This is a genomic window from Allobosea sp. NPDC055594, assembly GCF_053618995.1.
Genome location: NZ_JBSHIO010000008.1, coordinates 1 through 219,253 on the forward strand (window position 1 = coordinate 1; position 219,253 = coordinate 219,253).

A 219,253-nucleotide genomic window follows, 5' to 3' on the forward strand; every position below is an offset into this window, starting at 1 on the left:
TGGATCGTGCCGCGTTTGACGCTGAGATCGACCCCATTGACTGCTGTGAAGCCGGCGAATTCTTTCGTAAGACCCGACGTCGAGAGAATAACATCATTATCCATTCAGATTCGTCTCTCTGTATGGCGCCGATGCTTACAACGCAATGCCGCGGGATCGCAGATCGTCGATCTCGTCGGCTGTGATGCCGGCTTCGGCCAGCAATGCGTCGGTATGGCGACCGAGTATCGGGGCGGCGCGTTGCGGCACCGCTTCTCCGGTCACGAATGGAGATCCGATGACCGAGAGACTAGCGCCATTTTCCGCCTCGAGCCGCATGATCATGCCTCGCTCGTTGGTGAAGTCGGAGGCCAAGGCGGCGGCCATATTTGCGACCGGAGCGGCTGGCACGGCCCCGGCCAGTCGCTCCAGCCATTGTGCCGTGCGACACTGCACAAAAATAGAATCCAAAATATCAGAGAGAACCTGCCTGTGGCTCTGGCGATCCGAAAACGTTTGAAAACGCGGATCGAGGACTAGATCAGGGCGCTCCAGGCGCTCGCATAGCCTCGGAAAAAACTTTTCCTTGTTTGCCATGATGTAGATCCAGCCATCGGCCGTCTTGAACAACTGGCACGGCCCGAGCGTCGGATGCGCGGAACGAGCGAGCCGTGACGGTACGAAATCGCGGTTCAATGCCCAGGCCGCCATGTAGTTCAGATTTGCGATCCCGACATCGTAGAGGAGGGTCGGCAGGCTGTGTGATCGCGGCGCGCCTGTCCGAGGCTGGAATGCGCGTGATCCTGTTAGAAGCGGGCGGCAGTGATCGCGATCCGATGATCCAGATCCCGGCCGGCGTCGGGCATCAACTCTATAATCCGAAGCATAACTGGATGTATGCCTCGGAGCCGGAACTGGGTACGTGCGAGCGGCGGATTCACACGCCGCGTGGCAAAGTGCTCGGCGGTAGCAGTTCGATCAACGGAATGCTGTATGTGCGCGGCAATCCGGCAGATTACGACGCTTGGGCGCAAGCGGGCTGCCGCGGCTGGAGCTATCAGGAGATATTGCCGCTCTTCAAGCGCTCCGAGACATATCGGGCCGGTGGCGCCCCAGCCTTTCGCGGCCAGGACGGGCCGATGCCGGTCGAGCCTTACCGAACCGTGTTGCCGCTGACCCATCGCTTTGTCGAAGCGGCGCAGGAGGCGGGCTTTCCCTTCAACGACGACGTCAACGGCGCCCGGCAGGACGGAGTGAGCCACGCTCAGATGTCACGTCGCGGGCGCCTGCGCGGCTCGACCTACCGGACCTTTCTTGGCCACCCCGGAGCTCGCAATGTCAGGATACTGACCGGGGCTGTCGTTGAAGGGTTGATCATCGAGAACGGCCGGTGCAGCGGGCTGCGCTTTCGCCGCCACGGCCGGCCGGGCACCGTGAATGCCCGCAATGAAGTCATCCTGTCCGCCGGAGCCATCGGCTCGCCGCAGATCTTGCAGCTCAGCGGCATCGGGCCGGCGGCACATCTGCGCTTGGTCGGCGTCGAGCCGATGCTCGACCTACCCGGCGTTGGAGCCAATCTCGCGGATCACTACGCGGTACGCATTGTCTGCCGGCTCAAAGACATGACTACCATCAACGAGCTTGCCCGCGGCTGGCGGCTGATGCGCGAGGCGGCGATCTTCGCTCTGGCCGGGCGGGGAGCCCTGACCTTCGGCGTGACCAGCGCGATGGTGTTCTGCCACAGTCGCGAGGGGCTGCAGAGCCCCGATATCCAGCTCTCCTTCACGCCCGCAAGCTACGCCTTTGGAAAGGCACTCATGCTGGAACGGGAGCCAGGGATGACCGTCGCAATCTGCGCCGCCCGCCCGGCGAGTCGCGGCTCGGTGATGATCGCATCGTCCGATGCCGGTACGGCGCCGAAGATCCGCTACGGCTACCTGTCCGACCCCGAGGATGTGAGGGTCACCTGCGCAGGCCTGCGTCATGCGCGCCGGATACTCTCTTCCCCTGCTCTCTCCTCTTGCTATGTCTCGGAGCTGAAGCCCGGTCGCGATATCGTAAGCGACGCGGATATCGAGAGCTTCGCTCGCCAAGAGGGCGCCTCGATCTATCACCCCGTCGGGACCTGCCGCATGGGCATCGATGCAATGGCAGTGGTCGACCCGCAGCTCAAATTGCGCGGCATTGCCGGCCTACGGGTCGCGGACGCATCGATCATGCCTAGCCTGACGACGGGCAACACGAACGCACCGACGATCATGATCGGCGAGAAGGCAGCGGATCTGATCCTGCAGAGCCGGCGCGCCGCCTAGGCGTTTAGGCGCGCTGACGGATGATGCTGTGCATCGAATAGCGGTCTGCCGGATAGAGATTGTGCGAGATCTCGAAGATCGTGTTGGGGTGGGCGACGTAATGGCGCTTCACCATCAGCGCGGCGCTGTGGGGCTGGGCGTTCAGGATGGCGGCAAGCTTGGGCGACAGCGTCGTCGCCGTAATCGACTGCTCGACATGGTCGAGCCGCAACCCGAACTGCTGCAGCACGATCTCGTAGACAGCCCTGTCGCCGCGATGGACGTCGTCGCGGTTCGGCGCGAAGCGCTCGGGAACGGCGACCTCGGACCAGCAGAGCGCGGTGCCGTCATGACGGGTCGAGCGCAGCCCGGCAACCCTGAACCAGCGCTTGTCGGGCAACTGTGCGAATTCCTCGACAGTCTGGCCCGAGACCGAGACGAAGCCCTCGTGCTGGATGTCGAGCGTCGTGTTCTGCGCGAAGTCGAACAGGCTGCGGATGTCGCGCATGCTGTGCACATAATGCGAGACCGGACGATGCGAGAGCACTACGGTCCCGGTTTTACGTCGCCGGCCGAGCAAGCCCTGCTCGGTCAATACCTTGAGCGCCTCGCGGATTGTGTGGCGCCCGACGCCGAAGCGCTCCTGCAACTCATGCTCGCTCGGAAAGCGGGAGCCGAGTGGATAATCCCCCCGGCCGATTTCCTCGGTCAACTCGGCGGCAAGCGCCGCGTGCCTTGCTCCTGAATGTTGCTGCTGATCCATATCGACGAATGATTTGCTGCCCCGCCAAGACTCTAGGCGGTCGGAGGCCGAAAGCAAGGCGTGACGCGCGAACATATTGCGTCATTGCGCCGAAAGCGTCGCATCGCAGCCAGCAGGGCGCGGCAGAGTCCACGACACAATCATTCGACAATTATCCTGCTTGCGCGATTGTTCGCTTGATCTCGGCGCTGTCCGATCTTATTCGTCGAATAAATAAGCGACGCCCCCCCAAGCCCGCGATGCGAAACAATCAGGATGAGCCATGATCGAGACCGTCTTGTCCGGATTGCGCGTGATCGACCTGACGCAGAACGTCGCCGGCCCGTTCTGCACGCAGGTGCTAGGCGATTTCGGCGCCGAGGTGATCAAGGTCGAGCGCCCGGGCCGTGGCGACGACACACGCGACTGGCGTCCTCCCGAAATCGCCGGGCAGTCCTCCACCTTCGTCGCGCTGAACCGCAACAAGCGCAGTGTCTGCATCGATCTCGACAAGCCGGAGGGCGTAGCCTTACTCAGGCAGCTGGCCGCAAGCGCAGACGTCTTCATCCATTCGATGAAACCGGGCAGCGCCGAGGCCCGGGGCTTCGGCGCCGACGATCTCAAGGCGGTCAACGCACGCCTGATCTACTGCGCGATCAGCGCTTTCGGGCAGACAGGGCCGCTGAAGAACCTGCCGGGGTACGATCCACTGATGCAGGCATTCGCCGGCGTGATGAGCGTCACCGGCAGCGAAGGTGACGATCCGGTGCGCGTCGGCGTCTCCCTGATCGACATCGGAACGGGGATGTGGGCGGCGCTCGGCATTTTCGCGGGCGTGGTCGAGCGGGCCCGTTCCGGGCGCGGCTCGGTCATCGAGGCGAGCCTGCTCGATACCGGCATCAACTGGATGACGGTCTTCGTCGCGAGCTATCTCGCGACCGGCAAGCTGCCGCGCAAGATGGGCTCGGCCATGGCGATGACCGCGCCCTACGAGCTCTTCCATGCGGCGGACGGGCAGGTCTTCATCGCGGCCGGCAATGACGGCCTCTTCCGCCGCATCTGCCAGGGCCTCGGCCAGCCCGGCCTGGCGGACGACCCGCGCTTCGCGACCAATCCGCAGCGCGTCGCCAATCGCGAGGTACTGCGCGCTGCGATCACTGCGCTGACCCAGGCACTGCCGACGGCCGAGATCATCGACCGGCTGCGACGGGCCGGCGCGCCCTGCAGCGAGATGCACGATGTCGCGCAGATGCTGAAGAATGATCAGGTCGAGGCTTCCGGCATGATCGCCGGCATGCCGATCGAGAACGCTCCAGATCACAAGGTGGTGGCCCTGCCGCTCAGGATCAATGGCCGCCGCGACCATGCGCTGAACCCGCCGCCCGGCCTCGGCGCGGATACGGCGCAGGTTCTGGCGGACGCCGGGCTCACTTCGGATCGGATCGCGGAATTGCGCGCGGGCGGGATCATCGGCTGAGCCGCGCTCTCAGGGACAGGAAGGATCAGGGACGATCATGGATTTCGAGTACACCGACACGCAGCAGGAGATCCGCGAGGCCGTCCGCAAGCTCTGCGAGGGGTTCGGCCCCGACTACTGGCTGCGCTGCGACGAAGCCGGCGCCTATCCCGAGGAATTCGTCCAGGCGATGACCGATGCCGGCTGGCTCTCGGCCCTGATTCCCGAGGAATTTGGCGGCTCCGGCCTCGGGGTGATGGAAGGCTGCATCATCCTCGAGGAGATCAACCGTTCCGGCGGCAACGGCGCCGCCTGCCACGCGCAGATGTACACGATGGGCTCGCTGCTGAACCATGGCAGCGAGGCGCAGAAACGCCGATATCTGCCGCGCATCGCCGATGGCAGCCTACGCCTGCAGGCCTTCGGCGTCACGGAGCCCGATGCCGGCTCCAACACACTGAAGATCAAGACCTTCGCCAGGAAGGTGCCGGGCGGCTACGTCATCAACGGCCAGAAGATCTGGACCTCGCGCTACTTCCAGTCGCACATGTACCTGTTGATCGCGCGCACCACGCCGCTCGAAGAGGTCAGGAAGAAGACCGAGGGCCTCAGCCTCTTCCTCGTCGACATCGCCAAGGCCGGGGCCTCGCTGAAGGGCCGGCCGATCCGCACGATGATGAACCACCACACCAACGAGGTCTTCATCGACAATCTCGAGGTCAGCGACGAGGACCGCATCGGCGAGGAAGGCAAGGGCTTCCACTACCTCGTGGATTCGCTGAACTCCGAGCGCCTGCTGGTCTGCAGCGAATCCCTCGGCGACGGCAAATGGTTCGTCGAGCAGGCCTCGCGCTATGCCAGCGAGCGCCAGGTCTTCGACCGGCCGATCGGCCAGAACCAGGGCATCCAGTTCCCGATCGCCAGGGCGCACATGAACGTGCAGGCCGCCGAGCTGATGCGCAACCGGGCGGCCGCGCTGTTCGACCAGGGCAAGCCCTGCGGCACCGAGACCAGCATGGCCAAGTACCTCGCGACCGAGGCGAGCTGGGAGGCGGCCGAGGCCTGCATGACCACCTTCGGCGGCTATGGTGTCGCCAGCGAGTACCATGTCGAGCGCAAATGGAAGGAGGCGCGCCTGTTCCGCACCGCGCCGATCTCCAACAACCTGATCTTGGCACAGGTCGCCCAGCACGCGCTGGGCATGCCCCGCTCCTACTGACCCCAGAAGCTCTCGGAGGACGCGATGTCGATACTAGCCAGCAGACAGGAAGCGACGCAGCCCCCCCGCAGCGCGGCACAGGATATCGCAGCCTTCGTGAGCACGGCGGCGATCGGCGAGCGCGAGCTCGCCGAAGCCAGCCGGATCATGCTCGACACGCTCGCGGTCACCATTGCCGGCGGGGCGGAACCCGGCGTGCGGGCGCTCGCCGGCTCGCTGGAGCCGGACGACAGGGCGAGCTCCATCCCTTCCTTCTGGGGCAATGCCGCCTATCGCAGCGACGATGCCGCCCTGCTTTTCGGCATGGCGAGCCATGTGCTCGACTATGACGATGTCAGCATGCTGACCGTCTGCCATCCGAGCGCGCCAGTGCTCTCGGCCCTCCTAGCCGCCTCGCCGCGCCAGGGCATTTCCGGCCGGGCCCTGCTCGAGGCCTTCATCGTCGGCACCGAGCTGCTGATCCGTCTCGGTCAGGCGATGGGCTTCCGTCATTATGCGCTCGGCTTCCATGCCACGGCGACGCTTGGTGCCGTCGGCGCGGCGGCGGCCTGCGCCCGGCTGATGCGTCTCGACGAAACGAGGACGCGACACGCGCTTGCCATAGCGGCCAGCCACTCCTCCGGCCTGCGCAAGAATTTCGGCTCGATGGTGAAGTCGCTGCATGTCGGCATCGCCGCCGGCAACGGTCTGCGCGCCGCCCGTCTTGCCGCGGCCGGCATTGAGGGTGCCGCCGAGCCCTTCGAGCAGGAGGGCTTCCTGCACGCCTTCTCCGGCGGCGAGACCGATCGCTGGCAGAAAGGCCTAGTGCTCGGCGCGCCCTTCGCGATCGTTGAGCCTGGTTTCGAGCAGAAGCGCTATCCCTGCTGCTATATGCTGCACAAGATGATCGAGGCGACGCTCGCCTTGCGCCAGGACAGCGGGCTGCCGCTTTCCGCGATCGCCAGCATGCGGGTCGACATGCCGGCTGGCGGCACCAAGCCGCTGATCCACCCCTTCCCGAAGAGCGGCCTCAACGCCCTGTTCAGCGCCCCCTATGCCGTGGTCGCGAGCCTGGCCGACGGGCGCATCGACCTGAAGAGCTTCACCGATGCGGCGGTCATGCGGCCGCAGATCCAGGAGCGGCTGCGCGATGTCGCCGTGATCGAGGCCGGCGGCGCCGCGCAGAAGGGCAGCGATCTCGGCAGCGCGCCGGTGACCGTGACCCTGACGCCGCATGAGGGCGCCAGCCTATCGCGGACGATCACCGCCTCGCCCGGCTCGCTGGAGGATCCGCTCACGCCCGCGCAATTGCTGGTGAAGTGGAAGGACTGCCTGCTGCGCACCTGCCCGCCGGCCGACGAACGCGAAGTCGCGGCACTGTTCGAAGAGGGATTGAAGCTCGCGAGTCATGCCGACATCGGGACCTGGTTCGCGCGGCTGCGCGCGAACATCGCCGCGAACTGAAACCATCCGCAGCCGCAACAGGAAGGCGCCGCCATGGATGCTCGGGACTTCGAAACACTGCGGCTGGCGAGGCCCTGCGAGCATGTGCTCGAGGTCACGCTGGCGCGCCCGGAGGCGATGAACGCGCTGAACACCCGAATGGGGCGCGATCTCGTGCGGCTCTTCGAGGATGTCGCGCTCGATCCTGGAGATCTGCGCTGCATCGTCCTGAGCGGCGAGGGCGAGCGGGCCTTCTGCGCCGGCGGCGACCTCAAGGAGCGTCGCGGCATGAGCGACGAGCAATGGCAGCGCCAGCATGTCGTGTTCGAGCGCATGGTCCGCGCCCTGCTCGACTGCCCCGTGCCCCTCATCGGCGCGGTCAACGGCGCGGCCTATGGCGGCGGCTGCGAGATCGCGGCGTGCTGCGACTTTCTCTACGCCGCCGAGGGCGCGCGGTTCGCGCAGTCGGAGGTGACGCTCGGCATCATGCCCGGCGGCGGCGGCACCCAGACGCTGCCGCGCGCACTGGGCGAGCGCCGGGCCAAGGAACTGATCCTGACCGGCCGCCCCTTCAGCGCTGCGCAGGCCGAGGCCTGGGGTTTCGTCAACGCCGTCTATCCGCTCGCCGACCTGCTCGCCGAGGCACGCGTGACGGCCGCCGCGATCGCCCGCAACGCCCCGATCGCCACGCGGCAGGCAAAGCTCTCCGTCCATCGCGGCCTGCAGATGTCACTGCGCGACGGGCTCGCGCTCGAGATCGAGGCCTATGCCCGCATGGTTCCTACCGAGGACCGGCACGAGGGCGTGCTCGCCTTCAACGAGAAGCGCCCGCCGCGCTTCCGGGGACGATGAGCGCCATGATCGAGACCGCCTACATTCGTGAAGTCGGCCTGCGCGACGGTCTGCAGATGGTGAAGACCATACTGCCGACCGCGCACAAGCTCGCCTTCGCCCGCGCCGCAGCCGAGGCCGGCATCCCCGAGATCGAGGCGACCTCCTTCGTCCCGCCGCACGTCATCCCGCAATTCGCCGATGCGGCCGAAGTCGCGGTAGGACTGGCCGATCTGCGCACCGCCGCGGTGTCGACCCTGGTCGTCAACCTAAAGGGTGCGGTCCGTGCCTTCGATGCCGGCCAGTCGAAGGTCAATTACGTCGTCTCGGCTAGTGAGACGCACAGCCTTTCCAATGCTCGCCGCAGCACCGATGCGGCCCTGGAAGAATTTCGCCTGATCGTGGCCGAGCGCCGCGCGCGCGGGCTCAAAGCCACCGTGTCGCTCTGCTGCGGCATTGCGACCGCCTTCGGCTGCACCCTTCAGGGCGAGGTGCCCGAGGACCGCGTCGTCGAGATCGCGGAGACGCTCGCCCGCGACGGCGCCGACGAGCTCATGGCCGCCGATACGGTCGGCTATGCCAATCCGCGGCAGGTCGGGCATCTGTTCGGCAGGATCGCCGCAGCGACCGGGGGTCTGCCGCTGGCAGCGCATTTCCACGATACGCGTGGCCTCGGCCTCGCCAATGTCGTGGCCGCGCTGGAAGCTGGCGTCCGGCGCTTCGACGCCTCGATCGGCGGCCTCGGCGGCTGCCCCTTTGCGCCCGGCGCGAGCGGCAACATCAACACCGAGGACTGCGCCCATCTGCTCGAGGCCCTAGGCTTCGACACGGGCATCGACATCGATGCGCTCATCGCGCTCCGCCGGAAGGTGGAAAGCTGGCTGCCGGGCGAACGCTTTTCGGGCGGCGTCAGCCGCGCCGGCCTGCCCAGGACTTTTCACAGGGCGGCCGCCCGGGCGGCTTGAGAAGCATGACAAAGCCAACCCGCGATGTTCCGAGACGGCGCAGGAGGAAACCGGGATGAACATGCACAGCAACTATATCGGCGGCGTCTGGACACCGGCGGAGCGCACGATCGACGTGTTCAGCCCCTCGGACGGCCGCAAGCTCGCCGAGATCCCGCGCTCGGGCGCCGCCGAAGTCGATGCGGCAGTGCATGCCGCGCAGGCAGCGCTGGACGGGGAGTGGGGCAAGCTGGCCGCGACCGCACGCGGGCGCCTGCTGCTCCGTCTCTCGCAGCTCATCAGCCGCGATGCCGAAGCGCTGGCGCGGCTGGAAAGCGACGATGTCGGCAAGCCGGTCAGCCAGACGCGTGCCGACGTCACGTCCTGCGCGCGCTATTTCGAATATTACGCCGGCGCGGCCGACAAGGTGCATGGCGAGACCATTCCCTCGCTCAATGACCATCTGGTCATGACCGTCTACGAGCCGCATGGCGTGACCGCGCATATCGTTCCGTGGAACTACCCGCTGCAGATGATGGGGCGCTCCGTCGCGCCGGCCTTGGCCATGGGCAATGCGATCGTCCTCAAGCCCGCCGAGGACACGCCGCTGACCGCGATCGCCTTGGCCAAGCTGGCGGAGGAAGCAGGTTTTCCGCAGGGCGCCTTCAACGTCGTCACCGGGCTCGGGGAAGAGGCGGGCGCGGCACTAGCCGCCCACCCCGGCATTTCGCATATCAGCTTCACCGGCTCGCGCGAGGTTGGTACCCTGGTTCAGGCCGCCGCGGCCAGGAACACGATTCCGGTCACACTGGAACTCGGAGGAAAATCACCGCAGATCGTCTTCGCCGATGCGCCCCTTGCCGAGGCGGCGGCGACCATCGTCAAGGCTATCACGCAAAATGCCGGGCAGACCTGCAGTGCTGGCTCGCGCGTTCTGATCGAGGACAGCATCTACGACAGCTTCACGGCCGACCTTGCGCGGCGCTTCCGTGAATTGCGCGTCGGTGCCGGAGCCGACGACCTCGATCTCGGTCCGCTCGTCAATGCCAAGCAGAAGGAGCGTGTCGAGGCGTTCATCGCGCTGGCGAGCAAGGATGGGCTCAGCATCCTGGCCGAGACGGAGATCGCCGCGCGGACGGATAATGGCGGCTTCTTCGTCCGGCCAACGCTAATCGGCGATGTGCCACCCGGACACCGCCTGGCGCAGGAGGAGATTTTCGGGCCAGTTCTCGTCGCCATCCGGATCAAGAACGAGGACGATGCCGTGGCCGTCGCCAATGGCACACCATACGGGCTAGCGGCTGGTGTCTGGACCTCCGATGTGGGGCGCGGCCTGCGCCTCGCGAAGCGGATCAGGTCGGGGCAGGTATTTGTCAACAATTATGGCGCCGGCGGCGGAGTCGAGACGCCCTTCGGCGGCGTGAAGGCATCGGGTCATGGTCGCGAGAAGGGGTTCGAGGCGCTCTACGGCTTCGCGTCGATGAAGATGATCGCGATCAAGCATGGCAGCTGAAATGGGAAGACCTACCCACGGGAAGCCCAGGTCTTCCTCTCGGCAGGGCAATTTGGTCGAGTCTCACTGTATCCGTCAAATTTATAAGATGAAGTTGACAAGCAGTCGATCCTTTTCCCCGGAAGAGGCACCATGAATCGCCGCGAATACGTACTCGGACTTGCCGCCGATGCGTTGTCGAGTCGGAGCGCCCATGCGCAGGGTTTCCCGACGCGCTCGCTGATCATGTCGAACGGCTATCCGCCGGGCGGCTCGACCGATGTCGCAGCCCGGCTGATGGTCGAAGGCACGGGGCCTGCCGCTTGAGCGCTTTCTCAAGGCGGGCGTGGAGCCCTGGGATGGGGTCAACACACCTGAAAGCACGCGGGAGATCGTCGTGACCTAGAATGCAAGGTTCCGCGAGCTTGCCAAGCGCACCGGCCTGAAGATCACCGGCTGAGCGGGATGATCCATCGATATCAAAGGGTGAACAACCATGGCTACAGCAATCGTGCTGCGCGAATTCGGTGGCCCTGAACAGCTGCAATGCGAGGAGATCACATTGCCGGCGCCGGGCCCCGGAGAGCTGCGCGTCCGCCACACAGCGGTCGGCGTCAATTTCCACGACATCTACGTCCGTTCCGGTCTTTACCGCACTCTGCCATTGCCCGGCATCCCAGGCATCGAGGCAAGCGGGGTGGTCGAGGCCGTCGGGCAGGGTGTCGCGGGCTTCGTCGAGGGCGACCGCATCTGCTATGTCACGGAGGCCTATGGCGCATATGCATCGGCTCGCAATCTGCAGGCCTCCCTGGCCCTCAAGTTGCCCTGCGGCATCACCGACGAGGTCGCCGCCGCAGCGATCCTGAAGGGCGTCACCGCCTGCATGCTGCTGCGCTACGAATATCCGGTGGCAGCCGGCGACACCGTGCTGATCCATGCCGCCGCTGGCGGCGTCGGCCAATTGCTCTGCCGCTGGGCAAATCATCTAGGCGCGACCGTCATCGCCACCGTCGGAGACGCCCGCAAGGAAGCGATCGCGCGGGCCTGTGGCGCCCATCATGTCCTGCTCAGCCGGGACAGCGATCTGGTAGCGCGGATCAACGAAATCACGGACGGACGCGGGGTCTCGGTGGCCTATGACTCTGTTGGCCGCGACAGTTTCCAAAGCTCACTGGCGGCTCTGGCCTATTTCGGAAAGATCGTGAATTTCGGCCAGTCTTCCGGATCGGTGCCGGCCTTCCAAGTCTCGCAGCTCGCGGCCCGGTCGAACGCGTTGTCGCGGCCGATCATTTTCCATTATCTGCGCGATGCCGCTATGCGGCAGAGGCTCGCCTGCGAGACCTTCGCGGCTCTCGCGGACGGTGTCCTGGCGGTTGAGATCGGTTTACGTCTGCCACTTCTGGAAGCCGCGGAGGCGCACAGAGCGCTGGAGGCAAGGGAGACGACCGGCTCTACGATCCTCATCTCCTGAGGAGGGCTATTCCTGAAATGATCTGCCTCGACGCCTCGTTTTTGCATGGGCGCGCGCACATGTCGGCTTAACCGCGGATCGCCCGTCTATATCCTTCGAACTTAATAGAGGAAACAGCTGCGGCGCGCTGGCGCTTGTCAGTGACGCTTGCCGACATTAACCACGCCGCCGGCGGAAGCCGGAAAGGAAAATTCTACATGACGGCGCCGCCATCGCGCCGCGCCGCGCTCTCCATCTTACCGGCATGTAGTCGCACAGGGGACTGATCCTACCGGCGTGGCCATCATCGGAAAGGCCTGAACCACAGCGGCGCCTGATCAGCCTCAGCTCCGCCGGACCTCCCCGCTTCAAACGTCAGTTGACCTGACAACGCCTAGCGCGGCGTCGGCCAGTGATCAGCGCGGCCGCAAACTCAGGGACTTGTGGGCCGCACGATGATCACCTTCGGCTCGGTGAACTGCTCGACCGCATAGCGAATGCCTTCACGGCCGAAGCCCGACGTACCCGTGCCGCCATAGGGCATATGGTCGACGCGCCAGGTGGCGGGTCCATTGATGATCACGCCGCCTGCCCGGATTCTGTCGGCCGCGTGGAAGGCGGCGTCGATGCTCGCGGTATAGATGCCATGATGGATCGAGCCGGAGACCGCGTTGATTTCGTCGATCGCGCTTTCCAGCGAGGCGACAGGCGAGACGGCGACGATCGGCCCGAACGCCTCCTTGCGCATCACCGTCATCTCCGCGGTCGCCCCCAGCAGGACGGTCGGCTCGAGCATGGCCTCGCTGCGTGTCCCGCCGCAGGCGAGTTTGGCGCCCTTCCCGACAGCGTCGTCGATCAGCAGTTTCACGCGCTGCGCCGAAGCGGCGTCGACCATCGGGCTGATCGCCGCCGGGCCGCCTATCTGCATCGGCGCGACCTGCATGACGAACTTCTCGACAAAGGCCTGATAGACCGGCTGCTCAACATAGATGCGCTGCACGGAGATGCAGGACTGGCCCGAGCGCACGAAGCCCGCCGCGGCGCATTCCCGTGCGGCCTGGTCGAGATTGGCATCCGCCGCGATGAGCACCGCGCCGATGCCCCCCAGTTCGAGATGGACATGCTTGCGCGGCACCATGTCCTTGATCGTCCAGCCGATCTCGCCGCCGGTGAAACTGACGATCGGCAGACGCTCGTCGCACACCAGCGCCATGGTCGCGTCGTTGTCGAGGTCGAGAACCGCGACCGCCTCGGCCGGCCAGCCGGCCGCGACGACCCGCTTTGCCAGTTCGATCGCCGCGCGGGGCACGCGCGGCGACGGCTTGAGCACGAGCGGTGCGCCGGCCGCCACCGCTGGCGCCAGCTTGTGTGCCGGGATCAGCAGCGGCCCGTTATAGGCGGTGATGCCGAGGATCGGCCCGATCGGCTCGCGCCTGATATAGCCGACGGCGCCACGTGCGCGTTCGACCGCGTCGACATTGAGCACTTCCGACATGCCGACGCGCGCATAGGCAGCAGCGAGCTGGAAGACCTCGACGGTGCGCTGGACCTCCAGCTTCATGTCGGAAAAGCTGAGATAGCCACTCTCCTCGGCCAGCGCCTGTGCGATGCTCTCGAGGTCACCGGCAAGCGACACCGCCATCTTGTCGAGGATGGCCGCCCTGTCATGGCTCGAGGTCGCCCGGATTTTCGCGGCGGCTGCAGCCAGCCGGGCAATGGCATCCTCGACGGCTTCTGCGGTCATCGCGCATTCGATGCCACCGACAAAGCCGATACGAGAAGAGCTGTTCATAGCTGGCATGGCTTCGATTTCCCGTTTAGCCGCGGTCCTGGCCGGCGGCGGCGGCGATGATCATGTCGGCGGCCTTTTCGGCGATCATCAGGGTCGCGGCGTTCGTGTTGGCCGACGGCATGGTCGGCATGACCGAAGCGTCGACGACGCGCAGGCCCTGCAGCCCGCGGACGCGCAATTGCGGATCAACGACGGCAAGCGGATCCGATGCAGGACCCATGCGGCAGCTGCCCATCAGATGGAAAACCGTCGATCCGCGCTGCCGAGCGAAGTCCAGGAGCTCATCGTCGCTGCGGGCCTGTGGGCCGGGCAGTTCCTCGCGGTCGAAATAGCGGCTCAGTGCGGCACTGCCGAGAAAATCGCGGGCGCGGCGGATGCCGGCGATCAGGACACGTCGGTCGTTCTCGCACTCGAGATAATTCGGCTGCACGATCGGAGCGTCATTGGGCACGGCCGAGCGCAGCCTGACATAGCCGCGGCTCTCCGGGCGCTGCTGCCAAGCGCCGCAGGTCATCCCGTCGAAATCGTCGAGCACGCCCACCGACCCCTCACGATAGCTCGCTGGCGTGAAGGTGAACTGCAGGTCGCTGTCCTCAAGTAGCGGGTCGGATTTGCCGAAGACATAAGCGAGCGAGGGGTTCAGGGCGAGCACGCTCGGCCGCCCGAGCAGCCACAGCGCCCCCTCGCGCAGCAGGCGCAGGCCGCGCACCTGGCTGTTGATCGTGCCGATATTGCGCACCCGCGCGACCATGCGAATGGCGAAATGGTCCTGCAGGTTCTCACCCACGCCGAGGAGGTCATGACGGACGGGAATTCCGAGCCCGGAAAGGAGTGCGCCCGGCCCAACACCCGACAATTGCAGCAGGCGTGGCGAGTTGATCGCGCCGCTGCTGAGCACGACCTCGCGCCGCGCACGAACTTGGCGAGGTGCCCCGCCCTGCCCGTAGACGATCCCGATAGCCCGCGTGCCTTCAAAGACGATCCTCAGGGCGCGGGCGTTTGTCCGCACGTTGAGATTGGGCCGCGACAGCGCCGGCTTCAGGAAGGCTCGGGCAGAACTCACCCGGCGCCCGCCCGCGATCAGGCGCTGATAGTAGCCGACGCCCGCCTGGCTGCCGCCATTGTAATCCGGATTGCGCGGAATGCCGAGGGCGGCCACGCCCTCGACAAAAGCCGCGCAGAGCGGGTGCTGCCAATCGATGTCGGTCACCGGCAGCGGGCCGGACCGGCCACGCGCCTCCTCCTCGCCGCTCCCGACCCGACGTTCGCTACGCTTGAAGAATGGCAGGACATCAGCATAGCTCCAGCCGGTATTGCCCTTCTGCGCCCAGCTGTCGAAATCCGCGCCCTGGCCGCGATTGTAGACATGGCCGTTGATCGAGCTTGAGCCGCCGAGTGTCTTGCCGGCCCTGATCGGAATGCTGCGCCCGCCGATCTGTCCGCCGGGCTCTGTCGGGAAGGCCCAGGTCAGGCGTGGATTGTTCAATGTCTTGATGAAGCCCGCCGGGATATGGATGTAGGGGTTGCGATCTGGCGGACCGGCCTCGAGCAGGCAGATGCTGTAGCGGCCGCCCTCGCTCAGCCGGCTCGCCAGGATGCAACCCGCCGACCCGGCCCCGACGATCACATAATCGAAGACATCCTCAGCGCCCTGCATGACTACGACCACGACGGTGCACTGATGGGCTGGTCGAACGGCATGCTGGCCTCGGCGAATTCTCTGCGGGAGCGACGACTGACATCCGCCCGCTCCAATCATTCGCATGAATAGAGAGGCGCCTGCAAGACAGATCAAGCGGTGGCCCTCGGAAATCCCGACGCGCCGCCGGATCCGAGGCTCGCGACAACCGCATCCGTGCAGTGTGCGCCTCCCCGGCAAGGGATTAACATCGAATATTATTGCGATGCCCTGCCGCAACTTGACGTCGGCTTACGTCGATGTCTATTCATACGAACAATAAGAAGATCGCTAGGACGGGGCAGCTTCTCGCATGCCCGCCTACCGGACAGGGCGGAACGAACGGGAGAACGGGCATGAACACCTATTTGATCGCAGCCGGCCTGGCGCTGCAGAGTTTGTGCGGCGTAGCGCAAGCAGCCGACGGCAAGGTCAAGATCGGCGTACTGTCCGATATGGGCGGCGTCTATGCCGACATCACAGGGCCCGGATCAGTCGCCGCCGCGCGTATGGCGATCGAGGATTTCGGTGGCAAGGCCCTGGGCCAACCGATCGAAATGGTCACCGCCGATCACCAGGCCAAGCCCGATGTCGGGCTCAGCATCGCCCGCGCCTGGCTGGACAAGGACGGCGTCGATGCGATCGTCGACGTGCCGGTCTCGTCCGTGGGGCTCGGTATTCAGGCTCTTACCCGCGAGAAGCAGAAGATCTTCCTGAACACCGCAGGCGCCTCCTCGGAGTTCACCGGCAAGTCCTGCTCGCCCTTCGCGACGCAATGGGCGATGGATACCTTCACCATGGCCTCAAGCGCCGGCCGCGCTTTGGTGAAGGCCGGCGGCAAGAAATGGTTCTTCGTGACGGCGGACTACGCTTTCGGCCATGCGCTGGAGCGGGACGCCTCGGCGGCCGTCAAGGCGGCGGGCGGATCGGTGCTCGGCGCTGTACGCCACCCGCTCAACAACCAGGATTTCGCCTCGCATCTGCTGCAGGCGCAGAGCGCCGGGGCCACCGTGGTCGGCCTCGCGAACGGCACTGGCGACACCGTTCGCTCGATCAACCAGGCTCGCGAGTTCGGGTTGAACGCGGCTGGTATCAAGGTCGCCGCGCTCGTCCTGTTCATCAGCGACGTCCACGCGCTCGGCCTGCCGGCGGCGCAGGGCACGGTCGTCACCGAGTCGTTCTATTGGGATCTCGACGAGCAGACCCGCACCTGGGCCGCGCGTTTCAAGGCGCGTAACAACGGCACGGCGCCGGGCATGTATCACGCCGGCCTCTACAGCGCCGTCACCCACTATCTCAAGGCGGTCGAAAAGGCCGGCAGCACCGATGCCGTCAAAGTCTCGACAGCAATGCGCGAAACGCCGATCAAGGACCCGCTAATCAAGGCCGGGCATATCCGCGCTGATGGCAAGGTCATCCGGGATTACTACCTGCTCGAGGTCAAGCAGCCTTCCGAGTCGAAGGCGCCTTGGGACTACTACAAGGTACTCGCGACGGTTCCCGGTGAGGACGTCACCAAGTCGGTCGCCGACGGCGAATGCGCCGAGGCCAAGAAGCAAGGCTAAGTTGGAACGGCCCGCAGGGCCTTCACGGAAGCCCGGGCTGGCGGCGTCGCCAGGCCCGGGTTTTATTTGAGCGCCGGGCGTAGTAGTTGCCGACCGGTGATAGAACAGCATGGAAAGGTACTCGTCAGCCGGCCGGACCGCCATGAATCCTTCAGTGGCGATCATGGTTTGACGCACATACAGCGCCTTGCCCTTCTGGTGCGGGATAGATTCCCTGTCCAGGTCGACCAACTGCACCATGGCATCGAGCAGATCCTCGGGAACGACCGGCGGCATGCGAACCGGTCTCTGACAGAGCACGTCCCCAATCCCCGGAAAGACGAAACCAGGGTCCAGAGACCGCCGGGTCAGAACAGGTCGAAACGACCCGATTCACGCCGCGGAGAGCAAACCCTTGCCAAAGCCCCCACGCAAGCCTCTGAACTCACGCGGGCTTTTGGAACGCCGGCAAAAATTCGAGTCCTACCTGGGTGGGTGGTGGGCCGGGCCGGACTCGAACCGGCACCGGCGCTGTTATGAGCAGCGAGCTCTAACCATTGAGCTACCGGCCCGCGGCAGGCCTAGCATCCGCCCCACCGCGGATGCAACGGGTTAGATCGCCGAGCGCCGTCGCCAGCACAGATCGGCGATCCGACACTTCGTCGAAACATCGGAACCGGCCTCAGGCTCCACCGATCAAGATGCCGGCGGCGAGCACCAATGCACCGCCGAGCACGACCTGGAAGGTGGCGCGGGCGAAAGGCGTCTCCATGTAACGGTTCTGGATCCAGACGATCGCCCAGAGCTCGATGAAGACCACGACGAGCGCGATCGCCGTCGCCGTCCAGAAGGACGGGATCAGATAGGGCAAGGCATGGCCGAGCCCGCCAAGCGTCGTCATCACCCCGGAGGCGAGGCCGCGCTTCCAGGGCGAGCCGCGCCCCGAAAGCTTGCCGTCGTCATGCGCTGCTTCGGTGAAGCCCATCGAGATGCCGGCACCGACCGAAGCCGAGAGCCCGACCAGGAAGGTCGTCCACGGATTTTGCGTCGCGAAGGCCGTCGCGAAAATCGGGGCGAGTGTCGAGACGGAACCGTCCATCAGCCCGGCGAGCCCGGGCTGCACCCAGGTCAGCACGAATTGACGGCGCGCCGCGGCATCCTCGTCCGCCTTAGGCCCCTCCGCCAGATGCTCGTCGACAAGCTCCCCTGCCCTCGCCTCATGACCGGCCTCGGCCGCGGCGAGATCGCCGAGCAACTGCCTGGTCTGGGCATCGCCGCTGCGGCCTGCGGCCGCGACATAGAAGTCGCGGGCCTGGCGCTCCATCGCCGCTGCTTCCTCCCGGATGCGCGCAAGCCCGAGATTTTCGACCAGCCAGACCGGTTTGCGGACATAGAAATCGGCGACATGCTCGCGCCGGATCGGCACCACCACCTCCCCGAAACGCCGTCGGTACTCGCCGATCAGCCGCTGCCGATGCCCATCCTCCTCGGCCGCCATCCCGTCGAAGACCGCAGCGGAAGCCGGATATTCCGCACGCAGCATCGCCGCATAGGTCGCGTAGATTCGCCCGTCCTCCTCCTCGGAGGAGATCGCCAAAGCGAGGATCTCGCGCTCGGACAGGCTGTCGAAACGGCGCCGGCCGCCAAGCCCGGCCGGAAGGAGCGAAGAAAGCATGGCGCGGTCCTTGTTTAGAATAATTCTAAATAACGCCAATCATCGCCAGCGGCAAGCCGACGCCGCAAAGCAGAACGGCCCCCGCCTGGGGCGGGGGCCGTCATCTCGGGCCTGGACGGCTCGGCGAGCGCTCAGGCGGCGCGCGCCTGCTCCTGTTCCGCCGCCTGCCCCTCGCGGAAGCTGAAGCGGGCGATATGCTCCTTCAGCGAGCGGGTCTGCTCGTCGGTCAGCGCCAGAGCCGCATTGGTCTGCTCGACCAGCGCCGCGTTCTGATGCGCCATGGTACCGATGCCGTCGATCTCCTTGTTGATCGTCGAGACATCCGTGGCCTGACCGCGCGCCGTCTGCGAGATACCGTCCATCAGCGCCGAGAGATCGTTGACCGAGGTCAGGATGCTGCCGAACACCTCGGAGCTCTGCTCGACCAGGCCGACGCCGACCTTGACGTCGCCATGGGCGGCTTCGACCAGCTTCTTGACGTCGTTGGAGGCGTCGGCCGAGCGCTTGGCAAGACTGCGCACCTCGGCGGCGACCACGGCGAAGCCCTTGCCGCTCTCGCCGGCCCGCGCTGCCTCCACCGCCGCGTTGAGCGCCAGCAGATTGGTCTGGAAGGCGATCTCGTCGATCATCGCGATGACCTCCGAGATCTTGCTCGACGAGGTGCGGATGCGCTGCATCGCTTCGAGCGCCGAAGCGACGACCTGCTCGCCCTGCTGGGCGCGCTCTTCGGCGCTGTGCGCCATTCCAACGGCCTCGGCCGCATCCCTCGCGGTCTTCTGGACATTTCCGGCGAAGGCACCGAGCTGGTTCGTGGCGACCGAGACCGCGTTGCTCTCCTCGCTGGTACGCTCGGCAAGGTCGGTGACGCCGTCGAGGATCTCGCTGGTGGCGCTGCGGACCGCGGTGACCGTCTCGGAAAGCCGCGCGAGCGTGCTCTCGAATTCGCCGGCGAGGCCGTTGGTGCCGTCCTTCAGCTCCTGGAAGGCGCCATGATAAAGGCCCTCGACGCGGGTGTGCAGGCGCCCGGCCGAGAGTTCGGCCAGAACCTCGCAGGTCTCGCTCAGACCGGTCTGGACGGTTGCGAGCAACTCGTTGACCGAGCCTGCGAGCGCATTCAGCTCGGCATCGGCGAAGTTCGCCGAAACCCGGCGGCTGAAATCGCCCTGCGCCGCCGCCTCGACGACCTCGCCGAAGGCCTGGCCGAGCTCGGCCATCATCGCCTGGCGCTGCTCCTGCGCCCGGGCCTCGTCCTCGACCTTGGCGAGCTCCGCGGCCCTGAGCGCGACAGCATTGTCACGGAACAGCAGCACGCTCTTCGAGATGTCCGAGATCTCGTCATTGCCGCGGATCTCGACCTTGGTCTCGAGCTGCCCGTCGGCGATCGCCCGGGTCGCGGCCCAGAGCCGGTTGAGGCGTCCGACGATCATCGGACGGACATAGAACACCGACAATGCGAGCGCGATCAGGAGCGAGCCGAGCCCGATCAGCCCGAGCCAGAGCTTGCTGGTCGCGATCGTCTCGATGGTCGATGCACTGGCTGCCTTCGCATCGCTGCGCGCGCCCTGGACCAGCACATCGACCTCGCGCCGCAACACTTCGGCGGCCTCGTCGACCTCCTTCAGACCGCGGGCGATCGCCTCGCGCGTGGTGAGATCACGGTTGCGGATGTCGATCAGCCCCTCGGTCCCTTCGCCGATCGCGATCAGATCCTGGACCGTGCGCGTGCGCGTCTGATTGATGCTGACCTTGTCGGCGTCCTGCAGGATCGTCCTGAGCTTGTAGGCGATGCCGTTGAAGCGCTCGCGCGCCGTGCCGAGCCGGGCCTTGTCGTTGATCTGCGCGATCTCGCGCAACAGGCCGACGAGCTCGTTGACGTCGGCCTGCAGGGTGCGGGCCAGCTCGAAGATCACGAAGTCGCGGTCGACCAGGGTCCGGACGGCGCCGGTCAGCGCCTCGCCGGTCAGCGAGCCGAGATCGTCGAAGCCGAAGGTCACCGCGAACTTGGCCTGCTCGGCCTCGCCGCTCGCCGCCTTGATGAAGTTCTCCTGCGCCTTGGACAGGTTGGCGAGAGCGGTCTCCGCTTCCGCGACATTGCGAAGGCGCTCGCCGGTCAGGTCGTTGATGTCGTTGATGTGGCGCGAGAGATTATCGAGCGCCGCCTGGGCCTTCTTGTTGTCGACATTGCCGAGCTGGCCGATCCGGCGCACCAGGTCGAACTGCCGCGCCTCGACCTTGTCGAACTCGCCGGTCAGCGCGGCGCGCTCGCGCACCGCCTGCACCTCCATGAAGCGCGACGCCAGTGCGGTCGAGGTCGTCGCAGCCTGCCAGAGTTCGAGCGACAGCTCGACCACCGGGATCTTGCGCTCGACCATGTCGTCGACCGTCGTCGAGACGCGCTCATAGGACAGCCAGGCAACTCCCGAAGCCACCATGGTCAATACGGTCAACACGCCGAGCGCGGCATAGATTCGCGCGGCGATGCCGACGCGCGATGCCGGCTTCGGCTGGCGCACCGGCTTCTTTGTCTTCGACATACCCGATACTCCCGAAGGCATGGCCGCGCGGTCGCGGCAGCAAGAAGATGCCCGCCGCTCCCCTCGAGCGGCTGGCCTTTACAGAACGATCAAATGGAAACTGGGCCGACAGTGCCGGCGGCCATCTCGGCCTTGGTCGGAGCGCCCAGGAAACGGTCGGGAGGAGCGGGCAGCTCCCCGACGCTGGCGGCAAATCCTATCAGGATGTCGCGGCGATCGACCATCTGGCTCCCCAGCATGCAGGTCAGGCTGACGCCTGTTGTCCGACAAGATCGGGGCGCTTCACTTAAAGAACGTTTAAGCGGCTGGAGTCTTCTGAATCAACGGCCACCGATGCCGATTTACTTTCGCTTAGGACTTGCCGGCCTCCCGGATCAGCCGGCGAGCACTGCGGCGGGGCGGCAACCTTCCCGAAAATAGGCCTCCCGCGACACGAGGACTGCGAGCGTCTGCCTTCAGTCCTCGCCGAGCGGCGGCACCGGCCGGGGCCTGCCCTCCTCATCGATCGCGACGAAGGTGAAGGTCGCATCGGTGACCTTCTCGTGGATCGTCGTCCGGAAGCGCTTGGCCCAGGCCTCGACATAGATCTTCATCGAGGTCCGGCCGACCGACTCCACCGTGGTGTAGACGCTGAGCACATCGCCGACCTTGACCGGTCGGAAGAAGGTCATCGCCTCGACCGCGATCGTCACCACGCGCCCCTGCGCCCGGTCGACCCCGGCAATGCCACCGGCCGAGTCCATGCGCGACATCACCCAGCCGCCGAAAATATCGCCATTGGCGTTGGTATCGGCCGGCATGGCGATGGTGCGCACCGTCAATGCCCCGCGCGGCTTCTCCTCGGGCTGCAGGCCAGGCTCAGTCATCGGCTTCCTTTCCTTCCTCGACATGGAAGGAATGGAGCACACGATGCAGCACGGGCGCCAGCACGAAGCCGGTGGCGATCACCACAAACAGGCCTGAGAAGATCGCATAGAACCCGGCGAAGAGCTTGCCCGAACTCGTCTTGAGTTCGCTGACCGGCCCCATACCGGAGAGGATCATCGCCGCGTTGACGAAGGCGTCGAGCGCGCTCATGCCTTCGCTCGCGGCATAGCCCGCCATGCCGATGCCGAGGCCGACCAGGGTCAGCGCCAGCCAGAGCAGCATCGCCCGCCCCATGCGCAGCGCAAAGCGCCGCATCGGGATCAGTTTCTGCCGCCGATGCTCGAAGCGTGTCAGGCGCACCATTGCGAGGTCCCGTTGAGGTTGAGCCGAGATTGCCGGGCGGGCAAGCTGCGTCAAGCGATGCCTTGCACAAGGAGACTGTCATGCCGCGGCCACCTGCCACGATCTCAATCTCGCTGCGCTATGCCGATGCCCCGAAAATCTATGATTGGCTGATCGACGCCTTCGGCTTCGAGAGGGTCGCAGCGCATTACTCGCAGGACGGCAGGACGCTGCTGCATGGCGAACTGCGCCTGGGCGACAGCTATGTCATGCTCGGCTCGGCCGAGGACAACGCCTTCGGCAAGCTCGTCTCGCGCCCGGCCGAACTCGGCGGCACAACGGCCTCGCCCTATATCGCCACTGACGACATCGACGCCCGCTGCGAGCGCGCGCGCAGGGCGGGCGCCGAGATCATCATGGAGCCGACCGACCAGCCCTATGGCAGCCGCGATTTCATCTGCCGGGATCCCGAAGGCCATGTCTGGTGCTTCGGAACCTATCGGCCAGGTGCCGAGCCTGCATGAACTCTCCCGTCATTGCGAGGCGCGTAGCGACGACGCCATCCAGGGGCGACGGCGTTCCATGTCGCCCCTGGATCGCCTTGCTGCGCCCGCAATGACGGAACGCATCACGCCGCCGCCAGCTTCGGTCGCGCCTTGAACATCAGCCAGCAGACGATCGAGAGGTTGATCAGGTTCCAGGCGAGGCCGTTGAGGAAGGCGAGGCGATATGAGGCCGTCGCGTCGAAGATCAGCCCCGAGACCCAGCCGCCGAAGGCCATGCCGAACACCGTCGCCGACATGACGACGCCGATGCGAACGCCCGCCTCGCGCGGCGGCATGTAATCGCGGATCACCACCGCATACATCGGCACGATTCCACCCTGGAACAGCCCGAAAATGCCGGTGACGATGAAGAGCGAGCTTAGCCCGTCGAACCAGAGATAGAGAAAGAGCGCCATGCCCTGCATCAGCGAGGACAGGGCCAGCGTCGCCGTGCCCCCGATCTTGTCGGCGATGAAGCCCGAGCTGATCCGGCTGACGATGCCGAGCGCCATCATCACCGTCAGCATCTCGGCGCCACGCGCCACGCCATAGCCGAGGTCGCTGCAATAGGCGACGATATGAACCTGCGGCATCGACATCGCGACGCAGCAGCAGAAGCCCGCCACGACCAGCAGCAACTGCAGCTGGTTCGGCGTCAGCCCGAGACTACCGCGCGCGCCGGCGCTGCTCAGCTCGGCCGCCGCGAAGGTCGCGGCGTTCGGCCGGCGCCGGAACAGCGGTGCCAGCGGCAGCATCACGACCAGCGAGGCGATGCCGAGCCACAGATGCGTCGTGCGCAGCCCATGCGTCTCGACGCCCCAGTTGATCAGCTGCGGCCAGAACACGCCGGCGAGGTAGCTGCCGGACGCGCCGAAGACGACGGCGAGGCCGCGATAGCGCCGGAACCAGTGCGAGAGATCGGCGATCAGCGGCGAGAATCCAGTCGCGGCGCCGAGCCCGATCAGGAAACCATGCGCCAGCGCGAACTGCCAGAGCGTGGCCGAGACCGAGGCGAGCGCATAGCCGGCGCCGAGCAGCAGCGCGCCGAGCACGATCGGCAGGGCGATGCCGAAACGGTCGACCAGGCGGCCCATGACGATGTTGCCGACGCCGAAGCCGATCATCGCGAAGGTATAGGGCAGCGAGGCATCGGCACGCAGGACGCCGAATTCCTGCTGCACCGCCGTCACTACCACGACCGCGGACCAGGAACCGACGCAGGCGATCATGCCGACCAGCAAGGCGAGCGCCAGCCTGAACCAAGCATAGGAGGAATCGGGCGCGTAGCGCGGATCTTCGATCGGCATGTTCCCTCCCCTGGCCGCAGCCGGAGAACGAGTTTCTCTTTGATCGAGCAATAGGCGGGCGCCAGAGGGCCAGCAAGCGCACCTGCCGCGGGGCCATGCGGCGCAGATGCAGGGCCACCGAGGTCCTCCTTTATCGCAGCTTTATCGGCGGCCGGTCTTGCTGCACCTTCTATCGGCGGAAGCGGGCAACGACATCATGGCCAGGATCTGCATCTACGGCGCCGGCGCGATCGGCTGCTATGTCGGCGGGCGCCTGCTGGCAGGTGGCGCCGACGTCGCCTTCATCGGCCGCAAGCCCGTCGGCGCGGAACTGCACCGCCATGGCCTCAGCCTCACGGATTATCGCGGCGGTCATTGGCGGCAGGGGCCGGCGGTCATCGCCTTCGCGACCGGGCCGGCGGCCGCAGCCACCGCCGAGCTCGTGCTCGTCACCGTGAAATCCGCCGGCACCGCGACCGCCGGCGCCGAGCTCGCTTCCGTTCTGCAGCCGGGCACGGTCGTGCTCAGCCTGCAGAACGGGATCGGCAATGCCGGACTGCTGCGGACGGCCCTGCCGCAGCAGAAAGTGCTCGCCGGCATGGTGGCGTTCAACGTCGTCCACCGCGGCCAAGGCGCCTTCCATCAAGGCTCGCAAGGGCATTTGCACGCGCAGGCCGCCCCGGCACTCACGCCCTTCCTCGCCAGCTTCACCGCAGCGCGCCTGCCGCTGGTCCGCCATGACGACATGGAGCCGGTGCTCTGGGCCAAGCTGCTGCTCAACCTCAACAATGCCATCAACGCGCTCTCCGGCCTGCCCCTGCGCGAGGAACTGGGCCAGCGCGCCTATCGGCGTTGCCTCGCCATCGCACAGGAGGAAGCGCTCGGGCTGCTGGCGCGCGCCGGCATCCGGCCGGCGCGGCTGACACCGCTCCCGGCACAGCTTCTGCCTGCCGCGCTCCGGCTTCCCGACGGAGTTTTCCAGCGGCTGGGCCGCCGCATGTTGGCGATCGACCCGCTGGCGCGCTCCTCGATGGCGGATGATCTCGTCGCCGGCCGCCCCACCGAAATCGACTGGCTGAATGGCGAGGTCGTCCGCCTGGCCGAGCGGCTCGGGCGGCGAGCCCCGGTGAATAACCGGCTGGCAGCGCTCGTGCGCGCGGCGGAACGGGATGCGAACCGACAATATTGGCCGGGCGAAACGCTGCTTGCCGAATTGCAGGGCGCCGCAGGCAATCCCGCCGATGCCACGGCTTAGGCGGGACCGGGAAACGGAAGCCGCGCTGCGGACGAAGCCGATGCTTTCATAAGCAGATCGGCCACCAATCCACCCCCGGCAGGAGCGCTCTAGGCTTTGCGCCCCATCTCGACGGCGTAGTCCTCTGCCGCCATCGGCCGGCCGAGCAGGAAGCCCTGCAGATAGTTGCAGCCCTCGTCGACCAGGAAATCGAACTGCTCGCGCGTCTCGACCCCTTCGGCCACCACCTCGATGCCGAGCGCGTGACCGAGCGAGATCACCGCCCGCGCGATCGCCGCCGCTTCGGAGGCCACGCCGAGATTGGCGACGAAGCTGCGGTCGATCTTCAGCGTCGTCAGCGGGAAGACATGGAGGTAGGAGAGCGACGAATAGCCGGTACCGAAATCATCGAGCGCAATCCTGACGCCGAGCGCCTTGATCCGATGCAGGACCAGCATGGTCCGGTCGAAATCGGTGATCATCACGCCTTCGGTGACCTCGAGCTCGAGCCGCTCCGGCTCCAGCCCGGTCTCGGCCAGCACGGTCTCGATCAGCCCCGGCAGATCGCCATGGCGGAACTGCAGCGGCGAGATGTTCACGGCGACCCGCAGCGGATTGGCCCACCCGGCCGCCTCGGCGCAGGCCCGCCGCAGCAACTGCTCGGAAAGCGGCAGAATCAGCCCGCATTCCTCGGCCGCAGGGATGAACTCGGAGGGCGAGATCTCGCCACGCTCCGGGTGGGTCCAGCGCGCCAATGCCTCGAATCCGACCAGCACTCCCGCCGCATCGAACAGCGGCTGGTAGTGCAGTCGCAGTTGGTCGCCGGCGATGGCGAGACGCAGATCGGCCTCGATCCCCTGAGCGGAATCGCAGGCCTCGCCGTCGATTTCCTCGCCTTCACGGAGCTCGAGCAGCAGGTTGACGGCGCCGACCATCTCGCCTTCGTCACCATAGAGCGGTGTCGGGAACGCCATGAAGGCGACACGACTGCCATCCGGGCGCTCCGCCAGGGCCGCGCCGCCGCGAACGGGACGCTTCTCGCGCAAGGCGATCGCCATCGAGCAGTCCTGATGCGGCAATGGGGCGCCATCCGGCAGGAACAGGCGCTCGGCGACGCACCACCGATCTTCGCCGATCTGCGGAACGCGCCCGGCAAGGCGCGCCGCCGCCTGGTTGAAATAGGTCAGGTGCCCGTCGGCATTGGTCGTATAGACGGCAGCAGGCAGGTTGGCGACGATGGCCTTGAACCAACGGTCTTCGAGAAGGCTGGACTCAACGCCCTGCTGGGAAAGCAAGGCGAGGGCCAAGTCGACCTCGCCGGTGTCAGATCCGGACTTGCTGGTCTGGCCCTCGGCCGGCGTCTCCGCGGCCACGGCACTACGAAACATGCGAAACCTGTCGTGATTGCGCCCCGAGCGATATCGGTTCATCAAGGAACTAAAAATGCCAACAAATCTTTAAATCGCGATGGTGGTGCGGCGATTTCGCTGATTGCGCCGGGCGTTCGGCGCGCAATTCCCGGCATTCAGTTAATCAGAAACATGCAATGAACCGACAATTTTCGCCGATATCCCTGCACTTGGCGCTGCACCCCGCATCGCGCGCTGGCGAATTCTATCACGCCCCCGAAGAGATGACGAAACGTAAGGCGCGTTGTGGCGTGAAGACTGTTCCTTTATGATCTGAATATCTTCTCTCCCTGCTCGTCGATCAACTGCCTCCCCTTGACCAGCGCGAAATCCGCCGCCTCCTGCGCACCCGGAAACCGGTCGGCACGAATGAAGCGATAGCTCTTCAATTCGCCGTCGATCTCCTTCTCGATCACCCCGCAGAGCTGATGCTGCCCGCCTTCCTGGAACGGCATGGCATGGATGGTGAACCCCTTGTGCTCCACCGTCTTGAGCGCGACCGGCTCTGCCGGCGTCGCCTCCTTGCGGCCGAACAGGGATTTGAGAAAGGACATGGCTGGCTCCATCTGTTTGGCTCTCTATAACGCAGATGCGCGCCGCGAGGCCAAGCATCTCGTGCAGGGACAGGCTAGCCGCGGCCGCGGGCCTCTGTTGTTTTGCGCGCGCCATCCCCGTCTCTTGCTCAGTCAGGGCGGGAACAGAAACCACGGACCAGCTTGACCCTCTCGACGGCCGCTCTGCCACCGGAACTGCCATGGCACGCGTCCTGAAAATGCTCCTGGCGGTCCTGGTATCCGGGGTCGTCATGCTCGCTTCCGCCGCCGGCCAGGCTCCGGCGGGGCTGGCCTGCGGCAAGTATGACGAAGTGGTCGCGCAGCTCGGCGAGCTCTTCGAGGAGCGCCTTCTCGGGCAGGGACTGGCCGATAGCGGCGTCCTGATCGAGATTTTCGTCAGTCCGCAAGGTTCCTTCACCGTCTTCGCGACGACGCCGCACGGCCAAAGCTGTCTGATCGCCTCGGGCGAGGCCTGGGAGCCTTCGCCGCAGGAGGAGAGCTTCGCGGCCCGTTGAAAGACCGCCGACGCGCACCGGCCTTTCCGCAGTCTCTACCCTTGCCACGCCGACGTGCAGTAGCGCGGCACTCCGATTCCTGGTCCGTTCCGCTGCTTTCGCCGCCCTTGCCGGTAGATGCGCTTGCGCCGGGATTAAATATCAATACCATACCGTATGGTACTAAAATTTGAGAGACCGCCATGAATCTCTGGCTGGCCGCCGCCGCCGTCATCGCCGCGCTGACGACCCTGATCCACGCCTGGCTCGGCGGTCGCGAGATCGCTGCTCCGCTGCTCGCCGCCGAACGGCTGCGCAATGTCCCGAAATACACGATGTATTACTGCTGGCATCTGGTGACGATCATCCTCGCCGGACAGGCTCTCGCCTTCGCGCTCGCCGCATCCGGCCATGCCAGCCGCGACCTCGCCATCTTCGCCACGGCCGGAGCCGGGCTCTTCGCGGCCTGGAGCCTCGGCATGATCGGCGGCTTCCGGCTTCGCCCCGCCCATTTCCCGCAATGGGCGCTGTTTACTCCGATGACCGCCTGCGGCGCGCTCGGGCTGTGGTGGTGAAGCCCCCTTCCCGCTTTAGCCGGACCGACTGGCTCGCGCTCGGCCTTGCCGCCCTCGCCGAGGGCGGGCCGCCTGGCCTGACCATCGAGGCCCTGTGCCGGCGTGCCGGCAAGACCAAGGGCTCGTTCTACGCGCATTTCCCGGCGCTCGGGGCGTTCCTTGCCGCCCTTGCCGAATATTGGCGCGAGAGCTTTACGCTGCGGCTGATGCAGGAAGCCGACGAGGGCGAGGCCGCGGGCGCAAGGCTGATCGCGCTCGACAAGATGGCGCTCAGCCTCGATTTTCGCATCGAGCAGGGCATGCGCCGCCTCGCGCAGCTCGATGCCGGCGTCGCCACGATCTGCACCGCTGTCGATCGCGAGCGCATCGCCTACCTCGCCGGGCTCCATGGCGAGGTAGGGCGCCGGGCCGAAGAGGCCCTGGCATTGGCCCGGATCGAATACGCCGCTTTCGTCGGCTTCCAGCAACTCGATCTCGGCCTGTCGCCGCAGGACCTGCACGATTGCTACCGTAGCTTCATGCGCCTCTTGCCGCGCCCGGCCGCGCCGTGACCGCTCACGCCAGATGCAGCACGACCTCGCGCCGGTGCGGACTGCTGCGATGCTCGAACAGATAGATGCCCTGCCAGGTGCCGAACGCAAGGCGCCCGTCGCTCACCGGGATCGCGAGCGAAACCGGCAGGACCGCGGCCTTGATATGGGCCGGCATGTCGTCCGGCCCCTCGGCGCGATGGGTGAGATAGGCCATGGCCGGGTCGTCGGCGGGCGGCACCAGCCTGGCGAAGAAGGCGAGAAGATCGCGCCTTACATCCGGATCGGCATTCTCCTGGATCAGCAGCGAGCGGGAGCTGTGCCGGACGAACACGGTGAGCAGCCCGGCATCGAGCGCAGCCTCGCGCACGAAGCGCGCGGCCGCCTGCGTAAACTCGTAGAGCCCGGCGCCGCGCGTCTCGATCGTCAATCGCGACTGCCGCGGCAGCGTTGCCACGCTCAGCGCTCGGTCAGTGCGAGCTTGGCACCGAGCGCGACGAAGGCCGCCGCGAAGCTGCGCCTGAGCCAAGCCATCACCGCAGGGCGCGTCACCACATGGTCGCGCATCGCCGCCGCGAACAGGCCGTAGAGCGCGAAGACGACGAAGGTCATCGCCATGAACACGCCGGAGAGCTCGAGCATGCGCGCCAGCGGGCTCACCTCGTCGGCTGCGATGAACTGCGGCAGGAAGGCGACGAAGAAGATCGAGAGCTTCGGGTTGAGCACGTTGATCGCGATGCCATCGACCATCACGCGCCAGAAGGAGCGCGGATCGGCCTTGGTCTCGACTTTGAGCGCGCCCTGCTCCTTCAGGGTCTGCCAGGCCATCCAGAGCAGATAGGCGACGCCGGCATATTTGACGATTTCATAGGCGACCGCGCTGGCGTGCAGCAGTGCCGCAAGCCCCATCATCGCGGCGATCAGATGCGGCACGATACCGAGCGTGCAGGCGAAAGCGGCCACGACGCTCGCCTTGCCGCCGCGCGCCAGCCCGGCCGCGATCGAATAGATCGCCCCCGTACCCGGCGAGGCGACGATGATCAGCGAAGTCAGCAGGAATTCGGGTGACATGGGAGGCTCCAACCGAGACGCCCGCATCAGACATGCCCGGCCGGTCACTGTCGAGCGTCCCATGCCGCTTCGTCAACAATGCGCTGCCGACCCCGGGATCGGCGACATCGCGCCGCTTGCGGCGCTCGCGATCAGAGCATTTTCGAGCGTTCCGGCCGCCGGTCGCGTGAAAAAATGCGACAAGACAAGGTTCTAGACGGCTCCGGCGCGCTGCGCCCGGTCGAAGGCGGAGCGAGCCGGCCGGGGCAGAAGCGCTGCCGGCTGCGACAGCCATTCGGGGATGCTCTGGACCTTCGCAGGCTCCGGCAGGCCGGCGCCGCGGGCGAAGGCCGAAACGGCGCCCGAATCTCGTGACAAGGCAGCAGCGATGCCGCCGGTGAAGAAACCGGCATCCTTCGCCCGAGGAAACCAGATGCTTCCATCCTTGGTTTCCGGCGCCGCCAGCACGGCCTTGTCGGCGACCAGCACCGCCCATTGCCGGCCGAGGCGCTGGGCCTGCCCCTGCTGCAGCATCGCCGCAGCATAGCGCTGTAGCGCTCCACGGCCTCCGACATCACCCTGCAGTCGGTTCACCACGCCCCGGGGATCGGCCTCCACCGCAAGGGCGAGGGCCGAGAGCTTCGCGGCATCGATCTGCGTCGCGGCGGCGATGAAGGTTTCGGGAGCAATCGGCGTTGCCAACGCCTGGAAACTCTGGAAGGCCATCGGCACCGCCAGGACGGCGGCGACTGCAAGACGAAGCAGGGCGGACAGATGCGCCTCCTTTTCAATGCAATAGGGCCGGATCATTCGGCCCGGACGAGCGAAGCCGCGTAGCTGGCCTCCTAACTGCCCAATCCCTCGAAAAGGCCGCCAACCACCGCGGCTGCGCCTTCGGCCGCGGCCCCAACGACGCTGCCGATCCCTTCGACGACGGCACCGACCGTGGCACACGCCACCTCTCCGACCCCTTCCATCATGACATTGCCGCCGATATCGGCGGCGCTGCCAGCCACATCGCCCGCCGAAGCGGCTGATTGCTTCTTCGCCTCGCTCTCCAGTTCAGCCTGCGCCGCAGCCCTGGCGACTTCGATCTGGGCAGAATCTGGAATGTCGGTCATGCGCGCTCGCCCGTGGATGCGGCATTCCTCTCGGCGATCTTAGCGAAAGAATGGCGGACGCAGCCGAATTCGCTTGGAAGGCCCTGCAGAGGGAGGGCGCCTATAAAGGGCTGCGAATGATATCGCCGCATATCCGGGCAACGAAACCGAGACAAGCGGCGCGCCGGCATCGCTGCCTCGCAAAATGAAACGGGGCGCCGAAGCGCCCCGTCCAAAACCGTCTCAGTTGTCGAGGAAGCTCCGGAGCTTCCGGCTGCGGCTCGGATGCTTGAGCTTGCGCAGCGCCTTCGCCTCGATCTGACGAATGCGCTCGCGGGTCACCGAGAACTGCTGGCCGACCTCTTCGAGGGTGTGGTCGGTGTTCATGCCGATGCCGAAGCGCATGCGCAGCACGCGCTCCTCGCGCGGGGTGAGCGAGGCGAGCACGCGCGTCGTCGTCTCGCGCAGATTGCTCTGGATCGCCGCGTCGATCGGCAGGATCGCGTTCTTGTCCTCGATGAAGTCGCCGAGATGCGAATCTTCCTCGTCGCCGATCGGCGTCTCCAGCGAGATCGGCTCCTTGGCGATCTTCAGGACCTTGCGCACCTTCTCCAGCGGCATGGCCAGCTTCTCGGCCAGCTCCTCCGGGGTCGGCTCGCGGCCGATCTCGTGCAGCATCTGGCGCGAGGTCCGGACGATCTTGTTGATCGTCTCGATCATGTGCACCGGGATGCGGATGGTGCGGGCCTGGTCGGCGATCGAGCGGGTGATCGCCTGCCGGATCCACCAGGTGGCATAGGTCGAGAACTTGTAGCCCCGGCGGTACTCGAACTTGTCGACCGCCTTCATCAGGCCGATATTGCCCTCCTGGATCAGGTCGAGGAACTGCAGGCCGCGGTTGGTGTACTTCTTGGCGATCGAGATCACGAGGCGAAGATTGGCCTCGATCATCTCCTTCTTCGCCTGCCTGGCCTCGCGCTCGCCCTTCTGGACCATCAGCACGATCTTGCGGAATTCCTGGATCTCCAGGCCGGTCTCGGAGGCCAGCGTGTGGATGTCCTCGCGCAGATCCTTGATCCGGTCCTTCTCGACCCCGACGAACTCCTTCCAGCCGCGCGAGCCGAGCTTGGAGACGCGCAGCACCCATTTCGGGTCGAGCTCGCCGCCGATATGCTGGCGCAGGAAGTCCTCGCGCGCGACGCCATAGCTCTCGGCCAGGCGCAGCAAGCGGGTCTCGTGCGAGATCAGGCGCTTATTGATGTCGTAGAGCTGCTCGACCAGCGCCTCAATGCGGTTGTTGTTGAGCGAGAGCGACTTCACCGCAGTGATGATGTCGTCCTTGAGCTTCTTGTATTTGCGGTCCTGCGACGGCGTGAGCTTGGCGTTCTCAAGCCGGTTGGCAATGTCCTGGTCCTGCAGGCGGCGCAGCTTGGTGTAGTTGCTGGCGATCGAGTCGAAGGTCTCGAGCACGCGCGGCTTAAGCTCGGCCTCCATGGCCGAGAGCGAGACATTGTTCTCGATGTCGTCGTCGTCGCTTTCCGGCGGCTGCTCGCCCTCGGCGCCGAAGGCAGGCGCCTCTTCGCCGCCCTCGCCCTCTTCGCCTTCGCCCGGAATCTGGGACGGATTCTTGCCGTCGGGGCCAGCATAGGTCGCTTCGAGATCGATGATGTCACGCAGGAGGACCTTGCCCTCCATCAGCTCGTCGCGCCAGATGATGATCGCCTGGAAGGTCAGCGGGCTCTCGCAAAGCCCCGCGATCATCGCCTCGCGGCCGGCCTCGATGCGCTTGGCGATGGCGATTTCGCCCTCGCGCGAGAGCAGCTCGACCGAGCCCATCTCGCGCAGATACATGCGGACGGGATCGTCGGTGCGCTCGGTCGGCTCGAGATTGCGCTTGACCTCGACAGGCAAAGCCGAGCGCGACGCGTCGACGAGATCGCCGCCCTCGCTTTCCTCGTCGTCGCCTTCCTTGCCGGCGCGCGCCGCGGCGCGCTCCTCGCCGGAAGCTTCCGGGTCCTCGTTGTCGACGACGTTGATGCCTTGCTCGCTGAGCTGGCCGAGCACGTCCTCGATCTGCTCGGAGGTGAACTCCTCCGAAGGCAGGACCTCGTTCAGCTCGTCATAAGTCACGTAACCACGCTTCTTGGCGAGCTTGATCATCCGCCTTACGGCCTGATCCGTAAGGTCGAGAAGGGGTCCGTCCGCGCTCGGAGGCGCTTCCGGCGACACCGGCTCGGACTTTTCCCGCTCGCTCGCTTTGGTGGCCATAAATCAGCGCTCCGCCTTCTGAAACGCCGCGACATCGCCTGAGCGATGCCTCGACGCGTGAAAGGGCGCCGCGGCCGAAGGAACGGCCGCGCACCCACCCAAATCATCCCTCACACAGATAGCGCCACTCATCGTTGATGAATCGTGCACCATCTGCCGCCATCACCGGATTTACCGACGAAATGCAACGCGCCGCGCCCGGTCAATCATCGGCGTTGGCCTGCGTGCCCTCGACATCGTCGAGCCGGGCCTTAACGTCCTTCATCCAGGCGAAATTGGCTTCTGTCGCTTCGTCAGCCAATGCGCGTTCGGCTGCCTTAAGCTCGCTATGTAGCGTGCGCGCCCGGCGATGCAAGACGAGAGCTTGATGAATCGAATCAAAAACCGATTCAGGATCAGCGGTTTGGAGAAGCTTCAACCGCTCAGCCGGGCCGGTGACGGCCAGGAGCGCGGCTTGCGCCTCGGCCACACGGGTCTGCTGGAGACGGCGCTGGAAGGCCTCGCGATCGAAATCGCCCTCGCCCGTCGCATCGAGCAGGGCCTGACGGAAGCGCTCCGCCGCCGGCCCTTCCAGGGCGAGCTCGGCAATGTCGTCGACACAGCGCAGAACGAGGTCGGGATGGCTCGCCAAAGCGAGCAGGACGAAGGCTTCACGCGGATTCTCGCGATGCGCCCGCTGCAGCAGGGCCGAACGGGCGAGCTGCGGGCTGGCCCGCAGCGGCAGGTTCAACCGTGCGGCGGCAGCCCCGAAGCCGCTGCGGCCAGCGCCTCTTCCGCCGCCTGAAAATCCGGGGCGCCGCTCATTGCGCGGCGCAGGAGCGGCGGCGGCGAAGAGCTGGCCGAGCCGCTCGTCGATTTCGAGCCGGTAATGGCGCCGCGTCGCCTCGTCGCGGATCTGGCCGAGCGGCTCCTTCAGCCGGCGCTCGAAGGCGGCACGGCGCTCGGGCGTGTCGAGCTGGCTCGCCTCAAACTCGCGGGCCCACAGCATGTCGACGAAGGGCTTGGCAGCGCCCAGCACCTCCGCGATCGCCTGCTTGCCGCCGGAGCGGGCGAGATCGTCGGGGTCCTGCCCTTCCGGCAGGAGGGCAAAGGCCAGCGACTTGCCCGGCTCCAGCATGGGCAGCGCGAGATCAATCGCCCGGCTCGCCGCCTTGCGCCCGGCCTTGTCGCCGTCGAGGCAGATCACCGGCTCGTCGGCCATGCGCCAGAGCAGTCCGAGCTGGTCCTCGGTCAGGGCCGTGCCGAGCGGCGCCACGACCTGCGGGAAGCCCGAAAGCGTCATGGCGATGACGTCGACATAGCCTTCGACGACGATGACCTGGCCGGTGTCGTGCGCGGCTTTCCGGGCATTGTGGTGGTTGAACAGCAGTGCGCCCTTGTGGAAGAGCGGCGTTTCCGGCGAATTCAGATACTTGGCCGAGACCTCGGCGCTCATCGCCCGGCCGCCGAAGGCGATGACCCGCCCGCGTGCATCATGGATCGGGAACATGATCCGGTCGCGGAAACGGTCATAGGGCACGGCGATCTCCTCGCCATGGACGAGCAGCCCGGCCTCGATCATCAGCTCGGCACCGACACCCTTGCCCGCGAGATGATCGCGCAGCGCGAAGCGGTCATGCGGGGCATAGCCGATACGGAAATGCTCGCGGGCCTTGCCCTCCAGCCCACGCCCGGCGAGATAGCGCCGCGCCAGACCGCCACGCTCGGTCTGCAATTCGGCCTCGAAGAACCGAGCCGCGAGCTCCACCACCTCATGCAGGCCCTTGCGGCGCTCCTCCTGCGCCTGCGATTCGAACGAGGCCTTTGGCAGCGCGACGCCGGCCTCTGAAGCGAGCTTCTCGACCGCCTCGGGGAAGGACAGGCCTTCCGTCTCCATCACGAATTTGAAGATGTCGCCGTTCTTGCCGGAGGAGAAATCGAAGAACGAGCCCTTCTGGTCGTTGACGAAGAAGGACGGCGTCTTCTCGGCATTGAAGGGCGAAAGCCCCTTCCATTCCCGCCCCGCCTTGGCAAGGCGCACGCGCTTGCCCACGACCGCCGAGACCGGCAGCCGCGCCTTGATCTCCTCAAGGACGGAGGGCGGGAACTTCATGGCTTCCTATGTGGCGATACGGACGATGAAAGCCAGCCCCGGAGCGAAACGCGAGGGGCTTATCGCCTATATCCACAGCCTCTGCCCGAAGAAGACAGCAGCTCCCCGGATAGGGAGCTACGCGATGGCCGGCACTGCCCCCTCCCCGCAGGCACAGAGCCTGCGCGTGCGGCTCAGCCGCCGAGCATGCCCTTCACCAGCGGCGAGACCTTGCCGAAATCCATCTGGCCGGCATAGGCGGCACGCAGCGCGCCGATCACCTTGCCCATGTCCTTGACACCGGCGGCGCCGGTCTCGGCGATCGCCTTCTCGATCGCCGCCTTGACCTCGGCCTCGCCCATCTGCTGCGGCAGATAGGCGCTGATCACCGCGACCTCGGCGCGCTCGCCATCGGCCAGCTCGGGGCGGCTATTGGCGTCGTAGATCGCGATCGATTCCTGGCGCTGCTTGATCATCTTCTGCAGCATGGCCAGGATCTCGTCCGGCGAGATCTCCCCCTTGCCGGCGCCGCGCGCCTCGATGTCCTTGTCCTTCAGCGCCGACTGGATCAGGCGGATCGCGGCGACCTTGCCCTTCTCGCCAGCCTTCATCGCGGTCTTCAGGTCGGCGGAGAATTGCTCGCGCAGGGTGGACATGACTCAGCTATCCTCGTCTTCGTTCATTGACGGGGCGCGAGCGTCTCTTTAAGGCTCACGCTCCAGACCGGCGGCACCAAACGGCGCCCTGCCTTCACGATGCCGCGCTTCCGAGCGGCCTGGACGAGACATAGACATGACCGTTGACGAAGGGAACCCCGCCGCGGCGGGCTGGAGCGAGCCGCGCGCGACTGCGGTTCTGGTACTGGCGGACGGGACCGTGCTCGAAGGCTTCGGCCTCGGCGCCATCGGCCGGGCGCCGGGCGAGGTCTGCTTCAACACCGCGATGACGGGCTATCAGGAAATCCTGACCGACCCGTCCTATGCCGGGCAGATCATCACCTTCACCTTCCCCCATATCGGCAATGTCGGCGTCAACGACGACGACACCGAGACGGTGAACGCCGCCTCCTCCTCGGGCGTGCGCGGCGTCGTCCTCCATGCTGCGATCACCGAGCCCTCGAACTGGCGGGCCGCCAAGCATCTCGACGCCTGGCTCAAGGCCCGCAACATCGTCGGCATCTGCGGCGTCGACACCCGCGCCTTGACCGCGCTGATCCGCGACAAGGGCATGCCCAATGCGATCATCGCTCATGACCCCAACGGCGCGTTCGATATCGACGCCCTGAAGCGCGAAGCCGCCGCCTTGCCCGACATGGCCGGTCTCGACCTCGTCCCGCTCGTCGCCGCGACCCAGCGCTATGACTGGGACGAGACGCCCTGGCAGTGGCCGCGCGGCTATGGCAAGCGCGAAAGCGCGGCTCATCGCGTCGTCGCCATCGACTACGGCATCAAGCGCAACATCCTGCGCCTGCTCGCCAAGGCCGGCTGCGAGGTCGAGGTCGTGCCCTCGACGGCGACAGCCCAGCAGATCCTCGATCTCGCCCCCGACGGCGTCTTCCTCTCGAACGGCCCGGGCGACCCGGCCGCGACCGGCGCATATGCTGCTCCGGTAATCCGCGACCTGCTGGAGCAGAAGATCCCGACCTTCGGCATCTGCCTCGGCCATCAGATGCTGGCGCTCGCCATCGGCGGCCAGACCCTGAAGATGAAGCAGGGCCATCACGGCGCCAACCATCCGGTGCAGGACAAGACCACCGGCAAGGTCGAGATCGTCTCGATGAATCATGGCTTCGCAGTCGATCCGGCCTCCCTCCCGGAGAACGCAACCGAAACCCATGTCTCGCTCTTCGACGGCTCCAATTGCGGCATCGCGCTGACCGACCGTCCGGCCTTCAGTGTCCAGTACCATCCGGAGGCTTCGTCCGGTCCCCAGGACAGTCACTACCTCTTCGCGCGTTTCGTCGACATGATGGCAACCGAGAAGGCGAAGAAGGCGATCTGAGGAGAGCGGCGGCCATGATCCACCAGCTGCGCATCTACGAGATCTTCGAGAGCAACAAGGCCGCTTTCCACGCCCGCTTTCGAGATCACGCGATGCGCATCATGGCCCGCCACGGCTTCCGCATCCTCTCGCTCTGGGAAACCAGGAGCGCGACCCGCACCGAGTTCGCCTATATTCTCGCTTGGCCCGATGCGCAGACCAAGGCGGAGCGCTGGGCCAGCTTCAAGGCCGATCCGGAATGGCTCGAGATCAAGCGCGTCAGCGCGATCGAGCATGGCGACCTCGTCGGTGCGATCGAAGACCGCATGCTGATGCCGACCGACTATTCGCCGCAGCTCTGAGTTGACAGGCCTGCGCCGGCGCGCTCTAAGCCCGCCATGGCCATCTCCTGCCTCCTCGCCCGGAACTATTACGCCCCGTCCTCATAAGGCGGTGGCATTCCCATGTCTCAACCGCCGCGCTGGCGGTTGAATTCAGGCAGTCACCCGGCATCGCGGCCTTCCCTCAGGAAAACGCGATGCATACCCCCCGCAAGACCGTCACCTCGATCGGCATCATCGGCTTCGGCGCCTTCGGCCGGCTGATGGCGCACCATCTCCAGCCGCATTTCCGGCTGCGCGTCCTCGATCCCGATCAGCCCGCCCAATTCGACGACTCGGGCAAGGGCCTGGCTCCGGGCGACATCGCCGAGATCGGCGCCTGCGACCTCGTCATCCTCGCCGTCCCGGTCGGCGCGGTTCCCTCGGCGCTGGCCGGGCTCGCGCCGCATTTGCGGGCCGGCGCGATCGTGCTCGATGTCGGCTCGGTCAAGATCGCTCCCGCCCTGGCGATGCAGGCCGGCCTGCCCGATCATGTCGAGATCGTCGGAACCCATCCCCTGTTCGGGCCGCAGAGCGCGCGCAAGGGCATCCGCGGCCTGAAGATCGCGATCTGCCCGATCCGCGGCCGCAGCGCCGGCCGGATCGCCGCCTTCTTGCACCGGGTGCTCGGCCTCGACGTCATCATGACCACGCCCGACGCCCATGATCGCGAGGTCGCGCTCGCCCAGGGACTGACGCATCTGATCGCCAAGATCCTGGTGCAGATGGAGCCCTTGCCGCGCCGGATGACGACGGCGAGCTTCGACCTGCTGATGCAGGCGACCGAGATGGTCCGCTACGATGCGCCGAACGTCTTCCTCGCGATCGAACGCGGCAACCCGCATGCGCGCGCCGTCCGCGACCGCTTCTTCGCGCTCGCCGAGGAGATGCGGCTGCACCTCGACGACGCCCCCCGGCAGGCGCTCGAGGTCGCGAAAGACGAAGCGATGCAGCCAGCCTAGGATCGCTGCACCGCTGGGACCGACAGGGACGGGCCGCCACCCATCGCCGGAGCGGCTGGAGGATCAGCCGCGCCGGGCCGCCTCGATCGCCGCGACGTCGATCTTGCGCATGCCCATCATCGCCTCGAAGGCGCGCCGCGCCTCCTCGCCGCCGGCCGCCATCGCTTCGGTCAGCACGCGCGGCGTGATCTGCCAGGAGACGCCCCATTTGTCCTTGCACCAGCCGCAGGCGCTCTCCTGGCCGCCATTGCCGACGATGGCGTTCCAGTAGCGGTCGGTTTCGGCCTGATCATCGGTGGCGATCTGGAACGAAAAGGCTTCGCTGTGCTTGAAGGCCGGGCCGCCATTGAGGCCGAGACAGGGAATGCCGGCGACGGTGAACGCGACGGTGAGAACGTCCCCCTTCTTGCCCGAGGGATAGTCGCTGGGCGCGCGGTGGACGGCAGAGACAGCGCTGTCGGGAAAGGTCTCGGCATAGAAGCGGGCAGCAGCCTCGGCGTCCTTGTCGTACCAGACGCAGATCGTGTTCTTCGCCATGGCGTGTCCTTTCGCTGTGGTGCCAAGCTCCACGCTTTTAGCCGCGCCCATTGTCGTCCGGTGTCAGCTGGATCGCCGCGCGTCCGCCTGGGCGTGACAACGGCGACCTATCTCATTGATATTACATCAAAATTATTCGGAAGATGCATTCCACTTTTCGGTCCGATGCTATCGACTCCGGCACGGCCTCCCTCGTCAGCTGGCGACTTGTTCGCCGTCGCGGAAAACGAGCAACCGACCTCCGAAGCGCCGGGACGCGACGGCAACGTCACGGGAGGGGCGCTATGCGACAGTCCTCGCTTCCGGCCTCAGGAAGGTCGCAAGACGAGCGGCCGGCAATCCCGCCTGCTCTGCGATGCGTGTAGCCAGCGCCATAGTCGCCGGCCGCGGCTGGCCGAGTGGGCGATCGAGCCAATAGGCAACCGGATTCAACGCGGTGCGCCGGTCGACGGCGACGATCCGGCCGGCATCGAGCTGCTCCTCGGCGAGCGGCGGGCGTGCCAGCGCAATGCCGAGGCCATGGGCAGCGGCATCGAGCACCAGGTTGTAGTCCTCGAAGCGGCGATCCTGTGGCCGAGGGCGATAATCGAGGCCCTGCGCGGCGAACCAGGCCTTCCAGCCGGCTGCATCCGAATCATGGATCAGCGGTTGCGCCAGCAGGCGCTCCGCTGGGCCCTCGCCAATCGCCGCGGCCAACGCCGGCGAGGCTATCGGAAAGCACCATTCCTCGAAAAGCTGAACCGAGACACGGCCCGGCGTCCCACCGCGCCCGCAGCGCACGCCGAGATCGATCCCCTCCTCCTCGAAATCGACCTTGCGGTGCTCGGCCTGCAGCACGATCCGAAGGGCGGGGTCGCCGGCCTCCAGCCCGCTCAGCCGCGGCATCAGCCAGAGCGCGCAGACCGAGGGCGGCGCGCTCAGCCTGACCACCGCCGCGCCGCGCTGCTCGGTCCAGCGGTCCGACGTGTCGGCGAACAGCGAAAACGCCTCCTGCGTCCGCTGCAACAACCTCTGCCCTTCAGGCGTCAGTACGACGCCGCGTGCCTGGCGCAGGAAGACGCGCAGGCCGAGCCAGTGCTCGAGCTTCGCCACCTGCCGGCTGACCGCTCCATGAGTCAGGTTCAGCGCCTCCGCCGCGCCGGAAAAGCTGCCGGAGCGCGCCGCCGCCTCGAAGGCGCGCAGCGTATCCAGCGGCGGCAGGTTCAAGCTGTGATCCATGTTCACAGCTCGTCATCGAATTACTCGTTTGTCAATCAGCTCGAGGAGGCGTCTATCGAGGCCGAAGCATCGGCGGTCTCGAAGGCGGTCGATGAGGGCGGAACCAGATCGCTTGGAGACCTCTCATGGCAGACGTCAGCTGCTCCACGCCCCCGGCCCGGCACGGCACGGCGATCGATCCCCTGCTGCTCTTCACGATCCCCTTCACCGTGGTCGCCTGGGCTTCCTCCTTCCCGGCGATCCGGGCGGGGCTTTCCGGCTTCGGCCCGCTCGAAATGGCGGCGCTGCGCTTTACCCTCGCCGGCGTGCCGGCCGCGCTCTTCCTGGTCCTGACCCGCGCCACCCTGCCCGCCGGCACGGACATCTGGCGCCTTCTCACCGGCGGCATCGTCTTCATCGCGCTCTATGCGATCCTGCTCAATCTCGGCCAGCGCGTCGTGCCGGCGGGCGCCGCGAGCTTCATCATCAACACCAACCCGATCATGACCGCCGCGCTCGCCATGTTGATCCTGAACGAGCGCTTCAGCCTCGTCGCCTGGCTCGGCACTGCCCTCTCCTTCACCGGCATCGGCGTGATCGCGCTCGGCAACGGGCTCGACCTGAACATCGGCGTCAGCGTCCTGCTGATCCTCGGCGCCGCCTTCTGCAATGCGATCTCGACCGTGGTGCAGAAGCCGCTCTTCGCCCGCCACAAGCCACTCTCGGTCGCCGCCTGGAACATGGCGATCGGCGGGCTGGCGCTCTCGCCCTTCCTGCCCGGCGCGCTGGAGCAGATCCCGGCTGCACCTGCCCAGGCGCTCTGGTCCGTGGTCTATCTCGCGGTCGTGCCGAGCCTCATCGCCTATGGCACCTGGGCGATCACACTCTCGCGCCTGCCCGCCGCCCGCGCCTCGAACTTCCAGTATGGCGTGCCGCCGACCGCGATGCTGATCAGCTTCCTCTGGCTCGGCGAGGTGCCGACCGCGCTTGGCATCCTCGGCGGGGCGATGGCGCTGGCCGGCGTGGTGATCGTCAACCTCAGGCGCTGAGGCCGAGGCAGAGCCCCCGGTCACTTGCCGCAGACGAATTGCCGGGCCTTGGCGAACCCCTCGATGGGAAAGCGCAGGCAGCGCGGGCCTGCCGCTTCGGCCGTCGGACAGAGATTGATCGTCGTGGCATTGCGAGGCGGCATCGGCAGCGCGACATACCAGGGCGCATAGCCATTGTCCGCGAAGGTCGATACGGCCGAGAGGCCGTCATAGGACACGAATATCTTCTTGGTGTCCGAACCGCCTGACAGCTTCTCGACATTGAGCGTCGGATCGTCGTCGAAACGTCCCTCGATCGCGTTCTTGTTGCATTTTGTCAGCACGAAACTGCTGTTCCGACCCGCCTTGGCGCGCACATGCGCAACCCTGGGAGGCTTCTTCAGGCCGAGCTCCTCCTGGGTGTCCTTGTCGACGCCGAGAACCCATTCGGCCGGTCTTTGCTGCGCGAAGCCGGTATCCGAAAGGAGCAGGATACTCGCGGCACCGAGCAGGCTTCCGGCGACCAGTCTCATCTTCATCACCGCACAGGATCTGTAAGCTGAAAGAGCGGCAGGCGTGGCCAGAATAGCCGGTTTTCACGACATTGATCAGGGACAGAGGCTGATATTCTGGCGTACCTCCGCGCTCGCCTCCCACCTGCGGCGAAAGATGCTGGAGGAAAGTTCGGCAGCTGCCTGCCGCAGGGCCGGAGGCAGGCCGAATTCGGGCCGGCGGCGATCGCGATACTCATGTGACGCAGGTTCATCTGCGCGGCAACTTGCGTCGGCAACGCACCCTGCACCGGGCACGGCCTCAGAAGCCGCGCCGCTCCAGTTCCTGCTCTGCCTCGGTGACGTAGTCGCGGATCACCGGGACGGCGCTCTTGTGCTGGCCGAGCAGGAGCTGGAAGACCATGTCGCCGCCGATATCGAAGGAGATCGAGCAGGCGGACAGGTAGAATTCCCACATCCGCGCGAAACGCTCGCCCAGCATCACGACGACCTCGTCGCGCTGCGCCATGAAGCGCTCGCGCCAGGCCTCCAGCGTCCAGTGGTAATGCCGGCGCCAGAACTCGCAGTCGGAATGCCACAAGCCCGTCTGCTCGACCGCGGCGAAGACCTCGGACAGCGCCGGAGCATAGCCGCCGGGGAAAATGTACTTGTCGAAGAACGGGCCGGTGAAGCCGGGCGGCCCGACCCGGCCGATGCAGTGGACGAGCGCGATCCCGTCCGGCGCCAGCAGATCACGGATCCTCTCGAAATATTCGAGATAATGCGCGACGCCGACATGCTCCATCATGCCGACCGAGACGATCCGGTCGAAACTGCCGGTGAGCTCGCGATAATCCTTGTTGATAAAGCTGACGGCATCGCCGACGCCGGCCGCTTCCGCCCGCTTCTGCGCCGCCGCCATCTGGTCCGGCGAGACGTTGAGGCCGGTGACCTGCGCCCCACAGGCCTTGGCGAGATAGATCGCCAGCTCGCCCCAGCCCGAGCCGATATCGAGCACCCGCATGCCCGGCTCGATCCGGAGCTTGGCCGCGAGATGGCGCAGCTTCGCCTTCTGCGCCGCCTCGAGCCCGACCTCGGGGCTGTGCCAGTAGGCACAGGAATAGGTCATCGTCTCGTCGAGCCAGAGCCGATAGAAATCGGTCGGGATGTCGTAGTGGTGCTTGACCTTCTTGCCGGCGATGCCGAGCGGATTGTGCATCCGGAAGCGCCGGATCTTGAAGCGGACCTTGCGGATCACCTGCTGCAGCGGGTGCTTGCGCAGTTCCTTGCGCTGCAGCCAGAACAGCGAAAGCAGGTCGTGGACCGAGGAGCCATCCTCGAAATTGACGCGCCCGTCCATATAGCCCTCGGCCAGCGCGAGCTCGGGATTGAGGAAGATCTCGCGCTCGATCTTGTCGTCCGAGAAACGCACGGTGACGTCGGGGGCGATCTTGTTCTGGCCGGCGAAGCTGATCGGCCCCGGTCCGGGACCGAAGACATGGCGCTTATTGTCGGGTGTGATGACGGTGAGGCGGCCCTGGCGGACGAAGCGCTTCAGAAGCTTAGGCAGCAGCAGCATGGTCCCCCCGGCGCATGAACGGCTCCGGAAAGGCTAGGGTCTCGCCGGCCGGAGCGCAAACCGTTTGGCCGTGCCTGCGGCCGTTTCGGTCGGGCGCATTACTTTTCCACGCCGGCGAAACCCAAATTGCCCCGGTTCCGCGCGCTTGCGAAACAGGTTAGGGCTAACCGGAAAGGCGCCTTTCCGCGCCGGTGCGAAACGGAAAAGGCCCGATGTCCTGGCGCGACTTCTGGAATGGCGAGCACGCGATCTACGTCTCGGAGCGCCACAAGGCCCTGCATTACCGGCGCATCGCTCAGGTCATCGCCGCCGCCGTGCCGGGGAAGGACGCTGCCGTGCTCGATGTCGGCTGCGGCGAAGCGCTCTCGGCCGATCTCGTCGCCGCCGCCTCAGGCAAGCTGATCCTGTGCGAGGCGGCGCCGACCGTCCGCGAGAAGCTGAAAGCCCGTTTCGGCACCCTCGCCAACCTCTCCGTCGTGTCGCCGGAAGAGGTCGAGGCGCTGCCGGACGGCTCGCTTGACCTCGTCGTCGCCAATTCGCTGATCCAGTATCTGAGCGATGTCGAGCTGAAGCGGGCGCTGGCCACCTGGCTCGCAAAGCTGAAGCCCGGCGGCGAGCTCATCCTCGCCGACGTCATCCCACCCGATCTTTCGCCTTTGACCGACGCGACCGAACTGCTCGGCTTCGCCTGGCGCGGCGGCTTCTTCGTCGCGGCCCTCGGCGGCCTCGTCCGCACGCTCTTCTCGGACTATCGCAAGCTGCGCGCCCAGTACGGCCTCTCGACCTACAGCGCCGTCGGCATCACCGCCTTGGTCAAAGCGGCCGGCTTCGAAGGCGTCACACGCCGCAGCAATTTCGGCCACAACCCGCACCGCATGGCCTTTTCCGCGCGCCGGCCGCTCTCGGTCCCGGACCTTGTCCTGGATGAAGGCGCCAATAGCTGATCACGCCCCTTCGCGATCGGCGAAGGAGAAGAATTTGTGCCCGGCGAAGGTGAAGATCATCACGATCAGCGTCGTCACCACCTGCATCGGCAGATAGGGCAGACCGGCGACCTTGACGAAGAGGTGCATCAGCACGCCGGTTAGCAGGAAGCCGCCAAAGGCGATCAGGCCGAAGCGCCAGCTCGCCTCGCCATGGGTCCGCGTCGCCTCGAAGGTCAGCCAGCGGTTCAGCGCGTAAGAGACGAAGCCACCGAGTACGAAACCGGCAAGCGACGCCAATACGGGATCGGCTCCGCCGAGCTCGACCAGACCGATCAGCGAGCCGTAATGCGCAACCGCCGCCATCACGCCCGAAAAGGCATAGGCGATGACCTGGCGCGTATGGCGAGGAAGACGGTTCAGCATCCGGGATGCCTATACCCCGGATGCTGAACGGAAGCCTACGGCCAATCACCCCGCATCGCTGCCGGCGAGATTGGCCGGCTTGCCCTCGACCGGCAGGTCGAGCCCCTGCTTCAGCGAATCCAGGCTGTATTCGCGGATGCGGCCGTTCAGGGGATCGCTGACGAAGGCATTGCCGCCGATCACCGCCAGCGACGGCGTCGGCGTCCGCGCGCCATATTGGCAGTCGAAGGCCGGCACCGCCTCGAAGCTGGCGAGTTCCTTCCAGGCGGGCGCGATCTCGTAGATGCGCAGCTTGCCGTCCGGCGTCAGATTGGCGAGGCGCTTGCCATTGCCGGAAAGCTCGAACTGGCAGGCCGGTTGACCGCCCGGCACCGGCAGGACATCGCTCGCCGACAGCGACTGCGCGGCAGGATCGACCCGCAGCAGCGCATCATAGGGCGCAGCCTTGCCGTAATTGGCGACCATGAACTTCGCGCCGGCCCGGGCCTTGATCGCGCTGATCCGGCGCTCGTCGGGATAGGCGAGCTTGCGCGCGCTGAAACGGCCCTTATCCCGCGACAGCACCAACATGCCGCCGCCCTCGCCCTCGGCACAGCCGAAGACATGGCGCCCGCCAGCTGCGGCATGGCCGTGATAGAGCTTGCAGGAGGCGTCGGCCTTCGCAGGATCGTTGAAGGAGGCGAGCCGGCGCCAGGCGCCCTTGTCCTGCTGCTGGATCTCGAAACCGTCCGGCCGCGACGACGCCTTGCGGTCGTCGCCCCTGACATAGGCAGGGTTGGGCACGGAGGTCAGCCAACGCCGCGCGCCGAGCGGAACGACGATGCCGTGCTGCGGCCCGGGACTCGGCCATTCCGTGATGGCGGGCCTGGCCTTGCCGAGATCGTCGATCGCGACCAGCAGAGCCTTGGCGCTGCTCTTGCCCTCCCAGGGGCGGATGCCGTCGAAGAAGACCGCGAGTTGGCCATGGCCGGAAATCACATGGGCAGGCCGCTCGCCTGTGAGCAGGAGATCGGTCAGCCGCACCGGCCCCTTCTCGACATCGACATGGTCGCCATGAGCCTCATAGCTCAGCCCGCTGTCGAGGATGCGGACCGTGCCGGCCTCGTCGCCAGTCTTGATCGCGACGAAGCGCCCACCTTCGATGCCGGCAAAGCCCGGATTGGCCTTCGGCACCGCGAAACTATGGGTGACCTCGCCGCTGTCGAGATCGAGCACGCGGACCACCGGCTTCTCATGGTCGGCGAAGAGCAGGCGGCCGCGCAGCACCGCATGGTCATGGGCGAGAATGGATTGGCTCGCGCAGGCGGCCGACAGAAGCAGGGCCGCTCTCAGGGCGGGTAGACGCATCGAAATCTCTCCAGGGGAAAGGGCCGCACGCCGCGGCCGGAAACGGGGAAGTCGGATCTCAGGCGGCTTCGGCCCGGCGCCAGGCCGGGAACGGGTCGGGCAAATCGCGATAGCGCTCGGGTTTGAAGGCGATGGTCGGCACCTCGCCGACGAGGCAGGCATCCAGCGCGGCGCGGATCGCCCGCTCGTCCAGCCCCGTGCCGATGAAGACCAGCTCCTGCCGCCGGTCGCCCCAGACCGAATGCCAGTGCCGGTTGAGGATCGCCTTCCATTCGGGGTGGTCAGGCCAACGCGAACGCGGAACCGCAGCCCACCAGAACCCCATCGCCTCGGTCCGGCAGACCGCGCCGGCGAGCGACATCTCGCCGACCCATTCGGGCCGCGTCGCCAACCAGAAATGGCCCTTGGCACGGATCAGCCCCGGCCAGCTCTGCGCCAGGAAGGTATTGAATTTTTCGGGGTGGAAGGGCCGGCGCGCCCGATAGACGAAGGAGGAAATGCCGTATTCCTCGGTCTCAGGCACATGGTCCTTGAAGCCGTAGAGCTCCTTGTGCCAGAGCGGGTGCTCCTGCGCCTTGTCGTGATCGAACAGCCCGGTGTCGAGGACAGCATCGAGCGGCACCCGGCCGAAATCGGCCTCGACCAGCCTTGCATCGGGATTAAGTGCCCGCACCACCAGCCTCGCCTGCGCGAGCAGCTCCGGCCCGGCATCGGCCGCCTTGTTGAGCACGACGACATCGGCGAACTCGATCTGCTCGACCAGGAGATCGACCAGAGTCCGCTCGTCGCCTTCCCCCGCCGTCTCGCCGCGCTCGCGCAGGAAATCGCGCGAGCCGTAGTCTTTCAGCAGGTTCACCGCGTCGACCACGGTCACCATCGTGTCGAGCCGGGCGAGATCGGAAAGCGAGAAGCCGTCCTCGTCGCGAAATTCGAAGGTCGCGGCGATCGGCAAGGGCTCGGCGATGCCGGTCCCCTCGATCAGGAGATAGTCGAAGCGCCCGTCGCGGGCGAGCCGGCCGACCTCGGCGAGGAGATCGTCGCGCAAGGTGCAGCAGATGCAGCCATTGCTCATCTCGACCAGCTTCTCGTCGGTGCGCGAGAGATCGCCGCCGCCAGCACGCACGAGGTCGGCGTCGATGTTCACCTCGCTCATGTCGTTGACGATGACTGCGACCCGGCGGCCCTCGCGGTTATTGAGGACGTGGTTGAGCAGCGTCGTCTTTCCGGCGCCGAGAAAGCCGGAGAGCACGGTGACCGGAAGGCGGGTATCCATCTCGGATCTCATATTTTGTTACGTTGTAACATTTCATATCGAGAGTGATCGGGAGACGCAAGGCGGTCTGCGACGGTCTCCAAACTCAGGCCTCATCCTGAGGAGCCGCGCAGCGGCGTCTCGAAGGATGCTCCTGCTATCGCCGGAGCCTCCTGAAACATCGTTCGAGACGCACTCCTGCGGAGCGCTCATCAGGATGGGGGCTTGGGAAATTATCTCGCCTCGCTAAGCTAACCTCTTCATGCCGATGAAGGAGCCAGCACCATGATCGAGATCGACCTCCTGGTGCGCGCCGAATTTCTCTACCCGGTCAGCCCCGGAATGCCGGTAATCCCGGATGGCGAGGTCGCGATCTCAGGCGGGCGCATCCTCCATGCCGGCCCGCGCCAGCCGGAGGGACATTGGGCACCGGCCCGCACGATCGACGGCACCGGACGCGCCGTGCTGCCCGGCTTCGTCAACTGCCATTCGCACGCCGCTTCGCTGGTCTTCCGCAGCCAGACCGACGACCACGCCGCCAAGGCGGCGCTGCTCGAAGTCGCGTTCCGGATGGAGAAGGACATTACGGATGACGAGTGGGCGTTGTTGGCGGAGGCCGGCTGCGCCGACATGCTCCAGTCCGGCATCACCACCATCAACGACATCTGGTACGCGCCGCACCGGCTCGCCGGGACGGTCGAGGCCTGCGGCCTGCGCGCCCAGATCGCCCACAAGGTCTTCGATGTCCGCCTGCACGAACTCTGGCGCGGCGACTACACGCATCATCCCGATATCGGCGAGGAGCGCCTGCGCGACGGGGTCGCCTTCGCCGAGCGCTGGCACGGCGTCGCCGACGGCCGCATCACCGCGCGCATCGGGACGCATGCCACCGACACCTGCTCGCCCGAACTGCTCAAGACGGCCCGCGCCGAGGCGAACCGGCTCGGCATCGGCATGCATATCCATGCCGCCCAGAGCGCCGGCGAGGCCGAGCAGATCAAGGCGAGCTATGGCTGCGGCCCCGTCGAATTCCTCAGGGATGTCGGCATGCTCGGCCCTGATGTCGTGCTGGCCCATCTCGTCTTCGCCGGGACGGGCGATCTCGACGCCGTCCAGGAGAGCGGCGCAGCCTATGCACATTGCCCGACGATCTATCCGCGCCGCGGCCGCTATCCGCCGCTGGAAGACATCATGGCGCGCGGCATCCCCACCGGCTTCGCCACGGACTGGATGCTGAACGACCCGTTCGAGGGCATGCGCAACGCCCTCAACGCCATGCGCCTGCGCCTCGGCAGCCCGACCGCCCTCACCTGCGCGCAGGCACTGGAGCTGCACACGATCGGCGCCGCCCGCGTCATGGGGCTGGCGGACGAGATCGGCTCGCTGGAAGCCGGCAAGAAGGCCGATCTGATCATGGTCGACATCGACCGCCCGCATCTCCAGCCCTATTACGGCGACTACGCCGCGCTGGTCTATTACGCGAGGGCGAACGACGTGGTGACCAGCATCGTCGACGGGGCGATCGTCGTGGAGGAAGGCCGTCCGACCCGCCTCGACCGCGAACGGACGATGGCGCGCATCAAGGAGAAGGTCCCGGGCTGGCGCGGCAGGCTCGCGGCGCTGGGCAGCCGGGCGGTGTTCGGTCCGGGCTGCCCCTGTTGCGCTTAGGCGAGCTGTCCTGCGCCCTATGCCCTGACCTCGAACACCATGTTGAACGGCGTCTCGGTGGCACGGCGGAAACGCGAGAAACCGGCATCGAGCGCGACCTTGCGCAAGCGCATCTCGCCGGCCTGGGCGCCGAGCCCGAGCCCGACCTCCTGCGACAGCGAAGCCGGGGTGCAGATCATCGTCGACGCCCCGTAGAAGATCCGGCCGACCGGGTTGAGATTGTCCTTGAGCTGATCATGGGCGAAAGGCTCGACGATCATCCAGGTCCCGTCATCGGCGAGCGTCTCCATGACATGGCGGCCGGCACCGACCGGGTCGCCCATGTCGTGCAGGCAGTCGAACATCGCGACGAGATCGTATTTCTTCGCCGGGAAATCCTTGGCCGAGGCCTGTTCGAAGACGATCCGGTCGCCGACGCCGGCCTTGTCGGCCGCCTCGCGCGCCTTCTCGATCGAAGGCCCGTGATAGTCGAAGGCGAAGAAGCGCGATTTCGGATAGGCCTGCGCCATCAGGATGGTCGAGGCGCCGTGGCCGCAGCCGACATCGGCGACGACCGCGCCCTTCTCCAGCTTCGCCTCGACACCGTCGAGCGCCGGGATCCAGCTCGTCTTCAGATTGGCGTTGTAGCCCGGCCGGAAGAAGCGCTCGGTGCCGCGGAACAGGCATTTGCTGTGCTCGTGCCAGCCCAGGCCCTGACCGGTCCGGAAGGCCTGCTCGACTTTCGGCTCGTCGACCCACATGGATTGAACGACCTCGAACGCCCCGGCGAAGAAGGCCGGGCTGCTCTCCTCGGCGAAGGCCATCGCCTGCTCGGGCGACAGGCTGAAGCGATCCGTCTTCTCGTCATACTGAACGTATTCCGCCGCCGCCTGCGCCGAGAGCCATTCACGGACATAGCGTTCCTTGACGCCGGTACGGCTGGCAAGGTCGGCAGCGGTGACCGGCTTGCCGTCGCCCATCGCCTTGTACAGGCCGAGCTGGTCTCCCAGCACGATCAGGGAGCCGGTGACGCAGGCGCCGACGTCCCCGACGAGGCGTCCCACCAGGGCATCGAGCTTTTGCGGATCTGGTTGACGCATGACCATGCTCCTCTGGTTGGGGCGTGGCCGGAACTCTCGCGAACCGGCTCGACGCCATCGCGGAAGCTGCGATGCTATACCCGTGCCTCCCACCCGGAAAGCGCCAAGACGGGCGATGGCGGCGCCGCTGGCCGACGCCGCATCATCAGGCGCGGCGCGGCGGCGGGTCGTCCCGCCGGACCACCCGCAGCACGAGATAGCCCGCCAGACCCGATAACAGCGAGCCAGCGAGGATGCCGTACTTCACCCGCGCCTGCATGGCGGGGTCCTCGAAGGCGAGCAGGCCGATGAACAGGCTCATGGTGAAGCCGATGCCGCAAAGCAGCGCGACGCCGAACATCTGGCCCCAGCTCGCATTGGCCGGCAGATCGGCCCAGCCCTTGCGCTCCATCAGCAAGACGGCGCCCATCACCCCGATCAGCTTGCCGAAGAACAGGCCGGCCGCGACGCCGACGGCCAGCATGTCGCCGAGCACGGCGGGCGAAAGCCCGGTGAACGAGACGCCGGCATTGGCGAAACCGAAGATCGGCACGATCAGGAAGGCGACCGGCAGGTGGAGATGGTGCTCCAGGCGGTGCAGCGGCGAATGCGCCGGATCAGATTCGGGCTTGGCGGGCGTCACCCGGATCGGAATGGTCAGCGCCAGCAGGACGCCGGCAACGGTCGCATGAACGCCCGAGATCAGGGTGAGCACCCATAGGGCGAGGCCGAGGGCGAGATAGGCCGGCAGCTTCCGGTGGCCGAGGCGGTTCAGCCCGCAGAGCGCGCCGAACACGGCGACGCCTCCGAGCAGCGCGTAGATATTGAGCTCCGCCGTATAGAACAGCGCGATGATCACGACCGCGCCGAGATCGTCGATGATCGCGAGCGCAGCGAGGAAGACCTTGAGCGAGCCCGGCACCCGGGAGCCGAGCAGCGAGAGCACGCCGAGCGCGAAGGCGATGTCGGTCGCCGCCGGAATCGCCCAGCCGCGCAGCGCAGCCGGATCCGCCCGGTTGAAGGCGATGAAGATCAGGCCGGGAACGATCATGCCGCCGAGCGCCGCCGCCCCGGGCAGGATTCTGCGGCTCCAGCTCGAAAGCTGCCCGTCGAGCATCTCGCGCTTGATCTCGAGCCCGACGAACAGGAAGAACAGCGCCATCAGCGCGTCGTTGATCCAGTGCAGCAGGCTGAGCGGTCCGACATAGACATTCAGCGCTGCGAAATAGGCCGGAGCCAGCGGCGAATTGGCGATGAGGATGGCCAGCAGCGCAGCCGCCATCAGGACGAGACCGCCGGCCGACTCGCTCTCGACGAATTTGCGCAGCGTGGTGACGGGCTTGCGCGCGTTGGGGGCGTGAAGCGAACCGCTCATCGGCGCAGCCCCTTCTGCGAGGCGATTGCGGAACAGCGGACAAAAGCGCGGCGCGCACGCTGGAGGCGCGCCCGGGTGGCCGGGATCATCGATGCAGGTCTCCTCGCACTGGCGGCCCGACCAGCGCAAAAAAACCTGCCCGCCGCACCAGCGCGGCGGAGCACCCGGGCCCTCTATCGCATCGATGGCGGGGAGCCGCAACCTGGGCACCGCCCCGGCACGCCTCGCCCCGGCCAGGCGCATTCCACCGGCCGGCGGAGGAAAGATCGCCGCGCGCGCATGCCACCTGCCCGCGCTTTCTGCTTCCCCCGGCCGCCGCTCCCGTCTATAGCGAGCGCCTAGCATTCATTCAGGCGCCTGCTGCCCCCCGTTCGCACGATCGGACGAGGGTCGCGCACGCCCGCAAGTACGGTCGAGACCCATGCCGAAGCGCACAGACATCAAGACGATCCTGATCATCGGCGCCGGCCCCATCATCATCGGCCAGGCCTGCGAATTCGACTATTCCGGCACCCAGGCCTGCAAGACGCTAAAGGCCGAGGGCTACCGCATCGTGCTGGTCAACTCGAACCCGGCGACGATCATGACCGATCCGGAGCTGGCCGATTCGACCTATGTCGAGCCGATCACGCCCGAGATCGTCGCCAAGATCATCGAAAAGGAACGCAACGTCCTGCCGGGCGGCTTCGCCCTGCTGCCGACCATGGGCGGCCAGACCGCGCTGAACTGCGCGCTCTCGCTCGAGAAGATGGGCGTGCTCGAGAAATTCGACGTCGAGATGATCGGCGCCACCGCCGATGCCATCGACAAGGCCGAGGATCGCGAGCGCTTCCGCGAGGCGATGACCAAGATCGGCCTCTCGACGCCGCGTTCGCACCACGTCAAATCGCTCGGCGCCGCCCTGGAGGCGCTGGAGGACATCGGCCTTCCCACCATCATCCGCCCCTCCTTCACCATGGGCGGCACCGGCGGCGGCATCGCCTACAACAAGAGCGAGTTCATCGACATCGTCGAGCGCGGCATGGACGCCTCGCCGACCAGCGAAGTGCTGATCGAGGAAAGCGTCCTCGGCTGGAAGGAATACGAGATGGAGGTCGTCCGCGATAAGGCGGACAATTGCATCATCGTCTGCTCGATCGAGAACTTCGACCCGATGGGCGTCCACACCGGCGATTCGATCACGGTCGCCCCGGCGCTGACGCTGACCGACAAGGAATACCAGATCATGCGCGACGCCTCGCTGGCGGTGCTGCGCGAGATCGGCGTCGAGACCGGCGGCTCGAACGTGCAATTCGCGGTCGATCCGGAGACCGGCCGGATGATCGTCATCGAGATGAATCCGCGCGTCTCGCGCTCGTCCGCCCTGGCGTCCAAGGCGACCGGCTTCCCGATCGCCAAAGTCGCGGCGCGCCTCGCCGTCGGCTACACGCTCGACGAGATCGAGAACGACATCACCGGCGGCGCGACGCCCGCCTCCTTCGAGCCGACGATCGACTATGTCGTCACCAAGATCCCGCGCTTCGCCTTCGAGAAGTTCCCGGGCTCCGAGCCGACCCTGACCACCGCGATGAAGTCGGTCGGCGAAGCCATGGCGATTGGCCGCACCTTCCAGGAATCGCTGCAGAAGGCGCTGCGCTCGCTCGAGACCGGCCTCGACGGGCTCGACGAGATCGAGGTCGAGGGCCTCGGCCAGGGCGACGACCGCAACGCCGTCAAGGCGGCACTCTCGACGCCGACGCCCGACCGCATCCTGCATGTCGCCCAGGCCATGCGCCTCGGCTTCACCGACGAGCAGATCCACGAGAGCTGCAAGATCGATCCCTGGTTCCTCGAGCAGATGCGCGGCATCGTCGACACCGAGGAGAAGATCCGCGCCCACGGCCTGCCGCAGACGCCGATCGCGTTGCGCCAAGTCAAGGCGATGGGCTTCTCCGACAAGCGCCTCGCCGCCGTCTCCGGCAAGACCGAGGCCGAGGTCAAGGCGCTGCGCCGCTCGCTCGACGTGCGCCCGGTGTTCAAGCGCATCGACACCTGCGCCGCCGAATTCGCCTCGCCGACCGCCTATATGTACTCGACCTATGCCATGCCCTTCGCCGGCGCCCCGGCCGACGAGGCACAGCCCTCCGACGCCAAGAAGGTCGTTATCCTCGGCGGCGGCCCCAACCGCATCGGCCAGGGCATCGAGTTCGACTATTGCTGCTGCCATGCCTGCTATGCGCTGCGCGACGCCGGCTACGAGACCATCATGGTCAACTGCAATCCCGAGACGGTCTCGACCGATTACGACACCTCGGACCGGCTCTATTTCGAGCCGCTGACCGCCGAGGACGTGCTCGAGATCCTCGAGACCGAGAAGCAGAAGGGCACGCTGCACGGCGTCATCGTCCAGTTCGGCGGCCAGACCCCGCTGAAGCTCGCCCATGCGCTCGAGCAGGCCGGCATCCCGATCCTCGGCACCACGCCGGACGCGATCGACCTCGCCGAGGACCGTGACCGCTTCAAGCGCCTGCTCGACAAGCTCCAGCTCAAGCAGCCGAAGAACGGCATCGCCTATTCGGTCGAGCAGGCCCGCCTGATCGCCGCCGAGCTCGGCCTGCCCTTCGTGGTCCGGCCCTCCTATGTGCTCGGCGGACGCGCCATGGAGATCATCCGCGACGAGACCCAGTTCGAGAACTACCTGCTCGGCACCCTGCCCTCGCTGATCCCCTCCGAGGTCAAGGCCAAGTACCCGAACGACAAGACCGGGCAGATCAACACCGTTCTCGGCAAGAACCCGCTGCTCTTCGACCGTTATCTCTCCGACGCCATCGAGGTCGACGTCGACTGCCTCTCGGACGGCAAGGACGCCTTCATCGCCGGAATCATGGAGCATATCGAGGAGGCCGGCATCCATTCCGGCGACTCCGCCTGCTCGCTGCCGCCGCGCTCGCTCAGCCCTGAGATGATCGCCGAGCTGGAGCGCCAGACCCGCGCCATGGCCCTGGCGCTCGATGTCGGCGGCCTGATGAACGTCCAGTACGCCATCCAGAACGACGTCATCTACGTGCTCGAGGTCAATCCGCGGGCCTCGCGCACCGTGCCCTTCGTCGCCAAGGTCATCGGCAAGCCGATCGCCAAGATCGCGGCGCGGCTGATGGCCGGCGAGAGCCTGACCAGCTTCGGCCTGAAGCAGGAGAAGCTCGGCCATGTCGGCGTGAAGGAAGCGGTCTTCCCCTTCGCCCGCTTCCCCGGCGTCGACGTCTTGCTCGGACCGGAGATGCGCTCGACCGGCGAGGTCATCGGCCTCGACCGCTCCTTCGACGTCGCCTTTGCCAAGAGCCAGCTCGGTGCCGGCTCGAAAGTCCCGGTCAAGGGCACCGTCTTCGTCTCGCTCCGCGACCAGGACAAGCTGCGGATCCTGCCTTCGATCCGGATGCTCGCCGATCTCGGCTTCCAGATCGTCGCGACCGGCGGCACCCAGCGCCTGCTCCAGGACAACGGCATCCGCGCCAGCAAGATCAACAAGGTGCTGGAAGGCCGCCCGCACATCGTCGACGCGATCAAGAACGGCGGTGTCCAGCTCGTCTTCAACACGACCGAGGGGCCGCAGGCCCTCGCGGATTCGCGCCCGCTGCGCCGCGCCGCCCTCTTGCACAAGGTGCCCTATTATACCACCTTGGCCGGAGCGATCGCTGCGGCGGAGGGCATCAAGGCCTATTGCAGCGGCGATCTCGAGGTGAGGTCGCTACAATCCTATTTCGACGGCGCCGCCTGATTCGGGACGGCGCACCGAGATAGTTTTTCTGACGATCGAAAGCGACGGCGTTGGCGCGGACTTGTCCGGCCGGCGCCGCATCGCGTTTCGGAACTGGGACGGGACGATGGACAAGGTTCCTATGACGGCGGGCGGCTTCGCCGCTCTCGAGGTCGAGCTGAAGCACAGGCAGCAGGTCGAGCGCCAACGGATCATCCAGGCGATCTCCGAGGCACGAGCCCTCGGCGATCTCTCGGAGAACGCCGAGTATCATGCCGCCAAGGAGGCCCAGTCGCTCAACGAAGGCCGCATCATGGAGCTGGAATCGCTGATCGGCCGCGCCGACATCATCGATATCTCGAAGCTCGGCGGCGACACGATCAAGTTCGGCGCGACCGTCAAGCTGATCGACGACGATACCGAGGAAGAGAAGCTCTACCAGATCGTCGGCGAGCCGGAATCCGACGTGAAGTCGGGCAAGGTCTCGATCGGCTCGCCGATCGCGCGCGCGCTCATCGGCAAGAAGGTCGGCGACTCCGTCCAGGTCAACACGCCCGGCGGCGGCAAGTCCTATGAGGTCGTCGACGTCGCCTTCCGCTGAAAGGCTCCTTGGCCCGCCCGGCGGCAGCTCCTAGATTGAGGAGGATGCCTGCTGCCGGAGAAGTCGCCATGACCAGCCGCCGCGCTTTTCTCACCGGGTCCGCCGCGCTTGCCGCAGGCGGGCTCGCTTCGTTTCAGGCCCTGGCTCAGGGCCTCCCGGTCGGTGCCATCCGCGTCGATGCAAGCCGCCTCGGCCCGCAGGGCTGGGGCGAGAATGCCGGCCGGATCGCGCTTGCCCTGGAGCGGGAACTGACCCGCCAACTCAGCGGTCAGCGCCAGCGCGGCGGCCCGACACTTTACGTCACCGTGCACGGAATCTGGCTCGCCAGCTTCGCCGGTGGCGGCAGCCCCGGCGATTCCGACAGCAACGACAACATGGACAGCTATATTGAGCTGATCGATCGCGGCCGCGTGCTCGCCAGCTATCCGATCCGCTCGACCCTGCTCTCCAGCTCCGGCGGTGCCTGGTACCGGCCCGATATCGACCAGCGGCGCGTCGCGGCCCTGCTCGAGAACAACGCGCTCTGGATCAGGCGCTATCTCGGTGGCTGAAACCGCGATGCCGACCCGCCGCCTGCTCGCCCTGGGCGCTGCCGCCGCCTTGCTGGCCGGCTGCCAGACCACGTCGCGGCACGGTCCGGGCATCGCGATCGGCGCGATTCGCGTCGACACTGGCCCGCTCGCAACCAAGGGCCAGAGCGCCACCGCCGCGATGATCAAGCCGATGCTGGAGCGCGAGCTCGCCGGCCTGCGAAGCGCCCATGGCGCGACCCTGCTGGTCACCGTCACCGGGCTCTACCTGACGAGCTATGCCGGCGGACAGGCCGTCACCCTCGGCAATGACAGCCTCGAAAGCGAAGCCCGGCTGATCGGAACCGACGGGCGCGAGCTCGCCCGCTACCCGGTCCTCGCCATCATGGCGCCGAGCTCCGGGGGCGCCTGGTACCGGCCGGACGCCGACCAGCGCCGGATCGCCGCCCTGGTCGCCAGCAACGCAGAATGGATCAGGCGCTACCTCGGTGGGTGAGACGATGCTGCCGACCCGCCGCCTGCTCGTCCTGGGCGCAGCCGCGGCCTTGCTGACCGGCTGCCAGACCACGCCGCCGCTCGACCCCGGCACCGCGATCGGCACCATTCACGTCGACGTCTCGCGCCTGGTCGAGCTCGGCGTCGGCCCGCGCGCCGAGGTTGTCAGGACCCGGCTCGAACAAGAGCTGGCACGCGCTTTCGCCGGGATGCGTCAGCCTGGCGGCGCGACGCTCACGGTCGCCGTGCGCGGATTGACCATGCCGACCTATGTCGGCGGCGACATCGATGACGGCGCGACCTCGGACTATCTGGAAAGTCTGGTCACGGTCACCGGCCGCAAAGGCGAGGTGCTGGCGACCTATCCGGTCCTGTCGATGAACGGGGCCGGCGATTCCGGTTTCTGGTTCTCACCCGGTATCGACGAGCGCCGCGTCGAGCGCCTCATCGTCAACCACGCCGCCTGGATCAGGAAGCTGACGCTCGGCTGAGACCTCAGTCCAGAGGCGCGATCGGCTCGTCCTTGACCCGGTCGAGCGCCAGCGCGGTGCGGACATTGCGGACATTGGGCAGCGCCGTCAGGTCGCTGACGAAGTCCTGGAAAGCTTTCAGGTCCGTCGCGACGCATTTCAGCACGAAATCAATGTCACCCGAGAGCGTCCAGCATTCGCGCACCGCCGGCCAGTCGCGGATCCGGCTCTGAAAGGCGGCGAGATCGGCCTCGGCCTGGCTGGCGAGGTGGACGAAGGCGAAGCAGACGACCTCGATGCCGAGTTTGCGCTCGTCGAGCTGCGCCCGATAGCCGGTGATCACCCCGGCCTCTTCCAGCGCCCTGACCCGCCTGAGGCAGGGCGGCGGCGAAATGCCGACGCGGCTGGCGAGTTCGACATTCGTCATCCGCCCATCACGCTGCAATTCGGCCAGGATGCGAAGATCGATCTCGTCGAGCTTGGAACGCACAGATCCTCCGGGGAAAAAGGTCGCGCTGGTGTAGACGCAGTGTCCACGCGATACAAGGCGATGGCCATCATCGGGATGGCCACATTCGAACCTCGTCCCGGGGAGCGGCCAGAAGCTGCCCGGGACAGCGGCGGGCGTCGGGGACATCATTCTTGGGCGAGTATCGGCCTTCCGAACCAAATCCCACTCTCTGGGTGCTCACCGACGGCAAGGCCGGCGACGAGGTCCAGTGTCTCGGCGTCGCCGAGCGCCTCGGCCTCGTCCCCGAAATCCGCCGCGTCCGCCCGGGCCGGCCCTGGGCCTGGCTGATGCCGCGCGGGCCGATCGATCCGCGGGAGGCGCCGGACCGGCCGGACAGCCCGCTGCGCCCACCGTTCCCCGATATCGCCATCGCCTCGGGCCGGCGCGCCGTCGCCTATCTGCGCGCGCTGAAGAAGGCCTCGAACGGGCGCAGCTTCACCGTCTTCCTCAAGGACCCCCGTACCGGCACCGGCGCCGCCGACCTGATCTGGGTGCCGCAGCACGATCGTCTGCGCGGGGACAATGTCCTGGTGACGATCACCTCGCCGCACCGCCTCGCCCCGGCCGCACTCGCCGCCGCCCGCGCAGCGCCGCCGCCGGCGCTCGCCGCCCTGCCCTCGCCGCGCGCCGCCGTCCTGGTCGGCGGCGACAGCCGCCATCACCGCTTCCGGCCGCAGGATGTCCAGGCCTTCGCCGCCCGGCTCGAGGCCCTCGCCGCCTCCGGCGTTGCCCTGATGGGTTCGCGCTCTCGCCGCACGCCGCCGGCGCTCGAGGCGGCGGTCGCTGCCGTGTTCAAACGCCATGGCGGCTGGTGGTGGGACGGCACGGGCGCCAACCCCTATGTCCCGCTGCTGGCGCTGGCGGATGCGATCGTCGTCACCGCCGACTCGACCAACATGATCGGCGAGGCCGCCGCCACCGGTGTCCCCATTCTGGTCTTCGAGCCGCATGGCGGCCATGCCCGGCTGGCGAAGTTCCTCGAGGCGCTGAAGGCCTATGGCGCTGTGCATCACTTCGAGGGCCGGCTTGAAGGCGGGCGCTACCAGCCGCTAGACTCGACGGAAGCGATCGCGCGGGCCGTCGACGAGGCCTGGCGCCGCCACAGGGCGGTGACAGGCTTGGACTGACGCGCCCCGATGCCGATATGTCCGGTTGCGGCCGACCAGGCGATATCGCCGGCGAGGCCGGAAGAGACCGAAATTCACCGGCACGGCCGGTAGAGGAAGACGAGAATGGCCCATACCCACGCCAAGGTGATGATCATCGGCTCCGGCCCCGCGGGCTACACCGCCGCGATCTATGCCGCCCGCGCCTTGCTCGAGCCGGTATTGATCTCCGGCATGCAGGCCGGCGGTCAGCTGATGATCACCACCGATGTCGAGAACTATCCCGGCTTCGCCGACGTCATCCAGGGCCCCTGGCTGATGGAGCAGATGCGTGCCCAGGCCGAGCACATGGGCACGAAGATGGTCTCCGACCATATCGCCCGCGTCGATCTCTCGCAGCGGCCCTTCCGGCTCTGGGGCGATGGCGGCGAGACCTATTCCTGCGATGCGCTGGTCATCGCCACCGGCGCCCAGGCCAAGTGGCTCGGCCTCCCCTCGGAGCAGAGCTTCCAGGGCTTCGGCGTCTCGGCCTGCGCCACCTGCGACGGCTTTTTCTTCCGCAACAAGCAGGTCGTGGTGGTCGGCGGCGGCAACACCGCCGTCGAGGAGGCGCTCTATCTCGCCAACCTCGCCGCCAAGGTGACCCTTGTCCATCGTCGCGACACGCTGCGCGCCGAGAAGGTGATGCAGGACCGCCTGTTCAAGCATCCCAAGATCGAGGTGGTCTGGGATTCGGAAGTCGCCGAGATCCTCGGCGGCACGCAGCCGCCTTCGGTGACCCATGTCCGCCTGCGCAATCTGAAGAGCGGCGCGCAGCAGGACCTGCCGACGGATGGCGTGTTCGTCGCGATCGGCCACAAGCCGGCCACCGAGCTCTTCACCGGCCAGCTCGCCATGCGCGAATCGGGATATCTCGAAGTCACGCGGGGCACGACCCAGACCAATGTCCCCGGCGTTTTCGCCGCCGGCGACGTCACCGACGAGCACTACCGCCAGGCCGTGACCGCCGCCGGATTGGGCTGCATGGCCGCTCTCGATGCCGAGCGCTGGCTCGCCGCCAATGAAAGCGAGCTCAGCGAGGCCGCCGAGTGAGGTCCCCGTGATCCATCAGTGTTGCTGATGGATCACGCCACTAGTTTAAGGGCTAAAAATCAGGCATCCGGCAAAGGAAACATTGACCTCTCGCACCCACCCTCCCATCATGCGCTGAATGCATAACGGGGGAGGAAAGCGGTGGATTGGGACCGCATCCGTATTTTCTACACGGTCGCAGAATCGGGCAGCTTCACCAAGGCCGGTGACGGGCTTGGGCTGAGCCAGTCCGCAGTCAGCCGTCAGATCGGCGCGCTCGAACGCGAGCTGCGCGCCCCGCTCTTCCATCGGCATACCCGTGGCCTGATCCTGACCGAGCAGGGCGAGCTGCTCTGGCGCGCCGCCCGCGAGATGACGCAGCGGCTCGAGCGGACGCGGGCCCAGCTCTCGGAAACGCGCGAGCACCCGTCCGGCGAGCTCAAGGTCACCGCGACCCGCGGGCTCGGCGGCCATTGGCTGACGCCGCGCCTGGCCGAGTTCCTCGATCTTTATCCCGACATCAAGGTCGACCTGATCCTCACCGACGAGGAGCTCGACCTTTCGATGCGCGAGGCCGACATCGCCTTGCGCCTGCGCCAGCCGCAGCAGCCGGACCTGATCCAGCGCCGGCTCTTCACCGTGCACTTCCACGTCTACGGCTCGCCGGCCTACATCAAGCGCTTCGGCGAACCGAAGAGCTATGAGGATCTCGACAATCACCGGCTGCTCTCATTCGGCAACACCTCGCCATCCTATCTGACCGCCGTGCACTGGCTCGGCACGCTTGGCCGCGACCAGCGCAATCCGCGCCCGATCCATCTCACCGTCAACAACATCACGGCGATGAAGCGGGCGGTCGACTCGGGGGCCGGCATCGCCATCCTGCCGGATTATCTGATCGAATCGGGCTCGCCACTCGTGCAGCTGATGCGCGAGACGGAGATGCCGCAGCTGGAAAGCTATCTAGTCTATCCGGAAGAGATGAAATCGGTCGCCCGAGTACAGGTTTTCCGGGATTTTCTTATCCAGAAGGCCCAGCGCTGGACGTTCTGAGCCCTGACTATCTGACGGGCAGAGCCTGCCCGAAAACCCGGCGACGGGCTCGCCCGTCCCGCCTCTGATGCATTGCCAAACGTCAATTATGGCAATTATGTCAAATTCTAGCATTTCATCATGCCATGGACGCATGGCCGCCCCGCCCAATGCTGCATTGCAAAAAAGCAGGCCCTGCTCGATATTGTGCTCACGGTTGTTCGGAACGGGCTCCGCATTCTCCTCCCGGCGTTGAGTTCGTTCCAGCCGTTCCCCTCTGAGATGTTTGGCGCTTGCGCCGAATATTTCAAACTTCTAGGCCGGCTCCTTCGGGACGCCGGCCTTTTTTCTTGGCCACAGCCCGACGACTACCGTCATTCCGGAGCTGCGCCGCTTCGCGGCTTGCCAGGAATGACACCGCGCTCTTCGTTGGATTGGCCTGCTGCCCTATCGCCGCCGGGCTTCCAGCGGCAGCGAATCGAACAGCGACGGCTCGGCGCTGGTCCGCGCCTTCTCGATCGTCAGGATTCGAAGCTTGGTCTCGACGCCGCCATCGGCCGAGAAGCCGCCGGTCTTGCCGCCGGCCGCCAGCACGCGATGACAGGGCACGATGATCGGGATCGGGTTCTGGCCGAGCGCCACGCCGACGGCACGCGCGGCACCGGGCTCGCCGATCCGCGCCGCGACCTCGCCATAGGTCAGCGTCTCGCCGGGCCGAATCGCCAGCGTGACGCGATAGACGCGCTGGTTGAACTCAGGCGTGGCGCTGAGATCGATCGGCAGATGGGAAAGGTCGCGCTGCTCTCCCGCGAGCAGGGCGACGATATCGGCGATCGCCTCTCGCACGAAGGCGACGGGCTTAGCCTCGCCCGCCTCGGGAAAACGCCGGGCGAGCCGGCTGCGCGCCGTGGCCTCGTCATGCTCCGGCAATTGCGCGGCGATGATCGTCTCGCCCTGCCAGACCAGGGCGCAGCTGCCGATCGCGGTTTCGAAGAGACAGAAGCTTTGCATGGCCCGAAGCTAACGCAGGCGAAGGCGGTACGGCACCCGGTTTCTGCCCCCTCCCTGGTCAACCCGGACGAGCGGCGAGGCCGCGGCGCTCCGGGATGACAAACGAGACGCGGAGCCATGCGCGAACTCAGGCCCAGAGCCGTTCCTTCTCCAGCCCCTTGTAGAGCTCGGCGACCTGCTCGCCATAGCCGTTGAACAGCAGGGTCGGCCGCCGTTCGCGCGAACCCAGCACCTGTTCGCTCGCCTGACTCCAGCGAGGATGAGAGACCTCCGGATTCACATTCGCCCAGAAGCCGTATTCGGAGGCCTGCAAACCTTCCCAGAAGGTCTTCGGCCGCTCGGCGACGAAGCTGATCTTGTTGATCGACTTGACCGATTTGAAGCCGTATTTCCACGGAACGATCAGCCGCATCGGCGCGCCGTGCTGGTTCGGCACCGGCTTGCCGTAGATACCCGTCACCATCAGCGTGAGCTCATTGGTCGCCTCGGCGATGGTCAGCCCCTCCGTATAGGGCCAGGGATACCAGCGCTGCGACTGACCGGGCGCGACGCGCGGGTTCATGAAGGTCTGCATCTGCACGTATTTCGCGCCCGAAAGCGGCTTGGCGAGCTCGACCAGCTTCTTCAGCGGAAAGCCGGTCCAGGGTACCGCCATCGACCAGGCCTCGACGCAGCGGAAACGGTAGAGCCGCTCCTCCAGCGGCATCTTCCGGATCAGCTCGTCGATGCCGATCTCGATGGGCTTCTCCACCAACCCGTCGATCGTCACCGTCCAGGGCCGGGTGCTGAGGCGCTTCGCCGAGGCGACCACGTCCTTCGAGGTCCCGAACTCGTAGAAATTATTGTAGTTCGCGGCCAGCTCTTCCTCCGTCACGGGCCGGTCGAGCGTGTAGGCCGCGTTGCGCTTGGCGGGATAGAGATCGAGTGTCGGCTCCGGCCCTTGGGCGAAGGCCAGCTCCGGCAAGGCGGAGCCCGCGATCAGCCCGGCGCCCGCTGCGATGAAGCGGCGACGATCGAGGAAGACCGTCTCCGGCGTGGCCTCGCTCTCGGGGATTTCCCAGCCGGGACGGCTCTTGATCAGCATCGGATGACGAACTCCGGTTGTCCGGGGCAGCTAGTCCACAGCGTGATCCGATGCGCAATTCACGAGGGGGAGAGGATCAGCGGCGCTCTGTCGCGCCTCGCAGCGGGGCCACCGGGCGGCGCCATCCCTCTTGCATCGCGGTCATGCTCGCCATGCTCGCCGGCAGGGCGTGCCCGGATCGCAGGCGCATGCTAGAAATTTCGGCAATGGTCGGACAGTCAGCTCCGCTCGGTAGAGAGTTCGGGCCTTTCGGAGGAAGGGCCTGTCGCGCGTCCCCGACCAGCGCGGCCAAACCACGGGCGGAAGCTGCACCAACCTTGAGGAGACGATTGCGATGGGCAAGTTGAAATTCCTGGTCGGAACGGCCTTCGCCGCCACCCTTCTGGCCGCTCTGCCGGCCCGCGCCGAGATCGTCATCGGGCTGATCGCGCCGCTGACCGGCGCCGTCGCCGCCTATGGCGACCAGGTCCGCAACGGCGCCGAAGCCGCCATCGAGGCAATCAACAAGAAGGGCGGCATCCTCGGCGAGAAGGTGGTGCTGAAGCTCGCCGACGATGCCGGAGATCCCAAGCAGGGCGTCTCCGCCGCCAACCTCCTGGTCGGCGAGAAGATCAAGTTCGTCGTCGGCCCGGTGACCTCCGGCGTCGCGATGGCGGTTTCCGACGTCCTCGCCGAGCACGGGGCGCTGATGGTGACGCCGACCGCGACCGCCCCGGCCCTCACCAGCCGCGGCCTGAGCAATGTCCTGCGCACCTGCGGCCGCGACGATCAGCAGGCCGAAGTGGCGGCCAAATACGTCCTGAAGAACCTGAAAGACAAGCGGATCGCGGTGCTCCACGACAAGGGCACCTATGGCAAGGGCCTCGCCGATTCCTTCAAGAAGGGCATCAATGACGGCGGCGTCAAGGAAGCGCTCTATCTGACGCTGACGCCCGGCGAGAAGGACCTGTCGGCCGTCATCACCCGTCTGAAGGCCGCCAATATCGACCTGATCTATTTCGGCGGCTACCACCCCGAAGGCGGCCTGCTCGCCCGCCAGCTCAGCGATGCCGGCATCAAGGCCGCCATCATCGGCGGCGAAGGCCTCTCCAACACCGAATTCTGGGCGATCGCCGACAAATCGGCCGCCGGCTCGCTGTTCACCAACGCGACCGACGCCCAGAAGAGCCCCGATTCGGCCGAGGCCGTGGCGGCGCTGAAGGCGAAGGGCATTCCGGCCGAGGCCTTCACGCTCAATGCCTATGCCGCCGTGGAAGTGCTCAAGGCCGGCATCGAGAAGGTGGGCAAGGCCGACAGCGCCACAGCCGTCGCGACCGCGCTGAAATCCGGCATGACCGTGCCGACCGCGATCGGCAAGCTGTCCTACGGCAAGAATGGCGACCTCAGCTCGCCGGCCTTCTCGATGTTCAAATGGGAAGACGGCAAGATCGTCTCCGTCGACTAACGAAAAAGGGCCGGTGCGGAAACCTCTCCGCACCGGCCCTGATCTTGAACCGATATGCGCGGCCCCGGCCGGGACCACGCATACGGCGATAAATCGCCTCAGCCGCGGGCTTCGAGCGCCTTGATGATGGCCTCGCCCATCTCGGTGGTCGAGACGGCATTGGCGCCGGGCGCCGCGATGTCCTTGGTGCGGGTGCCGGCACCCAGCACATCGGCGATCGCGCCTTCGAGACGGTCGGCCGCTTCGCCGGCACCGAAGGAATAACGCAGCGCCATGGCGAAGGAGCCGATCATCGCGATCGGGTTGGCGAGCCCCTTGCCGGCGATGTCGGGGGCCGAGCCGTGCACGGGCTCGTAGAGCGCCTTGCGCTTGCCGGTCGCCGGATCCTCGGCACCGAGCGAGGCGGAGGGCAGCATGCCGAGCGAGCCGGTCAGCATCGCCGCGACGTCGGAGAGGATGTCGCCGAACAGGTTGTCGCAGACCACGACGTCGTACTGCTTCGGCCAGCGCACCAGCTGCATCGCGCAATTGTCGGCGAGCACATGCTCGAGCTCGACATCCTTGTACTCCGCAGCGTGCAGCGCGGCGACCGTCTGCTTCCAGAGCACGCCGGTCTTCATGACGTTGTGCTTCTCGGCCGAGGAGACCTTGTTGCGGCGGGTGCGCGCCAGCTCGAAGGCGACGCGCGCGATGCGCTCGATCTCGCCGGTGGTGTAGAGCTGGGTGTCGACGCCGCGCTTCTGGCCGTCTTCGAGCGTCACGATCTCCTTCGGCTCGCCGAAATAGACGCCGCCGGTGAGCTCACGCACGATCAGGATGTCGAGGCCCTCGACCACTTCCGGCTTCAGCGACGAGGCCGAGGCCAGCGCCGGGTAGCAGATCGCCGGACGCAGATTGGCGAACAGGCCGAGATCCTTGCGCAGACGGAGCAGGCCGGCCTCGGGGCGGTGCTGATAGGGGACATCGGCCCATTTCGGCCCGCCGACCGCGCCGAAGAGCACGGCGTCGGCTTCCTGGGCGAGCTTCATGTCGCCTTCCGAGATCGCCGCCTTGTGGACGTCATAGGCCGAGCCGCCGACGAGGCCGCGCTCCATCGAGAAGGACGCGACGCCCTGTTTCTCGAACCAGGAGACGATCTTCTCGACCTGGCCCATCACCTCGGGGCCGATGCCGTCGCCGGGGAGCAGCAGGAGCTTGTGGTTCGCCATGGTCGCCTCTCGGAATGCTGTTCTCTTCAGGGCCTTCGCGCCCCTGCGCGCTGGTTACGGGCGGAAGCCCGGCGAAGCAAGCCGCAGGCTGGACTTGGGCGCCGCGGAAGCCTATCCCTGACGGGCCTCAACGGGGTGCCCGGCAGCCGGGCTGAGAGGGGCGCATAAGGGCGCCACGACCCGTAGAACCTGATCCGGGTCGTGCCGGCGGAGGGATTGAGCATCGTCGCCCGCAGCGGGCGACGCACAGCCCTCCCCGTCAGAACCCCAACGATGCATGCGGGGACGTCATGACTGGTCTGAGCGGCAGAACGGGCCTGATCGCCGGAATGCTGGCAGCACTGCTCTTCGCAGCGCCGGCGCTGGCGCAGGAGAAGCCGGCGCTGAGCGTCTACACCTATTCCTCCTTCACCGGGAAATACGGCCCCGGCGCCAAGGTCAAGGCCGCCTTCGAGGCGCAGTGCCAGTGCACGCTGAACTGGGTCGCTGCCGACGATGCCGGCTCGCTGCTCGCCCGGCTGAAGCTGGAAGGCGAGACGACCAGAGCCGATCTCGTACTCGGCCTCGACATGAACCTCGCCGCCGAAGCGAAGGCGACCGGCCTGTTCCAGCCGCATGGCCAGGACAGCACGACGCTCACCCTGCCGACGCCTTGGACCGACGATACGCTTCTGCCCTTCGACTGGGGCCATCTCGCCTTCGTCTACGATTCCACCAGACTCGCAACGCCGCCGCAGAGCCTGAAGCAGCTCGTCGACGACCCCAAGGGCCCGAAGCTCGTGCTGCAGGACCCGCGCACCTCCGCGCCCGGCCTCGGCTTCCTGCTCTGGATGCGGGCGGTCTATGGCGACGAGGTCGACGCGGCCTGGGGCAAGCTGAAGCCGCGCATCGTCACCTTCACCAAGGGCTGGTCGGAGGCCTATGGCCTGTTCCTCAAGGGCGAGGCCGACATGGTGCTCTCCTATGCGACCTCGCCCGCCTATCATCTCGGCGCCGAGAAGAAGACGCAGTACAAGGCCGCGCCCTTCACGGAGGGGCACTACCTCCATGTCGAGCTCGCGGGCATGACGCGGGCGACGAAACAGCCCGAGCTGGCGAAGCGCTTCCTCGCCTTCATGCTCTCCGACGCCTTCCAGTCGCTGATCCCCGAGGGTAACTGGATGATGCCGGCGAAGCAGCCGGCAACCGGCCTGCCGACCTCCTTCGCCGAGGTGATCAGGCCGGAGAAGACGCTGCTGGTCGCGCCCGAAACGGTTCGCAGCCAGCGCCGGGCCTTCATCGACGCCTGGCTCGCCGCGACGAGCCGCTGAGACCTTGCTCCGGCCGGCCACGCTCACCGCACTCGCGATCCTCGCCCTCGCCTGCGGCTCGCTCATCGGCCTGGCGCGGGCCGGCTCCGACTTCGCGTCCCTGCTGACGCTCGGTCCCTATCTCGCGCGCTTGCTCGCCTCGGCCGGGCTGCAGGCGGCGCTTTCGACGCTGCTTTCTCTATTGCTGGGCACCGCGCTCGCGCTCGCCCTGTTGCGCCGGTGCTTTCCCGGCCGCGAGCTGCTGCTCGCTTTGCTCACCACCGCCGCGGTAGCGCCCACCATCGTCATCGCCTTCGGCGTGGTCGCGATCTATGGCCGCTCGGGGCTGTTGGGCTCGCTCATGCGCGGCATCGGCGCCGAGCCGCCCTCGATCTACGGGCTCCACGGCATCGTCCTCGCCCATGTCCTGATGAACATGCCGCTGGTGACGCGCGCTTTGCTCCACGCCTTCGAACGCGAACCAGGCGAGCGGCGCCGGCTCGCCTCGGCCCTCGGCTTCACCGCCGCCGATTGCTTCCGGCATCTCGACTGGCCGGTGATCCGACGCGAGGCGCCGGCGCTTGCCGTCCTCGTATTCCTGCTCTGCTTCACCAGCTTCGCCATCGTGCTCTCGCTCGGCGGTGGGCCGGCCAATGCGACGCTGGAGGTCGCGATCTATGAAGCCGTGCGCTTCGAGGCGGACTTCGTCCGCGCTGCCGCTCTAGCTGGCCTGCAGCTCGTGATCTGCCTCGGCCTCGCCGCAAGCCTCAGCGCACTGACGCCGCGGGCCCGCGCCGAAGCCGGCGCCGGACACCGCGCGCCGCGGCCCGATCTTCGCACCATGCGCGGCATCGATGCAGGCGTGCTTGCCCTCGGCACGGTGCTGGTCGCGCCACCGCTCCTCAGCGTCGCGAGCGGCCTCGCTCATCTGCCGAGCCTCGCCTCCGCGGAGTTCGTCCGCGCCGCCGCAACCAGCGCCGTCATTGCCGTCACGGCCGGGCTGCTCGCCTGCCTGCTCGCTCTGCTGCTCGCCAGCAGCGCGCGCCGGTTGCCGCAGCGCTCGCGCCTGCCGGATCTCGCCGCTTTCGCCCTGCTCGGCCTGCCGCCCTTCGCCTTCGTCGCCGGGCTCTATGTCCTGCTGCGCGGCCTCGCCGACCCCGCTTCGCTCGGCCTGGTGCTGGTGCCGCTGGTCAATGCGCTGATGGCCCTTCCTTACGCCTATCGCCTGCTCGCTCCGGCGCTCGCCACCAGCGCGGAGCGGCATGGTCGGCTGGCCGAGAGCCTGGGACTCGCCGGCTGGAACCGGCTGCGCCTCGTCGAATGGCCGGCGCTGCGCGGCGCACTCGGCGCCGCCTTCGCCTTCGCCACGGCGCTCTCGCTCGGCGATTTCGGCGTCATCGCTTTGTTCGGCGGCCCGGAGCTGACCACCCTGCCCTATCTGCTCGCCAACCGCCTCGGCGCCTATCGCATCGACGAGGCGGGGGCTCTGGCGCTGGTGCTCGTCCTCAGCGCCGGCGGCCTTGCCTTCCTGACCCAGCGCTGGAGCGCGCGCCATGCTTGAGATCGCCGGCCTCGCCTTGCGCTATCCCGGCTTCGCAGCACGCTATGAGCTGACGGTACCCACCGGCGCGCTCTGCGCCGTGATCGGCCCATCCGGCGGCGGCAAGACGACGCTGCTCCACGCCATCGCCGGCTTCGAACAGCCCGAGGCAGGCTCCTTGCGCTTTGCCGGTCAGGATCTGCTGCCGCTGGCCCCGGCGCAGCGGCCGGTCTCGATCCTGTTCCAGGACCACAACCTCTTCCCACATCTGACCGCGGCCGAGAATGTCGCGCTAGGACTGAAGCCCTCGCTCAGACTCGACGCCGGCGAAAGAGAGCGAGTCGCGGCGGTGCTGGCGGAGGTCAATCTGGCAGAGTTAGCCTCCCGGCGGCCGGCGGAGCTGTCAGGCGGCCAGCGCCAGCGCGTCGCGCTCGCCCGCGCCTTGCTGCGCGGCAAGCCGCTCATGCTTCTCGACGAGCCTTTCGGCGCGCTCGATCCCGGCCTGCGCCGCGAGATGATCGAACGCGTCGATGCGCTCCGGTGCGCCCATGGGCTGACCGTGCTGATGACGCTGCACACCCCGGAGGAGGCGGCGGACACCGCAGACCTCTTCGCCTTTGTCGCCAATGGCCGCGTCGAGGCGGCGGGCCCGTGGGAAAGGCTGATGGCGCAGGACGGCCCGGAGCCGGTCAGGCGGTTTCTGGGCCTTTGAGATTCTTCGCACTGCGCAGTCTTGGCGCGGAAACACCGCGTCATCCCGGCCGTAGCGAAGCGGAGCGCCGGGATCCATCGTAGAGCGCCGGAGCTCTACGATGGATCCCGGAGCGGCGCGGCTACGCCGCTTGTCCGGGATGACGGCGCCGGTTCAAAGTGAGAGCGGCAAGCTTCAGAGCCGCCCGCCCTTCAGCGCCCGTAGCACCTTCTCACCGGGCCGGCCTGTCGGCTCCATGCCGATCTTGCCCTCGACATCCTTGATCGCCGCCCGCGTCAGCGAACCGACAGCGCCGTCCGGCTCGCCGACATTGTAGCCGCGCGCGATCAGCAGGCGCTGCAATTCGCGGCGCTGCTCGCGCGACAACGGCAGGTCGTCGGTCGGCCACTGCCCCTGCACGCCCGGCCGGCCGCGCAGCCGGTCGGAAAGCAGCGAGATGGCGAGCGCGTAGGAATCGGCGCCGTTGTAGCTGAAGGCGGCATCGTAGTTCTTGAAGACCAGGAAGGCCGGACCGTTGCGCCCCGCCGGCATCAGCAAGCCGGCATTGCCCGTGCCGTTCAGGGCCGAGCCGTCGAACTTGACGATGCCCTGGTCCGCCCAATGCGAGACCGGCCGCTTCGGATTGCGCCCGGTCGCGCCGGAATAGCTGCGCGGCACCTTGACCTCATAGCCCCAGGTCGCCCCGGTGACCCAGCCGGCCTTGTCCATGAAGTTCGCGGTCGAATGCAGCGCATCCGGGATCGAATCGACGAGGTCGCGCCGCCCGTCGCCATCCCCGTCGACGCCGAGCCTGAGATAGGTCGAGGGAATGAACTGGGTGTGGCCGAAGGCGCCGGCCCAGGAGCCCACCAGCCGGTCGGCCCGGACATCGCCGCGCTGGATGATCTGCAGAGTCGAGATCAGCTCGCCACGGAAGAAGGCGTTGCGGCGCGGCGCGAGACAGGCGCCTGTCGCCAACGCCTGGACCAGCGGCCAGCGGCCCTTGGCCTTGCCGAAATCGCTCTCGACGCCCCAGACCGCGACGATGGTGTGCCGGTCGACGCCGAAGCGGCTTTCGGCGGCCGCCAGCGTTGAGGCGTGCTGGCGCAGCATGGCCCGCCCTTCGGCGACCTTCTCATCGTCGACCAGCGTGCCAAGATAGTCCCAGATCGGCGTCTTGAACTCCGGCTGGTTGTTCATCGCCTCGATGATCTTCATGTCGGGCGTGACGCCGGCCATGGCCCGGTCGAAGGTCGCGCCGGAGACGCCCTTGGCAGCGGCGGCCGAGCGGAGGCCGGCGACGCAGCTGTCGAAATTGGCGAAGGCCGCCGGGGCGGCGAGGACGAAAGGCAAGGCCAGGATCAGAGCGCGCATGGGTCCACCGAATCGCAGGAATGGCACGAAACTAGGGCGCTGCGGTTAAAGGAGGTTAACCATGCGGCTTTTCGTGACTGAGCCAGCTTCGTGCCTTGTCTGTCGCGCGCAGGCACGTCCTGATCTATGCCTGCGCAGAAGCGCGAATCGCCCCCGGACCAGCCATGCAGACCGCCCTGATCGAGACACTCGGTTTCGCCGCCGCGACGCTGACGACCTTGTGCTGGCTGCCGCAGGCCGTGCAGACCATCCGGACCCGCGACACCCGCGCCATCTCGCTCTGGACCCAGGCGATGTTCGCCAGCGGCATCGTTCTCTGGCTGCTCTATGGCCTGTTGATCGCTTCCTGGCCGCTGATCGGCGCGAATGCCATCTCGCTTTGTCTGGTTTCGGTCATTCTCGCCATGAAGCTGCGCCACGGCTGAGACGCGCGGACGCCACTTCGAGACTTCAGAGCCAGCCCACCAGGGAACCGAGACATGCCCGCTATCACGACCGCGCATCTCCTGCCGATCGTCATGCTGATCGCCTCCAATGTCTTCATGACCTTCGCCTGGTACGGGCATCTTTCCTACAAGAGCTCGGCGATCTGGCTGGCGATCCTGGCGAGCTGGATGATCGCCCTGCCCGAATACATGCTTGCCGTACCGGCGAACCGCATCGGCCACGGGGTCTATTCGGCCGCCGAACTGAAGACGATCCAGGAGGTCGTCACGCTCTGCGTCTTCGCGCTGTTCTCGGTATTCTGGCTGAAGGAATCGCTCAGCTGGAACCACGCGATCGGCTTCGCACTGATCGCGGCCGGCGCCTTCTTCATCTTCAACGGCAAGGCCTGATCCAATGGCGCGCTATCCCGCTTCCGGCCACCCCGCGGTCGAAGCCTATCTTGCCGATGGCTATGAGCGGGTCGTCGGCATGTCCTCGCGCTTTGCCGCCGCGATCTGCGCAAGGCTGCTGCGGCTCCAGACCGAAGAGGGGGTTGGCGGCCCGATCGCCGAGATCGGCGCCTTCGAGGGCCGCTTCTTCATCGCGCTGGCGCATGCGCTCGAGCCCGGCGAGCTCGCCCTCGGCATCGACATCTTCGAATGGCCGAATCCGCAGGTGCAGGACCGCTTCGAGGCCAACTGCCTGAAACACGGCATCGCGCCCGAGCGCCGCGTCACCATCAAGGGCGATGCCGGCGCCATGGCATCGGCCGAGCTGATCGCCCATGCGCGAGGCGAAAGACTGCGCTTCATCCATGTCGACGGCGAGCATTCGCGCGCCGCGCTGGCGAAGGACCTTTCGCTCGCCACCGCCTGCCTCGCCGAGGGTGGGCTGGTCGTGCTCGACGACATGCTGCACCCCGGCTATCCGACGCTGATGGTCGCGGTGCAGGACTATCTCGAAGCCAATCCCGGCATCGTTCCTTTGTGCATCATCGATCGCGAGAGCATTGTCGGCGCGACCAAGTTCGTGCTCTGCCAGAGGGACTGGTTCGAACGCTATCAGGCGGCGATGCTCGCGATCTTCAAGGAACAGATCTGGCCGCTCGGTGCAGATTTCGAGCCACATTGGTGCCTCGTTTTGTCGCTCGATACCCGGCTCGCCGAGATCACCTGACTCGCCCACCAAGGACCACCGACATGAAGAAACTGGCATTCCTCGCCAGCACGCTTGCCATTGCCGCGAGCCCGGCGCTCGCGGGACCGACCTGCGCGCCGTCAGACAGCCGTGCCCAGATCCTCGCATCGGCGATGATTGACGATCTCCACCCCGCCTGGCGCGGCGGCAAGCGCGTCGGCTATGGCTGGTCCCTGCAGGTCCGGCGCAACGCCCATGACGATGCCGGGATCACCTATTATGTCGGCGACCTCTACGACACCCGTGGCCAGCTTTCGACGCGCAATGTCTTCGTCGTCGAAAGCGAATGGGATTGCGGGCCGTGAGGCAGACTGCTCACTGAGCATTGCTCTCATTTGCCGACATGATCGGTCTTGTACCGACCATCCACGTCTTTGCCGTTCAAGGTCAGTGTTCAAGACGTGGATGCTCGCCACAAGGGCGAGCATGACGGGCTGGAGCGGCGGCGTGTTCATGGGTTCCGGACTCGCCGCTTTGCGGCGCCCCGGAATGACCGCGGCACCTACTGCGCCGGCCGGACGCGCAGGATCTTGCCCTTGGCGTCGTCGCTGAGCAGGTAGAGATAGCCGTCCGGCCCCTGCCGGACGTCGCGGATGCGCTCGCCGATATCGGTCAGCAGCCGCTCCTCGCCGGTGACCCGCTCGCCCTGCGTCGAGAGACGCACCAGCATCTGGCCGGCGAGCGCGCCGACGAAGAGCGAATTCTTCCAGGCCGGCCAGCGCTCGCCGGTGTAGAAGGCGGCACCCGACGGCGCGATCGACGGATCCCAGTAGAACAGCGGCTGCTCCATGCCGGCCTTGGCCGTGCCCTCCCCGATCCTGAGGCCGGAATAGTCGATGCCATAGGTGATCACCGGCCAGCCATAGTTCAGCCCGGCCTTCGGCGTGTTGATCTCGTCACCGCCGCGCGCGCCGTGCTCGGCCGTCCAGAGCTGCCCGGTCTGCGGGTGGAGTGCCGCTCCCTGAACGTTCCGGTGGCCGATCGACCAGATCTCCGGCTGCCAGCCCGGCTTTTGCGGATTATCGGCCGGAACCCCGCCTTCCGGACGGATGCGGATGACCTTGCCGATATGGTTCTCCGGGTTCTGCGCCTGGTCGCGCTGGCCGTAGCGGTCGCCCGTGGTGACGAAGAGCGCCCCCGTCCGGTCGAATACGAGCCGTGAGCCGAAATGCATGTTGCTGTTGACCGTCGGCATCTGCCGGAAGATCACGCTCGTCCCTTCCAGCGCGGTTCCGGCCGCATTCAGCTTGCCGCGCGCCACGCTGGTGCCGTTGCCACCGGCCCGCGGCTCGGAAAAGGAAAGATAGACCAGACGGTTCTGCGCAAAGCCGGGATCGAGCACGACATCGAGCAGGCCACCCTGGCCGCGCCCGGTGACGTTGGGCACGCCAGAAAGCGGGGGCGAGAGTTTGCCGTCCGCCGCGACCAGCCGCAGCCGCCCCGGCCGCTCCGTCACCAGCATGCGGCCATCGGGCAGGAAGGCGAGGCCCCAGGGGTTTTCGAGCCCGCCTGCCACCGTCTCGACCAGCAATTCCCCCGCACTCGACGGGTAGCGCTGCTGTGCGCCTGCCGGCAGTGCCGCGAGCATGGCGGCGAGGCAAAGCGGCGCGAGGAAAAGGCGCATGAGGTTCTCCCTGAACGATCCTGTCCGGATCAGATAGGGAGAACCACGCCGCTCACCAAGCGTGAGCTGCGAGCTCACGCCGGAGTTGGACGATCTGGGAGGCCTCGTCGAGCACGACATCCTCCGCCGTCACCACCGCACCGGCAGCGACATCCCGCTTCAGCTTGACATGGTGGGCGAGCCCGATCGGCAGCGCGCCGCTGGCGCGGCTCGCATCAGCCGACATCAGCTTGCCGTAGACGGTGTAGCCGCCCTCGCCGTCCAGCGTCTCGCCGGCCTTCAGCGCGCGCTTGGCGGTCGCCACCGCATCGCCGCGCCAACCGCGCGTCGCGCCCGTCGCCTCGCCGCGCAGCGCCGCGTTCAGCACCGAGATCGAGAGCTCGAGCCCGATCAGGTGGAAGGGCTTGTACATCGCCGCGTAAAGGCCGCTGGAATCGGTCGGCAGTCCGTATTGCTTGAAGCAGGCGGCGGCATAGGCGTTCGGCGCCTTCAGCACGACATAGACGCCCCAGCGCAGGTCGCGAAAGACCGGGCGGCCATCGCGCTCCAGCGAGGACACCACCTCGACCATGCCGTCGCGCTCGAGCTGGCCGCCGACCGCCTTCGGCCGCAGCACATGGGCAAGATCGTCAACGCCGCAGGGCGGGAACGACAGCCCGTCCTCCGGCACGGCGAGCCCGCAGGCATTGGCGATAGCCGCCATCTCGATCGCCGATTTGGTGCCATCGAGAAAAGAGTTGAACATTTGCGGGTTCATGCCGGCGGCCTTGGCCGCTTCGGGCGTCAGCCCGTAATGGCCCCAGACCTCGTCCGGCGTCACGCGGTGATAGGAAGGCAGGTATTTCGTGCCCTTGCCGGCGGCCGCGACGGTGAAGCCGGTCGCCCGCGCCCAGTCGACCATCTCGGAGACCAGCGCCGGCTGGTCGCCATAGGCCATCGAATAGACCACGCCGGCCGCCCTGGCCTTCGCCGCCAGCACCGGGCCGACCAGAACGTCGGCCTCGACATTGACCATGACGACATGCCGTCCGGCCGCGATCGCGGCGAGCGCATGCCTGGCGCCGGCAGCCGGATGCCCGGTCGCCTCGATCACCACCTCGACGCCGTCCATTTCGGCCGCGCTGACGCCGCTATCGACGAAGCGGGTGCCGGCGATACGGGCCTCGTCCCAGCCGACTGCGCGACAGGCATTGCGCGCCCGCTCGGGATCAAGATCGGCGATCACCGCGACTTCGAGTCCTTCGATATGCGGCACTTGGGCAAGGAACATCGAACCGAATTTGCCGGCCCCGATCAGGGCGCAGCGAACGGGGCGGCCGGCCTCGGCACGGGCGGCGAGTTTTGGCATCAGGTTCATGCAGTCCTCCCGAAAGAACCGCAGCCCTCATCCTGAGGAGCCGCGCAGCGGCGTCTCGAAGGATGTTCCAGAGCGCACTGGAAACATCCGTCGAGACGCGATCTGCGATCGCTCCTCAGGATGAGGGCTGCGAATATCAACCCCTGAAACTAGATCACTCCGGCTTCACGCCGGCTTCCTTGATGATTTTCTCCCAGGTCGCGATCTCCTGGAGGTGGTAGGGCTTGAAGGCGGCGGGATCGCGCACCTTCAGGGTGAAGCCGAGCTTCAGGATCTTCTCGGTGATCTCCGGCTTGGCGATCGCCGCCATCACCGACTGCGAGAGCTTCTCCAGCACCGGTGCCGGCGTCGCCGCGGGAGCGAAGAAGGCGGCCCAGCTATCGGCGTCGGCATCACTGACGCCCTGCTCGCGCAGCGTCGGAATGTCCTTGGCGCGCGGATTGCGCTCCGGCGAGGCCAAGGCCAGCGCCCTGAGATTGCCGGCATTGATCTGCTCGAGCACCGAAGGCAGCGTCGAATTGGCGATGTCGATGCGCCCGCCGATGATTTCCTGCACCAGCGGCGCTGCGCCGCGGAACGGCACATGCGTCATCCTGATGCCCGTGCGCTGCATGAACAGCTCCATGGCGAGATGAGAACCCGAGCCGACGCCTGTCGAGCCGTAGTTCAGCTTGTCGGGGTCGGCCTTGGCCAGCGCGACCAGCTCGGCGATGTTCTTGGCCGGCAGGTCCTTGCGCACGACGAAGGCATGCTCGAAGGCACCGACGCCCGCGACCGGCGCGAAATCCTTGACCGCGTCATAGCCCGGCTCCTTCAGCAGGAACATGTTGTTCCCATGCGTCTGGTTGTTGCCGAACATGAAGGTGTGGCCGTCCGGATCGGCCTTGGCGACGGCGCGCGTGCCGACCGCACCCGAGGCACCGGCACGGTTGTCGACCACGACGTTCTGGCCGATCGTCGCGGACATTTCCTGCGCCACGAAACGCGCGATCGCATCGGTCGGCCCGCCCGCCGGATAGGGCACCACCAGGGTAATCGGCTTCGACGGGAAGCTCTGCGCCCGGGCGATGGCCGGAGCGAAGACGGCGCCAGCGACGAGGCCGAGCGTGGAACGGCGGGTAAGCATCATCAAATTCCTCCCGGAAGCCCGATCCTGCGACGGGCGTTGGGCCGAGGATTACGGGCAAAGCGCCGATGCGTCCAGCACTGGCCGGCGCGGCACGCCAAGCTGTAGCCTATGGGCAAAGACGTCAGAGTCGGATCCGGCTCCAGGGAGGAATGCCGCATGACCGTCCGCATCGAGCGCGAAGGCAAGGTCGCGACCGTGATCCACAGCCGTCCCGAGGCACGCAACGCCATGGACCCGGACAGCGCCGTCGCGCTGACCAAGGCCTTCCAGGAACTCGATGCTGATCCGCAGACGGCAGCGATCGTGTTCTGGGGCGAAGGCGGCGCCTTCTGCGCCGGCTGGGACCTGAAATATGCGCAGGCCTTCACCGATGCCGGACGCTTCCAGAGCGAGATCGTCGAGGGCCTCGCCTTTCCCGAGGGCGACGCTCCGGCGCCGCGTGGACCGATGGGCCCGTCGCGGCTGGAGATGAACAAGCCGCTGATCGCGGCGATCGAGGGACCGGCCGTGGCCGGCGGCATGGAGCTCGCGCTCTGGTGCGATGTCAGGGTGATGGCGCATGACGCCTATTTCGGCGTCTATTGCCGGCGCTGGGGCATCCCCTTGATCGATGGCGGCACGGTCCGTCTGCCCCGCCTCGTCGGCCAGGGCCGGGCGCTCGAGATCATCATGACCGGCCGCAAGGTCGAGGCGCAGGAGGCGCTGCGTATCGGGCTTTGCGAGCAGGTCGTCGGCCGCGGCCAGACCCGGGCCGCCGCCGAGGCGATGGCCCAGCAGATCGCCCGTTTCCCGCAAGGGGCGATGCTCGCGGATCGCAGAAGCGCCATTGCCGGCCACGGCCTGCCCGTGCGCGAGGCGCTGGCCCGCGAATGGAAAGGCGGCGTCCAGACCATCGCAACGGAGGGGGCGGCCGGCGCCGGCCGCTTCGCCGCCGGAAAGGGCCGCGGCGGCGATTTCGGGGATATCTAGGCTGCGAAACCCGCCCGCTTCAGCCGCTGGATCGCCAGGTCGAGCGCCTGCAGAAAGGCCGAGCGATCCTTCGGCGAGAACGGCTTCGGCCCGCCGCTCGCCGCCCCCATCGCCCGCAGATCCTCCATCATGTCGCGCGTCGCCAACGCCATGCCGATCGAGGCCTCGGTGAAGGGTTTGCCGGTCGGCCCGATCACGTCTGCGCCCGCCTTGAGGCAGCGATCGGCCAGTGGGATGTCGGCGGTGATCACGATCGCGCCGCGACGGGCCCGCTCGGCGATCCAGTCATCGGCCGCGTCGAACCCGTCGGAGACGATGACGCGTTCGATCCAGGGCTCGCGCGGCACCATCATGAAGCTGTTGGCGACGACGAAGACCTTCAGCCTGTGCCGTTCGGCGACGCGGTAGATCTCCGGCTTCACCGGGCAGGCGTCGGCGTCGACATAGATCGCGATGGTGTTGGGGCTTTCATCCATGGAAGGGCCATCGCAGGGACGAAGCGCGCATGCAAGCCGGCCCTTATGCCGACCTTATGCGCCGCCGCACCTTCCGCATGGCGGCCTTATCGGCGTCGGACATACATCCAAAGGCCTCAACGGAGGTCGAAATGTCGACTGAAACTGCCCTCAAACGCAACGCCCAGCAGCGCCGCGCCAACGCCGTCTACAGCAGCCTCGCCCATAAGCGCCCGATGATCGGCATCCTCTGCGCCGAGATGGTCGCGCTCGCCGTGCTCACGCTCGCCATCGCCGGCATCATCGGCCTGCGCGCCTGGCTCGCTCTGCCGAATTGAGACCCGCCATGCCCCGTTCCAAATCTCCGCTGCCGCTCGGCGCCGAAAGCCATCTCTTCCTCGTCGGCCAGTCGAGGCGCGGCTTCTGGGTCGCGCGCGATCTCGAAGGCCGCAGCGAAGGCATCTTCCGCGACCAGAAGGAAGCGATGCGCTTCGCGCTCTACGAGGGCGGGCACGCCAACGCCGTGCTGCTCTCGCCCGCCCCGGTCGAGCCCTCCTTCGGCACAGGCATCCACTGACCCATCCCCGTCATGCCGAGCGGGCAGCGCGGGCTTTGGAGCGCGCGCTGCTCGAGATCTTCCTGGAGGCTGCGGGCGCGCTGATCGACCAGCTCGTCGAAGCCGGCATCCATGATCCCGCCGATATCGCCCGCCGGCTCAACCGCCGTGGCTTCCCCTGCTTCGGCCGCCCGCGCTGGAACGCCGTCGCCGTTGCGACGGTACGGCGCCGGCGCCTGCGCCTGGCGGAGGCCGGCTGAGATATCCCGCCTTAGCATCCTGCCCGGCGGGATGCAGCCAGGTCATTCGTGTTGCTTCTGGCCGATATCAAGGAGTTGCGCTTGCGGTACCGGCGCTTGGGTCCTAAACCACGCCCGCGCCTGGAGGCGCGCCCTGTAAGCTCCCGGAGATCTGGATCATGGCTTTCCTTGCCGACGCCCTGAAGCGCGTGAAGCCGTCTGCGACCATCGCCATCACGCAGAAGGCGCGCGACCTGAAAGCGCAGGGCAAAGACGTGATCTCGCTCTCCGTCGGCGAGCCCGATTTCGACACGCCGGACAATATCAAGGAGGCGGCGATCGCCGCCATCCGCCGCGGCGAGACGAAGTACACGCCGGTCGCCGGCATCCCGCAGTTGCGCGAGGCCGTCGCCGCCAAGTTCAAGCGCGAGAACGGGCTCGACTACAAGCCCGGCCAGACCATCGTCTCGACCGGCGGCAAGCACGTCATCTACAACGCGCTGCTCGCCACGCTGAACCCCGGCGACGAGGTGATCTGCGTCGCGCCCTACTGGGTCAGCTATCCTGACATGGTCCAGCTCTGCGGCGGCAAGGCGACCTTCGCCAACACCCGCATCGAGGACAATTTCAAGCTCCAGCCGGAAGAGCTCGAGCGCGCCATCACCCCGAAGACCAAGTGGGTGATCATGAACTCGCCCTCGAACCCCTCGGGCGCGGCCTACACCCATGACGAGATGAAGAAGCTCACCGACGTGCTGATGCGCCATCCGCATGTCTGGATTCTTTCGGACGACATGTACGAGCATCTGGTCTATGGCGAGTTCCAGTTCGTCACTCCGGCCCAGGTCGAGCCGGGCCTGTACGAGCGCACGCTGACCATGAACGGCGTCTCGAAATCCTATGCGATGACCGGCTGGCGCATCGGCTACGCGGCCGGCCCGCAGCAGCTGATCACGGCGATGGACACCGTGCAGGGCCAGCAGACCTCGGGCACCTCGGCGATCTCGCAATGGGCCGCCGTCGAGGCGCTGAACGGGACGCAGGACCATCTGCCGGTGTTCAAGAAGGCCTTCGAGCGTCGCCGCGACCTCGTTGTCTCCATGCTGAACCAGACCCGCGGCCTGAAGTGCCCGGTTCCCGAAGGCGCCTTCTACGTCTACCCGGACTGCTCGGCCCTGATCGGCAAGACCATGCCGAACGGCAAGAAGATCGAGACCGACGAGGACCTGGTGCTCGGCCTGCTCGAAACCGAATCGGTCGCCGCCGTGCACGGTTCCTCCTTCGGCCTCGGCCCGAACTTCCGCATCTCCTACGCCACCGCGGACGAGACGCTGGAAGAGGCCTGCCGCCGCATCCAGCGCTTCTGCGCCGAGCTGCGCTGAGATTGAAGGTAGAGGCCGGCGGTTCAGACTGCCGGCCTCGGCCCTGCTCCACGATGAACCTCGACGAACAGCGCGCCCTGATGCGCTCGGGGCGGATGTATGACGATCTCACCCCGGAGCTGATCGCGGCCCGGGCCCGTGCCGTCGGGCTGACCGACGCCTATAATCGCAGTTTCGGCCAGCCGGCCGCGGAGCGCGAGGCGCTGCTACGCGCCTTCCTGCGCGAGGTCGGCGACGGCGCGCTTTTCGAGCCGAATTTCCGCTGCGAGTTCGGTTTCAACATCACGATCGGCCGCAGCTTCTACGCCAATTTCGACTGCGTGATGCTGGACGGCGCCGAGATCACCATCGGCGACAACGTCCTGCTCGGGCCGCGCGTCGGCATCTATACCGCCAACCACGCCATCGACCCGGCCGAGCGCGTCGCCGGTGGCTGCTATGCCAGGCCGGTCAGCATCGGCAACCGGGTCTGGATCGGCGGCGGCGTCCAGATCAACCAGGGCGTCAGCATCGGCGACGACAGCATCATCGGTGCAGGCAGCGTGGTGACGCGCGACATCCCCGCCGGCGTGATCGCGGCCGGCGTGCCCTGCAAGGTGCTGCGCGAGATCACCGAGGCGGACAAGACCGGCTTTCGCCCGGTACACGGCTGAGAGCCGCGGTCGCTGCGCCGCTTCCAGGCATCGTGAATTGCAGTCCCTGCCGGCATTCGCTAACGCTCCGGCATGACACGCCGCGCCTTCCTCGCCCTCGCTGCCCTGCTCCTGCTACCGCCTCTCGGCCAGGCCCAGGCGCCCGCTCCCTCGCTTTCGGTCCGCGAGGCGCATGAGGCCGCGCGGGCGGGGCGCGTCGTCCTCGTCGACATCCGCACGCCCGAGGAATGGGCCGATACCGGCGTTCCCGAGGGCGCGATCCGACTCGACATGGAAGGCAGCGGCTTCGAGGCCCGGCTCGCCGGCGTCAAGCTCGATAACCCCGGCAAGACGATCGCGCTGATCTGCCGGACCGGCAACCGCTCGTCCAGCCTGCAGCGCAAGCTCGCAGGCCGCGGCTGGCGCGATGTCGTCGACGTCCGCGGCGGGCTGCTCGGCAATCCCAAGGACAGGGGCTGGCTGGCGGAAACTCTGCCCGTGAAGGCTTATCCTTAGTTCAGCACCAAGCGGTCATTGCCGCGCTGCACGGCTTGTCCGGAATGGAGGCGTGTCGCCGCGTGAAAGGAACGAGCCTTACGGCTCGCGGCCGCCCAGCAGATCCGGCCGCCGCTCCCGCGTGATCTTCTCCGCCTGCTCGCGCCGCCAGCGCGCGATGCGGGCATGGTCGCCCGAGAGCAGCGCCTCTGGCAGGCCCCTGCCCTCCCATTCGCGCGGCCGGGTATAATGTGGGTATTCGAGCAGCCCGTTCTCGAAGCTCTCCTCCTGCCCGGAGGCCTGCTTGCCCATCACGCCGGGAATCAGCCGCACGCAGGCATCGAGCAGCACCATCGCCGCCATCTCGCCGCCGGAGAGGATGTAGTCGCCGATCGAGACCTCGGTCAGGCCGCGCCCCTCGATGACGCGCTCGTCGACGCCTTCGAAACGGCCGCAGACGATGACGACGCCCTCGCCGGCGACGAAATCCCGGACCATGCGCTGGTCGAGTCTGCGCCCGCGCGGCGACATCAGCAGGCGCGGGCGCGGATCGTCGGCAGGGACGGCGGCATCGATCGCCGCCGCCAGCACATCGCAGCGCAGCACCATGCCGGCGCCGCCGCCGGCCGGATTGTCGTCGACATTGCGATGCCGGCCGATGCCGTGATCGCGGATCTGGTGGGTGTCGAGCGACCACAGCCCGCTGCGCAGGCCCTCGCCGGCCAGCGAAGCGCCGAGCGGGCCCGGGAACATGTCGGGATAGAGCGTCAGGATCGAGGCATGGAAGGTCATGGCCTTCTGCTGGCACGAAACGACGGCCGCGTCATCAGCGCGCCACGGCCGTCGCTCCCTTAGCCACGCCTTGCGGCGCGCTATGCGGCCGAGCCCGCCTTGCTGCGCTCGCGCCAATGGGCGTGCAGCCCCTTGATGTCGGCGCTGGTCAGCAGCGGCATGGCATCGCGCAGATGTGCGTCGCTCCAATCCCACCACGCCATTTCGAGCAGCATCGCGATCCTGGCCTCGTCGAAGCGCTTGCGGATCGGCTTCGCCGGATTGCCGCCGACGATGGCATAGGGCTCGACATCGCGGGTCACCAGCGCCCGCGTCCCGATCACCGCGCCATGGCCGATCGTGATGCCCGGCATGATGATTGCCTCGGAACCGATCCAGACATCGTTGCCGATCACGGTATCGCCCGCCGGCAGATAGCCGTCGCGAGCGCCCGCAAAATGCGGCTGGTCGGGCACATAGTGGAACGGAAAGGTGCTCGCCCATTCGTTCCGGTGGCCCTGATTGCCGGCCATGATGAAGGCGGCGCCCGAGCCGATCGAGCAGAAGCTGCCGACGATCAGCCGGTCGGCGCCTTCGTTCGGCAGCAGATAGCGCGCGCAATCGTCGAAGCTGTGCCCGTGATAGTAGCCGGAATAATAGCTGTAGCGCCCGATGCGGATATTGGGATGGCGCACCTGCTCGGCCAGCGGAATGCCCTTGAACGGGCTCTCGAAGTAGTTGGTCATGAGTTGCTGCTCGCAAAGCCGCGCGCTCGTGGAGCGCTGCCGGCTGGAAGACATAGGAAAAGCGGGCGCGCGACCTGGCCGGCGCCCTCCGGTCTTCGTCCCTCGGCTCAGTGGCGCGGGGACGCGATGCAGCTGGTACAGTGTGCCTGCTTCATGATGCCCGACCATAGCCGCCGCTGCGGCCTCGGGGCAAATCCGCGGGGCCGGAGGCAAACCAGCCCGGCATGTCAGGCGAAACGCAGCGCCGGCAGCCCGTCCAGCGCGGAAAAGTCCGGCACGCTGGCGATGACGTTGTCGAAGCCGGCGAAGGCCTCGGCGTCGAGCATGGTCAGGAGCGCGACCGCGCGCATGCCGGCACGCCGCGCCGCCTCGACGCCGTTCGGTGCATCCTCGAAGACGATGCAGTCGGCCGGATCGACGCCCATCCGCTCGGCGGCGGCGAGGAACATGTCCGGGTGCGGCTTGCCGGGATAGCCCTGGCTCGGCGAGACGATGGTCGCGAAGCGCTCGCGCAAGGAAAGCGTATCAAGGATCAGCGCGATGTTCGGCGGGGCCGCGGCGGTCCCGACCGCCATCGGCACGGCATGGCTGCGAGCCCGGTCGAGCAGGCCGACCAGGCCGTCGATCGGCGCGACATGCGGCCTGTAGGTCTCGCGGTAGAGGCGCTCCTTCTCCTCGGCGAGCCGCTCGAGCTCGGCCGCATCGGCGCCGGGGAAATGCGGGCCGATGATGTCGGAGATCGCCATGCCCGCAGTGCGCGCCGAGAAGGTCGCGCGCTCGAAGGGCAGGCCGTGGCCGCCATACCAGCGCTCCCAGGCATCGTCATGGAAGCGCATATTGTCGACGATGGTGCCGTCCATGTCGAAGATCAGCGCCTTCGCCGGCATGTCACGCAGCATCGTCATCCTCGAACAGGCCGGCCGGCGGCAGCGCCTCGATTCGCTTGCCGGCGACATCGATGCGCGGCGTAAAAGCCTTGGTGAAGGGCATCAGCACCGAGCGGCCATCCGGCGTCTCGATGTCGAGCAGGTCGCCGGCGCCGTAATTGGCGACGGCGATGACGGTCCCGAGAACGGCCCCGTCGGGGCCGATGACCGAGCAGCCGACGAGATCGGTCTGCAGGAACTCGTCCTCGTCCTCGGGCGCCGGCAGGCGCGAACGCTCGACGAAGAGCTTGACGCCGTTCAGCGTCTCGGCTCCCTCGCGGCTGGTCACGCCCTTGATCTGGGCGACGACCACTTCCTTGGCCGGGCGCAGCGACGAGATCTCGAAGCGCCGACCCTTCTCGTCGGTGAGCGGGCCGTATTCGGCCAGCGCCAGCGGATCGCCGGTGAAGGTCTTGATCCGGACCTCGCCGCGCACGCCATGGGGCGCGCCGACGATGCCGAGGAGCACGAGGGAGTCGTCAGCAGCCACGGCTTACACCACCACGCAAGGACGGCCTCCCCGTCATGCTCGCCCTTGTGGCGAGCATCCACGTCTTGAACACCGCACGCGACCAGTAAAGCCGTGGATGGTCGGGACAAGCCCGACCATGACGACCGGCATTGCGGGCCGCGATCGGCATCACGCCTCGGCTTCGGCCGGGGCAGCGCTCTTGGCGGCGTGCTTCTCGGCGCGCTCCTTGGCCTTCTCGCCGGGAACCGCCTTGTTCGGATTGTTGCGGGCCGGGCGCTTGGCGATGCCGGCGGCATCGAGGAAGCGCAGCACGCGGTCGGTCGGCTGGGCGCCCTTGGCGAGCCAGGCCTTGGCCTTCTCGACGTCGAGCACGACACGCTCCGGCGAATCCTTCGCCTTCATCGGATCATAGGCGCCGATCTTCTCGATGAAGCGGCCATCGCGCGGCGAGCGGGCGTCGGCGACGACGATGCGGTAATAGGGGCGCTTCTTGGCGCCGCCACGGGTCAGGCGGATCTTGAGGGACATGGTCTTCTTCCTTCAGTCTTGCTTCTTGCTTCATTTGACCGGCCATGAGACCGGCGTCTCTCCGTCATGCTCGGGCTTGTCCCGAGCATCCACGTCTTGAACACCACATGCGGCCAGCCAAGGCGTGGATGGTCGGCACAAGGCCGACCATGACGCCCTGAGCGCAGGCAGGTGAACCTCTCACTTCTTCTTCCCGAACGGGTTGCCGAGGCCGGGCATGCCGCCCAGGCCCGGCAGCTTCGGCATCATGCCGGCAGGCGGGGTGACGCCCTTGGGCAGGCCCGGAAAGCCACCCGGAGGCAGGGAGGGAAGTCCCCCGCCGGCGCCGAGCTGCTTCTGGAGCTCGGCGAGCTGTGCCGGGTCCATCTTCGAGGGATCGGGCATGCCGGCCGGCAGGCCGCCCATGCCGCCGCCGAGCCCGAACATCTGGCCGAGCTTGCCGAGCATGCCGCCCTTCTGGCGTGCCATCTGCTTCATCATGTCCGCCATCTGGCGGTGCATCTTGAGCAGCTTGTTGATCGCCTCGGGGGACGTTCCCGAGCCGGCGGCGATGCGCTTCTTGCGGCTGTTCTTGAGCAGGTCGGGATTCTTGCGCTCGGCCGGCGTCATCGAATTGATGATCGCGATCTGCCTGCCGATGACCTTGTCGTCCATCTTGGCGTTGGCGAGCTGGCTCTTCATCTGCGCCATGCCGGGCATCATGCCCATGAGGCCGCCGAGACCGCCCATTTTCTCCATCTGCTGGAGCTGGGTGCGCAGGTCGGAGAGGTCGAAATTGCCCTTGGCGAGGCGCTGCGCCAGCGCCTGCGCCTTGTCGGCATCGACGGTGGCAGCCGCCTTCTCGACCAGGCCGACGATGTCGCCCATGCCGAGGATGCGGTTGGCGACGCGCGAGGGATGGAAATCCTCGAGGGCGTCGGTCTTCTCGCCGGTGCCGACGAGCTTGATCGGCTTGCCGGTGACGGCGCGCATCGAGAGCGCCGCGCCGCCGCGGCCGTCGCCGTCCATGCGGGTCAGAACGATGCCGGTCAGCCCGACCCGACCGTCGAAGGCGCGGGCGGTGTTGACCGCGTCCTGGCCGGTCAGAGCGTCGGCAACGAGCAGGACTTCATGGGGATTGGTCGCCGCCTTGACCTCGGCGACCTCTGCCATCAGCGCCTCGTCGAGGGTGACGCGACCGGCGGTGTCGAGCATGACGACGTCGTAGCCGCCGAGCCGGGCGGCCTCGACCGCGCGCCTCGCGATCTGCACGGCGGACTGGCCGGCGATGATCGGCAGCGTCTCGACGCCGACTTGGCTGCCGAGCACGGCGAGCTGCTCCATCGCGGCCGGACGGCGCGTATCGAGCGAGGCCATCAGGACCCGCTTCTTGTTGCGGTCGGTCAGGCGCTTGGCGATCTTCGCGGTCGAAGTCGTCTTACCGGAGCCTTGGAGACCCACCATCAGGATCGGCACCGGCGGCACGGCGTCGAAAGTGATGCCCTCGCCCTCGCCGCCGAGCGTGTCGATCAGGACGTCGTTGACGATCTTGATGACCTGCTGGCCGGGCGTGACCGACTTCAGCACCTCGGCGCCGACGGCGCGCTCGCGCACCTTGTCGGTGAAGCTGCGGACGACCTCGAGCGCCACGTCGGCCTCGAGGAGCGCGCGGCGAACCTCGCGCAGCGCGGCGTTGACGTCTTCCTCGGTCAGCGAGCCCCTGCGGGTCAGGCCCGAGAGGATGCCGGAGAGTCTGTCGCTCAGCGTGCCGAACATGCGTTCCTGCTTACTGCCTCAAATGCCGGCCCGACCAGGCTCAACCCCCAAGCGGTTTCGCGCCCGAGGGCGCAGACGCGCTGTCGGGCGTTGACCTCCGGGCTCATAGGGCTCATGCGAGCGGCCCGGTCGGCGGATGAAGTCTCGTCGATGCGGCGAAACGGATGGCGCCTTAAAGCGGAAGATTGCGGCGAAAGTCAAGCTGAACGCCACAATAGAGCCGCGGCTGCCGGCGGGCGCACGGCGCGCGGGCAGCCCTCTTGTGCCCTGAAACCCGGTTCCGACCAGCCTTCACCTAGGAGACGACATGAAGCTCTTGGCCATCACCGCGACAATGCTGGCGCTGGGCCTGACCCAGGCGCAGGCGCAATCCTGCGAGAGCAATTTCTCGGTGGTCGGCACGCCGATGCTGACCGGCTTGACCTACAAGACCTGGGACAACATCGCCAGGCGCGCCCCGGCCGCGGTGCTCAAGGACCTCGCCGCCGCCGTCTCAGCCGAGGGCTTCGCCGATATCCGCATCGACAAGGCCACCAGCTCGGTGCTCGCCATCCAGGAGACTTCCGGCTCCGGCCGCCCGCAGACCTTGCGCATCACCGCCCGCAAGAGCGGCGGCGGCACCCGCGTCGACGCCGCCTTCGTCGTCCAGCAGGGTCAGGTCGCGCCGGAAGCCTATACGCGCGCCGCGCTCTGCCGGGTCATCGCCGGCGGGCGCGGCTGACGCGCTGCGACATTCTCGCCCGAATCCGGCATTAGGCCGTCCCGCTGCCCGCATGCGGCAGAACGGACAAAGATCGATGAGCATGATGTCACCCTCGGGCGCTGCCCTCCTGGCCGCCCTTTTCCTGGCCGGCTGCGCCGGAAGCCAGCGCGAGACCATCGCGCCGAATGCAAAGCGGCAGGAGCGCCTCGCCGCCGTCAGGCTCGATCCGGCCGAGGCGGTGCGCATCCTCAACGCCCATCGCGCCGAGCGCGGCCTCGGCGCGGTTCGGCTCGACCCGGCCCTGACCACGATGGCCCAGCGCCAGGCCGATGCGATGGCGGCCTCCGACAGCCTCTCGCACACCGCCGCCGGAACGTTCACCGCGCGCGTCCATGCCGCAGGGCTGGACACGGTGCGGGCGGCCGAGAACCTCGGCGCCGGCTATTTCTCAACTCAGGAAGCCTTCGAGGGCTGGAAGAAATCCTCCGGCCATGCCGCCAATCTCGTCATGCCGCAGGCGACGCGCATGGGCATCGCCCTCGCCAAGAATCCGCAGACCCGCTACGGCGCCTGGTGGACGATCGTGCTCGCCGCCGAGCCGGAAAAGCGTCAGGAACTCTCCGCCGGGCCGCTCGTGCCGGCCAGCGGCCGCGGCAACACCACATTCCGCTGGGGGCCGCCGCTCTAGCGCGGGGCGGCGCCCGGCATATCGCCTCTTCCAAGCGCCTTGTCGTCATCCCGGCCGAAGAGAAGCGGAGCGATGGGATGCGGCGCGACTGTCGCGGCTTATCCGGGAAGACGGCAGCGGCTCTCTGACGTTTCGTCAGACCGACCGAACTACCCCTTTACAATCCGCCCCGGCTGGTGATGGCTCTCGTCTTTAACGGGAGCCTTTCCTCATGACCCTCGAAACCTGGGCCGCCTTCGCCGCCGCCACCGCCGTGCTGCTCGTCATCCCGGGACCGACCATCCTCCTGGTGATCTCCTATGCGCTCGGCCAGGGCTGGCGCACCGCCTTCCCGATGGCGGTCGGTGTCGCGCTCGGCGACTTCACGGCGATGACGCTCTCCATGCTCGGGGTCGGCGCGCTGCTGGCGACGTCCGCGACCGTCTTCACCGCCCTGAAATGGATTGGCGCCGCCTATCTGATCTATCTCGGCATCAAGCTCTTCCGCGCCGGCGGCAGCCTGAACGCCGAGCCGCGCAAGGATGCGACCTCGGCGTGGAAGATGCTCGGCCATGCCTGGCTGGTGACCGCGCTGAACCCGAAGGGCATCACCTTCTTCGTCGCCTTCCTGCCGCAATTCCTCGATCCGAAGGCCGATTTCTGGACGCAGATGCTGATTTTCGAGGCGACCTTCATCGGCCTCGCCTTCGCCAATGCGCTCGGCTACGCGCTGATCGCCTCGCACGCCCGCTCGGTGGTCAGCAATCCGCGCGCCATCGGCCTGTTCAACAAGGCCGGCGGCACCCTGCTGGTCGGAGCCGGGATCGCGACGGTCGCGATGCGCTCCGGCAGCAACTGAGGACCCCATCATGCCTGCACGCGACAGCGCCACGCTCGGCTTCTACGCCGAAGAAGCCGAGACTTATGCGGGGCGCGGGCGGGAAGCCGATCTCGCCCGCATCGAGCGCTTCGCCAGCCTGCTTCCGGCCGGCGGGCAGGTGCTCGAACTCGGCTGCGGCGGCGGGCAGGACAGCGCCGCCCTGCTGGGGCGCGGCCTCGAGGTCACCCCGACCGACGGCTCGCCGGAACTCGCCGCCCAGGCCGCGCTGCGGCTCGGGCGGCCGGTCTCCGTCCTGCTCTTCGAAGACCTTGATGCCAGCGCGACCTATGACGGCGTCTGGGCCAAGGCCTGCCTGTTGCACGTTCCGCGCACCGCCCTCCCCGCCATCATCGCGAAGATCCACGCCGCCTTGCGGCCGGGCGGCGCCTTCTATGCCAGCTTCAAGGCCGGCGAGGCGGAAGGGCGCGACCGTTTCGGGCGCTACTACAATTACCCCTCGGCCGAATGGCTGCGCGAAGCCTATGGCGCCGGTGCGTGGCACAGCCTCGACATCGCGGCGGAAACCGGCGGCGGCTATGACGGCGAACCGACCCGCTGGCTGCACGCCTTCGCGATCAAGAACGCTTGAACGCGGTGCTTCCCCTGCTTTCCGTCCAAGCCTGCGACTTGAAACCATCCGATCGCCGCCCACATCGGCAGTCATGAACCGCCGAAAATTCCTCCGCTTCCTCGGAATCCCCGCCCTCTTTGCCTCCGGTGGAGTCGCCTGGGCTTCCTATCAGCGCTCGCGCAACCCTTATTACCAGGGGCCGGTCAGCGACCATTTCAACGGCCTGACCTTCAGCGACGGGAGGCCGGTGACCAAGGGCTTGCTCGATTTCCTGCGCTGGCAGACCGGGAATCGCGAGAAGGAGGCGTTCCCTGAGCATTTTCCGGCGCCGCCGCAGGACCAGCCTCCGGCAAGCGTCGAAGGCCTGCGCGTCGCCCATCTCGGCCACGCCTCCTTCCTGCTCCAGGCCGCCGGCCTCAACATCCTCATCGACCCCGTCTATTCCGAGAGGGCGAGCCCGTTCTCCTTCTTCGGTCCGAAGCGGGTGAATGCGCCCGGCGTCGCCTTCGCCAACCTGCCGAAGATCGATATCGTCCTGGTCACCCACAACCATTACGACCATCTCGACGTCGACACGCTGGCGCGTCTGCACCAGCGCGACCGGCCACGCATGATCATGCCGCTCGGCAATGACAGCATCGTCAAGGACCATGACGCCACGATCCAAGCCGAGGCGCATGACTGGGGCGCGCGCCTTGCGCTGTCCGACAACGTCACCGTGACCTTGGTGCCGAGCTATCACTGGTCGGCGCGCGGTGCCTTCGACCGACGCATGGCGCTGTGGTGCTCCTTCATCATCGAGACACCGGCCGGCAAGCTCTTCCATATCGGCGACACCGGTTTCCATGACGGCTCGCTCTATCGCGAGCTCGGCGAAAAGCACGGACCCTTCCGCCTCGCTCTGCTGCCGATCGGCGCCTATGAGCCGCGCTGGTTCATGGGCGACAATCACATGAACCCGGAAGAGGCGGTCGAGGTGATGCGCCTCCTGCGCGCCGAGCAGGCGCTCGGCCATCACTGGGGCACCTTCCAGCTCACCGACGAAGGGGTCGGCCGGCCGCCCGAGGCGCTCAAGGTCGCGCTCGGCAAGGCCGGAATGCCGCCGGAGCACTTCAGGGCGATGCAGCCCGGGCTGGTCTGGGAAGCGTAAGGCGCCGCCCCGTCGTGCTCGCCCCTATGGCGAGCATCCACGTCTCGAACACCGCATCCGATCAGCAAGGCAAAGACGTGGATGGTCGGGACGAGCCCGACCATGACGGCAAGGCCGTGCGTTATTTCGGCTGCACGTAGACGTTGATCTCGAGATTGGGGTCGCCCGGGTCCTTGAGCTCGCCGACATATTCCTCGAGGAAGGCGTCCTTCACCACGATGTTCTTGGCCTCAAGATAGGCGGTGATCGTCTCATAGGTCGAGTCAATGTCGTCATAGGGTGCGGTATGGACGAAGCGCAGCGAGCGCCCGGTCGGCGACTGGCCAGCCCGCACGCCATTGGCAAGAGCGCCCGACGCTGCTGCATCCGGCGCCCGATCGACCGGCAGCATCGCCTCGAACTTGAAGCCGTTGTCGTCGGTCTCGACGAACAGGGCGAGCGGGCGCCCCGCGATCTTTAGCCCAGCCTTGCCCGCCTCGGCACGCAGCAGGTTGATGCTCTCGGAGAGACGCTGGAAGCCCTGGTCCCAGCTCGCCTGGCCCGGCAAAGCCAGCACCGGCCGGGCGGTGAGCGCGACCTCGTCGACATCGGACGGATCGCCGGGCTTGCCGGCGAGGGTGGCGTTCGGATTTGGCGTGCCTGTCTGCTGCTGCGCGGGCGGCGCCGGCAGCGGATTGGGCAGGGTCGGCGGCGGCTGCACGGGTTGCGGCTCGGCCGGCGCCTGCGGGGTGGGCTGGACCGGCTGCGGCGCCGCTGGAGCCGGTAGGGTCGGCGGCGGCTGGACCGGCTGCGGCTCGGCCGGCGATGTCTGGCCCTGCGCCGGCTGCCCTTGCTGCGCCTGGGCCGACGGGGCGTTCTGCGCCGGCGCGGCCGCTCCGGATGGCGGCGCCAAGGGCGTGCTTTCGACGCTGGCAGGCGGGGCGACCCTAGTCTGGGCCGGTACGGCGACGGGGGCCGTGAGGCAGGCCGCCAGGGCGATCATGCACAGGTTGGAGTGTCGCATCCCGATAGTCCCGACCTGACACGACCGATTCGCGTCGTTGCGCCGCAAGCTACGCCGTTCGTATCGCCAGACAAGAGCCCCACAGGGTGGCGTTTTTTCGACGTCTCGGTCATAGAGCCGCATCATCATGGACATGTGACGACATGAACGCTCTCGCGCATCGCCGGTTCCTCAGGATGAACGGCCTCGGCAACGAGATCACCGTGCTGGACCTGCGCGGAACCAAAACTGTCGTATCGGCAGGCGAGGCGCGCGCCATCGCCGCCGCACCCGGCATGCATTTTGACCAGTTGATGGTGCTGCACGATCCCAGGACGCCCGGAACCGACGCTTTCGTCCGGATCTACAACACTGACGGCTCCGAAGCCGGCGCCTGCGGCAACGGCACGCGCTGCGTCGCCTGGGCGATGATGGCGGATCCGCAAATGGGCGATCCAGCAAAGAAGACGCTCACCCTCGAGACCAAGGGCGGCCTGCTGCCGGCCAGGCGCCTCTCCGACGTCGTCTTCACCGTCGACATGGGCGAGCCACGTCTCGCCTGGGACGAGATCCCGCTCGCCGAGCCCTTCCACGACACCAGCGGCTTCGAATTGCAGATCGGTCCGATCGACGCGCCGGTCCTGCACACGCCGGGGGCCGTCAACATGGGCAATCCGCACGCCGTCTTCTTCGTCGACGACCCCTATCGCTTCAATCTTGAGCAGATCGGCCCGCTGCTCGAGAACCATCCGATCTTCCCCGACCGCGCCAATATCGGCCTCGCCGCCGTCAAGGCGCCCGACCATATCGTGCTGCGCGTCTGGGAGCGCGGTGCCGGCATCACCCGTGCCTGCGGCTCCGGCGCCTGCGCGGCCCTGGTCGCCGCCGTCCGGCGCGAACTCAGCGACCGCAAGGCCACCGTCAGCCTGCCCGGCGGCGATCTCGTGATCGAATGGCGCGAGAGCGACGGCCATGTCCTGATGACCGGACCGGTCGAGCTCGAGCGCGAAGGCGTGCTGGAGCCGGCGCTGTTCGTCGCCTGAGATGCCGATCGAGACCCTCACCTTCGGCTGCCGCCTCAACCTCGTCGAGAGCGAGGCGATGCAGGCGCGGGCCGAGGCGGCCGGCTTGCACGACATTGCCATCGTCAATAGCTGCGCCGTCACGGCCGAGGCTGTCCGCCAGGCCAGCCAGGCGATCCGCAGGCTGGGGCGTGAACAGCCGGACCGGCCGGTGATCGTCTCGGGCTGCGCGGCGCAGATCGAGCCCGCACGCTTCGCCGCCATGCCGGAAGTCGCTGCGGTGCTCGGCAATGCCGAGAAGCTCGAGCCTGAGAACTGGCGCCGGCTCGCCGCCTCGAACAGCCTGCGAGATGGCGCCGTCCGGGCTCCCGAGGAGAAGCTGCAGGTCGGCGACATCATGCAGGCGCGCGGGGCAGCACCGCAGCGCACGCGGGCGCTTGCCGAGCACACGCGCGGCTTCCTGCAAGTGCAGAATGGCTGCGACCATCGCTGCACTTTCTGCGTCATCCCGCTCGGCCGCGGCAATGCCCGCTCCGCCACGATCGAAGCGGTCATCGCCCAGGGACGGGCGCTCGTCGCCGAAGGCGCGCGCGAGATCGTGCTGACCGGCGTCGATTTGACGAGCTATGGCCGGGAGCGGCCGGGCACGCCTTCGCTCGGCGCCCTCGTCCGCAGCCTTCTGGCGGCGCTGCCCGAGCTGCCGCGCCTGCGCCTGTCCTCGCTCGACGCGGTCGAGATCGACGATGAGCTGCGCGATCTCGTCGCGACCGAGCCGCGGCTGATGCCGCATCTCCATCTCTCCCTGCAATCGGGCGACGACCTCATCCTGAAGCGCATGAAACGCCGCCATGGCCGGGCCGATGCCGTGCGCTTCTGCGCGGAGGTGCGGGCCCTGCGGCCAGACATCGTCTTCGGCGCCGACCTGATCGCCGGCTTCCCGACCGAGGACGAGGCGATGTTCTCCCGCACCCTCGCTTTGATCGAGGAATGCGGCCTGTCCTATGTCCACGGCTTTCCGTTCTCCGCCCGGCCCGGCACGCCGGCGGCCCGCATGCCCCAGCTTCCCGGCGAGATCGTGCGCGAGCGGGCCCAGCGCCTGCGCGATGCCGCGCAAGCCGCCCACCGGCGCCATCTGGAGGCCAGGATCGGCCGCAGGCTCGCCGTCCTGACCGAGCGCGGGGACAGCGGCCGCGCCGAGGACTTCACCCTGGTCCGCTTCGGTCACCATGTTCCGGCAGGCCGGATTCTGCCGGTCACGGCCACCTCATGCGGCGACAAGGCACTGCTCGCAGCTTGACGCACCACCCGCTTGCCCTTCATGCAACGGCAGACGGCGCAAACGTCTCGCCCATGTCGCAATCCGGACCCAAGCCTCACGCCATGATCGACCGCTTCCGCAAGACCGCCCTCCTCGCCGCGCTCCCGCTCGCCCTCGCCTGGACTTCAGCCAGCGCCCAGTCCTATGGCGATGCGGCCTCGGGCCTTTCCGTGTCACCGCCCAAGCCCTTCGTCGGCAAGGCCGGCAAGCCGCATCCGCAGTTCGACGTCACCATCGACATCGATTCGAGCACCGGCACGCCCAAGGCGGTCAATGCCGACGGCCGGCTCTGCACGCTCGGCTTCAAGCCCGCCGCCCAGAACGCCGCCCTCAACCGCGAGGCCATCAATGCCCAGATGGCCAAGCCGGAATGGCAGAAGCTCTATCGCGACATGTTCGAGACGATCGGTACCGTCTCCGATCTGAAACTGTTCGAGCATCAGGGCTTCAGCGGCATCGAGCTGATCGTGACGCCGAAGGCCGGCCCCAATGCCGAAAATGTGCGGATGTTCACCTCGACTCTCGAGACGCCGAAGGGTCGCACGGCGCTGATCTGCGTCACCGACAAGGCGGGGCTCGCCTCCGCGCTGACGCAGTTCAAGGCGCTGCGGGCGACGATCCACGCGCCCGAATGACCGGCACCCCGGCTGGGGCGCCGCGCCTCAGCCCTTCTTCGCCGAGGCGGCGACCTCCTCGCGCAGCGCCCGGCGCAGCACCTTGCCGACATTCGTCTTCGGCAAGCTGTCGCGGAAGATGATCTGCCTGGGCACCTTGTAGCCGGTCAGGCTGTCCTTGCAGAAGCCGCGCAATGCCTCGGCCGTCAGCGCCGGATCCTTCTTCACCACGAAGGCGGCGACGGATTCGCCGGAATGCTCGTCGGGCAGGCCGATCACCGCCGCTTCGAGTACGCCCGGATGGGCCGCAAGCACGTCCTCGACCTCGTTCGGATAGACGTTGAAGCCCGAGACCAGGATCATGTCCTTCATCCGGTCGACGATCTTGACCTGGCCATCGGGCAGCATGATGCCGATGTCCCCCGAGCGGAAATAGCCGTCCGGTGTCATCACCTTGGCCGTCTCGTCCGGCCGCTTCCAGTAGCCTGACATCACCTGCGGCCCGCGAATGCAGATCTCGCCGGGTTCGCCCAGCGGCGTCTCGTTGCCGTCGGCATTGCGGATCACGATGTCGGTCGAGGGCAGCGGGAAACCGATCGTACCGGTGAACTCGCTGATGTCGGGCCGGTTGACCGAGGCCATCGGCGAAGTCTCGGAGAGGCCATAGCCCTCGATGATCGGCTTGCCGGTCACCTCGCGCCAGCGCTTGGCGACGATCGCTTGCGTCGCCATGCCGCCGGCGACCGAGAAGCGCAGTTCCGAGAAATCGACCTTGCCGATGTCGGGATGGTTGCCGAGCGCATTGTAGAGGGTATTGACCCCGGAGAAGAGCGTGAACCGGCTCGCCTTCAGCGTCTTGATGAAGCCGGCGATGTCGCGCGGATTGGCGATCAGCAGCCCCTTGGCGCCGATGCGCAGCATGAACAGGCAGCAGCAGGTCAGCGCGAAGATGTGGTAGAGCGGCAACGCCGTGACCATGACGTGCTGGTAGTCGCTGCGTCCGAGCGGTGGCTCGATCGCCCAGCCCAGCCAGAGCCGGGCCTGCTCGACATTGGCCGCGACGTTGCGGTGGGTCAGCATCGCGCCCTTGGCGACGCCGGTCGTGCCGCCGGTATATTGCAGGAAGGCGACGTCGTCGGGCTCCACGGTGACCGGCGCCATGGTGGCCGGGCCGGCCAGGATCGCCTTGAGCTGGAAAGAGCCCGGCAGGTCGAAGGGTTTCACCACCTTCTTGATCTTGCGGGCGACGAAATTGACGATTGTGCCCTTGAAACCCATCAGGTCGCCGGCCGTCGCCACGACGATCGCGTCGAGTTTCAGATGCGGGCGCGCCTCCTCGACGACATGCGCGAAATTCTCGATCACCACCAGGGCGCGGGCGCCTGAATCGGTCAGCTGATGCGTCAGCTCGCGCGCCGTATAGAGCGGATTGACGTTGACGACGGTGTAGCCGCCGAGCAGTGCGCCGAAGATCGTCGCCGGATAAGCGAGGATGTTCGGCATCATCAGCGCGATCCGGTCGCCCTTCCGGAAGCCTTGCCCCTGCAGCCAGGCGCAGAACGCCCGCGCCGCGCGCCCGATCTCGGCATAGGTCAGATTCTTGCCGAAGCTCTCGAAGGCCTCGCGCTGCGGATAGCGCTCGCAGGCCAAGCGGATCAGCTCGGCCAGGGTCCCTGGCGCGGCCGGATCGATCTCGGCCGGCACCGCTGCCGGATAATGGGCCAACCAGGGCCGCAGGTCCGAACCGGTGCCCGCGGCTGTCATCGCGTTCATCATCGTCCTCCCTTACCGCTCCCTACCCTGTCGCCGGGCTTGCGGAGCTCTCCCGAGGCGGCCCGCCCAGCCATTCCGGCGGCGGAAAACCGTCTCTTCTCATGGCCTTGCTACACTGCGAAATGCTTGCGGCGGGTGCAAGCACCCGCCGCGGCCTCACCACAGATAGTTTATGTATAAACTTATTCGCCGCAACCGGATTATCGCGCCTGCGCCATGGCCTGCGCCGCGACCACCGCATCGGCCGGTTTGCCGGCGAGTTCGGCGAGATGGTCGAAGCGGGCGCTGAACGAGCCGACGCCGGACGTCGCCGAGCGCAGCTCGACGATCAGCCCCGCCATTTCCGCCTCCGGCACCTGGGCATTGATCTGGTCCCAGCCACGCCAGCCCGGCCGGGCGTCATAGCCGACGATCTGCCCCCGCCGCGCCGAGACCAGGGCCGAGGCGCGCGACATCGCATCCGAGGGGATGACGATCTCGACCGCCAGGATCGGCTCGAGCAGCACCGGCTTCGCCTGCGGGCAGGCCTCGCTCATCGCGATGCGGGCCGCCTGGCGGAACGCCATGTCGGAGGAATCGACGGTGTGATAGGAGCCGTCGGTCAGGGTCACCTCGACATCGACCAGCGGAAAGCCGAGCGGCCCGCGCTGGCAGAAATCGCGCACCCCGGCCTCGACCGAGGAGATGTACTGGCGCGGCACGACCCCACCGGTGATCCGGTCGACGAAGCGGACACCCTCGCCGCGCGGCAGCGGCGTGACCTCCAATACGACGTCGCCGAACTGGCCATGGCCACCGCTCTGCTTGCGATGCCGGCCCCGCGCGCTCGCCTTGCCACGAATGCTCTCGCGATAGCCGACTTCCGTGGCGGCACTCTCGACGGAGACGCCATAGCGTCCCGAGAGCCGTTCCAGGGCGACCCGCAAATGCATCTCGCCCTGGCCGGAAAGACGCATCTCGCCGAACTCGGAGAGATGCTGCAGGCTCAGCCCCGTATCCTCCTCGATCAGCCGGGCCAGGGCCGCCGCCAGCCGGACATCATCCTTGCGCTCCTTCACCGTCACTGCCAGCGCATGCACCGGCTCGGGTGGCGCAACCGCGCTGATGGCGTCCGGCCTGACCTTGCCGGCGGCGATCGCATCGCCGGTGCGCACGCCTTCGAGCCGCGAGAACGCCGCGACCTCGCCTTCCTCGGCCGCCGGCAGGCGCGACTGCTCGGCCCCCTTCAGCTCGAGCACGCCGCCGATCCGGGCCTCGTTGCCGGCCGAGGACGTCACCATGTCCCCCTCGGAAAGCCGGCCGCGCAGCACGCGGGCGAGCGAGAGTTTGCCGCCCTGGCCGGAATGCCAGGTCTTCATCACCAGGCCGAGCGCCGCACCGCCTTCGACCACCCCGATGCGACCACGCGTCGTCTCCAGCCCCGGCGCCTCGTGCCGGAGCGCCTTGAGCAGGCGGGTCACGCCGTTGCCGCGCTCCGCCGCGCCGATCAGCACCGGCACGACATGGCGTTCCCGGAGCTCGCGGGCGAGATCGTCGAAGATCAGGTCGCGTGGCGGCTCGATGTCGCCGAGCAGATCCTCCATCAGGGTGTCGTCGTAATCGGCGAGCTTTTCGAGCATCGAGAAGCGGGCGTCACGTTCCCGTTCGATCTCTTCGGCTGCGAGCGGCACCACCTCGCTCGGCGCATGCTCGCGGTAGACGAAGGCGCGCTCCAGAGCCAGGTCGATGAAGCCGACCGCAATGCCGTTGCGCCAGATCGGGATCTGCCGCAGCAGCAGCGGCGTGCGCGAGGCGCGCTGCAGCAGCGCAAGCGTCTCGCGGACCCGGCGCGTCGCGGTGTCGATCTTGTTCAGGAACAGGAAGCGCGGGATGTCGGCTTCCTCGAGCTCGCGCAGCACCAATTCCAGCGCGGGCGCCTTGCGATCATCCGCCTCGCAGACCACGACCGCGGCATCGACCGCCGTCAGGACATGGCGCATTTCGTGCAGGAACTCGACCGAGCCGGGACAGTCGACGAAGGTGAAGCGTTCACCGAGGAAATCGACGGTGGCGACGTTCGGCTCCGTGCTCATCTGATGGGCGCGGGCCTCTGCCGAGGCGTCACCGACGCTGTTGCGGGTTTTGACCGAGCCGGCGCGTGAGACGGCGCCGCAGCGTTCCAGGATGCTTTCGAACAGGCTGGTCTTGCCGCTCTGGAAGGGGCCGACGATGGCGATGCATCGTGGCCCCCTGGCTCTGACCCCGGACGAAGTTCCTCCATTGGCGGGAGCCGCAGCCATGTCGTCCTCCTTCGGTTATGGCCGCGTGAGGGCATCAAGGCCGAAGGCCCCCCGCTCCCGGCGGCGGAAAACCGGCGGGACCGGAAAGCGCCCACGCCGGGAAGGCGGCGGTCGCTCGGGCCCGACAGGGTCGGGCGGCCGTCGAAGAGGGATGTCGAGCCGAAGGTTCGCGCCGAATGCGGGCGGGCGCAAGGAGAATGTTGTCGCGGCTCAGCGGTTGCGTCGCTGCCCGCGCAGGGTCGGCAGGCCGATGCCGACCGCGTCGAAGCCGCCATCGACGGCGAGCACCTGGCCTGTGATGTAGCTCGCCTTGTCGCTGCACAGGAAGAAGATCGCCTCGGCGAGCTCCTCCTCCAGCCCGTAGCGGGCGAGCGGGATCGCGTCGTGATAGTCGGCGCGGATCTCCGGCGAATGCACCGCCTTGGCCATGGCGGTCTCGACCGGGCCGGGCGCGACCGCGTTGACGCGAATGCCGAGCCCGGCGAGCTCTGCCGCCTGCTGCTTGGTGAGATGGGCGAGCGCCGCCTTGCTGGTGCCGTAGGCGACCCGCAGCGTCGAGGCCCGCAGGCCCGAGATCGAGGTGATGTTGACGATCGCACCGCCGCCATTGTCGGCCATCGCCGGAGCGGCGGCCTGGGTGGTCAGGAACGGCCCGGTCAGGTTGACGTCGAGCACGCGCTGCCATTCCTGATGGGTGGTCTCGAGCAATGGCTTGAACACCGCCGTCCCGGCATTGTTGACGAGGGCATCGAGCCGGTCGAAGCGCTCGACCGTCGCGTCGACAGCCGCCGCGACCCCGGCGGGATCGGCAACGTCGCAGACCAGCGACAGCGTCACCGTCGGCGCATCGAGCTGCGCCATCGCTTCGCCGAGGCCATGCGCGTCGATGTCGAGCAGGGCGACGCGCCAGTTGTCGGCGAGGAAGCGCTTGACCGTCGCCAGCCCGATGCCGCGCGCCGCGCCGGTGACGAGGACGGTCCTGATCGAGCTATCCGACATTTCACTGAACTCCGGGCGACGGGCCTTTCGCCTTCCTTACAGCCGGCGAGCGCCGGCCGGAAGCGTGTGCGCCGGTTGCCGACGCTGCAATCAGCGGAAAGCGGCTGCGATCAGGAAGAGCCCCGAGAACAGCATCATGCCGTCGAGCAGGAGCTGGAAGGTCCGCCGGTCCATGCGCATCACCAGTGCCTTGCCGGCGAAGGTGCCGAGCATCAGCGAGGCCCCGACGATCAGCCCCTTGGCGAGGATGGCGAGCGGCATCGCGCCCAGCGAGCGGAAGGTCGCGACCTTGGTGACGTAGATGAACAGCGAGGTCGCCGCCTCCGTCGAGAGCAGCGCCCCCTTGGTCAGCCCATAGGCCATGAAGGCAGGGATGCTGAGCGGGCCGGTCGAGAGCACGAGCCCGGTCAGGAAGCCGATCGCCGCCCCGGCCAGGCCGAGCTGCCCGAGCGAGAGTCTGATCCGCCGCGCCTCGAGCCAACGCCGGCCGGGAATCATAGCGAGGAAGAACATGCCGAGCCCGATATCGATCAGCGTCACGGGCAGGCGCAGCAGCGTGCTCGCGCCCAGTATCGCCGCCGGAATGCCGGGCAGCGCATAGGCCAGGAAGGCGCGCCAGTCGACCTCGCGCCACCAGGCGAGGACGCGCGCGAGATTCGCCATCACCGCAGCGACGGCCATGATCGGCACCGCCTGCTTCGGCCCGAAGGACCAGACCAGCACCGGCAGCAGCATGATCGACGAACCGGTCCCGACCACGCCGCTGACGACGCCGGCAACCAGCCCGACCAGCAGCGTGAACAGGGAGGCGTAGCTCAGGATATCCGCCACTCTGCTCTACCCCGTCGCACCGCCACGCGTGGCTCACCGCATCCGATTCTGCTATTCTCGCGCAAGCCCTGTCGCAAGCGTGGCCGTTTCATGCCGCCTGCGGCACCGCCGCCATCTCGACAAACCCGCCACGCTCCTGTATGGCCGCGCTCTCAACTGAAAACAGCGAGCCGTAACGCCCGCGCTCAGCGCGAACACGGCCATGGAGAGACCCATGAACATCATCGAGCAGCTCGACCAGGAGCAGATCGCCAAGCTCGCCCAGAGCAAGGAAATCCCGCATTTCCAGCCCGGCGACACCGTGCAGGTCAACGTCAAGGTCAAGGAAGGCGAGCGCAGCCGCGTCCAGGCCTATGAGGGCGTCTGCATCGCCCGCAATGGCGGCGGCCTCAACGAGAGCTTCACCGTCCGCAAGATTTCCTATGGCGAGGGCGTCGAGCGCGTCTTCCCGCTCTATTCGCCGAACCTCGACTCGATCAAGGTCGTCCGCAAGGGCAAGGTTCGCCGCGCCAAGCTGTATTACCTGCGCGATCGTCGCGGCAAGTCGGCCCGTATCGCCGAGCGCGTCGAGGCCAAGGGCACCAAGGGTGCCAAGAACGGCGGCAAGTAAGCCTCGCAGCCTGAAATATGACGGAACGCGGTCCCTCGGGGCCGCGTTTTGCGTTTCAGGGCGTCGCTCGGGGAAGGCCTGCGAGCACCCGCCTGGCTAGCGCTCGCGCTAGGCGAGGCTCGCCAGCCGCGCGAGCAGGGCTTCGGCATCGGCGGCATTCTGGTAGAGTCCGAAGCCGAGACGCAAACGGTCTCCGCGCAAATCGACGGTGATGCCGGCCTGCCTGAGCTTTTCGTGCCAGAGAGCCGCATCGGCATGGCGGAAGGTCAGGAAATTGCCGCGCGCCGGCTCGCTCGGCGGCACGACCAGGTTCTCCGGCGCGAGCACGCCGCTGGGCCGGCGGGCGAGGCCATCGGCGACGATCGCCTGCAGCGCCAGCGCATGGGCATGGATCTGCGCGGCATCGAGCGCATGGCCGTCGAGCCAGTCGAACACCGCCCCCATGCGATAGAGGCCGGAGGGATCGAAGGTCGCGCCCATGAAGCGCCAGCCATTCTGCGCATAGCCGATCTCGCCCTGCGGGCCCGCGAGCGCGCCGAAGGAAGCGTACCAGCCCGTATCGCGCGGCCGCATGCCGAAGCCCGGCGGGCAATGCATGAAGCAGGCGCCCTCGCCCGACATTGCGTATTTGTAGCCGCCGGCGATGTAAAAGGCCTTGTCGGCGATGCCGGAGAGATCGGTCGGCCGCGCCAGGAAGCCGTGATAGCCGTCGATGACGACGAGGCGACCGGGCGCCGAGACGCCCTCGACCAGCGCGTCCAGATCCGTCAGCGCATAGCCGGAATTGAACTGGACCTGGCTGACGAAGACCATGTCGATGCCGGCATCGGCTCTTGCCGCTGCGACCAGCCGCTCCGGCAAGCTCGCGAAGGGCTCGGCCGGCACCGCGGCGAGTTCGACCAGCCCGTCTTCGGCGAGCCGCTCCACCTGCCGGCGGAAGGAGTGGAACTCGGCATCGCTGGTCAGGATGCGGGGCTTGCGTTCGCGCGGCAGACAGGAAAGCAGCCGATTGACGAATTCATGCGTGTTGCTCGCCGGCACGAGCCCCTCGGTTCCCGGCAGGTTCAGATGCTTCGCGATGCCTTGCGCGACACGCTGCCAGACCGGGCCGAGCACCTCCTCCCATTTGCCGTCGACCAGCCGGGCGGCGTCGTCCCAGCAGCGCAACTGGGCGGCGCGCGTGGCGTCCGGCCAGAAATGATGGCTGTGCGCCGCGAAATGCAGCCGCTCCGGCCAGTTCTGGCGAAAGCGCGAGAACTCCGCCGCAAGGTCGAAGGGGGGAGCACCTGTCTCCGGCGTCGCCACCGCAGCAATCTCACCGGAAACCGTCATCGCAACCTCGCCGCAGCTTGTCCGCCCGTCGAAATACTTTAAACTTAAAATATCCGGCCCCCACCTTGCGTCAAGGCGCCGGATCGCAGGCAAGGAGGCCGCGATGACGGGCAGTACAGGCAGCACGGGCAGCCGGATCGAGCCCGGCATGACGACCGATTTCAAGGACCGGATGGACTACGGCTCCTATCTCGGTCTCGACCTCTTGCTCGCGGCACAGAAGCCGCTCAGCGACGCCCCCGACGAACTGCTGTTCATCACCATCCACCAGGTCCAGGAGCTCTGGCTCAAGCTCGCGACCCATGAGCTCGACGGCGCCATCGCCGCGCTGCGCGACGACGAATTGCAGCCGGCCTTCAAGTCGCTGGCGCGGGTCTCGCGCATCCAGGCCCAGCTGATCAGCGCCTGGGACGTGCTGTCGACGATGACACCGGCCGACTATCTCGCCTTCCGCGGCGCGCTTGGCCAGTCCTCCGGCTTCCAGTCCTACCAGTACCGCGCCCTCGAATTCCGGCTGGGGGCCAAGGACCCGCGCATGCTGGCGATACACAAGCACCATGAGGCGCATCACGCCCATCTCGAAGCGCTGCTGGCGGCGCCGAGCCTCTATGACGAGGCCTTGCGGCTGCTCGCCCGGCACGGCCTGCCGGTGCCGGCCGAATGCCTGGAGCGCGACTGGCGCCAGCCCCATGTCTCGAACCCGGCGGTACGCGCGGCCTGGCTCACGGTCTATCGCGACACCCATCGCTATTTCGACCTCTACGAGCTCGCCGAGGAACTGGTCGACGTCGAGGACCAGTTCCAGCAATGGCGCTTCCGCCACATGAAGACGGTCGAGCGCATCATCGGCTTCAAGCCCGGCACCGGCGGCTCGAGCGGCGTCAAGTTCCTGAGGACGGCGCTGGAGCGCTCCTTCTTCCCGGAGCTCTGGGAGCTGCGCAGCGAGCTCTAGGTCGCAGCCGTCAGCCCGCTCCCGAACTCCCGCTCGTCATGCTCGCCCTTGTGGCGAGCATCCACGTCTTGAGCATCGCTCTCGCGCAGAGAAGACGTGGAGGGCCGGGACAAGCCCGACCATGACGGAGAAAATCCGGTCCGACTTCAGGGCTCAACGGCTCGCGTGCCCCTAAAGAGCGATGGCGGGACTACGTCCTACTCCTGATTGCCGAAGGTCATGTCGCGCCGCGCCGTCAGGATGCTGATCGAATAGCCGGCGACGACGTCGACCAGCGACATCAGCGTGATGATCAGGAAAGTGCCGGTGCCGAAGCCCGGAACGAACAGGAAGATCAGCCCGCAGGCGATGAACAGCACCAGCGACAGGCCGTGATTGAAGATCGAGCTCGATTTGGCGCTGGTCGCGTTCATGATCTCGAAGAACAGCACGATGGTCGAGATCGAGAGCAGGAGCTCGCTCATCGTCAGCGTGAAGACCGAGCCGGACGGCAGCGCAAGATTCAGGAGTTCGCGCGAGAGCGGCACGCCCATGGCGGCGACCGCGACGCCGTAGGCGACGACCGCCAGCAGCATGAAGGGAAAGAAGCGCGCCATCTCGTCATCCTGCCATGGTCGGGCCGCAGCCTGTCGCTGCGGAACACCCGGAGCCGTTAAAGCATGTCCGGCCGCATCGGGAAGCAATTTTGCGGCAGGAGCAGGTCCGCACCGCGATTTCTATCCGGCCCCCTTTCGGCGCGCCAATACGCGGCTGCCGCAAGGGCGCCCTGCCACCGCTTCGCGTTGCCGCCGCAGATTGGAACTGATAGAACCACGCCATGAACAAGAAGCCGCACATTCAGGACGGTTGCCGGCGCGTGCTGCGCCGCACGCTGAATCCGCGCCGCTTCCCGACGACGCAGGGCTTTGCCGCGTTGCATGACCACGCCCGCCTGCCCTGGCGCTTCTTCGGCCGCTTCACCGCCTCGCTCGCAGCCGGCCTTAGCCAGGCCTGAGACCGGCCGTCCGGCCGGCGACAGGCCCGCCTCACGCGCCCCGGCCCGCCCGGCCGCCCAGTTCGATTTCCGTACCGAAGGCACGAAGCCCATGACTGCGACCAAAGCCCCGACCACACTCTACGACAAGATTTTCGAGGACCATGTCGTCGACCGCCAGGACGACGGCACCTGCCTGCTCTATATCGACCGCCATCTGGTCCATGAGGTCACCAGCCCGCAGGCGTTCGAGGGGCTGCGCATGAGCGGCCGCAAGGTCCACGCGCCGGAGAAGACGCTCGCCGTCGTCGACCACAACATCCCGACCACCGACCGCAGCAAGGGTATCGCCGAGGAAGAGAGCCGCATCCAGGTCGAGGCTCTGGCCAAGAACGCCAAGGAATTCGGCGTCCTGTATTTCGATGAGCTCGACGTCCGCCAGGGCATCGTCCACATCGTCGGCCCCGAGCAGGGCTTCACCCTGCCCGGCACGACCATCGTCTGCGGCGACAGCCACACCTCGACGCATGGCGCTTTCGGCGCACTGGCACACGGCATCGGCACCTCCGAGGTCGAGCATGTGCTCGCGACCCAGACGCTGATCCAGAAGAAGGCCAAGAACATGCTCGTCCAGGTGGACGGCACCCTGGCCCAGGGCGTCACCGCCAAGGACATCACCCTCGCCATCATCGGCGAGATCGGCACCGCCGGCGGCACCGGCTCGGTGATCGAATATGCCGGCGACGCCATCCGCGCCCTCACCATGGAAGGGCGGATGACCGTCTGCAACATGGCGATCGAGGGCGGCGCGCGCGCCGGCATGGTCGCCCCCGACGAGAAGGCCTTCGCCTATCTCAAGGGCCGGCCGCGGGCGCCGCAGGGCGCCGCCTGGGACGAGGCCGTTCGCTACTGGGAGACGCTGCGCTCCGACGAGGGCGCGCATTTCGACCGCATCGTCAAGCTCGACGCCAACAACCTGCCGCCGATCGTCTCCTGGGGCACGAGCCCCGAGGACGTCATCTCGGTCGCCGGCGCCGTGCCGGATCCCGATCAGATCGCCGACGAGGTCAAGCGCGCCTCGAAGAAGCGGGCGCTCGAATATATGGGCCTGACCGCCGGCACCAAGATGACCGACATCCCGCTCGACGTGATCTGGATCGGCTCCTGCACCAATGGCCGGATCGAGGATCTGCGCGCCGTCGCCAAGATCGTCGAGGGCAAGAAGATCCATGCCAGCCTGGACTACGCCATGGTCGTGCCGGGCTCGGGCCTGGTGAAGCAGCAGGCGGAGGCCGAAGGCATCGACAAGATCCTGATCGCCGCCGGCTTCGAATGGCGCGAGCCGGGCTGTTCGATGTGCCTCGGCATGAACCCCGACCAGCTCAAGCCGGGCCAGCGCGCCGCCTCGACCTCGAACCGCAATTTCGAGGGCCGGCAGGGCTATCGTGGCCGTACCCACCTCGTCTCCCCCGCCATGGCGGCGGCTGCGGCGCTGGCCGGCCACTTCGTCGACGTGCGCACGCTGGGCTGAAGCGCGAGGCGGTCGCGGGAGGACGTCATGAGCACCGATCCCCGCGAAGCTACCCGTGCCGGCGAGGCCAAGGAAGCCCTCGATCGCGTCAAGCGCGAATCCGAGAGCTTCCTCGGTTCGTCCATGGGCCGCGCCGCCGACCATTTCTCCGGCAAGGACGCGCCAGAAGGCGACAAGATCGAGCTCTGGGGCCGTCGTATCGGCCGCGGCCTCTCCTTGATCGCCTTCATCGGCCTGTCCTGGTGGCTCGGATACCAATTGAAGATCTGGTGATGGCAGGCGTTTGATGGCAAGCGTTCCCTCGATCAAGGCCTCCGCCCCGGCGGAAAGCTCGCAAGGCCTCGACTGGGACGGCGTGCGCGCACCGTCGGGCGCCGAGTTCGAGATCCTCGCGCAGGCAGCCTATGACCGCCTGCCTGAGGATTTCCGCAAGCTCTGCGCCGACCTGATCATCAACGTCACCGAGTTTCCCGAGGACGATGTCCTGAAGGAGCTCGAGGCGGAGAGCCCGTTCGACCTGCTCGGCCTGTTCTCCGGCGTCGGCCTGCCGCAGCAGGGTTATGCGCCGCAGACCGGGCAGATGCCCAACATCATCCATCTCTACCGCCGCCCGATCCTCGATTACTGGGCGGAACATGACGAGAGCCTGGGGGCGATCGTGACCCATGTCCTGGTGCACGAGATCGGCCACCATTTCGGCTTCGACGACGACGACATGGAAGCGATCGAGCGGGCGGCGGGCTGACGGATGGCTGAGCCACAAAAGCTCTGGTTCTGGCGGCGAAGCATTGCGGTTGCGATCGATTTTGTCGCAGCCTCGCTGATCTTTGTGCTCGCCTTCACCCTCGTGACCAGTGGCACGAGCGATACGCTGCGCCTGAGCGGGTTCGGCGTAAGTACTCGTGCTTGTGAGCCGACCAAAGTCTCCCCGGAAGCACTGGCCGCGGGGAACAGGATGATGCCGAATGTGGCCTGGACCAATGCCGCGCAGTGCAACATCCGTAGCTTCGGCGTCACCGATAACCGCGTCATCATCCTGGCTCGCCACGACAAGCAACCGAACGGCATCGTGTTGACGCGTAGCGTCTCCGTCCCGGTGGGCACGAATGGCAACCCGGTGTCACCGTTCTATCTGGACTGGGTCGGCCTCGCGCTCTTCTTGATTGCGAGTTTCATCTTCCTCTCGTCGCGTCTGCAGGCCACGCCCAGCATGAAGCTGATGAAACTTCAACTCGCAACAGCAAGTGGTGAGAAGGCTGGATTGAAAGCCGTGATTCTGCGTTTCCTATTTGCTTCCATACCCGTCGTTTTGACCATGGCGGCGAGCTTTGGAGCGTTCTGGCTTATCGGCGCATTCAACCTCAGCCCCTGGCTGCTGGTACCGACAATCTTCGCCGCCTTCATCATCGCGCTCGCCTGGTGGCGGCCGTTTGAGCTTCGCCGCAGCCTGCCGCGCGCACCTCTACATGACATATGGGCAGGCACGCGCATCACTCGCCCGAGCGTCAATCGGCCTGCCTGACACGGTTTCAACGAACACGAATACAGGAGTACCCACCATGCAGCCCTTCACCACCCTGACCTCGACGCCCGCCCCGCTGAAGGTGATCAATGTCGACACTGACATGATCATCCCCAAGCAGTATCTGAAGACGATCAAGCGCACCGGGCTCGGCACCGCGCTGTTCTCGGAGATGCGCTACAAGGAAGACGGCTCGGAGAACCCGGACTTCGTCCTGAACCAGCCGGCTTATCGCAAGTCGGAGATCCTCGTCGCCGGCGACAATTTCGGCTGCGGCTCGTCGCGCGAGCACGCCCCCTGGGCCCTGCTCGACTTCGGCATCCGCTGCGTGATCTCCACCAGCTTCGCCGACATCTTCTACAATAACTGCTTCAAGAACGGCATCCTGCCGATCAAGGTCTCGCAGGAGGACCTCGACAACCTGTTCGACGATGCCGATCGCGGCTCGAACGCGACGCTGACCATCGACCTCGAGAGCCAGACCATCAAGGGACCCGACGGCGGCACGGTGACCTTCGAGATCGACCCGTTCCGCAAGCACTGCCTGCTCAACGGCCTCGACGATATCGGCCTGACCATGGAGAAGGCCCCGAAGATCGAGGCCTATGAGGAGAAGCTCAAGACCCGCGCCTGGGCTTGACCCCTGCGTCCGGGCTGCGTGGCGCACGGCCTTTGTAAAAAAATTCGGCCGCGGCTCCTACGAGCCGCGGCTTTTTCGTGGGCCGGCATGGCGGGCGTGACTTGAAAACGCCCTACCGCGGTGCAACATAAGCGGGCGAGGACGACCTCCCCCGTGACGGGCAGAACCGCTGGGACGACCCGGCCCGTCTCCAAGGGAGAAGATCATGGCCTGGCTCTACCTCATCGTCGCCGGCGTGCTCGAAGTCGTCTGGGCATTCTACATGAAGCAGTCGGACGGCTTCACCAAAATCACGCCGACCGTCATCACCCTCGTCACCATGATCGGCAGCTTCGCGCTGCTGGCGCTTGCGATGCGCAGCCTGCCGCTCGGCACGGCCTATACGATCTGGACCGGCATCGGTGCGGTCGGTGCTTTCATCGTCGGCATCCTGGTGCTGGGCGAGGCCGCGACGCCGATGCGCCTCGCCGCCGCCGGCCTCATCGTCTCCGGCCTGGTGATGATGAAGCTTTCGGCCCACTGACACCGACCGGCTCGGCCTCGCAACCCTGCGCGCCATAGCCGGCAGGCAGTCGTCATTGCGAAAGGCGGCGCATCGTCATGAGCGCCGCCTTCGCTTTGTCCATGTGCCATCGCCCGGTGCGGCAGCGCATCCGGGCGATGGCGATCGCTGCTGATCAGCGGATCGGCGGAGCGAACTGGATGCCGCCCTTCGACCAGAGATTGTTCAGCCCGCGCGGCAGGTTGATGCGGCTGCCGGAGCCGAGATTGCGCTCATAGGACTCGCCGTAATTGCCGACATGCCGGACGATCCTCGCCGCCCAATCGGCGCTCAGGCCGAGCCCTTCGCCGAGCTTCGTGCCGACGCCGAGCAGGCGTTGCACTTCCGGATTGTCGGATTTCAGCATCTCGCCGACATTGGCAGAACTCACGCCGAGCTCCTCGGCATTGATCATCGCAAAGACGGTCCAGCGCACGATGTCGAACCACTGGTCGTCGCCCTGGCGGACATAGGGGCCGATCGGCTCCTTCGAGATCACCTCCGGCAACAGGATGTGCTCGGCGGGATCGGCCATCTTCAGCCGGTAGGAGACCAGCTGCGAGATGTCGGTCGAGATCGCGTCGCAGCGGCCGCTCTCATAGGCCTTCACTGTCTCGTCGATGCCCTGGAAGGCGACGACCTCGTACTTCATCTTGTTGACGCGGAAATAGTCGGCGAGGTTCAGCTCGTTGGTGGTGCCCTGCACGGTGCAGATCGAGGCGCCGTCCAGCTCCTTCACCGACTTGATGCCGGCCTTCTTGCGCAGCTGGAAACCCTGGCCATCATAGTAGTTCACCGCCGTGAAATCGAGGCCCTGGCCGGCGTCGCGGCTGAGCGTCCAGGTCGTGGTCCGCGGCAGCACGTCGATCTCGCCGCTCTGCAGCGCGACCAGCCGGTCCTTGCTGGCGAGCGGGATGAAGTTGACCTTGCCGGGATCATCGAAGATCGCCGCGGCCAAAGCCCGGCAGACATCGACGTCGAGCCCCGACCATTTGCCCTGCCCGTCGGCGAGGCTGAAACCGGCAATGCCGGTGCTGGTGCCGCAGAGCAACTGGCCGCGCTCCTTGACCTTCGCCAACGTCGTCTGCGCCAGGGCACCGGTGCTGATCAGCAGTAAGCCGGCCAGCGCCAGCAGCGCGGTCTTTCCGATCCGGGACATGAACTTTCCTCCTCCTGCGGTTGATGGTGATCGAGCCGAATTCGGCTTTCAGAGGCCCAGGCGCTCATAGCGCCGGTGGGCGGTGGGCTTGGGTGCGGGGTCGTCGCTGATCGCGATGATCTCGGCCGGATGGCTGGCGGGCGCGGCCTCGCCTTCACGCCAGAGCCAGTAATGGTTCTCCGGCAGGCCGTTGACGGCGACAACCTTGTGGCCGCCGGCGGCGTCGATCGCATGGATGGTGACGCGGCCGATCAATCCGCCCTTCAGGGCGCGCATGTCGTCGACGGCCTCATGGACCGCCTCCTCCACGCTCATCCCCAGCTTCATGTAGAGCACCACGGCGCGGGCGGTGCCGGCCCGGATGCTCATCTCGCCGACGCCGGTGCAGGCGCAGGCGCCATAGCGGGTATCGGCATAGGAGCCGGCCCCGATGATCGGGCTGTCGCCGAGGCGGCCGGGATATTTCCAGCCCCAGCCGGAAGTGCTCGTCCCCGCGCCGATATGGCCAGCCTTGTCCTGCGCCAGGAAGACGGTGGTGTCGCGGCCGATCTCCGGGTCGATCGCCTGCTTGCAGAGCTCGGCCATCGGCACGTCGGGCCAGGCGGCACGATCGCCCTCGCCGACCTCGTCCGCGAACCAGCGGGCCCAGGCGGTGCGGGCATGCGGCATCAGGAGCTCCCCGGCCTCGGCACCGATCTCGGCGGCGAAGCGCCGCGCGCCCTCCCCGACCAGGAGCACATGCGGCAGCCGCTCCATCACCTGACGGGCGATGCTGATCGGATGCAGATAGCCGCCGAGCGCCCCGATCGCCCCCGTGCGAAGCGTAGAACCGTCCATGACCGACGCGTCGAGCTCGACCTCGCCAAGCAGGTTCGGCCAGCCACCGCGCCCGACCGTCCGAACGCTCTCATCGGCCTCGACCAGCCGGACGCCTGCCTCGATCGCGTCCAGCGCCCTGGCGCCGCCGAGGAGTTCCCGCGCCGTCGCACCGATGCCGCTGCCCCCCTCATTGTTGCTGATCGCGATCATTTCAGGCGCCTTTAGAAGAATTGAATATTGAATCCAATTTTTCTGTATCGGATGCAGCAGACATTCGCAACAGCGCCAATCTGAGAGAACGACGCTCTCCTATGGCGTTTCACGCAACAATTCATAGGATCCAAAATATCCGCCATAGAGCGTTCAGGGGGCGCCGGATTGAAAGAAGTCCGGTTTTCCGGCAGGAACGGAGGCAAGCCGCCGAGGCCGGGAATCCAGAAATCAGGCGATGACAACCGCGACCAGCCCCGAGAAGACCATGACGCTGCACCGCGTCACGACGACCGGCCGGGTCGTCGACCTCCTGCGCGAGCAGATCCTGTCCGGCGCCCTGCCGGAAGCGACCTTGCTGCGGCAGGAGAAGCTGGCGGCGGAGTTCGGCGTCAGCCGCGTCCCGATCCGCGAGGCGCTGCACCAGCTCGAGGCCGAGGGGCTGGTGACCATGCAGTCCCATAAGGGCGCGGTCGTCTCCAGCCTGTCGATCGACGATCTCGAAGAGGTCTACGAGATCCGGGCTCGGCTCGAGACCTGGCTCCTGGAACAGTCCATGCCGCTGCTCTCAGAGCCGCATTTCCAGAAGGCCGAGGTACTATTCGCCCAGATGGTCGAAGACCGGCGCGACGAGAACTGGTCGAACCTCAACTGGGATTTTCACGCGACGCTCTACGAGCCGGCCAATCGTCCCCAGACCCTGGCGCTGGTGCGCAAGCTCTATCTCAACGCCTATCGTCACTTCCCGCTGCCGATCAGGCTGACCGGTTCGCGCGAGAAGATGAACCGCGAGCATCAGGTCCTGCTCGACCTCTGCCGGCAGGGCGACGTCGCCCGCGCCAGCGCACATCTGGAGCAGCACATCCTGATGGGCGCCCGCCACCTGATCAGCCGGCTGAAGGCGCTGCGGCGGCAGGAAGCCGACACCGGCCGCGCCTGAACGCGCCGGCCGCTACATCACCACGGTGATCGTCTCGGCGGCGCGCGTCAGGCCGGTATAGAGCCAGCGCGCCCGGTGCTCGCGAAAAGCGTAGGCCTCGTCGAACAGCACGACATCGTCCCATTGCGAGCCCTGCGCCTTGTGGACGGTGAGGGCGTAGCCGAAGGTGAACTCGTCGGTGTGGCGCCGCAGCTCCCAGGGCACCTCCTCCTCGGTGCCGTCGAAGAAGTTCGGCAGCACCGAGACTTTCACCGGTTTTCCGCCGGTATCGTCCTCCGGCGTCACCCGCATGGTGACCAGCCCCTTCTTCGAGGTCTTCAGCTCCTGCACGATCCAGGCGCCGCCATTCAGCAGGCCCTTGCTCTTGTCGTTGCGCAGGCAGACCAGCTTCTCGCCGACGACAGGCACGTTCGAGCTGTGGCCCATCAGCTGCCGCATCCGGGCATTGTAGTTCCGGCGCGTCTTGTTGAGGCCGACCAGGACCTGGCCGGCGGAGAGCACGATCTCGGGCGTGATCTGATCACGCCGGATCACCCGGCTCTCGCCGTATTCGCCGACCTCGAGCCGCCCGCCCTCGCGCACGATCATCGACATCCGCACGATCGGGTTGTCAGCCGCCTGACGGTGCACCTCGGTCAGCATGATGTCGGGCTCGGCCTCGGTGAAGAAGCCGCCGCCCTTGACCGGCGGAAGCTGCGCGGGGTCGCCCAGCACCAGCACCTTCGTGCCGAAGGAGAGCAGGTCGCGGCCGAGTTCCTCGTCGACCATCGAGCATTCGTCGATGATGATCAGCTTGGCCTTGGCCGCGACGCTCTCGCGGTTGAGCACGAAGGTCGGGCTCTCCTCGTCGACTCCGCGCGAGCGGTAGATCAGCGAATGGATGGTCTGCGCGCCCTCGCAGCCCTTGTTGCGCAGGACGAGCGCCGCCTTGCCGGTGAAGGCGGCGAAGACGACCGTCCCGTCGACATCCTCGGCGATGTGCCGGGCGAGCGTGGTCTTGCCGGTACCGGCATAGCCGAACAGGCGGAAAAGCTGCGGCGAGCCACTCTTCAGCCAGTCCGAGACGGCACGGAGCGCATCGTCCTGCTGTGGCGACCAGTTCATGATGAGAAGGATTCTGCGGACATGGCGCCCAATGGCCGCGAGTCGCGCTCTTACGGCAAGTGCCGATCACGCAGAGCGCAGGCGCCGTGCGAACTGGTTCGCCTCGACCTGTAATGCGGTGATGCGCTCGTCGAGCCGTCTGGCACCGCTCGCCCCCTGCTCGGCACGCGTCACGCTGAGGGAATTGGCCTCGACGATCGCCGTCATCGCCTCGACGCCGCCACGCGTCACTTCCGATATGCGGGCGATGGTCTCGCCGAGATTCTGCAACAGGCCGCTATGCGACGCGACCATGCTGGAGATCTCGGTGCTCGCCTGCTCGACCGCACCGACACGCGTGACGATGCCAGAGATCGCGGTCGCCGCCTGCGACAGCGCCTCGTCGACCGCAACGATCCGCGTGGCCACCTTCGCCGTGGCATCCGCCGTCTGAGCCGCGAGCGCCTTGACCTCGCTCGCGACCACGGCGAAGCCGCGGCCATGCGCCCCCGCACGGGCGGCCTCGATCGTGGCGTTCAATGCGAGCAGGTTCGTCTGGCGCGCGATCGCCTCGATCAGCGCGACGACGTCGCGGATCTGGCCGGCATTGTCGGTCAGCCGCCCGACCAGGCTGGCCGTTCCGGCGGCATCGCGCGTCGCTTCGGTCGCCGTCTGCGAAACGCGACGGACCTCGTGATTGATCTGCTCCACCACGTCCTCGAGCCGCAGAGCCGCATCCGAGATCCGGTTCGCTTCCTCGGCGGCGTCGACCACCGCCCCGGCGGCAGCCCCGCCGCTCTGCGAGATCTGTTCGGCCTGGACGGCAGAATCGCCGAGCGCCGCCCGCAAGCCCTCGCTCGCCCCGGCGATGTCGCCGAGCAGGCGGCCGATCTTCGTCTCGAATTCCTCGGCGATGCGATGCAGCTCCTCGGTACGGCGCGCCTGATGCGCCTGCGCCAGCCCGGCTTCGGCATCACGCGTCACCAACGTGGCGCGCACCTCGCTCAAAGTCCGCACCGTGCGGGCGAGCTCGCCGATCTCGTCGCGCCGGCGCCGATGCGGGACCTCGATGACATGCTCGCTCGCCATGGTCGCATCGATCGCCGCCATCAGCTCGCGCAATGGCCGGGTCAGATGGGCGCGCAGCAGGGTGATGGCGAGCGCTCCACCGGCGAGCGGCAGGCCGACGGCGATCAGGATCACCCGCAGCCGCACCTGATGCGCCAGCATCTCGGCACTCGAGGCGGCCTGCCCCGCCTGCCGGTCGAGATCGTCACGGATCTTCGCGGTGACGCTGATGATCTGGCGGACATTCTCCCTTGCCGCCTCCGCCGAGGCCTCGATCAGCGCTGCCTTGGCCGAGACGCGGCGGCCGATGTCGACAATGTCGCGCTGAAAATCGATGAAAGTGCGGATGCTGGCATCGAGCGTCGGATGGGCCTGCGACAGCTCCGGCGGTAGCGCCGAGACCAGGCTCGCGCGCGCGGCATCGACCAGTTCGATCGCGGCTTCGAGAGCATCGAGAGCCTGCTCGACCTGTTGTGGACTGGCGCCGTCATCGAAGCGGCTGAGCAGCGAGGCCTGCGCCACGCGGCTCGACAGCAGCGAGGCACGATTGGCGAGCTGAAGCCCGTTGAACGCTTCGCGGTCGATCTGGTGCACCGAGGCAAGGCCACCGAGCGCGCCCGCCAGCCCCAGCGCCGCGGCGATCCCGAACAGCGCGAAGAGCAAGGTGATCTTCGCCGTCAAACCAAAGCGCCGCATCTCGCCTCACTACCGTTTCGCGCGCGGCCTTTCTCGCAACCGCGAGCGAACAGATCCTTAATGAAGCCAGCTAAGCATTTGAAATAATAAGAACTTCTCGACCGGACATCGGCAGAGACTCAAGCCATCAGGCTGTCGAGGCCACGGCGCAGACCGGGCTGCTCGCCGACGCGCCGCGCCGCCAGCAAGGTTCCCCCCACATAGGGAGCAGCGGAGGTACCGGCATCGTGGCGAATGACCAAGCGCTCATCCTCAAGGCCGAACACCGCCTCGCAGGAGAGTACGAAGCCGGGCATGCGCAGCGAATGCACCTGCACCGGATGCGGCACACCGATCGCGCCGCCACGCGTCTCGCGCACCCCGCCGAGCGCGGAGACGGGCAGCGAGGTCGCGGCCATGCGCTCGACAGCGAGCGTTTCGGCCAGTTCGAAACCCGTGCCCGAGGGCGTGTCCGGCTTTCCGGGCGAGGCATAGTCGATGATCTCGACATCCGGCACATATTTCACCGCCTCGCGGGCGAAGCGCCGCAGCAGCGTCGCGGTGATCGAGAAATTGCCGGCGGCGAGTACGCCAACCCCCGCTACGCGCGCGGCCTGCTCGATCCCGGCATAGTCCGCGCCCGACATGCCGGAGGTGCCGACCACGACATGGCGCCCGGCGGCGATCGCCGAAAGCACGTTGCTCTTCACGCTGTCCGGCTTGGTGTAGTCGATCAGCACATCGCTCGGCACGCCAAGCGCCTCCGCGACCGTTGCGAAGACCGGCAGCCCGTTCGCCGGCAATTCCGCCGCCTCGCCGAGATCGCGCCCGGCGGCCTGGCGCGAAACGCCCGCGACCAGTTCGAGATCGGGCGCCGCCATGATCGCGGCGACGAGCGCCTTGCCGACCCAGCCGGTGCAGCCGGCAAGCGTGATGCGGATCATGGACGGTTCCTCACAAGCTTCGAACAAGCGAGGATTAGGCGAGCCTCTGGCTCAGGTCCATCGCGCCCGGCTTGCGGACAGCGGCGGCATTTACCAGGGGATCGTTTCGCCCTTCCAGGTCCGGAAGCTGTTGGTCTGCGCCATGCCGGAAGCGTCGATGGTTTCGATCAACCCGGCGGCGCTCTCCGTGGCCGGGATATCGGCCCCGCCGCCACCCATATCGGTCTGCACCCAGCCGGGATGGAACAGCAGCACGGCGATCTCGCTGGCGCGCACCGCATTGCCGAAGGCGACCATCACCATGTTCACCGCAGCCTTGGAGGAGCGATAGGCGATGGCGCCGGACGGGCTGCCGCCGAGCGAGCCCATCCGGCTCGAGATCGTCGCAATCTTCCGCCCGCTGCCCGCCTCGAGATTGGGCAGGAAGGCCTGCGCCACCCGCAAGGGCGCGTAGACATTGACCTCGAAGACCTCGCGCCAGGCGTCGAAATCCATATCGAAGGCCGATTGGCGGTCCCGCGGCCCGTAGATGCCTGCGTTGTTGACGAGCACGTCGAGCGGCCGCCCGGCGAGCGCCCGCTTGGCAGCGGCGACGCTTTCGTCGGAGGTCACGTCGAGTTCGAGCGGCGTCAGTTGCCCGACATGCACGCCCGCCAGCTCGGCCAGCGCCCCGCCCCAGGGATCGCGCGCCGCGGCGACGACATGGTCGCCCCGGCGCAGCAATTCCATCGTCAGAGCAAGGCCGATGCCGCGATTGGCGCCGGTGATCATCCAGGTCTGCGACATGCTCGGTCTCCTTCGCGCAAGCGTCGTTGCAAGGAGACTTCAGCCGGCGGAGCAATCCAAGGCGACAATGCGCAATTCCGGATTGCTTCGCCGTGCTCCCGGCGACGACAAGCGGGGAGCTATGCCTCAGCCCTTGCGCTTTCCATAGCCCCCGGCCGTCGGCGTCAGCACGGTCACCGCCTCGCCGGCCTCCAGGAAGGTCTGGTCGGAGGGTTTGAGCTCCTCGACCTCGCCCGAGAGCCGGCGCACCAGCGTCCGCCCGAGTTCGCCCGGCTCGCCGCCCTTCATGCCGAAGGGCCTGACCTTGCGATGCGAGGCGAGGATGGCGCAATCCATGCTCCTACGGAACCGGATGGTGCGGCTGGTGCCGTCGCCGGCATTCCACTCGCCCTTGCCGCCGGAGCCGGCGCGGATGTGGAAGTCCTCGAGCACGACCGGGAAGCGCGTCTCCAGGATCTCCGGATCGGTCAGGCGCGAGTTGGTCATGTGGACATGCACACCCGAGGTGCCGTTGAAGCCCGGCCCCGCCGGCGAGCCCGAGCAGATCGTCTCGTAATACTGGTACTCGTCATTGCCGAAGGTCAGGTTGTTCATCGTGCCCTGCGAGCAGGCCATCGCCTCCAGCGCGCCGAACAGCGTGTTGGTCACCGCCTGGCTGACCTCGACATTGCCCGCGACGACGGCGGCCGGATAGCGCGGCGCCAGCATCGAGCCTTCCGGCACGATCACCTTGATCGGCCGCAGGCAGCCGGCATTCATCGGGATCGCATCGTCGACCATGACGCGGAAAACATAGAGCACGGCGGCGCGGGTGACGGGCGCCGGCGCGTTGAAATTGTCCTCGCGCTGCGGCGAAGTACCGGTGAAGTCGACGGTCGCCTCGCGCTTCTCGCGATCGACGGTGATCTTCACCTTGATCGCGCAGCCCTGGTCCATCGGATAGGTGAACTCGCAGTCATGCAGACGGGCAAGCAGCCTGGCAACGCTCTCGGCGGCGTTGTCCTGGACATGGCCCATATAGGCCTGGACGACGTCGAGGCCGAAGGAGCCGATCATCTTCTTCAGCTCCGCCACGCCCTTCTCATTGGCCGCGATCTGGGCCTTCAGGTCGTTGACGTTCTGGACGACGTTGCGCACCGGATAGCGCGCGCCGGTCAGGAGCTTGACCAGCTCCTCCTCGCAGAAGCGGCCCCGATCGACGATCTTGAAATTGTCGATATAGACGCCTTCCTCCTCGATATTCGTCGCCAGCGGCGACATCGAGCCCGGCGCGGTTCCGCCGACATCGGCATGGTGGCCGCGGCTGGCGACCCAGAACAGGATCTCCTTGTCCTGCGTATCGAAGACCGGCGTGCAGATCGTGATGTCGGGCAGGTGCGTGCCGCCGTTATAGGGCGCGTTCAGGCAGTAGACGTCGCCCGGCCGGATCACCGGATTGTTGGCGATCACGGTCTCGACCGACTTGTCCATCGAACCGAGATGCACCGGCATGTGCGGGGCATTGGCGACGAGGCCGCCGGTCTGGTCGAAGACCGCGCAGGAGAAGTCGAGCCGCTCCTTGATGTTCACGGAATAGGCGGTGTTCTGCAGCGTCACGCCCATCTGCTCGGCGATCGACATGAACAGGTTGTTGAAGATCTCGAGCATCACCGGATCGGCCTTGGTGCCGATCGCCGCCTGCTGGACCAGCGGCTTGCTGCGGGTCAGCACGAGATGATCCTTGGCCGTGAGCCTGGCGCTCCAGCCCTCCTCGACCACCACGGTCTGGTTGGGCTCGATCACGATGGCAGGGCCGGCAATGTTCTGGCCGGGCTTCATCGCCTCGCGGCGAATGATCGCCGCGTCATGCCAGCGCCCCTGCGAGAACAGGCGGGTGCGCTCGGCAGGGACCGGCTCGCCCGCACCTTCCCTCGCCAGCGCTTCCTCGAACCGGGCGCCGCCGCCGACCGCCTCGACCTCGACCGCCTCGACGACCAGAGCCTTGGTCTCGTCGATGAAGCCGAAGCGCGCCTTGTGCGCGCTCTGGAAAGCGGCCTGCATCTCCTCCCGGCTGCCGAAAGGCGTCGCGATCGCCGTATCGGTCCCGGCATAGCGGATATGGGCGCGCACATGCAGGGCGATATCGCCCTCGGCGACGCCCTGCCCGGCGACCTCCGCCTTCGTCTCGGCACCGAGGCGCTCCGCGACCGCCGCGATCGCGGCCTTGGCCTCGGCATCGAGGGCGACGTCGAGCGCCGCGGTGCGCGTCGCGCGAATCTCGGCCAGGCCCATGCCATAGGCCGAGAGCAGGCCGGAGAACGGGTGCAGCAGCACGGTCTTGATGCCGAGCGCGTCGGCGACGAGGCAGGCATGCTGGCCGCCGGCACCGCCGAAGGAATTCAGCGCATAGCGGGTGATGTCATAGCCACGCTGCACCGAGATCTTCTTGATCGCCTCCGCCATGTTGGCGACGGCGATCTGGATGAAGCCATCGGCGACCTCCTCGGGCGAGCGGCCATCGCCGACCTCTGCCGCCAGCGCCGCGAACTTGGCGCGCACCGTCTCGACGTCGAGCGGCGCATCCTGCTTCGGGCCGAAGATCGCCGGGAAATAGGACGGGATCAGCTTGCCGACCATGACGTTCGCGTCGGTCACGGCGAGTGGGCCGCCACGGCGATAGGCGGCGGGGCCGGGATTGGCACCGGCTGAATCGGGGCCGACGCGGAAGCGGGCGCCGTCATAGTGGAGAATGGACCCGCCGCCTGCAGCAACCGTATGGATCAGCATCATCGGCGCGCGCATGCGCACGCCGGCGACCTCGGTCTCGAAGGCGCGCTCGTATTCACCGTCGAAATGGGCGACGTCGGTCGAGGTACCGCCCATGTCGAAGCCGATCACCTTGTCGAACCCGGCCGAGCGGCCGGTCTCGGCGAGGCCGACGACGCCGCCGGCCGGACCCGACAGGATCGCGTCCTTGCCCTGGAAGAGCTCGGCCGCGGTGAGCCCGCCCGAGGACATCATGAACATCAGCCGCGCGCCGGTGCGGACGATGTCGAGCTCTTCGGAAACCTGCGCGACATAGCGGCCGAGGATCGGCGAGAGATAGGCGTCGACCACTGCAGTGTCGCCGCGGCCGACCAGCTTGATCAGCGGCGAAACCTCATGGCTGACCGAAACCTGCGGGAAACCGATCTCGCGGGCGATGCGCGCCGCGGCCTGCTCATGCGCCGAATAGCGATAGCCGTGCATGAAGACGATGGCGACGGCGCGGAAACCGTCATCATATCGCGCCTGCAGTGCGGTGCGGATCGCGGCCTCGTCGGGGGCACGCTCGACCGTGCCGTCGGCCAGGACCCGTTCCTCGACCTCGACCACAGCCTCATAGAGCTGCTCCGGCTTGATGATCTCCTTGGCGAAGATGTTCGGACGGGCCTGATAGCCGATGCGCAGCGCGTCGCGGAAACCTTTGGTCGTGACCAGCAGCGTCCGATCGCCCTTGCGCTCGAGCAACGCGTTGGTCGCGACCGTGGTGCCCATGCGCACTTCGCCGACCAGCCCGACCGGAATCGGCTCGCCCGTCTTCAGCCCGAGATGGTCGCGAATGCCCTGCACGGCCGCGTCGCGATACGCCCCCGGATTCTCGGAGAGCAGCTTCCTGGCATGAAGCCTGCCTTCGAGATCGCGGCCGATCACATCGGTGAAAGTGCCGCCACGATCGATCCAGAAGTCCCAACGGCTGGCAGTCATCGCACCCTCCCGAAGATCAAAAAACAACATCGACACTTCATCGATAAATCGTCGATGAAAAATTGACAAGCTCATTCCGCCGGCTACGATCTCGATTGTGACCGGAACAAGGCAGAGGGGCCAGACCGTGCAAGCAACCGGGAGAGGGCAATGACGGGATCGGCACTGGCCGCCGGCAGACGCGTCGCAAAACGACGCGACCCGACGGCGCATGGCGAGGCGCGCGCATGATTCGCCGCGTACTCGACATGCTCTACCTGGTTTCCGGCTGGCTCGCCGGAATCAGTCTCGTGGCGATCTTTGCTTTGATGATGTTCCTGTCGATCGGGCGCGAGATCAACTTCAACATTCCCTCCGGCGACGACTTCGCCTCCTGGGCGCTGGTGGCGATGGCCTTTCTCGGCCTGGGCCACACCTTCAAGCGCGGCGAGATGATCCGCGTCGGCCTGCTGATCGAGCGCCTGGAAGGCGGCCGCAGGCGCGCCGCAGAGCTGAGCGCCCTGACGATCGCCGCAGCTTTCATCTGCTATTTCACCTATCAGGCCGGACGCTTGGCCCATGATTCCTGGCGCTTCGACGACATGTCGACCGGCGTCGTCTCGGTGCCCTTGTGGATCCCGCAACTCGGCATGGTAATCGGGCTCGGCATTCTGCTGATAGCGCTGATCGACGAATGGGTCATCGTGGCGCGCGGCGGCCGGCCGACCTATCTGCCCAAGCCGCCGCAATCGGTCGAGGAACTGGTCGAGCGCGTCGCCCAGGGCGGGGGCGTCTGATGGCGCTGCCCGAACTTTCGCTCGTCCTGCTCCTCTTCCTCGTCGGGATTCTCGCGAGCGGCGTCTGGATCGGCGTCGGCCTCGGCCTGGTCGGCCTGCTGGCGATGAATCTCGTCACCGATGTGCCGATCGGCCAGGTCCTGGCGACCACCGTCTGGAGCTCGACGGCCTCCTGGACGCTGGCCGCGTTACCGCTCTTCATCTGGATGGGCGAGATCCTGTTCCGGACGCGGCTCTCCGAGCAGATGTTCCAGGGCCTCTCCCCCTGGCTGCAATGGCTGCCAGGCCGGCTGATCCACACCAATATCGTCGGCTGCGGCATCTTCGCGGCAGTCTCGGGCTCGTCAGCGGCGACGGTCGCGACGATCGGCAAGATCGCCCTGCCCGAACTCAAGAAGCGCGGCTATGACGAGCGCCTGAGCCTCGGCACGCTCGCCGGCTCCGGCACGCTCGGGCTCCTGATCCCGCCATCGATCCCGATGGTGGTCTATGCCGTCACCGCCAATGTCTCGGTGCTGCAGGTCTTCCTCGGCGGCTTCCTGCCGGGCCTGCTCGTGATGGCGCTCTATATGGGCTATGTCATCGTCTGGTCCTGGCTCAACCCGGACAAGACACCGCCGCGCGACCCTGCGATGTCGCTCCGCGAGAAGCTGCGCCAATCGGCCAAGCTGGCGCCCTGCCTGCTGCTGATCGCCGCCGTGTTCCTGGCGCTGGTGCTCGGCTTCGCTACGGCGACCGAATGCGCCGCTTTCGGCGTCACCGGCGCGCTCTTCCTGGCCTGGTGGAGCGGCACGCTGACCTGGCCGACCTTCCTCGAAAGCATCATGAGCGCGACGCGGCTCACCTGCATGATCATGCTGATCCTGGCAGGCGCAGCCTTCTGCACGGCGGCAATGGGCTTCACCGGCATTCCGGCGGCGCTCGCCGCCTGGGTCAAGGGCCAGGAGCTCTCGCCGCATATGCTCGTGCTGGCGCTGACCGTGATGTACATCATCCTGGGTTGCCTGATCGACGGTATCTCGATGATCGTGCTGACCGCCGTCATCGTCCTGCCCATGGTCAAGGAGGCCGGCTTCGACCTCGTCTGGTTCGGCGTCTACCTCGTCATCCATGTCGAGATGGCGCAGATCACCCCGCCGGTCGGCTTCAACCTGTTCGTGCTGCAGAACATGAGCGGCAAGGACACCTGGACGGTTGCGAGGGCCGCCTTCCCGTTCTTCATTCTGCTCAACGTCGCCGTGCTGATCATCACGACCTTCCCGCAGATCGTGCTCTATTTGCCGAAGCTCGCCTTCCCGGATTGAGATCAAGACCAAGACCAAAGCCAACAGAGAGGGAAAACGACATGTTCGACCGCAGATTCGCCATCGCCGCCTTCGCGCTCGGCTGCAGCGCCTTCGCGCTTGCCGCCCCGGCCTCAGCCCAGACCAAATGGAACCTGCCGGCCGCCTATCCCGCCGACAACCCGCATTCGGAGAATCTCGCCCTCTTCGCCAAGGACGTCGAAAAGGCGACATCGGGCAAGCTGCAGATCACCGTCCACCCCGGCGCCGCGCTGTTCAAGGCCCCGGAGATCAAGCGCGCCGTCGCCAGCGGCCAGGCCCAGATGGGCGAAGTGCTGATGTCGATCCACGAAAACGAGGACCCGGTCTTCGGCATCGACGTCGTGCCCTTCCTCGCGACCTCCTTCGCGGACTCGATGAAGCTCTACAAGGCCTCCAAGGCGGCGATCGAGAAGAAGCTCGACAGCCAGGGCATCAAGCTTCTCTTCATGGTCCCCTGGGCGCCGCAAGGCGTCTACGCCAAGAAGGAGCTCAACACGATCGAGGACATGAAAGGCCTAAAATGGCGGGCCTATAATGTCGGCACGGCGCGCCTCGGCGATCTGCTCAGCATGCAGTCGGTGACGATCCAGGCGGCCGAGCTGCCGCAGGCGCTGGCCACCGGCGTGGTCAACTCCTTCATGTCGTCAGGCGGCACCGGCTATGATTCCAAGGCCTGGGAAACCCTGACCCATTTCTACGACGTCCAGGCCTGGATCCCGAAGGACGCGACCTTCGTCAACAAGGCCGCCTTCGCCGCGCTCGACAAGCCGACGCAGGATGCCCTGCTCAAGGCCTCGGCCGATGCCGAGGCGCGCGGCTGGAAGATGTGGGAAGAGAAGACCAACTGGTATCTCGGCCAGCTCAAGGCCAAGGGCATGAAGGTGCAGGCGCCCTCTCCGGCGCTCGCCGCCGGCTTCAAGAAGGCCGGCGAGACGCTGACGGCCGACTGGCTGAAGAAGGCCGGCGCCGACGGCCAGGCGATCATCGACGCCTACAAGAAGATGTGAGACCGCGCGGCGCCGCCCTTTCGCGGGGCGGCGCCATCGACGCGCTGGCGATGAACGGCCCGCCCGGCCAGCGATCAAGGCCCCGGCGAACCCCACCAGCGAGAACGCAGGCGCGATGCAGGACCCCGACGCCGCCATGTCCGATCAGAAGCCCGCGGTTGCCCCGCTCGGCCCCATCGTCTCCTCCGGCCATCTCGCCTCCGGCGCCATGCCGGCCCTGTCGGAGTTCGAATTCGCGCTCTCGATGACCGTGCATGCCTTCCATCGCTGGATGCTGCGCGGCATGACGGCCTCCGGCCTCGCGGATCTGACACCGATGGACGTGCTCGTCCTGCACAATGTCAATCATCGCGGCAAACCCAAGCGGCTCGCCGACATCTGCCTGATCCTCAACATCGAGGACACGCATGTCGTAAACTACGCCCTCAAGAAGCTCGAGCGGCTCGGCCTGATCAAGGGCGGGCGCAAGGGCAAGGAAAAGACCGCCGCGGTAACGCCGGCGGGCGAGGAGGCCTGCCGGCGCTATGCACAGGTGCGCGAGCAACTCCTGGTAAAATCGGTGCTGGCGACGGGCATCGACCCGGCGCGCCTCTCCGAGATCGCCGCCGTGATGCGCTCGCTCTCCGGCCAGTACGACCAGGCGACGCGGGCCGCGGCGAGCCTTTAGGGTCTTCCAGCAGAGCGTTACTTCGCCGACTCGGCGTAGCGCGCAGCGTACTCCGCCTCGAGCCCGCCAAGCCTCGACCAGAAACCGCGCGGCGCCGCACCGGCGAGCCGATCCTCGAGGATGCCGAGATGCAGGTGCCAGCCGCCGGAGACGCTGGTCATCTCGGTCCTGTCGGCGAGCTTGCGATGCGTGACGACGAGCCGGACACGCTCGCCTTCCGGGGTGAGCTCGAACGTCACCTCGGATTTCGCCGGCGCCTCGCCCGGCCAGGTGAAGGCGATCGCCCGGAGCGGCTCGTAGCGCGTCACCGCACCATGGCCGAGCCAGCCCTTCTCATGCGCCTCGCGATAGCGCTCGGGCGGCGCCTCATCGGTGATCTCAGAATGCTTGAACAGCAGCGCGACCTTGCCGCCGACATGCGGCTCGATCTCGCCCGAAGCGAGCCAGGTTCCGCGCTTGCCGGACTCGGTGATGTAGGCCCAGACCCGCTCCAGAGGTCCCGGCAGGACCCGCTCGAAACGCACCGCCCCGCTTTCCAGGACAACGCCGTACTCGTTCATCACGCCACTCCCTCGTCTTTCTCTGATCTTGCCAGTTCCCGCTCCAGCCGGCCGAGCGAAGCGTTCCAGAAGCCGCGCACCTGCCGGACCCAGGCCTCGAACGCGTCCAGGCCGCCGGGATCGAGCCGGTAAATGCGGCGCTGGCCGCTGATCTCGACGGTCACCAGCCCGGCCGCCTTCAGAACCTTGAGATGCTGCGAGATCGCCGGAGCACTGACTTCGAAGCGCGCCGTGATTTCGCCCGCTGCCAGGGCGCCTTCGCCCAGCATCTCGATGATGCGTCGACGGGTGGGGTCTGCGAGGGCCATGAACCGATCCATGGCCATATATTTCTTAGTTCATTTAATTAAGTCAATACGAAAATAAAGCATGCCGACGGCCTTGTGCCGGACGCGGCCTGCCCTTGCGTCGGACGACTTGCTTCAGCGTCGGCGACGGGCGATGGAACCGGCTCCCGCTCTGCCCAAAAGATCGCCATGCCCAGCCGCAACACCACGCTCGCCGGTATCGCCATAATGCTGCTGGGCATCCTGCTTTTCTCGCTCAACGACGTGATGGGGAAATGGCTGGTCGCGACCTATACGGTCGGCCAGGTCCTGCTCCTGCGCTCGGCGGCAGCGCTGCTGGTGATCATCCCCTTCGTGGTGAAGCAGGGCGTCGGCCGCACGCTGCGCCCCGAACGGCCGGGCCTGCAACTGCTGCGGGTCACGCTGGGGTCCTGCGAGGTCGCGCTGTTCTATTGGGCAGTCTCCTATCTGCCGCTTGCCGACACGATGACTCTCTGGCTGGCCGCACCGGTCTGGGCGGTGGTGCTCGCCGCATTGCTGCTCGGCGAGCGGGTCGATGCCGGCCGCTGGCTCGCCGTCGCCGCGGGCTTCGTCGGTGTCGCGATCGCGCTCAACCCCTCCGGGCAGAGCCTGTCCCTACCGGCACTGATCGCGCTGGTCGGCAGTTTCTCCTTCGCCGCGATGATGATCACCGGCCGGCAATTGCGCGGCACGCCCGACGTCACCCTGGTCTTCTGGCAGACGCTCGGCGCGCTGGTGATGGGCCTCCTGCTGCTGCCCACCGGCTGGGTGACGCCGACCTTGGCCGATCTCGGCCTGCTCGCCTTGCTCGGCATCATCGCCATGGTCGCGCATCTGTGCGTGACGCGCTCGCTGAAGCTCGCCGAAGCCTCTGTCGTCGTGCCCTATCAGTACACGCTGATCGTCTGGGCGCTGGTCTTCGGCTGGTTCGTTTTCGGCGACTGGCCGACGCCCGCCATGCTGCTGGGCGCCGCCCTGATCGTCGCCGCGGGCCTCGCTCTGCTCGTTCTCGAAAGGCGCGCCGGCAATGCGGCGGCCGAAGCCGCCAAGGAACGGGTGACGATCGAGCAGCACTGACGGCGGGGTGGGAGCGAAAAGGGCGGGACCGCCTGCTCGCACGAGCACGAGCACGACCGACATCGCGATCGAAATGGCGATCGGTCGCTGCCGCGGCCTGTCGAGCCCACCACATGACGGCGCCTCGCTTCGCCCAACATCGCGTTCTCGCCGGGGCGTCCTGCACCGGTGTCAGGACGCCGGGGCTGGCATCGATGGCGCGAACGCGCGACAAGACAGCCGACCGGCCGCAGCGCCGAAAGCTCGCGAGGAAATGTGATGGCGACGATCTCCTATCTGACGACGGTGCAGTTCGGCTTCGGCGAGCTCAAGACGGTTGCTGACGGCCTCGCCCAACTCGGTATCTCCCGTCCGCTGATCGTCACCGATCGCGGCCTCGCCGCCACCGACCTGATCGATCGCCTGCGTGCCGCCTCCTCTGTCCTCGGCAATGCCGCGCTCTTTTCGGAAACGCCGACCAATCCGACCGAGGAAGCCGTTCTCGCGGCGCTGGCGGTCTACCGCGAACATGGCTGCGACGGCCTGGTCGCGATCGGCGGCGGCTCGCCAATCGACCTCGCCAAGGGCGTCGCCCTGCTCGCCGGCCATGACGGTCCGCTCGAAAACTATGCCGCGATCCTCGGCGGCATCCCGAAGATCACCGCCAAGGTCGCGCCCGTCATCGCCATCCCGACCACCGCCGGCACCGGCAGCGAGGTCGGCCGCGCCGCGCTGATCACGCTGAACGACGGCCGCAAGCTCGGCTTCATCTCGCCCCATCTGATCCCGAAGCTGGCGGTCTGCGACCCCGACCTGACGCTCGGCCTGCCTTCCTGGCTCACCGCCGCGACCGGCATGGACGCAATCACCCATTGCATCGAGACCTATCTCAGCCCGCGCGACAACCCGGTCGCCGAAGCCATCGCCCTCGACGGGCTGAAGCGCGCCGTCGGCCATATCGAACGCGCCGTCGCCGACGGCTCGGATCGCGAGGCCCGTAAGGAGATGCTGATGGCGGCCCTGCAGGGCGGCCTCACCTTCCAGAAGGGGCTCGGCGCCGTGCACGCCCTCTCCCATCCTCTCGGCGGACTGAAGCAGATCTCGCTGCATCACGGCACGCTCAACGCCGTGCTGCTGCCGGCCGTGCTGCGCTTCAACGAACCTTCGGCCAAGGAGAAGTACGCCGAGATCCGCCGCACGCTCGGACTTGCCCCCGATGCCGATCTCGCGGCATGGATCGCTGGCCTGACCGCGCGCCTCGGCATGCCGGCGAGCCTTTCGGCCATGGGCGTGCCGCGCGAGGTGCTCCCGGCGATCGCGCAGGCCGCCGTCCAGGATCATTCCAGCGCCACCAACCCGCGCACCGCCACCGCCTCCGACTACGAGGCCATGCTGGCGGCCTCCTTCGGCTAGACGCAAAGCGCGATAGGAAAGTCACAATCCGCGACGGTTTGCGCCCGAAACGCAACCGTCGCCTTGACCGGGACGGGCCTCGCCTCCATCGTAGCGCGACGGATTCAGTCCCATTTTCCGAAGGCCGCCCATGCGCCGCGTTTCGCTTTTCTCGGCCCTTGCCGCCACGCTCTGCCTCGCAGCCCTGCCGGCTCAGGCAGGCGGCGAACCTTATGGCGACCCGGCCTATCGCTCGGGCGGCCGCTATGTCGACCCGGCCGACCGGGCCGAAGCGCGCATCATTCCGATGCATGGCAATCTGCCGGCCTGCGAGGATCCGGCCGTGCTCGGCGAGATCACCAGCTGGTTCAACTCGCGCGAGGCCAAGTTCTGGGGCCCGCTGCAGATCGTCAATTTCGATCGGGTCAGGCCGATCGCCTGGCGCCCCTGGGGCGCGGACTTCATCCCGCGCCGCTTCTGCACCGCCCGCGTCATGACCAATGACGGCGTGCTGCGCCGCGTCGACTATTCGGTGCGCGAGAATCTCGGCCTGTTCGGCTGGACCTGGAACGTCAACTGGTGCGTCGACGGCCTCGACCGCCATCGCTCCTACGCCCCCGGCTGTCAGATGGCGCGCCCCGGCCCCGAGCGGTAACATCCAACCATGAAGCTCCCGCGCGCCTGGCTGTCAGCGCTGGCGCTGCTCGGTCTTGCGGCGTTCGACGCTCCGGCGCAGGCGCAGTATGGCCGAGGCGGCGCACCCGGTGATTTCGACTTCTATGTGCTCGCCCTCTCCTGGTCTCCGGGCTTCTGCGAGCTCGAAGATGGCGGCCGCGGGCGCTCGCGCGAGCAATGCGCGCCCGGGGCCAATCCCGGCTTCGTCGTGCACGGGCTCTGGCCGCAGAATGAACGCGGCTATCCGACCGATTGCGGCCCGGCCGGGCGCAACCCGTCGCGCAAGGCATTGTCGGATGCCGAGGGCTTGTTCCCGACGGAAGGCCTGGCCCGCCATCAATGGCGCAAGCATGGCACCTGCACCGGCTCAAGTCCCGCCGGCTATTTCGCCGATGTCCGCCGTGCCCGTGAGAAGGTCGTGATCCCGCCAGCGCTGCGCGGCAGCGACCGCGACCAGACCTGGACGCCGATCGAGCTCGAACGCGCCTTCGTCGCCGCCAATCCCGGCCTGCGTACCGACATGATGTCGGTCGCCTGCCGCCGCGGCCTGCTGCAGGAGGTGCGAATCTGCTTCACCCGCGATCTGCGTGGCTTCCGCAGCTGCCAGGAGGTCGACCGCTCCGGCTGTCGCGCGCCCGATATCAGAATCACGGCCAGCCCCTGAGCGCCATGCGGCGGCGGCCGATATCGGCCGGGCGCAAAGCAGGCTATAGCATCGGACCGAGAAGTGGATTCCACTTTTCGGAAAACTCCGATGCGATAACAAAGAGATAGATCACCGTGACCGCGTCCGAACGGACGCGCGGCGATCTAAGAGCGCCCCATGAATTACCGACACGGCTTCCACGCCGCGAACTTCGCCGACATCCTCAAGCACGTCGTGCTGATGCGCATCCTCACGCATCTCAACGCCAAGGATAGACCCTATCGCGTCATCGACACGCATGCCGGGGCCGGACGCTACGATCTCGGCTCTGACGAAGCCCTGCGCACGCATGAATGGCGCGATGGCGTGGCACGGCTCGATCAGGCGCCGCTCGCGCCGGCGGTCGAGACGCTGCTCGCCCCCTGGCGCAAGGCGGTTGCGGCCGCGCGCGCGCTCTACGGCGCAACCTCCTACCCCGGCTCGCCCTGGTTCTGCCGCCAGGCGATGCGCGACGACGACCGGCTGATCGCCGCCGAACTGCATGAAGGTACCTATAGCAAGCTCGTCCAGGCGATCGGCCGCGACGCGCGCTGCAAGGCGCTCGCCATCGACGGCTGGACCGCGCTCGGCGCCAATGTCCCACCGAAGGAACGGCGCGGCCTCGTCCTGATCGACCCGCCCTTCGAGGAGAAGGACGAGTTCGAGACGCTGACCCGCGCCCTGATCGCCGCCTGGCGGAAATGGCCGACCGGCATCTATGCACTCTGGTATCCGATCAAGGACCGGCGCGCCGTCGAACACCTGTCCGAGGCCATCGACGAAGCGGGCATCGGCCGCCTGCTCAGGCTCGAGATCGATGTCGATCGCCCCGAGGCGGCCGGCGGGCTGAGCGCCACCGGGCTGCTCGTCGTCAACCCACCCTGGTTGCTGATGCAGGAAGCCGAGATCCTGCTGCCCGCCTTGTGCGAGCGCCTCGCGCAGGGGCCGCGCCCACGCTATCGATGCGAGGCGATCCGCCCCGACGGCTGATCGCGCTCCCGATTCGCTTCGAGCCCGAAAGCCCTGCCATGCTGATCCTGCGCTCCTCACCCGCCTCCCCCTTTGGCCGCAAGGTCAAGCTCACCCTCGCCGAACTCGGCCTGAGCGACCGGGTCGAAGTCGCCGCCACCGACACGACCAATCCCGCGGATTCGCTGCGCACCCAGAACCCGCTCGGCAAGATCCCGACGCTGGTTCTCGAGGACGGCACCACACTGTTCGATTCGCGGGTCATCGTCGAATATCTCGACCATCTCGCCGGCGGCGGCAGGATCATCCCGGCAGGCGCAGAACGCTTCGCACAATTGCGGCTGCAGGCGCTCGCCGACGGAATCTGCGATGCGGCACTCCTGCAAGTCTACGAGGTTCGCTTCCGGCCCGCCGAAATCCGCCATGCCGGCTGGGTCGAGAACCAGCAGGGCAAGATCGACCGGGCACTGGCGGCGCTCGAAGCCGAGCCGCCGGCCTTCGCCGACCGGCCGCGGATCGGCGAGATCGCGCTCGCCTGCGCGCTCGGCTATCTCGACCTTCGTCATGAGGGCAAATGGCGCGCCGCGCATCCGCGACTCGTCGCCTGGCTCGACGCCTTTTCCGAAAAGGTCCCGGCCTTCGAGGCGACGCGCGTCAAGAGCTGAGGGCCGGACTGCTCCGGCGGCGTGCGCCCCGCAAGTCGCCGGCGCACTCACATTTCAGCGTCACAAGATCAAGGCCGCATCCAGATCGCCGCACGTCCGTTCGGACGCGGTCACGGCGATCTATCTCTTTGTTATCGCATCGGACCGAAAAGTGGAGTCCACTTTTCGGTCCGATGCCATAGGCGGCCTTTTGCATGCTCGGGCAAGACCACGTCCGCGACCGCGCACTGCTCCAAACAAAGAAAAACCCGGTGGCCGAAGCCACCGGGTCCGTTCCGTCTCCGTAAGGAGAGATCAGAACTTGTAGCTGAGGCGGGCGCGCACGACCGAGAAGTCGGTGCCGACCTTGGTGCCAGCGCCGGCGATGTTCTTCTCGCCGAGGTCGACGTAGAGGTACTCGACGCCGCCGATCAGGTTGTTGGTGAAGGCGTACTCGACGCCGCCGCCGACAGTCCAGCCGCCGGTGTGCGAACGATCCGACGAGAAGGCCAGGGTCGGGATCGAGGTCTTCACGTTGCCATAGGCCCAACCACCGGTGATGTAGGGCATGAACCGGTCGAAGGCGACGCCGACGCGAGCGCGGACGGTGCCGAAGTACTCGGTCTTGACGCTGTCACCGAAGACGTTGCGGCCGGTGCCGAGGTCGGCGCCCTGGATGTCGGCTTCGGCGCCGATCACGAACTGGCCCATCTGGTAGTTGTAGCCGATCTGGCCACCACCGACGAAGCCGTCGAGATTGCCGATGTTGTTGGCCCAGCCGTTGAGGTTCACATTGCCCCAGCCGTAGCCGGCGTTGGCGCCGACGTAGAAGCCGGTCCAGGTGAACACGGGAACGTAAACCGGGGCAACGACCGGGCCCTTGCGGCTCGGCAGGTCGGCAGCGGAGGCAGCGCCAGCGGCGACGAGACCGAGGGCCGCAACGCCCGAAAGCAGGAACTTCTTCATGGTGTACTCCTTGATAGTCGTCGCTGAGGCCGGCACCGGTCCGGCAGTGATATCGATGACCCCTTTATAAGGTCGATAGCCAGCCGTGTCTGTTGCGGCAAGAACACATCTGCTTGCCAGACCGCGGCGAAATTGCGGCAGAATGCGGAAGCAAGAAGGCATATTGATCAACGCCAGTTAGTGATTGTTAAGACAGAGTGAATGGTGAATCAAATACTAACGCAACGGCAGGCGCCAAGACACCGAACGGCCGGGCCCACCACACAAACGCCGCAATCCGAATTGGGTTCCCGTTCCGCACGGATAGGCGCCGGGGCCGGGCTTGCTTGCAGGGGGCGGCAGCCCATGCTTAAGCCGGGATGCCCTCCCACAGAGACGTCTGCGTGCCGCCTATCTCGATCTTCATCATCGCCCGCGACGAAGCCGACCGGATCGGCCGCACCATTGCGGCGGTGCGCTCGCTCAGCGACGACATCGTGGTGGTCGATTCCGGCTCCACCGACGGCACGCAGGCCGTTGCAGCCGAGCTGGGCGCGCGCGTCATAGAGAACCCCTGGCCGGGCTATGGCCAGCAGAAGCGCTTCGCCGAGGACCAATGCCGCCATTCCTGGCTGCTCAATCTCGATGCCGACGAGGTTGCACCTCTCGAACTCGTGAACGAGATCGCCGCTCTGTTCGCCGCCGGTGAGCCCTCCGCGGACGCCTACAGGCTGCGCATTGCGGAGGTCTTCCCCGGCGAAGGCGCACCGCACCGCTTCGCCTATGCCCTGACTCCGGTCCGCCTCTACCGCAGCGACAAGGGACGCTATTCGCCCTCGCCGGTTCACGACCGGGTCGAGCTGCAGCCCGGAACGCGGATCGGCAGCCTGAAGGGCACGATCCATCACTATTCCGTGCGTTCACTCGGCGAGCAGATCGCCAAGTTGAATTCCTATAGCGATGCCCAGGCCGAGGATCTCGACCAGCGCGGCGAAACGCTCTCGGCCTTACGGCTGGCGCTGGAATTCCCCGGCAACTTCTTCAAGGCCTATATCGGCCGCCGCCACGCTCTGCGCGGCGTCTACGGCTTCATGACGGCCATGAATTACGCGTTCTACCGCTATCTGCGCGTCGCCAAGCACTGGGAGCGCCGGCTCCAGCGTCGCGGCGAACGCCACGAAGGAGGCCCGAATGGCCGCTGAGGTCGCACTCGTCACCGGAGGAGCCCGTCGCATCGGCCGCGCCATCGTCGAACGCCTGGCGGAATCCGGCTATGCGGTGGTGATCCATTGCAACCAGTCGCGCAGCGAGGCCGAGGAACTCGCCGCGCAGATTCGTGCGAAAGGTGGCCAGGCCGCCGTCGTCACCGCCGATCTGGTCGATGCCGCAGCGGTCGACGGCGTTCTGCCGGCCGCGGAAGCAGCCTTCGGCCCCGTCACGCTGCTGGTCAACAACGCCTCGAGTTTCCTGATCGACGATGTCCGCTCGCTCGAGGTGCTGCGCTGGAACCGGCAATTCTCGATCAATCTGCGGGCCCCTTCGGTCCTCGCCGGGGCGATGGCCAACCGGCTTCCGGCGGACCGGCAAGGTGCGATCGTCAACATCATCGACCAGCGCGTCCGGAAGCTGACGCCGCAATACTATTCCTACACGCTGACCAAATCGGCCTTGCTTGCGGCGACGACGACCATGGCGCAGGCGCTCGCCCCGCGCATCCGCGTCAACGCCGTCGGCCCCGGCCCGACCTTCGCCAATGCGCATGGCGGCGAAAGCGCCCTTGCCGCCGAGGCGGCCGGAACGCTGCTGAACCGCAAGGTCGAGCCCCGGGAGATCGCCGATGCTGTACTTTACCTTGCCCGCGCCGAAGCGATCACCGGCCAGATGATCGCGGTCGACGCCGGCCAGCATCTCGCCTGGCGCACGCCCGATATCGTCGACTGACGGCGCCGGTCGCTCAGACTTTCGCCTCGGTGCTGTAGGGCGCCCGGCCGCTCGCCAGCGCGTCGTCGAGCAGTTCGAGCCTGTCCTGGCCCCAAAACACCTCGCCGCCGAGGACATAGCTCGGCGCGCCGAAGACACCGGCCTTCACCGCCGCCTCGCTCGAGGCCGCATAGCGCGCCGCAACCGCCTCCGACTCGGCTTCGCCGACCAACGTCTCGCCGTCGAGCCCGGACGCATCGGCCATCCCGATCACCAAATCGCGCTGCGACAGGTCGAGCTCCTGTGCCCAGACGCCGGCCAGCACGCGCTTCATGAAGCCGCCGGGGTCCTTGCCGGCGAGCGTCGCGGCGATCAGCGCCCGGTCGGCCAGTGCGATGTCGAGCGGGAAATGGCGCGGGAACAGGTTCAGTGCCTTGCCGCGCCGCTCGCGCCAGCGCTGCAATTCGAGGATGCGATAGCGCTGGCGCACCGGGTGGCGCTTGGGCAGCGGCAGGCCGCCGGTCTCGTCGAAGACCGAGCGCAACGGCACCGGAAGATAGTTGACGGCGCAGCCATGACGCGCCGCGATCGACAGGAAGAGCTCGTGGCCGAGATAGGTCCAGGGCGAAAGGAGGGAAAAATAATAGTCGATCTGTCGCTGCATCGCCGGTCTCCACGCAAGGCGTGCGAGATTGCCCTCCCGCAACGCGCCGCGACAAGGGGCTCCGGCGCGACGGCTCATGCGCGAATCGCGTGTACGGATCGAAGGCCAGCGCCCTCAGCGAGGGCGCAGCGAATTCCGACGGAATACGCCTCAGGCGGTCTTGTTCTTCACCGCCCCGATGATCGCCGTCAGGATCGCGCCGCCGGCACCGCCGCTGATCAGGTTGGCGAGAATGCCGCCGATGCTGAGATTCCCGCCCGCCGCCGCCGCGGTGATCGCCGGCAGCACGATCGGGACCAGTTGGCCGAGCACGCCGCCGCCCACAAGTCCGGCGATGGTGTTGCCGATGGTGCCCAGATCGAAACTCGGCGAGGCCTTGCCGGCCGCATTGCCGCCGATCGCGCCGGCGACCAGATTCATCAGAATCTGTTCCATATGTCCCCCGCAGCCATGTTGATGGTGGATGACCGCGGAAGGATGACTCCGTCCCGTCCCGCAAGCAACCAGAGATGACGCAAGGGCAGGCCGGCAGTGATCAGGTCAGCGTGATCGCCGAAATCAGCCGGCCGTAATCCCCCTCCTGGCGATGGGTGGTGCGGCGGTAGCTGTAGAAGCGCGCCTCGTCGGCATAGGTACACAGGCCAAGATCGATGAAACGACCGATCCCCGCCTCCTGGGCGCGATGGGCAATGAAGGCCGGCAGGTCGAACATTGCATGCGCCGGACGCTCCGAGGCATGAAAGAAGCGCGAGAAGGTCGGATTTTCCGCCTTGAAGCGCTCGATGAACTCCGGCCCGACTTCATAGGCCGCGGCACTGATCGTCGGGCCGAGCACGGCGATGATGCGCTCGCGCCGCGCGCCGAGCTTCTCCATCGCCGTCACGGTCGCGCCGACGACACCGCTGAAAGCGCCCTTCCAGCCCGAATGCGCGGCACCGATGACCCCGGCCTCGCTGTCGGCGAACAGGATCGGCCCGCAATCGGCGCTGGAGACGCCGAGCGCGACACCGTGAGCGATCGTCACCATCGCATCGGCCTGCGGACGCTCGGCCGGCCAGGGCCCGGTCACGACAGCCACATCGGGCGAATGCACCTGGTAGACGCTGACGAACTTGTCGCGCTCGACGCCGAGCTGCGCCGCCATGCGCGCCCGATTCTCGGCGACATGGCCCTGGTCGTCACGCGAACCGACGCCGCCGTTCAGCGAGGCGTAGATCCCGGTCGAGACCCCGCCATCGCGCGTGAAGAAGGCATGCCGGATGCCGGTTTCACCGGCAAGATCGGGAGAGGTGATGAACATCGCTTTCCAGCTCCGATTCAGGGGGCGGCCTGCTCTGGCAGGCGATGAAGGTCAAATCCGGGCAGCAAGGGCAGGCGCGGGTCGGCCAGTGCCAACACCTTGAAGAGCTGCCCCATATCTGTCCCACGGTCGGCTGCGACGAGCCGGCTCGCGCCGGCTGCGAGCCTGGCCGCCTGCTCCGGCACCGCCCGCCGCGACAGCGCCGCAACGCGCTGTTCGAGCCCCAGCGCCAGCAGGAAATCGCGCTGCGTAACCGCGCCATGCACTGCCGCGCCAGCCGCCCGACCAGCCTGCGCCATGCGCTCGAAATCGACGTGGACGGTCAGATCGGCATCGCCCGGCTCGGCCAACGGATCGACGAAGCCGTGCTGCCGCATCGCCTGCAGGGTATCGCCGAAGCCGGTCTGCACCGCGCCATAATCGATGAAGAGACCCGCACCGCCCTCTGCCGCGACATGGCGCGCAACGGTCGCGACCGTCTCCAGCGCCGCGAGCGGCTGCTCCAGCACGGCGCCTTGCGGAGCTGCGCGCGCCATCCGCCCTTCGGGTTCGGCAGACAAGCCGAAAGCGAAGCGCCCCTCGCCGTCGAGGCCGACCAGCCGCTCGCGCCAGCCTTCCGGTGTCAGGACGAACTGGTCGAGTGGCAGGGCGTCGAGGAATTCATTGGCGACGATGAGCGCCGGCCCGTCCAGCGCGTCCTCGATCCGCTCATGCCAGACGGGAGCCATGCCGCTCGCGGCCAGCGTCGCCCTCTGCCGCTCGCGCAGCACCGGGCTGGTCTCGACCATGTGGACGGTCAGCGCCTCGCGAAAACCGGACACGACCTTGCCGGCTCGCAGCATGTCCTGCATCAGCGTGCCACGGCCGGGGCCGAGTTCGACGAGGCGGAACGGCGCCGGCTCGCCCATCATGCGCCAGGCGGTCGCCGCCCAGAGCCCGATCAGCTCGCCGAAGATCTGGCTGATCTCCGGCGCCGTGGTGAAGTCTCCGGCAGCGCCGAACGGATCCTGCTTCATGTAGTAGCCATGACGCGGATGGCCGAGGGCGAGTGCCATGTAGCGGGAGACGCTGAGCGGCCCCTCGTCGCGGATCAGCCGGGCAAGCTCCTGCGCCAGCGGCGTCACGATTGCGCCTGCCCTCGCCGCGCACGCAGGACCAAAGCGAGCCCCGCCAGGAACAGCGGGATCGACAGCAGCATGCCCATGGTCAGCCCGCCGCCGCTACCCATGCCGGTGCCGAACAGGAAGCCGAGCTGCGGATCCGGCTCGCGGAAGAACTCGGCGGCGATGCGCGCCACCGCATAGCCCATGCCGAACACGCCGGCGACGAGGCCCGGCCGCCTGAAGCCGCCGGCCCGCACGACCAGAGCGAGCAGGAGGAAGAGCACCAGCCCCTCGCCGAAGGCCTCGTAGAGCTGGCTTGGATGGCGCGGCGCCGGCCCGGCATGCGGGAAGACCATCGCCCATGGCACGTCCGGCGCCGGCCGGCCCCAGAGCTCGGCATTGATGAAATTGGCGATGCGGCCGAGGAACAGGCCGATCGGCACGACCGCAGCCGAGAGATCGAAGACGCTGAGCACCGGCACGCCGCGCCGGCGCGCGAACAGGACGAGCCCGGTCGCGGCTCCGACCAGCCCGCCATGAAAGGACATGCCGCCCTGCCAGACCGCGACGATGTCCTGCGGACGCGCCAGATAGCGCTCGAGATCATAGAACAGCACGAAGCCGAGGCGCCCGCCGAGAACCACGCCGAGCGCGACGAAAAGCAGCATGTCGTCGAGTTGGTCGGCGCCAGGCCGGGCGCGGCCGCCCCACAGTCCGTCGGCCATCACCAGCCTGCGGGCATACCACCAGCCACCGAGCAGCCCGGCGACATAGGCGAGACCATACCATTTGATCGCGACCGGCCCGAGCTGGAGCGCGACCGGATCGATCACCGGGAAGGGAATGGCAAAGACGGGCATCGGCAGGCAATCCGGGGGGCTGAGCGCGTGATGTCGAACGCTGACAGGACGCGGTCAAGCGGAAATGCGCACCGCTCGCCCGCTGGCGACCACATTGACGGGCCCGGCCTGCGCTCCGGTCAGGGCAACCCGGAATCGCCGAACCGCGGTCAGTTGTCCTTGGTCCGGCGACGGCGGACCGGCTTCGCCTCGCTTGGCTCCGGCAGCTTGGCCTTGGCTTCGGCCTCGACCGCTTCCTTGGCGAGACGCAGCGCCTTCAGGCGCTCCGTCTTCTGTCGCACCTGGAGGGCTTCGTCCTCGATCGTCTGCCAGACCAGCGAGGCATCGCGCTTGCGCTGTTCGGATTTCTCGAAAGCGACCTGCGCGCGCGCCTTGGCATCTTCCAGCTTCATGTTGCGGCTCGACATGGCAACCTCTCTCCAGCTGGTGTCGGATGCGTGTCAGCTCGCCGGGCGGGGCGCCATGCCGGGCCGGGCCGTCCTGCCAAGCGGTGGCTTGCGCTTCGGTGCGGGCAGCAGGCCATCGCGCTGCGCCTGCTTGCGCGCCGCTTTCCTTGCACGCCGGATGGCATCGGCGCGTTCGCGCACACGCCGCTCGGACGGCTTCTCATAGGACCGGCGCTGCTTCATTTCCCGAAACACGCCTTCGCGCTGCATCTTCTTCTTCAGGACACGCAGCGCCTGATCGACATTGTTGTCGCGCACAAGAACCTGCATCGGCATCCTTTCTTCAAAAAACAAAAAAGGGCCGGGCTTGATGTCCCGACCCCTCGATAGCCCTTGCCTCAGAGCGTTACGTGATGGCGCCAGTACATCCGTGGTCGCCGTTCAGATCGCTTCGCCCGTGGCGGCGGGCCTTCATTCGGCGCGCAGATTATCCGCCGACATCTTGCCGGAGCGCTTGTCCTGGACCAGCTCGTAGCTGATCTTCTGGCCATCGCGCAGATCGCGCATGCCTGCCCGCTCGACAGCGCTGATATGGACGAACACGTCCTGACCGCCATCATCCGGCTGAATGAAACCAAAACCCTTGGTGGCGTTGAACCACTTGACCGAACCCGAGCTCATCGGAGCCTCCTACAGTCGTGCTTAGTGAAGCCACACGAAACAGTGCAGCGGCGATTTCGAACAGAGGAGGAAGATCGTCAGCGCGGCGCATTCGCGAGCGCCGAGGCCAAGTCGTTCGGCCTAATATCGAAACGCAGACATAGAGTCCGGGATCGATTTTGTCAATAAAAAATTCAAAAAGCGGTCAAATCACCTCTCGGCCGCCCTCGCAGATCGCTCGTAAAACCTCGATCACATCAACGGAAAATAGATAAGCTGGCCACCTGAATACAGAGCTATTCAAGCGGGCGAACGACCTGTTCATCGGCGCGAAACCGTGCGTGATGCGCCGGGCAGGAAGGGGCCGCTCCTGACATGACGAAGCGCCTGCGGCATCCTACATGCAGACCATGAATCGCGAACGCCCCGACATCCCCGAAGACGAGATCGAGCTGGAGAACGAGACCAGCCTCCCCGCGCCTGAGCCTGCGCTCGACCTCGGCGAGGCCTCTCCCGGCGCGCTCAAGGCTGGTATCGAGGTGATCGCCGAATTCGCCAGGCACCTGCCGAACAAGCCCGGCGTCTACCGGATGTTCGATCGCGCCGGCGAAGTGCTCTATGTCGGCAAGGCCAAAAGTCTGAAGAACCGGGTCTCGGCTTACGCCCGCGGCATGGCCCACACCAATGCGGTGGCGCGGATGATCGCCGAGACCGCGAATATGGAGTTCGTCACCACCGGCACCGAGACCGAGGCGCTGCTGCTCGAATCGAACCTGATCAAGCAGCTCAGGCCGCGCTACAACGTACTGCTGCGCGACGACAAATCCTTCCCCTACATCTTCCTCTCCGGCGACCATCCGGCGCCGCAGATCGCCAAGCATCGCGGCTCGCGCCAGCGCAAGGGCGATTATTTCGGCCCCTTCGCCTCGGTCTGGGCTGTGGAACGCACCATCGACGCCCTGCAGAAGGCCTTCCTGCTGCGCTCATGCTCGGACAGCTATTACGAGAACCGCACGCGGCCCTGCCTGCTCTTCCAGATCAAGCGCTGCTCCGGTCCCTGCACCGGCGAGATCTCGCACACCGACTATCAGGCCCTCGCCGACCAGGCCCGCGACTTCCTCTCCGGCCGCTCCTCGGCGGTGAAGCAATTGCTCTCCGAACGCATGCAGGCGGCGGCCGAGGAGCTCGAATTCGAAAAGGCAGCGCGTTATCGCGACCGGCTGGCGGCGCTCTCGGCAGTGCAGGCCGGGCAGGACATCAACACGCAAGGGGTGGAAGAGGCCGACGTCTTCGCCATCGACGAGCAGGCCGGTCAGTTCTGCGTCGAGATCTTCTTCTTCCGCAACAAGCAGAACTGGGGCAACCGCGCCCTCTTCCCGCGCGCCGACAAGAGCCTGAGCCCGGCCGAGGTGCTCGCCTCGGTCGTCACGCAGTTCTACGACGACAAGCCGCCGCCACGGCTGGTCCTGGTCTCGCATGATCTGCCCGAGGCCGAGCTGATCGCCGAAGCGCTGTGCACCCGCGCCGGCCGCAAGGTCGAGCTCGCGGCGCCCAAGCGCGGCGAGCGGCGGGACCTCGTCGCCCATGCCCAGAAGAACGCGCATGAGGCGCTCGCCCGCAAGCTCGCCGACAATGCCGGCCAGCAGAGCCTGCTCAGCGCGCTCGGCGTCGCCTTCGGCATGGCGAAGGCGCCGCGCCGCGTCGAGGTCTACGACAACTCCCACATCATGGGCATCAACGCGGTCGGCGGCATGGTGGTCGCGGGCAGGGACGGCTTCATGAAGAGCCATTACCGCACCTTCAACATCTCCAGCGACACCATCGCCGGCGACGATTTCGGCATGATGCGCGAGGTGCTGAAGCGGCGTTTCTCGCGGCTGGCGAAGGAGGGAGCAGCAGCAGAGCCCCCTTCCAGCCCTCATCCTGAAGCGGCCGTCTCGCAGGATGCTCCAGAAGGCGACAGCACTTCGACGACCATCCTTCGAGACGCGCCTGACGGCGCTCCTCAGGATGAGGTTTCCGCTGGGACGAACGGACCAGTGCCCGATCCCGAAGACGGCGCCCCCTTCCCCTCGCGGCCCGACCTCGTCATCGTCGACGGCGGTAAGGGGCAGTTCGAAGCGGCGCGCAAGATCATGGCCGAATGCGGCGCGGGCGACATTGCGCTCGTCGCCATCGCCAAGGGCGAGGACCGCAACGCCATGCGCGAGACCTTCTTCATGGTCGGGCGCGAGCCGTTCAAGCTGCCCCCGCGCGACCCGGCGCTCTACTTCATCCAGCGGCTGCGCGACGAGGCCCACCGCTTCGCCATCGGCACGCATCGCGCCAAGCGCAAGCGCGACATCACCAAGAACCCGCTCGACGAGATTCCCGGCATCGGCCCCGCCCGCAAGCGCGCGCTCCTGCTACATTTCGGCACGGTCAAGGCGATCCAGCGCGCCAAGCTCGACGACCTGATGAAGACGCCCGGCGTCAATGCCGCGACCGCCAAGGCCGTTCACGACCATTTTCACGAGCGCTGAGCCCCTCTCACGGCTGATCGGCCCGATCTGAGCCGGGCCGGCCTCGCCAACGGCGGCCGGCGTCGAAACGCAGCTTCGCCATGCAATCACCTTGTTCCGTGTTGACGCTGTCGCAAAGGCGCGGCTTGGTGTTCTTCGTGACGATTCTTCCTGATGCTATCCGGCGCCGCGGCCCCTGGTCGCTGCCAAATCTTTTGACCTATGGCCGGATCGCTGCGATTCCGGCGCTGGTGGCGCTGCTGTTCTGGCCGCGCGACGACTGGGCCCGCTGGGCGGCGCTGGCGATCTATGTCGCCGCCGCGATCACCGACTATCTCGACGGCTGGCTCGCGCGCGCCTGGAGCCAGCAATCTGCGATCGGCCGCATGCTCGATCCGATCGCAGACAAGCTCCTCGTCTGCGCGCTCCTGCTGATGCTGGTCCATACCGAGACGATCAAGGGCTGGTCGATCTGGGCGGCGATCGTCATCCTCTGCCGCGAGATCCTGGTTTCGGGCCTGCGCGAGTTCCTCGCCGACCTCAAGGTCAGCGTCCCCGTCAGCAAGGTCGCGAAATGGAAGACGACGGCACAGCTCTTCGCGCTCGGCTTCCTCGTCGTCGGCCCGGCCGGCGACCAGGTCCTGCCCCACAATACCCAGATCGGGATCGTCATGCTCTGGATCGCCGCCATGCTGACGATCTATACCGGCTGGGACTATTTGAACGCCGGCATCCGGCATCTCGTCGCCATGGATGAGCGCGCGCCATGAACCAGCATGTAGCCGCCCCGCCCCTGAAGCTCGTCTATTTCGCCTGGGTGCGCGAGCGCGTCGGCCTCGCCGACGAGATCGTCTCGCCGCCGCCCGGCACCGCGACCATCGCCGAGCTGGTGCGCTGGCTGAAGACCCGCGGCGAAGGCTATGAGCTCGCCTTCGAGAACGAGGCGATCGTGCGCGCCGCCATCGACCATACCCATGCCAAGCCCGCCGCCTCGATCGCCGGAGCCCGCGAGATCGCCTTCTTCCCGCCAATGACCGGCGGCTGAGCGGGGACGGACGATGACCCCGGTGGTCCGCATCCAGCGCGAGGATTTCGACCTCGGCGCCGAGGTCGCGGCGCTCGGTCGCGGCGATGCCAATATCGGCGCCGTCGTCAGCTTCACCGGCCTGTGCCGCGACGAGAGCGGCCGGCTCGCAGCTCTGGAACTTGAGCATTATCCGGGCATGGCCGAGGCAGAGATCGCGCGGGTCGCCGCGGAGGCCGCCGCGCGCTGGCCGCTCTCCGGCCTCCTCGCCATTCATCGCTTCGGCCTGATCAGGCCGGGCGAGCAGATCGTCCTGGTGATCGCCGCATCGAGCCATCGCCGCGAGGCCTTCGAGGCCGCCGATTTCCTGATGGATTATCTCAAGACCCGTGCCCCGTTCTGGAAGCGGGAGCATCTCGCCGATGGCAGCATCGGTGGCTGGGTCGAGGCCAAGGCGGATGACGACAAGGCGGCGGAACGCTGGAGCTGACGGTGGGCACGCTATGGTTTCGGACGAGGCTGGTCCCGCTCTGCGGCGCAATGCTCCTGGCCGCGATGGTCCCGGCATCGGCACAGGGCCAGAGCAAGACCTTCCGCGACTGGACCGCCGGCTGCGACAACCTTCGCAGCTGCACAGCGCTCTCACTGCCCGATGAAACAGCCCAGACCGTCGGCTATCTCAGGCTCGAACGGCCCGCCGGCCCTGGCGGCGCCGTCTCCCTCTCACTCAAGCTGACGGGCGAGAAACTCAAGGCGCCGCTCACGATCGGCCTCAAGCTCGACGACGCGCCCTTCCCGGCTGGCGGCAAGACGCTTGCCGCCAGCGTCGAGGACGGCGAGACCGCCCGTATCGTCTTTTCGGAAGTCGACACCGCGGCGCTGATCGCTGCTGCGCGCAAGGCGACCAGGCTTTCGGCCACGCTGGCCGGCAAGACCTATGCGATTTCGCTCGCCGGCTCGGTCGCGGCCATGCTCTGGATCGACGAGCAGCAGGGCCGGCTCAACACCATGACGGCGCTGGTCCGCAAGGGCCCGGCCGCCGCGAGCACCGTGCCGTCTCCGCCGGCCCTGCCGGTGATCGCCGCCAGGGCGACCGGCCCGGCGCTGGCTGACGGTACGGCGAAGGCGTTGGGCGCCGCCCTGCGCAAGCATCTGAAGGCGAGCGACCCGGACGCCTGCGAGGACGATGACAGGGGCGCCCGCTACAACCCGGACCGGGCCTGGCCCCTCGATGGCAGACGCAAATTGATCGGGCTGTATTGCGGCGCCGGCGCCTACAACATCCTCACCGGCTACTGGCTGGTCACGGGCGACGCGATGGCCGGCGCACGCAAGGTCGCCTTCGCCGGCAATGACGACAATGTCCTGATCAATTCGGATTACACGCCGGAGAACGGCCAGCTCGGCTATTTCGCCAAAGTCCGCGGCATCGGCGACTGCGGCGGCTCGGGCAACTACGCCTGGACCGGCTCCGACTTCGCGCTCACGACGCTCAGCGCGATGGGCGAATGCCGGCAGCTGCCGTCGGACGACTGGCCGGTGCTCTTCCGCAGCGAAGTGAAGGTCACGAAATGAAAAATCCCGGGCAACCGAGCTGCCCGGGACGAATTCAATCGAAGATGTTGGGCGGCCTCAGGCCGCCTTGGACTTCGGACGAACCTCGTCCGAATAATCTTCCATGACCACCTTGCCCATATTGCCGGTGACGAAGTTGTAGGGGCCGATCTCGGAGACCAGCGTCACCTCGGCGGCCGAGCCGGTGATGAAGCACTCGGAGAAGCCTTCCAGCTCCTCCGGCCGGATCCGGCGCTCGACCACCTCGAAACCACGCTTCCTGCACAGTTCGATCACCGACTGGCGGGTGATGCCGTTCAGGAAGCGGTCGGCGGTCGGGGTGTGGATCACGCCGTCCTTGATGAAGAAGATGTTGGCGCCGGTGCATTCGGCGACATTGCCTTCCCAGTCGAGCATCATCGCATCGGCATAGCCGCCGCGCTCCGCCTTGTGCTTGGAGAGCGTCGCGATCATGTAGAGGCCGGCGGCCTTGGCATGCACCGGGGCGCAGGCCGGGTCGGGACGGCGATAGGTCGCGATGTCGAGGCGCACGCCCTTCAGCTTTTGCGCCATGTCGAACATGCTCGGCCATTCCCAGACCGCGATCGCGGTATGGATCGCGTTGTTCAGACCGGAGACGGCCATCATCTCCGAGCCGCGCCAGGCGACCGGGCGGATATAGGCGTCGCGCAGGCCGTTTTCCTTGAGGCAGAGATATTTGGCTTCATCGAGCTCGGCGATCGAATAGGGGATCGTGAAATCCATGATCTCGGCCGATTTGTGCAGGCGCTGCGAGTGCTCGGTGCACTTGTAGATCACGCCGTCATAGGCGCGCTCGCCCTCGAAGATGCAGGATCCGTAATGCAGCCCATGGGTCAGTACGTGCACCTTGGCGTCCTTCCACGGCACGAGCTTGCCGTCGAACCAGATGACGCCGTCGCGCTGGTCGAAAGGAATGACTGACATGGTACAGATCCTCCTGATCCTCTTCTTGCAGCCGACATCGCCACAAGGCGAAACCGGGTGCAAGCGCGGTATCAAAACTACGCCGAAGCCGGCGCTTGCGACATAATCGGTCGCACCGCGTGCTTGACCGGTAATCTTACGTCTGAGATATGTCAACAAGGCTGACATAAAAAGAGATCACGAACGTGAGCACGCCCACCCCGACTCCCGTAGCTCCGGCCGCATCAGAAACGTCGAGCCAGCCGGTGCCCTACGACCTGATCGAGCTGTTCTTCTTCGCCTATCGCGACTTCGTCGGCGATCCCGACCGCATCCTCGCCGATTACGGCTTCGGCCGCGCCCATCACCGCGTGCTGCACTTCGTCCAGCGCCGGCCGGGCATGACCATCGCCGAGCTGCTCGATATCCTGCAGATCACCAAGCAGAGCCTCAACCGCGTGCTGAAGGAGCTGGTCGAGACCGGCTTCGTCGAGCAACGGCCCGGCACCCGCGACAAGCGCCAGCGCAAGCTGCACGCCACCGCGGCAGGGCGCGAGCTCGCCATTCGCCTCGCCGAGTTGCAGGCCAGGCGCATCGGCCGCGCCCTCGAAGCGGCGGGCCCCGAAACGGCCCCGATCATCGCGCGCTATCTCGCCGGACTGATCGATCCGGCCGCACGACGCGGCGTTATGGCGCATCTGGCTGGGTCGACCTGACGCTTCGTGCTAGTCGGAAGGGCATGAGCCCGAAGACGACATTGGCGAGAGGGATGGGATGATGGCGCCAAGCGGCCAGCGCAAGCCGATTCCGGACGAGGCCCCACATATCCTGGTGGTCGACGACGACCGCCGCCTGCGCGACCTGCTGGCGCGCTTCCTCGGCGACCACGGCTACCGCGTCACCACCGCCGCCAACGCGGCGGAGGCCGATAATCGTCTCGGACATCTCGTCTTCGACGCCATGGTGCTCGACATCATGATGCCCGGCGAGAACGGCTTCGACTTCGCCCGTCGCCTGCGCACCGGCTCGGAGATCCCGATCCTGATGCTGACGGCGCGCGCCGACAGCGGCGACCGCATCACCGGGCTGGAACTCGGCGTCGACGACTATCTTTCCAAGCCCTTCGAGCCGCGCGAGCTGATCCTGCGGCTCGGCAACATCCTCAAGCGAAACGCCCAGCCCGAACCGCCACCGCCGCCGCCGCGCCCGGACTATGTCCGCTTCGGCCCTTTCATCTTCGGTCTCGCCCGCGGTGAGTTGCGCCAGGGCGAGGAATCGATCCGCCTGACCGAACGCGAGCGCGAGATCCTGACCGTTCTCGCCGAGCGGGCCGGCGAGCATGTGCCGCGCGAGCAGCTCGCCAATCAGGGCTCGGCCGCCAACGACCGCACCATCGACGTCCAGATCAACCGGCTGCGCCGCAAGATCGAGCGCGACCCGACCGATCCGCTCTATCTCCAGACCGTCCGCGGCGTCGGCTACCGCCTCGTCGTCGACCGGGGCTGAAGGTCATGGCCGACGCCTCGCTCCGGCGCCGCCTCCTCCCCCTCGCCACGGGGATCGGTACCTGGCTGCGCCGGGTGGGCACCGTTCTGGCGCGCATCGGCGCCGCCCTGTTCGCACCGCTCAAGCGCCTGCAGAAGCGCCCGGCGCGGGCGATCAGCCGGGTCATGCCCAAGGGCCTCTATCCGCGGGCGCTGGTCATCGTCATCGCGCCGGTCGTGCTGCTGCAATCGGTCATCGCCTATGTCTTCATGGAGCGTCATTGGCAGACGGTGACGCAGCGGCTCTCCGCGGCGGTCTCGCAGGACATCGCCGCACTGATCGACGTCTATGAGAGCTACCCGCAGGACAAGGACGCGACCCTGCTCTCGCGCATCGCCGAGGAGCGGCTCGGCCTCGATGTCGACATCCTGCCCGACACCGACCTGCCGGCGCCGGGTCCGCGCCCCTTCTTTTCGCTGCTCGACAGCGCGCTCTCGACCGAGCTCAGCCAGCAGGTGAAGCGGCCGTTCTGGCTCGACACCGTCGGCCGCTCAAGCCTGATCGAGATCCGCATCAAGCTCGGCAAGGACGTAATGCGTGTCCTGACCCGGCGCAGCCAGGCCTATGCCTCGAACAGTCACATCTTCCTGCTCTGGATGACCGGCACTTCGCTGATCCTCCTGACCATCGCCGTGCTCTTCCTGCGCAACCAAATCCGGCCGATCCTGCGCCTGGCCGACGCGGCCGAGGCCTTCGGCAAGGGGCGCGACGCCGATTTCCGCCCGCGCGGGGCCCGCGAGGTCCGCCGCGCCGGCAATGCCTTCATCGAGATGAAACGCCGCGTCGAGCGCTCGATCGGCGAGCGCACCATGATGCTGAACGGCGTCAGTCACGATCTGCGCACCATCCTGACCCGCTTCAAGCTCTCGCTCGCCTTGCTCGAGCGCTCTCCCGACCTCGAGGCGATCGAGAAAGATGTCGACGAGATGAGCCGGATGCTCGAGGACTATCTCGCCTTCGCGCGCGGCGATGCCGGTGAATCGCCGGTAGAGACCGATATCCGCTCGCTGCTGGAGCATCTCAAGGCCGATGCCGAGCGCCAGGGCCATCAGACCGAACTCACCGTCGCCGGCGACCCGCTCGTCGTCGTCCGCCCCGACGCCGTCCGCCGGCTGCTGACCAATCTGGTTTCCAACGCGGCCCGCTTCGGCGACCGCATCGCCATCCGCGCCACGCATGATGCGCGCTATCTCATCGTCATGGTCGATGATGACGGGCCGGGCATCGCGCCGGAGTTGCGCGAGGATGTGTTCAAGCCGTTCTTCCGCCTCGACGAGGCCCGCAATGTCGATGGCGGTGGTACCGGCCTCGGCCTCGCCATCGCCCGCGACATCGCCCGCTCGCATGGCGGCGACATCATGCTGGGCGAGTCGCCGCTCGGCGGCCTGCGCGCGACGGTGCGTCTGCCGGTCTGAGCGGGCGGCTCTCCAGCCTGTGCGCAAGAAGCCCCGGGTCGAGCTACGCTCGCCCGGGCCCACGACCGATGCCTTGCTAGGCTGGACGCGCCCTACTGACGCCAGGGCGCCTTGCGGGCCGAGCGGTTCACGCGCTCGACATCGCTCTGCGACAAGGCGAGATCGGAGAGCGCCTGATCGTCCATGCGGTAGAGGGCCCGTGCGCTCGCCCGCATGGCGAGCCAGTCCTCGAAACGCAGCAGCAGCCCGGAAAGGCCCATAGCGGCATGCCTCTCGGCGAGCTGGGATAGATTTTCTGTGGCGGTCCTGGCCGGCATGGCGGCTTCCTGTCATGGCGATTATGCTCGTGAATCTGCGCCTTGCGGACCAGCCGAGCAAATGAGAACTTCTACGCTTCCGCCCAAGCTGAACTTGGCCAGTCAATGTCCCGTCGCCAGCTTCCGCCACTAACCGCGCTGCGCGCCTTCGAGGCGGCGGCGCGGCATCTCAACTTCGAGCGGGCCGGCGAGGAGCTGGCGGTCACCGCAAGCGCGATCGGCCAGCAGGTCCGGGCGCTCGAGAGCTGGCTGCGGCGCCCCCTTTTCACCCGGCTACCGAGCAAGGGCGTGGCGCTGACCGCCCTCGGCGAGCGCTACGCCACCACGATCTCGGGCCTGCTCGACCAGCTCGACGAAGCCACGGCGCAGGCGATGCGTCCCGATGCCTCGACCGCGCTGACCGTCAGCACCATGCCGAGTTTCGCCCTGAGCTGGCTGATCCCCAGGCTCGGCTCGCTGAAGGAGCGCCATCCCGAGCTCGAAGTGCGGATCTCGATCTCGGCGCATCTAACCGATTTCGGGCGCGAGGATGTCGACGTGGCGATCCGCTTCGGCCAAGGTGTCTATCCCGGCCTGCGCTCCGACCTGTTGATGGAGGAGCACTTCTTCCCCGTGTGCAGCGCCGCGCTGCTCGGCAACCCTCAGCGCCCCTTGCGCGAACCCTCCGACCTTCGTCATCACACTCTGCTGCACGAGGCGGCGGAGAGCATTCCCGGCTACATCACCTGGCCACGCTGGCTCGCCATGGCCGGCGTCGATGGGGTCGATTCCGCTCAGGGACCCCGCTTCTCGCACACCTTCCTGGCCTTGCAGGCGGCCGCCTCGGGCCAGGGCGTCGCGCTCGCGACCAGCGTGCTGATCGGAGATTATCAGGATGCGGGCCGCCTCGTCCGGCCCTTTCCGCATCAGGTCAGGAGCCCCTACCAGTATTATCTGGTCTGCCCGGAAGCCTCGGCCGAGCGGCCGGCGATCGCGGCGTTCCGCAATTGGATACGAAACGAGGCGAAGGCCCACAACGAACGGCACTGACCCGGATCGCCGGGATCAGGCGCCGGGCTCCGGTCGGATCACCGGCAATTGCTGCAGCCGCGCCACGGCATGGTCGAGGAACACCCTGACCTTCGACGCCAGCTGCTGGCCGCCCGGTACAACAAGCTGGACCGGCGCGGCCGCGGGCTCCCATTCGCGCAGCAGCCGGATCAGCGTGCCTTCCGCGAGATCCGGCGCGACCTGATAGGACAGCGCCCGTGCCAGGCCGCGCCCGGAACGAGCCGCGATCAGCACCGACTCGACTTCGTTGACGATCAGGCGTGGTGTGATCGTCACGCCGGCGTCGCGGCCGCTGCCGGCGAAGCGCCAGAACAGCGTCTGGCCGGCGGCGATGCTGGCGATAGTGTCGTGCCCGGCAAGATCGGAGGGCCGCTGCGGAATGCCACGCCGCGCGAGATAATCGGGAGACGCCACCAGCACCCGCCTGACCTCACCGACCTTGCGGGCGACCAGCCGCGAATTCGGCAGCGCCCCGATCCGAACGGCCAGGTCGAGTCCCTCCTCGATCAGGTCGAGATTGCGGTCGGACAAGGTCAGCTCGACCTGCACCTCGGGATGAAGGTCGAGGAACTCGGCCACGATCGGCGTGACATGGCGCCGGCCGAAGGCGAGCGGCGCCGTGATCCGCAAGACCCCGCGCACCGGCGCGCCGGCGACGTCCGACAGCGAGGCATCATATTCCGACAGGATCCGCCGCGCCGAGGCGGCCAGTTCCCGTCCGGCTTCGGTCGCCATCAATTGCCGTGTCGTACGCGCGATCAGGCTGACGCCGGCTCGCCTTTCGAGGGCGGCGAGCGCCCGCGTCACCGCCGGGCGTGAGCGCCGCAATTGCCTTGCCGCCCCGGCGAGGCTGCCCGTGTCGATGATCGCGACGAAGATCGAAAGCTCGTCCAGACGGTCCAGTTTCGTTGCTCCGAATGGAATTCTGATTTGCGACGATACCGTCTTTCGACCGTCAGGCGAAACAATCAGATTTGCCGGGCAACAACGAGGTCCCCATGTCCGGCTCCCGCATCGTCCTGCACGGCACAGCTCTCTCCGGTCACACCCACCGGGTCGAACTCCTCCTGCTTGCACTGGAGCTGGCGTTCGACTTCGTGCCGGCGCCGGCGGAAGTCCGCCGGGCCGAAACCTTTCGCGCCCTCAACCCGTTCGGCCAGATCCCGGTGCTGCAGGATGGCGACCTCACCCTCGCCGACAGCAACGCCATCATGGTCTATCTGGTCAGGCGCTATGCGCCGCAGAGCAACTGGCTGCCGGACGAGCCGGTCGCGGCAGCCCAGACCCAGCGCTGGCTCTCGATCGCCGCCGGCGAGGTCATGCACGGGCCGGCCATCGCCAGGCTGATCGCCCAGTTCAACTTCCCCGACGAGCCGGGCCGGGCCGAACGCATCTCGACCCGTCTCCTCGCCTTCATGGATGGGCATCTCCAGGATCGGAGCTTCCTCGCCGCCGGGCATCCGACGCTGGCCGATCTCGCCTGCTACTCCTATGTCGCACATGCCCCGGAAGGCGGCATCGACCTCGCCCCCTATCCAGCCGTCGGCGCCTGGCTCGCCCGCGTCGAAACCCTGCCCTTCTTCAAGCCGATGCCGCGCTCACCCATTCCGACGAGGAGGTGACCCCGATGGACGGGCAGCCTTTCCACCCGGGCGAGTTGAAGGCGCAGGCGCTTGCCGGGCAAAGCTCACGCGGGATCGGGATCCGCAGCTTCATGCCGGACCAGCATCGGGAGTTCTTTACGCTGCTGCCCTACATCTTCGCCGCCGGACTCGACACGGCCAGCTGCCCGATCGCGACCGTGCTGACCGGCGAAGAAGGCTTCGTCGCGAGCCCATCGCCGACCGAGCTTGCGATTGCCGCCCGGCCCCCAGCGCATGACCCGGCCATGGCGGCCTTCGCGGCCGGAGCGCCGATCGGCCTGCTCGGACTGGATTTCCGTACCCGTCGGCGCAACCGTGCCAATGGCAGGATCACCGCGCTCACCGACAGCGGCATGACGGCCGCGATCAGCGAAAGCTTTGGCAACTGCGCAAAATACATCCAGGCCAGGCAGCACGAAGCCGTGCCGGCCTCGGCACCGAGGACCGAAGAATTCGCTGGTCTCGACCCGGCAACCAGAACCCTGATCGCGCAGTCGGACACGCTCTTTATCGCCAGCGCCTCGAAAAGCGGGGTCGATATCTCGCATCGCGGCGGCCGGCCGGGCTTCGTCGCCGTCGAGGGCGACCGCCTGACGGTCCCCGATTTCGCCGGCAACAGCTATTTCAACACGCTCGGAAACCTGCTGCTCGAACCAGCCGCCAGCCTGCTCTTCATAGATTTCTCGAGCGGCGATCTCATCCAGCTCCAGGGCGAGACCGAGATCGTCTGGGACGGGCAGGAACGCGACGAACTCACCGGTGCGCAGCGGTTCTGGCGCTTCCACAGCCGGCGCGGCTGGAGGCGCCGGGGAGCGCTGCCGTTGCGCTGGTCCGCCCCGGAACCTGCCCCGACGACACTCGCGACGGGGCGCTGGCGGCCGACGTCAGCGGCCGCCGGCTGACCGCTCAGTACATCCGCCCGCCATCCGGAACCGGCAGCCCCGGCCCGATCAGCACGACCTCGCCATCGGCATCGGGAATGCCGAGCGTCAGCACTTCCGACATGAACTTGCCGATCTGGCGCGGCGGGAAATTCACCACCGCCAGAACCTGCCGGCCCGGCAGGTCCTCGGGCCGATAATGTCTGGTGATCTGTGCCGAGGACTTCTTGCGGCCAATCGTGCCGCCGAAGTCGATGACGAGCTTGATCGAAGGCTTGCGCGCCTCGGGATAGGGCTCGGCCTCGACGATGGTGCCGACGCGGATATCGACCTTGAGGAAATCCTCGAAGCCGATCGGCGCTGCAGGCTCGGACGGTGTGCTCAAAACTCCTCCCAACCGCGATCATTACCGGCGAGAACCGGCTTGCGTGGCACCGCATGGCCGTTGCTAGCGGCCGGAGCCGCGCGCGTCGGGCGCGGTGCCGGTGCCGGTGAGACGTTCGCGACCTGCGCCATCCTCGCAGCCATGGCCTTGAGCGCGGTCACGTCGCCGCCGAGCCTGAAGCGCGAGACCAGCTCGGCGAGGCGGTCGGCCTCCTGCGCCAGCGCTTGCGAGGCGGCTGTCGACTGCTCGGCCATCGCCGCGTTCTGCTGGGTCGCCTGGTCCATCTCGTTGACGGCGGTGTTGACCTCTTGCAGCCCCATCGCCTGCTCCTGCGCCGCGGCAGCGATGTCCGCAACGAGCGAGGTGGCGCGGGTGATCTCGCCGGACATGCGCTCGAGCGCCTTGCCGGTCTGCCCGACCAGCGCCACGCCCTTCTCGACCTCGACCGAAGAGGCGGTGATCAGCCCCTTGATCTCCTTGGCGGCATCGGCCGAACGCTGGGCGAGCGCCCGCACCTCGGAAGCGACGACCGCGAAGCCCTTGCCGGCATCGCCGGCACGCGCTGCCTCGACGCTCGCGTTGAGCGCCAGCAGATTGGTCTGGAAGGCGATTTCGTCGATCACCCCGACGATCTGCGAGATCTCCTCGGAGGATTTTTCGATGCCGCCCATGGCGGCGACCGCCTCGCGGACGATCTGGCCGGACTGCTCCGCCTCACCCTTGACCTGGGTCGTCGCCTGGCTGGCCTGGCGCGCGCCTTCGGCGGTTTGGCGCACCGTCGCGGTGAGCTGGTCGAGCGCGGTCGCGGTCTCCTCCACGGACGAGGCCTGCTGCTCGGTCCGGCTGGCGAGATCGTCGGCAGCCTGACTGATTTCGCCGGCGCCGGCCTTCATGCTCTCGGTATTGTTGGCGATCTGGCGCATCGTCTCTTCGAGCTGCGCGATCGCCGCGTTGAAATCCTGCTTCAGCTTGGCGTACTCGCTGCTGAAGACGGCATCGATGCGATAGGTCAGATCGCCAGCGGTCAGGTGCTCGAGACCGGCACCCAGCTCCGCCACGACAACAGCCTGCTTCTGCGCCTCGTCGCTGCGCTGCGCCTCGTTGAGGCTGCGCTGCGTATCCGCGGCACGGCGCTGCTCGCTCGCATCGGCTTCGGCCTGGGCCTTCTCGGCCTCGACCTGTTGCTTGGCCAGGGCCGCATCGCGGAACACGACCAGCGCCCGCGCCATGTTGCCGACCTCGTCCTGGCGCTCCTGATGGGCGATCGCGACCTGAAGATCGCCGGCGGCGAGCGCGCTCATGTTCTCGGACAGCCCTGCGAGCATGCGTGAGGCACGACGGCTCAGATAGAAGACCAGCCCGAACATCAGCAAGGCGAGCGGCACGAGCACGATGGCGACGTCCCGGACCAGCTCGGCGAAGGCCGTGTCGACGCTATCGAGATGCGTCCCGGTCCCGATCACCCACTGCCATTTCGGCACGGTGGCGACATAGGACATCTTCAACGACGGATCCTTGTCCCCCGTCTTCAGCCAGTGATAATCGAGGAAGCCTTCACCCTGCGCCTTGCCGAGATCGACCATCTCCTTGACGAAGAAGCGGCCATTGGCGTCCTTGAAGGCCATCATGTCCGACCCGACCAGCTTGGGATTGGCATGGGCGATGTTGACGCCGTCGAAGCGCACCACAAACAGGTAGTTGCCGTTGTCGAAGCGGGCATTGGCAATGGCGTCGATCGCCAGCTTCTGGGCGTCCGCCTCCTTCAGCTCGCCCTTCTCGACCCGCGCAAGATAGGCGTTCACCGTAGAAGCCGCCGCCTCGACGATTTCCTTCACCTCGGACCGCTTCAGCTCCACCAGATCGATACGCGCCTGATTGAGGGTCACGGCGACGCTGACCACCGCGATCACGGCGGCGAGAATCGCGACCAGGCCGAACGAGCGACCGATCGACAGCGAGGCAAATTTCTTCAGAAGGGGCATGCGCGGGCCTCAGAGGTGAGATGCCGCACAGTTGCCAGAAATCGCTAAGGGCCACTTAATGGCGCCACGTTTCCGCCACGATAGGGCGCCGCAGCTCAGATCGCCGCCGCGTAGCCATCGCCTTCTTCGCTGCGCATCCGCTCCCTTCGGCTCTCGCGCCGGCCGCCGCAGAGCGCCCGCGCGAGGCCGCGCAGCGGCGCGGTAAGCCGGTGCACATCCTCGACGCGGGCCATGATCCGGCCGGCGGATTTCAGCTCGCGATCGAGCTTGGCCATGGTCCGCGACAGCTCCGGCTCGTCATCATCGAGCCAGGTCTCGGCGACGCGGCTCATCAGCAGCACCGCGCCGCGGACCCTGACAGCACCGAGGCTGTCCTCGGTCGGGATGCCCGCCGAGGCCAGTAGATAACGCCAGGAATTCACGGCGCTGCGGCCGAGCGCCGCCAGCGCCAGCGGGTCACGCCGCAGCGCCGGCATCACGGCGCGCAGACCGGGCTTGTAGGGCGCCAAGGCGTCGAGGCGGCGCATCACCAGATCGAAGACGCGCTCCTTGTAGCTCTCCTCCATGAGGTCGTCGGCATTGCCCGCCAGCACCGCGTCATCGGCGATCCGCCCGAGCCCACCGAGAATGGCGAGCTTGGAGGGGAACAGGCCGCGCATCTCGGACAGGCTCAGCCCGGCCTCGCGGGCGATATCGGGCAGCTCGATCTGATCCCACGGACGGCCGGCCGCCAGTCGGAACAGCGCCTCGACGACGGCGCGGCGCGGATCGGGCCTGGGAGCCGCAGGTTTCGCCGCTGAGGGCTCGGCTGCGGGGGAAGCGGGCTTGCGTGCCATCGGATTCTCCTGTCGCCTGCTGTGCATCGAACCGAAATGTGGAAGCCACTTTTCGGACAGGTCCGATGCCTCAACCAAGGGCCGGATCAGCAACGCCTGCAATCGAGCGCTCGGCGATCCAGCGCCCTGAATCTAGGCTTCGCAGGCGCTGGATGAAAGACCGCTCAGCCGGAAAGCTCTTCGGCGCGACGTTTGGCGGCAGCAACCGCACGCCGCATCAGCAGTGGCATGCCGTCTTCGGCCATCAGGACCTCGAGCGCGGCGGCGGTCGTGCCGCCCGGCGAGGTCACATTCTGGCGCAGCGTCCCCGGAGCAAGATCGGACTGGAACAGCATCTCGCCGGCGCCCTCGACCGTCGCCCGCGCCAGCCGCCCCGCCAGATCGGCCGGCAGGCCGGCAGCTGCGCCGGCAGCCGCGAGGCATTCGACGAGATGGAAGACATAGGCAGGCCCGGAACCCGAAACCGCCGTCACGGCATCGATCAGCCCCTCGTCACCCAGCCATTCGACCTTGCCGATGCTGCCGAGCAGCGCGTCCGCCATCTCCCGCTGGCCGGCGCTGACGCCGGGGCCGGTGGCGGCGGCGGTGACGCCGCGCTGCACCGAGGCCGGCAGATTCGGCATGGCACGCACGATCGCCCCGGCATTGGGCAGGCGCTGGGCGAGATCGCCGAGCGTCTTGCCGGCGAGGATCGAGATCAGAAGGGTGCGCGGGCCGATCAGCGCCTGCACCGACGGCGCGGCAGTGTCGAGCATCTGCGGCTTGGTCGCCAGCACAACGACCTCGGCCGGGGCGACCGTCGGCGGGTTGACCGTCATGCCCTTTTCCGCAGCCAGCGCCGACATGGCGTCGCTGATATGCGGGTCGACCAGGGTGATCCCCGGCCCCTTCATGCCGATACGGAGCCAGCCCTCGAGCATGGCGCCACCCATTTTGCCTGCGCCGACGAGCACGAGGGATTGCGGAAGCTGGCTAGACATGGGCGTCTCTCTTGTCGATGCCGCGCGTCATTCTCGGGCGCAGCGAAAGCGAAGACCCGGGAATCTCCTTCCGGAGACGCACGGGTCAAGCCCGAGCATGACGCGCAATGGCGGTCCTCGACAAGCCTATGCTTCGCCGACCGTCTCCAGCATGGCGCCCTCGAGCCCCTCGCGGGCGCTCTTCCCGGCCCAGACGACGAACTGGAAGGCCTGGAAATAGCGCTCGCAGGCATCGATCGCCGCCTTGATCATCCCGGCGGCCTGCTCCTCGGTCGGCTCGGCGCCGCCCGAGAGCAGCAGCGCATGGCGATACATCACCACGTTCTCATTGCTCCACAGGTCGAAATGGCCGAGCCAGAGCTGCTCGTTGACCAGACTCACCAGGTTCAGGACTTCGGTCCGACGCCGGTCCGGCACCCTCAGGTCGAAGGCGCAGGCGACATGGATCGACTCCACTTCCGAGAGCCAGGTGATGGCGACATGGTAGTCCGCCCAGCCGCCGGTGACGGCGACGGAGAGCTCGTCGTCGCTGTCGCGGTCGAAGCTCCAGTGGTTGAGGGCGGCAAGGCGTTCAATCAGATCGAGAGGATTGGAAGGCCGATCACTCTCGGCATCCAGATCAAGGTCCATCATGCCCAGGGTCCAACTGCCGGCGCCCTGCCCGCAAAGCAGGTCCGACGCGTTTGAGAACAGGAACACGGCGACTGGGAAAAGCGTAAGGCACACAACCCGACTGAACGACCGCGAGCGGCCGCCGGATCATCGGAAAGCTTCGCGAGACGAAGCCTGCCGACGAATCACCTCTCTTCATCGACGATAGCGCAGGCGGTCAACGTGCCCAACACGCTATCCAAGCTCGGCGGATTCGACCGTCGGCTCAATCCCCTCGCGGCGCTGTCCACAGCGCGAGACATGCGAGGGCAGCAGTTCAGTCCTTCGCGGACTTGCCCTCGAGCGCGGCGAGGCGGGCGGCGAGCTTCTCGTTCTCATCGCGCGCCAGCAGCGCCATCTCGCGCACCGCCTCGAATTCCTCACGGGTGACCACGTCCATGTCGCGCAAGAGCCGCTCGATCTGGGTCTTCACCACGGTCTCGACCTCCCGGCGTACGCCTTGCGCCGCCCCGGCGGCGTCGGTGGCCAGACGGGCGATGTCGTCGAGGATGCGGTTGCTGGTGCTGACCATGGCGGCCTCCGGCGCTGCGGCGCCCTGCGCGCCTTGAACCGGAGATATGGCGAAGGAGCGCGCCAGGCGCAATCGCGCGCTTCGGGACGCAGCGATTTCGTCGCGGACGACCGCTTCGAGCGACCGGCTCGCCAGCCCGTCGGGTCCGCGCTATCCATGTCCGACCAGCATCGCCGGACGGTTCCTGCCATGGCTCTGCACTTCTCGCCCGCCGAGTTCGCCCGCCGCCGCGATGCCCTGCTCGCCGCGATGGCGCGCGACCGGCTCGACGCCGCCTTCCTGTTCCAGCAGGAATCGATGTTCTGGCTCAGCGGCTACGACACCTTCGGCTTCTGCTTCTTCCAGTGCCTGGTGGTGAAGGCCGACGGCACCATGGCACTGCTGACTCGCTCGGCCGATCTGCGCCAGGCCCAGCACACCTCGAATCTCTCCGACATCCGGATCTGGAAGGATGGCCGCGACGCCGACCCGGCCCGCGATCTGCTGGAACTGGCGCGCGAGATGGGACTCGCCGGCAAGCGCATCGGCGTCGAGTTCGAATCCTACGGCCTCGTCGCCGCCAATGGCCGCAAGCTCGAAGCCGCCTTCGCCGGCATCGCCGAACTCGCCGATGCCTCTCTTCTGGTGACGCGACTGAGGGCGGTGAAATCGGCGGAGGAGATCGTCTATGTCCGCCGCGCCGCTTCCCTCTCCGACGCGGCCGACAAGGCGGCGCTCGACCTGATCCACGCCGGCGCCGACGAGGGCGAGATCCTCGCCGCCCAGCACAACGCGATCTTTTCGGGCGGAGGCGACTATCCCGCCAACGAGTTCATCATCGGCTCGGGCCGCGACGCCCTGCTCTGCCGCTACAAGAGCGGCCGCCGCAGGCTCGACGCCGACGACCAGATCACCCTCGAATTCGCCAGCGCCGACCGGCACTACCATGCCGCGATCATGCGCACGGTCGTGGTCGGCAGGCCGCGCCCGCTGCACATCCGCTATCACGAGGCGGCGAAAGCCGCGCTGCTCGCCTGCGAGACGGCGCTGAAGCCCGGCAATACGGCCGGCGACGTCTTCGCCGCCCATGCGAGCAGCTTCGACGCCCATGGCCTGTCGGGCCATCGGCTCAACGCCTGCGGCTACTCGCTCGGCGCCAAGTTCACCCCGTCCTGGATGGACTGGCCGATGTTCTACGAAGGCAATGACTGGGTGCTGGAGCCCGGCATGGTGATGTTCGCCCACATGATCCTGATGGATTCGCAAAGCGAGACCGCGATGTGTCTGGGCCGGACCTATCTCGTCAGCGAATCCGGCGCCGAAGCACTGAACCTGCCCGATCTCGATCTGGTTATGCGCTAGCCTCGGGGCCGGATATTCCACTTTACCGCGACATGATCTAGAACGGGCGAAGCAGGGAAGACCAAAGCAATCCGAGCCCGACAACAAACAGGGCGGGAGGCAATATGTCGAATTATCGTTCCGCCCCTCTCCTCGGGGCTATTGCCGCTGCCGCGCTTGCGCTCGCCGGCTGCCAGGAGACCACGACGGCAGCCCGCCCGCGGGTCGATGCGCCAGGCGTTCCCGTCTCCGTGCAGAGCATTTCCGGCGCGCCGGATCAGGTCACCACCGCCTTTGCCGGCCTGCTCGGCGAAGCCGCGGCCGAGCGCAGGATGGAGATCGTGCCTGGCGACAAGCCCGCCCGTTTCCGGGTCCGCGGCTATCTGACGGCGCAGCCCACTGCCGATGGCCAGACCGCGCTCGCCTTCGTCTGGGACGTCTATGATGAGACCAAGAAGCGGGCACAGCGCGTCCAGGGCGAGAGCATCGGCCGCGGCAGCGGTGGCAGCGATCCCTGGGCCGGCGTGAACCAGACCATCGTCGCCAAGGCCGCCTCCGATTCGATGGACGCGATCGCCGGCTTCCTGACCACGGCGCCCGCGGCGGAAGCCAAGCCGAACGCACGCGAGGCCACCCGCACCGCCCAGGCGGCGCCGGAGAAGCGCCGCTGACCTTAGGTCGCCGGCAGAACGCCCGAGGCCGATCGGCCACAGAGCGCGTGCAAACGTAAATTTGCACGCGGAACGCCCGCGTCTTTTGTCGACTCGGCGTCATCGCACTGTTATGAGCCGCTCCAATCTGAACCGCCCCGCGGGCGGCCATTCCCGTCTGCGTTTCTGGTGCGCTCGGTATGAATTCCTCGATCAAAGTCGTCGCCGGCAACTCCAACCGGCCGCTTGCGGAGGCGATCTGCGCCTCGCTCGGTATCCCGCTCGCCAAGGCTTCCGTGCGGCGCTTCGCCGACATGGAGGTCTTCGTCGAGATCCAGGAGAACGTCCGCGGCCAGGATGTCTTCGTCATCCAGTCGACCTCGTTCCCGACCAATGACCACCTGATGGAGCTGCTGATCATCACCGACGCCCTGCGCCGCTCCTCGGCCCGGCGCATCACGGCGGTGATCCCCTATTTCGGCTATGCGCGGCAGGACCGGCGCGCCTCGGGCCGCACCCCGATCTCGGCCAAGCTCGTCGCCAATCTGATCACCCATGCCGGCGTCGACCGGGTGCTGACGCTCGACCTGCATGCCGGCCAGATCCAGGGCTTCTTCGATATCCCGACCGACAACCTGTTCGGCGCCCCGCTGATGGCGCGCGACATCAAGGACCGGCTCGACTGGAAGAACGCCATGGTCGTCTCGCCGGATGTCGGCGGCGTCGTGCGCGCCCGCGCCCTCGCCAAGCGCATCGATGCGCCGCTCGCCATCGTCGACAAGCGGCGCGACCGGCCGGGCGAGTCGGAGGTGATGAACATCATCGGCACGGTCGCCGGCCGTTCCTGCATCCTGCTCGACGATATCGTCGATTCCGGCGGCACGCTCTGCAATGCCGCCGAGGCGCTGCTCGAACAGGGCGCGAAGGAAGTCTACGCCTACATCACCCATGGCGTGCTCTCCGGCGGCGCCGTGGCGCGCATCGCCAATTCCAAGCTCAAGGAACTGGTGATCACCGATTCGATCATGCCGACCGAGGCGGTGAAGGTCGCGCGCAACATTCGCGTCATCTCCATCGCCAATCTGATGGGCGAGGCGATCGAACGCACCGCGAGCGAGACCAGCGTCTCCAGCCTGTTCGACTGAACGGCAGAGCGCCCCTTTGAAGTCATCGCTCGGAAACGCAGCGTCATCCCAGGCGACCGAAGGTCGACCCGGGACAACGCTGCGGCCGTGACGACTGGAATGCCATGAGCAATTCCCGCGCCCTCGTCCTCTTCTCGGGCGGCCAGGATTCGACCGTCGCCCTCGCCTGGGCGCTGGAGCGCTTCGCCGCCGTCGAGACGGTCGGCTTCGACTACGGCCAGCGCCATCGCATCGAGCTGGAAGCCCGGCTGACGATCAGAGACAAGCTGCCCGCGCTCGACGAAACCTATGCCGAGCGCCTCGGCCCCGATCATCTGCTCGACCTGACGACGCTGGGCAAGATCTCGGACACCGCCCTGACCAGCGAGAGCGAGATCGCCTTCGCCGAGAGCGGCTTGCCGACGACCTTCGTGCCCGGCCGCAACCTGATCTTCCTCTCCTTCGCCGCCGCCCTCGCCTATCGCCGCGATTGCCGGCACATCGTGCTCGGCGTCTGCGAAACCGATTATTCCGGCTATCCCGACTGCCGCGACGACACCATCAAGGCGATGCAGGTCGCGCTCGGCCTCGGGCTCGACCGCAGGCTGGTGCTGCATACGCCCCTGATGTGGCGCGACAAGGCCCAGACCTTCGCGCTCGCGCGCCGGCTCGGCGGCCAGGCCCTGCTCGATCTGGTGGTCGAGGACAGCCATAGCTGCTATCTCGGCGACCGGAGCAGGCGGCACGCCTGGGGCTATGGCTGCGGCCACTGCCCCGCCTGCGATTTGCGCTCCAGGGGGTTCGCGGCTTATCAGACGGCTCCAGACGACAGCGGACCGAGTTATGACGACTGACCGGCAACGACGCATCGAAGGGCTGATCGCCCTCGTTCTCTTCGGGCTGAGCATTCCGGCAGCGAATTGGCTGATCGGCAATGTCGGTACCGCCTGCGTGCCGAACGGGCCCTGCCTGGTGCCGGTCGCCCCGGGCGTCATGGCGCCGAGCGGCGTCCTGATGGTCGGGCTCGCGCTCGTGCTGCGCGACATCGTCCAGCGTCGGCTGGGCGCGAAGGCGGCGCTGATCGCGATCGCCGTGGGCGCCCTGCTCTCCGGGCTGCTCGCGCCGCCGGCCATCGTCATCGCCTCGATGGCGGCCTTCCTGCTGTCGGAGCTGACCGACTTCGCCGTGTACACCCCGCTTCAGCGCCGCAACTTCGTGGCGGCGGTAGCCGCATCCGGCCTCATCGGCCTGGTCGTCGACAGCATCGTCTTCCTGCAGCTGGCGTTCGGCAGCCTCGATTTCATCGGCGGTCAGATCATCGGCAAGGCCTGGATGGTGCTGCTGGCTCTGCCGCTGATGCACTGGTTGCGCCGGCGCGACGAGCGGCTTGGCCTGGCACCGGCCTGAGCGCATTTTCCCGACAATTCGAGGCAACGACGCAACCAGAGGTTCATGCCCTTGCGGCATGATCGCCAGATCGTGCTCGTCGCTGCCCCGAGGCTTGTTTGGACTCCGTCGAACGTCTCCAGTCCCTGCAGAATGCAACCCTGGAGGCGATCGCGCGCGGCGAGCAGCTGGCGGCTATCATGCTGTCGCTGTGCCTACGGGTCGAAGCCATCGCCCCCGACATCGTCTGCTCAGTCGTCGCCGCCGATGCCGAGCGGAGGCTGCAGCCGCTGGCCGCACCGAGCCTGCCTGCGAGCTACTCCGACGCGCTTCGGGGTGCTCCGTCCGGACCACGGGCCGGCTCCTGCGGAACCGCGATCCATCGCGGCTGCGCCGTCGAGGTCACGGACATCGCGACCGATCCGCTCTGGCAGGGCTATGAGCATCTCGTGCTGCCGCTTGGCCTGCGAGCCTGCTGGTCGAGCCCGATCAAGGCCCGCGACGGCCGCGTGGTCGGCAGCTTCGCCTTCTACTACCGCAGCAGGCGCGGCCCGGACGCGCTGGAGCGCAGGATCGTCGCGACCTGCGTCCATCTCTGCGCCATCGCGATCGAGCATGACGAGGTCAGGGCGCGCAATCATCAGCTCGCCTATTTCGACAGCCTGACCGGCCTGCCGAACCGGGCGCAGTTCAACGACGCCATCGCCCGCATGACCGCCAGCGCCGAACCACGCTTTGCCCTGCTGCTGATCGACATCGACCATCTCAAGGCGGTCAACGACACGATGGGGCACGCCACCGGCGACCGGCTGATCGAGACGGTCGCAGCCAGGCTGGCGCAGATCGCCGGCACCGCCTTCCGCATCGGCGGCGACGAATTCGCCGTGCTGCTGCCGGATTGCGGCCAGACTGCGCAGCTCCGCTCGGCCGCCAACGGCATTCTCGCCGCCATGCCGGCGCCTTTCGACTACGCCGGCAACACCATCATCCCGAGCGTCACCATCGGCGCCGCCCTGGCGGGAGCCGACGGCTCTGACAGCGTCACCCTGCGCCAGAACGCCGATTTCGCGCTCTATCACGCCAAGGAGACCCGCCGCGGCCGCTATGTCAGGTTCAAATACGGCCTGCGCACGACGATGATGCGGCGCGTGCAGATCGTTCAGGCGGTCGGCGACGCCCTTGCAGGCGGACGCGTCCTGCCGCACTACCAGCCGGTCGTCCGCCTCGACACCGGAGAGGTCTCAGGCGTCGAGGCGCTGGCCCGGATGCGGCTCGACGATGGCCGCATCGTCGCCGCCGGCGAGTTCCATGAGGCGATGCTCGATCCCAAGATCGCCTACCGGATCTCGGGCCAGATGCTTGCGGCGGTCACGGCCGACATGGCCAACTGGCGGCGCGCCGGGCTCGATCTGCGCCATGTCGGCATCAATTTCACGACGGCGGACTTCCAGAAGGGCGACCTCGTCCAGCGCATCACCCGCGCCTGCGAGCGCGCCCAGCTGCCACTCGACAACCTCGTCGTCGAGATCACCGAACAGGTCATCATGGGAGGCCGGCGCGACGGCGTGGCCCGCACCATGGAAGCGCTGCGCGAGCGCGGCATCCAGGTCGCGCTCGACGATTTCGGTACCGGCTTCGCCTCGCTGACGCATCTGCTCGACTTTCCGGTCGACATCATCAAGATCGACCGCTCCTTCATCGGCGGCATCGAGGCGGGCGCGCGCAGCAGCGTCATCGTCGAAGCACTGGTCGGCATCGCCAACCGGCTCCGCGTCAAGATCGTCGCGGAAGGCATCGAGACGTCCGAGCAGTTCGCACGCCTGCGCGCCATGGGCTGTGACCTCGGCCAGGGCTACCTCTTCTCCCGGGCCGTTGCCGCCGAGGATGTGCCCGACCTCATCCGCGAGCTGTGCCCGCGCAAGCCGGCGCCGCGGAGTCCGACGCACGCCGCGACGGCTGCCTGAGCCGGAAGGGGTTGAGATCATCCGGTATTTCGCCTATGAGCCTGCCTGCGCTCCACTGACACCCTTGGAGGCAGGAGCGCGAATCGAGACGGCCGCCATCAGGCGGCCTTGTCATTTGCAAAGGACTAGATCCATGACCGCTGTGAAGCAGATTCAGGCTTCGGCGCGCGCTCAGGTCGGCAAGGGGGCCGCCCGGGCAGTTCGTCGTCAGGGCCTCACCCCCGCCGTCATCTACGGCGCCGGCGAAGCCCCTCAGGCCATCGCGCTCAATGCCAACCAGACCCGCCTGATGATCTATGCGGGCCACTTCCTGACCACGCTGCTCGAGATCGACGTCGACGGCAAGAAGACCCGCGTCATCCCGCGTGACTACCAGCTCGACCCGGTCCGCGACACCCCGCTGCATGTCGACTTCCTGCGCGTCGCCGCCGGCCAGACCATCAAGGTCCAGGTCCCCGTGCACGTCGTCGGCCAGGAGGACAGCCCTGGCCTGAAGAACGGCGGGACCATGCAGATCGTCGAGCACACCGTCGAGATCGACGTCGCTCCCGAGAGCATCCCGGACTTCCTCGAAGTCTCGGTCGCTGGCCTCGAGGTCGGCGACACCCTCCACAGCAACGACATCAAGCTGCCGGCCGGCGTCTCGCTGACCTCGCGTGACAACCTCACGCTGGTCACGATCGTGCCGCCGACGGTCGATGCCGAGGCCGAAGCGGCTGCCGAGACGGAAGCCGCCAAGGCCTGATCAGGGCCGTTTCGCCATACGGGGCGACTACCGTCAGACGGCCGGGCTCGCCCGGCCGTTTTCTTTTGGCAGATGCTGGAGAGCAGGAATGCTGATCTTCGCCGGCCTCGGCAATCCGGGCACGCGCTATGCGCGCAACCGCCACAATATCGGCTTCATGGCGGTCGACGAGATCGCCCGTGCCTGCCGCGCCGCGCCCTGGCGCGTGCGCTTCCAGGGCCAGGCCAGCGAAGCCACGATCGGCAACGAAAAGGTCCTGCTGCTCAAGCCGCAGACCTATATGAACGAGTCCGGCCGGGCCATCGGCGAGGCGGCGCGCTTCTACAAGGTCGCGCCGGCCGACGTAATCGTCTTCCATGACGAGCTCGACCTTGCGCCGGCCAAGCTGCGGATCAAGCTCGGCGGCGGCAATGCCGGGCATAACGGGCTGCGCTCGACCACGGCCGCGATTGGAAACGAGTATCGCCGCGTGCGCATGGGCATCGGCCATCCCGGCGACAAGGCCCTCGTCCACGCCTATGTGCTGAACGATTTCGGCAAGGCGGAGGAGCCCTGGGTCGAGGATCTCTGCTCAGCCTGCGCCGATAATGCCGCCCTGCTCGCCGCCCATGACGATACCGGCTTCCAGAACAAGGTCCATCTCTTCATGGAGGCACGCGGCCATGGCGCGGTAAAGCGCCTCGGCGAGAAGGCCGACTGAGCGGGGGCGGGCGCTGCCGGGAGCTTTCGACACCCAGAGCGCCACGCCATGCAGTTTCACACCGGCCACCTTTCCGGCCTGCCATCTTGTATTTTTGCGGCCGGGCACCAATAACGCCCCTGAGAAACCAATAATTCGACAGCAGCCGCCGAAGCGCGGCCGCCACTGACGAGCGAGCGAAAATGGGCTTCAAATGCGGTATCGTCGGCCTGCCGAATGTCGGCAAGTCGACCCTGTTCAACGCGCTGACGCAGACCGCGGCGGCCCAGGCGGCAAACTATCCCTTCTGCACGATCGAGCCGAATGTCGGCGATGTCGCGGTTCCCGATGACCGGCTGGAGAAGCTCGCCGCCATCGCCGGCTCGAAGGAGATCATCCCGACCCGGCTGACCTTCGTCGACATCGCCGGGCTGGTCCGCGGTGCCTCGCGTGGCGAAGGCCTCGGCAACCAGTTCCTCGCCAATATCCGCGAATGCGACGCCATCGCCCATGTCGTGCGCTGTTTCGAGGATGGCGACATCACCCATGTCGAAGGCAAGATCTCGCCGATCGACGATATCGAGACCATCGAGACCGAGCTGATGCTGGCCGACCTCGAAAGCCTCGAGAAGCGCGTGCAGCCGCTGGAGAAGAAGGCCAAGTCCGGCGACAAGGAGGCCAAGGAAGCGGCCGAGCTGATGAACCGCTGCCTCACTTTGCTGCGTGACGGCAAGCCGGCCCGCCTGGTTCAGGTCGCCGCCGAGGAGCGCAAGGCCTTCGCCATGCTCGGCCTGCTCTCCTCCAAGCCCGTGCTCTATGTCTGCAATGTCGAGGAGGCGAGCGCCGACAAGGGCAATGCCTTCTCCGAGCTGGTCAAGGCGCGCGCCGCCGAGGAAGGCGCGGTCGCCGTCGTCGTCTCCGCCAAGATCGAGAGCGAGATCGCGGTGCTGCCGCAGGCCGACCAGAAGGACTATCTCGACGCGGTCGGCCTCGAGGAGCCCGGCCTCAACCGGGTGATCCGGGCCGGCTACGCCCTGCTCAACCTCGTCACCTATTTCACCGTCGGCCCCAAGGAGGCACGCGCCTGGACGATCGAGGACGGCACCAAGGGCCCGGCCGCAGCCGGCGTCATCCATACCGATTTCGAGAAGGGCTATATCCGGGCCGAGACCATCGCCTTTGACGACTACATCGCCCACAAGGGCGAGGCAGGCGCGCGCGAGGCCGGCAAGTTCCGGCTCGAAGGCAAGGAATATGTCGTCGCCGACGGCGACGTGCTGCATTTCCGCTTCGCCAACTGAGCCCGGCGCGATGCGGTATTTCGAGGATTTCGCCGCCGGTCAGGTCATCGAGACGGAGAAGCTCGAAATCACGCAGGCCGACCTCGTCGCCTTCGCCTCGCGCTTCGACGCCCAGGACTTCCATACCGATCCGGAAGCGGCGAAAGGCAGCTTCGTCGGCGGCCTGATCGCGTCGGGCTGGCACAGCTGTGCCCTGCTGATGCGTCTGATCACCGAAAGCTTCATTCTCGAATCGACCTCGATGGGCTCGCCCGGCATCGAGGAGGTGAAGTGGCTGCGCCCGATCCGGCCTCAGGACCGGCTCTCGGCCCGGCACACCATCCTGGAGACGCGCGAATCCCGCTCCCGGCCGGAGATGGGCCTCGTCCGCTTCCGCTGCGAGCTGCTGAACCAGGACGACAAGCCCGCCCTGGAGCAGACCTACTGGATCATGTTCGGCCGCCGCGGCTCCGGCTTCGAGACGCCGGCAGGCGACTGGTTGGCGCATTCGCGCAGCTATCTCGCCCCCGGCCGGACCAGCGAGGTCGAGCCGGCTGCCGGCCCGGCGATCCCCGCCCGTTTCTTCGACGACCTCGTCCTCGACGAGAGCCACGAGCTCGGCAGCCTTGTCTTCACGCCGGACGAGATCGTCGCCTTCGCCCGTTCCTTCGACCCGCAGCCCTTCCATATGGACGAGGCGGCGGCCCGCAACAGCTCCTTCGGCGCACTTTGCGCCTCCGGCTGGCACACGGCCGCAGGCTGGATGGCCGCGATGGTCGTCCACCGCCGCCGCCAGGAGGCCGCGTTCAGGGCCGCCTTAGGAGCCGGAAGCCCGCCGCGCCTCGGCCCCTCCCCCGGCTTCAAGAATCTGCGCTGGCTGAAGCCGGTCTATGCCGGCGACCGCATCACCTATCACTCCAGGATCGTCGACAAGCGCGCCAGCGCTTCGCGGCCGCAATGGGGGCTGTTCTTCCACCACAATACCGGCGTCAACCAGAACGGCGAGACCGTATTCAGCTTCGAAGGCTGCGCCTTCGTCGAGCGCCGCAGCTGATCAGCTGGCGGCGCGCCTCGGGCCGAGCGGCCCGCCCGCCGTCTCGATCCGGTCACGGCCATTGCGCTTGGCCGCATAGAGCGCCTCGTCCGCCTGGGCGTGCAGGCCGGTACCGTCGAGCGGCCCCTGCCCGGCTCCGAGCCCGATCGAGACCGTCACCGCCGTCAGCTCGGGATGCAGCTTCTGCCAGCACACCTGGTCGAGCGCGCGGCGAATGGCTCCGGCGATGTCATGCGCGGCCTCCAGGCGCTGTCCGGCGAGCAGAACACCGAATTCCTCACCGCCGATCCGCGCCACCAGCGCCGAGACCGGGGCGACCTGGTCGGCGACGACCTTCGCGATCATCCGCAGGCAGGCATCTCCGACCAGATGGCCGAAACGGTCATTGATCGACTTGAAGTGGTCGGCATCGATCATCATCAGCGAGACCGGCTGCGCCAGCGCGACCGCCTCCGCCAAGCGCGCGACGAAGCGGCGCCGGTTGGCAAGCCCCGTCAACCCATCCGTCTCGGCCAGCTCCGCCAGCGCGGCATTGGCCCGGCGCAGTGCCTCCTGGGCCTCCAGCAGTTCCATCTGCTGGCGCTTGGCGACGGTGATGTCGGCATGGGTGAAGAAACTGAGGCCGCCGGCGCTGTGCCGTGCGATCAGCCTGAGCCAGCGCTGGCCCGGCAGCTCGATCTCGAAGGGCACCCCGTCATAACGCAGCCCGTTGCTGATGGCAGCGCGCCAGGCACCGACCGGCGGGAAGCCCGACCAGCAGCGGACAATGATCTCGTCGAGCTTGCGCCCCACCACCGCCGCGCCGCGCGGCAGGCCGTAGAGGCGGCGGAAGGCATTGTTGGCCGCGATGATCCGCTCATTCGCATCGAGGATCGTCGCGCCATCGGGAATGAAGGGCAGCGCGTCGATCAGCGGCAGCGTCATCTCGGGCGCCGTCTCGGCCTGGCTGTCGACATCGAGTCGCTGCCACAGGCGCACACGCCCGCCATCCGGCGCCTGCAGCGAGGCGGCGCGCAGGCGCCGCCCGTTATGGATGAACTCGAAAGGTTGCGTCTGATTCTCGTGGCGCGCGACCCCTTCCGCCACATGCCGGTCGATATCCGGCAGCTCCTCGGGCGGCAGACGGCGCCGGTAGAAGCGCAGCAGATTGTCGGCATAGGGCTCGCCGACATAGATCTCGCCCTCATCCTCTGGGAAGAACTGCAGGAAGGTGCCGTTCCAGCCTAGAGCCCGCATATCGGCATCGTATTCGCAGGCCCCGATACCGAGGGCGTCGAGCGAATCGAGCAGATAGCGCGAGAGCTTCATGCCCCTTGATTAGAGAAGAGGCCTTAACAAGCAGTAAGATGCGCCCTTAAGATCATCCGACCTTTCCGTAACCCGCGAACTTCGCCGAGACCCGCTCCATCTCGGCCGCATCGAGAATCACCGGTTCGAGCCCGGACGCGAGCAGGTCGAGATATTGCCCCGCGAGGTTCTCGACCTCGGCGACGATGGTGTGGGCGCCAGCAAGGCTGCCACCGAGCGCGATCACCCCGTGATTGGCGAGCAGCACCGCCTTGCGGCCCTCCAGCCCCTTCACCGCATTCGCCGCCAGTTCAGGCGTGCCGAAGGTGGCGTATTCGGCACAGCGCACATCGGCCCCGCCGCAGAGCGCGATCATGTAATGGAAGGCCGGAATGCCGCGACGAGCGCTGGCGAGCGCGGTCGCGCGCGGCGAATGCGTATGAACGATCGCCTGCGCATCCGGGCGCGCCTTGTAGATCTCGGTATGGAACGGCCATTCCGAGGAGGGCTTGCCCGCTCCGGAGAGCACGGTACCGTCCAGCGTCAAATGGAGCAGATCCTGCGGCTTGGTCTTCGCATAGGGCAGACCAGACGGCGTGATCAGCAGCCCGCCTTCGAAGCGGGCCGAGACATTGCCCGATTTCGACGGGCAGAATCCGGCACGGTCGATCGCCTGCGCCACCTCGACGATCCCTTGGCGAAGTTCAGTCTCGGTCATTTCACGCGCTCCTGCGCCAATTCGGGGAAAAGCCGGCTCAGCCCCTCGAAGCTCGCCGGCGCGACGCCGCGCTCGGTGACGAGGCCGGTGACGAGCCGGGCCGGCGTAACGTCGAAGGCCGGGTTGGCCGCCGGGCTACCCGGCGCCGTGACCTGGAAGAGCCCCGGACGGCCATCGGCGCCCAGTCCGCGCAGATGCGTGACCTCGCCGGCCGCGCGTTCCTCGATCGGGATCTCGGCGAGCCCGTCGCTGAGCGACCAGTCGATCGTCGGCGAGGGCAGCGCGACATAGAACGGCACGCCGTTGTCATGCGCGGCCAGCGCCTTGAGATAGGTGCCGATCTTGTTGGCGACATCGCCGGTCGCCGTCGTCCGGTCGGTGCCGACGATCACCATATCGACCTCGCCATGCTGCATCAGATGGCCGCCGGCATTATCGGAGATCACCGTATGCGGCACGCCATGCGCTCCAAGCTCATAGGCGCTCAGCGCCGCGCCCTGATTGCGCGGCCGTGTCTCGTCGACCCAGACATGCACCGGGATGCCCGCATCATGCGCGAGATAGATCGGCGCCAGCGCCGTGCCCCAGTCGACGGTGGCGAGCCAGCCGGCATTGCAATGCGTCAGGATATTGATCCGCTCGCCGGCCGGCTTGCCCGCCGCGATGGCGCGGATCAGCCCGAGGCCATGCTCGCCGATGGCACGGCAGAGCGCGACATCCTCGTCGCAGATCGCTGCGGCCTCGGCATAGGCGGCCGCGACGCGCTCCGTCTCCGGCATGTCGATCAGCCGCGTCCGCATCCGCGCCAGCGCCCAGTGCAGGTTGACCGCGGTCGGACGCGTCGCCCCCAGCAAAGCGAGCGCCTGTTCCAGCGCGGCATCCGAGCTATCGCCCCGCAGGGCGAGCGCCACACCATAGGCGGCGGTCGCACCGATCAGCGGGGCGCCCCGCACGATCATGTCGCGGATCGCTGCAGCCGCCTCCCCGACCTGCGTCAGCCGGACCGTCTCGAAGCTGAAAGGCAGCCTGGTCTGGTCGATGACCACGACGCTCCAGCCATCCTCGCCCAGCCAGATCGTGCGATAGGCTTTTCCAGCGATCTTCATGCCCGCCTCAATGCCCTTCGAAGGAGACCAGTGTGCGCACCGGCACGCCGAGACGGCGGACCTTGTCGGCACCGCCGAGATCCGGCAGGTCGACAATGAAGCAGGCGGCCACGACCTCCGCTCCCAGCGAGGAGAGCAGCTTGACCGCGCCCTCCGCCGTGCCGCCGGTCGCGACGAGATCGTCGACGAGCAGCACGCGCTCGCCCGGCCGGACCGCGTCCTTGTGGACCTCGATCTCGTCGCTGCCATACTCCAGCGAATAGGGCATGCTCACGGTCTGGTGCGGCAGCTTGCCCTTCTTGCGCACCGGCACGAAGCCGGCCGAGAGCTGGTGCGCCACCGCTCCGCCGAGAATGAAGCCGCGCGCCTCGATGCCGGCGATCTTGGCGATCTTCAGCCCGGCGAAGGGCTGCACCAACTCGTCGACCGCCCGCCGGAAGGCGCGCGCATCACCGAGCAGCGTTGTAATGTCTCGGAACAGGATTCCCGGCCTGGGATAGTCGGGTATGGTCCGGATCGCGTTCTTGAGATCGGCAAAAAGGGTCCGGTCCATCGGGTCTTCCATCGGCTGCGCTGCCTCCTCTTAGAGCAGGAGGCGAAGCGGTGGGAACCTGTTTCCGCATGAGCCCCGCCCTGCTCGTCCGTGTGAGACGAATCCGGCCGCGCGTGCACCTGAGGCAGGCGGAACTCAGCCGAGCGGCCGCAGCACCCGCCCCGCCACGGCATCGAGCTTGGCGAGCAAAGCGGGGTCGCGGAACGCCGGCGCCGTGATCAGAGCGAAGTCGAGCGCCTTGTCCGAGCCGACGGGACAGGGCTGACGTTCGGCCGGAAAATCCGCGGCGAGCCGCGCCACCAGCCGGCGCGCCTTGTCGGCGTTCTCGTGCAGCACCGCGATCACCGAGGCGACGTCGACCGCGCCGTGCTCCTCGTGCCAGCAATCGTAATCGGTCACCATCGCGACGGTCGCATAGGTGATCTCGGCCTCGCGGGCGAGCTTGGCCTCGGGCATCGCCGTCATGCCGATCAGATCGTAGCCGAGGCCTTTATAGGTCAGCGATTCCGCATAGGTCGAGAATTGCGGGCCTTCCATGGTGACGAGCGTGCCGCCATCGACGAAAGGCAGCGCCTCGGCTCGCGCCGCATCGGCTATCCGCTGGCGCAGCGCCGGGCCGACGGGATGCGCCAGCGAGACATGGGCGACGCAGCCCCGGCCGAAGAACGAGTTCTGACGTCCGGCCGTGCGGTCGACGAACTGGTCGACCAGCACGAACAGGCCGGGATAGAGCTCGGCCTTGTAGGAGCCGCAGGCCGAGAGCGAGACCAGATCGGTGACTCCGGCGCGCTTCAGCACGTCGATATTGGCGCGATAGTTGATCTCGGAGGGCGGGATCGCATGGCCGCGGCCATGGCGCGGCAGGAAGACGATCTTCGTCTGTCCCATCCGCCCGATGCGGAGCACATCGGAAGGCTCGCCCCAGGGGCTGTCGATGCGCTCCTCGCGCAGATCGGTCAGCCCCGGCAGGTCGTAAATGCCCGACCCACCGATGATTCCCAGAACCGCTTCAGCCATGTCCGCTCTCCGATGCTTGCCGGATAAGGATCGAGATTCGTGACAGCCGCAACACGGCGGCGCGTTCGAGCAAACGCGTCGTCCCGGGCGGTGGAGCCGCGCCGTCATTCCGGGCTGGCCGCTTCGCGGCGCCCAGGAATGACCGAAGCCCCCAATAACAAAAAGGGCCCCGTCGCCGGGGCCCTTTTCAACTCAGGTCTCGCTCAGTGCGACGAGGCGTGCTCGGGCAGGCGCGACCAGACCTTCTTCTTGGTGTAGTAGAGCAGGCCCGCGAAGATGATCAGGAACAGCATGACCTGCATGCCGATGCGCTTGCGCGCCTCGAGATGCGGCTCGGCAGTCCAGACCAGGAAGGCCGAGACGTCCTTGGCGTATTGCGCCACCGTCTCCGGCACCTGCGGCTTGCCGTCCGGACCCTTCGGATACTCTACCTGGCCGTCATTGAGCGGCTGCGGCATCGCGATCAGATGGCCGGGCATATAGGTGTTGAAGTACTGGCCCGGCAGCAGCGGCGCGTGGCCGGCCGGCGGCTCGGTATAGCCCCGCAGCAGCGCCGTGATGTAGTCCGGTCCCTGCTCCTGGTACTGCGTGAAGATGTCGAAGATGAACCAGGGGAAGCCGCGCTCATAGGTACGCGCCTTGGCCAGGACCGAGAGGTCCGGCGGAAAGGCGCCGCCGCTCGCGGCGCGGGCCGCCTGCTCGTTCGGGAAGGGCGCCGGGAAGGCGTCCGCCGCCCGGCCGGGCCGCTCGAACATCTCGCCCGCATCGTTCGGGCCGTCCTTGATCTGGTAGGTCTGGGCCAGCGCCGCGACCTGCGAGGCGGTGAAGCCCGGGCCGCCCGGCTGCGACAGGTTGCGGAACCGGATCAGGTTCATCGAGTGGCAGCTGGCGCAGACTTCCTTGACGACCTTGAAGCCGCGCTGGAGCTGGGCCTGATCGAACCTGCCGAAGGGACCGGAGAAGGACCAGGTCTCGGCCGGCGGCTTGATGCGGTCGCCGGCGCCGAAGGCCGGGCCGGCCAGCGCCATGACGGCGAGGCCAGCTGCGATCGTGAGACGGAAAGGGATCATGCGCATGGTCTCATCAACCCTTGGCGTTCGGTTCGGAGGCGGTGGCTGCACCGAGGCGCGCGCCGGAGCCACTCTTGATGTTTTCCAGCACCGAGTCCGCGATGGAAGCCGGCAGGGGCCGCGGCCGCTCGAAGATGCCGATCAGAGCCAGCGCGACGAAGTAGCCGAAATAGAGAACGGTGAAGATCTGCGAGGCGATGACGTAGCCGCCTTCCGCCGGCATGGCGCCGAGATAGCCGAGCGCGATGCAGACCACGAGGAACGCCCAGAAGAACTGACGGGCGATCGGACGATAGGTCATCGACTTGATCTTCGAGGTGTCGATCCAGGGCAGGAAGGCGAGGACGACGATGGCCGCACCCATGGCGAGAACGCCGCCGAGCTTGTCCGGGATGGCGCGCAGGATCGCGTAGAAGGGCAGGAAATACCATTCCGGCACGATGTGGGCAGGCGTCGCCGCCGGGTTCGCCGGGATGTAGTTGTCGGCGTGACCCATGAAGTTCGGCTGGTAGAACACGAAATAGGCGAACACGAAGATGAAGCAGACCATGCCGAACAGGTCCTTGATCGTCGCGTAGGGCGTGAACGGCACCGTGTCCTTGGCGACGTTCTTCACCTCGACACCGGTCGGGTTGTTCTGGCCGACATGGTGGAGCGCCCAGACGTGCAGGATCACCACGCCGAAGATCATGAACGGCAGGAGATAGTGCAGCGAGAAGAAGCGGTTCAGCGTCGGGTTGTCGACCGAGTAGCCGCCCCACAGGAAGGTTACGATCGTCTCGCCGATCACCGGCAGGGCCGAGAACAGGTTGGTGATGACGGTCGCGCCCCAGAAGGACATCTGGCCCCAGGGCAGGACGTAGCCCATGAAGGCGGTGGCCATCATCAGCAGGAAGATCACGACGCCGAGGATCCAGAGGACCTCGCGCGGCGCCTTGTACGAGCCGTAATAGAGGCCACGGAAGATGTGGATGTAGACGGCGACGAAGAACATCGAGGCGCCGTTGGAGTGCAGGTAGCGCAGCAGCCAGCCATAGTTCACGTCGCGCATGATGTGCTCGACGGAGTTGAAGGCCATGCTGGCATGCGGGGTGTAGTGCATCACCAGGATGATGCCGGTGACGATCTGCGCCACCAGCATGAACATCAGGATGCCGCCGAAGGTCCAGAGATAGTTGAGGTTGCGCGGCACCGGATAGGACACCGCCGAATCGTGCATCAGCCGCACGATCGGCAGGCGCGCGTCGAGCCAACGCTCGATACCCGTCTTCGGTTGATAGGTGCTGTGACCGCTCATGCTGCTTGCCTCAAGCTCTCTCAAATCCGCTGAATGCCGTCCTCGCCCGATTACGCAGGCTCAGCCGATCCTGATCTTGGCGTCCGCCGTGAATGCGTAGGGCGGGACCGGAAGATTGAGCGGCGCAGGCCCCTTCCGGATGCGGCCCGACGAATCGTAATGCGAGCCGTGGCAGGGGCAGAACCAGCCATCGTAATCGCCCTTGTTGTCGCCGGGCGCATTGCCGAGCGGCACGCAGCCGAGATGGGTGCAGTTGCCGTAGACCACGAGGAACTGCTCATGGCCTTCCTTGACCCGGGCCTGGTCGGTCTGCGGATCGGGCAGGGTCGCGACGTTGACCGCGCGCGCCTCGTCGATCTCCTTCTTGGTGCGGTGACGCACGAAGATCAGCTTGCCGCGCCAGAACAGCTTGATCGCCTGGCCTTCCGCGATCGGCGAAAGGTCGAGGTCGATCGGTGCGCCGGCGGCGACAGTCTGCGCGTCGGGGGCGAGCTGGCTGATCAGCGGCACCAGCACGGCGCCGGCTCCAACAATGCCTGCAGCCCCGGTCGCCAGCATCAGGAAGTCGCGGCGGGTGGTCTCGGTGCCTGTCGTCTCGGTCGCGTGCGCCACGATCCAGTTCCCTACTCGGCCGCCGGCCCTGCCGGCTCAAACAAAATGTCAGGCGCCCGCAATGCGAACGCCAGCCTCGGCCGCCGTGAGGCAGCTTGTCGGCTCGGGGCTCTTTGGCATGCAGTTTTGATGAAGTCTACTGTCGCGCTCGCCGCAGCCCGTCGCATTGCAGCATCTCTGCTGTGCGGCTGGGTCAGGCCGGAATTTCGTCGCTGTCCGCCAGCGCCAGGAAGCCGCCCGACTGGCGCGCCCAGAGCCGGGCATAGAGGCCGCCGCGCGCGACGAGCTCGGCATGGCTGCCGCTGTCGACGATTCTGCCCTTGTCGAGCACGATCAGCCGGTCGAGCGCCGCGATCGTCGAAAGCCGGTGGGCGATCGCGATCACCGTCTTGCCTTCCATCAACGTGGCGAGCTGGGCCTGGATCTCGGCCTCGACCTCCGAATCGAGGGCCGAAGTCGCCTCGTCAAGGATCAGGATCGGTGCATCCTTGAGCAGCACGCGGGCGATCGCGATGCGCTGGCGCTGACCGCCGGACAGCTTGACGCCGCGCTCTCCGACCCGCGATTCGAAGCCTTTGCGCCCGTCCTGATCAGTCAGGCCGAGCACGAAGTCATGGGCGGCGGCGCGCCGGGCGGCCTCGGCGATCTCGGCCTGCGTCGCGCCGATCTTGCCATAGGCGATGTTGTCGCCGATCGAGCGGTGCAGCAGCGAATTATCCTGCGTCACCATGCCGATCTGGGCCCGCAGCGATTCCTGCGTGACCCCGGCGATGTCCTGCCCGTCGATTAGGATGCGGCCGCTTTCCAGCGGGTAGAGTCGCAGCAGGAGGTTGACCAGGGTCGACTTGCCGGCACCCGACGGCCCGACCAGACCGACCTTCTCGCCTGGGCCGATCGCGAGGTCGAGATCCTCGAACAGCCCCGTCTTGCGGCCATAGTTGAAGCGGACGTGCTCGAAGTGCACGGCGCCTTGAGTAACAGCCAGCGGCTTTGCGTCCGGCGCGTCGCTGAGATCGTGCGGCTTGGCGATCGTCTCCATGCTCTCCTGCACCGAGCCGATGTTCTCGAAGATGCCGCGCACGAGGTGGATCAGCCAGGTCGACATCTGGACGAGGCGCAGGACGAGACCGATTGACGCAGCCACCGCGCCGGGGGTCATTTCGCCCTGGCTCCACAGCATCAGGCACAGCCAGGCCGTCACCACGACGAGCAGGCTGTTCATGGTCTGCAGGATGACGCTGACCCCGGTGATCAGCCGCGACAGGTTGAGGAAGGAATCGTTCCAGCGCGTCAGCGAATCGCGCACCGCCGAGCGCTCGGCATCGGCGCGGGCGAAGAGCTTGACCGTGAGGATATTCGAGTAGGCATCGACGATGCGCCCGGTCGTGGTCGAGCGGCCGAGCGAGTTCGCCTCCGAGCGCTTCTTGGCGCGCGGCACGAAATAGACCAGCAGCGCGACATAGGCCGCGAGCCAGACGATCACCGGCAAAGCGAGCCAGAGGCTGGTCGAGCCGAAGAAGCCGATCGCGACCGAGGCGAAGATCAGCGCGTACCAGAGATCGTCGATCACCTCGATGGTGGCGCCGCGAATGGCCTGGCCGGCCTGGATCACCCGCGCGGAGAGCCGGCCCGCGAAATCGTTCTGGAAATAGGAGAGCGCGTGGCCGAGCGTGTAGACATGGTTGCGCCAGCGGATCTGGTTGGTGATCTGCGGCACCACGACCTGGTCGACGATGGCGTGGTTGGCGAAATAGATCAGCGGCCGCACCACGACGACGAGGAAGGCCGCGCCGGCGAGCAGCCAGCCATGCTCGCGGAACACCGTCTGCGGCGACTGCGTCGTCAGCAGGTCGACGAACCAGCCGACCATCAGATACATCGCCGCCTCGATGCCGGAAAAGCCGAGGCCGGTCAGCATGATCAGCGCCATCCAGCCCTTCACGCCCTTGATGTGGTGCCACATGAAGGGGAAGACGCCGCGCGGCGGCGTACGGGTCTCGTCGAAGGGCTCGAAGACGTCGACGCGGCTTTCGAGGAACCGGAACAGCGGGGCGAACATGGAACCGCCCTCCTCGGACCGGCATGCTGGTGATGATGACGCCCTGCTATATGGGCCGCATGACAGCCGAGGGCCAGAGCATGGCCACACCGCAACTTGACGCCCGCCGCGCGCCGGCCGCATGACGCAGGCCATGTTGCGCCTTGCCCTCTACCAGCCCGACATCCCGCAGAACGCCGGCACGATGATCCGCATGGCGGCCTGCCTCGGCATCGCCGTCGACATCGTCGAGCCGGCCTCCTTCGACGTCTCGGACCGCAATTTCCGCCGCTCGGGCATGGACTATCTCGAGCGCGCCGCGATCACGCGGCATATTTCCTTCGGCGCCTTCGAGAATTGGCGCCGCCAGGCCGGCCACCGCCTCGTGCTGGCCGAGACAGACGGCGCGACCGCCCATACCGAATTCGCCTTCCAGCCGGGCGATATCGTCCTGGTCGGGCGCGAATCGGCCGGTGTCCTGCCCGAGGTCGCGGCGGCGGCCGAGGCCAGCGTGCATGTGCCGATGCGCCCGGGCTTGCGTTCGCTCAATGTCGCGATCGCTGCCGCACTGGTAGTTGGCGAGGCCTTGCGGCAGCTTGGCGGCTATTCCGGCCCGGCGGCCTGACGCGTTCAAACGAGTAGAGACATGCACAAGCAAGAGATCGCGAGCCAAAGCTTCGACCCTGCGACCGTGGAGGCGCTGAAGCCGCGTGCCGCCGCCTGGTTCGAGAGCCTGCGCGACCGCATCTGCGCCGCCTTCGAGGCGCTTGAGGACGAGGCCGTCGGCCCCTATCCGCCGGAGACCGCGACGCCCGGCCGCTTCGTCCGCACCCCCTGGCAGCGTCGCAACCATGACGGCGCGCCCGGCGGTGGTGGCGTGATGTCATTGATGAGCGGCCGCGTCTTCGAGAAGGTCGGCGTCCACGTCTCGACCGTGCATGGCACCTTCGCGCCGGAATTCGCCGGCCAGATCCCGGGGTCGGCCGAGGATCCGCGCTTTCATGCGACCGGCATCTCGCTGATCGCCCATCCCTGGAATCCGCACGCGCCGACCGTGCACATGAACACCCGCTTCGTCGTGACGACCAAGCCCTGGTTCGGCGGCGGCGCCGACCTGACGCCGGTGCTGGTGCGCCGCCGCGAGCAGGACGACCCGGACGCGCAGGCCTTCCACGCCGCGATGCGGGCGCCTTGCGAGGCCCATGCCGGCGTCGCCGACTATGCCCGCTTCAAGGCCTGGTGCGACGAATACTTCTTCCTGAAGCATCGCAACGAGCCGCGCGGCATCGGCGGCATCTTCTACGATTATGTCTGGAGCGGCGAGCCGGAGGCCGACCTCGCCTTCACCCGCGCCGTCGGCGAGGCCTTCCTCGACATCTACCCGAAGATCATGCGCGCCAATCTCGGCACGCCCTGGACCGAGGCCGACCGGCATGAGCAGCAGGTCCGCCGCGGCCGCTATGTCGAGTTCAACCTGCTCCACGACCGCGGCACGATCTTCGGCCTGAAGACCGGCGGCAATGTCGATTCGATCCTATCCTCGCTGCCGCCTACGGTGCGCTGGCCGTGAAGCCATGGGTCCGCATGCGGCGCGATCTGGCGATACCTGTACCGGCTCCGACCTGGCCTGCGGGATATCGCCTCGCGCCGTTCGCGATCGCCGACCTGCCGGCGCTTCATGAACTGCTGACGCTTGGCTACGGCCTCGGTGGCAGCCATGTCCCTCCATTCGAGGATTGGCGGGCCGCCCTCCTGGCCGATAGCGATTTCGATCCGGCCCTGGTCTTCGTCGTCCGCGGCACCGGCGATGCCGTCGCCGCGATCTGCCTGTGCTGGAGCTCGGCCTTCATCAAGGACCTCGTGGTCCATCCCTCGGCGCGACGGCAGGGTCTCGGGGAGGCCCTCCTCCGACTGGTCTTCACCACCTTCGCCGCCCGCGGCGCCGATGCCGTCAATCTCAAGGTCGAGCTCGACAATCCGACCGGTGCGAGGCGGCTTTACGAACGCGCGGGGATGAAGGAGGTCGCCTGAGCACCGGGCCGTTCCAAGACCTGCCGGTCAGCCATTCGCCCCAGCGGCGGCCTCGCCCAGCATCCGCGATTGCGCCTCCCGCCCCGCCGGACAGCCCGCCTCGATCCAGGCCTCGCGCGCCGCCTCGAGCACCTGTCCGACCTTCGGGCCGGCTGCGACACCGAGCGCCAGCACCTCCTTGCCGGTCGGCAGGAAAGGCGGCGTCCGAGCCAGTTCGGCGATCCGCGCTTGAATTTCAGTCGATGCGCCGTCGGGGCCCAGCAGCACCAGCCCGCCCGCGACGGCATCGGCTCCGATGCGGTGAGCCAGGCGGCGTAGGCTCGCGATCTCCGGCAGCGCGCCCTTGCCGGACAGCGCCTCCAGCACCGCGGCGATGCTTGAAATCCGCTCGAACTCGGCATTCGACAGCCGCAGCCGCTCGCGCAGCCGGAGCGTATCCTCGGTAATCGAGACCGCCAGCGCCGCCAGCCGGAAGGCCGGGTAGACGCCCTCCCCCGCCTCCCCGGCGATCGCTGCGAAGCGCGAGAGGCGGGGCACGCCGCCGATCACCGGCATCAGCAGCCCGGCGCCTGCCATCGCCTGCAGGGTTTCTGCAGCACGCGGCGCGGCCAGCAGCTTGCGCAGCTCCGCCCAGACCCGCTCGCGCGACAGCCCCTCCAGTCCCGCGCGCCCGGCGATGCAGGCATCGAGCGCCACGCGATCCGGCTCGCCGACACCGTAGCGGGCATGGAAACGGAAGAAGCGCAGGATGCGCAGGTAATCCTCCGCGATGCGTTGCCCCGCCGCGCCGATGAAACGCACCTTTCGCAGCGAAAGATCGGCGAGCCCGTCGGCATAGTCGTGCAGCCCGCCCCCCGCATCGAGGCCGAGCGCGTTGATGGTGAAATCGCGCCTGAGCGCGTCCTGCCGGAAATCGCGGCCGAAGGCGACGACGGCACGGCGCCCATCGGTCTCGACATCGCGGCGCAGCGTCGTGACCTCGAAAGGCATGCCGGCGACGACGACGGTGATCGTGCCGTGCTCGATCCCGGTCGGCACCGGCTTGAAGCCGGCCGCCTTGGCGCGGCGCACGGTTTCCTCCGGCAGCGCCGTTGTCGCGACGTCGATATCGGCCACCTCTTCGCCGATCAGCGCATTGCGCACCGCGCCGCCGACGATGCGCGCCTCCTCGCCGTCCCGGTTCAGCGTCGCCATCAGCGCCGCGACCTCCTCCTGCGCCAGCAGCGGCGCGAGGCGGCCGCGCTCAGAGCTTGTCATTGAACTGGCCCGGCACCAATCGGCCGTCCTCGACATGCGGCGGCACGAAGGCACCGGTATGCCGCGGCGCGACGATACCGGCATAGATGAAGGAGCCGATGCCGAAGACGAGCCCGACCACCGAGAGCCAGAACAGATGGCCGCTCCAATGCTCGACATCGAACGGATTACGCCGCCGGATCACGAGATAGCCCGCGAACAGGCAGAAAGGCAGGACGAAGAGCAGGAACTCCTCGATCAGCGTGCGCAGCATCAGGCGTGACCTATCCCCAAGAACACCATGCCGAAGGCGGGGTTGCGATACTCGAACGGCATCATGCTCCTCTCACGGCTCTCCGGCGGCGAGGCGCTCGTAAAGATTGCGGATCATCCCCGCCGTCGCGCCCCAGATATAGTGACCCTCATGCGGCATCGCATAGTAGGTGCGACGTCGCCCATTCCATTCGCGACCATGACGCTGGTGATTGGCCGGGTCCATCAGGAAGGAGAGCGGGGTCTCGAAGGCCTCGTCGACCTCATGCGGATTGATCGTCAGCACAAGCGGCGGCTCGACCAGCCCGACCACCGGCACGACACGATAGCCGGTGCCGGTCAGATAGGCGTCGAGATAGCCGACGGTGCGGACCTTGTCGCGCGCCAGCCCGATCTCCTCTTCCGCCTCGCGCAGCGCCGCGACCAAGGGCGAGCCGTCGACCGCATCCACCCGCCCGCCGGGGAAGGCGACCTGTCCCGAATGATTGCGCAGCGCAGTCGCCCGCTGCGTCAGCAGCATGGTCGGCCCGGCAGGATGCAGCACGATCGGGATCAGCACCGCCGCTTCGATCGCAGCCGCCTCGTCGGGGATTTCGACCGGCTCCTCCTGCAGGTCATGGTCGCCGCGCGGCCGGGCGATCAGGTCGCCATAGGCCGGCGGCTGGGCGCGCAGCCGCCCCGCCAGAATGTCGGCGATGTCTGAGAAATCCCAATCCTGCCCTTGCCGCAGCAGCCGCCCCGAAACCGGCATCACAGTCCCTCGATCTCGCTCGCCGGAGCAACCACGTGGAACGCCCCGGCGACCGCGATGCCGAACTGCGCGACGCCGTCGACCTCCCGGATCTCGCCGAGCGCCAGCAGGTCATAGGTCAGGGCCCGCGTCACACGCGCCCAGAGGTCGCGCCGGACATGGACATAGGGCTTCACCCCGTCGCCGGCCGAGCGTTCGAAACGAATCGGGTGCTCGCCATCGACGCTCACGACCTCGTCGACCTGCGTCCTGAAAGCGATTTTGCGCCCGTCCGCGTCGCCCGAGACCGCCATCTCGACCGCCTGGAACGGCGCATCCTCGACCTTGATCCCGACCTTTTCGACCGGGGTCACGAGAAAGTAATCGGCCCCCTCGCGCCACAGCACCGAGGAGAAGAGCTTCACCAGAGCCGGACGGCCGATCGGCGTGCCCAGGTAGAACCAGGTGCCGTCGCTGGCGATACGCATGTCAAGATCGCCGCAGAAAGGCGGGTTCCAGCGCTCCACCGGCGGTAATCCGCGCGCTTTTCCACCGCCCAGCGCGCCCAGCAACCGGTCCATGGCGCTTCCCGTCTCACTCATCTGTGACCCATGTCCTGCCTGCGGCCTGCCTGTTGCATCGCCTTCTCGCCTTGAACTCTACATAATCGTGAAGCGCACTATTGTGCACCGCCGCTCTCAGGCCCCTTGAGCCGGCATCGCGCCGGGGCCACAGTTCTGGATTACACCTCATGGCCGCGCCGCGGCGAGGCTGAAGGAGATCGCCATGGTGGCGCAAGCCCGCGCACAAGCCCAGGAAGCTGGGGCCCCGATCAATCTCGACGACGGTGTCGTCGAGGCGGCCGAGGCGGCCCTCGCCGCCATCGGCGCCGCCCGCGACGAGATCGGCCAGGTGATCTTCGGCCAGCAGAAGGTCGTCGACCTCTCGCTGGTCACGCTGCTCGCCGGCGGCCACGGCCTCTTGGTCGGCGTGCCCGGCCTCGCCAAGACCAAGCTCGTCGAGGCGATGGGCACGGTGCTCGGCCTCGCGGCGCGCCGGGTGCAGTTCACCCCGGACCTGATGCCATCCGACATTCTCGGCTCCGAGGTCCTCGACGAGAGCGCCGACGGCAAGCGCCATTTCCGCTTCATCCGCGGTCCGGTCTTCGCTCAGCTCCTGATGGCCGACGAAATCAACCGTGCCTCGCCGCGCACCCAGTCGGCGCTGCTCCAGGCGATGCAGGAGCATCATGTCACCGTCGCCGGTGAGCGCCATGATCTGCCGGCGCCCTTCCATGTCCTCGCGACCCAGAATCCGATCGAGCAGGAGGGCACCTATCCGCTGCCCGAGGCGCAGCTCGACCGCTTCCTGCTCCAGATCGACGTCGACTATCCCGATCGCGAGGCCGAACGCCGCATCCTGCTCGAAACCACCGGTGCGACCGAGCACAAGCCGGTGCAGGCGATGACCGCCGAGACGCTGATGTCGACGCAGCGGCTGGTGCGGCGCCTGCCGGTCGGCGAGGCGGTGGTCGACGCCATTCTCGACCTCGTCCGCTCGGCCCGCCCGGGTGATGGCGACAAGACGATCACCGACAAGCTCGCCTGGGGTCCGGGCCCGCGCGCCAGCCAGGCGCTGACGCTCGCCGCCCGCGCCCGCGCCCTGGTCGAAGGCCGCCTCGCGCCCTCGATCGACGATGTCGCGGCCCTTGCGGGACCGGTGCTGAAGCACCGCATCGCATTGACCTTCGCCGCCCGAGCCGATGGCGAGACCGTCGAAAGCGTCGTCGCCAGGCTGGTGGAGCGCCTGGGGTGAGGAAAAGCTGATGCTGCGCACGCGCGTCCTGGGACCGGCCGAACGCCAGCCGGCCCGGGCGGTCCTCAAGGCCTCGCTCGATCTCGCCGCCCGCCTGCCGCGGCTGGTGCTCGAGGCGCGCCGTGTCTCGGCCAGCGTGCATGGTATCCATGGCCGCCGACGCTCCGGCCCCGGCGAGACCTTCTGGCAGTATCGGCCGCTGGTCACCGGCGAATCCGCCTCGCGCATCGACTGGCGCCGATCGGCCAGAGATGGCCATCTCTTCGTGCGCGAGCGCGAATGGGAGGCCTCGCACGCGATCTGGTTGTGGATCGACCGCTCGGCCTCGATGGGGTTTTCCTCCTCGCTCGCCCAGGCAAGCAAGGTCGACCGCGCCCTCGTCGCCGGCTTCGCGCTGGCCGAAGCACTGGTCGAGGGTGGCGAGCGCGTCGGCCATATGGGCCTGACCCGGGCGCTGGCCTCGCGCCGCATCGTCGAAACCCTGGCGCAGGCGATCCTGGCAGACAGCGATGGCGGGCAAGCCGATCTGCCGCCGGACCAGCCGCTACCGCGCCTCGCGGAAGCCATCCTGATCACCGACGCGCTCACCCCGGCCGAAGGTCTCGCCAGGCGCATCGCCACCATGGCGAGCAGCGGCGCCAGGGGGCATCTCCTGCTGATCGTCGACCCGATCGAGGAGACCTTTCCCTTCTCCGGCCAGGCCGAACTCTTCGATCTCGAGGACGGGCTGTCGCTGCGCGTCGGCGATGCCGGCGCCTGGGGCGAGGAATATCGCCAGCGCCTGCAGGCACATCGCGACGCCATCCGCGAGGCCTGCCGCCATGCCGGCTGGACCCTGACCCTGCACCGCACCGACCGGCCGGCCAGCGAGGGCGTGCTGCGCATCGCCAGCCTGATCGCCGCTTCGCGAGGGGTGGGGTCATGAGCATGAGCGCTCGTCATTACCTTCTTCGTCATCCTGGGCGGCCGAAGGCCGGCCCGGGATCCATCGAAGGGCACCGAGCTCCACGATGGATCCCGGCGCTCCGGTTCGCTCCGGCCAGGATGACGGCGTTCTGTTGGTCGAACTCTTGCGTGGGAGCCAGGTCATGCTGAGCTCCCTGCCGATCGCCTTCTCCGCCCCCCTGGCCCTGATCGCGCTGGCTCTGCTGCCCGCGCTCTGGCTGATCCTGCGGGTGACGCCGCCCCGGCCGCGGCGGATCGACTTCCCGCCGCTGAAGATCATGCGCGACCTCGTCGCCAAGCGCGAAATGCCGGCCCATACGCCCTGGTGGCTGCTGGCGCTGCGCATGGCCGTGGCAGCGCTCGCGATCCTCGCCGTCGCCGGCCCGGTCTGGAACCCGGTCCGTGACGCCGCGGCCCTGCGCGGCCCGCTGCTGCTGGTGATCGACAACGGCTTCGGTGCCGCGACCGACTGGACCGAGCGGCTCGCCATCGCCGAGAACCGCGTCGCCGCAGCAGCCCGCGACGGTCGCGCCGTCGCGCTGGTCGGCCTCGCCGAAGCCCCGGCCGAGATCGCGCTGTCCGAGCCGCGCGCCGCGGTCGAACGCCTGCGCGCCTTCTCGCTGCAGCCCCATGCTCCCGATCGCGGCGCGCATCTCCAGCGCCTTGAAGCCTTCTGGCGGGCCCAGCCACAGGCCGAGACCGTCTGGATCGCCGACGGGCTCGGGCTCGGCGGCGGCGATGATTTCCTCGCGAGGATGCGGCAGGAAGCCTCGGCGGGGCGCCTGTCGATCCATACCAGCCCGGCCGACCAGCTCGCTCTGGCGGCGCCGGAGAATCTCGCCGGCGCGCTCACCGTCAAGGTGCTGCGCCCGAGCCTGAATGCCGCCGCCAGTGGCCAGGTCAGGGCGCTCGACCTCAAGGGCCTGCCGCTCGGCGACGCGCCCTTCGTCTTCGGCGCCAGCGAATTGCAGACCAGCGCCCGGCTCACCCTGCCGATCGAGGTCCGCAACGCCGTCTCCCGGCTCGAGATCACCGGCGAGCGCAGCTCCGGGGCCGTCGCCTTGCTCGATGACCGCGCCAAGCGCCGCCGCGTCGGCATCGTCTCCGGCACCACCGCCGACACCGCCCAGCCCCTGCTCTCGCCGACCTATTACGTCTCGCGGGCGCTCTCGCCCTTCGCCGAGATCCGCGAGCCGCGCGCCGGCTCGACCGATCCGATCGGCGAGCTGCTGGCCCAGAACCTCTCCGTCCTGGTGCTGGCCGATATCGGCGCGCTCGACCGCGACACCGCCGACAAGGTCAACGCCTTCATCGAGCGCGGCGGCGTGCTGCTGCGCTTCGCCGGCGCGCGTCTCGCCGCCGCTTCCGACGAGCTGACGCCGGTGCGCCTGCGCCGCGGCGGCCGCACGCTCGGCGGCGGCCTGTCCTGGGAGACACCGCGCAAGCTCGCCCCGTTCAACCGCGAGAGCCCCTTCTTCGGCACCCAGATCAGCGACGAGATCCGCGTCAGCCGCCAAATCCTGGCCGAGCCCGAGGCCGACCTCGCCCGCAAGACCTGGGCGGCTCTGGAGGACGGCACGCCGGTCGTCACCGGCGAGCGCCGCGGCGACGGCATGCTCGCGATGATGCACGTCACCGCCGACACCACCTGGTCGAACCTGCCGCTCTCGGGCCTGTTCGTCGAGATGCTGCGCAAGATCGTCGCTCTCTCCGGCACCGATGCTGCAGAGGCGCAGGCCGGCGACGCCAGGATCGAGACCCTGTCCCCGACCCGCGTCCTCGATGGGCTCGGCGCCTTCCGCAGCCCGCCGGTGACGGCCCAACCGGTACCGCGCAGCTTCACCGGCCGCGCCATCCTGGCCCATCCGCCCGGTATTTACGGACCCAGCGACGGAACTATGGCCGTGAACACGCTCGCTCCGGCCGACAATCTCGCCGCGCTCGACCTCGCCTCCCTCGGCGCACCGCTGCTGCCGGTCGACCAGCCGGTCGCCAAGGACATCAGGCCGCTGCTCCTCGTGCTGGCGCTGGTTCTACTCGTCATCGACACGCTGGCGACGCTCTGGCTCGGCGGCCGGCTCAATATCGCGCGCCGCCGCGCCGCGCCGGTCGCGCTCCTGCTCGCCCTCGGCTTCGGCCTGCTCGCCCTGCCCCAGCCTCTGCAGGCGCAGCAGCCCGCCCCGGTGCCCGCGGCGCCGGCCGACCAGCGCCCGCCGATCCCGCGCGAACTCTTCGCCGCCGGCGCGGTGACGCGCCTCGCCTATGTCGTCACCGGCGACAAATCGGTCGACGAGATGTCGAAGGCCGGGCTGGCCGGCCTCAACATCGTGCTCGGCGCCCGCACCGCGCTCGAACCGGGCGAGGCGGTCGGCGTCGACATCGCCCGCGACGAGCTCGCCTTCTTCCCGATCCTGTACTGGCCAATCGTCGCCGGCCGGCCGATCCCCTCAGCCGAGACCCTGCGCAAACTCGAAGCCTATATGAAGGGCGGCGGGCTCGTGATCTTCGACACGCGCGACGCGATGAGCGCCCGGCCCGGCGGCGGCGCGACGCCCGAGGGCGACCAGCTCCGCCGCATGCTCCAGACCCTCGACATCCCGGAGCTCGAGCCGATCCCGCGCGACCACGTCCTGACCAAGACCTTCTACATCCTCGACAATTTCGTGGGTCGCTACGATACCGGCACGACCTGGGTCGAGATCCTGCCGCCCGCGGGCGAGGACGGCCGGCGCCCGGCCCGCGCGGGCGACAGCGTCTCGCCGATCGTCATCACCTCGAACGATCTCGCCTCGGCCTGGGCCGTCGGCCGGCGCGGCGAGGCGCTCGTCCCGATGTCGGGTTCCGATCCGCGCCAGCGCGAAATGGCGCTGCGCGCCGGCGTCAACCTCGTGATGTACGCCCTCACCGGCAACTACAAGGCCGATCAGGTCCATGTCCCGGCCCTGCTGGAAAGGCTGGGGCAGTGATGCGGCGGACCGGCATGGGATTGGAATTCTAGCCGATGTGGAGCCTGACCTTCGCCCCGCTGGTGCCGCTGCCGCTGCTGATCGGGCTCGCCGTGCTGGCCGCGCTCGCCGCCGGCGCGGCACTGGTGCTCGCCGGCCGCAGCGCCATCCTGCGCGCCCTGGCGCTGACCGTGCTGACGATCGCGCTGGCCGACCCCTCTCTGGTCTTTGAGGAGCGTGAGCCGGTCAAGGACGTCGTCGCCGTCGTCGTCGACCGCTCCGGCTCGAACCGCCTCGCCGATCGCAGCGCGCAGACGCAGGCCGCGCAGGCCGAGGTCGAGAGTCAGCTGCGCGGCCTCAGCGGCGTCGAGGCGCGCACCGTCGAGGTCACCGACGCTCAGGGCGCCGGCGACGGCACGAGGCTGTTCGAGGCGCTGGCCTCCAGCCTCGCCGATGTGCCCTCCGAGCGCGTCGCGGGTGCGATCGTGATCACCGACGGCCTCGCCCATGATGCGCCGGCCAATGCCGAAGCGCTCGGCCTGCGCGCGCCGCTGCACATCCTGACCACCGGTCGTGAGCGCGAGATCGACCGGCGCATCGTGCTCGTCGACTCGCCGCGCTTCGGCATCGTCGGCAAGGACCAGAACATCCGCCTGCGCGTCGTCGAGAAGGGCGGCCCCGGCCGCGCCGCACTGACCGTGCGCCGCGACGGCGAGGTCATCGCGCGCCGCGAGGTGATCGCCGGACAGATTGTCCAGGTGCCGGTCAGGATCGATCGCGGCGGGCCGAACGTCGTCGAGATCGAGGCCGCGCCGCTCGACAACGAGCTGACGCTCGCCAACAACCGCGCCGTCATCACCATCGAAGGCGTGCGCGACAAGCTGCGCGTGCTCCTGGTCTCCGGCGAGCCGCATCCCGGCGAGCGGACCTGGCGCAACCTGCTCAAGGCCGACGCCAATGTCGACCTCGTCCACTTCACCATCCTGCGCCCACCGGAGAAGCAGGACGGCACGCCGATCAACGAGCTCTCGCTGATCGCTTTCCCGACGCGCGAGCTGTTCCAGGTCAAGATCAAGGATTTCGACCTGATCATCTTCGACCGCTACGCCAATCAGTCGATCCTGCCGCTGCTCTACTTCGACAACATCGTCCGCTATGTCCGCGAGGGCGGGGCCCTGCTGGTCGCTGCCGGCCCGGAATATTCCGGCTCGCAATCGCTGGCGCGCACGCCGCTCGGCCAGATCCTGCCGGCACAGCCCGATGGCAGCGTCATCGACGAGGCCTATCGCGCCCGCGTCAGCGAGCCCGGCCGCCGCCACCCGGTCACCCGCGACCTGCCCGGCGCCGAAGTCGAGCCGCCGCGCTGGGGCGAATGGCTGCGCATGGTCGGCGCCCGCGCCCGCACCGGCTCGGCCGTGATGACCGGCCCCGGCGAGCGCCCGCTGCTGATGCTGGCGCGCGAGCAGAAGGGCCGCGTCGCGCTCTTCCTGTCCGACCATGCCTGGCTCTGGGCGCGCGGCTTCCGCGATGGCGGCCCGCATCTCGACCTGCTGCGCCGGCTCGGCCACTGGCTGATGAAGGAGCCCGATCTCGAGGAGGAGGCGCTGCGCGCCGTGGCCCGCGGCCGCAATCTCGAGATCGAGCGCCAGACGCTGGGCGACGCGCCGGCCCCGGCGACGATCACCGCCCCGGATGGTTCGACCCGAATTGTACCCTTCGAGCCCGGCCGCCCCGGCCTGTTCACCGCCCGCACCGCGACGAGCGAATTCGGCCTGCACAAGATCACCGCCGACAATCTCACCGCCTTCGCCAGCGTCGGCCCGGAGAATCCGCGCGAGCTGATGGAGGTGGTCAGCGATCCCAGCCAGTTGCAGGCGCTGGCGGAAGCGACTGGCGGCTCCTCGCGCCGCATCGGCCAGGAGAACGGCTCCGGCGTCGGCATGCCGCGCATCGTGCCGGTGCGCTCGGGCCGGCAATTCGCCGGCGCCGACTGGATCGGCCTGCGCATCAGTGATTCCGGCATCGTCCGCGGCGTGCAGATCTCGCCGCTGTTCATCGGGCTGATCGGGCTCGCCTTGCTCTTCGGCGCGCTGGTCGCCGGCTGGATCGGCGAGAGCGGCCGCAGGTCCCGCAAGGAAAGCTAACCCGCGCCGTCATTCCGGGGCATGCCGCAGGCATGAACCCAGAACCCACGACCGGGTGAGCCTTATGCCGCACCGTGTTCATGGCGTGTCACCCGGTCGTGGGTTCTGGGTTCGCCCTGCAGGCGCCCCGGAATGACGACAGAGAGCCCGATCCTACCGCAGCGCCGTCACCGCGCCGCTGCGCCTGGCCAGCACGCCCTCGGCGAGTTCGAGCGCCAGGAAGCGGCCGGGATCGGCCGGCCCGGGCAGGACGAGCTGTCCGGGCCTGACCGGCTTGAAGCCGAAGCGCGCATAATAGGGCGCGTCGCCGACCAGCAGGATCAGTTCGTGGCCCTGGCCGCGCGCCGCCTCGATCGCCGCGTTCATCAGGGCCCCGCCGATGCCCCGACCCTCGAAGGCCGGATCGACCGTCAGCGGCCCGAGCATCAGCCCGGGCCCGCCGCCGGCGAGGATCGGCGTCACCCGGACCGAGCCGACCAGGAAGGTGCCGACATGGCTGGCGAAGGAGAGCGCCGGCTCGTGCGGCCGGCCCTCGCGCAGACGCGAGGCGGTGCGGGCGAAGCGGCCCGGCCCGAAAGCGCGCTCGTGCAGGCGCTCGATCGCCGCGGCGTCGCCCGGCACTTCTTGGCGGATGGTCAGAGGCAGGGAGGTCATGATCGGCAGCGGGATGGCGGAATTTGCATGAAATGGCAATCGTGTGGTGGCCGCGAATCCCGGCGGCGTCAGACCGGCCTGGCCCAGAGGTCCTGATGGCCGATCCGGCCGGAGCTCGCCTTGGCGCGGACGGCGAGCCAGCTCGCGATCGTTTCCGCATCGACATGGCCGGTCTCGGCCACCGCTGCGGCAATGCCGGCCGTGAGCTCGCGTGTCAGCGCCGCGCTGCCGGCGTCGAGCATCCAGGGGCTCTCACCCACGGTGACGGCGCAGCCGGACTTGCGGAAGGCCTGCGCCAGCGTCTCCGTCGCCTCCGGTCCGGCGGCCGGGCCGAAACCCTTGTCGCTGTGCTGGTGATGGTTGAAGGCGGCGAGCATCCGGGCATCGGCAGGATGGGCCGGCTCCCAGCTCTCGCGCCCGTCATAGGTCAGCGCCGTGTAGAGCGGCAGGCGCTGGCTCACCAGCGAGGCGACGAAGCGCTCGAGCCAGCGCGCCGAGGTCAGGTCGAACAGCGCGGCGGCGGTGACGAGGTCGGGTTGCCAGCCCAGCACCCATTCGAGATCGGTGTTGAGATCGGCCTTGCGGAAATCGACGGTCAGCGATTTCTCGCCCTTGCGCAGCACCAGCTCCTCGCCGAGCGCCTCCGCTTCATCGGCCCAGGCGGTCAGGCATTCGCGCGCCACGGCCAGCAGGCGCGGATCGAAATCGACCAGCGTCCAGTATTGCCGCGCTGGCAGCACCGAATAGGTACCGCGCAGATTGGAGCCGGCGCCGCAGCCGAGGTCGATCACCGTCAGCGACTGTCGGCTGGCGAAGGCGGCACCGACCGCAGCCAGCACCTGCGGATTGCGGGCGGCATGGTCGGCCGGCTCGCGCAGAGCGAGCCAGTCCGGGGAGAATCCACTCATGGCGACACCATCGCACAGGTTTGCGCGACGATCGTCGCGGTGTCTCGCCAGCGCGGCAATGCATCCGCTGCATGCCAGGCCGCGTCGGAGCGTCTTTTGCGCTCCCCGGCATCGTCGAGCAGGCGGAGGAGCCCGGCCCGCAGCGCTGCTGCATCCCCGGGCGGAACCTTGAGCGCCGCCGCGTCCGGCGCCGTCTCGGCCGCCGCGCCGCCGGTCGTGCACAGGATCGGCAGGCCGCGTGCAAGGGCTTCCGTCAGCACCATGCCATAGCCCTCGAACAGCGATGGCATGACGAAGAGATCGGTGCCGGCATAGGCCGCCTCCAGCGTCTTCTGGTCGACCGCCCCGGCAAGATGGACGCGATCGCCGAGGCCGGCACCGGCGATCTGCGCGGCCAGTGCCGCCGCAGTCTCTGGAGCCCGATCGGCCGCGCCGATGATGGTCAGGCGCCAGTTTCGATCCGCGAGCCCGGCTAGCGCCGCGACCAGCACGTCATAGCCCTTTCGCGGCACCAGCGAACCCACGGCCAGCAGTTGCAGCGGCGACCCGGTCGGCGAGCCGGAGGCGCGCGGTGCCGGATCGACGCCGGGTTCCGCCACGGTGATCCGCGCTTCCGGCACGAAGAAATCCGCGACCAGCAGGCGCTTGGTGTTCTGGCTGGTGGCGATCACGGCGCTGGCATAGCGAAGCGCCGCCGTCTCCCGGGCCAGCAGGGCCGCGGCCCGCTCCGGGGAAAGCCCGGCTTCGAGCCCGAGGGGGTGATGCACCAATGCGACGACGCGTCCGGCGAGCCCGGCGGCGATGCCTTCCGGAAAGGCGCCATAGGCGAGCCCGTCGATCAGCAGCACGCTGTCATAGGGCTGCGACAGGATCGCCCTGCCGGTCTCGGCGAGCTCGGCCTCGCTCGGCGCCGGAAAGCCGCCAGGCAGCGCAAGATGACGCGCCGCGACACCCATCCCGGCCCATTCCGCCAGCAGCCGCCGGTCATAGGCGTAGCCGCCGGTCGGCAGCGAAAGGTCGCCGGGAATGGCGAAGGCGATCTCGCTCACGCGAGGGCGCCCTCATAGCTGGCGCGGGCGAGGTCGGTCTCGTGCAGGGTGACGCGAATCTTCGCGAGATCGGCCGCGTCCGCGCCGAGCTTGCCGGAGCGCGCCGCCGCCGCGATCGCGTCGAAAATGTACTTGCAGAGGAATTCGGTGGTGGTCAGCACGCCCTGGAACTGCGGCAGCGTGTCGAGGTTCTTGTAGTTCAGCGGCTTCAGCGTCTCGTTCAGCACCGTCAGCGCCGCGCCGATATCGACCACCACGTTCTGCCGGGTCAGGTTCTCGCGGAAGAAGGCGACATCGACGACGAAGGTCGCGCCATGCATGGCCTGCGCCGGGCCGAAGAAGGGATCGGGCAGCGAATGGCCGATCATGATGCGGTCGCGGACTTCGACGGAAAACATGGGCAGCCTCCTTCAGCCCAGCCTGCTTAAGCCCGTCGCGTGTTTCTGCCTACCCTTCAAGATCAATAGCGCAGCACCGCCGTGATGCCATTGCCCGCGAACAGCGCCGGCAGCCGCGCCGGCGCATCTCTGAATCCGATCTCCTCCGAGATCAGCGCATCGAGCCGCTCATCGGCCAGCAGCGCGAGCGCCGCCTGCGTCCGGCGTGCATAGTCGAAGCGCGGCCGGCGCGACGGCGAAACCTGCCCGACCTGCGACGAGACCAGTTGCAGGCGTTTCGCATGGAAGGCGCCGCCCAGCGGGGCCGCGACCGCGCCCTCGCCATACCAGCTGAGCTCAACGACCCGCGCCTCGAAACCGGCGGCGCCGATCGCGGTCGCAAGTCCGGCCGCGCTGGCGCTGGCATGGAAGACGAGATCGGCCTCTCCGGGGCAGTCCGGTGGCGGAGCGAAGCCGAAGCCGAGCGTCTCTGCCAATGCAGCGCGGGCAGGGTCGAGATCGACCAATGTCACCTCTGCGCCCGGTAGTTGCGCGGCAATGAAGGCGGTCAGCAGGCCGAGCACGCCGCCGCCGACCACGACGATCCGATCGGCCGGACCGGAACCGGCATCCCAATGCGCGTTGAGCGCGGTTTCCATATTGGCGGCGAGCACGGCCCGCCGCGCCGGCACCGCCTTCGGCACGAGCGCGAGCCGGCTGGCCGGCACCACGAAGCGATCCTGATGCGGGTAGAGGCAGAACACCGTTTCTCCGAGCAGGTGCGCCGGCCCCGCCTCCACGATCCCGACGGCGCAGTAGCCGTACTTCACCGGGAACGGGAATGCCCCCTCCTGGAACGGCGCCCGCATGCGCTCATGCTCGGAAACGGGCACACGCCCTTCGAAGACCAGTCGCTCGGTGCCGCGGCTGACACCGCTCCAGAGTGTCCTGACAACGCAGTCCTGCGGCCCTGCCTTCGCCAGCTCGACCTCGTTCAGGACGCATTCACGCGGTCCGACATACCAGAGCGCCGTTGCCACCGTCTTGCCGCTTGCCTTGGCGGCCATTGCCGGTTCAATCACGCTGCCCCTCCGCGACGTTCCCTGCCAGCTTCCGCCCGGCCCATCGCATGACAGAGACCGCCATGAACCAGCGCCCCGGTCCGAACACGTTCCAGGCGACGGCGCAAGAGCGCAATGATGCCGGCCACGGCTCTGGCTTCACGCCGGCCGGCCTGCAGCGCACCGCGACCCTGCGTATGCGCCGGCTGCTGGTCGCAGGCCTCAACCTCGCGACGCTCGCCGCCCTGCTCTACGGCCTCTCGCATGTGCTCTCGGCCGGCGGCTGGAGCCTCGCCGACATCGTGATCTTCATCGCCTTCCTGTTCGGTGCGCCCTGGACGGTGCTCGGCTTCTGGAACGCCGTGATCGGTCTCTGGCTGCTGCATGGCGTCGAGGACGGGCTCGAACGCGTCGCGCCCTTCGCGGCGGCCGGCGACGAGGCGACCCCGCTCGCGATCCGCACCGCGATCCTGATGACCCTGCGCAACGAGGACCCCGCCCGCGCCTTTCGCCGGCTCGCCATCGTCAAGCAGAGCCTCGACTCCACCGGCCAAGGCGCCTGGTTCGACTATTTCGTGCTCTCCGACACCGACGACCCGGCGGTCGCCGCAGCCGAGGAGAAGCTCGCCGCCGCCTTCGCCGCCAGGATCGGCGACGCCTCGCGCCTGACCTATCGCCGCCGGACCGACAACACCGGCTACAAGGCCGGCAATGTCCGCGACTTCTGCGAGCGCTGGGGCGACCGCTACGAGCTGATGCTGCCGCTCGACGCCGATTCGGTGATGTCGGGTCCGGCCATCCTCGCCTTGACCCGGATGATGCAGGCCTGGCCGAAGCTCGGCATCCTGCAGAGCCTCGTCGTCGGCATGCCCAGCAAGTCCGCCTTCGCGCGCATCTTCCAGTTCGGCATGCGCCACGGCATGCGGCCCTACACCATGGGCTCGGCCTGGTGGATCGGCGATTGCGGCCCCTTCTGGGGCCACAACGCCATGGTCCGGATCGCGCCCTTCCGCGGCGCATGCCATCTGCCGGTGCTCCCCGGCGGCCCGCCGCTCGGCGGCCATGTCATGAGCCATGATCAGGTCGAGGCGACCTTGATGCGCCGCGCCGGCTACGAGGTCCGCGTGCTGCCGGTCGAAATGGGCAGCTGGGAGGAGAACCCGCCGACCATGCTCGAATTCGCCCGGCGCGACCTGCGCTGGTGTCTCGGCAACCTGCAATATCTCAAGCTGATGGACATCCCCGGGCTCAAGATCATGAGCCGCTTCCAGCTCGCCTGGGCGATCCTGATGTTCATCGGCCTGCCGGCCTGGACGCTGATGATCGCGCTGCTGCCGCTCAAGGTCTGGCAGGATCGCGCCGTTCTCGACTATCCCGCTGGCCTCGCCGCCTTCCTCTATGTCCTGTTCTTCGCGATGTATCTCTCGCCGAAGCTCGCCGGCTTTGCCGATATCCTGCTCAGCAAGGGCGGCACGAAGCGCTATGGCGGCACCAGCCGCTTCGTCGTCTCCTCGCTGATCGAGATCGTCTTCGCCTTCCTGCAGGGCGCGGTCTCGACCTTCCGCACCACGATCTTCATGGTCGGCCTCGCCTTCGGCAAGGCGAGGATCGGCTGGAACGGCCAGGCCCGCGACGCCCATGCGCTCTCGCTCGCCACCGCCTTCGCGGGGCTCTGGCCGCATCTGCTCTTCGGCCTCTACATTTTCGGCACGCTCGCTCTGCTCTCGTCGACCGTGCTGATCTGGTCGCTGCCGCTGACGGCCGGCTATGTCCTCGCGATCCCCTTCGCCATGCTGACCGCCTCGCCGGCGCTCGGGCGCTGGTTCGCGCGCCGGGGCCTTTGCGGCATCCCCGAGGATTTCGATCCGCCGCCCGAGCTCGTCGCCATCCAGGCGGATGAGCCGAAATGAAGCCGGTCGCCTACCCTAAGGGCACGGCGAAGAGCCTGTCGCGCTCGCTGCGAGTCTACCATGGCGACAGCGCCCGCAACGCCGCCATGGACGCGCTCTATGCGCGCTTCCTCGAGGCCGGCGAGCTTGCCTTCGACATCGGCTCGCATGTCGGCGACCGCATCTCCAGCTTCCGCCGGCTCGGCGCCCGCGTCGTCGCGCTCGAACCGCAGCCCGGACCGGCCCGCGCCATCCGCCTGATCCATGGCAGCGATCCCGACGTCACCCTGGTCGAAGCGGCCTGCGGCGACCGGCCGGGCATGGTGACGCTGAAGGTCAACAGCGCCAACCCGACGGTCTCGACCGTCTCGACCGATTTCGTCGGCGCCGCCGTCGACGCCGATGGCTGGCGCGAGCAGATCTGGGATCGCGAGCTCGAGGTGCCCTGCACCACGCTCGACACGCTGATCTGCCAGCACGGCATGCCGGCCTTCATCAAGATCGACGTCGAGGGTTTCGAGGCTCATGTCCTCGCCGGTCTGACGCGGCCGGTCCCGGCGCTCTCCTTCGAATTCACCACCATCCAGCGCGACGTCGCCGAGGCCTGCCTCGCTCTGGTCGAGGCGCTCGGCCCCTACCGGTTCAACGTCGCACTCGGCGAGAGCCAGACGCTGGCTTTCCCCCAAGGTGTCGGCGCCGAGGCGATGGGCAGCTATCTGCGCGGGCTGCCGCATGCGGCGAATTCCGGCGACGTCTACGCGATGCTGCCGCGCTGAAGGCAGCGATCCGACGATCTGATCGGTGAAGCCGCGCCACCGCGCGCTTTCACCGGCGCACGGCGTTCTTTATGAAGCCTTGGGGATGCGGGCCGGCGCCAGCCAGTCTGTGTTCATCTCGCCCTGCCCACCATGGCGGCTCGATATCGTTTCCGAAGGATGGACATGCTCAGCCTCGCCCGCCCGCTCGCGATTTCGCTCGCTTTGCTGATCTCGGCCGCCACCGGCCATGCCGCCAGCGACGTCGCCGTCGAGTTAAAGAACGAGTCGGAGCCGGTGCTCTGTGCCGAGAAGGACAACGTCACCATCAAGGCGATCTCGCCCGAGGTCCAGCGTTTCCGCATCGAGGCCGCCCATCCGGCCTATATCGTCGGCCTCCAGCGCGACAACTGGGACGCCGACTGGACCGATTGCGACATGAGCGGCGATCCCGTCCACAAGGCGCCGGTGCCGCCGCAGCGCATCACCTTCTATGAGAGCATCGAATACTGGCTGGTCGGCTACACTTTCGAGAGCTTCTGGCGCCCGGCGGACACGACCTTCCGGGTCGGAGACCGTGTCGAGAAGGGCCTGCACCTCGTCCAGCTCTGGAAGCTCGGCAAGACCGGCTCCTATGAGGTGCTGGTGGTCTATCCGCAGGACGGCTACTGGCGCGTCCGGCCGCTGCCGCCGCCGCAGCTCTCCGCCGCCGCCTATGGCTCCTCCTTCCTGTTCGGACCGATCGAGCAGGACGGCGCGCGCCCTGTCGTCAACATCAAGGAGATCGCCTTCGACCCGAAGACGCTCTCCTTCAACCTCGCCTTCAAGGACGGCTCCTCCGGCACCCTCAAGCTCGACAACGTCGACCAGGACCGGATGGTGCTCGACGCCGTGCTCGACAGGCCGGTGACCGGCGGCAAGGCCTTCGCCGCGCTGCGCTCGATGTATGTCACCGAGTTCAACAACGACGTCGCCCGCATCGCCATCCGCGAGCCCGGCGCCAAGGGCTGGCGCGAGGAGGCGCTGATGCCCTTCGCCGGCGGCACGGCGACCGACGTCTGGATGGGCCGCGCCACCCATTCGCGCCACAATACCTCCTCGCCCGACATGGTCTTCCGCGGCTTCTCGAAGAACCCGAACCCTCCGGCCAAACCGGAGGCGAAGAAATAGCGTTCACTTGAGCCACCCCCTCGACGGTCATCCCGGACAAGCGGCGTCAGCGGCGCCGATCCGGGATTCATGCCTGAACGGTTCCGGCATGGATCCCGGGTCTCCCTCCGGTCGTCCGGGACGACCAGTGTCCCGATACGAAGGTGAATGATCGGACAGGCCGGCTCATGGACACCAGCATCATCCTGAGCCTCGCCTTTGGCGCAGCGCCGGCAGGCTTCGCTCGCCGCGTGGGTCTCCCTGCCTGCCTTTGAGCCCCGGCAATCGCGAGTGCAGGCCGCGCATTCCGGAACGGAGTGCCACCAGTCGCGTTATCGACATGACGCGGCCGACGGATCGGACTAGCTTGCCTCGGCTGAATCCACTGAAGAGACCTTCATGCCTCGCTTTGCCGCCAATCTCTCGATGATGTTCAATGAATGGGCCTTCCTCGACCGCTTCAAGGCGGCCTCGGATGCCGGTTTCGACGCCGTCGAGTTCCTCTTCCCTTATGAACACCCGGCGGAGAAGGTCGGTCTTGCGCTGGCCGGCGGCGAATTGGAGCAGGCCTTGTTCAACCTGCCGCCCGGCGACTGGAACAATGGCGAGCGCGGCATGGCGGCGATCCCCGGCCGCGAGGCGGAGTTCCGCGCCGGCATCGAGACCGCTCTCGCCTACGTCCATGAGACCGGCGTCAAGCGCCTGCACATGATGGCCGGCCATGCCGACCCCAAGGACCCGGCCGCGCAGAAGGCCTATCGCGCCTCGATCGCCTATGCCGCCGACAAGCTCGGCGAGCACGGCATCGACCTGCTGCTCGAGCCGATCAACGGCAAGGACATGCCGGGCTACTTCCTGGATGATTTCGACCAAGCGGCGGCCTATGTCCGCGAATCCGGCCGGCCCAACGTCAAGTTGCAGTTCGACATGTACCATTGCGAGCTGATACATGGCGATGTCGGCGCCCGCCTCGAAGCGCTCTACCCGCTCGTCGGCCATGTCCAGATCGCCAATGCCGAAGGCCGGCACGAGCCCGACGGCACCAAGCCCGACTATGCGAAGCTCTTCGCCCAGCTCGACTCGCTCGGCTATGCCGGCTGCGTCGGCTGCGAATACCGCCCCCGCGCCGGGACGCTGGAAGGGCTCGGCTGGTTCGCACCCTGGAAGAGGCGCGCTTGATCCCCGCCGTCGCCCTGCCCTGCCCCGTCCTGATCGCCGATATCGGCGGCACGAACTGCCGGCTGTCGCTGCTGGCGGAGCATGGCGCGGCGCCGAAAGCGCTTGCCCGCATCAGCACCGGCGCCTTTCCGACCCCGGAGCAGGCGCTGGAATCGGTCCTTTCGACATTGTACACTAGGCCGCGCTCGGCGGTTCTGGCGGTCGCCGGCCCGCTCCATGGCCATTCCGCCCAGCTGACCAATGCCGGCTGGTATTTCGACGGGCCGAAACTGGCGCAGGCGCTGCGGCTCCAGCAGGGCCTGCTGGTCAATGATTTCGAGGCGCTGGCGGCAGCTCTCGCCGTGCTCGGCGCAGAGGATGTCGTCACGCTGGTCGCCGGCCAGCCGGAAGCGACGGGGCCGCGGCTGGTGCTCGGCCCCGGCACCGGCTTCGGCGCCGCTGCCCTGCTGCAGCGCGGCGAGGCCAGCGTGCTCGTCCCCACCGAATGCGGCCATATCGGCATCGGCCCGGAGGATCCGGCGGAGGTGAAGCTCTGGCCGGCCCTGTCGGAAGGATTGCCACGCGTCACGATCGAGGCGCTGCTGCGTGGTGACGGGCTCGTCCGCTTCCACCGGGCGGTCGCGCAGCAATCGGGACTCGCGGAACCGGATATCAGCGCCGCCGACGTCACCACCCTCGCCCTTGACGGCAACCCAGCCGCGCTGATGGCGGTGATCTGCTTCTGGCGGCTGCTCGCCCGCGTCGCCGGCGATCTGGCGCTCGCCTTAAAGGCGACCGGCGGGGTCTATCTCGCAGGCGGCATCGCTCCGCGGATCCTGCCGCTCGCCGACAAGGCGACGCTCCAAGCCGTCTTCAGCAGCAAGCCGCCGGTCGAGGATCTCGCCGCGCGTTTTGCGCTGCATGTGATCACCGCCGATGCCGCCGCCGAACGTGGCGCCGCCGCGATTGCCTGCGAACCGGCACGTTTCGGGCTCGACGACCCCGCCCGGTTGTGGTTTGCGTGAACACGCTGCGGCTCGCCTGACGCCGCAGCGCTCCTTTTCCCGCTTCCGAGCCGCCCCCACCTTGTCCCAGCTCTACGGCATCCAGGTCCTGCGCGCCTTCGCGGCACTGATGGTCGCCGTGCATCATGTCCAGTCCGACGCCGTCTTCCTGGCCGGCCGGGCGGGCACGGCCTTCTCGCCTTCGGACATCCTGCCCTGGAACGCCGGCGTCGACCTGTTCTTCGTCATCTCCGGCTTCATCATGGTGCACGCCTCCTCCGGCCTGTTCGGCCAGACGGGCAGCGCGCGCCTGTTCCTCGCGCGGCGCATCGCCCGGATCGTGCCGCTCTACTGGGCGGCGACGACGCTCTTCCTGCTGGTGATGCTCGCCTCGCCGGCCCTGCTGAATTCGGGCGCGCCGGGTGCCGGGCAGATCCTCGGCTCCTATCTGTTCTGGCCCCTGCCCAATGCGGTCGGCGAGATCCAGCCGGTCTATTCGCTGGGCTGGACGCTGAACTACGAGATGCTGTTCTACGCGCTGTTCGGCGCGGCCCTGCTGCTCCCGGCGCGCCTGGTCGTGCCGGCGACTGCGCTCGCGCTGTTCGGCCTCGTCGCCACGCAAGCGGCGGTCCCCCTGCCCCTGCCCTTCGGCTTCTGGGGCCAGCCGATCGTGCTCGAATTCGCCGGCGGCATGGCGATCGCGCTGCTGCGCAACCATGGTCTACGTCTCGAAGGCCGCCTGCGCTGGCTGATGGTCGCCGCGGGCGTCGCGATCCTGGTCGCGGCGGCCGCCAGCGAGTGGGCACAGACGCCCTGGGGTTCGCTCGCTTTTCGCGGTCCGGCCGCGCTGCTCCTCGTCACCGCCGCGGCCTGCGGGCGCGGCCAGTCGGCCCCTTCGGCGCTGGTGCGCCAGCTCGCCCGGCTCGGCGACGCCTCCTACGCGCTTTACCTCGTCCACCCCTTCGCCATGCGGGCCATGCGCGAGCTCTTCCTGCGCATCGCCCCCGGAGCGACGGGATTCTTCGTCGTCGCGGCCTTGCTGGTCGCCGTCCTCGCAGCCCTTGCGGTCTATCGCTGGTTCGAGAAGCCGATGACGAAGCTGTTGCGGCGTCTGCTGCGCGCCTGACGGCGCGCACCTCGCTTCCACCTCATCCTGAGGAGCGGCCGCAGGCTGCGTCTCGAAGGGTGCTCCAGACCGCGGCGGGACCTCCGAGACCATCCTTCGAGACGGCCGCTGACGCGGCCTCCTCAGGATGAGGTCGGAGGAGTTGTCCCGACGCAGCCGCTCTACGTCTTCAGCCGCATGCCCTTGAGCGACTGCCCGACCACGCCGCCGTCGCGCCGGCGCTGTGGCCGCTTGGCGACGATCGTCTCGACATGCTCCGGCTGCGGGAAATAGCCGCGCTCCAGCACTTCTAGGGTATATTCCTCATAGGTGAGCCCCAGCGTCTCGGCCCGCTCCTGACGCCTGAGCGCGATCTCTCGCGGCTTCTTCCAGGCCCGGCGATGGGCGAAACGCCAGTCGAAATAGCGGCCGATCTCGCCCTTGCCGCTCTCCGGCTCGCGCCTTTTCTCCTCCAGCGGCGGACCGCCATTGTCACCGATGCGGGCGCTGCGGGGCTTGCGAGGGGTCGGCTGTCTCATGAGAAGCATCCATCCACCAAGAGATACGATTTGTATCCTATAATGGATTCCGGGACAGGCAACCCCGTGCCGGAGGTGACAGCACCCGCCGAGCGGTCTATCCGGGCGGCCTGACATCAAAGGAACGCCATGGCCCCCCTGCTGCATCTCCGCGACGTTGCTCTGACCTTCGGCGGCCACCCGCTGCTCGAAGGAGCTGAGATCGCGGTTTCCGCCGGCGAGCGGGTCTGCCTGGTCGGCCGCAACGGCTCCGGCAAGTCGACGCTGCTGAAGATCGCCGCCGGCATCGTCGAGCCCGACAGCGCCGATCGTTTCCTGCAGCCCGGCGCGACCGTGCGCTATCTGCCGCAGGAGCCGGATTTCTCCGGCTACAAGACCTCGCTCGCCTATGTCGAGGCCGGCCTCGGACCGGGTGACGATCCCTATCGCGCCCGTTATCTCGTCGAGGAACTCGGCCTGACCGGCGAAGAGGACCCGGCAAGCATGTCGGGCGGCGAATCGCGCCGCGCCGCGCTCGCCCGCGTGCTCGCGCCCGAGCCCGACATCCTGCTGCTCGACGAGCCGACCAACCATCTCGACCTGCCGGTGATCGAATGGCTCGAGCAGGAGCTGAAATCGCTGCGCTCGGCCATGGTGCTGATCAGCCATGACCGCCGCTTCCTGAGCTCGCTCTCGCGCGCCACGATCTGGCTCGACCGCGGCGTGACGCGGCGCGTCGAGCGCGGCTTCGGTGAGTTCGAGGCCTGGCGCGACGAGGTGCTGGCGCAGGAGGAGCTCGACCGCCACAAGCTCGACCGCAAGATCGCCCGCGAAGAGGACTGGCTGCGCTACGGCGTCAGCGCGCGGCGCACCCGCAATCAGCGCCGGCTCGGCGAGCTGCACGCCTTGCGCGACCAGCGCCGCACCGCCCGCCATGCCGTCGGCTCGGTCCGGCTGGAGGCCAGCGAGGCGCAGGCCTCGGGCAAGCTGGTGATCGAGGCGGTCGACGTCTCCAAGAGCTATGGCGACAAGCCGATCGTCCGGAACTTCTCGATGCGCGTCGCCCGCGGCGATTGCATCGGCATCGTCGGCCCCAACGGCGCCGGCAAGACCACGCTGATCAACCTGCTGACCGGCGCGCTCACCCCCGATTCAGGGACGATCAAGCTCGGCGCTTCGCTTGAAATGGTGACGCTCGACCAGCGCCGCGAAAGCCTCGACCCGGCAACGCCGCTCGGCGACGCGCTGACCGGCGGCGGCTCGGACCAGGTCATGGTCGGCGGCCAGCCGCGCCACGTCATCAGCTATATGAAGGACTTCCTGTTCCAGCCGATCCAGCGCGGCACCGCAGTCGGCGCGCTCTCGGGCGGCGAGCGCGGCCGGCTGATGCTGGCCCGCGCCCTGGCGAAGCCCTCCAACCTCCTGGTTCTGGACGAGCCGACCAACGATCTCGACATCGAGACGCTCGACCTCCTGCAGGAACTGCTCGCCGACTATGCCGGCACCGTGCTGCTGGTCAGCCATGATCGCGACTTCCTCGACCGGGTCGTCTCCTCGACCCTGATCTCGGATGGCGACGGCATCTGGACCGAATTCGCCGGCGGCTATTCCGACATGCTGGCCCAGCGCGGCCGCGGCGTCGGCGCCAAGGCGCGAGCGGTGCCGGTAAAGGCATCTGCGTCGGAAACCGCCAAGTCTGCCACAGCAACTGTGGCGACGTCGAAACGCAAGCTGTCGTTCAACGAGCAGCACGCGCTGAAGACCCTGCCCCAGCAGATCGAGAAGCTGCAGGCCGAGGCCGGCAAGCTCAATACCGCACTGGCCGGCGATCTCTACACCCGCGACCCAAAGCTCTTCGCCAAGGCGACGACGCGGCTGGACGAGGTGACGCGCGAGATCGCCGAGGCCGAGGAGCGCTGGCTCGAGCTGGAAATGCTACGCGAGGAGATCGGCGCCTGAGCGCGCTTCGTTCGAGCGCAGACGCCGGCCGAGAGCCCCCTGACCGGCGTCGAAAGCGCCCAGGCTACGGATTCTTGCCAAGGAACGGAAACGGCTTGGCCGGAACGAAACGGGCAGTGGCGTTGCCGGAATAGATCTGGGTCTGGTCCTTGCCGAGATCGAGCTTGCGGACACCACCGCCGGCAGGCGAAAAGTCGACCTGTTTCAAATCGACCCAGAAGGTGTTCGGGGTCAGCGCGGATTCGAAGAAATACAGCTTTCGCGCATGGTCGACGACGGTTCGCCAGCGCGTCGAGGAGATGTTCGGCTGGTCCGGCGTCGTCAGCCCGAACGGCACCGAGACATTGCGGATGACGCTGAAGACGGTGGCGACGGCGCGGTCGGGATTCTCGAATTTCGGGATCGCGTTGACGTAGAACGAAGCGCGGGCGAAGCGGTCGGAGGCGCGATTGGTGCCGGGCAGCATCGCGGTGCCGCCGATCTGCTTCCAGTATGAGTTGAGCGCGAGCTGCTGGTCAAAGATCGGCGAATTGGTCATGACCTGATAGGCCCGGTCATGGTGGATCACCTGGCGGCCGCCGATATATTCGACGATCGCGCTGTCACCCGTCGCGTCCGAGATCGAAAGATGCAGCGTCGCAAGCCGCGTCTCGCCCGGCACAGCATCGGTGACGATCGTGAAAGGCTCCTTGCGCAAGGCCTCCACGGCCTCCGCCACGGTGCCGAAGCTGTCGAGAACGTACTGGGCCCAGGCGGCGATGGTCAGGCCCGGCTTCGACCCTGCCTCGAACTTCGGATATTCCGATTCCACCAGCCAGAGCAGATTGGCGGAAAGTCCGGCCTCGTTGAGGCCGTCCGTCGTCGAGATGTCGTAGCCGGAGGCGATGACGCTGCCATATTTCGCCGTCCATTTGAACGAATTCGGCCCGGCTTCGCCATTGCGCTCGATCCCGCGGGGCAGGATCCAGAGATTGGTCGCGACGTCGCTCTTCCAGTCCATCGAGCGCGCCGTCAGGTTTCGCCCCTCGGCACCGAAATAGACCAGACGCGTGCAGGCCTGCGCGGCCGAATCCGCGAAAAGGGTGGCGGCAAGCGCCAAGGCCGCGATACGGCGCCGCGCAAGCTGCGGCCGCTGATCCGGGCGATGGGATGGTCTGGTCATAGGCATTCTCATGATGGTCGTCTCGGAAACACATCCTAGCGCCGACAACCTGACAACACCGAGACATCTCTGCATGGCGGCGCTGCAGGGAGTGCCCGCCGATCCGGCCGTGGCCGCGAGCCCGCCATGCCCGGCAGCCCATACCTTTTTGCTATCCGCCCGATCGCGAAAGCCTATTTATCCCCGCCGGCAAAACGCCCCAAACTCACCGGACACGAAGAATCCCGAGGAAACACCATGAGACTGAAGGGCAAGACCGCGCTGATCACCGGCGCGGCGCAAGGGTTCGGCTTCGGCATCGCCGAGACCTTCGTGCGCGAGGGCGCGCGCGTCGCCGTGCTCGACATCAATGGCGACAAGGCGAAGGAGGCCGCCAAGGCGATCGGCCGCAAGGCTTTTGCGGTCGCCTGCGATGTCGGCAAGGCCCGCAGCGTCGACAGTGCCGTCGCCCGCGTGATCAAGCGTTTCGGCCGGCTCGACATCGTCGTCAACAATGCCGGCATCAGCCACCGCAACCAGCCCATGCTCGATGTCAGCGAGGCGGAGTTCGATCGCGTCTTCGACGTCAACGTCAAATCGATCTTCCTGATGGCCAAGGCGACGGTGCCGCATTTCCGCGAGCATGGCGGCGGCGTCATCCTCAACATCGGCTCGACGGCCGGGGTCCGGCCCCGCCCCGGCCTGACCTGGTACAACGGCTCGAAGGGCGCGGCGAACCTGCTCTCGAAGTCGATGGCGGTCGAGCTCGCCCCCGACCGGATCCGCGTCAACGCCATCGCGCCCGTCGCCGGCGAGACACCGCTGCTCGCGACCTTCATGGGCGAGGACACGCCGGAAAAGCGCAAGGCCTTCACCGCGACGATTCCCTGGGGCCGCTTCTCGACACCGCAGGACATCGCCAATGCCGCGCTATTCCTGTGCTCGGACGAATCCGAAATGGTCACCGGCTCGGTGCTGGCAGTCGACGGCGGCCGCTGCGTCTGACGCCCGCTCGAGCAGCCGTCATGCTCGGGCTCGCCCCGAGCATCGCGCGCTAGGCGAGGCGCCGGAGCAGGCGCCTTCTCGTCATGAGATTCTCGGCTCTGCTCTGCGCTGCGCTTCGGCCAAGAATGACGGCGACGTCTCCTAGACAATCCCGCCGCCGGTCAGCGGCATTGTCTGCTGCAGCTTCACCGTGCCGTCGAGGTCGAAGCCGCGGCGCTCCAGCGTGATCGCCGGCGCCTCCGCCGTCCCCTCGATCCGCAAGAGGTGCCAGGAGGCGAGCTCGCCATGGCCGCGCGGCCCGATCGAGGCCGAGGGCACGCCGACGATCGGCACGTCGCGACCGGCACCTGGCCGCCAGGCCAGCGAGAAGCGATGGTTATGGCCGTGCAGGACGAGGTCGGCGCCGACGCGGGCCAGCATAGCCTCGAAGGCCGGTGCGTCGAGCAGTTCGCGGGTGCGCCGGGCACCGCCGACATAGGGCGGGTGATGGATCAGGATGACACGGATCAACCCCTCGGCCTTGGCCTGCGCCAGGAGCTTTTCGGCCATGACGATCTGGGCCGGGCCGACGCGGCCGGTCGCCATCAGCGGCAGCGTCGGGATGCCGGTGTTCATGCCGATCAGCGCGACCGGGCCGCGCCGGCGATACCAAGGGTAGCCGGGCTCGCCATCGTCGCTGGCGCACCAGGGGCCGAGTTCGCCGGCCAGGGCCTGCAGCGAGGAGCGGGCATAGGCGTCGTGATTGCCGGGGACGAATGAGACCTTGTCGCGCGGGCCGAGCGTGTCGAGGAAGGTCAGCGCCGTCTTGAACTCGTTCGGCAGGCCGATATGCGAGACGTCGCCGGTACAGGCGATATGGTCGGGCTTCTGCGCCAGTATATCGGCGACGATCAGCCCGAGGATCTCCATGTCATGGGCATGGCGACGCTTGCGCCGCCAGTTGACATAGCCGGTCGCGCGCTTGCCGATCAGCTCCCGCAGGGAGAACCGGGCGAGCGGCCCGAGATGCGGGTCCGACAGATGCGCAAGCGTGAACACACCTTGCGCTTGCCCTCAGCAGGCGGGCGCAGTCAAGCGTGGACGCAAGATTGGATGAATGTGACGCAGGATCGCGGGCCGGCTCAGTTGAGCGAGTCGGTCAGTTCCGAGACGATGCGCGGATCGGTCAGGGTCAGCGCCGGCTTCCAGACGAAGGCGGGCTTGGCCTGAAACCAGGAGGTGATGAAGGCGAGCAACATGGCGAATTCCCCAGCGGTGACCATCGCCTTATCTTCCTGATTTACGGCGCGTTTGTGTTGGAACTCGAGAGCAAACAGAGGCCTGATATGCGTCTGTCGCATAGATCAATCACCAAGCTTGAGAAAATGCCGCCCCGATGAGCAATTCCTCATCCCCACGGACGAGCCGACCCGCGCTGATCGACAGGCTACCGCGGCCGATGCGGCGCCTGTTCGGCTGGGCCCTGCACCTGTATTTTCGCTTGAGCCGCGGCCTAACCCTCGGCGTGCGCGCCGCTGTCCTGAACGATACCGGCGAGATTTTCCTCGTTCGCCACACCTACACCCCCGGCTGGCATCTGCCCGGCGGCGGCGTCGAGCCAGGGGAGACCGTCGCCGCGGCGATCGGCAAGGAACTGCGTGAGGAAGCCAATATCGAGATCATCGGGCCCGCCGTGCTGCACGGCCTGTTCCTGAGCGGCGAGAGCTCGCGGCGCGACCATGTCGCGGTCTTCATCATCCGTGATTTCACGCGGTCCGCACCGAAGGTACCCGATTTCGAGATCGCCGAAGCCGGCTTCTTCGCGCTGTCCGCGCTGCCGGAGGGCACGACGCCCGGCACCCGCCGGCGGCTCGCCGAGATCACGGCGGGCGCCCCGGTCGATGAACGCTGGTGAGGCCTATCTCAGCCCTGGCAGCATGCGCCGCAACACCCCGTCCCGGCGGATGAAATAGTGGTAGAGCGCCGCGCCGATATGGCCGGCGATCGTCAGTGCCAGCAGAATTGCCAGCCAGCCATGCAGCGCGAGCACGCGCTTGGCCGCCGCCTCGTCGGGCCCGGCCAGAGCCGGCAGGTTGAACAGGTCGAAGATCGTCAACGCCGGAAACAGCGAAACGCCGATCCAACCCAGCAAGGGCACGACGAGAAGCAGCCCGTAAAGTGCCCAGTGAACCAGGTGCGAACCAGCCTTCTGCCACCATTCCAGCGTCGGCTCGTCAGATGGTGCGCCGTGCAGAAGCCGATAGGCCAAACGTCCGGCCGTGAGCCAAAGCACGAGGAAACCCAACAATTTATGCGCGGAATAGAGCCCGTTGGTCAGTCCGTCCCAGATATCGAGCGTATTGCCGCGATAGGTCATGCCGAGGCCAAGCGGGATCATCACGAAGACCGCCGCGACGGTCAGCCAATGGAACCGTCGCGCCGTGGTGCTGTAGACCTCGGGCCGAGCTTTCGCCGCTATGGCGGGATCCCGTGGCTGCCACATCTTGCTCCCACCCCCCTATTGCCCCGTCAGGGTCGGCACCAGCATTCATCTCGCGTTCAATGTCGCGCTTTTAATAGGCCATCTTGCACTCGCTCGGCCGGCGGTCGACATTCGCCGGAAATCCGCCCGACATCACGCTTTTGGGAACCACGCAAGCCCGGACAAGTTGTAGCTACGCCGTATTGCGCCGGACGGCACCCGTCCTGCCGAAACGAACGTATAAGACCATCTCCTCCGCCGCCAGCCGGCGCAATCTGACGGACGCAGCCATGCCTAAGTCGCGTACGCTTTTCGGCCGTCCCGGCGAAACCGAGATCATAACCGTAGACCGGGCACTCGCCGAGTTTCGGGCCGGCCGCCCCGTCCTGCTGCGCGATGGTGAGAACCTGGCGCTGGCGCTCTCGGCCGAACTGGCCGATGTCGAGATCGCCGGCCGGCTCGAAGCGCTCGCCCAGGGCAATGCCAGGCTGGTGCTGAGCGCCGCGCGCCTGCGCCGCCTCGGCGCCAAGGGCCGCAGCGAGACCGGCGTCCTCGCCATGCCCGCGATCGACGTCGCCCGCGTCGAGACCCTCGCTCTCAGGATCGATGCGCGCGTCGATGCGCCGGTCGGCCCGGCCAATGCGCTCGACGCCGCGGCTCTCGAACTCGCCGGCCTTTCGCTCGTGCTGCCTGCCATCATCCTGGTGCCGGTCACCGCGGCGCAGATCGTCGGCGAACCGCTGATCGAGGTCACCATCGCCGCGATCAACGGCTACCGCGCGGCGCAGGTCGCGACGCTCGCCATCGTCGGCCGCGCGCCGGTGCCGCTGGAAGGCGCTCCCGATACCGAGTTCGTGGTCTTCCGCGGCGGAGAGGGCCTGCGCGATCAGGTCGCGATCATCGTCGGCAAGCCGGACCTCGCGGCCGCCGTGCCGGTGCGCCTGCACTCCGCCTGCCTGACCGGCGACCTGTTCGGCTCGCTGAAATGCGATTGCGGCGACCAGCTGCGCGAGACGGTCGAGTGGATGGCTCAGAACCAGGGCGGCATCCTGCTCTATCTCGACCAGGAAGGCCGCGGCAACGGCATCTCCAACAAGATGCGTGCCTACAAGCTGCAGAGCCAGGGCTGGGACACCTACGACGCCGACGAAGTGCTCGGCTTCGATCTCGACCAGCGCCATTTCGACTTCGCCGCGGAGATGCTGAAGCAGCTCGGCGTCAGCAGCGTCACGGCGCTGACCAACAATCCGCTCAAGGTCGGTGCGATCAAGGCCGCCGGGCTCGAAGTCGCCGCGACCCAGCGCGTCCTTGGCCGCCCGAATATCCACAATGTCCGCTATCTCGCCTCGAAGCGCGACCGGGCCGGCCATTTCATCGATATGGACGCGCTGATGGCGCGCGCCGCCCCGAAGGATTGACCTCGCGCCAGGCAGCGAGCCCGTGCCGGGCATTGATCCGGCACGGGGCCTGGGGCAGGAAGCCGCCATGTCCGAACAGAAGCGGTCCGAGCAGAAGCTGTCCGAGCAAGAACGGTCCGATCCAGCGCCGTTGCGCGCGCCCTGGCCTGTCGCCAAGGTCCTCCTGATCGTCGGCGCCGCCTGGCTCGCTCTGTCCTGGCCCTGGCTGTCCGGGGTGATGACCGTGCCCTGGGATGCCAAGGCGCATTTCCACCCGCAGCTCCAATTCCTCGCCAGCGCCCTGCACAAGGGGCTGTCGCCGTTCTGGACACCCTTCGTCTTCGCCGGCTCGCCGCAGGTCGCAGATCCGCAATCCCTGATCTTCTCGCCGCCCTTCGCGCTGATCGCCCTGCTCAATCCGACGCCGGATTTCCGCTGGAGCGACGGGGCGCTGCTCGGCTCGCTCCTGGTCGGGGCGCTCTGCCTCGTCCTGCTCTTCCGCGACCGCGACTGGCACCCGGGCGGCGCCGTGGTCTGCGCCCTCGCCTTCGCCTTCGGGGCTTCGGCCGCCTGGCGCATCCAGCATGTCGGTCAGGTGCTGAGCCTTGCCTATTTCGCCATCACATTGCTGCTGCTCTCGCGCGCTCTGGAGCGCGGCTCCTGGGGCTATGGCTTCTTCGCCGGTATCGTGGCCGGCTTCATGGTGCTCGGGCGCGACCAGGTCGCGCTGATCGGCGTCTATGTCCTCGCCGGGCTCGTCATCGCCGCCATCGCCATGGCGAAGCAGCCGCTGCGCGCGCTCAAAGGCAGCCTGATGCCGCTGTGCCTCGGCGTGCTCGGCGCCGTGCTGGTCGCCGCCATACCGATCCTGCTCACCGCCTTCCTGGCCCAGGAATCGAACCGGCCGGCGATCGACCTCGCCGGCGCCGGCAAGGGCTCGCTTCATCCGGCCTCGCTGCTCACCGGGCTGGTCGCCAATCTCTATGGCGCCGCCGGCCCGCTGGAGAATTTCTGGGGGCCGCCGAGCCCGGCCTGGGAAGCCCGCTTCGGTGCAGTCGATCTCTATCTCGCCCGCAATATGAGCGAGCTCTATCTCGGCCTGTTGCCGCTGCTGATGATCATCGGCGTCGGCGTCGTCCGCGGCGGCCTCTGGCGACGCGAGATCGTGGCGCTGAGCGTCGCGGCCATCGTCGTGCTCATCTACGCGCTCGGGCGCTATACGCCCGGCTTCCAGATCCTCTTTTCGGCACTGCCCGGCCTCGACCTCTATCGCCGGCCGGCCGACGCGCTCTTCATCCTCGGCGCGCTCTTCGCCATTCTCGGCGGCTACTTCACCCATCTCGTCCTGACCGACACCGCGCCGCGTCCCCGGCGCTGGCAGATCGCTCTGGAAGCCGCCTTGCTCGGCGCCGCCTTCGGTCTCGCCATCTGGCTGGCCTGGACGACCGATCGCCTCGGCGTCGCCGCCTTGCCGCTGATCACCGCCCTGCTCTGCCTGCTGCTGGTCGCCGGAGCGCTCGTCGCCGCGCGCGGTCTTGCTCTGCAGGGCGCTGGCATGGCCGCGACGCTGATCCTCGCCATGACCATGACCATCGATCTCTCGGTCAACAACGGGCCGAGCGAGTCGACCGCCCTGCCGTCCTCGCGCTATGAGGTGCTGCGCGCTGACAGCGCCAACGAGACCATCGCCCTGCTCAAGCGCGAGATCGCGCGCACCGCCGGCCCGGATCGCCGCGACCGCATCGAGCTCGCCGGCATCGACTTCCACTGGCCCAATGCGAGCCTGGTCCACGGCCTCGACAATACGCTCGGCTACAATCCGCTGCGGCTCGGACTCTACAGCGCCGCCACCGGCGCCGGTGACCACGTCGCTTTGCCCGACCAGCGCACCTTCTCGGCGCTGATGCCGTCCTATCGCTCGCTGCTCGCCGACATGCTCGGCCTGCGCTTCATCGCCACCGGGGTGCCTGTGGAGCAGATCGACAAGGCGCTCAAGCCCGGCGACCTCGTCCAGATCGCCCGCACCGCCGACGCCTTCGTCTACGAGAATCCGCGGGCCCTGCCGCGCGTGCTGCTCGTCACGAACGCGCAGCAGGCCGATTTCGACGCCATATTGAAGAGTGGGCAATGGCCGACGGGGTTCGATCCGCGGCGCACCGTGCTGCTCGACAGAACGCCGCCGAGGCTGCCGGGCGGCCCGGCCGGGCCGGGCACGGTGAGCATTCGCGACTACGGCACCACCGAGGTTATGCTGGAGGCCGACGCGCCCGCCGGCGGCTTCGTCGTCCTCAACGATGTCTGGCAGCCCTGGTGGCAGGTCGAGGTCGACGGCAAGCCGGCCGAGCTGCTGCGGGCCAACGTCATCTTCCGCGCCGTGCAGGTGCCGCCCGGCCGCTCGACGATCCGCTTCACCTTCCGCCCCTTCGACGGGCTCTTCCGGGCGATCGGCCAGCGGATCCGCGAGGCGAACCCGCCGCCGGTGTGAAGGTTCAGGTCAGCGCCGCCATCGCCGCGACCGGAGCCGGAACATGCCCCGCCAGAACCTTGGCGAGGCCGGCCGGATCGACCACGCCGTCGCGGATCGTCTCGTCGCGATGGATGCCGCCGGCGATGAACAGGCCGTCGAAGCCCATCAGCCGCGCCCCGGCGAGATCGGTGCGCACGGCATCGCCGATCACCAGCACCTTGCCGGCGTCGACATCCCGGCCGCCACGCGCATCGCGTGCCGCCGCCAAAGCGAGATCATAGGCCGGACGATGCGGCTTGCCGGCCCAGGCGACCCGGCCGCCGAGTTCCTCATAGATCGTCGCCAGCGCACCGGCGCAGGGCAGGAGATCATGGCCGACATGGACGACGAGGTCGGGGTTGCCGCAGATGAAGGGCAATCCCCGCGCCGCGAAGCGCGCGAGCTGCGGCCGGTACTGCTCCGGCTGCTCGGTACGATAATCGTTGAGCTCGGTCGCGACGACGAATTCGGCGTCCTCCTCGTCGACGAGTTCGACATCGAAGCCCTCGAACACGGCGCGGTCCTCATGCCAGCCGATATGATAGGCCTTGCGCAGATGGCTCGCTCCGATCAGCGCCCGCGTCACGTCGCCGGAAGTGACCAGCCGGTCCCAGGCGGTGCACGGCACGCGCTTGTCGTCGAGCACGCCGGCGATCTGGTCGGAAGGGCCCGGCGCATTCGAGAGCAGGACGACGGTGCCGCCCGCCTCGCGATAGCGCTCAAGCGTGTCGCAGGCCGGCGGCAGCGCCAGCAGACCGTCATGGACGACGCCCCAGACGTCGCTGATCAACACTTCGTAGCGGGCGAGGAGATCGCCCGCTCGCGTCAGGATCGGAATAGTCATGCCTTGAGAGCTGCCTCTGCTGCGATCCGCGCCTCGACCTCGGCCCGGCGCGGCAGGGGGGCTACCGCACCATAGCCCTGGGTGGAGAGCGCCGCCGCGACATTCGCGTAGGCGCCGGCGACGAAGGCGTCACCGGTGCGTATATATTCGGCGAGGAAGGCGCCGTCATAGCAGTCGCCGGCGCCGGTCGCGTCGATCGCCTCGACCTTGATCGGCACGAAGCGCTGGCGCCGCTCGGGCGTCGCCACCAGCGAGCCCTCATGGCCGAGGGTCAGCGCCACCACCTTGGCACCGAGCCCGAGATAGAAATCGACGATCGCGTCGGGTTCTTCCAGCCCGGTCAGCAGCTTGGCGTCGCCGTCGCCCGGCAGGACGATGTCAGCCATCCGGCAGGCGGTGTGGACGATCGACCGGGCGCGGGTCAGCGGCCAGAGCTTGAGACGCAGATTTGTGTCGTAGGCGGTCAGCACGCCGTTCTGGCGCGCCAGCTCGAAAGCCTCGAACACCGCATCGCAGGCGCTGGCCGAGATCGCCTGGCTGATGCCGGAGGCCTGGACCACCTTGGCCGAGGCGATCAGCTCCCGCGGCAGATCGGCGGGGCCGTAGAGACTCGCGGCCGAGCCGGCGCGCAGATAGGAGAAGACGTGCCCCTGCTCGCCATGCGCCACGAAATAGAGTCCGGTCGGCGCCGTCGCATGGGTCGAAACATGTCTGTCGTCGATGCCTTCCTGCGCCCAGGCGGTCCGGAGCGCACGGCCGGGCTCGTCATTGCCGAGCGCGCCGGCATAGGCAACTTTCGCACCTTGCCGGGCAGCCGCGATGGCGCAATTGGACGTGTCCCCGCCCAGTCCGAAACGATAGGCCCCCGCCTCGCCGCGCGTCGCGTTGAACTCGCCGAGCGGCTCACCGATACAAACGATATCCGTCATCATCCAAACCGAAAAAGCCGTGTCCCGTGCGAAGGCGCAAGGCACATCTCCCTATAGCATCGGGCCGCAAAGTGGAATCCACTTCGCGGACGAATCCGACGCTACCACAAAGAGATAGGTGCTTGCCTCACGCCGGGGCACAGCCCTTGTGACCGCAAGCGAATCGCCGCACCGCAGCAAAGGGGGGGCTATTCCGCCGCCTCGCGGCTTTCGGCCGATGCCAGCAGCGCGTCGGCCAGTCGCACGATCTCCTGTCGCAAGGCGGCCTCACCCACCTTGTCCGCGCTGGCGCCCTCGCGCCGCAAGCTCGCAAGCTCGCGCTTCAGACCGGCCCGGTCCGCCCGCGCCTGGTCGCGCGCGCCCCGGAGAGTGAGCACCTCTCCATGCAGCGCCTCGATCGTCTCGTCACGCTCGCGCATCCTCTCGTGCTGCTGGGCGATTTCCTGCGCCAGCCCGTTCTTCAGCTCGACATTGGCTACGGCGACCGCCGCGAGCTCGCCTTCGAGCCTGGCGATCCGCTCGAGCGCCTCGGCGAGTTCAGCTGTTCCTTGCTTCACCGCGACCTCCTGTCTGGCGATCTCGGCACCCAGCTTGACCGCGTTCGTATCGGCCACCGCCTGCGCGGCTTCGGCCTCGACGGCACGGCCGGTGACGGCATCGGCGCGCAACCGCTCGCTATCGCGGTCGAGCTTCATCGCAGCCAAGGCTGCCCGTGTTTCCGCCAGCGTCTTCTCGCTCGCCATGAGCTTCACGGCAAGCTCGTCGCGCCGGGTTTCCAGGGTCAGCCGCTGCGTGCCGGCTTCGACCAGCGCGACATGCAGCGAATCGCGCTCGTCCCGCAGCGCCGCCAGCGCCGCGTCGCGCTCCGCGAGCACGGTTTCGAGCCGCCCATGCGTCGTCCTGATCTCGTCGAGTTCATGGCTTCGCGCCGCCAGATCGGCGCTGGTGCCGCCGAGCGCGGTCCGGGTCTCGGCGAGCTGCTGTTCCAGCGACGCCAAGTCGCTGACGCGCATGGCGAGCGTCGCCTGCGTGGTCTGATGGCCGGCGCTCTCACGGGCGAGGTCCTCGCGTGTCACAGCGAGGTCCCGGAGGGTCTGCGCCAGTTCCGCCTCGAGCGCGGCGACCCGGTCGCGCCGTTCAGCGAGCTCCGCCTCGAGCCGGGCGATCGCCATATCGCGCCGACCGATCTCACTCATCGCCCCCGCTCTGGCGGAAAAGCCGCTCTCGGCTCGCTGCTCGAGCGCCCGCTCGCGCATGGCGAGCTCGGCCCGCAGATGATCGCGATCCGCGGCGATCTCCGCCAGCGACAGTGGAAAGGCCGCTTCGGCCCGCCGGCGCGCCAGCCGATCCGCCCTTCGGGCCAGAGCCGGCAGTGCCGCCAGCGCAAGCAGGCTGGCAACCAGGAAGCCGAGCGCGACGAGCATGACGGCTTCGATCAAGGCTGGCAGCTCCATGATAGACTATGCGCGCAACGTCAGCTTGCCATGGCCGAAAGCACAATTCCAGTAACGGCAGCTCGATCGCTCAGAACGGATTCCAGGTCGCTTCCGGCGTGAACTTCAGATAGCCGAGATTGACGCCGAGCCTCCAGCCGACACCGGTCCGGATCGGGACGAGCGTCACGCCTTCGGCCGCCATAGCGGTGAAGCCGAAGCCGCCGACGAAATAGACCGAACCGTCGACCCCGACGAAGCGCTGGTAGAGCGCGTCGACCCGCGGCAGGTTATAGACGAGCATCATCGTGCGAGCGCCCTCGCCGCCGAAATCGAAGCCGACCGAGGGGCCCTGCCAGAAGACCTTGCGGTCGCCGGCATTGCGGGTGAACAGCGTGCCTTCGCCATAGCGCAGCCCCCCGACGAAGGCGCCTGAAGCCTCCTGGCCGAGAACATAGCCGTTCGGCTCTCCCCAGCGTCGCACCGCTTCCTCGATGGTCAGCGCAAGCCCCCGCGAGACATTGCCGAAGAACTGATGTCCGGAGCTGACGAGCTCGTTCTGGGAGAAGGACCGATCGCTCTGCTGCGCGGCGGCGGGGGCGCTGACGGAGGCGGCCGCGAGCAGGAGCGCGGCTGCCAACAAGGTGCGGCGGGTCTGGGTCATCACATCGTCTCCAGGCCGGCATCGGCGCGAGGCTGGCGGCCTTCGCTCCGGGCGGCGGCGGCGCAAGAACGCGCCAATGCGCGTCGTTTGACGCGATTACGGTAACCGCTTGGATACCCTGCATGTGTATCCAAGCGGTGAAGAACCGCCCGCTTGTCGGCGCGACGACGCTTTTCCGAGGATTTTCCGGCAATGAAGGCCGCAGCAAGGCAGTCGCGTCGGCTGTTCGCCCTCATCGGCGCCGTGACCATCGTCGCCATCGCTCCCTCCGGAGCGCAGGAAACGCGCGCCGCTCTGCCGGCGGGATTGCCCGACCTGCCGGGCCTCGGCGAAACCATGATGCGCGACACCCGATCGCCGATCGCGCTCGCCGGCTTCGACCCCGTCACCTATCATCTTGAAAGCGGCCCCCAGCCGGGCCTCCCGGAGCATGAACTGACATATGGCGGCGCGGTCTGGCGCTTCGCCAGCGCCGCCAACCGCGACGCCTTCCTCGATTCGCCGGCGCTCTACGAGCCGCGCTTCGCCGGCTTCGACGCCAGCGCTGTTGCCGAAGGCTTCGTCGCCGATGCCGACCCACGCCGCTATGCGCTGATCGGCTCCGAACTCTTCTTCTTCACGACCGAGGAAAACCGCCGCCGTTTCCTCGCCGAGGCCGGATTGCGGGATAAGGCGAGGCGCAACTGGCCAATGGTGTCGCGTCAGATCGCCCGCTGAGCCTCAACCCGTCGCGCAGGCCCGCGCAATGGCGCGCGCCGCGAGATCGGCGCTGCCGGCAGCCACGAAGGGCAAATTGCGGAAGGCCCGCCCGCTGCAGCCATATTCGGTCGCCGCGCCCGTCAGGGTCAGCACCACGCCGCCGGCTGCATCGAGGATCGCCTCCCCTGCCGCCACGTCCCATTCCATCGTCGCGCCGCAGCGGACATGCAGATCGGCCTCGCCGGAGGCGATCAGGCCGAATTTCACGGCTGACGACACCGGCGCATCCGCGCCATCGCCGATCGCGGCGGCGATGGCCGTGCTCACCGCATCGCCATGAAAGCGGCTGACCAGCATGCGCGGCCCCGCCGCCGGTTCGGGCCTGACCCGTATCGCCGACGGCGCGCCGGATGGCTCGGCATCCGGCCCCAGCGCCTGGTCGAAGGCGCGCTCTCCACCATACCAGAGCCGGCCGATGCCCGGAGCGGCGATCGCGCCCGCGATCGGCCGACCGTCGCGGATGATCGCGATGCAGACGCAATAACTGTCGCCGCCGGCCAGGAATTCGCGCGTCCCGTCCAGCGGATCGAGCAGGATGAAGACCGGCGCGACCACGGCCTCGTCGACGCTTTCCTCGCTGATCACCGGGAAGCCGGGGAGAAGCTGCGCCAGGGCCGTTTTCGCCGCCTCGTCCGCCGCGATGTCGGCGGAGCAGACCGGCGAGCCGTCGGGCTTGAGCTTGACGTCGCGGGCCGAGCGCTTGGCGAGCAGCACGGCGGCGCTTCGGCGCGCCGCTTCGCCGAGGAGGCCGGCAAGCCGGTCCCGGTCATCGAGCAGCGGATCGTCGGGAGCAATCGTCATGATTTCCAGCCATAGCCGCGGCAATATCGGCCACGCCGCGCATCAATGACCACCTAGTCCATTGCAGGAAAAAGGGAAAGCCGACTTGCCTTCTGGCCGCCATCCCAGGCGGACATGCTGGCCGAAGTTATTCGCGCCCGGCCCTTATGCTTAACTTCCCGCAAACCAGACTCGCGCATTCTGCGACACCTATGCCGGCGCCGGTGGCGCTGCCCCCTTATGACCCAGGACCAGATCATGACCGCCATCACGCTCGAGCCGCTCGATCTGGCCGCGCTTCTGTGCAGCCGCGTCTGCCATGACGTGATCAGCCCGGTGGGCGCCATCGTCAACGCGCTCGAGGTTCTCGAGGAAGACGATCCCTCGATGAAGGAGTTCGCGCTCGACCTGATCAAGAAGAGCGCCCGCAACGCCTCGGCCCGTCTGCAGTTCGCCCGTCTCGCCTTCGGCGCCGCCGGCTCGGCCGGTGCCATGATCGACCTCGGCGATGCCGGCAACGTCGCCAATGGCTTCCTGAATGACGAGAAGCTCTCACTGGATTGGGAGGCGCCGCGCGCCCTGCTTCCGAAGAACCAGGTCAAGCTCGTTCTCAATCTGCTGGTGCTCGCGACGCAGGCGATCCCGCGTGGCGGCAAGATCACCTGCCGCACCACGGCTACCGGCGAGCAGGGCAGTTTCAGGATCACGGCGACCGGATCGCATGCCCGCATCCCCGCCCATGTCGAGGAGCTCATCGCCGGCCACGCCGAAGGCGGCGCCATCGATGCCCACGCCGTCCAGCCGGTCTATACCGGGATGGTCGCGCGCGCGGCCGGAATGGCGATCGCCTTCAGCATCGAGGGTGACACCGTCAGCATCTCCGCCGACCCTGCCTGAGCCTGAGAACCGGAAAACAGGGCAGGATCGGTCCCAGCCCAGCTTTCCGGGCGATCTCAACCGATCTTAAACCCTTCGGCAGCACTATCCGGGACCGTATCGGTGGCGTGAGTGAACGGTCCTCGCATGGACGAGTTGCTGCAAGAGTTCCTGAGCGAGACCGGCGAGCATCTCGACACGGTGGATCGAGAGCTCGTGCGCTTCGAGCAGGAGCCGAACAACACCGACATCCTGCGCAACATCTTCCGGCTGGTTCACACCGTCAAAGGCACCTGCGGCTTCATCGGCCTGCCGCGCCTGGAGGCGCTGACCCATGCCGCGGAATCGGTGATGGGCCAGTTCCGCGACGGCGCCTCGGTCTCGTCGAGCGCCGTGACCGCCATCCTCGAGACGATCGACCAGATCAAGGAGATCATGGCCGAACTGACCGAGAAAGGGCAGGAGCCACCCGGCAATGACGACCAGCTGATCGGCGAACTGCGCGCCCTCGCGGCCAGGGCCAAGCAGGAACTGGCGTCCCGTGAAGAGCCAGCCGCGCTCGACCCGGTCGCCGCCTACCTCGCCAGATCGGCCGGGGAGAACCGCTCGCCCGGCGAAGCCAAGGCCGACGATCTCGATCTCGTCTTCCGCGCGGCGCCGAGCCCGCTCGACCAGCCCCGTCCGCAGAGCGCGGAGGAGACCGCTGCCCGCCCTGTCGGTCCGGCCACGCTGCGCGTCAATGTCGACACGCTCGAACATCTGATGACCATGGTCTCGGAGCTGGTGCTGACACGCAATCAGCTCCTCGAGATCTCGCGCCAGCAGGAGGATTCCGGGATCAAGGCGCCGCTGCAACGGCTCTCGCTGATCACCGCCGAGCTCCAGGACGGCGTGATGAAGACGCGGATGCAGCCGATCGGCAACGCCTGGTCGAAGCTGCCGCGCATCGTGCGCGACCTTTCCACCGATCTCGACAAGAAGATCGAGCTGGTGATGGAGGGCGAGGATACCGAACTCGATCGCCAGATCCTCGAGCTGATCAAGGATCCGCTCACCCATATGGTGCGCAACTGCGCCGACCATGCGATCGAACCGCCGGCGGAACGCCTGGCCTCGGGCAAGCCCGAAACCGGCACGATCCGGGTTTCGGCCTATCACGAGGGCGGCTCGGTCACGATCGCGATCAGCGATGACGGGCGCGGCATGGACGTCGCCCGCATCCGAGCCAAGGCGATCGAGCAGCGTCTCGCCAGCGAAGCCGAGATCGAGAAGATGAGCGAGGCGCAGATTCTGCGCTTCGTCTTCCATCCGGGCTTCTCGACCAGCGAAGAGGTGAGCGCCATCTCCGGTCGCGGCGTCGGCATGGACGTCGTCAAGGTCAATGTCGATGCGATCGGTGGCGTCGTCGACATCGTCAGCGTCGCCGGATCCGGGACGGCGATCACGATCAAGATCCCGCTGACGCTGGCGATCGTCTCGGCGCTGATCGTCGCCTGCGGCAACCAGCGCTTCGCCATTCCCCAGGTCGTCGTGCGCGAGCTGGTCCGGGTCAAGGCCGGCAGCGAGCACCGGATCGAACGGATCAATGACTCGCCGGTCCTGCGCCTGCGCGACCGGCTGCTGCCGATCATCGCCCTCGCCGGGATGATGGGGCGCGACAGCAAGCTGCTCGAGGACGGCTTCATCGTGGTGACGCAGGTCGGCGAGCGCCAGTTCGGCATTCTCGTCGATTCGGTGTTTCATACTGAGGAAATCGTCGTCAAACCGATGTCTACGAAGCTGCGGCACATTCCGCTCTTCTCCGGGAACACCATTCTCGGCGACGGGGCGGTGGTGCTGATCATCGACCCCAACGGCGTCGCACGCCTCGTCGGGGCCTTTGCCGCCGGCCATGAAGATCCCGTGCCGGCCATGACAGGCGAAGTCGTTTCAGCAAGCGAGCGCACCACCATGCTCGTCTTCAGAGCCGGGACGGGCCAACTCAAGGCGGTGCCGCTCGCCCTGGTGACGCGGCTCGAGGAGGTCGACGCTGCGCTTTTCGAGAACGGCGGCGGACGCTTCCTGCTGAATTATCGCGGCCGGCTGATGCCGATCGTGCCAGTCGAGGGGGTCACGCTGCGCCAGTCCGGGCTGCAGCCTCTGGTCATTTTCTCGGATGGCGACTTCGCCATGGCGCTCGCCGTCGAAGCCATCGTCGACATCGTCGAGGAGGCACTCGACATCGAAATGGTCGCCATGGCGGAGCGAGGCGTCGTCGGCTCGGCGATCATCCGCGGACGGGCCACCGAAATCGTCGACCTCGCCCATTATCTGCCGCTGGCTAATGCGAGCTGGATGCACAGCCGCCGGGACGAAGGGGCTGCCGGGCCTCATGTGCTCCTGGTGGAACCCTCCGATTTCCTGCGCGAAATGCTCGTGCCCGTACTCAAGGCCTCCGGAATGCGCGTCAGCCAGAGCGCCGACATCGCGCTGGCGGCGGGCCTTGCCGCCGGCAAGGCCGATCTCGCCGCGATCGTCCTCGATCTCGACCGCGATCCCGAAGCCGCCCTGGCGCTGGCAAGCCAGCTGCGGGCCGAACCGAGACATGCCGGCCTGCGGATCATCGGGCTGTCGACGCTGCCCACACCGGAGCTGCATCTGGCCGCAGCGCAGGTTCGCATCAACGAAGTCGTCACCAAATTCGACCGCCGTGCCCTGATCGCGGAACTGGCGGAGTGCCGGGCGGGACAGAGGCGAGCGGCATGACCACAGAGCGCTTTATGGGCGATCACGGCGGTCCCGGCTTCGAGGACTCGCTCGACTACGTCACCGTCTTCATCGGCGAGCAATTGCTGGGCCTGCCGATCGGCCGCGTCCAGGACGTCTTCATCGCCACGCGCATCACCCCGGTGCCGCTGGCGCCGCGTGAGATCGTCGGTCTGTTGAACCTGCGCGGCCGTATCGTCACGGCGATCAGCATGCGCGAGCGCATGGGCCAGCCTGCC

222 protein-coding genes, 1 tRNA gene and 1 riboswitch (1 of these 224 cut by a window edge) are annotated in these 219,253 nt (G+C 67.4%); of the genes, 117 read left to right on the top strand and 106 right to left on the bottom strand.

The features are described from left to right. Positions 1–135: 135 nt before the first annotated feature. Positions 136–735 carry a CoA transferase gene (locus ACWGRX_RS16850; protein WP_452118679.1) on the bottom strand — a complete coding sequence of 200 codons (600 nt, stop codon included), beginning with the start codon at positions 733–735 and terminating at the stop codon, positions 136–138. Here ACWGRX_RS16850 and ACWGRX_RS16855 point away from each other — a divergent pair. After that, positions 675–2,291: a GMC family oxidoreductase gene (locus ACWGRX_RS16855; RefSeq protein ID WP_452118483.1), complete on the top strand. Its 1,617-nt coding sequence runs from the start codon at positions 675–677 to the stop codon at positions 2,289–2,291. The two genes, ACWGRX_RS16850 and ACWGRX_RS16855, sit on opposite strands and share 61 nt — an antisense overlap. A 4-nt stretch (positions 2,292–2,295) precedes the next feature. Here ACWGRX_RS16855 and ACWGRX_RS16860 read toward each other — a convergent pair whose 3' ends face one another. Further along, a complete protein-coding gene (locus ACWGRX_RS16860) occupies positions 2,296–3,108 on the bottom strand; it encodes a GntR family transcriptional regulator (protein ID WP_452118484.1) in 813 nt (270 codons plus the stop codon). A gap of 187 nt (positions 3,109–3,295) precedes the next feature. Between ACWGRX_RS16860 and ACWGRX_RS16865 the strand changes: the two genes are divergently transcribed. From ACWGRX_RS16865 to ACWGRX_RS16900, 8 genes are all read left to right on the top strand, one after another. Beyond that, entirely contained in the window at positions 3,296–4,489 is a 1,194-nt protein-coding gene (locus tag ACWGRX_RS16865; RefSeq protein WP_452118485.1) for a CaiB/BaiF CoA transferase family protein, read from the top strand. 37 nt (positions 4,490–4,526) lie between these two features. Next, positions 4,527–5,687: an acyl-CoA dehydrogenase family protein gene (locus ACWGRX_RS16870; RefSeq protein ID WP_452118486.1), complete on the top strand. Its 1,161-nt coding sequence runs from the start codon at positions 4,527–4,529 to the stop codon at positions 5,685–5,687. Between the two features lie 24 nt (positions 5,688–5,711). After that, the gene (locus tag ACWGRX_RS16875; RefSeq protein ID WP_452118487.1) at positions 5,712–7,130 is read left to right on the top strand and encodes an MmgE/PrpD family protein; all 1,419 of its coding nucleotides are present in this window, start codon (positions 5,712–5,714) and stop codon (positions 7,128–7,130) included. Positions 7,131–7,163: 33 nt separating this feature from the next. Next, positions 7,164–7,961: an enoyl-CoA hydratase/isomerase family protein gene (locus ACWGRX_RS16880; RefSeq protein ID WP_452118488.1), complete on the top strand. Its 798-nt coding sequence runs from the start codon at positions 7,164–7,166 to the stop codon at positions 7,959–7,961. A gap of 5 nt (positions 7,962–7,966) precedes the next feature. Next, entirely contained in the window at positions 7,967–8,905 is a 939-nt protein-coding gene (locus ACWGRX_RS16885) for a hydroxymethylglutaryl-CoA lyase (protein ID WP_452118489.1), read from the top strand. 55 nt (positions 8,906–8,960) lie between these two features. Beyond that, positions 8,961–10,397, top strand: coding sequence for an aldehyde dehydrogenase family protein (locus tag ACWGRX_RS16890; protein ID WP_452118490.1), 1,437 nt, complete (start codon positions 8,961–8,963; stop codon positions 10,395–10,397). A gap of 132 nt (positions 10,398–10,529) precedes the next feature. Then, positions 10,530–10,703, top strand: a complete 174-nt coding sequence (locus ACWGRX_RS16895; protein ID WP_452118491.1) for a hypothetical protein — start codon at positions 10,530–10,532, stop codon at positions 10,701–10,703. Positions 10,704–10,872: 169 nt separating this feature from the next. Further along, the gene (locus ACWGRX_RS16900) at positions 10,873–11,847 is read left to right on the top strand and encodes a quinone oxidoreductase family protein (protein WP_452118492.1); all 975 of its coding nucleotides are present in this window, start codon (positions 10,873–10,875) and stop codon (positions 11,845–11,847) included. Between the two features lie 412 nt (positions 11,848–12,259). On the opposite strand, the gene ACWGRX_RS16905 is transcribed toward ACWGRX_RS16900, so the two are convergent. Both ACWGRX_RS16905 and ACWGRX_RS16910 read right to left on the bottom strand, forming a co-directional pair. Then, positions 12,260–13,570, bottom strand: coding sequence for an aldehyde dehydrogenase family protein (locus ACWGRX_RS16905; RefSeq protein ID WP_452118493.1), 1,311 nt, complete (start codon positions 13,568–13,570; stop codon positions 12,260–12,262). Between the two features lie 73 nt (positions 13,571–13,643). Continuing rightward, complete coding sequence (locus ACWGRX_RS16910; RefSeq protein ID WP_452118494.1) at positions 13,644–15,275, bottom strand: GMC family oxidoreductase; 1,632 nt, start codon at positions 15,273–15,275, stop codon at positions 13,644–13,646. 377 nt (positions 15,276–15,652) lie between these two features. On the opposite strand from ACWGRX_RS16910, the gene ACWGRX_RS16915 reads away from it, so the two are divergent. Further along, on the top strand, positions 15,653–16,861 hold the full coding sequence (locus tag ACWGRX_RS16915) for an ABC transporter substrate-binding protein (protein ID WP_452118495.1): 1,209 nt from the start codon (positions 15,653–15,655) through the stop codon (positions 16,859–16,861). 475 nt (positions 16,862–17,336) lie between these two features. Here the strand turns inward: ACWGRX_RS16915 and ACWGRX_RS16920 are convergent. The 6 genes from ACWGRX_RS16920 to ACWGRX_RS16945 all read right to left on the bottom strand — a co-directional run bounded on the left by ACWGRX_RS16920 (position 17,337) and on the right by ACWGRX_RS16945 (position 22,279). Continuing rightward, positions 17,337–17,412, bottom strand: a tRNA-Ile gene (locus tag ACWGRX_RS16920). 110 nt (positions 17,413–17,522) lie between these two features. Beyond that, on the bottom strand, positions 17,523–18,515 hold the full coding sequence (mbfA, locus tag ACWGRX_RS16925; protein WP_291636313.1) for an iron exporter MbfA: 993 nt from the start codon (positions 18,513–18,515) through the stop codon (positions 17,523–17,525). 131 nt (positions 18,516–18,646) lie between these two features. Further along, entirely contained in the window at positions 18,647–21,049 is a 2,403-nt protein-coding gene (locus ACWGRX_RS16930) for a methyl-accepting chemotaxis protein (protein ID WP_452118496.1), read from the bottom strand. Positions 21,050–21,138: 89 nt separating this feature from the next. Next, on the bottom strand, positions 21,139–21,273 hold the full coding sequence (locus tag ACWGRX_RS16935) for a hypothetical protein (RefSeq protein ID WP_452118497.1): 135 nt from the start codon (positions 21,271–21,273) through the stop codon (positions 21,139–21,141). Positions 21,274–21,504: 231 nt separating this feature from the next. After that, the gene (locus ACWGRX_RS16940; RefSeq protein ID WP_291636307.1) at positions 21,505–21,915 is read right to left on the bottom strand and encodes an acyl-CoA thioesterase; all 411 of its coding nucleotides are present in this window, start codon (positions 21,913–21,915) and stop codon (positions 21,505–21,507) included. After that, positions 21,908–22,279: a hypothetical protein gene (locus tag ACWGRX_RS16945; RefSeq protein ID WP_291636305.1), complete on the bottom strand. Its 372-nt coding sequence runs from the start codon at positions 22,277–22,279 to the stop codon at positions 21,908–21,910. The genes ACWGRX_RS16940 and ACWGRX_RS16945 overlap by 8 nt, the downstream gene beginning before the upstream one ends. Before the next feature lie 80 nt (positions 22,280–22,359). Here ACWGRX_RS16945 and ACWGRX_RS16950 point away from each other — a divergent pair, with 80 nt between their 5' ends. Continuing rightward, the gene (locus ACWGRX_RS16950; RefSeq protein ID WP_291636303.1) at positions 22,360–22,782 is read left to right on the top strand and encodes a VOC family protein; all 423 of its coding nucleotides are present in this window, start codon (positions 22,360–22,362) and stop codon (positions 22,780–22,782) included. A gap of 104 nt (positions 22,783–22,886) precedes the next feature. On the opposite strand, the gene ACWGRX_RS16955 is transcribed toward ACWGRX_RS16950, so the two are convergent. After that, complete coding sequence (locus tag ACWGRX_RS16955; RefSeq protein ID WP_452118498.1) at positions 22,887–24,110, bottom strand: MFS transporter; 1,224 nt, start codon at positions 24,108–24,110, stop codon at positions 22,887–22,889. A gap of 157 nt (positions 24,111–24,267) precedes the next feature. Between ACWGRX_RS16955 and ACWGRX_RS16960 the strand changes: the two genes are divergently transcribed. Then, positions 24,268–25,344: a 2-dehydropantoate 2-reductase gene (locus ACWGRX_RS16960; protein WP_452118499.1), complete on the top strand. Its 1,077-nt coding sequence runs from the start codon at positions 24,268–24,270 to the stop codon at positions 25,342–25,344. A gap of 89 nt (positions 25,345–25,433) precedes the next feature. Here the strand turns inward: ACWGRX_RS16960 and ACWGRX_RS16965 are convergent, their stop codons facing one another. Next, entirely contained in the window at positions 25,434–26,711 is a 1,278-nt protein-coding gene (locus ACWGRX_RS16965) for a putative bifunctional diguanylate cyclase/phosphodiesterase (RefSeq protein ID WP_452118500.1), read from the bottom strand. A gap of 287 nt (positions 26,712–26,998) precedes the next feature. Beyond that, positions 26,999–27,286 carry an HlyU family transcriptional regulator gene (locus ACWGRX_RS16970; RefSeq protein WP_291650123.1) on the bottom strand — a complete coding sequence of 96 codons (288 nt, stop codon included), beginning with the start codon at positions 27,284–27,286 and terminating at the stop codon, positions 26,999–27,001. A 200-nt stretch (positions 27,287–27,486) separates the two neighbouring features. Here ACWGRX_RS16970 and ACWGRX_RS16975 point away from each other — a divergent pair, with 200 nt between their 5' ends. From ACWGRX_RS16975 to ACWGRX_RS16985, 3 genes are all read left to right on the top strand, one after another. Beyond that, positions 27,487–27,801, top strand: a complete 315-nt coding sequence (locus ACWGRX_RS16975) for a hypothetical protein (RefSeq protein ID WP_452118501.1) — start codon at positions 27,487–27,489, stop codon at positions 27,799–27,801. A 182-nt stretch (positions 27,802–27,983) separates the two neighbouring features. Beyond that, the gene (locus ACWGRX_RS16980; protein WP_291650118.1) at positions 27,984–28,355 is read left to right on the top strand and encodes a hypothetical protein; all 372 of its coding nucleotides are present in this window, start codon (positions 27,984–27,986) and stop codon (positions 28,353–28,355) included. Then, complete coding sequence (locus ACWGRX_RS16985; RefSeq protein ID WP_452118502.1) at positions 28,352–28,906, top strand: TetR family transcriptional regulator; 555 nt, start codon at positions 28,352–28,354, stop codon at positions 28,904–28,906. Before ACWGRX_RS16980 ends, ACWGRX_RS16985 begins: the two co-directional genes overlap by 4 nt. Positions 28,907–28,910: 4 nt before the next feature. On the opposite strand, the gene ACWGRX_RS16990 is transcribed toward ACWGRX_RS16985, so the two are convergent. The 7 genes from ACWGRX_RS16990 to ACWGRX_RS17020 form a co-directional block, all read right to left on the bottom strand. Further along, positions 28,911–29,342, bottom strand: coding sequence for a secondary thiamine-phosphate synthase enzyme YjbQ (locus ACWGRX_RS16990; protein WP_452118503.1), 432 nt, complete (start codon positions 29,340–29,342; stop codon positions 28,911–28,913). Between the two features lie 2 nt (positions 29,343–29,344). Beyond that, complete coding sequence (locus ACWGRX_RS16995) at positions 29,345–29,956, bottom strand: LysE family translocator (RefSeq protein ID WP_452118504.1); 612 nt, start codon at positions 29,954–29,956, stop codon at positions 29,345–29,347. 192 nt (positions 29,957–30,148) lie between these two features. Beyond that, the gene (locus ACWGRX_RS17000; protein WP_452118505.1) at positions 30,149–30,661 is read right to left on the bottom strand and encodes a hypothetical protein; all 513 of its coding nucleotides are present in this window, start codon (positions 30,659–30,661) and stop codon (positions 30,149–30,151) included. Between the two features lie 119 nt (positions 30,662–30,780). Next, positions 30,781–31,056, bottom strand: a complete 276-nt coding sequence (locus tag ACWGRX_RS17005) for a hypothetical protein (RefSeq protein ID WP_452118506.1) — start codon at positions 31,054–31,056, stop codon at positions 30,781–30,783. Between the two features lie 222 nt (positions 31,057–31,278). Continuing rightward, positions 31,279–33,303, bottom strand: coding sequence for an RNA polymerase sigma factor RpoD (gene rpoD, locus ACWGRX_RS17010; protein ID WP_291636280.1), 2,025 nt, complete (start codon positions 33,301–33,303; stop codon positions 31,279–31,281). Positions 33,304–33,505: 202 nt separating this feature from the next. Then, the gene (gene dnaG / locus ACWGRX_RS17015) at positions 33,506–35,395 is read right to left on the bottom strand and encodes a DNA primase (protein WP_452118507.1); all 1,890 of its coding nucleotides are present in this window, start codon (positions 35,393–35,395) and stop codon (positions 33,506–33,508) included. A 173-nt stretch (positions 35,396–35,568) separates the two neighbouring features. Beyond that, positions 35,569–36,030, bottom strand: a complete 462-nt coding sequence (locus ACWGRX_RS17020; RefSeq protein ID WP_291650109.1) for a GatB/YqeY domain-containing protein — start codon at positions 36,028–36,030, stop codon at positions 35,569–35,571. 136 nt (positions 36,031–36,166) lie between these two features. On the opposite strand from ACWGRX_RS17020, the gene carA reads away from it, so the two are divergent. The 3 genes from carA (at position 36,167) to ACWGRX_RS17035 (ending at position 38,696) form a co-directional block, all read left to right on the top strand. Next, positions 36,167–37,375 (top strand): glutamine-hydrolyzing carbamoyl-phosphate synthase small subunit, encoded by a 1,209-nt coding sequence (gene carA, locus ACWGRX_RS17025; RefSeq protein ID WP_452118508.1) that lies wholly within the window; start codon positions 36,167–36,169, stop codon positions 37,373–37,375. A gap of 14 nt (positions 37,376–37,389) precedes the next feature. After that, positions 37,390–37,716, top strand: a complete 327-nt coding sequence (locus ACWGRX_RS17030) for an NIPSNAP family protein (RefSeq protein ID WP_452118509.1) — start codon at positions 37,390–37,392, stop codon at positions 37,714–37,716. 176 nt (positions 37,717–37,892) lie between these two features. Then, a complete protein-coding gene (locus ACWGRX_RS17035; protein WP_452118510.1) occupies positions 37,893–38,696 on the top strand; it encodes a prephenate dehydrogenase/arogenate dehydrogenase family protein in 804 nt (267 codons plus the stop codon). Positions 38,697–38,759: 63 nt separating this feature from the next. On the opposite strand, the gene ACWGRX_RS17040 is transcribed toward ACWGRX_RS17035, so the two are convergent. Continuing rightward, positions 38,760–39,233 (bottom strand): VOC family protein, encoded by a 474-nt coding sequence (locus ACWGRX_RS17040; protein WP_452118511.1) that lies wholly within the window; start codon positions 39,231–39,233, stop codon positions 38,760–38,762. 282 nt (positions 39,234–39,515) lie between these two features. Then, positions 39,516–40,451 (bottom strand): LysR substrate-binding domain-containing protein, encoded by a 936-nt coding sequence (locus tag ACWGRX_RS17045; protein WP_452118512.1) that lies wholly within the window; start codon positions 40,449–40,451, stop codon positions 39,516–39,518. 125 nt (positions 40,452–40,576) lie between these two features. Between ACWGRX_RS17045 and ACWGRX_RS17050 the strand changes: the two genes are divergently transcribed. Further along, on the top strand, positions 40,577–41,479 hold the full coding sequence (locus ACWGRX_RS17050; RefSeq protein ID WP_452118513.1) for a DMT family transporter: 903 nt from the start codon (positions 40,577–40,579) through the stop codon (positions 41,477–41,479). 20 nt (positions 41,480–41,499) lie between these two features. Here the strand turns inward: ACWGRX_RS17050 and ACWGRX_RS17055 are convergent, their stop codons facing one another. Further along, a complete protein-coding gene (locus ACWGRX_RS17055; RefSeq protein WP_452118514.1) occupies positions 41,500–41,991 on the bottom strand; it encodes a hypothetical protein in 492 nt (163 codons plus the stop codon). Between the two features lie 280 nt (positions 41,992–42,271). Next, on the bottom strand, positions 42,272–43,528 hold the full coding sequence (locus tag ACWGRX_RS17060; RefSeq protein ID WP_452118515.1) for a class I SAM-dependent methyltransferase: 1,257 nt from the start codon (positions 43,526–43,528) through the stop codon (positions 42,272–42,274). 212 nt (positions 43,529–43,740) lie between these two features. On the opposite strand from ACWGRX_RS17060, the gene ACWGRX_RS17065 reads away from it, so the two are divergent. Continuing rightward, positions 43,741–44,472, top strand: coding sequence for a class I SAM-dependent methyltransferase (locus ACWGRX_RS17065; protein WP_452118516.1), 732 nt, complete (start codon positions 43,741–43,743; stop codon positions 44,470–44,472). On the opposite strand, the gene ACWGRX_RS17070 is transcribed toward ACWGRX_RS17065, so the two are convergent. From ACWGRX_RS17070 to zigA, 3 genes are read right to left on the bottom strand one after another with little or no spacing between them, the layout of a single operon-like run. Further along, entirely contained in the window at positions 44,473–44,877 is a 405-nt protein-coding gene (locus ACWGRX_RS17070) for a GtrA family protein (protein WP_291636256.1), read from the bottom strand. It lies immediately after the preceding gene. 45 nt (positions 44,878–44,922) lie between these two features. Next, complete coding sequence (locus ACWGRX_RS17075; protein ID WP_452118517.1) at positions 44,923–46,224, bottom strand: hypothetical protein; 1,302 nt, start codon at positions 46,222–46,224, stop codon at positions 44,923–44,925. 58 nt (positions 46,225–46,282) lie between these two features. Further along, a complete protein-coding gene (gene zigA / locus ACWGRX_RS17080; RefSeq protein WP_452118518.1) occupies positions 46,283–47,497 on the bottom strand; it encodes a zinc metallochaperone GTPase ZigA in 1,215 nt (404 codons plus the stop codon). A 264-nt stretch (positions 47,498–47,761) separates the two neighbouring features. Between zigA and ACWGRX_RS17085 the strand changes: the two genes are divergently transcribed. After that, positions 47,762–49,144 (top strand): amidohydrolase family protein, encoded by a 1,383-nt coding sequence (locus ACWGRX_RS17085; protein ID WP_452118519.1) that lies wholly within the window; start codon positions 47,762–47,764, stop codon positions 49,142–49,144. Positions 49,145–49,161: 17 nt separating this feature from the next. Here ACWGRX_RS17085 and ACWGRX_RS17090 read toward each other — a convergent pair whose 3' ends face one another. Both ACWGRX_RS17090 and nhaA read right to left on the bottom strand, forming a co-directional pair. Further along, positions 49,162–50,223, bottom strand: a complete 1,062-nt coding sequence (locus tag ACWGRX_RS17090) for a class I SAM-dependent methyltransferase (RefSeq protein WP_291636248.1) — start codon at positions 50,221–50,223, stop codon at positions 49,162–49,164. Positions 50,224–50,368: 145 nt separating this feature from the next. After that, positions 50,369–51,577 (bottom strand): Na+/H+ antiporter NhaA, encoded by a 1,209-nt coding sequence (nhaA, locus tag ACWGRX_RS17095; protein WP_452118520.1) that lies wholly within the window; start codon positions 51,575–51,577, stop codon positions 50,369–50,371. A 421-nt stretch (positions 51,578–51,998) separates the two neighbouring features. Here nhaA and carB point away from each other — a divergent pair, with 421 nt between their 5' ends. From carB to ACWGRX_RS17120, 5 genes are all read left to right on the top strand, one after another. Then, positions 51,999–55,331 carry a carbamoyl-phosphate synthase large subunit gene (carB, locus tag ACWGRX_RS17100; RefSeq protein WP_452118521.1) on the top strand — a complete coding sequence of 1,111 codons (3,333 nt, stop codon included), beginning with the start codon at positions 51,999–52,001 and terminating at the stop codon, positions 55,329–55,331. Between the two features lie 106 nt (positions 55,332–55,437). Then, a complete protein-coding gene (gene greA, locus ACWGRX_RS17105) occupies positions 55,438–55,911 on the top strand; it encodes a transcription elongation factor GreA (protein ID WP_291636242.1) in 474 nt (157 codons plus the stop codon). 68 nt (positions 55,912–55,979) lie between these two features. Beyond that, positions 55,980–56,462, top strand: a complete 483-nt coding sequence (locus ACWGRX_RS17110) for a hypothetical protein (RefSeq protein WP_452118522.1) — start codon at positions 55,980–55,982, stop codon at positions 56,460–56,462. 7 nt (positions 56,463–56,469) lie between these two features. Continuing rightward, positions 56,470–56,937, top strand: a complete 468-nt coding sequence (locus ACWGRX_RS17115; protein WP_452118523.1) for a hypothetical protein — start codon at positions 56,470–56,472, stop codon at positions 56,935–56,937. Beyond that, the gene (locus ACWGRX_RS17120; protein WP_452118524.1) at positions 56,930–57,427 is read left to right on the top strand and encodes a hypothetical protein; all 498 of its coding nucleotides are present in this window, start codon (positions 56,930–56,932) and stop codon (positions 57,425–57,427) included. Before ACWGRX_RS17115 ends, ACWGRX_RS17120 begins: the two co-directional genes overlap by 8 nt. Before the next feature lie 4 nt (positions 57,428–57,431). Here ACWGRX_RS17120 and ACWGRX_RS17125 read toward each other — a convergent pair whose 3' ends face one another. Next, complete coding sequence (locus ACWGRX_RS17125) at positions 57,432–57,896, bottom strand: Lrp/AsnC family transcriptional regulator (protein WP_291636234.1); 465 nt, start codon at positions 57,894–57,896, stop codon at positions 57,432–57,434. A 152-nt stretch (positions 57,897–58,048) separates the two neighbouring features. Here ACWGRX_RS17125 and ACWGRX_RS17130 point away from each other — a divergent pair, with 152 nt between their 5' ends. The 3 genes from ACWGRX_RS17130 (at position 58,049) to ACWGRX_RS17140 (ending at position 61,147) form a co-directional block, all read left to right on the top strand. Then, positions 58,049–59,044 (top strand): mitochondrial fission ELM1 family protein, encoded by a 996-nt coding sequence (locus ACWGRX_RS17130; protein WP_452118525.1) that lies wholly within the window; start codon positions 58,049–58,051, stop codon positions 59,042–59,044. A 105-nt stretch (positions 59,045–59,149) separates the two neighbouring features. Next, the gene (gene trxB, locus ACWGRX_RS17135) at positions 59,150–60,115 is read left to right on the top strand and encodes a thioredoxin-disulfide reductase (RefSeq protein ID WP_452118526.1); all 966 of its coding nucleotides are present in this window, start codon (positions 59,150–59,152) and stop codon (positions 60,113–60,115) included. 141 nt (positions 60,116–60,256) lie between these two features. Continuing rightward, positions 60,257–61,147 (top strand): LysR family transcriptional regulator, encoded by an 891-nt coding sequence (locus tag ACWGRX_RS17140; RefSeq protein ID WP_291641940.1) that lies wholly within the window; start codon positions 60,257–60,259, stop codon positions 61,145–61,147. A 426-nt stretch (positions 61,148–61,573) separates the two neighbouring features. Here ACWGRX_RS17140 and ACWGRX_RS17145 read toward each other — a convergent pair whose 3' ends face one another. Both ACWGRX_RS17145 and msrP read right to left on the bottom strand, forming a co-directional pair. Then, entirely contained in the window at positions 61,574–62,137 is a 564-nt protein-coding gene (locus ACWGRX_RS17145; RefSeq protein WP_452118527.1) for a methylated-DNA--[protein]-cysteine S-methyltransferase, read from the bottom strand. A 127-nt stretch (positions 62,138–62,264) separates the two neighbouring features. Then, on the bottom strand, positions 62,265–63,221 hold the full coding sequence (msrP, locus tag ACWGRX_RS17150) for a protein-methionine-sulfoxide reductase catalytic subunit MsrP (RefSeq protein WP_452118528.1): 957 nt from the start codon (positions 63,219–63,221) through the stop codon (positions 62,265–62,267). Positions 63,222–63,555: 334 nt separating this feature from the next. Between msrP and ACWGRX_RS17155 the strand changes: the two genes are divergently transcribed. Then, positions 63,556–64,665: a branched-chain amino acid ABC transporter substrate-binding protein gene (locus ACWGRX_RS17155; RefSeq protein WP_291641946.1), complete on the top strand. Its 1,110-nt coding sequence runs from the start codon at positions 63,556–63,558 to the stop codon at positions 64,663–64,665. Between the two features lie 98 nt (positions 64,666–64,763). On the opposite strand, the gene leuB is transcribed toward ACWGRX_RS17155, so the two are convergent. Then, positions 64,764–65,873 carry a 3-isopropylmalate dehydrogenase gene (gene leuB, locus ACWGRX_RS17160; RefSeq protein WP_291641948.1) on the bottom strand — a complete coding sequence of 370 codons (1,110 nt, stop codon included), beginning with the start codon at positions 65,871–65,873 and terminating at the stop codon, positions 64,764–64,766. Between the two features lie 121 nt (positions 65,874–65,994). Next, positions 65,995–66,106, top strand: a riboswitch (TPP riboswitch). 57 nt (positions 66,107–66,163) lie between these two features. On the opposite strand from leuB, the gene thiB reads away from it, so the two are divergent. From thiB to ACWGRX_RS17175, 3 genes are read left to right on the top strand one after another with little or no spacing between them, the layout of a single operon-like run. Continuing rightward, positions 66,164–67,183: a thiamine ABC transporter substrate binding subunit gene (gene thiB / locus ACWGRX_RS17165; protein WP_452118529.1), complete on the top strand. Its 1,020-nt coding sequence runs from the start codon at positions 66,164–66,166 to the stop codon at positions 67,181–67,183. Positions 67,184–67,187: 4 nt separating this feature from the next. Beyond that, complete coding sequence (locus ACWGRX_RS17170; protein WP_452118530.1) at positions 67,188–68,723, top strand: ABC transporter permease family protein; 1,536 nt, start codon at positions 67,188–67,190, stop codon at positions 68,721–68,723. Continuing rightward, positions 68,716–69,414, top strand: a complete 699-nt coding sequence (locus ACWGRX_RS17175; RefSeq protein WP_452118531.1) for a thiamine ABC transporter ATP-binding protein — start codon at positions 68,716–68,718, stop codon at positions 69,412–69,414. The genes ACWGRX_RS17170 and ACWGRX_RS17175 overlap by 8 nt, the downstream gene beginning before the upstream one ends. 174 nt (positions 69,415–69,588) lie before the next feature. Here the strand turns inward: ACWGRX_RS17175 and ACWGRX_RS17180 are convergent, their stop codons facing one another. Beyond that, positions 69,589–70,767 (bottom strand): lytic murein transglycosylase, encoded by a 1,179-nt coding sequence (locus tag ACWGRX_RS17180; RefSeq protein WP_452118532.1) that lies wholly within the window; start codon positions 70,765–70,767, stop codon positions 69,589–69,591. 164 nt (positions 70,768–70,931) lie between these two features. On the opposite strand from ACWGRX_RS17180, the gene ACWGRX_RS17185 reads away from it, so the two are divergent. Genes ACWGRX_RS17185 through ACWGRX_RS17200 form a run of 4 tightly spaced genes read left to right on the top strand, consistent with a single transcriptional unit; the run spans position 70,932 to position 72,695 of the window. After that, positions 70,932–71,192: a SemiSWEET family sugar transporter gene (locus tag ACWGRX_RS17185; protein ID WP_291641958.1), complete on the top strand. Its 261-nt coding sequence runs from the start codon at positions 70,932–70,934 to the stop codon at positions 71,190–71,192. A 54-nt stretch (positions 71,193–71,246) separates the two neighbouring features. Next, a complete protein-coding gene (locus ACWGRX_RS17190; protein WP_291641960.1) occupies positions 71,247–71,603 on the top strand; it encodes a DMT family protein in 357 nt (118 codons plus the stop codon). 4 nt (positions 71,604–71,607) lie between these two features. Then, positions 71,608–72,369: a class I SAM-dependent methyltransferase gene (locus ACWGRX_RS17195; RefSeq protein WP_452118533.1), complete on the top strand. Its 762-nt coding sequence runs from the start codon at positions 71,608–71,610 to the stop codon at positions 72,367–72,369. A 23-nt stretch (positions 72,370–72,392) separates the two neighbouring features. After that, positions 72,393–72,695, top strand: a complete 303-nt coding sequence (locus ACWGRX_RS17200; RefSeq protein WP_291647330.1) for a hypothetical protein — start codon at positions 72,393–72,395, stop codon at positions 72,693–72,695. 197 nt (positions 72,696–72,892) lie between these two features. Here ACWGRX_RS17200 and ACWGRX_RS17205 read toward each other — a convergent pair whose 3' ends face one another. The 3 genes from ACWGRX_RS17205 to ACWGRX_RS17215 form a co-directional block, all read right to left on the bottom strand. After that, entirely contained in the window at positions 72,893–74,014 is a 1,122-nt protein-coding gene (locus ACWGRX_RS17205) for a PQQ-dependent sugar dehydrogenase (protein WP_452118534.1), read from the bottom strand. Positions 74,015–74,066: 52 nt separating this feature from the next. After that, positions 74,067–75,371, bottom strand: coding sequence for an NAD(P)H-dependent oxidoreductase (locus tag ACWGRX_RS17210; protein ID WP_452118535.1), 1,305 nt, complete (start codon positions 75,369–75,371; stop codon positions 74,067–74,069). 154 nt (positions 75,372–75,525) lie between these two features. Beyond that, positions 75,526–76,500 (bottom strand): Bug family tripartite tricarboxylate transporter substrate binding protein, encoded by a 975-nt coding sequence (locus tag ACWGRX_RS17215; protein WP_452118536.1) that lies wholly within the window; start codon positions 76,498–76,500, stop codon positions 75,526–75,528. A gap of 156 nt (positions 76,501–76,656) precedes the next feature. Here ACWGRX_RS17215 and ACWGRX_RS17220 point away from each other — a divergent pair, with 156 nt between their 5' ends. Then, entirely contained in the window at positions 76,657–77,469 is an 813-nt protein-coding gene (locus ACWGRX_RS17220) for a crotonase/enoyl-CoA hydratase family protein (RefSeq protein WP_452118537.1), read from the top strand. On the opposite strand, the gene ACWGRX_RS17225 is transcribed toward ACWGRX_RS17220, so the two are convergent. Further along, positions 77,466–77,945 carry a YaiI/YqxD family protein gene (locus ACWGRX_RS17225; protein ID WP_452118538.1) on the bottom strand — a complete coding sequence of 160 codons (480 nt, stop codon included), beginning with the start codon at positions 77,943–77,945 and terminating at the stop codon, positions 77,466–77,468. The genes ACWGRX_RS17220 and ACWGRX_RS17225 overlap by 4 nt on opposite strands. 131 nt (positions 77,946–78,076) lie before the next feature. Here ACWGRX_RS17225 and ACWGRX_RS17230 point away from each other — a divergent pair, with 131 nt between their 5' ends. The 6 genes from ACWGRX_RS17230 (at position 78,077) to ACWGRX_RS17255 (ending at position 81,249) form a co-directional block, all read left to right on the top strand. Then, positions 78,077–78,262 (top strand): hypothetical protein, encoded by a 186-nt coding sequence (locus tag ACWGRX_RS17230; protein WP_452118539.1) that lies wholly within the window; start codon positions 78,077–78,079, stop codon positions 78,260–78,262. 8 nt (positions 78,263–78,270) lie between these two features. Continuing rightward, positions 78,271–78,501 (top strand): RAG2 PHD domain containing protein, encoded by a 231-nt coding sequence (locus ACWGRX_RS17235; protein ID WP_452118540.1) that lies wholly within the window; start codon positions 78,271–78,273, stop codon positions 78,499–78,501. 35 nt (positions 78,502–78,536) lie between these two features. Further along, the gene (locus ACWGRX_RS17240; RefSeq protein ID WP_452118541.1) at positions 78,537–78,740 is read left to right on the top strand and encodes a hypothetical protein; all 204 of its coding nucleotides are present in this window, start codon (positions 78,537–78,539) and stop codon (positions 78,738–78,740) included. Between the two features lie 158 nt (positions 78,741–78,898). Continuing rightward, a complete protein-coding gene (locus ACWGRX_RS17245; RefSeq protein ID WP_291647321.1) occupies positions 78,899–80,101 on the top strand; it encodes a pyridoxal phosphate-dependent aminotransferase in 1,203 nt (400 codons plus the stop codon). A gap of 53 nt (positions 80,102–80,154) precedes the next feature. After that, positions 80,155–80,754: a sugar O-acetyltransferase gene (locus ACWGRX_RS17250; RefSeq protein WP_452118542.1), complete on the top strand. Its 600-nt coding sequence runs from the start codon at positions 80,155–80,157 to the stop codon at positions 80,752–80,754. A gap of 72 nt (positions 80,755–80,826) precedes the next feature. Continuing rightward, positions 80,827–81,249: a rhodanese-like domain-containing protein gene (locus ACWGRX_RS17255; protein ID WP_452118543.1), complete on the top strand. Its 423-nt coding sequence runs from the start codon at positions 80,827–80,829 to the stop codon at positions 81,247–81,249. 78 nt (positions 81,250–81,327) lie between these two features. Here the strand turns inward: ACWGRX_RS17255 and trmD are convergent, their stop codons facing one another. The 6 genes from trmD to ffh form a co-directional block, all read right to left on the bottom strand. Continuing rightward, positions 81,328–82,020 (bottom strand): tRNA (guanosine(37)-N1)-methyltransferase TrmD, encoded by a 693-nt coding sequence (gene trmD / locus ACWGRX_RS17260; RefSeq protein WP_452118544.1) that lies wholly within the window; start codon positions 82,018–82,020, stop codon positions 81,328–81,330. Between the two features lie 80 nt (positions 82,021–82,100). Continuing rightward, on the bottom strand, positions 82,101–82,745 hold the full coding sequence (gene catB, locus ACWGRX_RS17265; RefSeq protein WP_452118545.1) for a type B chloramphenicol O-acetyltransferase: 645 nt from the start codon (positions 82,743–82,745) through the stop codon (positions 82,101–82,103). A gap of 227 nt (positions 82,746–82,972) precedes the next feature. Then, positions 82,973–83,644, bottom strand: coding sequence for an HAD family hydrolase (locus ACWGRX_RS17270; RefSeq protein WP_291647316.1), 672 nt, complete (start codon positions 83,642–83,644; stop codon positions 82,973–82,975). Further along, the gene (gene rimM / locus ACWGRX_RS17275; protein ID WP_452118546.1) at positions 83,634–84,161 is read right to left on the bottom strand and encodes a ribosome maturation factor RimM; all 528 of its coding nucleotides are present in this window, start codon (positions 84,159–84,161) and stop codon (positions 83,634–83,636) included. Before rimM ends, ACWGRX_RS17270 begins: the two co-directional genes overlap by 11 nt. A gap of 150 nt (positions 84,162–84,311) precedes the next feature. Then, on the bottom strand, positions 84,312–84,671 hold the full coding sequence (rpsP, locus tag ACWGRX_RS17280; RefSeq protein ID WP_452118547.1) for a 30S ribosomal protein S16: 360 nt from the start codon (positions 84,669–84,671) through the stop codon (positions 84,312–84,314). A 180-nt stretch (positions 84,672–84,851) separates the two neighbouring features. Further along, the gene (gene ffh / locus ACWGRX_RS17285) at positions 84,852–86,426 is read right to left on the bottom strand and encodes a signal recognition particle protein (RefSeq protein ID WP_291647315.1); all 1,575 of its coding nucleotides are present in this window, start codon (positions 86,424–86,426) and stop codon (positions 84,852–84,854) included. A gap of 307 nt (positions 86,427–86,733) precedes the next feature. On the opposite strand from ffh, the gene ACWGRX_RS17290 reads away from it, so the two are divergent. The 5 genes from ACWGRX_RS17290 to ACWGRX_RS17310 all read left to right on the top strand — a co-directional run bounded on the left by ACWGRX_RS17290 (position 86,734) and on the right by ACWGRX_RS17310 (position 90,397). After that, complete coding sequence (locus ACWGRX_RS17290; RefSeq protein ID WP_452118548.1) at positions 86,734–87,147, top strand: hypothetical protein; 414 nt, start codon at positions 86,734–86,736, stop codon at positions 87,145–87,147. Positions 87,148–87,223: 76 nt separating this feature from the next. Next, positions 87,224–87,817 carry a CAP domain-containing protein gene (locus ACWGRX_RS17295; RefSeq protein ID WP_452118549.1) on the top strand — a complete coding sequence of 198 codons (594 nt, stop codon included), beginning with the start codon at positions 87,224–87,226 and terminating at the stop codon, positions 87,815–87,817. Positions 87,818–88,028: 211 nt separating this feature from the next. Continuing rightward, positions 88,029–88,655: a LysE family translocator gene (locus ACWGRX_RS17300; protein WP_452118550.1), complete on the top strand. Its 627-nt coding sequence runs from the start codon at positions 88,029–88,031 to the stop codon at positions 88,653–88,655. A gap of 10 nt (positions 88,656–88,665) precedes the next feature. Beyond that, positions 88,666–89,265: a class I SAM-dependent methyltransferase gene (locus ACWGRX_RS17305; protein WP_452118551.1), complete on the top strand. Its 600-nt coding sequence runs from the start codon at positions 88,666–88,668 to the stop codon at positions 89,263–89,265. A 73-nt stretch (positions 89,266–89,338) separates the two neighbouring features. Beyond that, positions 89,339–90,397, top strand: coding sequence for an MBL fold metallo-hydrolase (locus tag ACWGRX_RS17310; protein WP_452118552.1), 1,059 nt, complete (start codon positions 89,339–89,341; stop codon positions 90,395–90,397). A gap of 121 nt (positions 90,398–90,518) precedes the next feature. Here ACWGRX_RS17310 and ACWGRX_RS17315 read toward each other — a convergent pair whose 3' ends face one another. Further along, positions 90,519–91,400, bottom strand: coding sequence for a GyrI-like domain-containing protein (locus tag ACWGRX_RS17315; protein WP_452118553.1), 882 nt, complete (start codon positions 91,398–91,400; stop codon positions 90,519–90,521). A 143-nt stretch (positions 91,401–91,543) separates the two neighbouring features. Between ACWGRX_RS17315 and dapF the strand changes: the two genes are divergently transcribed. From dapF to ACWGRX_RS17330, 3 genes are all read left to right on the top strand, one after another. Beyond that, the gene (dapF, locus tag ACWGRX_RS17320) at positions 91,544–92,422 is read left to right on the top strand and encodes a diaminopimelate epimerase (RefSeq protein WP_452118554.1); all 879 of its coding nucleotides are present in this window, start codon (positions 91,544–91,546) and stop codon (positions 92,420–92,422) included. Position 92,423: 1 nt separating this feature from the next. Beyond that, positions 92,424–93,698, top strand: coding sequence for a tRNA (N(6)-L-threonylcarbamoyladenosine(37)-C(2))-methylthiotransferase MtaB (gene mtaB, locus ACWGRX_RS17325; protein WP_452118555.1), 1,275 nt, complete (start codon positions 92,424–92,426; stop codon positions 93,696–93,698). Between the two features lie 83 nt (positions 93,699–93,781). Continuing rightward, positions 93,782–94,354, top strand: coding sequence for a hypothetical protein (locus tag ACWGRX_RS17330; RefSeq protein ID WP_291638820.1), 573 nt, complete (start codon positions 93,782–93,784; stop codon positions 94,352–94,354). Between the two features lie 27 nt (positions 94,355–94,381). On the opposite strand, the gene ACWGRX_RS17335 is transcribed toward ACWGRX_RS17330, so the two are convergent. The 4 genes from ACWGRX_RS17335 to ACWGRX_RS17350 all read right to left on the bottom strand — a co-directional run bounded on the left by ACWGRX_RS17335 (position 94,382) and on the right by ACWGRX_RS17350 (position 100,215). Then, complete coding sequence (locus ACWGRX_RS17335) at positions 94,382–96,097, bottom strand: AMP-binding protein (protein WP_452118680.1); 1,716 nt, start codon at positions 96,095–96,097, stop codon at positions 94,382–94,384. Positions 96,098–96,306: 209 nt separating this feature from the next. Continuing rightward, the gene (locus ACWGRX_RS17340) at positions 96,307–98,385 is read right to left on the bottom strand and encodes an elongation factor G (RefSeq protein WP_452118556.1); all 2,079 of its coding nucleotides are present in this window, start codon (positions 98,383–98,385) and stop codon (positions 96,307–96,309) included. 210 nt (positions 98,386–98,595) lie between these two features. After that, positions 98,596–99,384 carry an SDR family NAD(P)-dependent oxidoreductase gene (locus ACWGRX_RS17345; RefSeq protein WP_291638817.1) on the bottom strand — a complete coding sequence of 263 codons (789 nt, stop codon included), beginning with the start codon at positions 99,382–99,384 and terminating at the stop codon, positions 98,596–98,598. A 90-nt stretch (positions 99,385–99,474) separates the two neighbouring features. Then, complete coding sequence (locus ACWGRX_RS17350; protein ID WP_452118557.1) at positions 99,475–100,215, bottom strand: sulfite exporter TauE/SafE family protein; 741 nt, start codon at positions 100,213–100,215, stop codon at positions 99,475–99,477. Between the two features lie 214 nt (positions 100,216–100,429). On the opposite strand from ACWGRX_RS17350, the gene rplS reads away from it, so the two are divergent. Continuing rightward, a complete protein-coding gene (gene rplS / locus ACWGRX_RS17355) occupies positions 100,430–100,825 on the top strand; it encodes a 50S ribosomal protein L19 (RefSeq protein ID WP_291638815.1) in 396 nt (131 codons plus the stop codon). A gap of 108 nt (positions 100,826–100,933) precedes the next feature. Here rplS and ACWGRX_RS17360 read toward each other — a convergent pair whose 3' ends face one another. Beyond that, the gene (locus ACWGRX_RS17360; protein ID WP_452118558.1) at positions 100,934–102,157 is read right to left on the bottom strand and encodes an aminotransferase class V-fold PLP-dependent enzyme; all 1,224 of its coding nucleotides are present in this window, start codon (positions 102,155–102,157) and stop codon (positions 100,934–100,936) included. 103 nt (positions 102,158–102,260) lie between these two features. On the opposite strand from ACWGRX_RS17360, the gene kynA reads away from it, so the two are divergent. Further along, entirely contained in the window at positions 102,261–103,109 is an 849-nt protein-coding gene (gene kynA, locus ACWGRX_RS17365; protein ID WP_452118559.1) for a tryptophan 2,3-dioxygenase, read from the top strand. Positions 103,110–103,306: 197 nt separating this feature from the next. Here the strand turns inward: kynA and ACWGRX_RS17370 are convergent, their stop codons facing one another. Beyond that, positions 103,307–103,705, bottom strand: coding sequence for a hypothetical protein (locus ACWGRX_RS17370; RefSeq protein WP_291638812.1), 399 nt, complete (start codon positions 103,703–103,705; stop codon positions 103,307–103,309). 221 nt (positions 103,706–103,926) lie between these two features. Here ACWGRX_RS17370 and ACWGRX_RS17375 point away from each other — a divergent pair, with 221 nt between their 5' ends. The 7 genes from ACWGRX_RS17375 to ACWGRX_RS17405 all read left to right on the top strand — a co-directional run bounded on the left by ACWGRX_RS17375 (position 103,927) and on the right by ACWGRX_RS17405 (position 108,298). Continuing rightward, complete coding sequence (locus ACWGRX_RS17375; RefSeq protein ID WP_291638811.1) at positions 103,927–104,103, top strand: hypothetical protein; 177 nt, start codon at positions 103,927–103,929, stop codon at positions 104,101–104,103. A 91-nt stretch (positions 104,104–104,194) separates the two neighbouring features. After that, the gene (gene leuC / locus ACWGRX_RS17380) at positions 104,195–105,613 is read left to right on the top strand and encodes a 3-isopropylmalate dehydratase large subunit (protein ID WP_452118560.1); all 1,419 of its coding nucleotides are present in this window, start codon (positions 104,195–104,197) and stop codon (positions 105,611–105,613) included. A gap of 27 nt (positions 105,614–105,640) precedes the next feature. Then, positions 105,641–105,886: a hypothetical protein gene (locus ACWGRX_RS17385; protein WP_452118561.1), complete on the top strand. Its 246-nt coding sequence runs from the start codon at positions 105,641–105,643 to the stop codon at positions 105,884–105,886. 13 nt (positions 105,887–105,899) lie between these two features. Beyond that, positions 105,900–106,358: a metallopeptidase family protein gene (locus ACWGRX_RS17390; protein WP_452118562.1), complete on the top strand. Its 459-nt coding sequence runs from the start codon at positions 105,900–105,902 to the stop codon at positions 106,356–106,358. 3 nt (positions 106,359–106,361) lie between these two features. After that, positions 106,362–107,135 (top strand): RDD family protein, encoded by a 774-nt coding sequence (locus ACWGRX_RS17395; protein WP_452118563.1) that lies wholly within the window; start codon positions 106,362–106,364, stop codon positions 107,133–107,135. A 37-nt stretch (positions 107,136–107,172) separates the two neighbouring features. Beyond that, on the top strand, positions 107,173–107,775 hold the full coding sequence (leuD, locus tag ACWGRX_RS17400; RefSeq protein WP_452118564.1) for a 3-isopropylmalate dehydratase small subunit: 603 nt from the start codon (positions 107,173–107,175) through the stop codon (positions 107,773–107,775). A gap of 205 nt (positions 107,776–107,980) precedes the next feature. Further along, complete coding sequence (locus ACWGRX_RS17405) at positions 107,981–108,298, top strand: DMT family transporter (protein WP_452118565.1); 318 nt, start codon at positions 107,981–107,983, stop codon at positions 108,296–108,298. A gap of 154 nt (positions 108,299–108,452) precedes the next feature. On the opposite strand, the gene ACWGRX_RS17410 is transcribed toward ACWGRX_RS17405, so the two are convergent. Both ACWGRX_RS17410 and ACWGRX_RS17415 read right to left on the bottom strand, forming a co-directional pair. Next, a complete protein-coding gene (locus ACWGRX_RS17410) occupies positions 108,453–109,475 on the bottom strand; it encodes an amino acid ABC transporter substrate-binding protein (protein WP_452118566.1) in 1,023 nt (340 codons plus the stop codon). Positions 109,476–109,523: 48 nt separating this feature from the next. Further along, the gene (locus ACWGRX_RS17415; protein ID WP_452118567.1) at positions 109,524–110,504 is read right to left on the bottom strand and encodes a N(4)-(beta-N-acetylglucosaminyl)-L-asparaginase; all 981 of its coding nucleotides are present in this window, start codon (positions 110,502–110,504) and stop codon (positions 109,524–109,526) included. A gap of 238 nt (positions 110,505–110,742) precedes the next feature. On the opposite strand from ACWGRX_RS17415, the gene ACWGRX_RS17420 reads away from it, so the two are divergent. Continuing rightward, positions 110,743–111,444 (top strand): GntR family transcriptional regulator, encoded by a 702-nt coding sequence (locus ACWGRX_RS17420; protein ID WP_452118568.1) that lies wholly within the window; start codon positions 110,743–110,745, stop codon positions 111,442–111,444. Positions 111,445–111,456: 12 nt separating this feature from the next. Here the strand turns inward: ACWGRX_RS17420 and ACWGRX_RS17425 are convergent, their stop codons facing one another. The 5 genes from ACWGRX_RS17425 to ACWGRX_RS17445 all read right to left on the bottom strand — a co-directional run bounded on the left by ACWGRX_RS17425 (position 111,457) and on the right by ACWGRX_RS17445 (position 119,726). After that, positions 111,457–112,548, bottom strand: coding sequence for an ATP-dependent DNA helicase (locus tag ACWGRX_RS17425; protein ID WP_452118569.1), 1,092 nt, complete (start codon positions 112,546–112,548; stop codon positions 111,457–111,459). A gap of 66 nt (positions 112,549–112,614) precedes the next feature. After that, positions 112,615–114,291: a methyl-accepting chemotaxis protein gene (locus ACWGRX_RS17430; RefSeq protein ID WP_452118570.1), complete on the bottom strand. Its 1,677-nt coding sequence runs from the start codon at positions 114,289–114,291 to the stop codon at positions 112,615–112,617. A 119-nt stretch (positions 114,292–114,410) separates the two neighbouring features. Continuing rightward, positions 114,411–115,214, bottom strand: a complete 804-nt coding sequence (dapB, locus tag ACWGRX_RS17435) for a 4-hydroxy-tetrahydrodipicolinate reductase (RefSeq protein ID WP_452118571.1) — start codon at positions 115,212–115,214, stop codon at positions 114,411–114,413. A gap of 90 nt (positions 115,215–115,304) precedes the next feature. Next, entirely contained in the window at positions 115,305–116,000 is a 696-nt protein-coding gene (locus ACWGRX_RS17440) for an SDR family oxidoreductase (RefSeq protein WP_452118572.1), read from the bottom strand. A 126-nt stretch (positions 116,001–116,126) separates the two neighbouring features. Then, a complete protein-coding gene (locus ACWGRX_RS17445) occupies positions 116,127–119,726 on the bottom strand; it encodes a hydantoinase B/oxoprolinase family protein (protein ID WP_452118573.1) in 3,600 nt (1,199 codons plus the stop codon). Positions 119,727–119,953: 227 nt separating this feature from the next. Here ACWGRX_RS17445 and ACWGRX_RS17450 point away from each other — a divergent pair, with 227 nt between their 5' ends. The 4 genes from ACWGRX_RS17450 (at position 119,954) to ACWGRX_RS17465 (ending at position 123,501) form a co-directional block, all read left to right on the top strand. Continuing rightward, a complete protein-coding gene (locus tag ACWGRX_RS17450; RefSeq protein WP_291638797.1) occupies positions 119,954–120,502 on the top strand; it encodes a TRAP transporter small permease in 549 nt (182 codons plus the stop codon). Continuing rightward, complete coding sequence (locus ACWGRX_RS17455) at positions 120,502–121,806, top strand: TRAP transporter large permease (RefSeq protein WP_291638796.1); 1,305 nt, start codon at positions 120,502–120,504, stop codon at positions 121,804–121,806. Before ACWGRX_RS17450 ends, ACWGRX_RS17455 begins: the two co-directional genes overlap by 1 nt. 41 nt (positions 121,807–121,847) lie before the next feature. Further along, a complete protein-coding gene (locus tag ACWGRX_RS17460) occupies positions 121,848–122,834 on the top strand; it encodes a TRAP transporter substrate-binding protein (RefSeq protein WP_452118574.1) in 987 nt (328 codons plus the stop codon). 136 nt (positions 122,835–122,970) lie between these two features. Further along, the gene (locus ACWGRX_RS17465) at positions 122,971–123,501 is read left to right on the top strand and encodes a winged helix DNA-binding protein (protein ID WP_452118575.1); all 531 of its coding nucleotides are present in this window, start codon (positions 122,971–122,973) and stop codon (positions 123,499–123,501) included. A 17-nt stretch (positions 123,502–123,518) separates the two neighbouring features. On the opposite strand, the gene ACWGRX_RS17470 is transcribed toward ACWGRX_RS17465, so the two are convergent. After that, complete coding sequence (locus ACWGRX_RS17470) at positions 123,519–124,061, bottom strand: SRPBCC family protein (RefSeq protein WP_452118576.1); 543 nt, start codon at positions 124,059–124,061, stop codon at positions 123,519–123,521. Further along, positions 124,061–124,369 (bottom strand): metalloregulator ArsR/SmtB family transcription factor, encoded by a 309-nt coding sequence (locus ACWGRX_RS17475; protein WP_452118577.1) that lies wholly within the window; start codon positions 124,367–124,369, stop codon positions 124,061–124,063. Before ACWGRX_RS17475 ends, ACWGRX_RS17470 begins: the two co-directional genes overlap by 1 nt. A 168-nt stretch (positions 124,370–124,537) precedes the next feature. Between ACWGRX_RS17475 and ACWGRX_RS17480 the strand changes: the two genes are divergently transcribed. The 6 genes from ACWGRX_RS17480 (at position 124,538) to ACWGRX_RS17505 (ending at position 129,811) form a co-directional block, all read left to right on the top strand. Then, a complete protein-coding gene (locus tag ACWGRX_RS17480; protein ID WP_452118578.1) occupies positions 124,538–125,446 on the top strand; it encodes a DMT family transporter in 909 nt (302 codons plus the stop codon). A 258-nt stretch (positions 125,447–125,704) separates the two neighbouring features. Beyond that, complete coding sequence (locus tag ACWGRX_RS17485; protein WP_452118579.1) at positions 125,705–126,838, top strand: iron-containing alcohol dehydrogenase; 1,134 nt, start codon at positions 125,705–125,707, stop codon at positions 126,836–126,838. Positions 126,839–126,968: 130 nt separating this feature from the next. Further along, positions 126,969–127,472 carry a hypothetical protein gene (locus ACWGRX_RS17490; RefSeq protein ID WP_291638789.1) on the top strand — a complete coding sequence of 168 codons (504 nt, stop codon included), beginning with the start codon at positions 126,969–126,971 and terminating at the stop codon, positions 127,470–127,472. A gap of 9 nt (positions 127,473–127,481) precedes the next feature. Further along, positions 127,482–128,156 (top strand): ribonuclease T2 family protein, encoded by a 675-nt coding sequence (locus tag ACWGRX_RS17495; RefSeq protein WP_452118580.1) that lies wholly within the window; start codon positions 127,482–127,484, stop codon positions 128,154–128,156. 159 nt (positions 128,157–128,315) lie between these two features. Further along, entirely contained in the window at positions 128,316–129,167 is an 852-nt protein-coding gene (locus ACWGRX_RS17500; protein WP_452118581.1) for a 23S rRNA (adenine(2030)-N(6))-methyltransferase RlmJ, read from the top strand. A 38-nt stretch (positions 129,168–129,205) separates the two neighbouring features. Next, positions 129,206–129,811, top strand: coding sequence for a glutathione S-transferase (locus ACWGRX_RS17505; protein WP_452118582.1), 606 nt, complete (start codon positions 129,206–129,208; stop codon positions 129,809–129,811). Positions 129,812–130,105: 294 nt separating this feature from the next. Here ACWGRX_RS17505 and ACWGRX_RS17510 read toward each other — a convergent pair whose 3' ends face one another. Further along, the gene (locus ACWGRX_RS17510; protein WP_291633386.1) at positions 130,106–130,756 is read right to left on the bottom strand and encodes an outer membrane protein; all 651 of its coding nucleotides are present in this window, start codon (positions 130,754–130,756) and stop codon (positions 130,106–130,108) included. A gap of 383 nt (positions 130,757–131,139) precedes the next feature. Here ACWGRX_RS17510 and ACWGRX_RS17515 point away from each other — a divergent pair, with 383 nt between their 5' ends. Further along, entirely contained in the window at positions 131,140–131,937 is a 798-nt protein-coding gene (locus ACWGRX_RS17515; RefSeq protein ID WP_452118583.1) for a glycosyltransferase family 2 protein, read from the top strand. Next, positions 131,927–132,676, top strand: coding sequence for an SDR family oxidoreductase (locus tag ACWGRX_RS17520; RefSeq protein WP_291633382.1), 750 nt, complete (start codon positions 131,927–131,929; stop codon positions 132,674–132,676). Before ACWGRX_RS17515 ends, ACWGRX_RS17520 begins: the two co-directional genes overlap by 11 nt. A 13-nt stretch (positions 132,677–132,689) precedes the next feature. Here ACWGRX_RS17520 and ACWGRX_RS17525 read toward each other — a convergent pair whose 3' ends face one another. The 8 genes from ACWGRX_RS17525 to ACWGRX_RS17560 all read right to left on the bottom strand — a co-directional run bounded on the left by ACWGRX_RS17525 (position 132,690) and on the right by ACWGRX_RS17560 (position 137,649). After that, positions 132,690–133,319, bottom strand: coding sequence for a 2-hydroxychromene-2-carboxylate isomerase (locus ACWGRX_RS17525; RefSeq protein WP_452118584.1), 630 nt, complete (start codon positions 133,317–133,319; stop codon positions 132,690–132,692). 150 nt (positions 133,320–133,469) lie between these two features. Continuing rightward, the gene (locus ACWGRX_RS17530; protein ID WP_291633378.1) at positions 133,470–133,754 is read right to left on the bottom strand and encodes a hypothetical protein; all 285 of its coding nucleotides are present in this window, start codon (positions 133,752–133,754) and stop codon (positions 133,470–133,472) included. A 100-nt stretch (positions 133,755–133,854) separates the two neighbouring features. Then, positions 133,855–134,619 (bottom strand): peptidoglycan editing factor PgeF, encoded by a 765-nt coding sequence (gene pgeF, locus ACWGRX_RS17535; RefSeq protein ID WP_452118585.1) that lies wholly within the window; start codon positions 134,617–134,619, stop codon positions 133,855–133,857. 17 nt (positions 134,620–134,636) lie between these two features. Next, a complete protein-coding gene (locus ACWGRX_RS17540) occupies positions 134,637–135,743 on the bottom strand; it encodes a class I SAM-dependent methyltransferase (RefSeq protein ID WP_452118586.1) in 1,107 nt (368 codons plus the stop codon). Then, positions 135,740–136,582 carry a prolipoprotein diacylglyceryl transferase gene (lgt, locus tag ACWGRX_RS17545; protein ID WP_452118587.1) on the bottom strand — a complete coding sequence of 281 codons (843 nt, stop codon included), beginning with the start codon at positions 136,580–136,582 and terminating at the stop codon, positions 135,740–135,742. Before lgt ends, ACWGRX_RS17540 begins: the two co-directional genes overlap by 4 nt. 149 nt (positions 136,583–136,731) lie before the next feature. Further along, a complete protein-coding gene (locus ACWGRX_RS17550) occupies positions 136,732–136,989 on the bottom strand; it encodes a hypothetical protein (RefSeq protein ID WP_452118588.1) in 258 nt (85 codons plus the stop codon). Positions 136,990–137,022: 33 nt separating this feature from the next. Next, entirely contained in the window at positions 137,023–137,298 is a 276-nt protein-coding gene (gene rpsU, locus ACWGRX_RS17555) for a 30S ribosomal protein S21 (protein WP_452118589.1), read from the bottom strand. A gap of 141 nt (positions 137,299–137,439) precedes the next feature. Continuing rightward, positions 137,440–137,649 carry a cold-shock protein gene (locus ACWGRX_RS17560; protein ID WP_066471138.1) on the bottom strand — a complete coding sequence of 70 codons (210 nt, stop codon included), beginning with the start codon at positions 137,647–137,649 and terminating at the stop codon, positions 137,440–137,442. A 389-nt stretch (positions 137,650–138,038) separates the two neighbouring features. Here ACWGRX_RS17560 and uvrC point away from each other — a divergent pair, with 389 nt between their 5' ends. The 5 genes from uvrC to ACWGRX_RS17585 all read left to right on the top strand — a co-directional run bounded on the left by uvrC (position 138,039) and on the right by ACWGRX_RS17585 (position 142,728). Continuing rightward, on the top strand, positions 138,039–140,150 hold the full coding sequence (gene uvrC, locus ACWGRX_RS17565; RefSeq protein ID WP_452118681.1) for an excinuclease ABC subunit UvrC: 2,112 nt from the start codon (positions 138,039–138,041) through the stop codon (positions 140,148–140,150). A gap of 137 nt (positions 140,151–140,287) precedes the next feature. Further along, positions 140,288–140,899, top strand: a complete 612-nt coding sequence (gene pgsA / locus ACWGRX_RS17570) for a CDP-diacylglycerol--glycerol-3-phosphate 3-phosphatidyltransferase (protein ID WP_291633368.1) — start codon at positions 140,288–140,290, stop codon at positions 140,897–140,899. A 23-nt stretch (positions 140,900–140,922) separates the two neighbouring features. Further along, complete coding sequence (gene moaD / locus ACWGRX_RS17575) at positions 140,923–141,174, top strand: molybdopterin converting factor subunit 1 (RefSeq protein ID WP_291633419.1); 252 nt, start codon at positions 140,923–140,925, stop codon at positions 141,172–141,174. Positions 141,175–141,187: 13 nt separating this feature from the next. Next, the gene (locus ACWGRX_RS17580) at positions 141,188–141,643 is read left to right on the top strand and encodes a molybdenum cofactor biosynthesis protein MoaE (RefSeq protein ID WP_452118590.1); all 456 of its coding nucleotides are present in this window, start codon (positions 141,188–141,190) and stop codon (positions 141,641–141,643) included. 2 nt (positions 141,644–141,645) lie between these two features. Beyond that, entirely contained in the window at positions 141,646–142,728 is a 1,083-nt protein-coding gene (locus ACWGRX_RS17585; RefSeq protein WP_452118591.1) for a DUF1176 domain-containing protein, read from the top strand. A gap of 57 nt (positions 142,729–142,785) precedes the next feature. Here ACWGRX_RS17585 and ACWGRX_RS17590 read toward each other — a convergent pair whose 3' ends face one another. Continuing rightward, on the bottom strand, positions 142,786–143,673 hold the full coding sequence (locus tag ACWGRX_RS17590; protein ID WP_452118592.1) for a branched-chain amino acid aminotransferase: 888 nt from the start codon (positions 143,671–143,673) through the stop codon (positions 142,786–142,788). Positions 143,674–143,858: 185 nt separating this feature from the next. On the opposite strand from ACWGRX_RS17590, the gene ACWGRX_RS17595 reads away from it, so the two are divergent. The 3 genes from ACWGRX_RS17595 to ACWGRX_RS17605 all read left to right on the top strand — a co-directional run bounded on the left by ACWGRX_RS17595 (position 143,859) and on the right by ACWGRX_RS17605 (position 146,612). Next, positions 143,859–144,368 carry a MarR family winged helix-turn-helix transcriptional regulator gene (locus tag ACWGRX_RS17595; protein WP_452118593.1) on the top strand — a complete coding sequence of 170 codons (510 nt, stop codon included), beginning with the start codon at positions 143,859–143,861 and terminating at the stop codon, positions 144,366–144,368. A gap of 61 nt (positions 144,369–144,429) precedes the next feature. Then, the gene (locus tag ACWGRX_RS17600) at positions 144,430–145,158 is read left to right on the top strand and encodes a response regulator (protein WP_291633415.1); all 729 of its coding nucleotides are present in this window, start codon (positions 144,430–144,432) and stop codon (positions 145,156–145,158) included. A 5-nt stretch (positions 145,159–145,163) separates the two neighbouring features. Beyond that, positions 145,164–146,612 (top strand): ATP-binding protein, encoded by a 1,449-nt coding sequence (locus ACWGRX_RS17605; RefSeq protein WP_452118594.1) that lies wholly within the window; start codon positions 145,164–145,166, stop codon positions 146,610–146,612. 92 nt (positions 146,613–146,704) lie between these two features. On the opposite strand, the gene ACWGRX_RS17610 is transcribed toward ACWGRX_RS17605, so the two are convergent. Then, on the bottom strand, positions 146,705–146,929 hold the full coding sequence (locus tag ACWGRX_RS17610) for a DUF1127 domain-containing protein (protein ID WP_452118595.1): 225 nt from the start codon (positions 146,927–146,929) through the stop codon (positions 146,705–146,707). Positions 146,930–147,034: 105 nt separating this feature from the next. On the opposite strand from ACWGRX_RS17610, the gene ACWGRX_RS17615 reads away from it, so the two are divergent. Next, positions 147,035–147,958: a transcriptional regulator GcvA gene (locus ACWGRX_RS17615; protein ID WP_452118596.1), complete on the top strand. Its 924-nt coding sequence runs from the start codon at positions 147,035–147,037 to the stop codon at positions 147,956–147,958. Positions 147,959–147,973: 15 nt separating this feature from the next. Here the strand turns inward: ACWGRX_RS17615 and ACWGRX_RS17620 are convergent, their stop codons facing one another. After that, a complete protein-coding gene (locus tag ACWGRX_RS17620; protein WP_452118682.1) occupies positions 147,974–148,909 on the bottom strand; it encodes a LysR family transcriptional regulator in 936 nt (311 codons plus the stop codon). Between the two features lie 68 nt (positions 148,910–148,977). Between ACWGRX_RS17620 and ACWGRX_RS17625 the strand changes: the two genes are divergently transcribed. Together ACWGRX_RS17625 and ACWGRX_RS17630 are read left to right on the top strand one after the other, a co-directional pair. Then, positions 148,978–149,601, top strand: coding sequence for a glutathione S-transferase (locus tag ACWGRX_RS17625; protein ID WP_452118597.1), 624 nt, complete (start codon positions 148,978–148,980; stop codon positions 149,599–149,601). Positions 149,602–149,606: 5 nt separating this feature from the next. Beyond that, entirely contained in the window at positions 149,607–150,524 is a 918-nt protein-coding gene (locus ACWGRX_RS17630; protein WP_452118598.1) for a pyridoxamine 5'-phosphate oxidase family protein, read from the top strand. A 4-nt stretch (positions 150,525–150,528) separates the two neighbouring features. Here ACWGRX_RS17630 and ACWGRX_RS17635 read toward each other — a convergent pair whose 3' ends face one another. The 6 genes from ACWGRX_RS17635 to ACWGRX_RS17660 all read right to left on the bottom strand — a co-directional run bounded on the left by ACWGRX_RS17635 (position 150,529) and on the right by ACWGRX_RS17660 (position 155,869). Next, on the bottom strand, positions 150,529–150,888 hold the full coding sequence (locus ACWGRX_RS17635; RefSeq protein WP_452118599.1) for a tRNA-binding protein: 360 nt from the start codon (positions 150,886–150,888) through the stop codon (positions 150,529–150,531). After that, positions 150,885–152,870: a methyl-accepting chemotaxis protein gene (locus ACWGRX_RS17640; RefSeq protein ID WP_452118600.1), complete on the bottom strand. Its 1,986-nt coding sequence runs from the start codon at positions 152,868–152,870 to the stop codon at positions 150,885–150,887. The genes ACWGRX_RS17635 and ACWGRX_RS17640 overlap by 4 nt, the downstream gene beginning before the upstream one ends. Positions 152,871–152,965: 95 nt before the next feature. Beyond that, on the bottom strand, positions 152,966–153,706 hold the full coding sequence (locus ACWGRX_RS17645; RefSeq protein ID WP_452118601.1) for a TetR/AcrR family transcriptional regulator: 741 nt from the start codon (positions 153,704–153,706) through the stop codon (positions 152,966–152,968). Between the two features lie 164 nt (positions 153,707–153,870). Next, positions 153,871–154,686 (bottom strand): pyrroline-5-carboxylate reductase, encoded by an 816-nt coding sequence (proC, locus tag ACWGRX_RS17650; protein ID WP_452118602.1) that lies wholly within the window; start codon positions 154,684–154,686, stop codon positions 153,871–153,873. 126 nt (positions 154,687–154,812) lie between these two features. Further along, positions 154,813–155,319 carry a type III secretion system chaperone family protein gene (locus tag ACWGRX_RS17655; protein WP_291633345.1) on the bottom strand — a complete coding sequence of 169 codons (507 nt, stop codon included), beginning with the start codon at positions 155,317–155,319 and terminating at the stop codon, positions 154,813–154,815. Between the two features lie 295 nt (positions 155,320–155,614). Next, on the bottom strand, positions 155,615–155,869 hold the full coding sequence (locus ACWGRX_RS17660) for an accessory factor UbiK family protein (protein ID WP_291633343.1): 255 nt from the start codon (positions 155,867–155,869) through the stop codon (positions 155,615–155,617). Between the two features lie 189 nt (positions 155,870–156,058). Between ACWGRX_RS17660 and ACWGRX_RS17665 the strand changes: the two genes are divergently transcribed. The 10 genes from ACWGRX_RS17665 (at position 156,059) to ACWGRX_RS17710 (ending at position 166,071) form a co-directional block, all read left to right on the top strand. Further along, positions 156,059–157,210 (top strand): M24 family metallopeptidase, encoded by a 1,152-nt coding sequence (locus ACWGRX_RS17665; protein ID WP_452118603.1) that lies wholly within the window; start codon positions 156,059–156,061, stop codon positions 157,208–157,210. Between the two features lie 104 nt (positions 157,211–157,314). Further along, a complete protein-coding gene (locus ACWGRX_RS17670) occupies positions 157,315–157,860 on the top strand; it encodes a hypothetical protein (protein ID WP_452118604.1) in 546 nt (181 codons plus the stop codon). A 179-nt stretch (positions 157,861–158,039) separates the two neighbouring features. Then, entirely contained in the window at positions 158,040–158,984 is a 945-nt protein-coding gene (locus tag ACWGRX_RS17675; protein WP_452118605.1) for a ribose-phosphate pyrophosphokinase, read from the top strand. A gap of 104 nt (positions 158,985–159,088) precedes the next feature. Next, positions 159,089–159,817 (top strand): 7-cyano-7-deazaguanine synthase QueC, encoded by a 729-nt coding sequence (gene queC / locus ACWGRX_RS17680; protein ID WP_452118606.1) that lies wholly within the window; start codon positions 159,089–159,091, stop codon positions 159,815–159,817. Next, positions 159,807–160,370: a VUT family protein gene (locus ACWGRX_RS17685; protein WP_452118607.1), complete on the top strand. Its 564-nt coding sequence runs from the start codon at positions 159,807–159,809 to the stop codon at positions 160,368–160,370. The genes queC and ACWGRX_RS17685 overlap by 11 nt, the downstream gene beginning before the upstream one ends. A gap of 98 nt (positions 160,371–160,468) precedes the next feature. After that, entirely contained in the window at positions 160,469–162,313 is a 1,845-nt protein-coding gene (locus tag ACWGRX_RS17690) for a putative bifunctional diguanylate cyclase/phosphodiesterase (protein ID WP_452118608.1), read from the top strand. A gap of 133 nt (positions 162,314–162,446) precedes the next feature. Beyond that, on the top strand, positions 162,447–163,058 hold the full coding sequence (locus tag ACWGRX_RS17695; protein ID WP_291633328.1) for a 50S ribosomal protein L25/general stress protein Ctc: 612 nt from the start codon (positions 162,447–162,449) through the stop codon (positions 163,056–163,058). Between the two features lie 88 nt (positions 163,059–163,146). Continuing rightward, positions 163,147–163,758, top strand: coding sequence for an aminoacyl-tRNA hydrolase (pth, locus tag ACWGRX_RS17700; RefSeq protein ID WP_291647258.1), 612 nt, complete (start codon positions 163,147–163,149; stop codon positions 163,756–163,758). Positions 163,759–163,940: 182 nt separating this feature from the next. Continuing rightward, positions 163,941–165,038 (top strand): redox-regulated ATPase YchF, encoded by a 1,098-nt coding sequence (ychF, locus tag ACWGRX_RS17705; protein ID WP_452118609.1) that lies wholly within the window; start codon positions 163,941–163,943, stop codon positions 165,036–165,038. Between the two features lie 10 nt (positions 165,039–165,048). Beyond that, the gene (locus tag ACWGRX_RS17710) at positions 165,049–166,071 is read left to right on the top strand and encodes a MaoC family dehydratase (protein ID WP_452118610.1); all 1,023 of its coding nucleotides are present in this window, start codon (positions 165,049–165,051) and stop codon (positions 166,069–166,071) included. Here ACWGRX_RS17710 and ACWGRX_RS17715 read toward each other — a convergent pair whose 3' ends face one another. The 9 genes from ACWGRX_RS17715 to ACWGRX_RS17755 all read right to left on the bottom strand — a co-directional run bounded on the left by ACWGRX_RS17715 (position 166,072) and on the right by ACWGRX_RS17755 (position 175,790). Next, positions 166,072–167,379 carry a GGDEF domain-containing protein gene (locus ACWGRX_RS17715; RefSeq protein WP_291647256.1) on the bottom strand — a complete coding sequence of 436 codons (1,308 nt, stop codon included), beginning with the start codon at positions 167,377–167,379 and terminating at the stop codon, positions 166,072–166,074. A 52-nt stretch (positions 167,380–167,431) separates the two neighbouring features. Further along, positions 167,432–168,076 (bottom strand): class II aldolase/adducin family protein, encoded by a 645-nt coding sequence (locus tag ACWGRX_RS17720; RefSeq protein WP_291633317.1) that lies wholly within the window; start codon positions 168,074–168,076, stop codon positions 167,432–167,434. Continuing rightward, the gene (mtnA, locus tag ACWGRX_RS17725) at positions 168,073–169,182 is read right to left on the bottom strand and encodes an S-methyl-5-thioribose-1-phosphate isomerase (protein WP_452118611.1); all 1,110 of its coding nucleotides are present in this window, start codon (positions 169,180–169,182) and stop codon (positions 168,073–168,075) included. Before mtnA ends, ACWGRX_RS17720 begins: the two co-directional genes overlap by 4 nt. A 7-nt stretch (positions 169,183–169,189) precedes the next feature. Then, positions 169,190–169,735 carry an adenine phosphoribosyltransferase gene (locus ACWGRX_RS17730; RefSeq protein ID WP_291633313.1) on the bottom strand — a complete coding sequence of 182 codons (546 nt, stop codon included), beginning with the start codon at positions 169,733–169,735 and terminating at the stop codon, positions 169,190–169,192. Positions 169,736–169,870: 135 nt separating this feature from the next. Next, positions 169,871–170,752 carry an S-methyl-5'-thioadenosine phosphorylase gene (locus tag ACWGRX_RS17735; RefSeq protein ID WP_291633311.1) on the bottom strand — a complete coding sequence of 294 codons (882 nt, stop codon included), beginning with the start codon at positions 170,750–170,752 and terminating at the stop codon, positions 169,871–169,873. 203 nt (positions 170,753–170,955) lie between these two features. Further along, the gene (locus ACWGRX_RS17740; protein ID WP_452118612.1) at positions 170,956–171,822 is read right to left on the bottom strand and encodes a cytochrome c1; all 867 of its coding nucleotides are present in this window, start codon (positions 171,820–171,822) and stop codon (positions 170,956–170,958) included. Positions 171,823–171,835: 13 nt separating this feature from the next. Then, positions 171,836–173,119 carry a cytochrome b gene (locus tag ACWGRX_RS17745; protein ID WP_291633307.1) on the bottom strand — a complete coding sequence of 428 codons (1,284 nt, stop codon included), beginning with the start codon at positions 173,117–173,119 and terminating at the stop codon, positions 171,836–171,838. A 60-nt stretch (positions 173,120–173,179) separates the two neighbouring features. Continuing rightward, on the bottom strand, positions 173,180–173,731 hold the full coding sequence (gene petA, locus ACWGRX_RS17750) for a ubiquinol-cytochrome c reductase iron-sulfur subunit (protein WP_291633305.1): 552 nt from the start codon (positions 173,729–173,731) through the stop codon (positions 173,180–173,182). Between the two features lie 193 nt (positions 173,732–173,924). Then, a complete protein-coding gene (locus ACWGRX_RS17755; protein WP_452118613.1) occupies positions 173,925–175,790 on the bottom strand; it encodes an ABC transporter ATP-binding protein in 1,866 nt (621 codons plus the stop codon). A gap of 133 nt (positions 175,791–175,923) precedes the next feature. Between ACWGRX_RS17755 and ACWGRX_RS17760 the strand changes: the two genes are divergently transcribed. From ACWGRX_RS17760 to ACWGRX_RS17770, 3 genes are read left to right on the top strand one after another with little or no spacing between them, the layout of a single operon-like run. Further along, positions 175,924–176,394 (top strand): tRNA (cytidine(34)-2'-O)-methyltransferase, encoded by a 471-nt coding sequence (locus ACWGRX_RS17760; protein ID WP_452118614.1) that lies wholly within the window; start codon positions 175,924–175,926, stop codon positions 176,392–176,394. Positions 176,395–176,415: 21 nt separating this feature from the next. Next, positions 176,416–177,339 carry an oxygen-dependent coproporphyrinogen oxidase gene (hemF, locus tag ACWGRX_RS17765; protein WP_452118615.1) on the top strand — a complete coding sequence of 308 codons (924 nt, stop codon included), beginning with the start codon at positions 176,416–176,418 and terminating at the stop codon, positions 177,337–177,339. A gap of 14 nt (positions 177,340–177,353) precedes the next feature. Further along, a complete protein-coding gene (locus ACWGRX_RS17770) occupies positions 177,354–177,800 on the top strand; it encodes a GNAT family N-acetyltransferase (protein WP_452118616.1) in 447 nt (148 codons plus the stop codon). A 27-nt stretch (positions 177,801–177,827) separates the two neighbouring features. Here ACWGRX_RS17770 and ACWGRX_RS17775 read toward each other — a convergent pair whose 3' ends face one another. The 4 genes from ACWGRX_RS17775 to ACWGRX_RS17790 all read right to left on the bottom strand — a co-directional run bounded on the left by ACWGRX_RS17775 (position 177,828) and on the right by ACWGRX_RS17790 (position 180,641). Next, the gene (locus ACWGRX_RS17775) at positions 177,828–179,057 is read right to left on the bottom strand and encodes a CCA tRNA nucleotidyltransferase (protein ID WP_452118617.1); all 1,230 of its coding nucleotides are present in this window, start codon (positions 179,055–179,057) and stop codon (positions 177,828–177,830) included. Further along, complete coding sequence (locus ACWGRX_RS17780; RefSeq protein WP_452118618.1) at positions 179,044–179,310, bottom strand: DUF6111 family protein; 267 nt, start codon at positions 179,308–179,310, stop codon at positions 179,044–179,046. Before ACWGRX_RS17780 ends, ACWGRX_RS17775 begins: the two co-directional genes overlap by 14 nt. A gap of 72 nt (positions 179,311–179,382) precedes the next feature. Beyond that, positions 179,383–180,060: a CoA pyrophosphatase gene (locus ACWGRX_RS17785; RefSeq protein WP_452118619.1), complete on the bottom strand. Its 678-nt coding sequence runs from the start codon at positions 180,058–180,060 to the stop codon at positions 179,383–179,385. Next, the gene (locus ACWGRX_RS17790) at positions 180,060–180,641 is read right to left on the bottom strand and encodes a DUF1285 domain-containing protein (protein WP_452118620.1); all 582 of its coding nucleotides are present in this window, start codon (positions 180,639–180,641) and stop codon (positions 180,060–180,062) included. The genes ACWGRX_RS17785 and ACWGRX_RS17790 overlap by 1 nt, the downstream gene beginning before the upstream one ends. 184 nt (positions 180,642–180,825) lie before the next feature. Between ACWGRX_RS17790 and ACWGRX_RS17795 the strand changes: the two genes are divergently transcribed. From ACWGRX_RS17795 to ACWGRX_RS17810, 4 genes are all read left to right on the top strand, one after another. After that, entirely contained in the window at positions 180,826–181,854 is a 1,029-nt protein-coding gene (locus tag ACWGRX_RS17795; protein ID WP_452118621.1) for an AAA family ATPase, read from the top strand. Positions 181,855–181,864: 10 nt separating this feature from the next. Beyond that, the gene (locus ACWGRX_RS17800) at positions 181,865–182,779 is read left to right on the top strand and encodes a DUF58 domain-containing protein (RefSeq protein WP_452118622.1); all 915 of its coding nucleotides are present in this window, start codon (positions 181,865–181,867) and stop codon (positions 182,777–182,779) included. A 166-nt stretch (positions 182,780–182,945) separates the two neighbouring features. After that, a complete protein-coding gene (locus tag ACWGRX_RS17805) occupies positions 182,946–185,765 on the top strand; it encodes a DUF4159 domain-containing protein (RefSeq protein WP_452118683.1) in 2,820 nt (939 codons plus the stop codon). A 35-nt stretch (positions 185,766–185,800) separates the two neighbouring features. Further along, positions 185,801–187,888 carry a hypothetical protein gene (locus ACWGRX_RS17810; RefSeq protein WP_452118623.1) on the top strand — a complete coding sequence of 696 codons (2,088 nt, stop codon included), beginning with the start codon at positions 185,801–185,803 and terminating at the stop codon, positions 187,886–187,888. A gap of 153 nt (positions 187,889–188,041) precedes the next feature. Here ACWGRX_RS17810 and ACWGRX_RS17815 read toward each other — a convergent pair whose 3' ends face one another. The 5 genes from ACWGRX_RS17815 to ACWGRX_RS17835 all read right to left on the bottom strand — a co-directional run bounded on the left by ACWGRX_RS17815 (position 188,042) and on the right by ACWGRX_RS17835 (position 191,943). Next, entirely contained in the window at positions 188,042–188,542 is a 501-nt protein-coding gene (locus tag ACWGRX_RS17815; RefSeq protein WP_452118624.1) for a GNAT family N-acetyltransferase, read from the bottom strand. Between the two features lie 68 nt (positions 188,543–188,610). After that, positions 188,611–189,450 (bottom strand): class I SAM-dependent methyltransferase, encoded by an 840-nt coding sequence (locus ACWGRX_RS17820; RefSeq protein WP_452118625.1) that lies wholly within the window; start codon positions 189,448–189,450, stop codon positions 188,611–188,613. After that, positions 189,447–190,499 (bottom strand): glycosyltransferase family 4 protein, encoded by a 1,053-nt coding sequence (locus ACWGRX_RS17825; protein ID WP_452118626.1) that lies wholly within the window; start codon positions 190,497–190,499, stop codon positions 189,447–189,449. The genes ACWGRX_RS17820 and ACWGRX_RS17825 overlap by 4 nt, the downstream gene beginning before the upstream one ends. Then, positions 190,496–190,897: a 6-pyruvoyl trahydropterin synthase family protein gene (locus ACWGRX_RS17830; RefSeq protein ID WP_291633277.1), complete on the bottom strand. Its 402-nt coding sequence runs from the start codon at positions 190,895–190,897 to the stop codon at positions 190,496–190,498. Before ACWGRX_RS17830 ends, ACWGRX_RS17825 begins: the two co-directional genes overlap by 4 nt. A 62-nt stretch (positions 190,898–190,959) precedes the next feature. Beyond that, entirely contained in the window at positions 190,960–191,943 is a 984-nt protein-coding gene (locus ACWGRX_RS17835; protein ID WP_452118684.1) for a zinc-dependent alcohol dehydrogenase, read from the bottom strand. Positions 191,944–192,020: 77 nt separating this feature from the next. Here ACWGRX_RS17835 and mdoH point away from each other — a divergent pair, with 77 nt between their 5' ends. From mdoH to ACWGRX_RS17865, 6 genes are all read left to right on the top strand, one after another. Continuing rightward, entirely contained in the window at positions 192,021–193,847 is a 1,827-nt protein-coding gene (gene mdoH, locus ACWGRX_RS17840) for a glucans biosynthesis glucosyltransferase MdoH (protein WP_452118627.1), read from the top strand. Continuing rightward, positions 193,844–194,602 carry an FkbM family methyltransferase gene (locus ACWGRX_RS17845; protein ID WP_452118628.1) on the top strand — a complete coding sequence of 253 codons (759 nt, stop codon included), beginning with the start codon at positions 193,844–193,846 and terminating at the stop codon, positions 194,600–194,602. The genes mdoH and ACWGRX_RS17845 overlap by 4 nt, the downstream gene beginning before the upstream one ends. A gap of 165 nt (positions 194,603–194,767) precedes the next feature. Then, the gene (locus tag ACWGRX_RS17850; protein WP_452118629.1) at positions 194,768–195,751 is read left to right on the top strand and encodes a hypothetical protein; all 984 of its coding nucleotides are present in this window, start codon (positions 194,768–194,770) and stop codon (positions 195,749–195,751) included. A 378-nt stretch (positions 195,752–196,129) separates the two neighbouring features. Next, the gene (otnI, locus tag ACWGRX_RS17855) at positions 196,130–196,909 is read left to right on the top strand and encodes a 2-oxo-tetronate isomerase (RefSeq protein ID WP_452118630.1); all 780 of its coding nucleotides are present in this window, start codon (positions 196,130–196,132) and stop codon (positions 196,907–196,909) included. After that, positions 196,906–197,913 carry a glucokinase gene (locus ACWGRX_RS17860; protein ID WP_452118631.1) on the top strand — a complete coding sequence of 336 codons (1,008 nt, stop codon included), beginning with the start codon at positions 196,906–196,908 and terminating at the stop codon, positions 197,911–197,913. The genes otnI and ACWGRX_RS17860 overlap by 4 nt, the downstream gene beginning before the upstream one ends. Positions 197,914–197,974: 61 nt before the next feature. Further along, the gene (locus ACWGRX_RS17865) at positions 197,975–199,018 is read left to right on the top strand and encodes an acyltransferase family protein (RefSeq protein ID WP_452118632.1); all 1,044 of its coding nucleotides are present in this window, start codon (positions 197,975–197,977) and stop codon (positions 199,016–199,018) included. Positions 199,019–199,179: 161 nt separating this feature from the next. Here the strand turns inward: ACWGRX_RS17865 and ACWGRX_RS17870 are convergent, their stop codons facing one another. Continuing rightward, positions 199,180–199,536, bottom strand: coding sequence for a hypothetical protein (locus ACWGRX_RS17870; protein WP_291647237.1), 357 nt, complete (start codon positions 199,534–199,536; stop codon positions 199,180–199,182). Positions 199,537–199,665: 129 nt separating this feature from the next. Here ACWGRX_RS17870 and ACWGRX_RS17875 point away from each other — a divergent pair, with 129 nt between their 5' ends. Continuing rightward, entirely contained in the window at positions 199,666–201,474 is a 1,809-nt protein-coding gene (locus tag ACWGRX_RS17875) for an ATP-binding cassette domain-containing protein (protein WP_452118633.1), read from the top strand. Positions 201,475–201,538: 64 nt separating this feature from the next. Here the strand turns inward: ACWGRX_RS17875 and ACWGRX_RS17880 are convergent, their stop codons facing one another. Then, complete coding sequence (locus tag ACWGRX_RS17880) at positions 201,539–202,636, bottom strand: linear amide C-N hydrolase (RefSeq protein ID WP_452118634.1); 1,098 nt, start codon at positions 202,634–202,636, stop codon at positions 201,539–201,541. A 237-nt stretch (positions 202,637–202,873) separates the two neighbouring features. Here ACWGRX_RS17880 and ACWGRX_RS17885 point away from each other — a divergent pair, with 237 nt between their 5' ends. Further along, a complete protein-coding gene (locus ACWGRX_RS17885; RefSeq protein WP_291647234.1) occupies positions 202,874–203,620 on the top strand; it encodes a glucose 1-dehydrogenase in 747 nt (248 codons plus the stop codon). A gap of 141 nt (positions 203,621–203,761) precedes the next feature. On the opposite strand, the gene ACWGRX_RS17890 is transcribed toward ACWGRX_RS17885, so the two are convergent. After that, positions 203,762–204,658 (bottom strand): metallophosphoesterase family protein, encoded by an 897-nt coding sequence (locus ACWGRX_RS17890; RefSeq protein ID WP_452118635.1) that lies wholly within the window; start codon positions 204,656–204,658, stop codon positions 203,762–203,764. Between the two features lie 83 nt (positions 204,659–204,741). Beyond that, positions 204,742–204,882 carry a hypothetical protein gene (locus ACWGRX_RS17895; protein WP_291633257.1) on the bottom strand — a complete coding sequence of 47 codons (141 nt, stop codon included), beginning with the start codon at positions 204,880–204,882 and terminating at the stop codon, positions 204,742–204,744. 176 nt (positions 204,883–205,058) lie between these two features. On the opposite strand from ACWGRX_RS17895, the gene ACWGRX_RS17900 reads away from it, so the two are divergent. Then, entirely contained in the window at positions 205,059–205,514 is a 456-nt protein-coding gene (locus tag ACWGRX_RS17900) for an NUDIX domain-containing protein (protein WP_452118636.1), read from the top strand. A gap of 3 nt (positions 205,515–205,517) precedes the next feature. On the opposite strand, the gene ACWGRX_RS17905 is transcribed toward ACWGRX_RS17900, so the two are convergent. Further along, positions 205,518–206,102 (bottom strand): cytochrome b, encoded by a 585-nt coding sequence (locus ACWGRX_RS17905; RefSeq protein WP_452118637.1) that lies wholly within the window; start codon positions 206,100–206,102, stop codon positions 205,518–205,520. Positions 206,103–206,371: 269 nt separating this feature from the next. Here ACWGRX_RS17905 and ribA point away from each other — a divergent pair, with 269 nt between their 5' ends. Together ribA and ACWGRX_RS17915 are read left to right on the top strand one after the other, a co-directional pair. Continuing rightward, positions 206,372–207,499 carry a GTP cyclohydrolase II RibA gene (ribA, locus tag ACWGRX_RS17910; RefSeq protein ID WP_452118638.1) on the top strand — a complete coding sequence of 376 codons (1,128 nt, stop codon included), beginning with the start codon at positions 206,372–206,374 and terminating at the stop codon, positions 207,497–207,499. Between the two features lie 67 nt (positions 207,500–207,566). Further along, entirely contained in the window at positions 207,567–209,963 is a 2,397-nt protein-coding gene (locus ACWGRX_RS17915) for a hypothetical protein (RefSeq protein ID WP_452118639.1), read from the top strand. Between the two features lie 4 nt (positions 209,964–209,967). On the opposite strand, the gene ACWGRX_RS17920 is transcribed toward ACWGRX_RS17915, so the two are convergent. The 4 genes from ACWGRX_RS17920 to ACWGRX_RS17935 form a co-directional block, all read right to left on the bottom strand. Then, a complete protein-coding gene (locus tag ACWGRX_RS17920) occupies positions 209,968–210,828 on the bottom strand; it encodes a TIGR01459 family HAD-type hydrolase (RefSeq protein ID WP_452118640.1) in 861 nt (286 codons plus the stop codon). Next, positions 210,825–211,757 carry a sugar kinase gene (locus ACWGRX_RS17925; protein ID WP_452118641.1) on the bottom strand — a complete coding sequence of 311 codons (933 nt, stop codon included), beginning with the start codon at positions 211,755–211,757 and terminating at the stop codon, positions 210,825–210,827. Before ACWGRX_RS17925 ends, ACWGRX_RS17920 begins: the two co-directional genes overlap by 4 nt. A 188-nt stretch (positions 211,758–211,945) precedes the next feature. Continuing rightward, on the bottom strand, positions 211,946–213,196 hold the full coding sequence (locus ACWGRX_RS17930) for a coiled-coil domain-containing protein (RefSeq protein ID WP_452118642.1): 1,251 nt from the start codon (positions 213,194–213,196) through the stop codon (positions 211,946–211,948). An 85-nt stretch (positions 213,197–213,281) separates the two neighbouring features. Continuing rightward, positions 213,282–213,854 carry a DUF1134 domain-containing protein gene (locus ACWGRX_RS17935; RefSeq protein ID WP_452118643.1) on the bottom strand — a complete coding sequence of 191 codons (573 nt, stop codon included), beginning with the start codon at positions 213,852–213,854 and terminating at the stop codon, positions 213,282–213,284. 192 nt (positions 213,855–214,046) lie between these two features. On the opposite strand from ACWGRX_RS17935, the gene ACWGRX_RS17940 reads away from it, so the two are divergent. Next, positions 214,047–214,571 carry a YHS domain-containing (seleno)protein gene (locus ACWGRX_RS17940; RefSeq protein WP_452118644.1) on the top strand — a complete coding sequence of 175 codons (525 nt, stop codon included), beginning with the start codon at positions 214,047–214,049 and terminating at the stop codon, positions 214,569–214,571. Between the two features lie 3 nt (positions 214,572–214,574). On the opposite strand, the gene ACWGRX_RS17945 is transcribed toward ACWGRX_RS17940, so the two are convergent. Beyond that, positions 214,575–215,414, bottom strand: a complete 840-nt coding sequence (locus ACWGRX_RS17945) for a 3'(2'),5'-bisphosphate nucleotidase CysQ family protein (protein WP_291647225.1) — start codon at positions 215,412–215,414, stop codon at positions 214,575–214,577. Positions 215,415–215,651: 237 nt separating this feature from the next. Between ACWGRX_RS17945 and chpT the strand changes: the two genes are divergently transcribed. From chpT to ACWGRX_RS17960, 3 genes are all read left to right on the top strand, one after another. Then, positions 215,652–216,290 (top strand): histidine phosphotransferase ChpT, encoded by a 639-nt coding sequence (chpT, locus tag ACWGRX_RS17950; RefSeq protein ID WP_452118645.1) that lies wholly within the window; start codon positions 215,652–215,654, stop codon positions 216,288–216,290. A gap of 126 nt (positions 216,291–216,416) precedes the next feature. Further along, a complete protein-coding gene (locus ACWGRX_RS17955; protein WP_452118685.1) occupies positions 216,417–219,014 on the top strand; it encodes a hybrid sensor histidine kinase/response regulator in 2,598 nt (865 codons plus the stop codon). Next, positions 219,011–219,253: the 5' portion of a chemotaxis protein CheW gene (locus ACWGRX_RS17960; RefSeq protein WP_452118646.1), read on the top strand. Its footprint extends 258 nt past the window's final position; only the first 243 of its 501 coding nucleotides appear in the window; the start codon lies at positions 219,011–219,013; its stop codon lies beyond the right edge, outside the window. Before ACWGRX_RS17955 ends, ACWGRX_RS17960 begins: the two co-directional genes overlap by 4 nt.

What these genes read in the sequence shown, in the direction of transcription:
- pth (WP_291647258.1), top strand. Translation starts at nt 163,147, where the DNA reads ATGCTGATCTTCGCCGGCCTCGGCAATCCGGGCACGCGCTATGCGCGC.
- ACWGRX_RS16915 (WP_452118495.1), top strand. Translation starts at nt 15,653, where the DNA reads ATGAACACCTATTTGATCGCAGCCGGCCTGGCGCTGCAGAGTTTGTGC.
- ACWGRX_RS17945 (WP_291647225.1), bottom strand. Translation starts at nt 215,414, where the DNA reads ATGACGATTGCTCCCGACGATCCGCTGCTCGATGACCGGGACCGGCTT.
- ACWGRX_RS17850 (WP_452118629.1), top strand. Translation starts at nt 194,768, where the DNA reads ATGCTCAGCCTCGCCCGCCCGCTCGCGATTTCGCTCGCTTTGCTGATC.
- ACWGRX_RS17625 (WP_452118597.1), top strand. Translation starts at nt 148,978, where the DNA reads ATGTCCGGCTCCCGCATCGTCCTGCACGGCACAGCTCTCTCCGGTCAC.
- ACWGRX_RS17580 (WP_452118590.1), top strand. Translation starts at nt 141,188, where the DNA reads ATGACCCCGGTGGTCCGCATCCAGCGCGAGGATTTCGACCTCGGCGCC.
- ACWGRX_RS16900 (WP_452118492.1), top strand. Translation starts at nt 10,873, where the DNA reads ATGGCTACAGCAATCGTGCTGCGCGAATTCGGTGGCCCTGAACAGCTG.
- ACWGRX_RS16940 (WP_291636307.1), bottom strand. Translation starts at nt 21,915, where the DNA reads ATGACTGAGCCTGGCCTGCAGCCCGAGGAGAAGCCGCGCGGGGCATTG.
- ACWGRX_RS17770 (WP_452118616.1), top strand. Translation starts at nt 177,354, where the DNA reads ATGCGGCGCGATCTGGCGATACCTGTACCGGCTCCGACCTGGCCTGCG.
- ACWGRX_RS17290 (WP_452118548.1), top strand. Translation starts at nt 86,734, where the DNA reads ATGAAGCTCTTGGCCATCACCGCGACAATGCTGGCGCTGGGCCTGACC.
- ACWGRX_RS17255 (WP_452118543.1), top strand. Translation starts at nt 80,827, where the DNA reads ATGACACGCCGCGCCTTCCTCGCCCTCGCTGCCCTGCTCCTGCTACCG.
- dapF (WP_452118554.1), top strand. Translation starts at nt 91,544, where the DNA reads ATGAACGCTCTCGCGCATCGCCGGTTCCTCAGGATGAACGGCCTCGGC.
- ACWGRX_RS17660 (WP_291633343.1), bottom strand. Translation starts at nt 155,869, where the DNA reads ATGGTCAGCACCAGCAACCGCATCCTCGACGACATCGCCCGTCTGGCC.
- ACWGRX_RS17235 (WP_452118540.1), top strand. Translation starts at nt 78,271, where the DNA reads ATGCCCCGTTCCAAATCTCCGCTGCCGCTCGGCGCCGAAAGCCATCTC.
- ACWGRX_RS17895 (WP_291633257.1), bottom strand. Translation starts at nt 204,882, where the DNA reads ATGGTCACCGCTGGGGAATTCGCCATGTTGCTCGCCTTCATCACCTCC.
- mtnA (WP_452118611.1), bottom strand. Translation starts at nt 169,182, where the DNA reads ATGAAGATCGCTGGAAAAGCCTATCGCACGATCTGGCTGGGCGAGGAT.
- ACWGRX_RS16860 (WP_452118484.1), bottom strand. Translation starts at nt 3,108, where the DNA reads ATGTTCGCGCGTCACGCCTTGCTTTCGGCCTCCGACCGCCTAGAGTCT.
- ACWGRX_RS16950 (WP_291636303.1), top strand. Translation starts at nt 22,360, where the DNA reads ATGCCGCGGCCACCTGCCACGATCTCAATCTCGCTGCGCTATGCCGAT.
- ACWGRX_RS17610 (WP_452118595.1), bottom strand. Translation starts at nt 146,929, where the DNA reads ATGCCGGCCAGGACCGCCACAGAAAATCTATCCCAGCTCGCCGAGAGG.
- ACWGRX_RS17395 (WP_452118563.1), top strand. Translation starts at nt 106,362, where the DNA reads ATGGCTGAGCCACAAAAGCTCTGGTTCTGGCGGCGAAGCATTGCGGTT.
- ACWGRX_RS17510 (WP_291633386.1), bottom strand. Translation starts at nt 130,756, where the DNA reads ATGAAGAAGTTCCTGCTTTCGGGCGTTGCGGCCCTCGGTCTCGTCGCC.
- ACWGRX_RS17775 (WP_452118617.1), bottom strand. Translation starts at nt 179,057, where the DNA reads ATGACAAGCTCTGAGCGCGGCCGCCTCGCGCCGCTGCTGGCGCAGGAG.
- ACWGRX_RS17205 (WP_452118534.1), bottom strand. Translation starts at nt 74,014, where the DNA reads ATGCGCCTTTTCCTCGCGCCGCTTTGCCTCGCCGCCATGCTCGCGGCA.
- ACWGRX_RS17070 (WP_291636256.1), bottom strand. Translation starts at nt 44,877, where the DNA reads ATGCTGAACCGTCTTCCTCGCCATACGCGCCAGGTCATCGCCTATGCC.
- hemF (WP_452118615.1), top strand. Translation starts at nt 176,416, where the DNA reads ATGCACAAGCAAGAGATCGCGAGCCAAAGCTTCGACCCTGCGACCGTG.
- ACWGRX_RS17845 (WP_452118628.1), top strand. Translation starts at nt 193,844, where the DNA reads ATGAAGCCGGTCGCCTACCCTAAGGGCACGGCGAAGAGCCTGTCGCGC.
- trxB (WP_452118526.1), top strand. Translation starts at nt 59,150, where the DNA reads ATGGCCCATACCCACGCCAAGGTGATGATCATCGGCTCCGGCCCCGCG.
- ACWGRX_RS17875 (WP_452118633.1), top strand. Translation starts at nt 199,666, where the DNA reads ATGGCCCCCCTGCTGCATCTCCGCGACGTTGCTCTGACCTTCGGCGGC.
- ACWGRX_RS17615 (WP_452118596.1), top strand. Translation starts at nt 147,035, where the DNA reads ATGTCCCGTCGCCAGCTTCCGCCACTAACCGCGCTGCGCGCCTTCGAG.
- ACWGRX_RS17210 (WP_452118535.1), bottom strand. Translation starts at nt 75,371, where the DNA reads ATGAACCTGATGCCAAAACTCGCCGCCCGTGCCGAGGCCGGCCGCCCC.
- carB (WP_452118521.1), top strand. Translation starts at nt 51,999, where the DNA reads ATGCCGAAGCGCACAGACATCAAGACGATCCTGATCATCGGCGCCGGC.
- ACWGRX_RS17720 (WP_291633317.1), bottom strand. Translation starts at nt 168,076, where the DNA reads ATGACCGAGACTGAACTTCGCCAAGGGATCGTCGAGGTGGCGCAGGCG.
- zigA (WP_452118518.1), bottom strand. Translation starts at nt 47,497, where the DNA reads ATGGATACCCGCCTTCCGGTCACCGTGCTCTCCGGCTTTCTCGGCGCC.
- ACWGRX_RS17055 (WP_452118514.1), bottom strand. Translation starts at nt 41,991, where the DNA reads ATGAGACTGGTCGCCGGAAGCCTGCTCGGTGCCGCGAGTATCCTGCTC.
- ACWGRX_RS17795 (WP_452118621.1), top strand. Translation starts at nt 180,826, where the DNA reads ATGGTGGCGCAAGCCCGCGCACAAGCCCAGGAAGCTGGGGCCCCGATC.
- ACWGRX_RS17385 (WP_452118561.1), top strand. Translation starts at nt 105,641, where the DNA reads ATGAGCACCGATCCCCGCGAAGCTACCCGTGCCGGCGAGGCCAAGGAA.
- pgeF (WP_452118585.1), bottom strand. Translation starts at nt 134,619, where the DNA reads ATGTTCATCACCTCTCCCGATCTTGCCGGTGAAACCGGCATCCGGCAT.
- ACWGRX_RS17445 (WP_452118573.1), bottom strand. Translation starts at nt 119,726, where the DNA reads ATGACTGCCAGCCGTTGGGACTTCTGGATCGATCGTGGCGGCACTTTC.
- ACWGRX_RS17390 (WP_452118562.1), top strand. Translation starts at nt 105,900, where the DNA reads ATGGCAAGCGTTCCCTCGATCAAGGCCTCCGCCCCGGCGGAAAGCTCG.
- uvrC (WP_452118681.1), top strand. Translation starts at nt 138,039, where the DNA reads ATGAATCGCGAACGCCCCGACATCCCCGAAGACGAGATCGAGCTGGAG.
- ACWGRX_RS17090 (WP_291636248.1), bottom strand. Translation starts at nt 50,223, where the DNA reads ATGCGTCAACCAGATCCGCAAAAGCTCGATGCCCTGGTGGGACGCCTC.
- ACWGRX_RS16935 (WP_452118497.1), bottom strand. Translation starts at nt 21,273, where the DNA reads ATGGTCGATCGCCGCGACATCCTGATAGGATTTGCCGCCAGCGTCGGG.
- ACWGRX_RS17075 (WP_452118517.1), bottom strand. Translation starts at nt 46,224, where the DNA reads ATGCGTCTACCCGCCCTGAGAGCGGCCCTGCTTCTGTCGGCCGCCTGC.
- carA (WP_452118508.1), top strand. Translation starts at nt 36,167, where the DNA reads ATGACCGTTGACGAAGGGAACCCCGCCGCGGCGGGCTGGAGCGAGCCG.
- ACWGRX_RS17550 (WP_452118588.1), bottom strand. Translation starts at nt 136,989, where the DNA reads ATGTCGAGCCGCAACATGAAGCTGGAAGATGCCAAGGCGCGCGCGCAG.
- ACWGRX_RS17505 (WP_452118582.1), top strand. Translation starts at nt 129,206, where the DNA reads ATGCTGATCCTGCGCTCCTCACCCGCCTCCCCCTTTGGCCGCAAGGTC.
- ACWGRX_RS17375 (WP_291638811.1), top strand. Translation starts at nt 103,927, where the DNA reads ATGAACAAGAAGCCGCACATTCAGGACGGTTGCCGGCGCGTGCTGCGC.
- ACWGRX_RS17740 (WP_452118612.1), bottom strand. Translation starts at nt 171,822, where the DNA reads ATGATCCCTTTCCGTCTCACGATCGCAGCTGGCCTCGCCGTCATGGCG.
- ACWGRX_RS17425 (WP_452118569.1), bottom strand. Translation starts at nt 112,548, where the DNA reads ATGAACTGGTCGCCACAGCAGGACGATGCGCTCCGTGCCGTCTCGGAC.
- ACWGRX_RS17755 (WP_452118613.1), bottom strand. Translation starts at nt 175,790, where the DNA reads ATGTTCGCCCCGCTGTTCCGGTTCCTCGAAAGCCGCGTCGACGTCTTC.
- ACWGRX_RS17270 (WP_291647316.1), bottom strand. Translation starts at nt 83,644, where the DNA reads ATGCTGCGTGACATGCCGGCGAAGGCGCTGATCTTCGACATGGACGGC.
- ACWGRX_RS17935 (WP_452118643.1), bottom strand. Translation starts at nt 213,854, where the DNA reads ATGACCCAGACCCGCCGCACCTTGTTGGCAGCCGCGCTCCTGCTCGCG.
- ACWGRX_RS17480 (WP_452118578.1), top strand. Translation starts at nt 124,538, where the DNA reads ATGCCCAGCCGCAACACCACGCTCGCCGGTATCGCCATAATGCTGCTG.
- ACWGRX_RS17220 (WP_452118537.1), top strand. Translation starts at nt 76,657, where the DNA reads ATGACCGTCCGCATCGAGCGCGAAGGCAAGGTCGCGACCGTGATCCAC.
- ACWGRX_RS17830 (WP_291633277.1), bottom strand. Translation starts at nt 190,897, where the DNA reads ATGTTTTCCGTCGAAGTCCGCGACCGCATCATGATCGGCCATTCGCTG.
- ACWGRX_RS17340 (WP_452118556.1), bottom strand. Translation starts at nt 98,385, where the DNA reads ATGGCTGCGGCTCCCGCCAATGGAGGAACTTCGTCCGGGGTCAGAGCC.
- ACWGRX_RS17870 (WP_291647237.1), bottom strand. Translation starts at nt 199,536, where the DNA reads ATGAGACAGCCGACCCCTCGCAAGCCCCGCAGCGCCCGCATCGGTGAC.
- ACWGRX_RS17745 (WP_291633307.1), bottom strand. Translation starts at nt 173,119, where the DNA reads ATGAGCGGTCACAGCACCTATCAACCGAAGACGGGTATCGAGCGTTGG.
- mbfA (WP_291636313.1), bottom strand. Translation starts at nt 18,515, where the DNA reads ATGCTTTCTTCGCTCCTTCCGGCCGGGCTTGGCGGCCGGCGCCGTTTC.
- ACWGRX_RS17835 (WP_452118684.1), bottom strand. Translation starts at nt 191,943, where the DNA reads ATGGCCGCCAAGGCAAGCGGCAAGACGGTGGCAACGGCGCTCTGGTAT.
- ACWGRX_RS16870 (WP_452118486.1), top strand. Translation starts at nt 4,527, where the DNA reads ATGGATTTCGAGTACACCGACACGCAGCAGGAGATCCGCGAGGCCGTC.
- ACWGRX_RS17440 (WP_452118572.1), bottom strand. Translation starts at nt 116,000, where the DNA reads ATGTCGCAGACCTGGATGATCACCGGCGCCAATCGCGGCATCGGCCTT.
- ACWGRX_RS17300 (WP_452118550.1), top strand. Translation starts at nt 88,029, where the DNA reads ATGACCCTCGAAACCTGGGCCGCCTTCGCCGCCGCCACCGCCGTGCTG.
- ACWGRX_RS17225 (WP_452118538.1), bottom strand. Translation starts at nt 77,945, where the DNA reads ATGGATGAAAGCCCCAACACCATCGCGATCTATGTCGACGCCGACGCC.
- ACWGRX_RS16865 (WP_452118485.1), top strand. Translation starts at nt 3,296, where the DNA reads ATGATCGAGACCGTCTTGTCCGGATTGCGCGTGATCGACCTGACGCAG.
- ACWGRX_RS16895 (WP_452118491.1), top strand. Translation starts at nt 10,530, where the DNA reads ATGAATCGCCGCGAATACGTACTCGGACTTGCCGCCGATGCGTTGTCG.
- ACWGRX_RS17065 (WP_452118516.1), top strand. Translation starts at nt 43,741, where the DNA reads ATGTCCTGGCGCGACTTCTGGAATGGCGAGCACGCGATCTACGTCTCG.
- ACWGRX_RS17915 (WP_452118639.1), top strand. Translation starts at nt 207,567, where the DNA reads ATGTCCGAACAGAAGCGGTCCGAGCAGAAGCTGTCCGAGCAAGAACGG.
- ACWGRX_RS17230 (WP_452118539.1), top strand. Translation starts at nt 78,077, where the DNA reads ATGTCGACTGAAACTGCCCTCAAACGCAACGCCCAGCAGCGCCGCGCC.
- ACWGRX_RS17885 (WP_291647234.1), top strand. Translation starts at nt 202,874, where the DNA reads ATGAGACTGAAGGGCAAGACCGCGCTGATCACCGGCGCGGCGCAAGGG.
- ACWGRX_RS17335 (WP_452118680.1), bottom strand. Translation starts at nt 96,097, where the DNA reads ATGACAGCCGCGGGCACCGGTTCGGACCTGCGGCCCTGGTTGGCCCAT.
- ACWGRX_RS16905 (WP_452118493.1), bottom strand. Translation starts at nt 13,570, where the DNA reads ATGACCGCAGAAGCCGTCGAGGATGCCATTGCCCGGCTGGCTGCAGCC.
- ACWGRX_RS17190 (WP_291641960.1), top strand. Translation starts at nt 71,247, where the DNA reads ATGCCCGCTATCACGACCGCGCATCTCCTGCCGATCGTCATGCTGATC.
- ACWGRX_RS17500 (WP_452118581.1), top strand. Translation starts at nt 128,316, where the DNA reads ATGAATTACCGACACGGCTTCCACGCCGCGAACTTCGCCGACATCCTC.
- ACWGRX_RS17715 (WP_291647256.1), bottom strand. Translation starts at nt 167,379, where the DNA reads ATGAAGCTCTCGCGCTATCTGCTCGATTCGCTCGACGCCCTCGGTATC.
- ACWGRX_RS17815 (WP_452118624.1), bottom strand. Translation starts at nt 188,542, where the DNA reads ATGACCTCCCTGCCTCTGACCATCCGCCAAGAAGTGCCGGGCGACGCC.
- ACWGRX_RS16995 (WP_452118504.1), bottom strand. Translation starts at nt 29,956, where the DNA reads ATGTCACCCGAATTCCTGCTGACTTCGCTGATCATCGTCGCCTCGCCG.
- dapB (WP_452118571.1), bottom strand. Translation starts at nt 115,214, where the DNA reads ATGATCCGCATCACGCTTGCCGGCTGCACCGGCTGGGTCGGCAAGGCG.
- ACWGRX_RS17415 (WP_452118567.1), bottom strand. Translation starts at nt 110,504, where the DNA reads ATGATCGCGATCAGCAACAATGAGGGGGGCAGCGGCATCGGTGCGACG.
- ACWGRX_RS16980 (WP_291650118.1), top strand. Translation starts at nt 27,984, where the DNA reads ATGAATCTCTGGCTGGCCGCCGCCGCCGTCATCGCCGCGCTGACGACC.
- otnI (WP_452118630.1), top strand. Translation starts at nt 196,130, where the DNA reads ATGCCTCGCTTTGCCGCCAATCTCTCGATGATGTTCAATGAATGGGCC.
- lgt (WP_452118587.1), bottom strand. Translation starts at nt 136,582, where the DNA reads ATGCCCGTCTTTGCCATTCCCTTCCCGGTGATCGATCCGGTCGCGCTC.
- ACWGRX_RS17315 (WP_452118553.1), bottom strand. Translation starts at nt 91,400, where the DNA reads ATGCGACACTCCAACCTGTGCATGATCGCCCTGGCGGCCTGCCTCACG.
- ACWGRX_RS17685 (WP_452118607.1), top strand. Translation starts at nt 159,807, where the DNA reads ATGACGACTGACCGGCAACGACGCATCGAAGGGCTGATCGCCCTCGTT.
- mtaB (WP_452118555.1), top strand. Translation starts at nt 92,424, where the DNA reads ATGCCGATCGAGACCCTCACCTTCGGCTGCCGCCTCAACCTCGTCGAG.
- ACWGRX_RS17200 (WP_291647330.1), top strand. Translation starts at nt 72,393, where the DNA reads ATGAAGAAACTGGCATTCCTCGCCAGCACGCTTGCCATTGCCGCGAGC.
- ACWGRX_RS17460 (WP_452118574.1), top strand. Translation starts at nt 121,848, where the DNA reads ATGTTCGACCGCAGATTCGCCATCGCCGCCTTCGCGCTCGGCTGCAGC.
- rplS (WP_291638815.1), top strand. Translation starts at nt 100,430, where the DNA reads ATGAACATCATCGAGCAGCTCGACCAGGAGCAGATCGCCAAGCTCGCC.
- ACWGRX_RS17630 (WP_452118598.1), top strand. Translation starts at nt 149,607, where the DNA reads ATGGACGGGCAGCCTTTCCACCCGGGCGAGTTGAAGGCGCAGGCGCTT.
- ACWGRX_RS17905 (WP_452118637.1), bottom strand. Translation starts at nt 206,102, where the DNA reads ATGTGGCAGCCACGGGATCCCGCCATAGCGGCGAAAGCTCGGCCCGAG.
- leuC (WP_452118560.1), top strand. Translation starts at nt 104,195, where the DNA reads ATGACTGCGACCAAAGCCCCGACCACACTCTACGACAAGATTTTCGAG.
- ACWGRX_RS17330 (WP_291638820.1), top strand. Translation starts at nt 93,782, where the DNA reads ATGATCGACCGCTTCCGCAAGACCGCCCTCCTCGCCGCGCTCCCGCTC.
- nhaA (WP_452118520.1), bottom strand. Translation starts at nt 51,577, where the DNA reads ATGAGCGGTTCGCTTCACGCCCCCAACGCGCGCAAGCCCGTCACCACG.
- queC (WP_452118606.1), top strand. Translation starts at nt 159,089, where the DNA reads ATGAGCAATTCCCGCGCCCTCGTCCTCTTCTCGGGCGGCCAGGATTCG.
- msrP (WP_452118528.1), bottom strand. Translation starts at nt 63,221, where the DNA reads ATGCTGATCAAGAGCCGTCCCGGCTGGGAAATCCCCGAGAGCGAGGCC.
- ACWGRX_RS17695 (WP_291633328.1), top strand. Translation starts at nt 162,447, where the DNA reads ATGACCGCTGTGAAGCAGATTCAGGCTTCGGCGCGCGCTCAGGTCGGC.
- ACWGRX_RS17475 (WP_452118577.1), bottom strand. Translation starts at nt 124,369, where the DNA reads ATGGCCCTCGCAGACCCCACCCGTCGACGCATCATCGAGATGCTGGGC.
- ACWGRX_RS17735 (WP_291633311.1), bottom strand. Translation starts at nt 170,752, where the DNA reads ATGGCTGAAGCGGTTCTGGGAATCATCGGTGGGTCGGGCATTTACGAC.
- ACWGRX_RS17030 (WP_452118509.1), top strand. Translation starts at nt 37,390, where the DNA reads ATGATCCACCAGCTGCGCATCTACGAGATCTTCGAGAGCAACAAGGCC.
- ACWGRX_RS17215 (WP_452118536.1), bottom strand. Translation starts at nt 76,500, where the DNA reads ATGATGCTTACCCGCCGTTCCACGCTCGGCCTCGTCGCTGGCGCCGTC.
- ACWGRX_RS17665 (WP_452118603.1), top strand. Translation starts at nt 156,059, where the DNA reads ATGGCTCTGCACTTCTCGCCCGCCGAGTTCGCCCGCCGCCGCGATGCC.
- ACWGRX_RS16885 (WP_452118489.1), top strand. Translation starts at nt 7,967, where the DNA reads ATGATCGAGACCGCCTACATTCGTGAAGTCGGCCTGCGCGACGGTCTG.
- ACWGRX_RS16965 (WP_452118500.1), bottom strand. Translation starts at nt 26,711, where the DNA reads ATGTTTCGTAGTGCCGTGGCCGCGGAGACGCCGGCCGAGGGCCAGACC.
- ribA (WP_452118638.1), top strand. Translation starts at nt 206,372, where the DNA reads ATGCCTAAGTCGCGTACGCTTTTCGGCCGTCCCGGCGAAACCGAGATC.
- ACWGRX_RS17495 (WP_452118580.1), top strand. Translation starts at nt 127,482, where the DNA reads ATGAAGCTCCCGCGCGCCTGGCTGTCAGCGCTGGCGCTGCTCGGTCTT.
- ACWGRX_RS17730 (WP_291633313.1), bottom strand. Translation starts at nt 169,735, where the DNA reads ATGGACCGGACCCTTTTTGCCGATCTCAAGAACGCGATCCGGACCATA.
- ACWGRX_RS17305 (WP_452118551.1), top strand. Translation starts at nt 88,666, where the DNA reads ATGCCTGCACGCGACAGCGCCACGCTCGGCTTCTACGCCGAAGAAGCC.
- ACWGRX_RS17670 (WP_452118604.1), top strand. Translation starts at nt 157,315, where the DNA reads ATGTCGAATTATCGTTCCGCCCCTCTCCTCGGGGCTATTGCCGCTGCC.
- ACWGRX_RS17900 (WP_452118636.1), top strand. Translation starts at nt 205,059, where the DNA reads ATGCGGCGCCTGTTCGGCTGGGCCCTGCACCTGTATTTTCGCTTGAGC.
- ACWGRX_RS17410 (WP_452118566.1), bottom strand. Translation starts at nt 109,475, where the DNA reads ATGTCCCGGATCGGAAAGACCGCGCTGCTGGCGCTGGCCGGCTTACTG.
- ACWGRX_RS17175 (WP_452118531.1), top strand. Translation starts at nt 68,716, where the DNA reads ATGCTTGAGATCGCCGGCCTCGCCTTGCGCTATCCCGGCTTCGCAGCA.
- ACWGRX_RS17060 (WP_452118515.1), bottom strand. Translation starts at nt 43,528, where the DNA reads ATGCTGCTGCTGCCTAAGCTTCTGAAGCGCTTCGTCCGCCAGGGCCGC.
- ACWGRX_RS17430 (WP_452118570.1), bottom strand. Translation starts at nt 114,291, where the DNA reads ATGCGGCGCTTTGGTTTGACGGCGAAGATCACCTTGCTCTTCGCGCTG.
- ACWGRX_RS16955 (WP_452118498.1), bottom strand. Translation starts at nt 24,110, where the DNA reads ATGCCGATCGAAGATCCGCGCTACGCGCCCGATTCCTCCTATGCTTGG.
- ACWGRX_RS16945 (WP_291636305.1), bottom strand. Translation starts at nt 22,279, where the DNA reads ATGGTGCGCCTGACACGCTTCGAGCATCGGCGGCAGAAACTGATCCCG.
- rpoD (WP_291636280.1), bottom strand. Translation starts at nt 33,303, where the DNA reads ATGGCCACCAAAGCGAGCGAGCGGGAAAAGTCCGAGCCGGTGTCGCCG.
- ACWGRX_RS17035 (WP_452118510.1), top strand. Translation starts at nt 37,893, where the DNA reads ATGCATACCCCCCGCAAGACCGTCACCTCGATCGGCATCATCGGCTTC.
- ACWGRX_RS17185 (WP_291641958.1), top strand. Translation starts at nt 70,932, where the DNA reads ATGCAGACCGCCCTGATCGAGACACTCGGTTTCGCCGCCGCGACGCTG.
- ACWGRX_RS17640 (WP_452118600.1), bottom strand. Translation starts at nt 152,870, where the DNA reads ATGCCCCTTCTGAAGAAATTTGCCTCGCTGTCGATCGGTCGCTCGTTC.
- ACWGRX_RS17310 (WP_452118552.1), top strand. Translation starts at nt 89,339, where the DNA reads ATGAACCGCCGAAAATTCCTCCGCTTCCTCGGAATCCCCGCCCTCTTT.
- ACWGRX_RS17485 (WP_452118579.1), top strand. Translation starts at nt 125,705, where the DNA reads ATGGCGACGATCTCCTATCTGACGACGGTGCAGTTCGGCTTCGGCGAG.
- ACWGRX_RS17520 (WP_291633382.1), top strand. Translation starts at nt 131,927, where the DNA reads ATGGCCGCTGAGGTCGCACTCGTCACCGGAGGAGCCCGTCGCATCGGC.
- ACWGRX_RS17360 (WP_452118558.1), bottom strand. Translation starts at nt 102,157, where the DNA reads ATGACGGTTTCCGGTGAGATTGCTGCGGTGGCGACGCCGGAGACAGGT.
- ACWGRX_RS17465 (WP_452118575.1), top strand. Translation starts at nt 122,971, where the DNA reads ATGTCCGATCAGAAGCCCGCGGTTGCCCCGCTCGGCCCCATCGTCTCC.
- ACWGRX_RS17085 (WP_452118519.1), top strand. Translation starts at nt 47,762, where the DNA reads ATGATCGAGATCGACCTCCTGGTGCGCGCCGAATTTCTCTACCCGGTC.
- ACWGRX_RS16930 (WP_452118496.1), bottom strand. Translation starts at nt 21,049, where the DNA reads ATGTCGAAGACAAAGAAGCCGGTGCGCCAGCCGAAGCCGGCATCGCGC.
- ACWGRX_RS17370 (WP_291638812.1), bottom strand. Translation starts at nt 103,705, where the DNA reads ATGGCGCGCTTCTTTCCCTTCATGCTGCTGGCGGTCGTCGCCTACGGC.
- ACWGRX_RS17455 (WP_291638796.1), top strand. Translation starts at nt 120,502, where the DNA reads ATGGCGCTGCCCGAACTTTCGCTCGTCCTGCTCCTCTTCCTCGTCGGG.
- ACWGRX_RS17195 (WP_452118533.1), top strand. Translation starts at nt 71,608, where the DNA reads ATGGCGCGCTATCCCGCTTCCGGCCACCCCGCGGTCGAAGCCTATCTT.
- ACWGRX_RS16855 (WP_452118483.1), top strand. Translation starts at nt 675, where the DNA reads ATGCCCAGGCCGCCATGTAGTTCAGATTTGCGATCCCGACATCGTAGA.
- greA (WP_291636242.1), top strand. Translation starts at nt 55,438, where the DNA reads ATGGACAAGGTTCCTATGACGGCGGGCGGCTTCGCCGCTCTCGAGGTC.
- ACWGRX_RS17110 (WP_452118522.1), top strand. Translation starts at nt 55,980, where the DNA reads ATGACCAGCCGCCGCGCTTTTCTCACCGGGTCCGCCGCGCTTGCCGCA.
- thiB (WP_452118529.1), top strand. Translation starts at nt 66,164, where the DNA reads ATGACTGGTCTGAGCGGCAGAACGGGCCTGATCGCCGGAATGCTGGCA.
- ACWGRX_RS17785 (WP_452118619.1), bottom strand. Translation starts at nt 180,060, where the DNA reads ATGCCGGTTTCGGGGCGGCTGCTGCGGCAAGGGCAGGATTGGGATTTC.
- ACWGRX_RS17590 (WP_452118592.1), bottom strand. Translation starts at nt 143,673, where the DNA reads ATGTCAGTCATTCCTTTCGACCAGCGCGACGGCGTCATCTGGTTCGAC.
- ACWGRX_RS17560 (WP_066471138.1), bottom strand. Translation starts at nt 137,649, where the DNA reads ATGAGCTCGGGTTCGGTCAAGTGGTTCAACGCCACCAAGGGTTTTGGT.
- trmD (WP_452118544.1), bottom strand. Translation starts at nt 82,020, where the DNA reads ATGACCTTCCATGCCTCGATCCTGACGCTCTATCCCGACATGTTCCCG.
- ACWGRX_RS17760 (WP_452118614.1), top strand. Translation starts at nt 175,924, where the DNA reads ATGTTGCGCCTTGCCCTCTACCAGCCCGACATCCCGCAGAACGCCGGC.
- ACWGRX_RS17115 (WP_452118523.1), top strand. Translation starts at nt 56,470, where the DNA reads ATGCCGACCCGCCGCCTGCTCGCCCTGGGCGCTGCCGCCGCCTTGCTG.
- ACWGRX_RS17050 (WP_452118513.1), top strand. Translation starts at nt 40,577, where the DNA reads ATGGCAGACGTCAGCTGCTCCACGCCCCCGGCCCGGCACGGCACGGCG.
- ACWGRX_RS17345 (WP_291638817.1), bottom strand. Translation starts at nt 99,384, where the DNA reads ATGTCGGATAGCTCGATCAGGACCGTCCTCGTCACCGGCGCGGCGCGC.
- ACWGRX_RS16970 (WP_291650123.1), bottom strand. Translation starts at nt 27,286, where the DNA reads ATGTCCTTTCTCAAATCCCTGTTCGGCCGCAAGGAGGCGACGCCGGCA.
- rpsU (WP_452118589.1), bottom strand. Translation starts at nt 137,298, where the DNA reads ATGCAGGTTCTTGTGCGCGACAACAATGTCGATCAGGCGCTGCGTGTC.
- ACWGRX_RS17005 (WP_452118506.1), bottom strand. Translation starts at nt 31,056, where the DNA reads ATGACCGACATTCCAGATTCTGCCCAGATCGAAGTCGCCAGGGCTGCG.
- mdoH (WP_452118627.1), top strand. Translation starts at nt 192,021, where the DNA reads ATGAACCAGCGCCCCGGTCCGAACACGTTCCAGGCGACGGCGCAAGAG.
- ACWGRX_RS17250 (WP_452118542.1), top strand. Translation starts at nt 80,155, where the DNA reads ATGAACCTCGACGAACAGCGCGCCCTGATGCGCTCGGGGCGGATGTAT.
- ffh (WP_291647315.1), bottom strand. Translation starts at nt 86,426, where the DNA reads ATGTTCGGCACGCTGAGCGACAGACTCTCCGGCATCCTCTCGGGCCTG.
- ACWGRX_RS17780 (WP_452118618.1), bottom strand. Translation starts at nt 179,310, where the DNA reads ATGCTGCGCACGCTGATCGAGGAGTTCCTGCTCTTCGTCCTGCCTTTC.
- proC (WP_452118602.1), bottom strand. Translation starts at nt 154,686, where the DNA reads ATGTCTAGCCAGCTTCCGCAATCCCTCGTGCTCGTCGGCGCAGGCAAA.
- ACWGRX_RS17790 (WP_452118620.1), bottom strand. Translation starts at nt 180,641, where the DNA reads ATGAGTGAGACGGGAAGCGCCATGGACCGGTTGCTGGGCGCGCTGGGC.
- ACWGRX_RS16975 (WP_452118501.1), top strand. Translation starts at nt 27,487, where the DNA reads ATGGCACGCGTCCTGAAAATGCTCCTGGCGGTCCTGGTATCCGGGGTC.
- ACWGRX_RS17600 (WP_291633415.1), top strand. Translation starts at nt 144,430, where the DNA reads ATGGCGCCAAGCGGCCAGCGCAAGCCGATTCCGGACGAGGCCCCACAT.
- rpsP (WP_452118547.1), bottom strand. Translation starts at nt 84,671, where the DNA reads ATGTCCCTCAAGATCCGCCTGACCCGTGGCGGCGCCAAGAAGCGCCCC.
- ACWGRX_RS17525 (WP_452118584.1), bottom strand. Translation starts at nt 133,319, where the DNA reads ATGCAGCGACAGATCGACTATTATTTTTCCCTCCTTTCGCCCTGGACC.
- ACWGRX_RS17605 (WP_452118594.1), top strand. Translation starts at nt 145,164, where the DNA reads ATGGCCGACGCCTCGCTCCGGCGCCGCCTCCTCCCCCTCGCCACGGGG.
- ACWGRX_RS17940 (WP_452118644.1), top strand. Translation starts at nt 214,047, where the DNA reads ATGAAGGCCGCAGCAAGGCAGTCGCGTCGGCTGTTCGCCCTCATCGGC.
- ACWGRX_RS17925 (WP_452118641.1), bottom strand. Translation starts at nt 211,757, where the DNA reads ATGACGGATATCGTTTGTATCGGTGAGCCGCTCGGCGAGTTCAACGCG.
- ACWGRX_RS16875 (WP_452118487.1), top strand. Translation starts at nt 5,712, where the DNA reads ATGTCGATACTAGCCAGCAGACAGGAAGCGACGCAGCCCCCCCGCAGC.
- ACWGRX_RS17880 (WP_452118634.1), bottom strand. Translation starts at nt 202,636, where the DNA reads ATGACCAGACCATCCCATCGCCCGGATCAGCGGCCGCAGCTTGCGCGG.
- ychF (WP_452118609.1), top strand. Translation starts at nt 163,941, where the DNA reads ATGGGCTTCAAATGCGGTATCGTCGGCCTGCCGAATGTCGGCAAGTCG.
- kynA (WP_452118559.1), top strand. Translation starts at nt 102,261, where the DNA reads ATGACGGGCAGTACAGGCAGCACGGGCAGCCGGATCGAGCCCGGCATG.
- ACWGRX_RS17420 (WP_452118568.1), top strand. Translation starts at nt 110,743, where the DNA reads ATGACAACCGCGACCAGCCCCGAGAAGACCATGACGCTGCACCGCGTC.
- ACWGRX_RS17155 (WP_291641946.1), top strand. Translation starts at nt 63,556, where the DNA reads ATGGGCAAGTTGAAATTCCTGGTCGGAACGGCCTTCGCCGCCACCCTT.
- dnaG (WP_452118507.1), bottom strand. Translation starts at nt 35,395, where the DNA reads ATGAAGTTCCCGCCCTCCGTCCTTGAGGAGATCAAGGCGCGGCTGCCG.
- ACWGRX_RS17045 (WP_452118512.1), bottom strand. Translation starts at nt 40,451, where the DNA reads ATGGATCACAGCTTGAACCTGCCGCCGCTGGATACGCTGCGCGCCTTC.
- ACWGRX_RS17810 (WP_452118623.1), top strand. Translation starts at nt 185,801, where the DNA reads ATGTGGAGCCTGACCTTCGCCCCGCTGGTGCCGCTGCCGCTGCTGATC.
- ACWGRX_RS17470 (WP_452118576.1), bottom strand. Translation starts at nt 124,061, where the DNA reads ATGAACGAGTACGGCGTTGTCCTGGAAAGCGGGGCGGTGCGTTTCGAG.
- leuD (WP_452118564.1), top strand. Translation starts at nt 107,173, where the DNA reads ATGCAGCCCTTCACCACCCTGACCTCGACGCCCGCCCCGCTGAAGGTG.
- ACWGRX_RS17710 (WP_452118610.1), top strand. Translation starts at nt 165,049, where the DNA reads ATGCGGTATTTCGAGGATTTCGCCGCCGGTCAGGTCATCGAGACGGAG.
- ACWGRX_RS17000 (WP_452118505.1), bottom strand. Translation starts at nt 30,661, where the DNA reads ATGGCCTTCCAGAGTTTCCAGGCGTTGGCAACGCCGATTGCTCCCGAA.
- ACWGRX_RS16890 (WP_452118490.1), top strand. Translation starts at nt 8,961, where the DNA reads ATGAACATGCACAGCAACTATATCGGCGGCGTCTGGACACCGGCGGAG.
- ACWGRX_RS17645 (WP_452118601.1), bottom strand. Translation starts at nt 153,706, where the DNA reads ATGGCACGCAAGCCCGCTTCCCCCGCAGCCGAGCCCTCAGCGGCGAAA.
- ACWGRX_RS17295 (WP_452118549.1), top strand. Translation starts at nt 87,224, where the DNA reads ATGAGCATGATGTCACCCTCGGGCGCTGCCCTCCTGGCCGCCCTTTTC.
- ACWGRX_RS16910 (WP_452118494.1), bottom strand. Translation starts at nt 15,275, where the DNA reads ATGCAGGGCGCTGAGGATGTCTTCGATTATGTGATCGTCGGGGCCGGG.
- ACWGRX_RS17405 (WP_452118565.1), top strand. Translation starts at nt 107,981, where the DNA reads ATGGCCTGGCTCTACCTCATCGTCGCCGGCGTGCTCGAAGTCGTCTGG.
- ACWGRX_RS17675 (WP_452118605.1), top strand. Translation starts at nt 158,040, where the DNA reads ATGAATTCCTCGATCAAAGTCGTCGCCGGCAACTCCAACCGGCCGCTT.
- catB (WP_452118545.1), bottom strand. Translation starts at nt 82,745, where the DNA reads ATGACCAACTACTTCGAGAGCCCGTTCAAGGGCATTCCGCTGGCCGAG.
- ACWGRX_RS17145 (WP_452118527.1), bottom strand. Translation starts at nt 62,137, where the DNA reads ATGCAAAGCTTCTGTCTCTTCGAAACCGCGATCGGCAGCTGCGCCCTG.
- ACWGRX_RS17040 (WP_452118511.1), bottom strand. Translation starts at nt 39,233, where the DNA reads ATGGCGAAGAACACGATCTGCGTCTGGTACGACAAGGACGCCGAGGCT.
- ACWGRX_RS17180 (WP_452118532.1), bottom strand. Translation starts at nt 70,767, where the DNA reads ATGCGCGCTCTGATCCTGGCCTTGCCTTTCGTCCTCGCCGCCCCGGCG.
- ACWGRX_RS17955 (WP_452118685.1), top strand. Translation starts at nt 216,417, where the DNA reads ATGGACGAGTTGCTGCAAGAGTTCCTGAGCGAGACCGGCGAGCATCTC.
- ACWGRX_RS17450 (WP_291638797.1), top strand. Translation starts at nt 119,954, where the DNA reads ATGATTCGCCGCGTACTCGACATGCTCTACCTGGTTTCCGGCTGGCTC.
- leuB (WP_291641948.1), bottom strand. Translation starts at nt 65,873, where the DNA reads ATGGCGAACCACAAGCTCCTGCTGCTCCCCGGCGACGGCATCGGCCCC.
- ACWGRX_RS17245 (WP_291647321.1), top strand. Translation starts at nt 78,899, where the DNA reads ATGGCTTTCCTTGCCGACGCCCTGAAGCGCGTGAAGCCGTCTGCGACC.
- ACWGRX_RS16880 (WP_452118488.1), top strand. Translation starts at nt 7,164, where the DNA reads ATGGATGCTCGGGACTTCGAAACACTGCGGCTGGCGAGGCCCTGCGAG.
- ACWGRX_RS17020 (WP_291650109.1), bottom strand. Translation starts at nt 36,030, where the DNA reads ATGTCCACCCTGCGCGAGCAATTCTCCGCCGACCTGAAGACCGCGATG.
- ACWGRX_RS17820 (WP_452118625.1), bottom strand. Translation starts at nt 189,450, where the DNA reads ATGAGTGGATTCTCCCCGGACTGGCTCGCTCTGCGCGAGCCGGCCGAC.
- ACWGRX_RS17530 (WP_291633378.1), bottom strand. Translation starts at nt 133,754, where the DNA reads ATGGAACAGATTCTGATGAATCTGGTCGCCGGCGCGATCGGCGGCAAT.
- chpT (WP_452118645.1), top strand. Translation starts at nt 215,652, where the DNA reads ATGACCGCCATCACGCTCGAGCCGCTCGATCTGGCCGCGCTTCTGTGC.
- ACWGRX_RS17800 (WP_452118622.1), top strand. Translation starts at nt 181,865, where the DNA reads ATGCTGCGCACGCGCGTCCTGGGACCGGCCGAACGCCAGCCGGCCCGG.
- ACWGRX_RS17490 (WP_291638789.1), top strand. Translation starts at nt 126,969, where the DNA reads ATGCGCCGCGTTTCGCTTTTCTCGGCCCTTGCCGCCACGCTCTGCCTC.
- ACWGRX_RS17920 (WP_452118640.1), bottom strand. Translation starts at nt 210,828, where the DNA reads ATGACTATTCCGATCCTGACGCGAGCGGGCGATCTCCTCGCCCGCTAC.
- ACWGRX_RS17655 (WP_291633345.1), bottom strand. Translation starts at nt 155,319, where the DNA reads ATGATGGACCTTGATCTGGATGCCGAGAGTGATCGGCCTTCCAATCCT.